The following is a 230,686-nucleotide window of genomic DNA, read 5'->3' on the forward strand; positions in this document are numbered from 1 at the left end:
ATGTTCAGCCCAAGCGCCTGCGCAAGCACCCACGAGGGCCCAAGAAGAAGACGAAGAAGGGTTACGTCTCAGGACGGTCTGCACGCCAGCACGTCTCCACCGCTCGTGTTCTGGCCTCCGGACGCATCGATCCAACATCTTGAAAGGGGTGGTTCTCAGGGGCTGATTCCGATGAGCTGCGGAATGGGGTACCTGGAGTAAATTTCAAGAAGGATTTGCTGGAGCCTCTCTGGGCGAGGTTGGCCCTGGCCATACCCCCATTGCCTCCGGAACTCTTGGGTAATGGTCTGGTGATAGGCGGACTGAAGCCGGTACGTCACTCCTGTCTTCGCGCCCCCGAGATAGAGGGGAATGAAGTGATGCTCCTGATACCCCTGGTGATTGGGGTAACTCAGCCTGCCGCCGCCTCACCGCGATCTCGTCTCGCGTCGGCCAAGGGTTGAGCACCGGCGGCTGTCTACGCCCGCCCAGGCTGCTACGGCCTCCCCTCTGTAGCGGGCGGCGAGCCATCACCCGTTCCATCTCGCCGACCGGATTTCCCTCTACAAAGGAGACGTCCCACCCAGCTGCTTCCAACGCCTCTTCATCCCAGTGCATCCACTCCAACAACTCTCCTGGCAGGAAGACGCTTGGAGCATCCATGCGCTCCACTTCCGGGAGCGGCTCCCCGGTCTCTCGAACAACCTGGCTCTCCGAGGCGCACCCCATCAACGAGAGACAGCAGACCAGCAGGCAGAGTCGTAGGAGCATGAGCGGCTCACATTCTGAGGAACCGGAACATCATAGTGGAGGCGCGGGAATCGAACCCGCCGCTCGGCGCATCGCTGGCGGTGGCGTCAGCTGCCCCCGACTTCCACGGGGAGGCGCAGCGTGAACCGCGCCCCGGCGCCGAGCTCACTCTCCACGTCGAGCGTCCCGTCGTGGCGCTCGGCAATCTGACGGCTGATGTGCAAGCCGAGGCCGAGCCCGGTGATGCTCCGGCTGGCCACGGCCCGCTCGAAGCGCTGGAAGATGCGCTGCTGGTCTCGTGGCGCAATCCCAGGGCCCTGGTCGCTGACCGAAACCTCCACCCGGTCTCCGCGCCGGCCCACGTCGATGCGCACCGGCTTCCCCTCGCCGTACTTCAGGGCGTTGGCGAGCAGGTTGTCGAGCACCTGCGCCAGCCGGGCCCGGTCCCCGTGGACCCATGCATCCTCGGAGACCTCCACCGTGAGGGCGACGCCCGCGGACTGGAAGAGCTCGCTCGCCTGATGCACCGTCTCGGTCACCAGCTCCCGGACCGACAGGGGCGCCATGTCCATGGTCAGCATCCCCGTGGCAATCCGTGACACGTCGAGCATGTCGTCGATGAGCCGCTCCACGCGCCGCAGCTGGCGAGCAGCCACCCCGAGGCGGTTGGTCAACGCCTCGGAGGGGAGCCCGGCCGAGCCCGGCTTCTGCAACGAGCGGCCCGCCAGCTCGAGCTGAAGCTTCAGCGAGGTGAGAGGCGTCTTGAGCTCGTGGGAGCAGATGCTGAGGAACTCGTCGCGAGCGGAGATCGCCTCGGTGGCTCGCTCATAGAGCCGCGAGTTCTCCACCGCCTGCGCGGCCTTCCCGGCGAGCTGCTTCGCGTAGGAAAGGTCCCGCTCCGTGTAGCTGCGCCGGGATGCGGCGAGCAGCAGGGAGAGGACTCCGAGCACCCTGCCGCGCGCCACGAGCGGCACGCAGATCATCGAGTGCACCTCCGCCTCGAGGATGACCTGGGCGTGTTCGTCGCTGAGGGCCATCTGCCCGATCTTCTCGCGCTCGAGGACCGGGATGAGCAGGGGCCTCGCCTCGAAGAGCGCCCGGGCAGGTGGGTTCTCCGGACGGTCCCTGCTGATGGCGAAGCGGGTGACCTTCGCCTTGACGGGCTCGTGTCGCGGGTCCGCGATGACGACCTCCGCACGGCGGACCGAGCCGTCGTCCTCGAGCAGGTCGATGAGGCACCAGTCTCCGAGCGTGGGCACCGCGAGCCGCGCCAGCGCGGAGAGCGTCTCGCGAGGGTCCAGCGATGAGGCCAGGACGTCTCCCGCGTTGGAGATGAACCGGCGCATCTCCTCCTCTCGCCGCTGCTCACGGATGTCACGCACGATGGCGACGTATCCGAAGACCTCTCCGTCGGCCGAGCGCGCCACCGAGGACAGGGTGCTCGTGAGGATGCGCTCACCGCCGCGGTGGCGATAGCTCACCTCGCGAGCCGCCGCTCCGGGCGCGTGCCCAGGCTCCGTCCCCTCGGCCTCGAGGATGGACACCGGCCGTCCGATGAGCTCACCCGGCGCATAGCCGAAGAGCGCGTTCGCCGCCGGGTTCACCAGCACGATGATGCGCTCGGGCGAGGTCATGATCACCGGCTCCGGGAGGTGCTGGTAGACGGCCTCGAACTCCGCGCTCTTGCGGAGGATGAGCTCCTGCGCCTCTCGCCGCTCGGTGACGTCCTCGTGGATGAGGACCAGCTGCCGGACCTCGCCGGCTGCGTCCTTCACGGGATAGAGGTTGCCCTCGACCCACCGCGCACGGCCCGCGAGCTGGGGCTCGGCCGCGTCGTAGCGGATGGCCGGGATGCGGCTGTTCTCGCCTCGCAGGGCTCGGTGGAAGTACGGGAGGATGCCCTGCTTCTCGAGCTGTGGGTCCGTCAGGACGTTGTAGTCGCGGAGGATGAAGTTCTCGACCACGTCCGGCGGGATGCGCCAGAGCGCGCGCCAGGCCGCGTTGACCTGCAGCGTCCGGCCCGAGACGTCGATCAGCTGGATGCTCAGCGGCGCGTTCTCGAAGAGGGTGCGCAGGCGCTCCTGCGTCTCGGCGAGCAGCTGCCCCTGGCTCTTGACCTTCGCTTCGAGCAACTCGTTGAGTTGCTCGAGCTGAGGGACCGTCCGGCCGTGGCCGGCGTCGTCATGCATGAAGGCAGTCTCGTCTGTTGTGGCTCCCAACGATAGCAATCAAGGGAGCTGCGCGGCCAGGCGCGCGCTACTCGTCCGAGGCGGAGGCTACCGCCGCGACGGAGCTGCTCAGGGTGGCTCCCGCCGGGAGCACGTCCGAGAGCTGCCGGCCCATCGTCCACCCGTCGTGGTAGAGCACGCCCACCGGCGCGATGGTCGAGTTCCGGTACAGCCCCATCTTCAGGTAGTTGAGCATCCCCGAGTACTGCGTGGCGCAGTAGCGCTTGGGCAGCACGAGCTGGCCGTTGTGGTACAGCTCCACGAAGCCCACGCTCGCGTTCGAGGACCACTTCGTGTGGAACACGAAGTCCTGCCACGCCCCACGCACCAGCGGCGCGCTCCACACCTGCGTCCCGCTGCAGTTCAGGCTGATCCGCTCGTTGTTGACCACGAACTCCACTGGCGGTGAACCGCTGTTACCCTCGTGGTGCCACTGCGCGAACACCTGCCACGTCTTCGGGGCCGGGAAGTCCGTCGCGAACATCGTGCTCCAGCGGTAGAAGTACTCCGAGCCCACCGGCTCGCGCGTCATCCGGTACAGCTCGTTGCGGTTGCCGCTGGCGTTGATGGGGTTGTCTCCCTGCCGCACCGTCACCTTGAGCGCATAGTTGCCCTCGCGCCGAGGCGAGGACACCAGCTGCATCCGGTCCGCGCTCACCATGTGCGCGCCGCTCCACTGCGAGCGATCACCCGTCTCGAAGTTGCCGCTCCACACCACGCTGGCCGGCGGCGTCGTGCTCTCGCCCGAGCACACCCGCGCCTCCGAGATGCTCGCCCAGTCGTTCACGCTGTTGCCGTTCACCCGGATGCGCACCCGGCGCGTCGTCCGCGGCGAGAATGTGTACGTCTCCGCCTCCGCCGTCGTGCCGCTGCTCGTGCCGGTGTGGATCTGCGTGTACACCATCCCGTCCGAGGAGACCGAGATCGCGAAGTTGTTGGTGCGCGTGTTGCCCTGGTGCCAGGCGATCGCCACGCCGGAGATGGTGCGGTTGCTGCCCAGGTCGTAGTCGATCCACGAGCCCTGCCCGAGGTTGCTCCAGCGAGTGTCGAGCCGGTCGTCTGTCGTGTGGGCCGGCGGATTGATGGCCTCGCTACCCGAGGCAATCATCGAGGACACCGGGAGCGGTGTGCAGCTCCGCAGGGTGAGTCCTGCCTCCGCAACCTGGAGGGGACCGGGTTCCTCATCGGTGAAGGTGTCCTGGGGACCACAGGCCACGGTGCCAACGAGGAAGAGGGTTCCGACCGACAGAAGGGCTTTCTTCATGTTCTCTCTGGGGAAAAGACAGACAAGGGGTGTTCCGGTCCACGCGCCGTGGCCGGTGCTGCGATGGGGTTGGTTTCGAGGCACAGCGCTCCCGTCACGCGCGGGGGGCACCTCTCCCGGCGTCGGGGACGCATGTGGTTCTTGGGGTTCTTCTCCTGCTGATGCGCCGCGGCATTCGGCCGAGGCGGGCGTAGGAATTATTTCGTACTCAACATTTCGTCAAAGCCCCCCGGTGTTGCCCGCTCGAAGGGCAGGCAGACAGGCTCGTGAGCAGGAAAGAAAGTCGAGTCTTCTCAAATACTTGGAGGCATAGGCAACCAAAGCCTTCATCCTCCGGCAACGTAGGCAAGTCGCTCCCTTTTGCCCACGTCAAAGGTCCCTCATGCTGCAGGTTGCTTGCCGTACAAGCCGGAGGAGTCCACCGTGCCGCTGGTGGCCATGGCGCTGCGCATGCCCAAGGAGGGCTGAGCGGCGCCGGCGGCTAGCGCTTGCGACGCGGCGCGGACTTCTTCCGGGCTCCGGCGCGCTTCGCGGCACCCGCGGTCTTCTTCTTCGCCGTCGTCTTCTTCGCCGTCGTCTTCTTCGCCGTCGCCTTCTTCGCCGCTGCCTTGCGCGAGGAAGGCCCGGGGGCGCCGAGCCGCAGTTCGTCGGCGGTCTTGTGGCACACGGCCTCGATGTTGTGGCCGTCCGGGTCGATCACGAACGCGGCGTAGTAGGACGGGTGGTACTCGAGCCGCAGGCCCGGCGCGCCATCATCCTTGGCGCCCAGCTTCAGCGCCTGGGCGTGGAACGCATCCACCGCGGCGTGGTCCTTCGCAATGAAGGCGATGTGGGTACGCGGGTGCGTATCCGGCCCGGCGCCGATCCAGAAGTAGGGCTTGATGTCGTCTCCGTAGCCGCCGACCTCGCCGAACTCCATGACCCGCTTGTAGCCGAGCGTCGGCAACAGTTCGTCATAGAAGCGCTTGGAGACGTCGTAGTCCTTCACCCGCAGCATGATGTGGTCGAGCATGCAGGGGCATCTAGCACAGGACCCTCAGGGTAGGGCCAGTGCCATGTGCGCTACTGCAGCGTGAGGGAGAGCTCATCTCCCGCGCGCACCATGAGCTCCTGGTCCGAGGTGGACACGGCGTTGGAGCCGATGGGGTCCGCCTGGAAGCGCAGCAGGCCCTGCTCGTTGGGGAGGAGGTGCGGGGGGATGGTGAAGGTGCGGCTGCTCATCCCCGGCACCAGGCCCAGGCGGATGCGCGTGGTCTCGCTCAGCACATACATGTTGAAGTCGATGGGCTTCTGGTTGCGCACCTCCACCGTCGTCTTCGGCGGTGGAGGCCTGGTGGGGTCCTCCGGCGTCCGCACGCCGCTGCAGGAGACCGAGGTGAGCAGCAGCAGCAGCGGGACGACCTGGACGGCGCGCATGGGAGCCTCTGGGAGCGATCAGGCGCTCTGGACGCCTGGGGCCATGGAGACCTTGAACCTCAGCTGGAGTGTCAGGTGCCCGTTGGCGGGGACCTCGACCTTCCACTTGCAGAAGCCATTGTCATCCAGCTGGGGCTCGCTCGTGGTCTTCGCCGTGTCCAGCTCCACCTTCACGTGTTCGATCTCGGATACCGGCAGGCGCTCGGTGACGACCACCGTCCGCGCCTCGCCCGAGAGGTTGGAGAGGTAGATGGAGATGTGGTGGGTGGTCTCGTTCCACTTGGTGACGTGGTGCTGCTTGGTGCTCTTCTTCTCCTCGCGCCGCACGCGCAGCGAGTCATCCGGGCCGAAGCTCAGCTCGAACCTCTCCTGCGGCGCCACGAAGAGCGTCTGCGTCCAGCCCACGAAGCCGTTGTCCTGCAGCAGCTCCACGGGCCCCGCCAGCAGCGGGCTGGAGGAGGTGTTGCGCGTCACCGCGCGCAGGAACACCTTGGGCTCCAGCTCGGGGAACGTCACCAGCTCCGCCCGCGCGTCGTCCTCGAAGGTGAAGAGCGGGATGACGTTGGGCCGCCCATCCGAGGGGATGGTGCTCCTGCCCGGCGCCCGCAGGTTGCGCGTCTCTCCGCCGTCGTCCACGCCCGGCAGATCCACGCTGGTGGGCGTGGGGCGGCCGCCTTCGGACGCGGGCGAGCTGCCCAGGCCGGCCTTCTGCACCTGCACCTGGCGGGCCTGCACCACCACCGCCTCGTTCTTCTTCTTCACGGTGAGCAGGTCCTGCCGCAGCAGGGGAGGCTCGGTGCCCAGCGAGGAGCGCGCCGTGGAGAAGCGCAGCTCCACGTCCTTCCAGTCCTCGCCGGTGTCCTGCCACACGGCCGCCGAGGAGACGAGCTGCACCCGGCTCCGGCCCACCAGGCGCGCGGTGTGCAGCGGACGCCAGAGCGCGTTCGGCACCACGTAGTCGATGCGCAGCTCCACCTCGCCGGCGGCGTCGGCCAGCACGTCCGCCTCCAGCCACGACACCACCTGGTGGTCCACGCGGTCCATGGCCTGGCGCTGCCGGGCCACGGCGGCGATCTCCTCGTCCAGCCGCTCCGTGGTGAAGGTGGCCTGCAGCGTGAACTCGCGCAGCTGGCGGGCCTTGCGGAACAGCGTGTCGAACGAGTCCTGCCACTGCGCCGCCATCCCCATGCCCCAGCCGGCGTCCACGGGGAGCTCGGAGGCGCCCAGCAGCAGCAGCTCCCGGATGCGCTCGAAGCGGGCGCGGGCGTTGCCCTGGTCTTCCAGCACCTGCTGCCGCTCGCGCTGGAGCGCCTCGAGCTTCTCCTCGAGCACGCGGGCGGCCTCGGGCTTGTCCGCGGTGCGGATGCGCAGGCCGCGGCGGATGCGGATGTCCGCCACGCGGGAGCCGCCGGAGAGGACCTCCGCGCGCAGCGAGACGTCCTGCAGCACCGGCGCCACGCCGTGGACGACGATGCGGTTCTGCCCGGCGCTCACCCGGACGGTGCCGCGGCGGCTGACCTGGGCCCGGTCCTCCAGCAGCGTGACGGTGTGGACGGGAGCCTCCAGCGTCGTGGCGCCGGAGGGGAGGGGGGGCTCGTAGCGCTCGACGCCCGCGGGAGAGGTGGGTTGGATGGCCGTGCTCATGTCACGCCTCCCGGCGGTTGCCGCCGTTGAGCTCGTTGTTGGCATACAGCTTCACCACGTACTGGGCCGCCAGCTTGCTGCTGGCATTCGCGGGCACGGTGAGCCGCCAGCGGCGCCCGCCCTCGATGGGGGTGTTGCGCTCCTCCTGCGTGTAGGCCTCCCACGCCGGAGTGATGGTGCCCTCCTCGACGACCACCTCCGCGTCCTGCGCGGGCTGGGGAATGCGCTCGCGCACCTCGCAGGTGATCTCCCGGTCCAGGTTGTTGACGAGCTCGATGGTGATGTCGTGCCACAGCTCGGTGGTCGCGACGATCTTCGTCCCGCTGCGGGCCTCGTGGTACTTCGTGTTCCGAGCGCAGCGGATGGCCTGCTCCACGCCCAGGCCCAGCTTGAAGTCCCCGCGCGGCGCCACCGAGGGCAGGGTGGTGGAGAGCACGTACTCGCCGCCCACGTACACCTCCGCCGGGCCGGCCAGCATGGGCGCCGGCAGCGGGTTCTTCACCTGCGCCTGACGGTAGACGTTGGTGTCCTCGCGAGGGACGACCACGTAGAGGACGCTGGCCTCGCCGGTGCGCGTGCCCAGCGCCACGGAGTGGAACGTGCCATCCGAGGGGACATCCACGGTGGCATCCGCCGCGTAGCTGAAGTCGAAGAAGCCGTCGATGCTCGTGGCGTCCGTCGCGCCCGAGGGCAGCGGTGCGTGGGCGGCCGAGCGCGCCCGCCTCTCCGCCTCGGCCACCACGGCCATGACGTCGAACGTCACCGTGACCGAGAAGCGCGCCAGCGTCTCCAGATAGAAGCGCCGCGAGTCCACGGGCTGGAGCCGGTTGCGGTTGCTGGCATCGGCGGGCGAGGAGAGCCGTAGGTGGGTGAACACCACCGCCTCCAGGCCCGCCTGGGTGGGGGCCGCGCCACCCGGCCCGCGCGTCCGGCCCGCCCCCGCTCTCCCTCCAACGGAGACCATCTTCTCGACGGAAGCGGAGCGCGCCGGAGCCGCGGGCCGCGGCATGGGAGGCGGAGGCGCGGCTGGGGCGGGCATGACAACCGATGGGGAGACGAGGCTGGAGCTCTCCTCATAGGCCTCCTCCTTCATCATCTCGACAGGCTCCTCCGCGGCCGCCATGTCCGCGAGCGCCTCGTCGTCCATGCTCTCCGCCTCCACGTCCCTCATCGGCCGTGCGCCCTTCTTCTTCGACTTGTGCGCGTCTCGCGGGGCCGACAGCGCCTCGATGACGGAGCCGTCCTCCAGGTCCGCGGGCGCGGGCAGCGCGGGGAGCGCGTACGGCGAGGGCGTGGGCAGCCTGTACAGCAGGATCGATCGATCCCGGTCGTAGTCGGAGAAGAGCTGCGCGGCGCCCTGAGGCGCGGGACGGAACCCCGCGCGCTCGGGCGGCGGAGGCTGCGCGCGGCCGATGCGGATGGAGGACAGCTCCGGCAGCTCCGTCCACGTCATCGGGGCGGCGGTGGAGAGCACCAGCTTCACCCCCCGCCAGTCCTCACCGGAGGCCTGGCACACGAGGGCGCGCATCACCAGCTCCACCTGGCGGCAGTCCCGGGACAGGCGGCACTGGTAGCTGGGAGCCCAGCGGGCGCCGGGGATGAAGTACTCCACGGAGAGCTCCGCGCGCGCCAGCGCGGCACCGCCGTGGCGCAGCTGCACGTGCACGGACTTGTAGAGCTCCGCCGCCGTCACCTCGCGGGCGGTGGAGGCCTGGGCGATCTTCTGCTCCAGGACGGCCACCTCCTCGTGGAGCTTGCGGAGCTGCTCGCGCAGCTTGCGCGCCTCCGCGAGCCGGGACTGCACTCCCTCGTAGGCGAACTGCTCCAGCGCCATGCGAGGCCCGAGCGGAGAGGGTGGGGGGGGCTTGCCCTCCTCGGGCTCCGGGCGCGGCGGGATGGGGATGTTGCCGAGGATGGACATCTCCCACTCGAGCTCGTGCAGCTGGCTCTCCACGGTCCGCACCTGCTGGCGCAGGGCGCGCAGCGCCGCCTGATCCACCGTCTCCAGCGGCGTCTCGCGAGGAGGGATCCACAGGCCCACGCGCACGTGGGTGGCGGAAAGATCCACCCGAGGGTTGTCCGCGGAGAGCACGCGCACGCGCACGGTGGGATCGAAGAGCGAGAGCGGCAGCCGTGGAATCTCCAGCTCCGTGGGGGCTTGCCGTCGGGGCAGTCCAGCACGAGCCGCCGCGTGACGCGGGCGCCCTGCTGGTAGAGGGTCACGGTGTCGATGCGGGATTCCACGACAGGCATGTGCGCTCCCGGGAAGCAGTGCGCGGAACGCTAGATCGGTGTCCTGCGCCGAGGTGAAGGAAATCCGCCTCGAAATCCACCGGGAATATCGGCCCCTCGCGGCGTAACGGTGGTGGGGCGGCGATGTTCGAGGCCCCCGGGAGGATGAAGGGGTGCGCCCGTGGATTTGCTTGGGCTGCAGGCTCGCCGCGTGCAAACTAGCCCTCGCGTGGAGTTCCCATTCCGCTTCAGCCGCTCCCGGGCTCGGCCGCGGGCCGGGGAGCCGGCTTCTCCCGGAGCCCCTCTGCCTCCTCCCGCCAGTCCGGCGGCGGAGTTCCAGCAGGTCGTGGCTCTCTGCGAGGCGAGGCTGGAGGAGAAGGCACGCTTCCTGTGCCGGGGACGCAACCCGTCGGACGCGACGGATCTGCTGCAGGACACCTACGAGCGGGCGTTCCGCGCCTTCCACACGTATGACAGGAACGCGCCCCCGCTGCCGTGGCTGGCCTCCATCCTCACCCGGCGGTTCCTCGACATGTGCCGTCAGGACAAGCGGCACCCCCAGCAGCAGCTCACCGAGTCGCTGGACGTGCCGAGCGAGGAGGCAGGCCCCGCGGAGGTCTGGGCCGGGTATACGCTGGAGGATGTCTGGCGTGCGGTGGACCTGCTGCCCGAGGAGTTCCGCGACGTGGTGCGGCTGAAGGACATGGAAGGGCTGGCGTACGCGGAGATTTCCCAGCGGCTGGGCATCCCCGCGATGACGGTGGGGACGCGGCTGTTCCGGGCGCGCAAGAAGCTCAAGGAGCTGCTGCTGAAGAAGGCGGAGACAGGGGGGGCGTCATGACGGCTTCCTGCGAGCAGCTGGCCGCGTTCGTGGACGGCGAGCTCTCCGAGGCGGAGGCCGCGGCCTTCCAGGAGCACCTCGCCGGCTGCGCGGACTGCCAGGCCGGGCTCGAGGATCAGGTGCAGGCCAGCCTCGCGGTGGGCGAGCTGGCGAAGGGCAGGAAGTCGGAGCGCCGGGGGCCGTTCCAGCCCGTCTGGGCCCGTCCCCGCGTGCGGGTGCTGGCGTTCTCGGCGGGCCTGGCGGCGCTGATCGGCCTCCTCGTGGTGAGCTCGTATCGCTCCTCCCGCAAGGGGCTGGAGGATCCGCTCCACCTGGCGAGCGCGGACACCCGGCCGCTGGAGGGACGGCTCGGCTATCCGGGCGCGGATCGGTACCGGAAGCTCGGGACGATGCGCGGCGGGCCGGACCGAGGGACGGGACCGGACCTGCGCGTGCTGGCGCAGCTGGAGGAGCAAGGGGACTTTCGCGGCGTGGCGACGGCGTACCTGCTCGCCGGCGATGCCGAGCGCGCGGAGGCCTATCTGGACCACGTGCCGCGCTCACCGGACGTCGACAGCGATCGGGCGCTGGCGGCGCTCGGGCGAGGAGACCTGGATCGAGCGCTGGGGCTGCTGGATGGGGCGCTGGCGGCGGAGCCCGAGGCGCTGCGCGCGCACTGGAACCGGGGCGTGGTGCTGCGGGCGATGTCCCTGCAGCTGGCCGCGGCGGCGGAGTTCCAGCACGTCGCGGAGAAGGGAGAGCCCGGCTGGAGCGACGAGGCGCGACAGCTCGCGGAAGGGCTTCGCTCGGGTGCCGAGAACCGGCGCAAGTCCTGGACCGCCATGAAGGACGCGGGCATGGCGCTCGCGCTGGAGGGCAAGGCGCCACCTGCCGCGATGCTCTCCCGGAACCCGGGGCTGATGCGGCTGTACCTGTACCATGCGGTCCGGGCCGCGATGTCCCAGGAGCAGGTGCTCGCGCTGCTGCCGGTGGCGGAGGCGCTCGATCAGGTGTCTCGGACACGCACGGCCGTCGAGTACGTCCAGCGCGTCTCGCGAGCGGACGTCGCGCGGCGAGGCCCGCTGGCGGAGACGTACCGCGCGCACCTCTCGGGGCAGCAGCCGCTGTCGGGCGCGGAGGCGGAGGCGTACCTGGATCGCCTCCGGCGCTCGGGAGAGAAGGACCTGCTCCTGGGAGCCATCGTGCTGCTGAGGGCCGAGCGCCAGCACCTGGCCGAGCTGGAGCCCCTCGTCGAGCAGTCCGGGGATGCGACGTGGTACCGGGCCCCGCTGGTGAAGGCCCAGGTGCAGGAGGACCTGTCCCGGGGCGACGCCGTCCGGGCCGAGCGGCGCCTCCTGGAGGCCATCGACGAGTGCCGCCGCGCGAACCTGGAGCACCGCTGCGTCATGCTCCAGGAGGAGCTGAGCGAGCTGTACAACAAGCTCGACCGCCGCCGCGAGGCCGTGGGGCCGGCGCGCGAGGCGCTGGAGGTGGCTCGCCGGACCGACGACTGGTTCCATGAGGATCTGCTCGTGTACGACCTCATGACCAGCGCGCGGCTGAGCCATGAGGCGGCGCTGGCCAGGGCCTATCTCGACGAGTACCTGCAGCGCGAGCCAGGGAGCTGCGAGCGCCGGGCCGAGTACCACTACGGGCGTGCGCTCCTCGCCGTGGAGGCGCTGGATGCCGCGACCGCCCGGCGGGAGGTCCAGGCCGCACGCGCCTGTGACGCTCCGCCGACGCTGTTCGAAGTGTCTGTCTACGGCGATCTCCTCCGGCTCGGTGGGAGCCCCGAGGAGGTGGCCCGGGCCGAGGAGCGCATCCGGACGCTCCGGGCGGACGCCTCACTCAAGCCGGGCCAGCGGCTGTTCCTGGAGCACGTGGCGGGCCGCATCCTCATCGAGCGGGATCGCCCCGCGGGCCAGCGGGCGCTGCGAGACGTCATCGCCGGAGCGGAGAAGCTGCGCCAGACCGACATCGAGGCGCGCAAGGCCTGGACCTACAGCCACCAGGTGCTGGTGCTGGACGCCGGGAGGGCAGGGGAGTTCGACGCGGCCATCGCGCTCCTCTCCGCCGAGCTCGAGCGGGCCGCGCCGGCGAGCTGCCTCCTCGCCCTGGCCGGACAGGATGAGCGGGTCCTCTTCATGGCGAGGGGGCCGAAAGGCGAGCTTCGGGGCGAGTACCTGGGGCAGCGCACGCGCCCTCTGCGCGAGGAGGTCCCCGCCGTGCCAGGGCCGCTCCTCGAGGTGCTCGAGAGCTGTGACTCGGTGCGGGTGCTCGCGGAGCCCATCCTCCAGGGACGGCCGGAGCTGCTGCCTCCGGAGAGGGCGTGGAGCTACCTGGTGCCCCGGGTGGGAGTCGCGAAGGCACCCGCCGTCACGGCCCCAGGCAAGCATGTCGTGGTCACCGACGTGGAGCCTCCAGCCTCCTTGAAGCTGCCCCACCTGCTGCCGTGGAGCCGTCCGCCGAGGCCGGGCGAGGTCCACCTGCGGGGCAAATCCGCCACACCCGCGACGGTGCTGGCGGAGATCGCCGATGCCACCGAGGTGGAGTTCCATGCCCACGGACTGATCCGCTCGGGGTTCTCGGATGCCTCGTTCCTGGCGCTCTCGCCCGAGGAGGGGGGCCGCTTCGCGCTCACGGCGGGAGACCTCCAGGGACGCTCGCTGCGAGGAGCCCCGCTGGTGCTGCTGGCCGCGTGTCATGCCAACGGGGGCGCCTGGCGCTACTACGCCGTGTGGAGCCTGCCAGCGGCGTTCATCCAGGCCGGAGCCCGCGCGGTGGTGGCGCCGACCGCCCAGGTGCCGGATGTCGAGGTGGGGGACGTCTTCCAGGAGCTGCTCGAGCGCGTGGAGCGGGGAGCGAGCCCCGCGCAGGCCCTGAGAGACATCCGCGTGGCCGGGTTTCAGAAGGGAACGGGGCGCTGGGTGTCGGATCTCGTCGTCTTCGAGTAGCCGTCCCACGGGGAAATCCCCTTGGACCCGGGAATAGGGCCGGACGGCTGCGTAGAAGGAGCGGAGGGCATCATGAACAGCACGTGGAGAGCAGCAATGAGGCGTGGAGTCTTCGTGGCACTCGTCGTGTGTGGGGCACAGGCCGCGCTGGCCGACGAGCCCAGGCGGGCCGCCACCCCCAGCGCGAGCTCGGGGAAGGCGGACGGCGCCCAGGCCAGCGCGCCGACCTACTTCGACCTGGCGGTGTCCAACGGACCGGGGCGGGGCGTGACCGTCTACCGCTTCCATCGGGCGGAGCAGAAGCTCACCTTGCTGGAGCGCCTCGAGGGGGATGCGGCCGGGGCTCGGACGAAGACCTTCAACCCGCTCCAGACGCTGGGGAACGCCATCATCGTCCTCTCACCGGAGGGGCGGAAGAAGCCGCCTCCGCCCCCGCCTCCGGGAGATGAGCTGCGCAACCGGTGGAAGGTGCCCGACGCGGAGGTCGCGACGGCGATGCAGCAGCTCAAGGCCCAGGTGTCCAACCCGGGGCCCGTGTCCATCGGGCAGCTTCAGTCCGCGGCGGCGGCTCCCCAGGCGAAGTAGCGGGGCGTCCGCCTACTTGCGGGCAGGCACCGAGGAGCGCACGCGCCGGTAGCGGAACTCCTCGGGCTTGCCGTTCTTCTCGAGGATCACGACGAGGGAGTCCTCACCGGTCCGCCGGTAGGTCAGGCGGCTCGTGCCCTCACCGGAGGGATCGGCGCCCTCGAAGACCGCCTCGCGGGGGCCTGACTGGATGATCGGCCAGGCCAGCGGCCGGTCCTTCTCCTCGCGAGCGTTGAGCTTCGGGTCGAAGTGGCGGAACCGGAGCACGAGCTTGCCGTCCTCCGACTTGATGGTGAGCAGCTCGAAGAGCTGCACCTTGCCGTCCTGCGCCCAGCGCCACATCCCCATCAGCGAGTCCCCCGCGGGCGCGGTCCAGAGCTCCTCGGACAGGTGGGTGGCGGACTCGTCCCGCCAGTGCCCTTCGAGCCAGGCGAGGTCCGTCAGCTTGGAGGTGGGCGCGGGCGGAGCCGCCTGGAGCGGGGTGACGGCGAGGAGCACGGCCGCGAGCGCCAGTCCGCGAGCGGCGGACCATGGCTGTCGAACACCTTTGAGCGGATGCATTCCGGGTTCCTGGGGTTGGGCGTGGCGTATATCCCTCGTTATCACGAGTGGCTGCGGCGCCAGCCAGGAGGAATGCATGAGCGGCGAGCTCGAGTTCTGGTTCGATTTTGCGAGCACCTATTCCTACGTGGCGGCCATGCGCGTGGAGGCCGAGGCCTCCCGGGCAGGCGCCAAGGTCCTCTGGCGCCCGTTCCTGCTGGGGCCGATCTTCTCGGAGCAGCTGGGCATCAAGGACTCCCCCTTCAACGTGAATCCGGTGCGCGGCCGGTACATGTGGAGGGATCTGGAGCGGCTCTGCGCGAAGTTCGGCCTGCCCTGGCGCAAGCCGTCCGTCTTCCCCCGCAACGGCACGCTCGCGTCGCGCGTCGCCCTGGTGGGCGCGGAGGAGCCGTGGGCACCGGACTTCGTGCGCGCCGTCTACTCGGCGAACTTCGCCGAGGACCAGGACATCTCCTCGCGGGCGGTGCTCGAGGCGCTGCTCGCGAAGGTGGGGGTGGACGCGCGGGCAGTGCTCGCGCGAGCGGAGGCCGAGGCGAACAAGCCGCGCCTGCGGGAGCAGACGCGGCGGGCGGCCGAGCTCGGCATCTTCGGCGCGCCCAACTTCATCGTGAAGGGCGAGCTGTTCTTCGGACAGGACCGGCTGGACGACGCGCTCGCCTTCCTGGCCTCCGGCGCCTCGGCGCCTACCTCCGTGTCGTCAGGGTGAGCGACAGCGCGAACGAGATGTCGCTCGACGTCGGGCTGGACTGCTTCACCATGACCGCGATGGTGTTCTCGCCCGAGACGAAGGCGGTGCTCGGGATGACCGCGCTGCTCACCGTGTTGTCGGCCGCGGAGGAGCTGGCGTAGACGCCATGGCTCGTCCCATTGCCCACGTACCTGCTGAACACCAGCGTGCCGTTCACCCACACCGCCACGCCGTCGTCATGCAGCACGCGGAGCTCGGCTCGTGTCACCGCCCCTGAGAGGGAGATCTTCTTGCGGAAGTACACGCTGGGCTGGGCGGGGCTCGTCCTCCTCAGCACGGTCGCTTCGTCGCCGTCTCCGTAGCCGAGCTGACCGGGTCCCGTCCTCCAGCTCGAGTCATCGAAGTCACGCGCGCGCCACTGGGCTCCGGGATCCACACTACGGTCGTCGTAGCGCCAGGAGGACCCGAAGACGATGGGGGTGCTCACCGTCTCGATGAAGATCGAGAACACCGCATCGCTGACGTCACTGATGGAGGGGTTTACCGCGTCGGAGACCCGGAGCCGCGCCTGGCGGGTGGACACCGCTGGCACCGTCCACGCGTACTGGCCCGTGTTGGGCGTGGAGCCGGTGAGCGTCTGCCACGTGGTGCCGTTGTCCGTGGAGAGCTCCAGCCGCACGCTGGAGACCGGCCCCGAGCTGTTCCAGACGATGGGTTGCACGCTCCCTGCGCGCAGCGACTCGCCACCGTTGGGACTGAGCAGTGTCACCCGGGGGACCGAGGGGGAGGGCACCGTGGTCGTGGTGAGCTCGAAGTCGAAGGAGACGTCGCTGGAGGAGGGGCCCGCCTGCTTGATCATGACCGCGATGACGTTGTCGCCCTCGCGGAACACGCCGGGGCTCACGGGACCCGAGCCGAGCTCGTTGTCCTGGGACGTCGTGCTGGCGTAGACGCCGTGCGTGGTGCCGTTCCCGACGTACTTGCCGAACACCCGCGTGCCGTTCACCCAGACGGCCACGCCATCGTCGTGGAGCACGCGCAGCGCCGCTTGAGTCACCGGGCCCGTGAGCGTGACGTGCCGCCGGAAGTAGATGCTGGGCTGGCTCGTCGCCGTCCGTGTGAGCCGGGTGGCTTCGTCCCCATCTCCGTAGCCGAGCTGGGCTGGCCCGGCTCTCCACGCGGAGTCATCATATGCGGGCATCATCCACTGCGAGCCCGGGTCCACGCCCCGGTCGTCGTACCGCCACGTGGCGCCCATGGAGATGGCCCGGGAGGTGACGAGCCCCTTGTAACGAAGGACCGCCTCCAGGAGGTAGTAGTCGCCATAGATGAGGCCGACGTCGACCTCCTGGTTCGCCGGGAGGTTGCCGACGCCGTGGTTCAGGATGGCGTACGTGGGGGTGCCCGCGGTGAGGTAGGCGGACGAGGACAGCGTGTCCAGCATCGTCAGCGCGGCGTTGCGGTAGCGGGCCTTGTCCGCTGGCAGCGTCACGAACTCGGACAGCTCCAGGAGCGCGGAGGCGACGATGGCGGCGGCCGAGGAGTCCTTCCGCTGCAGGCTCGCCGGCGCGTCGAAGTCCCAGAGGGGGATGCCATCCGCGGGCAGCCGGCTCAGGTAGTAGTCGGTGACCTTCTGCGCGGCCTGCAGCATCCGCGCATCGCGCGTGTACCGGTACGCCATGGTGTAGCCGTAGATGGCCCAGGCCTGACCTCGGGCCCAGGTGGAGCTGTCCGAGTAGCCCTGGAAGGTGCCTCGCGAGCGGATGCGGCCCGCGGCGTCGTAGTCCACCACGTGGAAGGTGCTGCCATCCGGGCGGACCAGGTCCGTCAGGGTCTTCAGCGCGTGGCTGAGCGCCATGGTGCTCCACGCGGCCTCGCCCCCGTTGCGAGACGCCCAGAAGAGCAGCTCCAGGTTCATCATCGTGTCGACGACGAGGGGAACATCCCAGTTCGAGTTCCAGTCGCAGCAGTCGATGATGCCCACCGTGGTGTTGAAGCGCGTCGCGAGCGAGCGGGCGGCCGTCAGCACCACGCTCCGGTAGTAGGGGTCTCCCGTCAGCTGGTAGGCCATGCCGAAGCTGGGCATGAACTTGAAGCCCAGGTCATGCGTCTGCGTGTTGGTCTTCTGGAGCTCCAGGTTGCGCGTCCACTGGTCGGCCCGCGTCCGCCAGATCGCCTCGCCCCCGGCCTGGTGCAGCATCCACATGCTTCCGGGGAAGAAGCCCTGGGTCCACCCGGTGAGGTTCGTGTTCGGCACCATCGTCCACGTCCCATCGGGACGCGTGGCCTTGGGGTACTGGGTCGCCGGCATCACGCTGGCGGTCCGCTCCAGCTGCTGCCGTGCCACGGAGAGCACCCGATCCGCGTCCACCGAGTCGAAGACGCTGGGGGCCGGATCCGCGAGGACTTGAGGGCCGGCGAGGAGTGCCGGGAGTAGCGCGAGCGCGAGCCGCTGGGGCGCAACGGGATTCATGAGGTGCCTCCTGACAGGGGCCGTAGAGGTGCGGATGACGAACCGCGACGGCCATCGCCCGCTGGAGCGGGGGGCGTGTCAGGGGCTCGTCAGCCGTACACTGTTGCTCCTGCTCACTGCTGCCACACGCCGCGATGATGGAAGTCGCCGCCACTAGGCATGCGACGAGAACGCGCTTCATGATGGTCCTCCTGGAAAGGGAAAGCACCGGCCGGTGCGGACACCGGTCTGCAAGCTGCTTGCCAGCGACGGAGGCCGTGCTTCATGCTCGCGCGCCTTCCATCTCACCCAAGAGGTCCATCGACATGAAGCTCTATTTCAACCCACGGAGTCGTGCGACGATCGCCAAGTGGATGCTGGATGAGTGCGGCGCGAAGTACGAGATCGTCCCCATCGACTTCGAGAAGAAGGAGAACAAGTCGCCCGAGTTCCTGAAGATCAACCCGGCCGGCAAGCTACCGGCGCTGGTGGATGGAGATGCCAGGCTCTTCGAGAGCGCGGCGATCTGTCTGTACCTGGCCGACAAGTTCCCCGAGGCCCGGCTGGCGCCGAAGATCGGCGATCCCCAGCGTGGGCGCTACCTGTCGCTGATGGTCTACTCGACCTCGCAGCTCGAGCCGGCCATGGGCGACAGCATGTTCAAGGTCGAGACGCCGCCCGCGCGAGGCTGGACGAGCTTCGAGACGGTCCAGGACGTCATCGAGGGCGAGCTCGGCCAGGGGCCCTACCTGTTCGGGGACTGGTTCACCGCGGCGGATGTGATGATCGGCTCGATGTTCATCTGGCGGCGGATGTTCGGCGGCAAGCCGGAGCGGCCCAAGCTGGAGGCCTACGTCGACCGCCTGCTGGCGCGCCCGCACGGGCTCAAGGTGGGGTAGGCGGTCGCCCGGCCATCAAGGCTGACGGGGCTCACGGGGAGCGGTGCGCGCGAGCAGTGCGCGGGCTGACTCGACCACCTGGTCGACCGTGAGCTCCTTCATGCAGCGGTGGTGGCCCAGGGGACACTCCGCGGTGCCGTAGTTGCTGCAGGGGGAGCAGTCCAGCCCCAGGGAGAGGACCTGGCTCGGGGGCGGCGGACCCCAGCGCACCGCGGAGGTCGGCCCGAAGATCGCCAGGCCCGGGGTCCCCACCGCCGTGGCGATGTGCATGGGGCCACTGTCGCAGCCGATGAGGAGCCGGACCTCCGCGAGCGCCGCGGCGACCTCGTCCAGCGAGAGCGAGGAGAGGTCGGCGGCCAGCGGCGCGCGGGTGGTCGCGCGGAACTTCGCCAGCAGCTCGCGCTCATCCGGCCCGCCGAGCAGGGCGATTGGCCAGCCGTCGGCGTGGAGCGCGTCGGCCACCGCGGCGAACCGCTCCACGGGCCAGCGCTTCGTCGCCCAGCGGGTCCCCGGGGCGATGGCGACTCCCAGGCCTCGCGCCGCGCCGAGCTTCTTCCGGGCCTGCTCGCGGGCGTGCTCCGATGGAGCCAGCCGGAGGGGGCCGGGCCGGCCGTCACCGCCGAGCGGCCGCAGGACGCCGGCGTACAGCTCCACCTGGGGCACGTCATTGAAGATGACATCCCTGCCCAGGACCGACTGCAGGGTCTGCAGGGGGCTGCGGCGGACGAGGACGAGCCGGCGCTCCGCCGCGACGAACGCCAGGAGCCGGGTCCGCAGCTTGTTGTGGAGATCGATGGCGAGATCGAATCGCCCGGCGAGCTCGCTGCACTGGGCCGCGAAGGCCGCGCCACGCCTGAGCGCGTGCACCTGGCTCACCTCGGGCAGGCCTCGGAGGAGCGGCGCGTAGGGCGCATCCACCGCCCACTCGATGCGCGCGTGTGGAAAGCGGCGTCGCAGCGGCTCGAGGACCGAGGTCGCCATGACGACGTCCCCGAGGACTCCGGCACGAATGACGAGGATGCTCCGAACCGCCGCGAAGCTGCTGTCGATCATCTCGCTCACGAGCACGCCCTCTCATAGACCGAGAGCAGTGCCTGGGCTCGCCTCGAAGGGGTGAACTGCTCCGCGCGCCGCCTGGCTGCCTGGCCCCAGGACTCCGCCAGCCCCGGGTTCCGGAGCACGCGCCCGATGGCGAGCGCGAGCGCGGCCACGTCTCCCGGCGGAACCAGCAGCCCCGTCTCCTCGGGGACGATGGCCTCCGCGATGGCTCCTTCCGCGGCGCCGAGCACCGGACGGCCACAGGCCATGGCCTCGAGGACGGCTCGGCATGTCCCGTCGTTTCCTTCGGCCAGCCACGCGACGGCGTCCCCGGCCCGGTAGGCATCCACGAGGTCCGGGCCCTTCCGGTACCCGGTGAAGTGGACTCGGGCCGTCAGGCCCCTGGACTGGACATGTGCCTCCACGGCCTCCCTGCCTTCCCCCCGACCGACGATGAGGAGCCGCGCCTCGGCTGGGAGGTCCGCCTGGGCGAAGGCGTCGATGAGCCACGTGTGCCGACGGTCCGGCTTGATGCGGGACACGATGACGAGAGTGGGGGAGTGCTCGAGCCCCAGCTCGGCCCGGAGCCTCGACGGCCCCGGCGTGAAGCGGGTGGCATCGACCCGGCCCGGCACGACATGGACGCGCTCGGGGGCCACGCCTCGCGAGGAGAGCTCGCGCGCATAGGGCTCACAGGAGACGATGACTCCGTTGGCTCGGCGGAGCAGCCAGTCCTTTCCCGCCCGGCGCGTCATCGCCTTGGCGTTCTCCACCGTCCGGACGAGCGGCGTGCGGCCGCGGGCGAGCTCCGAGAGCAGGTGGTCATGGGAGAACCGGGCGTGGACGAGGTCCACCTCGCGAAGCAGGCGGCGGAGCGCGAGCAGATCCTTCACCACCTCGCCGGCCCGGGGCACCTGGCAGAGGGTGAGCTCGCGGCGCAGCGTGAAGCCCGCCTGCTCGATGGTCCTGGCGTAGTTGCCCTCGCGGCGCGTGTCGCAGCCGAACCATACCTCGTGGCCCTGAGCCCGCAGCGCTTCCGCGTCGCTGAGGCAGAGCTCCGAAGGGCCGGTCACGTACTGGGAGGAGAGCAACATCAGGATGCGCATCGGCCGCCGGACCCTATGGCAAAAGCGCGACGGGCGTCATCCGGATGCTGTCCAATTCGGAAGGGGAAGGTCAGACTCGCCGGGACGACTCACAGGAGGGGATGCCTTGTTGATGCTCTTTCCGTTGTTGGTGCTCGCCACCACTCCTGCCGAGGGAGCGGCCGCGCCTCCTCCCGTCCAGGAGGCCGTGGCGCTGGTCTGGGGCGGAGGCAAGGATGCCGCGGCGGCGCAGGAGTGGCGTCGCCGCTGGGATGACGAGCAGAAGTCCGTCGAGGTACCCCTCACCCTGGGGCAGGGGTTCCCGAAGGTGCTCTCGAGCGGGAGCGTGTCGGGGATGAACCCGGGGTTCGAGGTGGTCATCCTCGGCTTCTGCAAGCCTGACGAGGGCGAGCCCCTGCGGCGCTTCCTGAAGGCCCTCTACCCGTTCGTCTACGAGAAGCCGGTGAAGGTGGAGGCGCTGGCGTGCCCGGACTGGGCCGACGGCGAAGCGCGCACCGTCGAGGCTCCCTCGGTGCTGAAGGCTCGCGGAGCGACGCTCACCGTGGCGGTGGCCTCGATGGAGGACAAGCCATCGGCCCCGGCGACGACGCAGCTGGTGCGCGTGGTGGCGCGCGACGGCAAGTCCCAGCTGCTGGACGCGTACACCGTCGACGATGACTGGAACGGCTCGCAGAACAACGGCTGCGAGACGTCCGTGGAGGTGGAGGCGGCACAGGTCGTGCTGGAGCGGACGTGCACCCATGGGGTGGGCGCGTACTGCAACCGCTACCCCGGGCAGAAGTCACGCATCAAGGTGCGCTGGGATGGCAAGGAGCTGGTCGCCGAGGAGAAGACGCTCTCGAAGTGGACCATCGACATCGACAAGGAGTGCGCCGAGTAGGGACGCGCTCACGCTCCTCCCGAGCTCGGTGTCGCGGGCCGGGGCATGAAGGCCTGGAGCGCCAGGCTCAGGGCGACGACCAGCGCGCAGCCGATGACGTTGTACCAGAGGTAGCCAATCGAGCTGAGCAGGAAGAGGGCCACCACCGTGGACTGAGAGAGGACCGCGGCGATGAAGACGGCGTTCCCCCGCACGTGCTTGAGGAAGAACGCCACCAGGAAGATGCCCAGGACGGTCCCATAGAAGATGGACCCGAGGATGTTGACGGCCTGGATGAGGTTGTCGAGCAGCGACGCGAAGCTCGCGAAGGCGATGGCCACCACGCCCCAGAAGATCGTGAACGCCTTCGAGGCGACCAGGACCTGGCGATCCGAGGCATCCTTGCGGATGACGCGCCGGTAGAAGTCGACGGTGGTCGTCGCGCCCAGCGCGGTCAGCTCGCTGGCGATCGAGCTCATGGCCGCCGCCAGGATGACGGAGATGAGCAGCCCGAACAGCCCGCTGGGCAGCCAGTTCTTCACGAAGGTGATGAAGATGTAGTCCGAGTCCTTGGTCTCCGCCTTCGGCAGCGCCCGGGAGACCACGGCCTTGGCGTCCTTCCGCAGCGCGTCCGCCGTTCTGGCCGCCTCCTTCAATCGCTCGCGAGCGCTGGCCTCGGCGGCGCCGTCTCCGGACTCGCGGGCCGTCAGGTAGCGCTCCACCTCGGACTGCTTCGCGGCGTGCGCCTGCGTCCACTTCTGCTCGATGGCCGCGAGCTCCCCCGCCTGCGCCGTCGCCTGGACGCGCGTGCGCAGCGACTCGTTGAAGAGCAGCGGCGGCGTGGAGAACTGGTAGAAGACGAAGACGAGGATCCCCACGAAGAGGATCATGAACTGCATGGGAATCTTCAGCACCCCGTTGAAGAGCAGCCCGAGCCGGCTCTCGGAGATGGATCGGCCCGACAGGTAGCGGCCCACCTGTGACTGGTCCGTCCCGAAGTACGACAGCGACAGGAACAGCCCACCGGTGATGCCGGACCAGAAGTTGTACCGGTCCTTGAAGTCGAGCTCGAAGCTGACCACGTTCAGCCGGCCGAGCGCGCCCGCCACGTCCACGGCGCGGCCGAAGGACACATGCTCGGGCAGCCGCCAGAGGATGACGAGGCCCGCCACCACCATGCCGCCGAGCATCACCACCATCTGCTGCTTCTGCGTCTGCGCGACGGCCTTGGCTCCGCCCGACACCGTATAGAGGATGACCAGGCCGCCCATGGCCAGGATGGTGGGCTCGAGCGGCCAGCCCAGCAGCGTGGAGAGGATGATGGCCGGAGCGTAGAGGGTGATGCCCGAGGCCAGCCCGCGCTGGATGAGGAAGAGGAAGGCGCCCAGCAGGCGCGTCTTCAAGTCGAAGCGCGACTCCAGGTACTCGTAGGCGGTGAGGACCTTCAGCCGGTAGTAGATGGGGATGAAGACCGCGCTGATGATCACCATCGCGAGCGGCAGTCCGAAGTAGAACTGCACGAAGCGCATCCCGTCCTCGTACGCCTGTCCGGGGACGGAGAGGAAGGTGATGGCGCTGGCCTGCGTGGCCATGACCGACAGGCCGATGGTGGTCCAGCGCATCTCGTAGCCGCCGCGCAGGTACTCATCGGTGGTGCTTGCGCCGCGCGTCTTCCAGATGCCCCACCCGACGATGAAGGCCGTGGTCCCCAGGAGGACGAACCAGTCGAGCAGTGTCACGCGTAGGCCCGGGTGAGCGCCCAGAACAGGGCGACGAGCAGGGCGAGGGTGCCCAGCACGAAGAGGTAGATGTTGCGCCAGGAGCCCAGCACGGGCGGCGCGTCGTTCATCTCGGGGCGCGGCCCGGGGGCCGCTTGGGGAGACCTGGGTTCAGTGCTCATTGGGCCAGGAGGTTCGCCAGCAGGCGGTAGGCCCCGGGGACTCCCGAGGGGAGCTGACGGAAGAAGGCGATGCCCGTGTACACGAAGGCGCCCTTGCCATGCCGGGCGACCAGCAGTCCTCCGCGCAGCGGCTGCTCGCCCGGGTCGTTCATGGCGAACACGGGCCGGTAGTGCTCGTCCCACTTCGAGGCGAAGTAGAGGCCCCGCTCCTGGACCCAGCCCTCGAAGTCGGCGGGCGTGAGGCGGTTGGGCGCGCGCAGCAGCGGGTCGTTCGGCGCAACGGGAGTCATCTCCGCCGTCTCATCCGTCACGCGATCCCGGCCGATCTCCAGCGGGTACGGGCCCACGAAGCTGGTCAGCGGCCCCACGCGGCTGTTGGTGTTGTACTGCACGATGAGCCGGCCGCCCTTCTCCACGTACTCCAGGAGCCGCTCGCGGTGCACTCCCAGGCGCGGGTTGGCGTTGAAGGCGCGCACGCCGACCAGGATCGCCTCGAAGCGCTCGAGCGGCTCACGGGCCAGCCGCTCCTCGGGGAGCAGCGTCACCTCGTACCCCACGGCGGCGAGGCTCTCGGCCACGCGGTCGCCGGGCCCGGGGATGTAGCCGATGCGCTTCACCTTCGTGGCGAGCGTGACGGGCACCAGCGTCGCCTCGGAGGCCTGGCGCACCGTCTGAGGAGGGATGTGCTCGTGGTTCACCGTGCGCACGCGCCAGGACTCCGAGCGGCCCCCGCTCTCGACGAGGACGCGCAGCCGGCTCCGCTCGCTCGACCCCTTGGCCGGAGTGAGCGTGAAGCGCACCGTGCGCTCATCCCCGCGCGCGGCGAGCTGAAAGGGCACCTCGGCGGGCTCGGAGCGCCAGCCGGCGGGCAGCTCGAGCCGGACCTTGCCCGTGGCCTCCGCCCGGCCCGCGGCCAGCACCACCGAGACGGTCTGGGGCGCGCCGTTGGGGAACATGATGACCTCCCGGTCCAGCGTCGCGGTGACGGCGGGGGCGATCTCGAAGGCGCGATAGAGCTCGCCACGCACCGGGTCCGTCCACACGTAGACCACGGGCCGCGTCACCGTGAAGCGCTTGCCGCCCACCTCATAGAGGAACGTCACCGCCAGCGCGGGATCGCCCTCGGGCCGGCCGATGAGCGCGCGGTCCGGCACCTCGTAGAGCCCTCCGGTGGCGCGCTGGCGCAGCCAGTAGGGCGTCGAGATTGTCGCCTGCTCCGGGAGCGCCACCGGCTGGGAGAGCTTGAACGGCGTGTGCTCGGCCAGGCTCGTGCCCACCGTGGTAGGGGCGCTGCCCGGCAGCGTCACGCTCACCAGCCGGATCGCCGCGGGCGAGCGGTTCAGGGCCATCAGGTCCAGCTTCACCGGCTGCCCCGGCACGCCTGTCGTCTCCGCCGCGCGCGCCTCGAGGAACAGGCCCGCGCACCCGGCCACCAGCGCCTCCGTCTCGCGCAGCTTGATGGCCTTCCACGGGTTGTTCTCGGGCAGGGCCGAGAGCGCCTCGTGGACGCGCAGGAGCGCCGGGATGCTCAGGTGGGGCGCGCTGGCATCGAACCCCTTCGAGGCCGCGTCGACCGCCTGGATGACCTTCTCGGTGCCGGGCCACCGACGCCACGAGAGCTCGAGCCCCTCGAACAGGTCGGCCTTGGGGCTCGCCCCGGCGAGGGGCTGGAAGTACTCCAGCAGCGGGCCCCGCTCGGCTGGCACGCCGAAGCCCTGGCTCTTGTGCTGGCTGCGGCTCTCCGCCGCGACCTCGCCCCAGGAGCGCCCCAGCAGCGGGTTGAAGCCGCCCACGTCGAGCTTCAAGTACGCGGACATGTCGGCGTCCGGCTTCAGGTTCCAGGTGGAGACGTTGTGCAGCAGCCGGTCCGCCTTCCACGGCGAGAGCGTGCCCAGCTGCTCGGGGAAGCGCTTGGGGTCGGCCGCGGCCGCGAAGGCCTCCTCGGCCAGCAGGGCCGAGGCCGTGTGGTGGCCGTGGTTCGGCGGCTTCGTGGTGAAGCGCGTGACGATGACATCCGGCTGGAAGCGGCGGATGGCGAGCACCACGTCGGCCAGCGCTTCCTCCCGTCCCCAGATGCGCAGCGTCTCCTCGGCGCTCTTCGAGTAGCCGAAGTCGCGCGCGCGCGTGAACAGCTGCTCGGCGCCGTCGACGCGCCGCGCCGCGAGCAGCTCCTGGGTGCGGATGAGCCCCAGCAGTTCGTCCTGCTCGGTCCCGATGAGGTTCTGCCCGCCGTCGCCTCGCGTCATCGACAGGTAGCCCGCGCGCAGGCCGCGCCCACCGACCAGCCAGGCCAGCAGCCGCGTGTTCTCATCGTCGGGGTGGGCGGCCACATAGAGCACGCTGCCCACCACCCCCAGGCGCTTGATGCCCGCCGACAGCTCGCCCGCGTGGGGCTGGTGGGCGGGTTGTGCAAGGGCCGTCGACCAGACTCCGAGGCTCATGGCCAGCGTCATCCCGAGAATGATCAGGTTCCTCATTCAGGCCGACCCTAATAACAAGCCTCTCTCGGCGCGCGGAATTCTTTCGCGCGGGCGGGCTCCCGCGACCCGCACTCTCCGTGGTCCTCCGCCCCTTCCTCTTCGCCCCCGTGGCGCGGACCTGCTATCACCCGCCGCGTGACGTCCTCGTTCTCGGCCGAATGGCTCCGCGGCGATCCGCGCGCACTCCACTTCCTTCCCGATCGGTTCCGCCACCGCGCTGCTCGCGCCGAGGCCGTGGCCGCCGCCGCCTCCCGTGTCGTGGCCCCCGCGCTGCACGAAGCGCTCGTGGCCCGGAACGCGCGGCTTCCACCGAGCCCTGCCCGTGAGCGGAACCTGGAGCTGCTCGCTCGCCCCGGTACCGTCGTCGTGGTCACCGGGCAGCAGGTCGGTCTCTTCCTGGGGCCGCTCTTCACGCTCTACAAGGCCGCCTCCGCCATCCTCGCCGCGCGCGCGCTCGCCGAAGAGACGGGCCGCCCCTGTGTCCCCGTCTTCTGGCTGCAGACCGAGGACCACGATCTGCCCGAGATCGATCACTGCTTCGTCCCGCGAGGCTCCGGAGCGCCCCTGCGCCTGGCGCTCCAGCACGCGGATGCGGCCACCTCGCGCACGCCTGTCGCCCACCGCCAGCTCGGGGAGGGTGCTCCCGCGGCGCTCGCGGCGCTGCGCGCGGAGCTGGGCAGCCAGGCCCAGGCGGGTGAGTTCCTGGGGCTGCTGGAGTGCGCCTACCGCCCCGAGGCGACGATGGCGGACGCCTTCGCCGAGGTGCTCGCGACGCTCTTCTCCGACGAGGGCCTGGTGTTCCTCGATCCGCGCGATCCCCGGCTGGCGCCACTCGCCGCGCCGGTTCACCGCCGGGCCATCGAGGAGGCCTCGGCCATCTCCACCGCGCTCGGCTCGCGGGGGAGCGCCCTCGAGGAGGCCGGCTTCTCCGAGCAGGTCCACATCCGCCCTGGCGCACCGCTGGGCTTCTTCTCTCCCGACGGAGTCGATGGAGCCCGCTATCGGCTGGATCCGGGCGACGCTCCGGGAAAGTGGACCCTCGTGGGCCATCCGGAGAACGCCACCGTGTCGACGGCGGAGCTCCTCTCCTGGCTCGAGCGCGAGCCCCTGCGCTTCACCACTTCGGCCCTGCTGCGCCCCATCCTCCAGGACACCTGGCTGCCCACGGCGGCTTACGTCGGTGGGCCGGGGGAGATCGCCTACTTCGCGCAGCTCGCGCCGCTCTATGGGCACGTGGGACTGCCCATGCCGCTCATCGTGCCGCGCTCCCGCTTCCGCGTGCTCGATGACCGCGCGCGGGGCCTGCTCGACAAGCTCGGGCTCTCACCGGACGAGGTGTCCGCGTCGCGCGACGAGCTGCTGACCCGCCTGGCCACCCGTGGCGCGGCGGACGGCTTCGACCCGCCCGAGGCGGTGGAGGCCCGGCTCATGGGTACCCTGACGCCCGAGCTTGCCCGGCTCGGCGAGCGCATGGCCAGCCTCGACCCGAGCTTCGCTCACGCCATCGAGCGCACCGAGGAGAGCGTCCGACTGGCGCTCTCCCGCCTCGTGGCCAAGTACGGCCGCGCCCTGGCCCAGCGCGATCAGGTGACCGCCGAGCGCCTGGACCGGCTGCGCACCTATCTGGTCCCGGACGGAGCGCCGCAGGAGCGCATCTACGGCCTGCCGTACTACGCGTGCCGCTTTGGAGCCCGCGCCTTCACGCATCTGGTGCTCGAGGCCTGCGAGCCCTTCTCGGGAGCCCTCAGGGACTTGAAGCCATGACAGCATCTCCCGGTCACGGGCTCGAGGTGCTCGCCTTCGGTCCCCACCCCGATGACGTCGAGCTGTTCTGCGGCGGGCTCATGGCGCGCATGGCCAGCCTGGGCTACCGCACCGGCATCGTCGATCTGACGCGAGGGGAGAAGAGCTCGCGCGGCACCCCCGAGACACGCGCCGCCGAGACCGAGGCGGCCTCTCGGGCGTTGGGGCTCACGGTGCGCGAGAACCTGGGCCTTCCCGATGCCTGGATCCACCCGTGGGGAGGCTTCGACGCGCCCGAGGCGGAGCGCGCGAGGACCGCTCCCGTGGCGCGCGTCGTCGAGGTGCTGCGCCGCCTGCGGCCCGAGCTCGTCATCGTCCCCTGGGAGCAGGAGCGCCACCCGGACCACGAGGCCACCAGCGCGCTGGTGACTCGCGCCCTGTTCTTCGCCGGCGTCCGTCGCTTCGACACCGAGCCCGCCCTGGAGCCCTTCACGCCCCGGCAGGTCCTCTATTACCCGCTGCGTCATCTGGCCGAGCCGAGCCTCATCGTCGACGTGACGGAGGCCTACGAGCGCAAGCAGGAGGCGGTCCGTTGCTACGCCAGCCAGGTGCAGCCGCGGTCGGAGGGCCCCCAGACGCTGGTCGGCTCGCCCCTCTCGCTGTCGTCGCTCGAGGCCCGGGACCGCTTCTACGGCGCCCACATCGGCGTGGCCTACGGCGAGCCCTACGTGCTGCGTGAGACGCTGGGGCTGGCCGATCCCGTGGAGCATTTTCGCCGGAATACCTTTGCCCGGCCCCTGTTCTTCCCTTCGCGCCGATGACCGACCGCCGCCTCAACCTGGCCATCACCTGCTTCCCCACCTTCGGCGGCAGCGGAATGATCGCCACCGAGGTCGGCCTGGCGATGGCGGAGCGTGGCCACCGCGTGCACTTCATCGCGCGGCAGCTGCCCGTGCATCTCCACGGCTCCCGCCACAAGGTGCGCTTCCACGAGGTGACCGAGAGCACCTACCCGGCGCTGCAGAGCTCGGGGACATACCCGCTGGCGCTCGCATCGAAGATGATCGAGGTGGCCCAGGAAGAGCGCCTGGACATCCTGCACGTGCACTACGCGGTGCCCCACGCCACGGCCGCCTGGATGGCGCGAGAGGTGCTGGGGAGCCAGGCCCCGCGCATCGTGACGACGCTGCATGGGACGGACACCACGCTGGTGGGCATCGAGCCCAACTACCTGCCCATCACCCGCTTCTCGCTCCTGCGCAGCGACGCGGTGACGACGCCGTCGGCGTTCCTCCAGCGCGCCACCTGGGAGGGCTTCGGCCTCTCGCCGGAGGCCGTCCCCATCGAGGTCATCTCCAACTTCGTGGACGCGGCGCGCTTCTCGCCCTCTCGCGATCGGGCGGGGCTGCGACGGCTCTTCCCGGAGCTGGGAGACGGCGAGCCGGTGCTCATCCACGTGTCGAACTTCCGCCCCGTGAAGCGCATCCGTGACGTGGTGGCCATCTTCGCCGAGGTGAACCGCCGGCTGCCGTGCCGGCTGGTGATGATTGGCGACGGCCCGGAGCGCGCGGGCGCCGAGCGCCGCCTGGGCGAGCTGGGCCTGGAGGAGCGCGCGGCCTTCCTGGGCAATCAGGAGCACTTCGTCGACCTGCTGGCCGCCTCCGACGTCTTCCTGCTGCCCAGCGAGAAGGAGAGCTTCGGCCTGGCCGCGCTCGAGGCGCTGAGCTGCGGCGTCCCGGTGGTCGCCAGCGACATCGGCGGCATTCCGGAGCTGGTGAGCGACGGAGAGACGGGCTTCCTGGCGCCCGTGGGCGAGGTGGGCGGCATGGCCGCCGCCGTCCTCACGCTGCTGCGAGACACGGCCCGCTGGCAGTCCTTCTCGCGGAGCGCGCGAGAGAAGGTCCTCGCGCGCTTCCAGCTGGCGCCCGCCATCGACCGCTACGAGGCGCTCTACCAGCGGCTCGTAGCGGCGACGGGCAGCCGGTGACTACTTCTTGTTCTTCCAGTCGGCGAGGGCCTTGGCCACCGCGTCCTTGAAGAAGAAGTTGGGCGACTGCTGGCCCATGTCCCAGGCCACCTGTGCGTACTTGCGGGCCTCGGCATAGTTGCCCTTCTTGGCCAGCAGCTCCGCCTTGACCCAGTTGTTCTGCCAGGTCGAGGCGATGGCGATGGAGGCGTCCACATACTTCAGCCCCGTGTCCACATCCTTGAGGTTCTCGGCCACGTAGCTGGCCGCGTTCATGTGCGGGCGCCACGCGTTGTCGAGCGCGCTCTTGATGTTGGCCTGCGCCTGCGTCACCGTGTCCACGGTGATCGGCACCGAGATGCGCAGCTTCTCCCACTCCAGATCGAGCGAGGCGCCCGTGTCGGTCGTGTTGGAGAAGATGTAGGTCAGACGCTCGCGGTTCGGGATGTTGGCGGTCGTCGCGGGCACGCGCACCACGTCATTGGCGGCGTCGTACTCCTTGCTCTGCCACAGGGCGAGCTCCTTGTTCAGCGCGACCGTCCAGCCCTTCTGCGTGGGGAAGGAGACGATGGCGTAGGTGCCCGCGGGGACGGGCTTGCCGCCGAACGTCACGTCCTTGCTGAAGGTGATCTTGGTGGACGCGTTGGCGCCCGAGCGCCAGGGCTGGTCCCAGGGAACCAGGGCGCCCCAGATCTTCCGGCCCTTCACGCCGGGGCTGGAGTACTCGACGGAGATGTCGGTCAGGCCCACCTGCTGCATCACCTTGGCGGAGGGGCTGGGGGCCGGCAGCTGGAGCTGGGCCGACGCGGGCAGCGCGATCAGCGCCGCCAGAACCACGAACAAACTCTTGAGCGCAGCGTTCTTCATTGTCCTCACGAGTCCTTGGGATGGAGAGGAATGGAAAATGGGGACGGCCTCTATAGACCGCCCCGACCTGGAGGCCAAGCTCCAGTGCTTGCGGCTCCGGAGCCCGCTCTGAGCTGATTCCGCGCCTTGGGGCATGAGGTGAACGACGCGTGAGTCACTGGCAGGTTGAAGGTGGGCTCGCTTCTTGTGGCTCCAGCCCACGCGTGGGCGAGCGGTTGACGTGAGCGCCTGTGCCGGTCTGTCCCCGCACTGCTCGCCTTGCTCGAGAACGACAATGCGGTAGGCGAGTTCGAGGAGCAGCCCGCGTGGCACCTTTGCATTGGACGTGTCCGCGTGCCCTGGCTGCGGAGGCAGACGTCAGGTGCTGGCGTACGTGACGCCATCGCAAGGGGTGCGCTTCATCCCTGCCACTACGAGATCAATGTGGTGCGCGGCAGACCCCGAGTGGCTGAATCTCCTCCGGCCCCTCGGCTCACGAGTGGGCCTCCCGCCAGTGCGGGTAGGTGACATAGGCGGTCACCGCGCCCGTCTCGTGCGAGCGGATGGTGACCGCTTCGCCCTTCGGCATGTAGACGAGCTCGCCCGGACCGGCGGTGACAGTGCCGGCGTTGGTCGAGACCGAAAGGCGCCCTTCCAGGATGATCATCACGTCGTCGACGGCGAGCGTCTCGCTGAGGCTCTGGTTGGGTCCGTAGCGTCCATAGCCGACGGTGATCGCCCCGCCATGTCGTTCGTCGACCAGGTTGGCCGCGAATACGTCGGCGTCCTGCCCGGGGGATCGCTCGAACGACACATCGGCCATCGTGAACCTACGGACCTTCATCGTCTTCCTCCATGTTGTGGGTGAGCGTGCAGTTGGAGATCCGGGCCGCCAGGACGGGGTACGGGCTTTCGACCAGGAGGCTCACGTTCGAACGATGATGATGGTGCGTGTGTGGATCTCGCAGCGGGCGCAAAAGTAATGCCTCGCTGCTTCGGTGTTGAACCGACACTCCGCGAGGTGTCCTCCGCCGGACAGCACCTCAACGCCATCAAGTTCGGCGGAAACCGCGACCGCGCCGCGCATGCGGCACAGTGAGCGTGTCAGGTGCGGAGAAGGCGAGCGCGGGGATTGGGGCAGTGGCCACTCGGGCGGCCCCGTCAGCGGCCTTCCTCTGGGCCCTTATCCCTCTTAGCGCTGCAGCGCGGGATGCCTCTCATACCGGACAGGCATCTCGTGCCGACCTCGAGCCGAATTTACCTGCCCACTGGAGCCGGCGAATCACTGCCTCAGGCACCTTGCGCAGCCTGAGCTCATCGCCGTGCTCGCGACGGGTCTCATCGTCTCGGTTACCGCTGTCCCTGGCAGTTGCGGCTGCCAGAGAGACCATGACCTCAGTGTCTGCCGCCGTGGCCGCCACCACCGCCGCCGTGGCCGCCACCACCGCCGCCGTGGCCGCCACCACCACCGCCGTGGCCGCCGCCACCGCCGTGATCGCCGTTGGGGCAACCGTCACCACCGTGGTGACCGCCACCGCCGCCACCGTGGCCGCCACCGCCGTGGCCGCCACCGCCGTGATCGCCGTTGGGGCAACCGTCACCACCGTGGTGGCCGCCGCCACCGCCACCGTGGCCACCACCGCCACCGTGGCCACCACCACCACCACCATGGCCACCACCGCCACCGTGGCCACCACCGCCACCGCCATGGCCGCCACCGCCACCGTGATCGTGGGGGCAACCGCCGTCATTGCCGCCATCAGGCGTCCCACCATCATTGCCGCCGTCGGGCGTGCCACCATCATTGCCGCCGTCGGGCGTGCCGCCATCGCTGCCGCCGTCGGGCGTGCCACCATCGCTGCCGCCGTCGGGCGTCCCACCGTCATTGCCGCCGTCAGGCGTGCCACCATCACTGCCGCCATCCGGAGTCGGCGGCTGGCAGATGCTGTGCTCATCCAGCACGTTGATGTGGCCCTCGGCGTTGCCCGTCAGCGACCTAGCGTAGATGCCACCATCGAAGCTGCCGTTGGTGAAGTAGATGTCGGCGCGGGGCGCCAGCACCGTGCCCCAGAAGCCGAAGCCCTCGGCGGTGATGCTGGTGGTGTCCACGAAGTTGTAGAGCACGCGGTGCTGGTCGATGCCTCCGTTGAACTGGATGCCGAAGCCGGTGAAGGTGGCCGAGGAACCGCGGATGTTGACCACCACGAAGGAGCCGGCCGGCGCTTCGATGGACCACGCCTTGGCGCCGGTGAAGTCACTGGCGTTCACGTCGAAGATGTTCTGCCGCGCATCCGTGCCGCGCAGCATGAGGCCGCCCCAGGACTCGCGCGTCGTGGAGCCGTTGGCCGTCAGGCTGGCCAGCTGGGTGGACAGGCTGTGCAGCTGGGCTCCGCGGGCGGCAAAGTCGATGGGCGAGCCCTGCGCCAGGGTGCCGCGCGGGTAGAGCACGGACTGGTCGGCGCTGTAGCTGCCCCCGTACCAGGTGTCACCCCAGACGCCGCCATTGGTGAGCTTCAGGTTGCCGCCCGCCACCAGCGTGTTGGCGATGTCCGTGTCCGGCAGCCTCCATCCCACGGAGAAGAGGTCCATGGTGATGTTGCCAGCCGCCGCGACCTTGCCCTCCACGTCCGTGCCCAGGTTGTAGTCCCCGAGCAGGAACAGGTTGTAGTCGTTCAAGCGGACCGTGAGGACCGGGGACTCGGGCGGGCAGGTGTCGTTATCGTCGAGGTGCCCGTTCCCGGCGCCAAGCCCCTGTGGGTCATCTCCAGGACCCACCCCGCAGGAAGTGAGGAACAGCAGAGCGGCAATCAAAGCGGACGGGTAGAAAGCGCGCATAACCCGAATACTGCCACTAATTAGATTCCTCGATCCACGATAAAATAGGATTAGTCTCAGTTTCCGTTTCCCGGGCAGCCCGATATGGCGGTGTCCAGCACACGCAAGCTCCCTTCCACGCATACGCGCATACCCATCCCCTTTCCCTCTTCCTTCCGGGGTGGGCGGACGGCGGGCACCTGGAGGCAGCAGCCGCGGCTCAGGAAGCGCGACGTTCCCGGCGGTAGGTCCCCGGAGCGATGCCTTCCCAGCGCTTGAAGGCGCGGTTGAATGACGCCTCGTTCTGATAGCCGACCTGCTCCGCGACCTCCCTCATGGAGAGGTTGCTCTCGCGCAGGAACTGGGCCGCCTTCGTCATCCTCCACCGCGCGAGGTACTCCAACGGTGGTTCGCCCACGAGCGCGCTGAACCGCGCGGCGAAGCCAGACCGGGACAGCGCCACGGCCGACGCGAGGCTCTCCACGGTCCACGGCTCCGCGGACCGCTCGTGGATGAGCGCGAGCGCCTTGCCGATCTGCGGATCCGCGAGGGCTCGCAGCCCGTGCTCCTTGCAGCCACGCGTGGAGATGTGCGCGCGGATCGCCTGCACGAGCAGGACATCCGCCAGCCGGCTCGCCACCACGGACGAGCCGGGGCTGCGAGACACGCTCTCCGCGATGAAGAGCTGCACGGCCGCCGCCAGCGAGGACGACGCCTGGGGATCATCCGCGGCGACGTGGATGACGCGCGGCAGCGCATCGAAGAGCAGCGAGCGGGGAGCGGCACCGAACCGGAAGGCCCCCGAGACGAGTGTGGTCCGGGCCCCGCCTCCACCCAGGCGGAGCGGCGCCGTCGTGCGTCCTGCAAGGCACGCGGAGGGGCTGAACTGATGGAGCGGACTGCCCTCGGCATCGCGCAGCGCCTTGCCGCCTCCATGGGGCAGCAGCGCCAGGTCTCCGGCCGAGAGGATGACCGGCGCCTCTGCTCCCTCGACCTCCAGGCGAGCACCCCCCCGGGCGACGATCATGATGTGGGCGGCGTCTCCGTCGTGCAGTTGGATTCCCCATGGCGCGGACAGCTCCAAGCGGCCATAGACGAGGGTCGACAGGCGCATCGTGTCCAGCAGATCCGCCAGGACGTCGGTTTCCTGGCCGTCCTCGGGGCTTGGACGATCAGTCAATTCTTTTGGAGGAATCGCCATGGCACGTCCATAGCGGCCCGGGCATTTCTCGTCCAGCCGAGTTGAGGCGGACATCCCGTCCGCCCGCCCGGTCCCTGGTGGGAAAGGCCATGACCTCCTCTCCGAACCTCTTCTCTTCCTTTCAGCTGGGCGGGCTCGAGCTCAAGAACCGCATCGTGATGGCGCCCATGACGCGCAGCCGTGCTGTCGAGGGCAACGTCCCCAACCCGCTCGCCATCACCTATTACACCCAGCGGGCCTCGGCCGGGCTGATCATCACCGAGGCCTCGCAGGTGAGCCCTCAGGGCGTCGGCTACATCCGCACGCCGGGAATCCACTCGGCGGAGCAGGTGGCCGGGTGGAAGAAGATCGTCGACGCGGTCCACGAGGCGGGGGGCCGCATCTACCTTCAGCTCTGGCACGTGGGCCGTATCTCGCATCCCGACTTCCACGGAGGCGAGCTGCCCGTGGCTCCCTCGGCGATCAAGGCGGAGGGAGAGGTGTTCACCTGGCGGGGGAGGACTCCCATGGTGACGCCGCGAGCGCTCGAGCTCCACGAGATGCCGGGCATCGTCGAGCAGTTCCGGAAGGGCGCCGAGAACGCGAAGGCGGCGGGGTTCGACGGCGTCGAGCTGCACGGTGCCAACGGCTATCTGCTGGATCAGTTCCTGCGGGATGGCACCAACCACCGCACGGACTCCTACGGTGGCGGCATTCGGAACCGGGTGCGGTTGCCGCTCGAAGTCACGGAGGCGGTGATCGGCGTGTGGGGTGCGGAGAGGGTGGGGTACCGCATCTCTCCGTACCTCGGCTATTACGGAGCGTCGGAGAGCAACCCGGTCGAGACCTTCGGATACCTCACGGAGCAGTTGAGTCGGCTGCGCCTCGGCTATCTGCACGTGACGGAGGCCGCGACGGGGATGCAGGCTCCGCCCCCGGGCGCCGTGCGCATCACGCCGCTGCTTCGAGGGAAGTTCCAGGGCACGCTGATGGTGAACGGAAGCTACGACGCGAGGACCGGCGCTGCGGCCATCGAGAGCGGAGCCGCGGATCTCGTCTCGTACGGAGCGCCGTTCATCGCCAACCCGGATCTACCCGAGCGGTACAAGCGCAGCAGCCCGCTGAACGTCGCGGATCCGGCGACGTATTTCGCCGGCGAGGCGAAGGGCTACATCGACTACCCGGCGCTGAGCGCCAACGCCTGAGTCGTTGGGTGAGACCCACGTCGTCGCGGTGGGGGAGAGCTGCACCGTGAGGCGGGGCCAGTCACTCGGACAGAGCTCCAGGGGCCGGCTTGTTCTGAGCCAACTGGTATGGCTGTCATACCAGTTCGGTTCATTGTCGCCACCAGCGGGACTGTCACTCCAGGTGGAGCCTCGGCTCTCCTTGCTGACGCGTTTGGGACTCGAGCCCGTGGCTCACGGCTGGCGCTTGAGCCAGGCCGTCACGTCGGGCCCTGCGCGCTCGCGCAGCGCCACGTCCTGGCTCAGCCGCTCCAGCGTCTGCGCCATCGCCTGCTGCGCCTCCGTCACGGGGTGCGCCTGCAGCAGCGCCTTCGCCTCCTCGTACTGCTTGCGGTCCCTGAGCGCTCCCAGTGCCTCCACCACCCGCCGCAGCAGCATGGGCGCCCCGCCGGTGCGAGCCAGCACGTCCTTCCAGCGCTGTTGCACCACCTCCCACCAGGCGTCCCGGCCCGTCCGGTTGCCCAGCAGCGAGCCCAGGTAGATCGTCACGTCCTGCATCTTCACCGCATCCGTGAAGAACAGCTCCTGGCCCCGCTTCGCCAGCGCCGGATCCTCGAACGAGGCCAGCGCCGACAGGTAGCGCCGCTGCGTGGCCGGATCCGGCTCCGCCTTCATCTTCGCCAGCAGCGTGTCGAACAGCGCCGAGTCTCCCGCCCGCGCCGCCATGTACACCGCGCTGTCCAGCAGGTTCGGCTCCAGCGCCGCCTTGTCTCCCGCCACCACCTTCGTCACCCGCGGCCGCACCTCGCTCAGCGCCTGCCCGCTGCGCGCCAGCACACCCACCGCCCGCACCAGCGCCGCGCGCCGCAGCTTCACGCGATCCGTCTCCCCCGCCGCCGACTCCCACCCGAGCTTCGTCAGCGCCGGCCCCAGCAGCTTCTCCACCCAGCGGCGGAAGCGCTCCTGGTCCTCGCCTTCCACCAGCCGCGCCTCCACGTACCCCAGCCGCCCCACCAGCTCGTCCAGGACGGCATCGTCCTCCTCGCCGCCGAAGCGGCCGGTCAGCTCCAGGAAGTCCGCCGCCGAGGCCTGCCCCGAGCGCACCAGCGCCCAGCGGTCCGCCAGCAGGGAGATGCGCTCGGAGGGCGCCAGCGCCCCCAGGTTCGCCGCCAGCTGCTGCAGCGTCGCCCCGTCGTACGCCACCCGGTAGAAGCCCGTGGAGCCCGCGTTGGCGCACAGCCACTTCACCTCGCCGCTGCCCTCCAGCGTCACCGTGGCCTGCTCGTCCCTCAGCACGAAGCGCTGCTCGCGCACGCCGCCGCCGTCCTCGAAGCGCAGCACCATCGGCACCGGCCAGCGCTCGCCGCTGGACACCCCCGGCTCCGAGTAGAAGCGGCGCTGGTTCAGCGTCACCTTCCGGCCCTCCACCTTCACCGACACCAGCGGGTAGCCGCTCTGGCCGATCCAGGCGTTGGCCAGCTCCACCACCGGCTGCGACGAGGCCGCTCCCAGCGCCCGCCACAAGTCGTCCGCCACCGCGTTGCTCCGCGCGTGCGTGCGCATGTACTGGCGGATGCCCTCGCGGAACGGCCCCTCGCCGAGGAAGCCCTCGATCATCCTCAGCACCGCGCCGCCCTTCTCATAGGTGATGAGATCGAAGCTCTCGCCCGCCTCGCTGGCGTTGCGCACCTCGCCGCGGATGGGGTGCGTGGACTTGAGCGCGTCCAGGTGCAGCGCCGCCGCCTTGCCCGTGTCGAAGTCCAGCCACACCCGCCACTCCGGCTTCCAGCCGTCGACGATCTTGTAGGCCATCCACGTGGCGAAGGCCTCGTTGAGCCACAAGTCGTCCCACCACACCATCGTCACCCAGTTGCCGAACCACTGGTGCGCCAGCTCGTGTGTCACCACCTCCGCCACCCGCTTCTGCACCGAGAGCGGCGCGGTGGCCGGATCCAGCAGCAGCGCCACCTCGCGGTAGGTGATGAGGCCCGCGTTCTCCATGGCGCCGGCCTCGAAGTCCGGGATGCCCACCTGGTCCACCTTGCCGTAGGCGTAGGGCAGCCCGAAGTACTCCTGCAGCCGAGGCAGCGCCGCCAGCGCCGCGTCCTGCCCGAAGCGCGTCAGGTGCGCCTTCTCCGGCAGCGACCAGGTGCGCACCGGCACTCCGTTCACCTGCTGCTCCGGCGTGCCCACCAGCGGGCCCACCACCAGGGCAATCAGGTACGAGCTGAGGACGTCCATCTCCTGGAACTTCACCGTGCGCAGGTTGCCCTCGACGGTGTCGGAGACGACCGCGCCGTTGGACAGCGCCACCAGCCCCTCCGTGGGAGGAATGCGCACGGTGATGGCCCACCGGGCCTTGAAGGACGGCTCGTCGAAGCAGGGGAAGAGCCGCCGCGCGTCCGCCGCCTCGAACTGGGTGGCGGCCACCTTGCCCGCCAGGTACAGGCCCCGGAGCCCCTCCGTGAAGCGGCCCGTCCACTCCACGTCCAGCGAGGCCGCGCCGGTGGGCAGCGGCGCGCCGAACGTCAGCACCACCGTCTCGCTCTGCGCCACCGGCTGGATGGAGGTCGGCGTGCGCTGCTCGTTGCCGGCGCGGAACGTCACCTTGCCGAGCTGCAGCGCGATGCCGTGGAGGATGATCTCGCTCGTGGGCGAGGCCACCTCCAGCTCGACGGTCTGCGAGCCGGTGAAGGTGCGCTCATCCAGGTTGAGCGTCAGCGTGGCCGCGTAGCGGCGGGGGAGGACGGTACGGGGGAGCCGGAAGTTCTTGTCTTCGGTCAGGTGCGCCATGGCGGCTGGGAATGTAGCCGCACCGCGTCCCGGGCTCACGGAGATTGGTGGTGGAGTGAGGCCCCCCCTGAGCGCCTGTCCAGCGCTGGACGTGTCTCGGCCCGGGGCTCACATGCCTCCCACCTCCAGCGCGCCGCCCACGCCCTCGAAGGGCTTGGTCACCGTGGCGTGGAAGGTGATGTCGTTCAGGAGGATGTTCACCGGCAGGGTGTCGGTGCCGATGCCTACCCGCTTCACCGTGTTGTTGATGATGAGCCAGATGCGAGGCTTGCCCGCGGCCTGCACCAGCACCGGGTCCCGGATGGTGACGGGCTGGTTCGCCCCGGGCGCGAAGGCCTGCGTGGGCAGCAGCACGGAGGCGGCGTTGAAGTACGCCGGCAGGTTGTTGTTCGTGTAGAGCACTGGCTGCTCTGGCGTGGCCTGGCCGGAGAGCGACAGCCGCGCTCCCACCTCCAGCGTCAGCGCCCGGGTGGGGTTCACGATCGTCAGGTCCGCGGAGATGTCCCGCACGATGACGTCTCCCACGGCCTCGTTCGGCACGTCGATGGCCACCTCCGCGTAGACGGGCTCCAGCAGCGAGGTGACGGGGACGCTCTGATCGAAGGGCTCGGTCTCGACGACCACCTCGGCCGAGCACGCGGACAGCAGCAGCAACAGGCAGGCACTGGGTACACGCAGCATGGGTCGGTTCCTCATCGGAAGGTCCAGGAGAGATCGAAGACGGGCACCACGGGCAGTCCGCCGCCCGGGAAGACCGGGTCATCGAGGTCCACGTAGGCGGCGCCCAGGGCCAGGCCCAGGTGCTCGCCGCCGTAGCGCAGGCCCGCCGCGGCTCGCAGCGCGGAGCCTCCCTTCACGCGGACCCCGGCCTCGGCGATGAGCGTCCACCCCAGCGAGAGCTGGAGGGCCGCCGCGCCCGTCACCGACAGGTAGTCCGACTCGTAGCGGGCGTAGCGCGCCTCGCCCTGCACCACGAGCGCCCCCATCACCAGGCCATAGGCGCCGTAGACGGTTGGGCCCGACAGGGTGGGCTCGAAGCGCTGGATGGCGGGCTCCTGAGACTCGACGACGGAGGAGTAGACGGACGCACCCACGAAGTGCGTGTAGCGCGCGCCCGCCACGATGCGGTGCGGCCCGACCGCCGCCGCCCAGCGCAGGCCCAGGTTGGGCGCCAGCAGCAGGTCCGCGTACAGCGAGGTGTCCAGCGCGAGCCCCGCCACCAGCGGCACCGCCGAGCGCTGCAGCCCGAGCACCGGGTGCGCGATGACGGCGGCGGACTCCGTGGTGAGCAGCCGACCGTTGCCGGAGGGCGTGTCCTCGGACTCCTGCGCGCGGGCCGAGAGGGGACTCAGGATGAAGAGGGTCTGACAGAGGAGCCCGGCCATGGCGACACGGCGGGCGAGAGGGATTCGAAGGGTCAAATCGCTCGCTCCTGGGGCATGAGAGGGATGCCTGTATGGCCCGAGGAACGTCGCGAGGGAGCGCCTCTCGCGCGCGACTGTCCACCACTCGGCACGAGTCCCCCATGGGTGGGGACGGACTCATGGAGCCGAGGGGGTGTCCACCTTCCCCTGGAGGCCTGCCTGACATCCAGGCAGCCGCGGCCTACGGCGTGTCGTCGGGAGGCACCCGCACGCGCGGGTTGGCGTGGAGGATGACGTCCCGCCCGTCGATGCGGGCTACCTGGTGCACGTTCACCACGAAGTCGCGCCGGGCGGGCCACCCTTGCTCCAGGTCGAACTGCGTGGCTCCCAGATTGACCACCTTGCCGAGCTTGCGGCCTTCGACGTCCCTGACGGTCATGCCCTCGTGCAGCTCGCCTGGATCGATCATCGCTTCCTCCTGGTGTCCTCGTGGATGGGGGTGGTCCTTCCCTATGGGTTCAACACCGGATGGCCCACGAGACACGTCGCTCCACAGCCGAACAGTGGGGTGACGGGCAGTGAACACTCCTCTTTCGCTCGCCCTGTCCGAAGGTAGCGGGGCGTGGGCACGGGTGCTTGCCTGCGCTTCCGTGATGGCCGGGGGCACCGCGGACTTGGCCGCGAGACTCCTCCTGGCCCTGGGAGGGATTGCTCATGAGTCTCAGGTCCTCCATTGCCTGGACGGTCGCCGTCCTGGTCAGCGCTGGAGCGGCCCACGCGGCCGAACCACCGCGGGCCTCGCCTCCGCCTCCGAAGCTGCCCATCGGCGTCTCCGCCGTGCTGTGGAAGATCTCCGTGCCCGCCGGGGCCGAGCCCACGCCGGAGAAGGTGGCGCTGGGAGAGAAGCTCTTCAACGACAAGCGGCTGTCGCTGGACGACACCGTCTCGTGCGCCACCTGCCATGATCCGGCCAAGGGCTTCGCCGACGGCAAGGACACCTCGGTGGGCATCAAGAACCAGAAGGGCATGCGCAACAGCCCCACGGTGCTCAACGCCATGTTCAACGCCACCCAGTTCTGGGACGGGCGCGCCAGCATGCTGGAGGACCAGGCCAAGCTGCCCATCCTCAACCCCATCGAGATGGGGATGCCCTCGCCGGAGGCCGTGGTGGCCAAGGTGAAGGGCCTGCCCGAGTACCCCGCTCAGTTCCAGAAGGTGTTCGGCCGCGAGGTGAACTACGACGACCTGGCCGCCGCCATCGCCGCCTTCGAGCGTACCCAGTTCTCCGGCGACGCGCGCTTCGACAAGTTCATCCACGGGGATGACAAGGCGCTCAACGCCTCGGAGAAGCGAGGGTGGGCGCTCTTCAACGGCAAGGCGCGCTGCAACGCGTGCCACGCGGCCAACATCGCCCAGCCGCTGTTCTCGGATCAGAAGTTCCACAACATCGGCATCGCGGCGCACAAGCAGGACTTCGTGCAGCTGGCCCGCGAGGGCCTCAAGGTCGTGCGCACCGGGGACGAGAAGCAGATCGACGAGCTGGCGCTCCAGACGAAGTTCTCCGAGCTGGGCCGCTTCCTGGTGACGAAGGAGGAGAACGACGTGGGTGCCTTCAAGACGCCCACGCTGCGTAACATCGGCATCACCGGGCCGTACATGCATGACGGCTCGCTGGTGACGCTGTGGGACGTGATGGACCACTACAACAAGGGCGGCGTCCAGAACCCGTACCTGGACGGAGGCATGCAGCGGCTGGGGCTCACCGAGCCGGAGATCGACGACCTGGTGGCCTTCATGTTCACCCTCACGGATGCGCGCTTCGAGAAGTTCAACGGCCAGGAGCTGACGCGGCAGCGCGCGCGCAAGAACAACCGCCCGGAGCGCGACACCGCCGTGGCGATGGGGAAGAAGGGGAACGTGGGGGACCTGGCGCCCAACCCGGACCTCGACGTGAAGAACCCGGCGGACATGGGCGTGTACGGCGCGCCGACCTCCGTCGAGAACCAGATCGCACCGAAGAAGTAGGGAGGCGGCCCATGTCCAACAAGTTCAAGAGCGTCGAGACGAAGTACTACGAGGAGCGCCAGGAGCTGTTCGATGGGCTCAAGCGCCTGGACCGCCGCGCCTTCATGCGCGTGGCGGGAGTGTCCGCGGGCATCGCCGCGGGCATGGGGCTGGTGACGCCCGCAAGCTTCCAGCTCATCCAGGTGGCCGAGGCGCAGGGCAACACGGACAAGCCGAAGTTCTCCTTCGCGTACATCTCCGACACGCACCTGTACAAGAAGGAGCTCAACGACCGGTTCGTGCGCGCCATCCTCAAGGCGGTGGATGACGTGAACGCGCTGGACCCGCAGCCGGACTTTGTCCTCTTCGGCGGAGACCTGGCGCAGCTGGGCCAGGCCGAGGAGCTCAAGCTGGGCGCGGAGATTCTCAAGGCCGTGAAGGCGCCGGTGAAGATGATGGTCGGCGAGCACGACTGGTTCCTCGACATGGGCGAGAAGTGGCGCGAGCTGTTCGGCCCGCCCAACTACTCGTTCGACCACAAGGGCGTGCACTTCGTGGTGCTCAACTCCATCCTGGAGAAGGACTTCTGGACGGAGAAGGGCCTGTCGCCCATGGAGCGGATGAAGATCGTCGCCGGCCTGGACAACGCGCTCCAGTCGCGCTTCGAGGTGGGGGCCGAGCAGCGGGCCTGGATGCAGCAGGACCTGGCCAAGGTGGACAAGAAGACGCCCGTCATCGTCTTCAGCCACTCGCCGCTCTACAAGTACTACAAGCCGTGGAACTTCTGGACGGACGACGCCGACGAAATCCAGGCCCTCCTCAAGCCGTTCGAGAAGGTGACCGTCATCCACGGGCACACGCACCAGCTGCTCACCAACCGAATTGGCAACATCCACTTCCACGGCATGCTGTCCACCGCGTGGCCGTGGCCGTACGCGCCGGAGGGCCTGCCCAGGTTCACCATGCAGATGAACCGGCCGGATCCGTTCAGCCAGTTCGACGGGTGCGGAGACGGGCGCATGGACGTGCTCGAGTCCGGGCTCGTCAACAAGGTCTACAACCTGTGGCAGCGCAACCCCATCACCGTGCGCGCCAGCTACCTGGCGTCCAACGGCCAGCAGGCCGTGCCCCCCAAGCCCAAGCTCCCCAGCTACTAGAGAGGATGAACCCATGACTCTCCGAATGAAGCTCCTCACGGCGCTCACGGCGCTGACGTCCCTGGCGGGCGGCGTGGCGCTGGCCACCGAGCCATCCTCCCTGCTCGAGAAGAAGCCCCTGCCCGAGCACAAGCTGCCGCCCTCGAAGGACGGCAACCTCGTCGTCGGCCTGTGCGACGGGGACACCTCCATGGAGGTGAAGGGGGTGAAGGAAGGCGGGACGATGACGCGCTCCCAGGCCCTGGAGGTGACGGGCAAGCTGATGGAGGAGTGGCGCCGCAAGAACCCGAACGCGAACTGGGACGACGTGCCCGCGCCCGCCGCCGGGCAGCTCGTGGCCCAGGCACCCAAGCCTCCGCCGAGCCCCGACCCCAAGGGCCCTCGCAGCCCGCCGGCCCTGCCGACCACGCCGCAGAAGCCGTCGGCGGGCAGCTCCGTGGGGACGACGGGGCCGAACCAGGCCTCGGGGGCGCCGCAGGCGGGCGCTCAGAAGGGGGCCAATGTGCAGACGGGCCACACCTACGGCAACTTCAGCGAGCGCGACGAGCGCATCTGGGCCGAGTCCACGCAGGCGTTCGTGGAGGAGGGCAACCGCGTGTTCCACGACGCGGCGGCAGTGGGCGGCACCATCGCGGTGTCGTGTGACATGTGCCACCCGGACGCGGCCAACACGCACCCGGAGACGTACCCGAAGTACCAGGTGCAGTTGGGGCGAGTGGCGATGCTGCGCGACATGATCAACTGGTGCATCCAGAACCCGGTGCGAGGCAAGCCGCTGGCGGATGACGACCCGAGGATGAAGGCCATGGAGGCGTACATCTACTCGCGGCGCAAGGGCGTGCCGCTGGAGTTCGGCAAGCACTGACGGGACTTCACGGCTGTCACACGGGGCGCGCATCTCGAGCGAGGTGCGCGCCCTCAGCTTTTCTCCGAGGAGTCACAGGAGCGAAGTCACCACCGGTCGTCTGTAAAGAGGCAATCGATGAGCTGGGCGTCGCCCAGGTGCACATTGCCGCATTGAATGTCGGGAACAGGGGTGAAGAGCATTTCAGTGGGCACCCGCTGAACTTGGAGAGAAGAGCGCACCAGGGGCTCGATTTTCTCCACGTACGGCCTGGTCTCCGGGATGTCGCTGTAGAAGGTGCGTGAGGGTGAAGCTCTCCTGCCCACGTGGTGCTGAAGCGCGCTGTAGAATGGAGACGATCCTCAAGAAGCGCGGCGTAACGATCGCGGCGACCGCGATCGAAACCTCCATTGAGCGCGGGCTCAGCTGATCGAAAAACCAGGAAAGCGCCCGCGCTAGCGAGTTCTGGGGGCCTATAGCCCCCAAGCCCCTTGTGGCGTCGAGAACGCTCCTGCCAGGCACGGGTCACGGTGAGAGACCTTCACGGTCGCGTTGGCGTCCGCCGCAAGCATGGCGATGATCTCGTCGGCGATGGAGATCAGGTTCACACCCCGTCTGCTGCCTCGCCTTCCTGCGCCGATCTCGCGGCCATGGAGATGGGGTAGAGCGCACGGAGCTTGATCCTGTAGTGGTACACCGCGAGGTGATACTCGCCCGCGATAGTGACGAAGACCTGACGCGGAGGCTCGGGCTGGCTCTGGAGCCAGGTGTTGGCCTCTTCCAGGGTGTTGAAGGTGGCCATTGGGGCAGGGAGTCCCTCCTGAATCATTTCTTTGAGGTAGTGGGCGAACGCAGGGTCGCGGAGAATTGCGCGGTGGTTGATATCCGGGTCATCGGCCGTGAGGAAATATTGGCCTGCGATCAAGATGTTGGCGTGGTGCGGAGGCTCGGGATGGTTTTGCAGCCAGCTTTCCGCCTCCTCGCGCGTGTCGAAGGCTGCAATGACAACGGGCGGGCCCTTGGCAGCGACGTCTTGGCGATATTCTCCAAAACCGTAGGTCTGACCGAGAGCGAAGATGAAGCCAAGTGCGTCCAGCGCCATGGAGAATCGCTCTTTTTCTTCGGCAGAGGCTGCCTCTTCATGGTGCCGGCCCAGGAACTCCATGGTCTCCAGCATCTGTCGTGCAGTCGTCATGCAGTGTTGGCAGGTGCGAGTTGGCGGGTGGCGCTGCAAGAGACGAACAGGGAGCACAGCAGGGAGGCCGCGATTCGCTCCGGGGTCATACAGGCTCCGCGCGCTCTAGGAGCGCCACGAGGTCGAAGTGGGTGGTCGACCGTACCCAGCCCCGGCTTTGCCAACAAGAACTCCGCCGATGGAGACGGGGCGGAGGCGGCGATGTTGCTGGTCGCGGTGGTGGAGGGGACGTTCTCGGCCAGCCCCTCGGAGCGGGACGGCTTCGCGGCGGCGGTGGTGCGGCACTTCGACGAGGAACTGGGGATGACGCTGGTGCCGGAGCGGGTGGAGCGGGTGATGGAGCCGGTGCCGCGGGTGGAGGTGCTGGGGACAAGGAGACGGGGCAGGTGAGGACGGTGCTCGTCGCGGGGCTGGCGTCCGAGGGCGGCATGCGGTGGTGACGGTGAGCGCGCCCGCGGCGCGGTGGGAGGCGCTCGCGCCCCAGATGCGCGCCTCGCTGGAGACGTTCCGGATGGAGGCGCCGACACATGGAGGCCTGTCCCGCCAGGCCGCGGGAGCCTTGGCGGGCGCGTTGGCCGGGGCGCTGGTGGCCTCCTATACGGCGTGGCGCCGCTGCAGGCGCTGAGCGTCCCGCTCGCGGACAGAGTCCTTGTGGAGGCGGCGGGACGAGGCCCCTCCACCCGTCTCCCGCCGGGGACTCCACCGTCCGCAGAGTGAGACCCACGGATCCTGCAAGAGACCCCTTTTTTACGCGTCAGGTCCAATCGCTCCAGCGTCCGAGCCACGGTGGCGCGGCTGATGGACAGGTGAGTGCGCGCCTGATACTCGTCCGCGATCTCCTCAAGCGTCGAATCAGGTTGCTCGCGCACGAACTGGTACACCCACTCGAGTTCCTGGCCAGTGACCCTGCGGGGACGACCGCCACCATGAGGTGCCGACTGGAATGACCCAGTGTGACGTTGGCGTTGGCGCCAGCGCTTCACGGTGGCTGCCCCCACCTCGAACTGTTTGGCAGCCTCCTCAATCGTCAAGCCACGCTCACACGCGGCGAGCACGCGTTTGCGCAGATCCACCGAATAGGGTCGGGGCATGTCGTACCTCCCTTGCCATGCATCCAACTCCATAGGTAGGCTCAACGCAATTGAGAACCGTTATCACTCGTCGGGAAGTTCTTCATAACCGCTTTGGCGGAGTCTTTCCCGAACGGTTTGCACTTCAGCCGCAGGAGGTATGTTCCTGACTTGCGTGCCAAAGGCATCATTTAAGACTGTAATGTAGTCGATCCCAAATGTGACATCAATAGCCCTCGCCACGGCTCTGAAGGACATCTCTTCGCAGAGCACGCTGAGCAGAGCTGGATAGAGCGACTCAGGAACTCCGTTGGGAAAGGCTCGGACAAGCACCTCGCAAACTGGTTTGAGAGGGTCGGAGTCAGATATGTTGAGCTTCATGGCTTTGGCCTATCTATTTCCCAATAAGGTTTAGAGCAGGATACAGGCGCAGGCCTGATCCAAAATCGGGCGTCCGCGATGACGTGAGCAGAGCCTGATAGGAGCGGGCGCACGAAGGCAAGGAGGCGCCGTTCGGCCGGACGGCCGTGCAGCGAGAGCGAGTTGAGGGAGAAGGCGGAGGGGCCGGCGAGCCCGTCAGGCGAGTGTGGGCTGGGGCACCTCGGTGCGACCGTGGACGAGCGCGTCGCGAAGCAGCTCGCACGCGCGAGCCCAGGCTACCGGCGCGGGCACGTCCTCCGCCGCCGGCCTGCCAGGATGGAAGCGGCTCGTGGAGCTCGCCATCGCCCATGCGCGCGGACGCAGCGACCCCGCGGCACGCATCGCGGAGATGGAAGAGCTCATGGGCCGTGGCGAGCTCGTGGATGCCCTCTCCGTCGCCTAGCAGCTCTTCGGTGGCCCAGAGTTCGGCACCTTCGTCGAGCGCCACCTCAACGATGAAAAGTATGACTTGCCGCCCGCGCTTCACGCCAGCTCGAAGCTCGCTCCCAAGCTGCGCGCCGCCCTCACTGGCAATCTCGACCACTTCCTCGAACGCGCCCTCCACTGGCCCGTCCTCTGGAGGCCCCAGGCGGATCTCGCGCGCAGGCGCCGCTTCATCTACAAGCTCCACGGCACCCTCCTGGAGCGCAGTTCCTGGGTCTTCACCCGCTCCCAGTATGACCGCGTCATCTGGGCCGACCCGCTCTTCCGGACCACCTTCTCCGCCCTCTTCCTGTCCTGCCCGCTCCTCTTCGTCGGCTTCGGCCTGATGGACGACAACTTCGAGAGCCTCTTCGCCCAGGTCCGCGCGCTCTCGGGCGATCAGCCTCCGCGCCACTTCGCCCTCATGGCCCAGGGCGCCCTCCCCAGCTTCCGCAAGACGCGGGTCGAGCAAGCCGGAGTCCGCGTCATCGAATACCCGAACCTCGATGGCAAACACTCGGATGTCGCGCGCATCCTCCAGTGGCTCGCGGAAGGCGATCCCCAACGCTTCCCCGAGGCCGCTGCCGCTCCAGCGCCCCGTTAGTCTACGAGGCCCACGTCGAGGTGTCCGACCTGGAGGCGCTCCACGAGCCCTCAGCGCTCACTGCAAGCCGCGCCGACGTGCGGCGGGACCTGGCTAGACCTCGATGAAGCGTGTTCCTGTAGCGCGCATGTTCTCTAGGGCGCTCTTGATCTCCTCAGAGACGATCAAGGCGACCTCCCAGCCTTCGGGACGAAACACCTTGGCGCTTCCGACCTTCGCCTTGTCGATGCGTAAATCATCTATGGCCCAGTACGTTCCCACCTTGTCGGGACGTCCATCCTCCGGGGTCCAAAACTGCACCTTGGATGCTTTCTCGTCGATGCAGCGAATGAGGCGCGTTGCAACAAAGACGAGGTACTGATCCGGTTGGCCCTCAATGTCTGCTGGGATCAACTGCACGTCCCCTGGTGCTTGCTCTGACAGCACGGACCCGATCTTGACGTGGACGACGGGGATCCCTATCCCCGCTTCGGAGAAGTCCAGCGGCCTGCCCGCGATCTTGATGGGGATTTTCAGCCGCCCCACTCCCGCCTCGGATACGGGCGATCCCCTCGTGAAATCCCAGTCGTGCACCCTACGGCCCTGCCTGTCGATGGGGGTTGTCAGGTGCCAGCGACGGGGAACGGACACATCGTCAGCGAGTTTGAAGAAGCGCCGGGGCATACCGACGTTCTAGCGTCCTTTCCCAAGGGTGACGAGTCGGTTGAGTTCTGTTCCGGGTGTGGCGATTTCGCGTGCTAGTTTCCTGAGCGCATCCGTGAGGTTCTCTCGGCACTCCTGCACGGCGCTACAGTCTCCCAGCGCCCTCCGTAAGCGCTCGTAGACGAGTTCGTGATAGCGCTGTGGGTGCGGTCCCTTGTGCCCCTTGATAGGCACGATGTTTTCGGTGTCCTCCAGCCCCATCCCCGCCCGCGCGTACAGTTCTTCGAGCCTGGGAGTCCACGGGCCACCGCGCAACGTAGAGATCTTGTTCGCCCTGGTTCCGATGTGGTGATTCTCAACGCGATTGCGGCGCCCGCCGCTCGCCGCCATCGCCACCGCGCCCGGGGCCAGCGCCATGCTGAAGCCGTCCTCCGTCACGGCCACCGATTCCACCGCGCCGACCTCGGACAGCAGGATCCCTTCCTGCTTCGCCGCATGAAGCGACACTTGAGCCGAGCCGGGCAGTGTCGCCACCTGTTCCGCGAACCCTTTCGCACTGTGAGTCAGCAGCGCCATCGCGATCATGGCGAACGCTTGCGCTGCTTCGCGTGAGAACAAGCGGCCGAACTTCTCGCCCGCTTCGCGGATCTCCTCGAAGGTGGTGGCGACCTTCACCGCCTCCATCAACTCGAACCAGCCTTTCACGAGGTTGTAGAGCGTGGAGGCACCGACCCACAGCACAAGCGCCGCAGTCGCCCACGCGGCCACAAACTTGGTGACGGGCTCAGGCAACGCGAGCAAGACGAGCAGCGTCACGACAGTGCCGACCGCTGCTTGCAGGACTGCCCGCATGCTCACCATGTCGCCTAGCGCCTGCTGGAACTCCTCCAGAACGGGGCTCTTGCTCAAGGCCATGGCGAGCATGTACCGGCCTTGCATGTCCAGGTACTTGCTCCCCACGAGCGCGCCCAGGCAATCGCCCTCCACACCCTGGGCACTGCGACACCACGCCTTGTAACGGCTGACGAGCTTCTGTTCCCCTTCCGTCAACGCCCCTTCCAGGGACATGCCCGACTCCAGCGGGACGAGCTTTCGCTCTCGCAGCAGGTAGAGGTAATCCCCATAGAGCGCGTCCAGTTGAAACAGCCGTTCCACTGTCTGCCGGGGTGAGCCCGTCAAGCGCACCTCGCGCGCCAGTCTCCGGATCGCCTCGGTGACTTGCTCCGGTGGCACCTCCACCGGCTCCGCCGTGGCGGCGCGGGGGATGTAGATCAGCGTTTCTCCGTCTGCTCCCGAGTCCACCCGGATCGCTGGCTGGGCGGTAGTGCACCCAAGCATCAAGGCAAGCAACAGCGCTTCGACCTTCCAGAGAATCCGCCAGAGCATGGGGCACCCCTTTGTGTTGAAGGCGAGCAGGCTAGGAGGCTGCTACCCCGCGGAGGAGGATTTGCCGGGTGGTATTCGCGCTGGGAACCCACGGGCTCAGCGGGCAGACGGATCCGATCTGGATCCTGCCTACGAGGCCCACGTCGCGGTGTCCGGCCTGGAGGTGCTCCACACATGATCAATAGGTGCATCCAGAACCCGGTAGGTGCGAGTCCTCGCTGTTTTTCGTAGGGCCACGCTGGGAACGCCGCTTCCCTGATCAGGCGGCACGAGTGCTCCCATGGGGGACGCCGTGGACTGACAGTGGAAGCCATTTGCCTCACTCCTGGGGGCTGCACTGACGTCCGTTCCTCTACATGCGCTCGTGAGAGGGGCACACCCCATGCACACACTCGCGGTCGTGGATGACAGCGAGGGAGGCGTGGCATGGCGTGGAGGAAGTGGGCCGGGAGCATGGGACTCCTGATGGCCCTGGGGGCGTGGGTGGGGTGTGGCGGAGTGGCGACGGACGGGCCTGTGCCCGAGGCGGTCGAGCCCGGGGCGGAGCTGAGCACCCGGACCCAGGAGCTTGGCACCACCGTGAGCTTTGCTCCGGTGGCGGACGCTCGGGTGGAGGCGGCCTACCCGGACCAGAACTTCGGAGCGGCGGACGGGCTGTACACGGACACCTCGCCCGCGCAGGAGAGCTACCTGCGCTTCTCCGTCCGGGGGCTCTCCGGCCCGGTGACGCGGGCGGTGCTGCGGCTCTACGTGACGAATGGCTCGAGCGACGGGCCATCCCTCACGCAGAACCTGAGTGGCTGGGGCGAGCGGAGCGTCACGTGGAACAGCCGGCCCTCACGTCTCGGCGCCGTGCTGGCGGACCTCGGTAGCGTGGCGCCCGGCAGCTGGGCGGAGTACGACCTCACGCCCGTAGTGACGGGGAACGGTGACTTCGACTTCACCCTCTTCTCCACGGTGACGGACGGCGTGGACTTCGCCTCTCGCGAGCACGCCGACCCGGCGCTTCGTCCCCAGCTCGTGGTGACGACCGGTACCGCCTCGGCGGACATCGTGCTGTCCGCGGCGGCCGACGCCTATGTGGAGGAGGCCGCTCCCAACGCGAACCGGGGCAGCGCCGTGGAGCTCCAGATCGATGGCTCCCCGCGCGCCGAAGCGTACGTGCGCTTCGAGGTGCCTGCCGCGAGCGTGACGAGCCGCAAGGTGACCCTCCGGGTCTACGCGTTCAACGGCAGCTCGGACGGGCCGGCGCTCTACACCACCACGACGCCGTGGAGCGAGCAGACGGTGACGTGGAACACACGGCCCTCGCGCAGCCCGGTGTCGGTGGGGGATGTGGGCGCCGTTCCGGTCGACTCGTGGGTCGAGTACGACGTGACCTCCATCGTCCGCGGCGGCGGCAGCTATGGCTTCGCCCTGGTTCCCACGCACACGGATGGAGTGGACTTCCATTCTCGGGAGAGCGCCCAGGCCGCGCTGAGGCCGCAACTCGTCATCTCCATGGAGGGCTCCGGGGAGACCTGCTCGCCGGAGGTGAGGACGCGATCCTTCACCTACTCACCGCTGGATGACACCCAGGTGTCCGAGTCCTCTCCTGGCGCAGTGGGTGGCGCGAGCGACTGGCTCTATGTGGACAATCTGCCTCGGACGGAGACCTACTTCCGGTTCGGGTTCGACTCGCTGGTGGGACGGGTGAAGAGCGCGAAGCTGCGCGTCTTCGCCTACGACGGGACAGGAGATGGCCCCGCCGTCTACCAGGTGGACACCTATGGCCTGAGCGAGAGCACGACGACGTGGGCCAACCGCCCGGCGCGCATCGGCCCGGCGATCGCGGACGTGGGGAGCATCGCCCACGGGAGCTGGGTGGAGGTCGACGTCACCCGCGTGGTGCAGCGCAACGGCATCTTCGGCTTCGCGCTGGTGCCCGGCTCGGCCGACGGTGTCCGCCTGTGGAGCAAGGAGTACACGGGCAATCCGGCCCTGAGGCCGCGGCTCGAGGTCATCACCGAGTCCACCGTCACGTGTGAGTCCGAGCGGGTCTGTGACTCGGGCAGCTGCTGGTTCATGCCGATGCCGCATGGGATGGACCAGACGGACACGTGGGGCAGCAGTCCCTCGAATATCTGGGCCACGGGCCCCGTGGGTTCGGTCCTGCACTGGGATGGGACGCGCTGGCGCACGGTGCCGAGCGGCACGTCCCGCGGCCTGCTCGCCATCTGGGGTACTGGGCCTCAGAACATCTGGGCGGTGGGAGAGTGGGGCAGCATCGCCCGCTTCAATGGGACGGCGTGGACGGAGGTGCGTCCCTCCGACACCATCCAGTCGGATCTGCGCGACGTGTTCGGCACGGGCCCGGACAACATCTGGGCCGTGGGGCTGGACGGGACGATGCTCCACTTCGACGGCACGCAGTGGCGGCCGTTCGCGAGCGGCACGAGCGAGCACCTCTACGGTGTGTGGGCGTCGTCGCCGACGGACGTGTGGGTCGTGGGCGCCCGTGGCCTGGTGAGGCGGTGGAATGGCACCACGTGGGCCCAGCTCGCCTGGGACGGGGACGAGGAGTTCAGTCTGCGAGGTGTCTTCGGCTTCGGGCCGAACGACGTCTGGGTAATGGGCAACGAGTCCACGATCCGGCACTGGGACGGCACCGCGTGGACCACCCTCAGCGAGGACAGCGAGGGCGGCTGGTTTGCCGCCGCCTGGGGCAGCACGCCGAACGACGTGTGGTTCGTGGGCCTCAGCATCAAGCACTGGGATGGGAGCACCCTCGAGTGGGCACAGTTCCCAGCCGATGATTCGAATCGGCCGGATCCGATGCTCGGCATCTGGGGCACGTCACCCCAGGACGCCTGGGCGGTGGGCTGGTCGGGCTCCTTCAGCCGGCTGAAGCCGGGCAGGGTGTGGAAGGTGGAGGGGCCGATGGGCTACGCGCCGGGCCGTGGCAACTCCTTCGTCTATGAGCTTTGGGGTGACTCGCCGGACAATGCCTGGGCCGCGCTCGATGAAGGGCTGCTCCACTGGGACGGCGCCGAGTGGACCTGGCTGGAGGAGGTGGGGGGCTACCGGCTGGGCTTCTACAGTGTGTGGGGCAGCGGGCCGAATGACGTCTGGGCCTCGTCGGCCTGGAGCACCGTGGCCCACTTCGATGGGACGCGCTGGAAGTACATGTACTGGGATTCTCAGCAGCAGCAGATGAAGGAAGGGCTGGGCTTCTTCGGCAACTATCCCAACGGCACGGTGCTCTACGACATCTGGGGCACTGGCGCGAACGACGTCTGGTTCGTCGGGCCCGGGCTCATCCTGCACTGGAATGGCACCACCTGGACCGAGATGCAGCTGCCGTCGCAGCTGAACTGGCTGACCAGCGTCCACGGCTCGGGGCCGAACGACGTGTGGGCGGTGGGCAGCGGCGGGACGATCTTCCACTTCGACGGCGTCTCGTGGACGGACCACTCGCTCAACATGGCGGACTACCTGGAGGCGGTCTGGGTGGCGAGCCCGACCGATACGTGGGCGGTGGGCAGCTCCGGCATGGTGCTGCGCTGGAACGGCACCTCCTGGACGCGGGTATCCGCGCCGACCTTCGTCACGCTCAACGGCATCCATGGCACGGGCCCGAACGATGTCTGGGCCGTGGGCGAGGCGGGAACGCTGCTCCACTGGGATGGCACGAGCTGGACGTCGGTGCCCAGCGCGACGCGCGGCCGTCTGTACGGCGTCTTCGCTACGGGCACGGGGAAGGTCTGGTTCAGCGGCTTCAAGGGAGCAGTCCTGCGCCGGTGAGCCGAGGGAGGGACAGGCTCCGCACGCTCCTTGAGTGCGGAGCAGCCCGTGCGGTCAAGGTGCCGGGCCTACCAACGTATGTATCCGTACTGCCACCCGAGTGACGGGACGGAGAACACGGGCCCACGTCTTGGGGACACAGGTCGCGGGCCTCTCGTCTTGGCGCGGGTCCTCCCGCGCCGGCCGTCCCGCTCTTCCTCGGCACACGGCTCACTTTCACTCAACCCGTTCGAGGGGCTCCCCTCGCGGGCGCACTTTGGGCGAACTGGTAGGGTTGTAGGACCAGTTGGTTCCGAAGTGGCGCCCCTCGGCGCTTCCGTTCGGAATTGGTCGACCTCTTGCCGCACTTCACTCGAGTGTTTCCTACGCTGCCTGCCTCACCTTTCAGGACGCGCAGGGGAAAGCAGTTTCTCACGCCGCTTGCTCACAAACTCGGTGCGTGGAGTTCCGCGGTCAGCCCATGCGTTGACGTTGCTCGAGCGTCCGCAGCAGCTGCTCCGCCTGCTCCCGGCTGTCGATCGTCGCTCGCTTGGAGGAGGCCACTCGCGAGAGCAGCCTCCGGGCCTTCGCGGGCTCCTCCAGCGGCCCCGCGTAGAGCCGGGCCATCTCGAGCAGCGCGTCGTCGTCTCCCATCGCCGCGGCCTTGCCAAACCACCGCATGGCCAGACCCAGCCGCCCCTCGTCCCGATAGATGGTCCCGATGTTGTTGGCCGCCGCCGCCTCGCCCTGGCGCGCGGCCTTCCGGTACCAGGCCATCGCCTGCGCCCGGGAGCGGCTGACGCCCTGGCCCGTGTCGTAGAGATAGCCGACGTTCACCTGCGCGCTGGAGTCCCCCGCCTTCGCCGCCTCGAGGAAGATGCGGAACGCATCCTGGAGGCGCCCCTTCTCCAGCAGCTGCGAGGCCCTGGAGAAATCCGTGTCTCTGCTCCCTGCTCGACGCGCCATCTCGGCTGCCAGCCTGACACAAGGGGGCCCCCTTGCGCTCCTCCCTCCTGTTCCGTGTTCAATGGGCCCATGTCGATGGTGTCCATCCAGCCGACTCCGCCCGGCCCCCAGGACCAGGAACAGGCTCCCTTCGCCCCCCTCCCCCTGGAGATGGACCCGAGCGGCTTCACCGAGCGTGCTCCCGCGCTCCTCTCGCTGCTGCCCGACCAGCCCCTCTCCCTCGCGCTGGCTCGCGCCGATGCCTTCGCCGTGCACGCCGCGCTCACCGCGCGCCTGTCGCGCGAGCCCTCGGGTCCCCACCGCGACACCCTCCGAGCGCTCCTCGACGACCGGACCCTCTTCGTCATGGCGGAGCGGCCGCCCCGGCTCCGCAGCTTCCTGGGCAACGGGGTGCAGCTCGTCGGCTTCCCGCCTCCCGAGCAACAGCAGAGCCAGTTCATCGCCACCCGTGCCTTCTGTCTCTTCGGCATCCCGTTCGTGCCGCTCGGAGATCACCTCGTCCATCGCGGCCGGGATGGACAGCTCGAGATCCTCGGCCGTGTGGCCGGCTCGTCGCGCTCTCGCGTCTCGCGATGGAAGGGTCCGCTGGCGCTGGGAGGCCTGGTCCTCGCCGTCGCCGGCGTCGCGATGATGCCGTTCATCGTGCGCGACGTGCAGCTCGTCAATGGACTCTCCCAGGCCGTGGAGGTGCGCCTGGATGGCCGGGCTCTCACGCTGCAGCCCGGGCAGATTGCTCGGGGGAACGTCTACAGCCTGGGCACGTCCTACCGCGTCGAGGCGAGCTGGCCAGGCGCGCAGAAGCCCTTCGAGGCGCTCTCCCTGGAGCCGAGCCAGCACGCCGTCTACAACATCCTGGGCGCGGCCTCCGTGCGGCTCGCGGAGCCGCCGCGGGGCAGTGCTCCCGTGGTGCTGGAGGGGCGCGCCCACCCGCTCGAGTCCGATGAGCGGCTGGTATGGGAAGGAGGCTGGGAGCGCACGCTGACCCATTACATCCACGCGGAGCGCTGGAGCGAGGCCGCGGAGCTGGCCAAGGCCGTCTTCCTGGCCAGCCCCTCCGAGCTCGAGGCGGGCAGGGCCGCCGCACGCATCCTGGCGCGCAGGCAGCCGGAGGCCGCGCTCGTGTTCGCCCACGAGCTCGCGCAGCGGTTCCATGACGAGCCCTCCATCCACCTGCTGGCCCAGGACCTCTTCATCGCCCTGGGCAAGCGCTCGGAGGCGTTCAAGCTCTACAGCGCCCTGGCCGAGAAGGCGCCGGGCTCCGTCGAGCGAGCGCTCCTCGCCGCCCGGGTCGTTCCGCCGGAGCAGCAGCGCGACGCCCATGCGGACGTGCTGCGGCGCTTCCCCGAGTCCCCCGAGGCGATGCGTGCGCAGGGCCGCCTCCGCCTCTCCGACGGCTATCCCCAGGAGGCGCTGGAGCTGTTCGACCGGGCGCTCGTCAAGGCTCCCGAGTCGCTGGCGGACCTGGAGCTGCGCGTGCGCGCCATGCTCTTCCTGAAGCAGGTGCCGGAGGCTTCCCTGGAGGTGCGCAGGTTCGCGGAGGACCCCCGCCACGTCACCTGGGACTACACCGTCCTCGCTGGCCGCCTGGCCCATGTGGCGGGACCCCGAGGCACCCAGTACGTCGCGCGCGATCTCATCCCCTCCGCCATCAAGGACTCTCCGGAGCGCATGGCGCTCCTGTCCCTCCTCACCGGAGAGGGAAACGTCACAGACCAAGACATGAAGGCGGTCAAGGACCCCGCGGCCCATGACGCCCTCGCGCTCACCCGGGCCGTCCTGAAGGACATGGACAAGGCCGTGCAGCGCGCCATCGCGGCCTCCGAGAAGGTGCTGCTCCGCCTGGATGTGGAGACCGCCGCGGTGCTCGCCCTGGAGCTCTCACGTCGCGGAGAGGCGCAGGCCGCGGACCGCCTCTTCGGCTCGAGCCTCACGCTGATGGGCGCCCGCGACGCGCTGGACACCTACGTGCGCGAAGGCACGGTGAAGCCGGACTTCCCTCTGCTGCCGCCGGGCCTGCAGGCCGCCGCCTACCTCGTTCGCGCCCGCGAGATAAACTACAACCGCTTCGTGGAGCAGGCCTACGCCCGCTGGACCGACATGCTGGGTGGCATGGCCCGCCGCGCGCTCGATGCCGGCTCCGACGACTCCGCCTGGCTCGAGAGCACCCAGACGCCCGCCTTCACCGCGCCCGCGCCCTCTCACCGCCTCCACATCCAGGTCATCCAGAACACTCCGTCCAGGCGTGCAGACGCAGTGTCCGCGCCCCCGGCGCCGGGGAATCGCATCCCCCGGCCCTGGCCCGCGCCGTGAGGGCGCTCAGCCCGGCTGGGTGACCTGGCGCAGGATGTCCAGGGACTCCAGCGCCTTGCCCGCGCCAATCACCACCGCCGAGAGCGGATCCTCCGCCAGGAACACCGGCAGGCCCGTCTCCTCGCGCAGCAGCGTGTCCAGGTTCTTCAGCAGCGCGCCGCCACCGGCCAGCACGATGCCGCGGTCGGCGATGTCACCGGCCAATTCCGGCGGCGTGCGCTCCAGCGTCAGCTTCACCGCCTCGACGATGCCGTTCACCGGCTCGGCCAGCGCGTCACGCACCTCGTCGCTGCTCACCGTCAGCGTGCGCGGCACGCCCGCCACGAGATCGCGTCCCTTGATCTCCATGGTCATCACTTCGTCGGTCGGGTACGCCGTGCCGATGCCCATCTTGATGGCCTCGGCCGTGCGCTCGCCGATGAGCAGGTTGTACTTGCGCTTGACGTACTGGATGATCGCCTCGTCCAGCTTGTCGCCGCCGATGCGCACGCTCTTGGCGAACACGATGCCGGCCAGGCTGATGACGGCCACGTCCGAGGTGCCGCCGCCGATGTCGACGATCATGTTCCCGCTGGGCTCCGTCACCGGCAGCCCCGCGCCAATCGCCGCGGCCATGGGCTGTTCGATGAGGTACACCTCGCGGGCGCCCGCGTTGGCCGCCGCCTCGCGCACCGCGCGCCGCTCCACCTCGGTGATGCCCGAGGGGATGCCGATGATGATGCGCGGGTTGACGAGCGTGCGGCGGTTGTGCGCGCTCTGGATGAAGTAGCGCAGCATCGCCGCGGTAATTTCGAAGTCCGCGATGACTCCGTCCTTCATCGGACGGATGGCCACGATGTTGCCCGGGGTCCTCCCGAGCATCTCCTTGGCCTCCTTGCCCACCGCGAGCACCTTCTTGCCGCCACGAGCGTCCTGCTGGACGGCCACCACGGAGGGTTCGTTCGAGACGATGCCCTGTCCGCGGATGTAGATGAGCGTGTTCGCCGTGCCCAGGTCGATTGCCAGGTCACGCGAGAAGAGGGTGTGGAGCCAGTCGAACATACGGGGGCGGAAACTTTCGGGAGTCCTGCGGAATTTCCCCAGGTGAACCAAACACCGCGAATCGTGAAGGTACTACTACGTGGCGAGCGGTGCGGGAAGAAAACCCACCTCTAGAAAAGACCGTGGGCTGGAAGGCAATCAGCCAGGGAAGAGCTTTTCAGCCTACCGGCGAGGGGAGGGCGTCCGCTCCCAGGGGGAGCTCCTGCTGCGCCTCCTCCTGCTTCTCGGCCGCCAGGGCCCCCTGGAACGTCGCCCCGGTAGCCCCCGCCTCCAACTCCACGGGGCCGGCATGGGGGGGCGGCAGCACCTGGCCGTCCCGGACGGCGTGGCGGAACTCGGGCGTCTGGCGCAGGGCCTCGCTGGTGACGCTCAGGAGCGCCTCGCGGGCCGGCTCGAACAGCAGCGCCGCCCCGTACCAGAAGGGGAAGTAATCCAGGCGGACGAGCCCCTTCACGCTCCACCCCCGCTGACTGTAGTCCCATGGACAGCGGCCGAGCGCCCGGCGCAGCAGCCAGCCGGTGGTGTACTCGGCCCCGAAGATGACGGCCGTGTAGGCAAGCGCTCGCACGGCCCGGGGCAGGAAGCGCAGCCGGTCATGCAGGAACTCCAGCCCCAGGGCCGTGGCCCCGTAGATGGGGTGCATCCACAGGTACGTCTTGGCCGTCCCGTGGGAGTCCTTCTGGAAGATCGCCGCGCTCGTCCCGGTGAAGCACACCTCGAGCACCCAGCCCGCACACCCGTAGAGAAGGAATCTCGCTAGCACACTCGGACATTAGGAATCGTCCGAGGGCCGGGCATGCCTACCCACCGGTCCAATGGCACGGTGTTCCCGGCTGCTCGATCCGGCGCCCCGGCCGGCAGCTTGCGCTGTCCGCCAGCCCACAGCCCTTCCCGCACTGTCCTGGGGTGAACAGCGCCTAGCGCTTCACGGCGTACTTGGCGATGACGTAGAGGGCGCGCACGCCGTCCTTCCAGCCGATCTTCTTGCCCTCCTCGTAGGTGCGCCCGTGGTAGCTGATGGGCACCTCGTAGACGCGCCAGTTGCCGCGGGAAATCTTGGCGGTGATCTCCGGCTCGAAGCCGAACCGGTCCTCGTCCACGGTGACCGAGCGCAGCACCTCGGAGCGGAAGGCCTTGTAGCAGGTCTCCATGTCCGTGAGGTTCAGCCCGCTGGTCATGTTGGAGAGCGTGGTGAGGACGTTGTTCATCACCGTGTGCCAGAAGTAGAGCACCCGCCGCGGCGTGCCCGTGAAGCGGCTGCCGTAGACGACGTCCGCCTCGCCATCCAGGATGGGCTGGATGACGCGGGGGATGTCCCTCGGGTCGTACTCCAGGTCCGCGTCCTGGACGATGATGATGTCCCCGGTGGCCTCCTGGAAGCCGCGCCGCAGCGCCGCGCCCTTGCCCTGGTTGCGCGGCTGGAAGAGCACGCGCACCTCGTTGCGGTTGCGCGGGGTGCCGCCCAGCACCTCCAGACCCTTCTCCGACAGCTCCTGGAGGAACTCGCGGCTGCCGTCCCGCGAGCAGTCATCGACGATGACCAGCTCCTTGGGGAAGTCCACGGCGATGCAACGGCGCAGCAGCTCCGCCAGCGTGGAGCTCTCGTTGTAGACGGGGATGACGAGCGAGACGAGCATTGCGGGCCGGCCTCTATCCGATTTCAGCCCCTGGGGCGACTTTTCCCGGAACGTCGCTCGCGCCCCCCTCGGGCCCGGGGGAGGGGGAGACCTGCGCGTGGTAGGGTTGCGGGCCGTGAACCGCTCCCCCCTGCTGCTGACGCTCCTTTCGCTGGGGATCGCCACGTCCGTCGTGCTGATCGCCAGCTGTCTGCCGGAGCCCCATGAGCTGGTGGGCCGCCCGTGTGACGCGGAGCACGGGTGCGAGGACGCGGAGCTGACGTGCTGCCGCGGCACGTGCCAGCTCGCCTCCGAGGTGCCGGTGTGCGAGGGGCCCGGGGGAACGGATGGCGGGATGGACGGAGGCTCCGTCGACGGAGGCTCCACGGATGGAGGCGGCGGCGACGGGGGCACCCTGCCCGACGCGGGCCCCGGGGATGGGGGCGCGGGGGATGGAGGCACCGGCATGGTGGATGGCGGGAGCCCCCTGGATGCGGGCTGTCCTCCCAACCTCCTGCCTGCGGGGGGCTTCGAGCAGGCCGTGGAGGTGAACGACTACGCGGAGACCGGCGCCGGGCGCCTCTCCCGGAGCTCCGCCCGGGTGCGCACGGGGACGGGCGCGCTGCAGGTGCAGAGGGACACCAGCCAGTCGGATGACTTCTTCGGGGCCCAGCTGAGCGAGAACCTGCTCGCGTCGAAGGTCCGCGTGGGCCCCACCTACTGCGTGGCCGCCTGGATGAACCGGGGGAGCGTGGCCGGAGAGCTGCGGCTCTACCCGCGGCGCTTCAGCTCGAGCGGCTACGACTCGAGCCTCGACACCCGGGGAGACAAGCAGACCCTCACGGATGATGCCTGGCACCTGTTCCTCTACGGCATCTCCCTGAACGCCACCTACAACTACTCCATCAACTTCCGCACCTCGGCGGACACCGCCGATGGCACCGCCTACTACGTGGATGATGTGCGGGTGTGGGAGTCGCTCGATGGGGGCTGCGAGTCCCGGTGCGCGCCCTGACCGGGTGCGGAAACACAAAGGGGGCTCCCACTCGCGAGCGGGAACCCCCTTCGGCCGTCACACCCGACTCCCCCCTCACTGGCAGGCGGGCAGGGCAAGCTGCGTTTCTGCTGGACTGCCAGGTCGGCGCTCCGGTCCTCGGCGAAGGCCGCCCTCATCTGCACGGACTCCACTACAAGCCTCGGGCCAACGGTAAGTGGCTGAAAACACAAGGCGCTCATGTGCTCTTGAAGCGGCCTTGGAGTATGCGCGCGCGCGCCACATGTCCTCGGAGTGGGACAGGCGCGCGAGGGGGGAAACCCGAGGGGGGGTAAAAGGGACTCGGTATGCGTGCGCGATATAGACTCGAGGCCCCTTCGTTGGACTGAGGACAGGATGCTGTCGCTGCTGTCTGTCGCCACATGGCTCGTTGCCGCCAACCCTCAGCTCGATGAGGGGCGTGCCCTCTACCAGTCCCTGCGCTACGAGCGTGCCGCCGAGAAGCTGCGGCTGGCCACCCAGGCGCCCGGGGCGACTCCCGAGGAGCGCATCGCCAGCTATGACTTGCTGGCGCGCTCGCTGGCCGCCCTGGGCCGCATGGATGAGGTGAAGTCCACCTACCGGGACCTGCTGCGCCTGGAGCCGCACGCCCCCGTCCCGCTCGACGCGGCGCCGAAGATTCGCGAGGCCTTCATGCAGGCCAAGGAGGGGCTCTACCGGCGCGACTACGTGGAGCTGGAGCAGCAGCAGGCGCCCCCCGGCAGGGTGGCGGTGCGTGTCATCGATCCCTGGGGGCTGGTGAAGGGGATGCGGATGCAGGTGCGAGGCCCCGGAGGCTTCACGCCGCTACCCCTCACGCGCGATGCCCACGGCGCCATCGGCGAACTGCCTCCGGCGGATGACGATGGCACCGTCACCCTCTATGTGGAGGCGCAGGACGAGAAGGGGCAGGGGGTGGCCTGGCTGGGCTCGCCCGAGCGGCCGCTGGCGTTCCGTGGGGTGCCTCGGGCCGGACTGCCGTCGGCGCGCTCCGAGGTGGCCTCGGCGGCGGAGCCACAGGACTCGGGTGGCAAGGGCATCTCCTGGGGAGGCTGGGCGCTGGCGGGCGCCTCGGTGGCGGCGGCGGGCATCGGCACCGTGCTGGCCATTCAGTCCTCCAACGACTCGCGCGCGGCGGACCAGGCCCCATGGGCGTCGGAGACCCGGGCGTTGGATGAGCGGGCCCGGAGCAAGGCCCGCCAGTCCCAACTCTTCTTCGGAGGCGCGCTGGTGGGCGGTGCGGGCGCGGTCGTCCTCCTCACGGCTTTCTGATGGACGCTTCGACGGGCATCCCCCTGGGTCGCTACATGCTGGGCGAGAAGCTCGCCAGCGGAGGCATGGGGGAGGTCTTCGTGGCGGTGCAGCGGGGCCTGGAGGGCTTCGAGAAGCCGCTGGCCATCAAGCTGCTGCTGCCCCACCTCGTCGAAGAGTCGCACGTGGTGAAGATGTTCCTGGACGAGGCGCGCCTGTGCGCGCGGATGAGCCACCCCAACATCGTCCAGATCCTCGACCTGGGCCGGGAGGAGGAGCGCTACTTCCTGGCGATGGAGCTGGTGCGCGGCGTCTCGCTCATCAAGCTGGTGCGGGTGCTCGTCGCCCAGCAGCGGACGCTGAGCGCGCCGCTCATCCTCCACGTGGCGCGCGCGCTGCTGGACGCGCTGCACTACGCGCACACCCTCACCGGGCCGGACGGCAAGCCGCTGGGGCTCATCCACCGGGACGTGACGCCGCACAACATCCTGGTGTCCATCAACGGCGAGGTGAAGCTGACGGACTTCGGCATCGCCAAGGTGCAGGCGGCGGTGGGGCAGACGCGGCCGGGCGTGGTGCGCGGGAAGATGGACTACCTGGCGCCGGAGCAGCTGCGCTTCGAGCGGCTGGACTCGCGGGTGGATCAGTTCGCCGCGGGGCTCACCCTCTTCTTCCTGGCCACCGGGCGCTCCCCCTTCGCGCGCAGCAACACCCAGGAGTCGCTGAAGGCTATCCAGCACGATCCGCTCCCGATGCTGGAGACGCTGCGGCCGGATCTGCCGCGCGGGCTGGTGGAGGCCATCAAGCGGGCCACCGAGAAGGACCCCAGCCGTCGCTTCGCCAGCATGCTCGCCTTCCGTGAGGCGCTGCCCCCGCCCTCGGCCGCCGAGCGCCCCGAGCTGCTGGGCGCCCTGGTGCGGGAGGTGTGTCCCACGGTGGTGGGCACGCTCGACCGGGCCTCGCGCACCCTGGCGGCGCTCAATGCCGCCTCGGGAGGCATCGTCGCTTCGCCTCGGCCCGGGACGCTGAGCATGTCCCAGGACGCCGGGGCGTTGCAGGCGGGCACGTTGCCCGGACAGCCCGACTCGCACGCGATGACGCTCTCCGAGCCGTCCCTGTCGCCGGTGGGCACCGTCACCGAGACGGTGCTGCCGGAGGGGACGGTCGCCGCGCCGAACATGGCGGAGCTGGAGCCCTCGCGAGGCGACGCGGCGCCCTACGTTCCTCGGCCCGCGGAGGAGCGGGGGGATGGGACCGTCCCCATGGAGCCTCCGCCGCTGAGGCGTCCGCTGCCCTGGGGCGCGATCGCGGGCGTGGCGGTGGGGCTGCTCCTGGTGGCGGGAGGCCTGGTGGGGTGGAAGGTGATGGGCGCCCGAGGGCAGGCCCGCCCGCCGCCGCCGGAACCTCCGGGTGCCGAGACGACGCAGACCTCCGATGGAGGGGTCGGCAAGGAAGAGTCGGGGACGAAGGTCGAGCCCGCCCCGGGCAGCCAATCCAACCCGCCGCCTGGGAATCCGCTCCAGGTGGAGCCGCCGTCGCCGACTCCGACTCCGACCCAGGTGGAGCCGCCGCCGCCGACCCCGGCTCCGACGACTCCTGCTTCCACGGATCCGGCACCGCCCGTGAAAGGGACGGGCCCAGCCAGGCCACGCAAAGTTGGCCTGCTGACCCTGGATGCCGAGCCCTGGGGCGATGTCCGCATCTCTGGGAAGAGCGTCGGACAGACGCCCCTGGCGAAGCTCAGCGTCCCCGCGGGGAACGTGGACATCGAGATACGCAATCCCGAGACCGGTAAGATGGCTCGCAAGCGGGTGAAGGTGCAGCCTGGCAAGGAGACCTTCGTGAAGCTGGAGCTAAAGTGAGCACCGGGGGCGACAAGGAGCAGAAGCCTGGGGGGCCCATGGACTTCGCCACGGGGGAGATCTCCTCCGGCAAGACCGTGGATCTGACGGTCTCCGAGGGCCCCGGCGGCCTGGAGCCCGTGGTGGTCGAGGCCATCGAGGGGCCTGGCCGCGGGGCGCGCGCCACGCTGTCCTCGGGCACCCTGCTGGTGGGGAGCGACTCCGCGTGCGAGCTGCCGCTGGAGGATCCGACGGTGTCCCGCCGTCACGTGGTGCTCGAGCTGCTGGCAGGCGCGGTGCGGGTGAGGGACCTCGGCAGCCGCAACGGCACGCGCTACCTCGGGGCGCGCATCCGCGAGGCGCGGGTCCCCGTCGGTGGCTCGGTGACGGTGGGGAAGACCACGCTGCGCATCAGCCCGGCCAAGGCCTCGCGGCGTGTCCTCAGCGAGCGCGAGGAGCTGCACGGGCTGCTCGGCAAGTCGGTGGCCATGCGTCAGCTCTTCGCGGACCTCGAGCGGCTGGGGCCCCAGAAGGCCCCGGTGCTCATTCGCGGCGAGACGGGCTCGGGCAAGGAGATGGTGGCGCGGGCGCTGCACGCCCTGTCCGGCCCCGAGGAGAGCCGCGGGCCCTTCGTCGTCTTCGACTGCTCGTCCGTCAGCCCCAACCTGCTGGAGAGCGAGCTGTTCGGCCACAACAAGGGCGCCTTCACCGGAGCCGACCGGGACCGCGTGGGCGTCGTCGAGGCGGCCAACGGAGGCACGCTCTTCCTGGATGAGATTGGAGAGCTGCCGCTCGCGCAGCAGCCCAAGCTGCTGCGGCTGCTCGAGACGCAGGAGTTCCGCCGGGTGGGAGATGGGCAGGTGCGCCGCTCGGAGTTCCGGCTGCTGTCGGCCACCCACCGCGACCTGGAGGCCGAGGTCCGCGCGAAGCGCTTCCGGGAGGACCTCTACTTCCGGCTCGCCGTGACGTCCGTCACCATTCCGCCCCTGCGCGAGCGGCCGGAGGACATCCCGCTGCTCGCCGCGCACTTCGCGCGTCAGCTCACCGGGATGGACATCGCCCTGGCGCCGGCGACGCTCGCCGCGCTGCAGTGCGACCCGTGGCGCGGCAACGTGCGCGAGCTGCGCAACGCGGTGCAGCGGGTGGTGGCGCTCGGCAGTCTCGAGGCTCCCGCCCCGGAGCAGAGCGGGGCGCCGCTGGCCTTCAACGAGGCGCGCGACAAGCTGCTCGAGCAGTTCGAGCGCGACTACCTGGGAGCGCTGCTGGCCCGCCACAAGCGGAACATCTCGGCCGCCGCGCGCGAGTCCAAGCTGTCCCGCAGCCAGTTCTACCGGCTGCTCGAGCGCCACAAGCTGGCGCGCGCCGAGGACCGCGACGCGTCCGACGGGGAGTGAGCCGCCCTGCGCGAGGGGCCCCGGCCGTCAGGGCTTGGGGCTCTCGCTGCTCGGGGGCGAGGCGGGCTGCGGAGTCTCCGGGAGTGTGCGGCCGGAGGCCGTCGACGGCTGCTCCATATAAAGGAGGACGGTCGAGCCGCCCGGGTCCAGGAGGTTCGGCCCCGTGTCCGCCCCCTTGTTCGGGCCCGAGCCCTGGATGCCCTCGGGCGGCGTGGCAGCCGCCACCGGCTCTCCGACGGCGAGGAAGCCCGAGGAAGGCAGCTCCTCGAAGTTCTCCGCGGGGACGTCGGCGGCGCAGTCGATGAACCGGTCCAGCACGTAGACCAGGGCCTTCTGCCGCTGCGTCTTCGAGGCATCCAGCGCGGCCCTGGCGCCCTCTCCCGTGAGCGCCGCCACCTTCTGGGCGCGGGCCAGGGTGGCCGGAGGCTCGGAGGAGAGCGTCGTCTGGGTGAGGACCTTGTAGCCCACCACCCAGTGCCGCTCCGCCCGAGCGCGCCGGGTGAGGATCTCCGCCGGATCATCCAGCGTCTTGGGGGCTCCGGCCGTCAGCGCGCCCACCGCGCCCACCACGGCGGAGGCCCGGCGGGTGCTCGTCTTGTTGAGGAAGGCCGCGGCGATGCTCCCCGCGGCACCGGCCGAGGCGCCCAGCAGCACCAGCACGTCCGAGAGGTTCAGGGCATTCTGGGCCCGCTCGCGGTCCCGGTTCAGGCGGTCGACGCAGGTGCGCGCGCTGGACTGGAGCCGCGTGTCGAGCTTCTCCGGGAGGGCGATCTCCGAGGGGCCCACGCTGCGGCACCCGGTGGCGCCCGCGCCCAGGGCCGCGAGGAAGAGGAGGTGGCGGACTCGGCTCATGGCCCCAGTGTCGCAGATACCTCCGCTCTTAGCGCGTCCATCAGCGCCTCCAGGTCCGCGTCCGAGGGGAAGGACGCGGGGAAGCGCGCGAGGTTCTCGGCGGGAGGGGCCCAGGGCAGCACGGGGAGGTCTTGCCCCCGGGTGGCGCTCGCCAGGTAGTCGGCGAGCTGATCCACGAGCTGGTGGCCCTGGCGGCGGAAGCGCTCCGCGTCATAGGCGGCGGCGCGGTCTCGGAAGCTCTGCATGGCGGCGCACCGTAGAACGGGGGGCGCCCGGGGGAACGGATAGGCCGTGAGCCTCGGTCCGCTTCGAGTCATACTGGGGCGGAATGAGACACTTCATCTGGGTGGGCTGTCTCCTCGTGCTGTCGGGCTGTGGGGCGATGGGACGGGCGCACCGCCGCTCCCAGCCGGAAGCCTTCACCTGTCGTGGCCGGCAGCCCCCGCCGCGCACGTCCATCAACCGCGCGGATGCACCGGTGGGACGGCTGGAGCTGAAGCGGCTGGCCTCCGAGCCCGAGCCTTCGGCCACGAGCACCGCCGAGCCGGCTCCTGGAACGGGACGGCTTCCACCGACGCGGTTCCAGCTCGTGGCGGAGGCGGTGCCGCTCGGCTCTCTCGGGGCCGCGCTGGCCAGCGAGCTGGGCATGAGCGTCGTCGTGGCCGCGCCGCTGGTGGACCTGCGCGTCTCGCTGGCGCTGCCGGACACGGACACCGCGCGGCTGCTGGGGCTGCTGCGCGCCCACTATGGCGTGGGGAGCACCTTCACCCAGGGCGTGCTCTCGCTGGAGGAGCGCGAGGAGCTGCTGGAGCGGCTGCTGCTCGTCGAGCCCTCGCCGCTCATCACCCAGCTCGTCCCGGTGGAAGGCCTGCCCGCGGAGCAGATCGCCAGCGCCTGGTGCGAGCAGGCGGCGAGCTCGCGCGGAATGGCATCCGTCATCGGCGAGCACCTGCTCGTGAAGGACTCGGAGGAGCGGGTGCGGCTCGTCTGGCGGATGATCGACGCCCTTCGAGGCAGGAAGCCCCTGCCGGAGGAGCAGTCGGGAGCCGAGGCCCGACCCGAGGAGTCGCCCGGGGTGGATCTGGAGCCGGACCTCGAGGGTGGGTGAGCCGCCTGGCGCTTCACGAGGATTGGCGGCGGTGCGGGCGGGCGCTTATCTCTAGGGTACGGGCGCATCCTGAGCGCGCCCGCCATCTGAAGGAGGGCCGCCATGGCCGACACGAAGATCACCATCACGTACTGCAATTCCTGAGGCTACAAGCCTCGAGCCGTCCGTGCGGCGGTTGCATTGAAGGATGAGCTGGAGCTGGATTCGGAGCTGAAGCCGGGACCGTCCGGGAGCTTCGAAGTCTCGGTGAATGGCAAGACAGTGGTGAAGAAGCAGACGCTCGCATTCCCCACGGAGAAGGAGATCGTGGACGCGGTGTCCCGGGAAATCGGGCGCTGAGCGGGCGTGAGGAGAGCCCCTGGCGTCTCGGGGCTCTTCCTCCCGGGTGGAGCCCTCCGCCATGCACCCGGGCGGCCGAGCGCTCCCGTGGCCGGTGTGAACTCGCCCGGGCCGCGCCGCCGACCCACCTTGGAGGGTGTCGGAGGTGGCGCATGGCATGGTGGGACTCGGCGATGGAGCGCCGCTCCATCCAGGCGGGAATGCGGGTGCGCACGCAGGACGGGAAGCGACTGGGGTGGGTGCTCCTCATCGGCCGGGAGGTGCTGTACGTGCGGCCGTGGCGCTTCTCGCGGCGGGAGTACGCGGTGCCGCTCTCGCGCGTGACGGGGGTGACGGGCAGGGCCGTCACCGTGACGGGGACGCCCGCCGAGCTGTGCCAGCCCGTGGGAGAGAGATTGCTCCACGACATCCCCACGCACATCCACCCGCTGGCCGAGGCAGGCCTGAACCGTCAGGCCCACGCCTGAGCCGGCCCGGCTTTCTTCGGGCCGTGAACGCCGGACGCACCGGAATGCGGCGGGCCGGGCGGATTTGTGGTTCAAAGAGGCCATGTCCCTCGAAGCCTTGTCCCAGAAGGTGTCCGCGGCGTTCGCCGATCGGACGAAGCTGAAGGAAGCGGAGTACGCGGCCGCGGTGCGCGAGACGCTGGCGCGGCTGGACGCCGGCGAGCTGCGCGTGGCCGAGAAGGGCCCCCAGGGCTGGCGCGTCAACGCCTGGGTGAAGGAGGCCATCCTCCTGTTCTTCGCCGTGTCGGAGATGCAGGTGATGGAGGTGGGCCCCTTCGAGTTCCACGACAAGGTGCCGCTGAAGAAGGGCCTGAAGGCGGCCGGCGTGCGCGTGGTGCCTCCGGGCGTGGTGCGCTACGGCGCCTTCGTCGAGCAGGGCGCGGTGGTGATGCCGGGCTACGTGAACATCGGCGCGCGCGTGGGCTCGGGGACCATGGTGGACACGTGGGCCACCGTGGGCAGCTGCGCGCAGGTGGGGCGCAATGTCCACTTGTCCGGTGGTGTAGGCCTGGGTGGAGTGCTCGAGCCGCCCACCGCGTCCCCCGTCATCATCGAGGACGGCGCCTTCATTGGCAGCCGCTGCATCATCGTCGAGGGCGTGGTGGTGGAGGAGGAGGCGGTGCTGGGCGCCAACGTGGTGCTCACCGCGTCCACGCAGATCATCGACGTCACCGGGCCCGAGGAGCGCATCTACAAGGGGCGGGTGCCCGCACGCAGCGTGGTGATTCCAGGAATGCGCGAGAAGCAGTTCCCGGCGGGGAAGTATGGCGTGCCCTGCGCGTTGATCATCGGCCAGCGAACACAGAGCACCGACCAGAAGACGAGTCTCAACGCCGCCCTGCGCGACTTCGCGGTTCCCGTGTAGGGATGGAAATCCACCGGGTAGTCGCATCCGTAGAAGGAGTGGAGCCTGAGGGTCTGTGACGTGAAATGAGCCACCTGGACGACATCCTGCCGGAGCTGCTGCTGGGCACGCTGGACTTGCCTGGCCGGCAGGAGGCCGAGCGTCACCTGGCCGTGTGCGAGCGGTGTCGAGCCGAGGTGGCCCGGCTGTCGCCCGCGATGGACGGGCTGACGGAGCTGGTGGCGTCCGAGGAGCCTCCGCCGGGAGTGCTCGCTCGGGTGGTGGGCGAGATGGAGGGCCCCGGGCGCTTCGCGCGCTTCGCCGAGAAGGTGGCGGCGCTGCTGGATGTGACGCGGGAGCGGGCGCTGGCGCTGCTGGAGTCGCTGAGCAATCCGGAGGCGTGGCTGCCGGGTCCGGGCGAGGGCATCCTGCTGCTGCCGGTGGAGACGGGGCCCGCGAAGCAGGGGATGCTGGCGGCGTTCGTGAAGCTGCCGCCGGGAGTGCGCTTCCCGCGCCACACGCACCACGGGCGCGAGTGGAACCTGGTGCTCGAGGGCGGGTTCCGCGAGGGCTCGGGGCGGGAGACGTGGCCGGGCGAGCTGCTGGAGATGGACGAGGGCAGCGCGCACGACTTCGTGGCGCTGGAGGGCCCCGACTGCATCGCCGCCGCCGTCATCGACGGCGTGACGAGCTTCGACGAGGAGCCCCCCGCGAAGTGAGCGGTGCGTGAGCTGGAGCGCGCCCGCCATTCGACATAAAGAGGGGGCATGGGCAACGGGAGTCCAGCGTCGAGTCCAGGCCAGGGTCCGCGGCCACCCCCACATAACCTTCAGGGCATGGAGCTTCGGGGTCTGATGCAGCCCGAGCAGTCCGAGGAGCTGCTGGAGCTCTACGGGAAGATCGTGGAGAAGGGCCGTGAGGTGATGGCCTGGTACTCCCGCCAGAAGGACAGCATGAAGCTGTGGGGGCGGAGGTTCCGGATCGCGGCGATCCTGCTGGGCTCGGCTGCGAGCATCACGCCCATCATCGTGCAGCTGCTGCCCAACGAGGTGGGCTTCCAGCGGTGGAGCGTGCTGGCCTCGGTGTTCGCGGTGCTGGGTGCCACCTCCGTGGGGCTGGACAACTACAGCGGTTCGTCCTCGGGGTGGATGCGCTACGTGTCCGCCTACCTGGAGCTGAGCGCGCGGCTCGAGGCGCTGCAGTTCGGCTGGGCCCGGCTGGCGCTGTCCTCGCCGGGGCTGTCGAAGGAGCAGCGCCTGGCCGCGCTGTTGGATCTGCTCCAGGGCTTCCTCACCAGCGTCAACGAGGTGGTCAAGCAGGAGACGCAGGAGTGGATGGCCGAGTTCAAGGGCAACCTGGCGCTGCTGGAGCAGCGGATGGAGGCCCAGCGCACGGCCCTGGCGAACACGCCCTCGGGGGCGTACGGGGCGCTCAAGGTGCAGGTGGAGGGCGCCGAGCGGCTCAAGGACGGCCAGTGGAAGGTGACGCTGGAGACGCAGCGGGAGATTGTCGGGAGCGGGAGCAGCGCGGCGGTGGCCACGGGGCTGGGGGCGGGGCTGCTGGGCCTGCGGCTCGAGGCGACGCTGGTGGACGGCAGGCCGCTCCTGACGGAGGAGGTCGTCGCCATCCGGGCCGGAGAGATCACGCTGCACACCTTCAAGGTTCCCTGAGCAGAGCTATTCGGAGGCCCAACGGGCTTCCTTCAAAGGGGAAGCAGCGGGAGGGCCGAGCGTTTATGGTTGGCGCCCTCCATGTCCCAACTCGCCGCACGCCTCGCCCAGTCCACGCTTGCCCTCTGCCGTATCGCCAGCCCCATCGGGCAGGAGGGGCCGCTCGCCGACCATGTCGAGCGCTGGGCCCTGGAGCGGTTTGCTCGCGAGGCGGTGTGCCGGGTGGGGCACTCGCTGGTGGTGGGGCGGCTGGATGATCCGCGGCCCACGGTGGCGCTGGTGGGGCACCTGGACACGGTGCCGGCGCATCCGCACGACGGGCCGGCGCGCATCGAAGGGGAGCGGGTGTTCGGGCTGGGCGCCTCGGACATGAAGGGCGGGCTGGCGGTGATGATGGCGCTGGCGGAGGACCTGCCGCTCGCCGAGCTGCCTGTGAACCTGGCGCTCATCCTCTATGAGCGCGAGGAGGGCCCCTACCTGGAGAGCGGGCTGGGGCCGCTGTTCGAGAAGCGGCCGGAGCTGAACCGGGTGAGCTTCGGCATCGCCATGGAGCCGACGGACGGGGTGGTGCAGGTGGGGTGCGTGGGGACGCTGCACGCGACGCTGAGGTTCACGGGGCGCAGCGCGCACTCGGCGCGGCCGTGGCAGGGGGAGAACGCCATCCACAAGGCGGGGCCGCTGCTGAGCGAGCTGCTGGCGCGCCAGCGAGTGGAGGTGGTGCACTCGGGCTTCGCCTTCTACGAGGTGATGAGCGCGACGCTGGCGAACGGAGGCCGGGCGCGCAACGTGGTGCCGGACACGCTGGAGCTGAACCTCAACTACCGGTTCGCGCCGGGCAAGTCGCTGGAGCAGGCGCAGGAGGACGTGCGGGCGCTGGTGGCGGGCAGGGCGGAGGTGACGTTCACGGACCTGTCGCCGAGCGGGCGGGTGTGCGCGGACAACGCGCTGTATCAGAAGCTCCTGGCGGTGACGGGGCTGCCGGCGGCCTCGAAGCAGGCGTGGACGGACGTGGCGCGCTTCGGCGAGTGGGGCGTGGACGCGGTGAACTACGGGCCGGGAGAGACGGCCCAGGCGCACCAGGCCAACGAGAGCGCGCCCATTCCGGGGCTGGCGGTGGCGTACCAGAAGCTCGCCGCGTTCCTGGGGGGCGCGGGGTAGGGCGCGGTCACTTCTTCTTCTCGGGAGGCTTGGGGATGGCGGCGAGGGCCTCGGCCTTGACCCGGGCCTGCCAGGCGGCGGCGGGAAGGGCCGAGGCCTCTGGCTGCAACGCCGCGGCGAGCACGAGCTCGCGGAGCGGCTGAAGGGTGGCGAGCTCCACCTGGCCATGAGGGCGCGCGGCCTCGTTGAGGCGTTGGAGCGCTTCCTCGCGCCAGCCTGGACGTGGCGTCGTGCCGCTCTCGAGAGACGCGAGGGCCTCCAGCCCCGTCTGGGCCATCAGGAGCAGCGCGTCCGCCAGCGGTCGGGCTTCATGCAGGGCGGGCGAGTTGTCCAGCAGCTGGCGCAGCTCGGGGTGGAACTCTCGCCACTGGTGGAAGGTTCGGGTCAGCCGCTCCGCCCCACGATCGAAGCGCGGCGCATCGCTCAGGAGGTCGTCGACGGAGCTCCACAGCGCCCGGGCCTCCAGGCTCTCTGGCCGGGCTGCGTCCACGAGCCGGGTCAGCGGCATGCCCTGGGTTGCTTCCTGGAACTGCACGGGTCGGTCGTAGAACTTCACGGGCTCCACGAGGTTGGCCAGGGCTCGGAGCGGGCCGATCTCGTTTGAGCCGGCAAGCCGGCGCAGCAGCACCTCTCCGATGCGCTCGTGCATCAGGCCGTGCTCCTCGAGCTGGACGCTGATGCGAGCCATCCGGCGGTACATGTCCTTCACATCCGTCACGTTCCTGGGGGACCACAGGCGCTCGGCGACGGCCGTGAGCCGGGGCCAGAGACGCGAGTCGATCGTCTCGGCGTCCACGAACTCGGACCACATGCACGCCTCGCCGCCGAGGACATGCACGGCATTCTTCTCGGGGATCGCCACTTCGGGCGGCTTGAACTGGAAGCGGTGGTACCAGGAGACCGGGATCCAGCGGTTGGCCTCCTCGGACATCCGCTTGCCGTCGGCGGGCAGCGGGTCCACTGTGTAGTGCAGGCCAGCGGGCAGCATGTGGTCCAGGTAGTAGCCCCAGGAGAGAATCCCCGAGTAGCCCTGCCGTGCGCTCTCGGCGAGCGCCTTGGGGCCGCGCCACGTCTGCACGACAGCATCCCTGGGCAGCGTGGGGTGGAGGATCTCGTCCCAGCCCATCATGCGCTTGCCGTGCTTCTGGAGGAGCTGGGCGACACGGTCATCGAAGTAGGCCTGGAGGGCGTGGGCATCCGCGAGGCGATGCTGGGCCATGAACGACTGGATGGCGGGGTTGAGCCTCCAGTGGTTGCCAGTGTTCTCGTCCCCGCCGATGTGCATCCACGGGTCGGGGAAGAGCTGCGCCATCTCGCCGAGGAACGCGTCGAGGAACGCGTAGACCTGGTCACGGGTGGGATCGAGCGTCGGATCGAAGATGCCCCACTTGCGCTGGATGGAGTAGGGACCCATGACGCTGGCGAGCTCCGGGTGGCTCACGAGCCAGCTGGTGACGTGGCCGGGCATGTCGAACTCGGGGACGACGCGGATGCCTCGGTCGGCGGCGTAGGCGATGAGTTCGCGCACCTGTTCCTGGGTGAAGTAGAGGCCATCCGAGCCCTGCTCGTGGAGCTCGGGGAAGCGGCGGCTCTCGACGCGGAAGCCCTGGTCATCGGTGAGGTGCAGGTGCAGCACGTTGAGCTTCACCGCGGCCATGCCATCGAGGTTGCGCTTGAGCACGTCCATCGGCATCCAGTGCCGGCTCACGTCGATGAGCAATCCTCGCCACGGGAAGCGCGGGCGGTCCGAGATGGTGACGGCGGGCAGGTACCAGCCGTCGCGGTCTCCTTGGAGGAGCTGAAGCATGGTTTCGATGCCACGCAGGGCGCCCACAGTCTGTGTGGCTCGGAGCGTGGCCCGGCTTCCGTCGACCTCGAGCGAGTAGGACTCATCATCTCCCAGCGTGGGGAGTGCGTTTCCCGGGCCCTTCACCTCTAGGACGAGGGTGGCCTTCTGTGGCTCGGCGGGCTCTCGCGAGAGGGTGAGGCTGGTGCGGCCTTCGAGCCGCCGGAGCATGCGCCGAAGAGCCTCCTCCAGTCGGCGGTCCGTGGAGCCCTGGACGTGGATGGAGAACGCCGCCGTGACGGGCAGACGACCGTCTCGGAATTGCAGCGAGGCCGGGACCGGCATGAGCCCATGCGGACGGGGAGCCCTCCGAGCCGCAGGACTGGCGGCGGACGCCCAGGCGCTCAGCAGCAGTACTCCGGCGAACATCCATCCGCGCCACATCGCGTGCGTCATTCCTGCTCCCCGGCAGCCCCAGCGAGAGCCCCAAGTTACAGAAGCTCGTCGCGCTTTGTCGCCCACGACAATCTCCGGGGAGTACCGTCTTCCACGCTGGACTCACCGTCTACCGCTGTGACTCTTGGCCGCCGTGACGGACCTGGGAACTTCCCCTCCACGCTCGGAGCCGTGGGATTTCCCAAGGTGCTGAGGCGTTGGCACGGGCCGTGCTGAACAGCGCGCCGCATGTCGGGCCCTCATGACTTGTTCGTGCGCCACACCTTCGACTCGCCCGAGCGGGCGGCAGCGGAACTGCGCGCCGTGTTGCCGCCGGAGGTGGTGTCTCAGGTGGACTGGAGCAGTCTGCGCCGGGAGTCGGGCAGCGTGGTGGATGCGGAACTGAGGGAGCGCCAGAGCGACCTGCTGTTCTCGGCGAGGATGCACGGGGGACAGCCGCTGCTGTTGTACCTGCTGCTGGAGCACCAGTCGTCGGTGGACAAGTGGATGGCGTTCCGGATGCTGCGGTACGTGGTGCGGCAGCTGGAGCGCTGGCTCCAGCAGAACCCGGACAGCGAGAAATTGCCCGTTGTCCTTCCCGTCGTGATGTACCACGGGCCCGAGGGGCGATGGACGGCGGCGCGGAGGATGGAGGAGTTGTTCCATCTTCCTGACGAGGCGCTGGAACTCTGGCGAGAGCTGGTGCCGCGCTTCGAGTATCGGCTGGACGACCTGACGACCGAGCGAGAGGAAGCCCTGCGGGCGCGAACGGCTACACCGCAAGTAGTGCTGACGTGGTTGCTGCTGCGTTCGGGCCGCTCAGAAGACCTGGCTGCACGGTTGGAGGACTGGCGCTCGGTGTTGGCCGAGGTGCTGCTCTCTCCGGAAGGGCCGGAAGCTATGCGCGCGGCAGTGCACTACGTGCACAAGGTGGGCTCCGAGGGAGCGCTGGCGGCCTTGTGGCGCGTGTTAGATTCAATCGCGAGAGAGAGACGAGCGGAGGACGTAATGGGACCCTACAACGTGGAGTTCCTCGACGAGGCGCACGCCAAGGGAGTGGTGGAAGGGCAGGCTCAAGCGCTCTCCAAGGGGGTACTGCGGATCCTGGCCGCGCGAGGAATCTCCGTGGATGAGAGCACTCGCCAGAGGATCCTGGCGTGCACGGATCCGGTGCTTCTGGACGAGTGGCAGGAAAAGGCCCTCAAGGCCACGAGTCTTGCTGACCTGGAGGGTCTCGAGAGGAACGGGTAGCACCCCTACCGCCAGAACCCCACCGAGAAGCCCACGTTCGAGTAGCGCTTCGCCAGATCGAACGAGGCACTGAAGGCCCAGTCCTCCCAGTAGCGGAACAGGAACACCTCGAAGCCACCCGTCAGATGCGGCCGAGGCACCTGCCCCTCGAACGAAGACGGCTCCACGAAGATCCCCAGCCGCGTGCGCACCCGCCCTGGCCACGTGTCGTGCTCGGCGCCCAGGTGGGGCTGGATGAGCACCGTCTGCCCCACCGGCTCTGGATCGCTGAATGTGGCCACCGAGCGCAGCGCCACCGCGTTCTCCGCGCTCGAGATGAAGTCCACCTGCCCCGACACCAGGAAGTTGCCCGCGGGCGCGTCCGGTGCCTCCTCCTCCGGCACGTTCAGCGCCCCGTCCGCCAGCAACTGCCGCCGCGCCGCCGGTGAGAGGCGGTTGTAGCGATGGGCCCCCTCTCCGAACCGATAGCTCACCCCCAGCGAGAGCGTCGCCGGCGCCACCAGCCCCGCGTAGATGGGCCGCCCGGCCAGCACCGGCTCCTGCTCGTCCTTCCGCTGCCAGTCACCCACCACCTGCGGCCGCACCGAGATGCCCACCCGATAGGGCCGCGCCTGGGGCCGGAACAGCAGATCCAGCGAGAGCCCCGTCCCCCCGTAGCGCCACTCCTCCTTCTTGTACGCCAGCGTCGCCTGCGCCGAGTAGATGCCGAGCGAGACGATGAACTCGTCCTGCCCGAACGCCAGCGCGCCCGCCAGCGCCGACTGCGTGACGGCCACCTGGATGTAGTCCTCCGAGTCGTCCTCCGCCGTGGCCCGGTAGCTCACCGTCCGGTTGCGCAGGAACGTCCCCAGGCCGAAGTACTTGTACTGGAGCAGCAACCCGAAGAGGTACTGGCGGCTCGACGGGGCTTCGTCCGGCGCTCCGTCGTTGTCCAGGTCCCGCCGCAGCCGGCTGGTGAGCGGCACGTCCAACCAGGACAGCGTGACACCCACGTCCCAGTCCTTGTCCAGCTGCGGGCTGCGGTGCGCCAGCGCCGCCAGGTTGCTGGCGAACCCCGCCGTGCCCTCGGCGATGCCCACGTACGCACCGCCCAGCGCCACCATGCGCGTGGAGCCCAGCAGCACTCCCGTGTTCACGTACAGCCGCTCCGAGCGAGGCTCGGCCAGCGGCGCGTCCTGGGCCCACGCCCCCGGGGCCAGGCCGAGCACCACGCCGAGCGACAACAGTGCGAGCGCGCGCATAGGAAGGAGCCGGCTACCGGCCCGCCACCTCCGTGAACAGCCGATCCGCCTCGGCCGCCAGCTTCGTATCCCGCCACGTCAGCCCGCCCGCGTCATGCGTCACCAGCGCCAGCGTCACCTTGCACCAGCGGATGTCGATGTCCGGGTGGTGGTTCGCCGCCTCCGCCGCCTGGGCCACCTTCTCCACGAAGGCGATGCCCTTCAGGAAGGCAGGGGCTTCATAGGTGCGGCGGATCATCCCTCCCTCGTGCTTCCAGTCGGGATGCTCGGCGAGGAAGGTCTGCAGCGCCTCGGAGGTGAGCAGCGTACGGTCGTAGGCCATGGCGCTTTTTACCTCCGAGCGCGACGGATGGAAGCCGGGAACACACCACCCCGTGTCAGGGAGTGGATGGCCGGATGCGCACGCGCTGGCCCGTCCCTCCCGTCGCCGGGGTCCCCCACAGCAGGCCGCTGGAGGCGTTGGGCTCGGGGATCTCCGTGTCCAGCAGTTCCAGGAGGAGGTCCCGGCGGTCCGGAGAATAGACGGGCACGGTCGGGCGGTTGCGCCCGGGCACCACGGGGATGGAGGAGAGGATGACCGGGACGATGGTGTTGCGTGACTCGGGCATCCGGAGCGGGATGCGGAAGTTCGTCCCGAGCGGCAGCGAGGCCTGCTCCACCAGCGAGGTGCCCGTCCACTCCATCCGCCGCACGTCGTTGACCGAGTCCGAGAAGGTGAACTTGCTCGCCGTCCACAGGACGCTCGGCTCGAAGCCCACCACCTCGTTGCCGATCTTCTGGCAGGCCGCGGTCGTGCGGACGAACCGGCCCGCCTGCAGCTGGTAGGCGCAGATCTCCAGGGTGATGAAGCTGCCGTTCGTCACGCTGCCAGCGACGGTGGCCAGCCTGTCCCCCGCGCGCAGCAGGACGCCCCGCAGGTTCGAGGGACCGACCGAGCCGGTGCCGGGCACCCAGTTCGTCAGCCCCGTGGACGTCAGCTGGGTGCCGTCGAAGACGAAGCGCTGCAGCGTGGTGTCGTGCATGAGCACCACCTCGTCGGCGGAGGCCAGCACGAACCGGATGGCGGACGGGCCGTAGTTCAGGGTCGCGGTGCTCTCGAGCGCCGTGCCCGTGTCCACGAAGCGGAGGATCTGCGTCGTGCTGATGGCCCACACCACGTCTCCGGACACGGCCAGCCGGAAGCCGGGGAAGCTCTCCATCAGGACGCCATCCCGCACGAAGGTCGAGTCGCACGCCCACCCGCCGCGCCGGGTCCGCTCCAGCGACTGGCACGGCTGGGACAGGAGCTGCACCGGGGCCTCGGCGGAGCGGTCGCGCGCGGCGTACAAATCAAACTGCTGGATGCCGCCCACCGGATCGAACGCGGCGAAGACATGGTGGCGGCCCTGCTTCTCCGGAGTGAACCGGACGGTGGCGGAGGACGAGGGCGGGGAGCCCAGCGTGGCCTGGCTCGACACGGGCAGGTTGTCCGGTCCGGAGATCTCCGCCGAGAGGGAGAGCGGCGTGGGGGCCTCGATGTCCCCATCGCAGCTGCTCTGGCCCAGCGGGGAGATGCGCAGGCGCACCTCCTCGCCCACCAGCACCACGCTCGTCTGCTGCGGGGGCGCGGACGTGCTGCCGTTGAAGCAGGGACTGGTGGGGCACCCGGACAGCCCGAGCAGCGCCCCGAGCAGGCAGGTGAGTCGAAGGATGTTCATCTCGAGAACTCCGGGGCCGCCCATCCGGCCCTGTGATGGGCGGCGGTCTCCAGCGGGGGGAGATTTCATACCCTCTCGGGCGTCCAGGGAAGCGGGGAGCGCCGGCTCAGGCCCGCTCCACGGCGCGCCTCCACTTGGCCAGGTGCCGCTCACGCACCTCGGGCTTCATCCTCGGCTTGAAGGTGCGCTCGGCCTTCCAGGCCCGGCGGATGGCGTCCGGGCTGCTCCACACGCCCGCTCCCAGGCCACCGAGGAAGGCGGCGCCCAGGCTGGTCGTCTCCAGGTTGCGCGGGCGCACCACCGGCGTGTCCAGCACGTCCGCCTGGTACTGCATCAGCAGGTTGTTGGCCGCCGCGCCGCCGTCCACCTTGAAGGCCGGGATGTCCCGCCCGCTGTCGTGACGCATCGCGTCCGCCAGGTCGCGGATCTGCAGGGCGATGCCCTCCAGCACCGCGCGCGCCAGGTGCGCCACCGTGGTGGAGCGGTCCATGCCCGCGAACAGGCCGCGTGCCTCGGGCCGCCAGTGCGGCGCGCCCAGGCCCGCCAGCGCCGGCACGAAGACGACGTCCCCCGAGTCCTTCACGCTCTGGGCGAGCGCCTCGATGTCCGGCGCCTTCTTGATGACCTTGAGCCCGTCGCGCAGCCACTGCACGGCGGCGCCGGCGATGAAGGAGCTGCCCTCCAGCGCATAGCAAGTCCTATCGCCCAGCCGCCACGCCACCGTCGTCAGCAGCCCCGCGGTGGAGCGCACCGGCGTCTCGCCCGTGTTCATCAGCAGGAAGGCGCCCGTGCCGTAGGTGCACTTGGACTCGCCGGGCTCGAAGCACGCCTGCCCGAAGAGGGCCGCCTGCTGGTCTCCCGCCATGCCCGACACGGGGATGCCGTCCGGCAGGCTCTTCATGCCCTTCGTGGTGCCGTACACCTCCGCCGAGCCCCGAATCTGGGGCAGGCAGGCGGCCGGCACGCCCAGCAGCGAGCGCAGCTCGTCATCCCAGGCCAGCGAGCGCAGGTCCATCAGCAGCGTGCGGCTGGCGTTGGACACGTCCGTCACGTGGGCCTCGCCGCCGGTGAGCTTGTAGACGAGCCAGGTGTCGATGGTGCCGAAGCACACATCCCCCTTCTCCGCCCGGGCGCGCGCGCCCTTGAGGTGCTCGAACATCCACGTCAGCTTGGTGCCGGAGAAGTACGGGTCCAGCACCAGGCCCGTCACCTCGCGCACCCGGGGCTCCACGCCCTTGGCCTTGAGCTGCTGGCAGATGTCCGCGGTGCGCCGGTCCTGCCAGACGATGGCTCGCCCCAGCGGCCGGCCCGTGCCGCGCACCCACAGGCCCGTCGTCTCGCGCTGGTTGGTGATGCCCACCGCGGCGATGTCCTGGCCCTCGAGCCCCGCATCCTTGAGCGCCCGGGCGATGCAGAACTCGCTGGAGGCCCATATCTCATCCAGGTCGTGCTCCACCCAGGAGGGCTTGGGGAAGTGCTGGGTGAACTCGCGGTAGGCGCGGCCGGCCACCTGGAGCCGGGCATCGAGGATGGTGACGTGCGTTCCGGTGGTGCCCTGGTCGATCGCCAGGACGTGCTTCGCCTTCGCCATAAGTCCCTCCCGCCGGCGGGTGGTGCCGGATGGGGGCACCTTACCCGACCCATGGGGGTGGGCAGGGGGCTTCGAGCGGGTTAACCTGTGGACAGTATGCCGTCCGTGCATCAGCTCCGTCCCTTCGCCGAGGCCCCCCTCGAGGCCTTCCGTGCCGCCTCGGGCCCCGTGGCGCTGATCCAGCAGCCACCGGAGCCCGTGTTCCAGCGGGTGGCGCAGCAGCTCGAACTGGCGCGCTCAGCGGCCTCGGAGAGCCAGCCCCGGGTGGCGGAGCGGCTGCTGACCATGCTCCAGGGCTTCCAGCACCTGGAGGTGCACCTGCTCCAGCCCCGCGTGGATGGAGAGGAGTTCACCGTCGGCCGGATGGACACCTGCATGCTCGTGCTGAAGGATCCGTCGGTGTCCAAGCTTCACGCCCGGCTGCGCTGGAGCGAGCCGTCCGGCGCGTACACGGTGCGCGACGCGGGCTCGATGAACGGCACCTTCGTCAACACCGTGCCGATCCGCGCCCGCGAGGAGTTCCAGCTGCGCGACGGGGATGCGCTGTCCTTCGGCGACGTGCAGTTCCTCTACCTGCACACCGACACGCTGCACGCGCACCTGAGGCTCATCCAGGACCCGGTGTGAACCCCGAGCGCCTTGCCCGGAGGACGCGCGCCGCGTCAGGGCGCACTCGGAGTGTGTGCCCCGCGGCTCCTGGGAACCGGAATCCGGCGCTGGCTGATAGAGTGCGCCCGGCTTGAACGAGACCCAGGTCACCCCGTTTGGAAAGTACGAGCTGCTCGAGCGCCTGGGCGCTGGCGGCATGGCCATCGTCTATCGCGCGCGCTACACGGCCGCGCCGGGCATCACCAAGCCGGTGGTCATCAAGCGGGTGCTGAGCCACTACGCCGAGGACACCGCCTTCGTGGAGATGTTCATCCAGGAGGCGCGCATCACGGTGGGGCTCAACCACGGCAACATCGTCCAGGTCTTCGACTTCGGGCAGGTGGACGGCGAGTACTTCCTGGCCATGGAGCTGGTGGACGGCCAGCCGCTGTCGCGGGTGCTCAAGAAGGCCCAGGCGCTGGGGCTGGGGCAGCTGCCGCCGCCGCTGGCGGTGAGCATCACCATCGAGATGTGCAAGGGGCTGCACCACGCCCACACGCGCAAGGACGAGCGCGGGCGACCGCTGGGGCTGGTGCACCGCGACATCTCTCCGGACAACGTCCTCGTCAGCTACGAGGGCGAGGTGAAGATCTCCGACTTCGGCATCGCCAAGGCGCAGCTGGCGGGCCGGCCGGTGACCGAGGCGGGGATGGTGAAGGGCAAGTACCCCTACCTCTCGCCGGAGCAGGCGCGCGGGCAGGATGATCTGGACGCGCGCTCGGACGTGTACGCGGTGGGCGTGGTGCTCTACCTCATGCTCTGCGGCCGGCTGCCGGCGGAGGGGCATGAGCTGTCGGTGTTGCAGCGAGTGATTCAGGGGCAGCTCACCCCGCCGCTCCAGCTCAACCCGGACCTGGACGGCGGGCTGGTGCAGATCCTCCAGGACGCGCTGGCGCACGACCGCGGCGCGCGCATCCCGAGCGCCGAGGCGCTGCACCAGCAGCTCTCCCACTGGCTGGCCACGCGGGCGCCGCTCTTTCCGGTGCACTCGCTGAAGCACCTGATGGGCCTGCTCTACGAGGCCGAGCTCACGGCGATGGACCGGGCGCCCCAGCTGCCAGAGAAGTTCCGGGAGCAGGTGGAGCTGTGGACCAGCTCGCAGAAGCGGGTGGTGCCGCAGGTGGGCAGCCCGGCCCGGACTCCGATGTCTCCGGGCCCGTCCGAGCCGGGGCCGGAGCGCAGGGAGCCACGCAGGAGCCAGTCGGGGCCGCAGCACACCATGGCGGCCCCACCGGCGACGCAGGCACGCCCGTCGCCCGCGCGTGCGGCGTCCGCGACCCGAGCGGCACCTCCGACCCGGGCGGCCCCCGTGACGAGTGCGCAGGCCTCGGAGCCAGAGGCAGGCTATCCCCAGACGGAGGAACTGCCGGCCCAGACGGACAGGCTGCCGGCCCAGACGGAGAAGCTGCCGGCCCAGACGGACAGGATGCAGGCCGTGGAGGGGGAGGACGACGACGACGACGACACCACGGGCCTGGTGCCACCCCCACGCAGGCGCCGGGAGCAGCGCGTGCGCCCGGCGCCGGAGGACGCCACGGAGGCGGCGGATCTCCCCGCCGTCCTGCGGACCCAGCACTTCTGGCTCTGGATCCTCGGCGCGGTGTGCGTGACGGCGCTGATGATCAAGCTGACGATGTCGTTCCTCCTGACCGTTCCGCCGCTGGAGGTCCACTCCCAGCCGCCCGGCGCGCTGGTGCGCGTGGACGGCGTCGTCAAGGGCGTCACGCCGCTGACGGTGCAGGGGGTCGCGAGGAAGGAGCCGCACACGGTGGAGCTGGTCCTGCCCGGCATGAAGGCATGGAGCCAGAGCTTCGACCCCGGCACGCTGGAGGAGAAGCTCCGCGTCACCCTGGAGCCGCAGCCGTCGGCTCCGCCCGCGCAGCCGGCCCAGCCCGCGCAGGCCGCCCAGCAGAAGTCCCCCACGCCGTCTCCCGCGGCGCCGGAGTCCTTCGCCACCCGGTTCGGCACGGAGAAGCTGCCCGCGCGCTTCACGCTGCAGGAGAAGTGGCACTCCTTCAGTGCGACGGCGCGCTCGCTCCGCGAGCCGCTCGAGGCGCGGCGCACGTACTCGGTGTGGCTCTCCGGCTCCTACGTCGGCGAGGCGCCGATCTCGGAGAAGGACTTGCAGCAGGGGCTGACGCCGGACTCGGTGCGCTCCTCGCAGGTGTATGCCTTCCTGGAGGGAGCGTCGCTGGCTCCCGAGGACCAGCTGTTCATGGTGACCGCCAGACCGCGCGTCCTGCCGAGCGCCCGGGCGCTGCACGTGTTCGTCCTGGTGGGGACGAGCTCGGAGCGCAACGTGGACCGGGACCTGACGCTCTTCGTGCGCGACAACACCTCCAAGCAGGTGGTGAAGCGTCGGCTGGAGACGAAGCGGTTCGCGCACCTGCTGGCGCTCGAGAACCGCTACTCGGTGCGGCAGCTGGATCCGGATGCCTCGTACACGCTGGAGATCCTGCCCCACGAGGGCGCTCCGGCGAGCGCCGCGGCGGTGCTCGCGGTGCCTCGGTTCGGAGGGAAGGTCCAGCTGTCGGGGCAGCCGGCGGGAGAGCTCCGCTACGTGCTCGCGTCCGGCCGCTACACGGTCCAGGGGGCCCGGGAGCTGTGGTTCGCGCTGCCTCGCTGGGAGGGAGATGGCAACGCGGAGATGGATGTGTCCCTCGGGGCGGGCGAGGCTTCCGAGCCGGAGCCGGCTGCTCCCGTGGAGAGCGACTAGCGAACCTTCATCCCACTCCACGGATATGGCCACGGCCCGGGACTGGTAGAGTGCGCCCATCTTGAGTGGTGGCACGGTCATTCCTTTCGGGAAGTACGAGCTTCTCGAGCGCCTCGGGACGGGGGGAATGGCCATCGTCTACCGTGCGCGCTACATGGCCGCGCCGGGCGTCACCAAGCCGGTGGTCATCAAGAAGGTGCTGGAGGTCTTCGCCGAGGATCCGTCCTTCGTGGAGCAGTTCATCCAGGAGGCGCGAATCACCGTGGGGCTCAACCACGGCAACATCGTCCAGGTCTTCGACTTCGGGCAGGTGGAAGGCGAGTACTTCCTGGCCATGGAGCTCGTCGAGGGGCACCCGCTGTCCCGGGTGCTCAAGCGGGCGCAGACGCAGGGCATGGCGCAGCTGCCGGCGCCGCTGGCGGTGCACATCGCCATCGAGCTGTGCAAGGGGCTGCACCACGCGCACACGCGCACCGACGAGCGGGGCCGGCCGCTGGGGCTGGTGCACCGGGACGTCTCTCCGGACAACGTCCTCATCAGCTACGAGGGCGAGGTGAAGATCTCCGACTTCGGAGTCGCCAAGGTGCAGATGGCCGGGCGGCCGGAGACGGAGGCGGGGATGGTGAAGGGCAAGTACCTCTACTTCTCCCCGGAGCAGGCGCTGGGCGAGGCGCTGGATGCGCGCTCGGACGTGTACGCGGTGGGGGTGCTGCTCTACCGGATGCTCTGCGGGCGGCTGCCGACCGAGGGCTCCGAGATGGAGGTGATGCGGCGCATCGTCCATGACGAGCTCATTCCTCCGCTCCAGCTCAACCCGCACCTGGATGCGGGGCTGGTGGAGATCCTCGGCGACGCGATGGCGAGGAAGCGGGAGGACCGCATCGCGAGCGCGGAGGCGCTGCACCACCAGCTCTCCCACTGGCTGGCGAGGCGGGCTCCGCTGTTCCCGGTCCACATCCTGAAGCACATGATGGGGATGCTCTACGAGCGCGAGCTGACCGAGCTGGGCCGGCCGCCCCAGGTCCCGCCGAAGTTCCGGGAGCAGCTGACGCAGTGGAACGCCTCGCACCGCTTGCGCGAGGTGGCCGAGGACAGCCCGGCTCCGGCCGCGGCTTCGCGCACGAAGGAAGAGGAGCTGCCGCTCAACACGGATCCTTCCGTCCCCGTGATGATGGAGGCGGTGTCGGGCGTGTCCACCGCGGTGGACGAGAAGCCCGTGAAGTCTCGCGGGAAGAGAGCGCTGCTCTGGCTCGTGAGCCTCGCCGCCGTGGCGCTGGTGGGGCTGGCAGTGGCCTCGTCGTTGCGCCTGCGCCCGCCGCCGCTGGACGTGCACAGCGAGCCGCCCGGGGCCCAGGTCATCGTGGATGGCATCTCCCGGGGCGTGACGCCGCTGAGGCTGGAGGGCATCGCCCGCGACGCGCCGCACGCGATGGAGCTGAGCCTGAAGGGCATGCGGATCTGGACGCGTCAGTTCGAGCCCGGGTCGCTGGCCGAGCAGCTCGACGTCACCCTGGAGCCCGTGCCCGCGCCGCCCCCGCCGCCCGTACAGGAGGTGGTGCAGCCAGAGCCGCCCGCGGAGGAGGACTTCGCCGCCCGACTGGGCACGGACGAGCTGCCCGCGCGCTTCACGCTGGAGGAGAAGTGGCACTCCTTCAGCGCGACGGCGCGCTCGCTCCGGCAGTCGCTCAACCCGGAGCGGAGCTACACGGTGTGGACCGCGGGCTCCTATACGGGCGATGCGCCGATCTCCGAGCAGGACATGCGAAAGGGGATGACGCCGGCCTCCTCGCGCTCGGGCCAGGTGTACGTGTTCCTGGAGGGGGAGGAGGTGCCCGCCGGGGAGCGGCTGTTCATGGCCTCCGCGAAGCCGCGCACGGTGACGAAGGCTCGGGCGCTGCACGCCTTCACGCTGGTGGGCAGCAATGTCGAGCGCAACCTGAGCCGGAACCTGATCCTCCTGGTGCGGGAGAACGCCTCGAAGGAGACGCTGCGCCTGAAGCTGGATGCGAAGCGCTACGCGCACCAGGTGGCGCTGGAGAACCGCTACTCGGTGCGGCAGCTGGAGCCCGAGTTCTCCTACGTCCTGGACATCCAGCCTCACGAGGACGCTCCCGCGAGCCCCGTGGCGGTCCTGGTGGTGCCCAAGCCTCCGGGGCGGGTGCAGGTGTCGGGGCAGAGCCCGGGAGAGGTCCGGTATGCGCTGCCTCCGGGGCGCTACACCGTGCAGGGCGCCCGGGAGCTCTGGTTCGCGCTCCCCCGCTCCGAGGGTGGCGGAGAGACGGAGATGGACGTCTCCGTCGACAGGAACATTCCTCCGGAGCCGTAGGGACGCGGTGCCCCGCGTTCAGCGGGATGGCTCCGGGACATCGCCGTAGCCGGTCAGCTCCACGTAGCCGCGCCCCGTGAGGGGCTGGCCCGCGCGCGTGCCCTGGATGCGCACCGCTCCTTCCCAGTAGCGCACGGTGACCGGCAGCTCCTGGTCCGCCAGCGCCGGAGTGACTTCGAGCACGAGCTGCCGCGACGGGATGGAGAGCCGCCAGCGCGCCGGGTAGGTGGCTCCGCTGCGAGGGCTGCGCCACGTGTCCAGCACCTCGATGCGCACCTCGTCGCGCGGCAGCCGCACCGCCTCGCCCCGCGCGGAGATGTCCACGCCCGCGCTGAACGGATCCACGGAGCCATCCTGGAGGCGGAGCTGGTAGTGCATGAACTCGCTGCCATCCGAGAGCTGGAACGCGAACCAGTCCCAGCCCACCTGGCCAGCGCCGAGCGACTTCGTGCTCCACTCGCGGTCCATCCAGCTCGCGCCCGTCACCTCGTGGGAACGCCCGTCCACCGTCACCGTGCCGCGCGTGGGCATCCGCGTGAGCGAGTAGTAATAGGAGGCGCTCCCCTCACCCGCCGACTTCTGGCTCAGGCCCCGGTCGCCCTGGAGCACCGGTGGCTTGCCCTCCTCCAGCGTCAGGGACAGCGCCACGCCGCCCGCCTCCGCCGACATCCGCATGGGGAACACGCCGGCCTCCGCGCCCTCCACCTTCCAGTTCTCCAGCCAGACCTGGAAGGGCGGGATGCGTGCACCGGCGAGCCCCACGGCCTCCCGGCTGAAGCGCTCGAAGGCATGGAAGCGCCCGGTGGCGATGTCCGACACCGTGAGGTGCCCCATGTACACGTGCCGCGAGCCCCACTCGGACTCGCGCTTCGCCTCCTGGGGCGCCAGCGCCTTGCGGAACAGCGTGAGCTGGTAGCCGAAGGCGCGCCCATCCGCCGTCTCCAGGTTTCCCGTCCAGTACCACCACTCGGTGCGGAACTCGGGATGCGGGCCATGGTCCTCGGGAAAGCGGAACTCGCGGACGCCCACGGCGCGCGCGTAGCCCTCGGTGCTCTCCGTGCCTCCGAGCGCCTCCGCCACCGTGAGCCGGGCCTGTCCGGTGGGAAGCGCCGGCTCGCGGGTGACGAGCCAGACTCCGACGCTCAGCCCCGCCAGCGCCAGCACCACTCCGAGAGCCAGTCCCTTGCCGCCGCCCATGTCCTCACTCCTCCCGCAGCGCGAGCGCGGGGTTGGCGCGCGCCATCCGCCACGCGGGGTACAGGCCGGCGAGCGCGGCGGCCACCAGCGCCAGCAGCAGGGCCTGCCCCAGGATGCCGGGAGTGAGCGCCAGCTGCAGCGTCCACCCGAAGGAGCGCTGGTTGATGACGTAGACGAGGATGGCGGCGAGCGCCACGCCCAGGGGCACGGCGAACAGCCCCGCGAGCAGCCCCAGCAGCCCCGTCTGCAGCGAGACGAGCCCCCAGAGCTGGCCGGGCGTCAGCCCCGTGGCTCGCAGCACGGCGAACTCCCGCGCCCGCTCCAATTGCAGCGCCATCAGCGCGCTCAGCACGCCGATGAACGCCACACCGATCGCGAGCAGCCGCAGCACCTGGGTGATGGTGAAGGTCCGATCGAACACCTCCATCGAGCCCTCGCGCAGCGCGCGGTTGGGGCGGACGATCAGGGTCTGCGCGTCTCCGGTCCGCTCGAGCACGCGCGCCACCAGCGCGTCCACGTCCTGGCCCGGCGCGGCGTAGAGGGCCAGTCCGCTCACAGCCCGGTCGTCGAAGTGCCGCTCATAGGTGGTGCGGGGCAGGAGCACGGTGCCGGTGTCCGAGCCATAGTCGAAGTAGACGCCCACCACGCGGAAGTCCTGGGGCCCCCGGTCCGTGGGCAGCCGCACCGTGTCTCCCCGGTGGATGTTCCGGTGGTAGCTGAAGGGCTCGGAGACGATCAGCGTGTCGGGCGCCTCCAGCTCGCGCCACACGGTGTCAGGGGCTCCCTCCTTGAAGCGGTAGGGGCGCTCGGGGCCGCGAGCGAACTCCACCGCGAGCAGGTCCGTGGGGATGCCGTCCACGTTGAGCTGCACCACGCGGATGGTGGAGCCGGCGGCCACCCCGGGGATGTCGCGCAGCTTCTCGACGAGGCCAGGGACGAAGGGAGAGTACCCGCGCCGGGCGATGAGCGAGGGAGGAGAGACGAAGACATCGGCCTGGAGCGAGGCCTCCAGCCAGGTGACCACGGTGCCGCGGAAGCTCGTCACCATGAGCCCCACGCCCACCGTGGTGGCCACCGCGACCATCAGCGCCGCCAGGGCCACGGCGGTGCGGCTGAGGCTCGCCCGGACGCCGCGAGCGGCCATGCGCCCCAGCATCCCGAATGCGGCGCCCAGGGGCCGCGCGGCTCCGAGCGCCAGCCGCTCCGTCGTCCACGGCACCAGCAGCGCCGTGCCGAGCAGGACGGCGAAGAGCCCCGCGTAGGCGGGCAGCAGCGCGTGCGTGGGCAGCGCGAGCAGACCTCCCCCCAGCCCCAGGATGAGCAGCCCCAGCAGCGCGAGCTTCGGCGCACGGTTGCGCGTCAGCTCCTCCGCCGTCGAGCGGCGCATCGTGGTGACGGGGGCCGAGCGTGCCGCCTCCCAGGCGGGCATGAGCGCGGCGACGAGCGTGGCGCCCAGGCCCAGCCCCAGGCCCTTGGCGAGCGTCCAGGGCTCCAGCGACAGCCGCCGCACGCTCACGACGAAGTAGAGGTCATTGAGCGTCTGCGTGACGAGCCCCACCAGCCCTCGCCCCAGCAGCACGCCGAGCAGCAGCCCCGCCGCGGTGCCCACCGCGCCCAGCAGCGCGGCCTCGCCCAGCACCATCGCGAACAGCTCGCCCCGGGTGACGCCGAGCGCGCGCAGCCGCCCCAGCAGCCCGCGCCGCTGCACCACGGAGAACGTCATCGTGTTGTAGATGAGGAACATCCCCACCACGAGCGCCAGCAGGGACAGCGCGGTGAGGTTGGTGCGGAAGGCCCGCGTCATCTGATCGATGGTCCCGCCTCGCGCGCTGGGACGCACCACCTCCACGCCCTTGGGCAGCCACTCCCGGAGCCGCGCCAGCTCCGCCTCGCTCGAGAGCTTCAGGTCGATGCGCGACAGCCGCCCCGTCCGACCGAGCAGCTCCTGCGCGGTGGACACGTCCATGAGCACCAGCCCCTCCAGCGCGCGGGCGGTGCGCTCGTCCGGAGGCGAGAGGAGGGCCACCACCCGCAGCGATCGGCTCAGTCCTCCGACGACGACCTCGAACGCATCGCCCACGCCCACGCCGAGCAGGCGCGCCGTGGTGGCGGGGATGAGCACCGTCCCTGGCTCGGTGAGCAGCGTCTCCACCGAGCCGGTCGTCCCGCCTCGGGTATAGGGACGGAAGGGAGCCTCCGCGAACGGATCCACCCCCAGCACGGTGAGCGGGCGCCGGTCGCCGCGAGTGGCCCGCACGGAGCCCTCCACCACGGGGGCCGCCAGGGGCGCGCCGGGCCGCAGCCGCAGCTCGCGGTACAGCGAGTCCGGAACGCCCGTGGGCCCACCCACGAGCTGATGCGTGGCGCTGCCCGCCACCGTCTCCGTGGACTGCTCGAAGGCGCGCAGGGCGCTGGTGCTCGCCAGGTCGATGGAGACGACGACAGACACCCCCAGCGCGATGCCCAGCAGCGACAGCGCGGTGAGCCAGGGATGCTTGCCCAGGTGACGCCCGCTCGCGCGAGCCAGCAGTCGTCGGCTCACGGGCGCACCTGCCGCTCGTTGAGCCGGCCCGCCTCCATCACGAGGATCCGATCCGCGCGCACGGCCAGGTCCGGGTCGTGGGTCACCACGAGCGCGCACGCGTTGTCTCGGCGGATGAGGCCTTCCAGCAGGTCCAGCACCTGCCGGCCGGTCTGCTCGTCGAGGTTGCCGGTGGGCTCGTCCGCCAGGAGCAGCGGAGGCTTGTGCGCCAGGGCCCGCGCCACCGCCACGCGCTGCTGCTCGCCGCCGGAGAGTCGATCCGGAAAGCTGCGCTCGCGGCCGCCGAGCCCCACCTGATCCAGCAGCTCGCGCACCCGCCCGTCCGCCTCCGCGCCGGTACGCCCCGTCAGCTCCAGGGGCAGCCGGACATTCTCCTCCACCGTGAGCGTGGGCAGCAGGTTGAAGGCCTGGAAGACGAAGCCAATCCGCTCGCGGCGCAGCAGGGTGCGCTCGCGCTCGGTGAGGCTGCTCAGCTCCCGGCCCTCCACGCGCACGGAGCCCCGGGTCGGCAGATCAATCCCGCTGATGAGGTTGAGCAGGGTGGATTTTCCCGAGCCGCTGCGCCCCAGCAGCACCACGAACTCGCCGCGGTGCAGGGCGAGCCGCGTGCCGGAGAGCACCTCGCGCTGGGCCTCGCCCTCCGCGTAGGTCTTGGAGACGTCATGCAACTCGACGAGAGGCGCGGGCGAGGAGGAATTCATGAGGAGCCAGGAGCTGGCTCATACACAGATGCCCGACGCCGAGCCACGTTCCTCGCCCTGGAGCCCTTCCAGGAAGTCACCCACCTCCAGGGCCAGCCGGGGGCCCCCCCGGTCCCGGGGGATGATATGATAGCCCTCCTGGAGGGACAGCAGCCGCACCAGCGGAGCACCCGTGAGCTGGCCTGCGAGCCACTTGCCACCCTCGGGGTCCACCACATGGTCCTGCTCGGCTACCGCCACCAGGGTGGGGCAGCGCACGAGCGGGGCTTCCTGGAGCGCCGCCTCCTGCACCTCCCACAAGTCCTTGAGACGCGCGCTCGGGAAGGCCGGGAGGATGGGCGCCTCCGCCAGCGCCACCGGATCGCTCAGGTCGGTGGCCGTCTTGCGTACCCAGGGCTTCACCCGCTCCAGCAGGCCCGTGTTCCGCAGGCTCTTGAGCAGCGCCATCGTGGGCCCCTTGAAGCGCGCGGCCGGGGCGATGAGCACCAGCCCTCCGACACGCTCCGGGCTCCGGGCCGCCAGCCGCAGCCCGAGCATCGCCCCCATGGACAGTCCGGCAACGAACACCTGGCGGAAGCCGCGCAGCGAGTACAGGGCCTCCCACGCCGCCTCCTGCCAGTGGTTGTGGTTGGCCTCGAGCATGGCCTCCGGGGTGGTGCCGTGGCCGGGCAGTCGCGGGGCCTTCACGTACAGGCCTCGGGCCGCCAGCGCCTCTCCGAGCGGCCTCACCTCCCACGGGCTGCCGGTGAAACCGTGCAGCAGCAGACAGGCGTCCTCGCCATGTCCCAGCTCGAAGGGTGCGGTCTTCCAGGTGTCCATACCGAGGGCGTGCGCGTTCACGAAGGAACGCTAGTCACGATACTGCCGGAGCGATATTCCCACTGCCTCATGTCCGACACTCCCAAGCCTCCCGCGCCCTCGCTTCAGATTCAACTCGACGAAGATGTGGCCCAGGGCCGCTATGCCAACATGGCCATGGTGGACCACAGCAGCACCGAGTTCACCCTGGACTTCATCTACGTCTTTCCGCAGCAGCCTCGGGCCAAGGTGTTCTCCCGCGTCATCACCAACCCCCAGCACATGAAGCGGCTGGTCCAGGCGATGCAGGAGAACATCGCTCGCTACGAGGCGAAGTACGGCATCATCCTCCTTCGAGAGGAGGATCGCAGGCATTGAGGTCCGCCATGACCGCCACTTTGTCCGGCCGCGTCACGCAGGGCTCCTTCTTCGAGGGGCTCTTCGTGCGCGCGCTGGGGGCGGAGGGCGCCTTCGCCGACGCCCTGCGCACGGTGGGGGTGGATGTGCGGCGGCTTCAGCCCAGCTACCCCATCGAGGTCTGGAACGAGGCGCTCGAGGTGGCCTGGAAGCAGCGCTTCGCGCACCTGGAGCGCGAGTCGGCCTACCGCGAGCTGGGCCGACAGCTGGCGTACGGCTTCATCAAGACGCTGGTAGGCAAGGTGGTGGAAGTGAGCCTGCCGCTGCTGGGGCCCGAGCGCTTCGTGCAGCGCCTCCCCAGCCTCAGCCGGCTGGACACCTTCGACTATGAGGTGGAGGTGGAGCGGCTGGCAGAGCGGCGCTACCGCGTCTCCTACCGCCGCGATCCGGACGCCAAGCCGGACTTCATGGCCGGGCTGTTCGAGGTGGGCCTGCGCCGCACGGGCGTCGAGCCGACGGTGACGGTGACGATGCGCGAGCGGGCCGGCTTCGACCTGGAGATGCGCTGGTGAGCGGCCGTCAGCGCTTCTGGCTGGCGAGGTAGATGTCCACCTGCTGCTCCACGTCCTTGGCGAACTCGGGATCCAGGTGCTGGAGGATGGCCCACTCGATGTCCAGGGCGCGGCTGAACATGGGCTTGGCGGGAGAGTAGGGCTCGCCGGGGACGTAGTTGGTGGTGCCCTCGCCGCCGCGCTTGCCGCCGTCGCCGCTGGACATGGCGGGGTGCGCGGCCGTGCGTCCCGGCGTCGCCCACGTCACCTGCTGCGCGCGCACCACGAAGCGGCCATCCGACTGCGTCTGTCCCGCGACGAGCACCTTGGACCAGCGGGCCATGGCGTCGAGGTCCCCGGTGATGCGCCACTGGGTGCGCAGGGAGTGGGCCGAGCCGCCCGGTGCGAGGATATAGCCCTGCTCACGGAGGACCGCCCGCGCCGCGTTCATGACCTGCTCGGGAGGCAGTGCGTAGGCCATCTCTGCGCTCGTCCGCTCCAGCAGCATTCGACGCTCGTCCCGCGTGGTGGCACATCCGGTGCCCAGCAGCAGGACCCCCACTCCCAGCAACAGCCAGCATTTCATGAGACCACCTCTCAACCGCCCCGACTGGTTGAGAGGAACGACGGAGGCGCGAGCACATATCGCCGCCAGCGTCCCTGGGTACGTTTCCGTGAGGTGGGCTACGCTCAGTCCGCTTGCACTCGCGGCCTGAACTCGTCTCACGCTGGAACACGCCGGATGGCCTGCGCCGGCGCGCGCGGCTCCTGGAGCTGGGGCTGCGGGGGCCGTGGCGGAGCGTGCTCGCGGGCTTCGCGGCCACCGCCGAGCTGGGGGACAACCTGGGCGATCTTCGGGGCATCGAGCTGAGCCAGCAGGAGCTTCCCGGGGCGGACCTCCTCCGGGCGCGGCTGGACGGCGCGAACCTGGAGGACGCGGACCTGGCGGGGGCGCGGCTGGAGCTGGCGACGCTCTCGGGCGCCTCGCTGAACTGGGCCACCCTGGACCGCGCGAACCTGCTGGCCTGCGTGGCGCTGGAGGCCCGCTGGGACGATGCCTCGCTGGAGGAGGCGGTGCTCACGGCCTCCAACCTCACGGGCAGCTCCTTCCGGCGGGCGCGGATGAGGGGCGCGCACCTGACGGTGGCCACGCTGAAGCGCGCGGACCTGCGCGTGGCGGATCTCCGGGGCGCGGACGTGCGCTACTGCGACTTCGAGGACGCGTGCATCGCCTGTGTCCGGAGGGATCGGCCCCGCCTCTACCGTACGGAATTGGCGCGGCTGGCGGAGCGGAACGGGTTTCCGACCTTCCGCGACGCGCTGGAGCTGAGCCCGGGGGGCTCCGCGCTCCGGTTCCTCCACTCGCGGGAGCTCTTCCTGCATGTGGAGGCGGCCCTGGAGGCGAGCCCCGAGCTCGGCGGGGAGATCATCGCGCTCCTGGAGACACCGGAGCTGTTCAGCCAGCTCCTGGGGGCCCTGGCCCTGGTGCTGGGCGGAGCCAACGCCAGAACCCTCCAGGCGCTGTGGTCGGCCATGGACCGAGACAGGGCTCCTGCCCAGCTCGCGCTGGTCGCGCTGCTGGTGGATCAGGAGTTCGAGCGCAAGGCCGCCTCCCGGCTCTCGGGCCCCCCGCGCCCCCCGCGGCCCCAGGTGCGTGCCAGCCTGGCCTGGGCCCACGAGCGGCTGACGGGCGCCCGCGTCCCCCGGCCCGACGTGACCGAGGAAGAGCTGCGGCACGCCGACTCCGTCAACCGCCGCTGGCTGAAGGGGCTTCGCCGCTTCGTGGAGCCCGATCTGCAGCTGGCGTGGCCCGCGCTCCTCGTCTGAGCTGCCCGTTGCGCGGCCCGCGGGATGTGTCGTCCGCCGGGCGTCCAGGCGGCCCCGGTAGAGGGGAACTGCTCGTAGTGCTGGCCTCGGGGCGCGGCACGGCGCAGACTCCACGAGCCGTGTACCGACTCGTACTCCTCCTCATGCTGTTGATGGCTCGGACTGCCTTGGCCCGCTGTGTGGGGGATGGGGTGCAGGTGTTCCCGCGTCCGGGGGCCACCATCCCCACCAACACCCGGCTGCTGCTGGAAGGCATCGGCTCCGCCCGCACGCTGGTGGCGGAGCTGCCGGGCAAGACGATGCGGCTGCAGACCAGCGGCCACGAGGTCCGCGTGAAGGCGCAGCGCGGGTGGAGCAGCCAGCTGGAGCGCGTCACCGTGGTGCTCAAGCTCGACGGGCAGCTGCTCCCGGACAAGACCTATACGCTGCGCCTGGACGACGTGCTGCCCGGCACGGTGGCGCTGCTCAACGGCACCGGCAAGTCCATGCCCGAGTGGACCTCCGGCAAGGGCCCCGACAAGACCGCTCCCCGCTGGCTCAAGCGCCCCGCCGTCTCCGAGGGCATCGCCCGGCGCAACGAGGAAGGCGTCACCCGCTACGTGCGGCTCACCATGTCCCTGAGGGAGGAGAGCCCCTCCTATATGGTGGTGACGCTGACGCGGAAGCAGCCGGGTGTCGCGGCCCAGCACTATGTGATTCCGGTGGTGAATGGCTCGGCCCTGCTGGGCCACGAGCCCTGCAGCGGGGCCTTCGCCTTCGAGGATGGCAGGAGCTACCGCGCGCGGGTGGAGGTGTTCGACTCGGCGGGCAACCTGGCTCCGCCCGTGCCCCCGCTGGACTTCGAGGCGCCCTCGGCGCCCCCGGGAGGGTAGATGACGTTGGATGTGCAGAAGGTGGAGAGCCTCAAGCAGCGCATGTCGGAGTTCATCCATCAGCTCCAGGATGAGATCTGCGGCGGGCTGGAGCGGCTGGATGGGCAGGGGCGCTTCCGCGAGGACCCCTGGCAGCGGCCGGGCGGTGGCGGTGGGCGCTCGCGCGTGCTCGAGGACGGGGCGGTGCTGGAGAAGGCCGGGGTGAACATCTCCGTGGTGTTCGGCGAGCTGGAGGAGGCCTTCGCCAAGAGACTGCAGGGGCAGGGGCGCCAGTTCTGGGCCGGAGGGCTGTCGCTGGTGCTCCACCCGCGCAACCCGTTCGTGCCCACCGTGCACGCCAACTACCGCTTCATCCACCAGGGCAGCAAGGCGTGGTTCGGCGGCGGCGCGGACCTGACGCCGTACTACCTCTTCGACGAGGACGCGGTGCACTTCCACCGCACGCTGAAGGCCGCGTGCGACAAGCACGACCCGGCCTACTACCCGCGCTTCAAGGCCACCTGCGACAAGTACTTCCATCTGCGCCACCGCGAGGAGAGCCGAGGCGTGGGCGGCATCTTCTTCGAGGACCTGGGCGGCGACCTGGAGCGCGAGTTCGAGTTCGTGAAGGACGCGGGCCGGGCCTTCCTGCCCTCGTACCTGCCCATCGCCGAGCGGCGCAAGGACACGCCGTATGGAGAGGCGCACCGCTTCTGGCAGGAGGTGCGCCGCGGGCGCTACGTGGAGTTCAACCTGGTGTACGACCGGGGCACCATCTTCGGGCTGGAGACGAAGGGGCGCACCGAGTCCATCCTCATGTCGCTGCCGCCCCAGGTGCGCTGGCGCTACGAGTACCACCCGGAGCAGGGCTCCCACGAGGCGAAGCTGGTGGAGGTGCTGCGCAACCCGCGCGACTGGGCCAGCGGAGGCCAGGGAGGGTAGGGGCCCGTGTCGTCTCTCGTCTGTCCGCGCTGCGGTGCCACCCACGAACTCGTCGGCCGCAAGGCCGGAGAGCGCTTCCCGTGCTCGTGCGGCAACGAGCTGGTGACGCCGGAGGTGTCGCCTCGGAGCTGGGGCCGCAAGGGCGCCCTCGTCCTCGCGCTGCTGGCGCTGCCGTGCGTGGCCGGCATCTGGGGCGTGGCCTTCTACATGAAGCGGATGCGGGAGCTGGAGCAGAGCGCGAACACGGCCTTCCGCGCCGAGGCGCGCGCGGGCAGCTCCGTCTCGGACGAGGCCCGCATCAACGTGATTGCCCTGTGCGACGCGGTGCAGATGTATCGCAGCGAGAGCGGCGTCTTCCTGGCGGCGGGGCCCACGCCTCGTGAGGTGCCCAGGGGCGGCCAGCCCATGCCCTTCCCGGCGGACGAGGCCTTCGAGAAGCTCGGCTTCGCGCCCGGGACGGCGGTCCGCCTCCAGTACCAGGTGGTGGTCCGCGAGGACCCCGTCGGCGAGCCCGAGGTCACCTGCTACGCCCGGGGTGATCAGGACGGCGATGGGCAGAATTCCGTTTACAGCGTGACACTCGACGCCAACGGAATGACGACCCCCGTCACGGTGGAGAGAGAGGACGAATAGGGGGGCCCCTCGCAACTTGCCTGCCGGGTGGGCGAGAATGTGAGAGATGGGACACGTAGGTGACATTGGCGGCGGCGGCAGGCGCGGTCGCGGCGATGGCACCCGTGTCGGCAGGGCCCCGACGGCCGAAGGCAACCCGTCCGCGGACGCGGCGGACACCCTGCCCGGACGAGGCTCGGGCAGGACCGGCGAGCGCCCCGCCTATCGGACCGGAGAGCGCCCCGCGATGGGCACCGGCGAGCGCCCCGCCTATCGGACTGGCGAGCGCCCCGCGATGGGCACCGGCGAGCGTCCCGCGCTGCGCACCGGCGAGCGTCCCGCCTATCGGACCGGCGAGCGTCCCGCGCTGAATGATCGGGGCCAGTCGCCCCGGACGGGCAGCCGGCCCGCGCTCCCCGCCGCGACCTTCGCCGATGCGCTCACTGACAGCCAGGCGGGCAGGGTCTCCAGCGGCGCGGAGACCCTGGTGATGCCCAAGGTGGAGCTGCCCCCTGAGTCCGCGAGGATGACGCGGGGCGGCAAGACACGCGAGATGCCAGCCCTGAAGGACGGGAAGGCCTCGACAAACCCGGACTCTTCCCCTGAGACGCCCGAGGGGCGTACCGTCAACGATATGGATACTCCGATCGGTCGCGGAGGCGGCACTCGCATCGTCCGTATGCCCGAGGCACTCGGCGGCAGAGGCCGCGCCGAGGGGGCCGAGGGAGGCCCGCCGTCGCGACCGGGCAAGGGAGCCGACACGCCCGCGCCCACCCCGCGCCGCGACGGCTTCGGCACCGCGCCGACGACGAGCAACCGGCCGGCGCTCGGCACGGGCGAGGTGAAGGGGCCCGTGCTGCCCGTGGAGCAGCTGATCCCGGAGGGGCTGGACGAGCTGGGCGATCTGGAGGCGGTGGCCAAGCGCTTCGCCTCGGACGGGGCCCTGCTGCACCAGCAGATCCGGCCCTCGGATCTGCCGTCCACGGATCGCGCCGTGCGCCTGTGGGCCTTCTTCACGGCCTACGCCGAGGCCGCCGCGGGCAAGGACGGCCAGGGAGACGCCCAGCAGATCTTCGACAAGGCACTCAAGGAGCAGGGCTTCGGCGAGTACCGGGACGCGCGCACCGGGGACGACGGGGCGAAGGCGGCCAGGTGGGTGCTCCAGTCCGGCAGCCCCGAGGAGGCTCGGGAGCGGGCGGATCAGGTCGAGCTCGAGCCCCCACCCGAGGTGCTCCTCTCCGAGGCCGCCCGTTCCCAGGAAGGCGCCAAGGGCACGCAGCCCCAGGAGGCGGCTCGCAGGCCCGACGAGCCCCCGCCGCAGTCCCAGGCCTTGAAGGACAGCGCCTTCTCGCAGGGCCCCGAGCGCGCGCCGCTGGAGCGGATGCCCGGCCAGTCCGAGTTCGTCCGCGTCAACCCGCAGCTGGCCGACATGCCCAAGGCCGTCATCCTGCCGCAGAACCCGGATCAGCTCCGGCGCTCGGACGATGACTCGCCCGTCTCCCGCTTCGACGACCTCATGAAGAAGCTGAACGGGAACATGCGCCTGGGCAGCAACATGCTCTGGAACCTGCTCCACCGCTCTCGCAATGGCCCCGAGGACAGCGCCATTGAAAAAGAGAAGTGGAATCAGCTCGTCTTCGCCGCGATCATCGCCTTCGTGGGCCTGATGATCGTCATCATGATGGTGGTCGCCCTCTAGGCCGCCGGGCAGTGAACCTTCCCTGCTCGCGGACTTCTTGGGATTTCGCGGGCTTGTGTTAGGGTGCCGGCCTCATTGGCCACCGACGATCTCACCCTCGTCAAGCGCGTCCGCAGCGGCGACCAGCGCGCCTTCAAGCTCCTCGTCGAGCGCTACCAGCGCAAGGTGTACGCCGTCGCGCTCGGAATGCTCAAGGACAAGGAGGAGGCGATGGACGTCTCGCAGGAGGCGTTCGTCAAGGTCTACAAGTACCTGGACCACTTCAAGGGTGACGCCTCGTTCTACACGTGGCTCTACCGCATCACCGTCAACATCTGCATCGACATCATCCGCAAGCGCGCCGGCGCGGGCGGAGAGTCCGTGGAGTTCGACGAGACGCTGCCCATGGACGTGTCCGAGGCGAACATCGGCGCGCTGGGCAGCCGGCTGGGCACCAACCCCCAGAAGAGCGCGCTGAGGCGCGAGCTGGCCGAGAAGATCCAGGAGGCGCTGGCCGCCGTCCCCGAGAAGCACCGCGCCATCCTCCTGCTCCGGGAGATGGAGGGCATGTCCTACGAGGACCTGTCTCGCACCCTGGACATTCCCAAGGGCACGGTGATGAGCCGGCTGTTCCACGCCCGGGCCAAGGTCCAGAAAATCCTCAGTCAGTACCTGGAGTTGGACGAGGCCAAGAGCGGGGTGGGCAGTGAGTAGCCGAGCTTGGAATATCGGGGGGAAACTCCCGTCACACAGGAGCAGTCGCCAACTACCAGGGTGAAGCCATGGCCGGAAATCCTGCGTGCGAGCGGTTCGTCCCGCTCCTGTCTCCCTACATCGATGGGGAGCTGTCTCCCACCGAGCGCGTGAACGTCGAGCGTCATCTCTCCGCGTGCAAGGCGTGCACGGGGCGCACCGCGGACCTGCGAGCCGAGTCCGGGCTGCTGCGGGTGGGCCTGGAGATGGCGGTGGACGAGGTGGACTTCAAGGACTTCGCCCAGAAGGTGATGGCGCGGGTGACGCCGGAGAAGCCGCCCCTCTTGGAGCGGCTCAAGCTCTCGCTCTCGGAGATGTTCCTCTACCAGCGCACCACCATGCTCTCCTCGCTGGCCACGGCGGCCGTGGCGCTGCTGGTGGCCGTGCCGCTGCTGATGCGCAACAAGGCCCCGGTGGGCTACGCCGCCGAGCACATGACGGTGCAGGCCGTGCGCGCCTACGACACGGCCAAGGTGGCCCCGGTGGTGATGGAGGCCGACAACGGCAGCTCCATCATCTGGCTGGTGGACGAGGACACGCACCGCGACAAGGCCGCGCCCGTCAATGGCGGTGACGAGTCCGCCAGCGACGAGCTGGAGCTGGACGAGAACCCGCTGAACCCCAAGCCGTTGCCGGCCGGTAAGGACACCCAGGCTCCCAAGGGAGGCTCCCTGTGAGGATGCAGCGACACTCGAGCGCGGTGCTGGCGCTGCTCGCGCTGGGGGTGATGTTCTCGCCCCTGGCCGCGCAGGCGCAGGAGCAGAAGGTGAAGATCCAGGTGCAGGTGGTGCTCGCCTCCAACAAGGGCGACACCGTGGATCCGCCCGAGCTGGCGCAGATGAAGGAGACGTTCCGCAAGCAGAACTTCAGCTTCACCTCCTTCAAGCGGCTGCAGCTGGAGACGCTCGAGCTGAGCGCGCAGAAGGCCTCCGAGGTGCGGCTGCCCAACGGCGTCAACGCCTCGCTGAAGCTGTTGGCCCTCAAGGAGGGCATCGCCACGGTGCGCGTGGACATCCCGCAGCAGTCCGGCGTGGACGTGGAGCTGGGCCGCCAGGGCTCCGTCTACCAGAAGGCCGGCAAGCACGTGGGCGGCGAGCTCATCCTCGTGCTCTCGCCTCCCGCGCAGTGAGCCGGGACGGGCGGCCTCAGAAGCCGCCCATGAAGGCGTAGGGCCGCACCGCCAGGTAGCGCCAGCCCTCGGGGCGGCGCACCACCACGAAGGCCACGTGCATGGGCACGGCGCGCGTCTGGCCGTCGGCCATGCGCACGCCCTCCACCGTCATCCGCGCGTCCGCGAGCACCGTCCCCGGCGCCAGCGTCCGCGTGTGGATGATGGTCATCCGCGTGTGCGTGTCCCGCATGGGGCCGGAGTGCTCGGTGGCCAGCAGCTGCTCCACCGCGGCGCGCCCTCGGGCATGGTGCCCCCGGGTGTTGAGGAGGTCTCCCTCCTCCACCCAGTAGGCCGCCATCCCCGCCGCGTCATGGCGGTTCCACTCGGCGATGAAGCGCTCGACGAAGGCGTCGAGCTCGCGGCGCTCGGGCTCACCCGCCCCGCTGCCCTCCGTCACAGCGTGGCGACCTCGGGCCACGGGGCGGTGGACTTCTCCTCCGCGTCAGCTCCCTGCGGCGCCTTCACGGCCGCGGGGGCAGCCTCGACGGTGGGCGCGGCCAGCACCTGGCTGGACGGCTCGGCGCGCTTCTCGTCCACCTTGTTCTCGCGGCGCTGCGCCAGCTCGTCGCGCAGGCCGTGGAACATGGAGTCGAAGGCGGTGTAGGCCCGGTCCACCAGCGCGATGGCCTCGGCCTGGAGCGCCGGCGACAGCGGGATGCCCACGATCTGCCGCTCGATCTCCGACTCGAACACCTCGTGGGCCTGCTCGATGTGCAGGTGGAAGTCCGAGAAGTACTTCAGCTTCTGCGGGCTCTGCGTCGCCGCGTTGGTGAGCACCGCGGTGCGGCCGAAGAAGACGTGGCCGGTGGACTCCAGCACCAGCACCAGCACGATGCGCAGCCGGTCATCCGTCGCGCGATACACCTCGGTGATGAGCTGGTAGGCCGCGTCGCGCGTGGAGGCGCTCGCCCGCCCGTAGAGCGCGCTGATGGTGAGGGGGCCGCCCGTCAGCTTCGCGATGTCCTCGAGGAACCAGCGCTCGTGGCCCAGGTCCTCGTCCCGGTGGTGACGGGCGATGCGCTTGAGTGCCGGGTCCTGCACCATCTGCTCGTTGAGGCGCAGGATGTCCTGGAAGGTCATCACCCAGAAGGCCAGGCGCGGGGCGAACGAGGCGATCTGTTCGATGGGGCGATCGAGCCGCAGCTCCGCGAAGAAAGGATGCTTGGCAAAATTCGCCTGCTTGGCCTCGATGTGCTCCAGGACAGCCTTCATGACATCCTCCCCTGCTTTTCCCTAGGTGCTTCGTCAGATGTAACGGTTGTCGAGACACCCGAGGAGGCATTCGACCGGAGCTACATGAAAACAGCCTACCAAGTGATGAGATATGTGCACGAGGCATCACCTCGTCTTCGACAACTTCGAGGGTCGTGCTCGATACGGACCCAGAGCGAGTCCTTCGGGCGGTACCGGTCACAGATGGCCTCCACCAGCCCGAGATCCAGATCGCACGGGTAGGGGTTGTCGCACACCATCTTGGCGCTGCGACGGTCGCTCTGCTCGTAGTGGTAGCCCCCGATGGGATCGCTGCCACGATGATTCATGTGGTACGCCACATCGATGGAACGCAGTCCCTTCTCCAGATTATCCACGTCCGGGGGGAAGTGAGCGTTCTCGGGGATCTTCCGGCCGATGGCTCGAACGGTGCTGGGGCCGATCTTCTCGAAGATGAGCCGGAACGCGTTGAGCAGGTTCGTCAGCGGGTACCAGGTGTCCGCCTTCAGGGGGGTGATGCCGTTCTCCGCGAGGATCCGCAGCGCCCGGGACTGCACCACCTCCATCCCGCCCACGATGGAGAGAATGGCCTGGCCCACCACTTCAGCGTTCGGGAACGGATTGGTCATCGTGGACTCGACCCTGGCAGGGCGCGTCTTTGGGTCCATCTATCGGGTACCCCAGCGATCCCCCTGCTTCCATTGAAACGGTTAAAGCCGTCAATTGCAAATAGTCCGCGATGTAAGGAGTTCTGCCGTGAGGCAGGTGACGCGCTGCGGCGACACATGTCTTTGTAACAGTGTGTGCGGCAGTGGACGTTCCCCGAGTCCCGGGGCGGCAGGGGCCAGTCATTCGTTCCGGTCATCCGCCCCATTCTGAAAAAACGACAGGCCCTCGAGGGGTGGGGCTGATCCTCTGGCAGGCATCCTACCTCGTAAAAACAAGGGTTTGTCGCGCGGCATGGCGGTTGCTGAAGGAGTCTACGCGGGGCGGCGGCGGGTCGGGTGGTCGAGTACGGCACAAGCAACCAGCACCTCAGGGAGACGAGACCATGGCGAAGACTCAGCGGCGTGATCAGGTCAATCGGCGTAAGGCGCGGCAGACGAAGGTGGCGCGGGCGACGGAGAAGGTGGTTCGGCCCATGAAGCGGGTGCAGGTGACGCTGGGCGATCTGATCGCGGCGGCCTTCGACACGGTGGGTGGTGAGGTGAAGAAGGTGGCGCGCGTGGTGTCGTCGCCGGCGATGACGCTGGCCACGGGTAAGCACATCGTCGTCGTCGGCTGAGACGCTCCTGCAGGTGGGCTGGCGCCTGGGAGGCTGGCGACCGGGAGTTCATCGTGAGACGCATCCTCGTTCCCGGATCCAACTGCTGGCTGCAGGCCGAGGCCGCACAGGCGGGTGTGTTCGTCGACGCTCGGGACTACTACCGGGCGTTCCATCGGGCAGCGCGCCGAGCCAGGCAGTACATCGCCATCACCGGGTGGCAATTCGACAGTGACGTGGCGCTGCTGCGCGGCGAGGACGCGCGGGAGGCGGGGGGCGAGGTACGGATGCTCCCGCTGCTGCGTGAGCTGTGCGAGCAGAACCCAGAGCTTCAAATCTACATCCTCGCGTGGGACTACAGCCTGCTGCTCGCGCTCGAGCGCGAGTGGATGCAGCAGGTGCTCTTCAGCTGGCACAGCAACCGGATCTTCTTCCGCTTCGACGGGTCGGCGCCGCTGTCCGGAGCCCACCATCAGAAGCTGGTCATCATCGACGGGCAGGTGGCCTTCACCGGCGGCATGGACATCTGCGACTGCCGCTGGGACGACCGGAGCCACCCGGCGCGCTCGTCGATGCGCTGCGACACCGGGAGGGATCCGCACGGCCCCTACCACGACGTGCACTCCGTGGTGACGGGCCCGGTGGTGCAGCCGCTGGTGGAGCTGTTCGAGGCGCGCTGGTTCAACTCCGGAGGCGGCGAGCTGCGGCTGCCCGCGCCCGTGTCGCGCGATGACGTGGAGATTCACTCCACGCTGCCGTTGCCGCCGGGGCCGGTGGCCATCAGCCGCACCTTCGGCAAGACGCTGGTGCCCTGTCAGGAGGCGGTCCGCGAGGTGCGCGGGCTCTACCTGGACGCCATCGACTCGGCCGAGCGCGTCATCTACGTGGAGAACCAGTACTTCTCCTCGCGAGCCATCTTCCAGGCGCTGGTGCGCCGCATGCGGCAGCGGGAGCGGGGCCGGCTGCAGATCGTCTTCATGCTGCCGCGACAGCCCGAGGCGCTGCGCGAGCAGCTGGCCATGGGCGTGGCCCAGGTGCGGCTGCTGCGCGTGCTGCAGCGCGTGGCGAAGCTGACCGGCCACTCGCTGGGCGTGTACTGCGCGGCGTCACGCGACGAGGACGGCGAGGACCGCTACACCTATATCCACTCGAAGCTGCTCGTGGTGGACGACCGCTTCCTCACGCTCGGCTCGGCGAACACCACCAACCGCAGCATGGGGCTGGACTCGGAGCTGAACCTGGCCTGGGAGGCCGAGGACGGACAGGAGGGCGACGCACTGCGCCACGCCATCCGCCGGCTCCGGGTGAGCCTGCTGGCCGAGCACGTCGGGCTCCAGGGCCAGGCCGTCGTGCGCGAGCTGACGCGCGCCGACCGGCTGGTGTCCTTTCTGGACGAGATGGCGCAGAGCGGCAAGCACCGACTGCGCCCGCACCCGATGGAGACGCTGTTCGATCAAAGCCCGCTGCTCAAGTCGCTGGAGCCCGACGAGCTCATCATCGATCCCGAGGAGTCGGTGCTGGACGAGAGCCTCTTCGAGTCGCTGCAGCAGGAGCAGGGCCTGCTCGCCACCAGCTTCCGGTTCTTCACCAGGTGGTTCATCGGCCTGCCCGAGCGGCCTCACCCCGCGAGCCTGCCGGTGGAGCCTCCTTCCGCCGAGCCGTGAGCGTCACATCGGCGCGGAGGTAGGAGCCAGGACGACGCCTGCCTCTCTGCTCACCGGGCGAGCGTCACCCACACATGTTTCAGGCGTCCGTTCCTTCCCGGATCGCAATGGATGGGTAGAGTGGCCGGGAATGAACGCCGCCCCCTTCCTCGTCCTGCTCACCGTTCTTCATCAGGCCACTTCGACCGGAGGGTACTCCGGGGGAGGGTACTCCAGCGTGGAGGAGCTCCCTCAGGGGGACGCCTCGTCGGAGAGCTCCTCCACGTCGTTCCGGCTGGCGCTCGAGGTGGGGCCGCTGAGCCTGCCCTCGGGCACTCCGGGCGGCGGCCAGGACATCTTCGCGCAAGCCATGCCGGTGGCGCGGCTCGTCCACGGAGAGAGCTTCGGCGTGGAGCTGGGCGCCCCGCTGCGCCTGCGCCTGCTGGATGCCGACCCGAAGCAGACCGACCAGGACTACGGCGGATACCTGCGACGCGAGGACTGGGACACGCTGAGCGACCTGGGGCAGATCCTCCGCGAGCTGCGCATCGGTCGCGATGACAACGTCGCCAACCTGCGCGCCGGTCCGCTCCAGGCCTTCACGCTGGGCGAGGGACACCTGGTGGATCGCTATGACAACCGGCTGTCGCCCAACTACCACCCGACGGGCGCGCTGCTCACCGTCAACGTGGGCCCCACGCGCGTCCAGGCCATGGCCAGCGACGTGCTCGCGCCCCGGCTCTTCGCGGGCGAGGTGCGGCTGGACATCGGCCGGCTCGCCTCGCAGCAGGACAAGCACTTCGACCGCTACCACGCGATCGCCTCCGTGGCGCACGACTTCGGGCGCGTGGGGGAGGAGGCCACCGAGGCCATCACCGCCGTGCTCGTGGGCGGCGACGCGGCGCTCTACAAGGGCGAGAACCTCCAGTTCTTCGCCATCGGCGGCGCCGGCACCCGGGTGGATGCGGGCTCGCCGGACATCGGCGGCTTCGGCGGCTTCTCCATTCGCGGCAACACGGGCCGGGTGGACATCAGCGGTCGCGTCGAGGGGCGCTTCGAAGGAGGCAACTTCCGCTTCGGCCTCTTCGGCCCGTCGTACGAGCTGGCCCGCTACTCCGCCACCGGCCTGTCCGAGCCGCCGCTCGCCGAGGAGCGCATGGACAAGAACCTGGCCGGCTACGCCGAGCTGAAGCTGGGCCTGGGCAGCGGCGCTCCGGAGGAAGTGAACGCCTCGGCCAGCGCCGCCGTGGAGCACTTCACCACGGGCCGCACCGACACCGACTTCACCCTGGGCCTCAAGTTCCCCGGCGGCAGGACGCTGGCCACCGCGCGCGTCATCATCGTCGGCATCGGCACCCAGCCGCGCTACTCCGCGCACGCCGAGCTGCGCCAGCGCATCCTCGACTGGCTCTACGTCTGGGGCGCCGGCGGTACCGTGCACTTCCCCCAGGCGGATGGCTCGCTCGTGCGTGGCTACACGGCGGGGGCCGGCGCGGGCGTGGACTTCGCGCGCTGAGCCGGGCCCGCTTCGGTCGGCTTGACTACAGCTGTAGGCAGGCGTACCTTCTTTCTGACTACAGCTGTAGTTAGCGAGAAGGGGCCGAGATGAAGTCGGTGGGAGACCAGGAGCTGGCGGTGCTGCGGTACGTGGCCGAGCACGGGCCCATCACCGTGGGAGAGGTGGCCGAGCGCTTCGGCGAGCCCCAGGGGCTGGCGCGCTCCACCATCCTCACGGTGATGGAGCGGCTGCGGAAGAAGGGCCACCTCACCCGGACCAAGGTGGAGGGCGTCTTCCAGTACAGCTCGCCGGTGCCGGCGTCGGAGCTCTTGCGCGGCGTGGTGGGGGACTTCGTTCAGCGCTCGCTCGCCGGCTCCCTTTCGCCGTTCGTCACCTACCTGGCCGAGGCCGAGGACGTCTCCGAGGAGGAGCTGAAGCAGCTCCAGGACGTCGTGGCGCGGCTGCAGTCCCGCAAGAAGGGGAAGGAGTGAGCCATGGGCACTCACGGGCTGATGGACCTGGGCTGGGGACTCTCCTTGATGGAGGGACTGTGGCGGGCCTCGTGGCAGGGGGCGCTCTGTGCGGCGCTCGTCTGGGCGCTGACGCGCGCGGTGCCGCGCATGCCCCCGTCCCTGCGCGCGGGGCTGTGGTGGCTCGTCTCGCTCAAGTTCGTGCTGTCCCTGGGCGTGCTCAGCCCGGTGGCGCTGCCGCTGCTGCCCGCGCCTGCGCCCGCTCCTCTAGAGGTGGGGGCCGCGCCGCTGCCGGAGGGTGAGCCCGTCTCCTGGGTGTCCCTGGGCGGCGCGAGCGCCTCGGCTCCTCGGGAGCGTCCGGTGCCGTGGCGGCAGGTGGGCATGGCGGCCCTGCTGGCGGTGTGGGGGATGGGCATCGCCTGGCAGCTTCGCGGACACGTGCGGGCCTGGGCCTCCGTGCGCCGCCTCCGTCTGCGCGCGCTGCCGCTGCGAGACGAGGAACTGGAGGACGTCGTCCGGGAGCTGTCGCTCGAGGCGGGCCTGCGGCGCGTGCCGCGGCTGCTGGTGTCCAGCGAGGTGGCGAGCCCGCTCGCCACGGGGTTGCTGTCGCCGGTGGTGGTGCTGCCCGCCAGGGCGGTCCAGCGCCTGGATGCGGACGCGCTGCGGATGGCGCTGGCGCATGAGCTGGCCCACTTCCAGCGGCGGGATTTGTGGCTCGGCTGGGTGCCGGCTGTCGCCGAGACGCTCCTCTTCTTCCACCCGCTCGTGCGCAAGGCCGCCCGGGAGTACGCGCTGGCCCGCGAGGAGGCCTGTGACGCCGAGGCCCTGCGCCTGACGGGCGCCGAGCCCGGGGACTACGGGCAGCTGCTCCTCGCCTTTGGTGTCACCCGTTCTCACGGAACCGCCGCGGCGCTCGGCGCTTCCGCCCACCTTCACGCGTTGCACAGGAGGTTGACCATGTTGGAGCACGTCGATGTCTCGACTCCCCGAGGCCGGGCGCCGCTGAGAGCGGCCCTGCTCGTCCTCGGCGCCGCGGTGCTGGTGCCATTCCAGGTGGTGGCACGAGAGCCACCTGCCTCCCCCCCCGCGCCCACGGTGCCTGCCGTGCCTGCCGTGCCGAAGGTAGCAGCGACTCCCAAGGTGGCTGCCGTGCCGGCCACGCCCCCAGCTCCGGCGTCCGTAGGCGCGAAGGTGTCGCCTCCTCCCCCAGTGGCTCCCAGGGTCGCGGCTCCTCCCGCGCCTCCTGCTCCCGTGGTGGCGCCCCTGGCTCCGGTCGCCCCGGTGCCTCCCGCGACACCGATGCTGGCCATGTCGGACGATGACGACGATGACCACGACGATGACGTGGATGGCTACGTCCTCGTCTCGGGCGACCACGTGATGATGTCGGGCTCGACGTCGGACCTCCGCCGCGCCAGGTCGATGCGCACCGGCGGCAAGGACGTCCTCTTCATCCGGCGAGGCGACAAGGCCTACCTGATCCGGGACCCCAAGATGCTGGAGCAGGTGCGCGCCACCTTCGAGCCGCAGACGAAGCTGGGGCAGCAGCAGGCGGAGCTCGGGAAGAAGCAGGCCGAGCTGGGCGCGAAGCAGGCGGAGTTCGGGCAGAAGCAGGCGGCCCTGGGCGTGAAGCACGCTCAGCTGGGGTTGAGGAATGCCGAGCTGAGCCTCCAGCTCTCTCAGGCGGCGATGCGGGGCGACGATGCGGAGCGCGACCGCAAGGAGAAGGAGCTGGAGAAGGTCCAGGCCGCGCTGGAGAAGGAGCAGGACGCGCTGAATGACGAGCAGGAGGCGCTCGGCAAGGAGCAGGAGAAGCTCGGCGAGCAGCAGGAGAAGCTCGGCGAGCAGCAGGAGAAGCTCGGCGAGCAGCAGGAGAAGCTCGCGCACGAGAGCCAGAAGAAGGTGAAGGCGCTCATCGACGACGCCATCACCAAGGGGCTCGCCGAGCCGGTGGGCTCCTGAGGCGCTGGAGCCCGGACTCGCCCGGGGCTATCCGCCCTGGACGATGTTGAAGAAGGACTTGATGACGCGCTCGCCCTTCACGTCCCAGAGGACGACCTGGCCCTGGCGGATGAAGTAGCTGTCCCCGGGCCGGTAGGTGTGGCTCTGCCCGCTCTCGTCGGTGATGATGACCTCGCCCTCCAGGATGGTGGCGTGCTCGGTGAAGGGGAAGGTGACCTCCACCTTTCCCCGGGTCGCCATGAAGAGGCCGGCCGTCATGGCTCCCTCCTTGAAGTCGACCTGGGCGAAGATCTCCGGCTTGCCCTCCAGCGTCTTTCCGCCCAGGTTCTCCGGAGCTCCCAGCGACACGAACCGCGAGGTGTCTCGAACGGGTCCGGGCGTGTACACGATCATCTTCCCCTCACGCCCCGCTGCCTTGGCTGCACTCGCTTGCATGAATCTCTCCGGGTTGGCTCAGCAGTGAGGATGGTACCCCCATTCGCTCGTGACAGGACCATGGCTCGTGGGACAGGCGGGCCGACCGCCGTCCGCCTCCATGCGTGCTGCGGAAGGAGAGCGTTGTGCAGCGGGCAGAGACATAGGAGCAGCTGACGGGGCGTCCCGGAATGCGGTGACGACCCTGGGGGGCTCGCCTAAGGTGACGAGCCCTGGCTTCTGTCGAGGGAGGTCCCTGCTCATGACCCTTGCCGTCGCTCCCACGTCCACGCCCATCTCGTCGATGGACTCGCTGGTGCGCCGCCTCAAGGAGGGCGCCCACTCCTGGGTGAAGGTGACGCTCGGCGAGCGCATCGCGTTGCTGGAGGAGCTGCGACGCGGCTACCACGCCATCGCCGCGCCCAGCGTCCAGGCCGCCTGTGAGGCCAAGGGCATCCCGCCCGGCAGCCCCATCGCCGGCGAGGAGTGGCTGGCCGGGCCGCTCGTCGTGCTGCGCAACCTGCGCCTCCTCGTCGAGTCCCTGAAGGACATCCAGCGCCACGGCGCGCCGCGCATCCCCTCCTCGGCGCTGCGCACGCTCGAGGACGGGCGGCTGAGCGCGCGCCTGTACCCGGCCGACCTGCTGGACTCGATGCTGCTCATGGGCCACGTGGGCGAGGTGTACTTCCAGCCCGGGGTGACGGCCGAAAACCTCCGCGAGCACCAGGCCTCCTTCTACCGCCGCCCCCACGAGGGCCGCCTGTGCGCCGTGCTGGGCGCGGGCAACGTCAACTCCATTCCTCCCGCGGACTGCCTCTACAAGCTCTTCGTCGAGGGCACGGCGTGCGTGCTCAAGATGAACCCGGTGAACGCCTACCTGGGGCCCTTCCTGGAGCAGGCCTTCGCGCCGCTGGCCCGCCGCAACGTGTTCGCCGTCGTCTACGGCGGCGCGGAGGAGGGCTCGGCGCTCGTCAACCACCCGGACGTGGACGAGGTGCACATCACCGGCAGCGACAAGACGCACGACATGCTGATGTGGGGGCCGCCCGGCCCCGAGTCCGACGCCCGCCGCGCGCGCAACGAGCCGCTGCTCAGGAAGCTCATCACGAGCGAGCTGGGCAACATCTCCCCCGTCGTCGTGGTGCCGGGGCCCTACAGCGACGGCGAGGTGCGCTTCCAGGGCGGCAACATCGCCGGCATGGTGGCCAACAACGCCTCCTTCAACTGCAACTCCGCCAAGCTGCTGGTGCAGCCGCGCGACTGGGGGCGCCGTGGGCAGGTGGTGGACGCGGTGCAGACGGCGCTGGGCCGCACCAGCGTGCGCCGCGCCTGGTACCCGGGGGCCGAGCAGCGCTGGAAGCAGTTCACCGAGGGCCGCAAGGGCCTGCGCCTGGTGGGGACGCCGGGGCAGGGGGAGCTGGCCTTCGCCCTGGTGCCGGACGTGGATCCGTTCCAGGCGGAGGACCGCGTCTTCACCCAGGAGCCCTGGTGCACCGTGCTCTCCGAGACGGGCCTGCCGGGCGCCGATGATCCGGTGGCCTTCCTGGAGCAGGTGGTGCCGTTCCTCAACGACAAGGTGTGGGGCACCCTGTGCGCCACGCTCGTGGTGCACCCGAAGTCGCTGAAGGATCCGGCGGTGAGCGCGGCGGTGGAGAAGGCCATCCGCGAGCTGCGCTACGGCGCGGTGGCCGTGAACACCTGGCCCGCCGCCGTCTTCGCCCTGGGCGTCCTGCCGTGGGGCGGCCACCCGTCCTCCACGCCCCAGGACATCCAGAGCGGCCTGGGCTGGGTGCACAACACCAAGATGCTGGAGAGCATCGAGAAGGCCGTGCTCCGGGCGCCGCTGACCAGCTTCCCGCCCTCTCCGTGGATGCCCGGCCACCGGGGCGTGGCCACGCTGGGGCGCAGGCTCGCGGACTTCGAGATGGCCCCCTCCTGGCTCAGGATTCCGGCCATCGCCGCTGCCGCCATGCGCGCCTGAAACCTGAATCGGGCGTCGGGGGCTCGAGAGAAAAGGCGACGCGGCGTCCAGGCGGAGTAAGCTCGACGCCTACCCCTCCAGGGAGGGGGGTGACGCACCTGGGAGATGGGGATGAGGAAGCCTGCCGTTCGTGGCCAGAAAGCTCGGGCTCGGCCGAGACGGCCCTCCTCTTCCTTTTCCTCCAATCGACAGGAGCTGCTCGAGCTGCTGCTGCACGACGGCATCCTCCGGGAGTCCACGGCGCCGCACGGCTCCGACGGCCCCGAGCCCGAGAACCCCTGGCGGCTCGACTCACTCGGGGTGACGCTCTCCTCGCGCGGGGCGGAGCTGGCGGGACGGTGCCTGCTCCAGCTGCTCGAGAAGTTCGAGGGGAAGCAGCTCGCGACCTTTGGGACGACGGGCGTTCCCCTGCTCCAGTCCTGCGTCCTGCTGTCGAAGGGCCGGTACCACGGGCTGCTCGTACGCAAGGAGCGAGAGGGCAGCGGCTCGCCCAAGCTCATCGAGGGGCGCATCGAGCCCTCCGAGCCGGTGATCATCATCAACGACTCCATCGGGCTGGAGACCTCGATGGAGGAGGCCACGGCCCGGCTTGAGGAGGCCGGCCTGCGCGTCGAGGGCGGAGTATGCCTGGTGCGCTTCGGCTACGAGGGCGGCTTCTCCCGGATGCGCGAGCGCGGCTACCAGATGCTGTCGCTCTTCGACATCTGGAACGACGTCATCTCCCACATGCCGGGGGAGGATGCGCTGGCGCCGAACCCGACCCGGGTCTTCCCTCCGCACGAGCCGTCCTCCGAGGCGGCGCCCGAGGGCCTGCATCCAGCGGAGCTCGCGCGTCGGGTCATCGAGGAGGCGCTGAGGACGGGGAAGCTGCTGCGTCCGCCCAGGCGCATCCAGGGGCGCTACTCGGGGGCGGGCGGCGTGTGGATCAGCGTGCGGCCCAGGGACGACGTTCGCCAGCGCCACGCGCGCGCCGGCTTCTGGAACTTCCCCGGGGAGAAGGCGCCCTCGCTGCCCGTGGCGATTGGCGAGGCCGCGTTCCTGGCCGCGCAGACGCTCCTTCAGGAGACGACGGAGCCGCTCGCCGTCCTGGAGCGGAGCGCCATCGCGGTGACGTTCTGCTCGGAGCTCGAGGAGTGCGAGGTCGGCCAGCTCGACAATGATCGGTACGGGCTCGTGGTGCGCAGCCGCGAGCGGCCCTTCCTCATCGGAGGGGCCATGCCGCGGATGCCGAGCATCGAGAACGAGTGGGAGCAGCTCGAGAGCGCGCGCGTCCGGAAGGCACGGCTGCTGCCGTGGGAGCCCTTCGTCCTCTATCGCTACGAGATCCAGAAGGCCGTCGAGCCCGGCATCGCCTGGCAGCCGAGCGGCGTCCCCACGGAGGCGCCTCCGCGCTGGGTGGCCGCCAGCGCCTCGCTCGCGGAGCGTGCGCTCGAGGTGGTGCGGGCGCTCTCCGAGGGACGAGAGCCCGCGCCGGCTCGCGGGGATGTCCAGCTCGACAGCACGGTCGAGTCGCTCCAGCTGAGCGTCTATCGCCAGGGCCGCCTGGTGGGCGCGGCGGTGGCGCGTGTCACGCGTCCCGAGGAGGACCTGGCGACGCTGGCCCGGAACATCCTCTCGGCGCAGGGCTCCGAGCCTCGCGGGGCGGACGGGCCGCTCGCGGTGATGGTCTCGCTGCTCCACGACGCCGCCGAGCTGGGCGAGCTGAAGCCCGACCAGGTCGCCGAGCACACGCGCCCCTCGGATCAGGCGCTCATGGCCTATCGCGGGGAGCAGGCCGGGCTGGTGCTGCCGTCCGCCGTCATCGCTGGCAACCTCTCGGCGTTCGCCTACGCGAGCGCGGCCCTGAAAGAGGCGGGGTTGCCGGAGGGGCCGGCGCACTGGCGCCGCTTCGACTGCACCACGTGGTTCGCCGACGCCAACGGGGTCCGCCGCGTCATGTACGGCCTGCCCGTCGGTGAGGCGCCCAAGTCCTTCGAGCAGCGCGTCACCCGGCTCACCCAGGCGCTCTGCAAGTTCCTCCTGCGCCACCTGGGCGAGACGTCCCGCTACGAGCCGTTCGCCGACAAGATCCGCAAGGGGCTGCCCACCGAGTGGCTCGCGCACCAGGCGTGGACGCTGGCGCGCGCTCACCGGAAGCTGGGGCCCGCGCCGCTGGGGGAGGGCGCTCGGACGCTGCTCACCGCGCTCACCTCGGACCTGGTGTTCGACGAGGCCGAGCGCGTGTGGATCCGCTCGGAGGGCGAGCCCTCCATCTCCGAGGTGGCGCTCGTGCTGCTCGCGCTGCTGGAGACGGGGGACGACAACACCACCGCCGCGACGCTCGCCGCGACCATCTGGTCGAACATCGGCCCCACGGGCCGGGTCATCTGCCAGATGGATCCGGCGGACGACGACGACATGTTCCAGGACTCCATCCCGGGCATGGCGCTGCTGGCGCTGGCCCGGGCCGCGGAGCTGAAGGTGTGCGAGCCCGACCGGGAGAAGCTCGAGCAGGCGCGGCGCCGCTACCGTCACCGCTTCCTTTATAAGCGCCACTGGAGCCAGGTCTCCTGGATGACGCAGGCGGTGGTGGCCTGGTGGCGCGTGGACAAGAATGCCGAGGAGGCCCGGTTCGCCTTCGAGATCTGCGACTGGGCGCTGACGCACCAGTCCGAGAAGACCGGCGCCTTCCTCAACAACCACCAGCCCGATACGCCCGGGGACACCACCGCCCTCTACCTGGAGGCGCTCGCCGCTGGAGTGGAGCTCGCCAAGGGCCTGAAGGACCGGACCCGTCTGCGGCGCTACCTCGATGCGTATGCGCGTGGGGTGGGCTTCCTCGACTCGCTCGTGTTCCAGGAGCGGGACGTGGCGCTCCTGCCGAACCCGCGCTTCGCCATCGGCGGAGTGCGCAAGAGCCTCGTGCAGAGCGAGGTCTGGGTGCCCTCCGTGCAGCACGCGCTGGCGGCGCTCCTCGGCCTGGAGCGCTGAGCCTCACCCCGCCGTCTAGCGAGCAGCGGCGGGGGCCATGTCGGTGATGCGGATGTGCTTCGGCTGGGACTGGACGCGCTCGAACCAGGCGCGGATGGCGGAGTAGCGGCTCAGGTCGAACCGGCCCTCCTCGGCCACGTGGGTGTACGCGTACAGGGCGATGTCCGCGAGGCTGTACTGGTTGCCCGCGAAGTACGGGCGCTTCTGGAGCTCGCCCTCCATGACGTCCAGGGCGGCATAGCCCTTCTGGATGCGCTCCTCGAGCTCGCGCTCCTTGCCGGGAGGAATGCCGAAGAAGGAGAGCCACGCGCGCGCCACCGCGACGTACGGCTCGTGGCTGTACTGCTCGAAGAACATCCACTGGAGCATCCGCGCCCGCTCCAGCTTGTCCGAGGGGATGAACGGCGTGCCCTCGGCGAAGTACCAGAGGATGGCGTTGGACTCGGCGAGGAAGACGCCCGGCTCCAGCTCCAGGGCGGGGACACGGGCGATGGGGTTCTTCGCCTTGAACTCCGGCGTCCGGGTGGCGCCGACCATGAGGTCCGTCTCGACGGTCTCGAACGGGATGCCGAGCTGGTGCAGCAGCAGGCGGACCTTGTAACAGTTACCCGACGGGTGGAACTGGTAGAGCTTGAGCATGGCGACGGGGAGTGTGCCCCAGCCCGCGCCGGATTACCGCCCAAAGGCAGCGTTCACCTGTAGGAGACTCGTGATGCCGCGTGACAGGAGAAGGAGGGCTCTCGCGAGGTGGGGGGTATGGGCGGTGCTGCTCGGGCTCTGTGCGTGTGTCGGTGCTTCGCAGCCTGTGGCTGGCTGGAGCAGCAAGGGGAGCGGAGGTGGACTCGTTCTCGGGTCGAGCGCTTCGAGGAGAGAGCCGGAGAAGGAATACTGGGATTTCATCCTGCGCAAAGAGCAGGTCCTGCGGCAGTCAGGTGCATCGGAGGAGGACTGGCGGCGGGAGCAGCTGGTGCTCGCGGAGATGACCGTGTGGATGCATGCTCAGGATGCTGTATCACTGGCGCGTACTTCACCGGAGGAACTGTACCTGCGGTTGAAGGCGGCCCGGCGGCAGTTGGAACGCGAGGAGCAGGAGCGTGCCGAGGCCGTGGAAGTGAAGCTGGAAGAGTTCTTCACGTGGGCCATGCGTCGCTGGGCTCAGAGCGCCGTGCGGTTTCGTACCGTGGGGCGTGAGTACCTGCTCACCGAGCATCCTCTGCGCGAGCAGACGCAGAATGCGCTGACGGCTGCCGTACTGGATTGGGCCTTCACGCACACACGGGATCCGGACTTCCTGAGCAAGAGCCCCAGCGAGGTGGCCGTATATCTGCTGGCCCGGAACAGCGTGTTGTTGACCGCTATCGAGCTGGGGCAACAGGCCCCACCCCAGCTGGACTACATACCGCTGCCGGATGAGACGGCTGCCACACCGGAGGAACTGGCCATCGAGCTCTTGGTGGGCTTCGTACCGCTGGCGGGAGAAGCGGCCGACTTCCATGCGTTGCTGACGGGACAGAGCATCACGGGTCGCAAGCTGACCCGAGAGGAAGAGGCACTGTGCGCAGTGGGGGTGCTGCTGCCGTTCGTGTCCGGCCGGGCCCTGGCGGGCGTGGAGATGGCGGAGCGAGCGGCGTTGCTGACCGGGAGGGGCCTGGAGGAGGTGCGGGTGCTGCAACGGGTGGCCTCCCACCTGAGCCCCGAGGACGCTGGAGAGATCGATCGGATGCTGCGTGCGGCGGCGAAGGGCGAACGCCTGGGGACGGGTGACGTGGAGCTGATCCGGGGCGTCGCCCGGAAGCTGGAGCGACCGCTGAGCGAGGCAGCCGATACCTTGCGCAAGGGCGGCAAGGTGCCCTTTCTGGGAGTGCGCAAGGGAGTGGAGGGAATGAGGGTGATGCCCGGAGAGCCCGCGCATATGGCGCAGTGCTGGGTGGACTACCAGTTCCGCCACCCAGGCAGGTACCCGCGCTTCACCTACGCGCCAGATGAGGCCTGGAAGCGGCTCTACGAGTCCATCCTGCGCAACAAGGAAGCAGGAACAGCCTTCGAAAGGCCCGTGCTGAAGGCGGGCGGTTACGAGAAGAACGTGGCGATGATGATGTCGCCGCCCGGAAGCAGGCTCCAAGGCTTCATTCCGGACGCGGTGCCCGGCAACCCGGGAGAGCTGGTCTGGGGGCGGGCCTATCGGTTCGTCGAAGTGAAAGCGCGCGCGAAGCTGGACCTGGGCGGCAACCTCAAGGCCATGCTCGAATATGTGAATGCACACGGAGGCGCCATCGAGCTCTGGGTGCGCTCCGCCAGGCATCCAGAGGGTCCAACCCAGCTTTCAAAGCCCCTGCGCGATCGCTTGAATGGCCTGGAGGCCCAGGGCAAAGCAACCATCAGGTCCTATCCGTGAGGAGGTCTCCGTCTTGGCAAAGCCTCTCGACACGAAGTTCAGCCTCTTGCCCGGCGCTCTCTCGCTCTCCGTCGTGAGGGAGTTGTTCCGGCTCGTGTTCGAGAAATACAGGTGGTTTAGCCCCGTGAGGTATGGGGAGGCATTCCTGGATGGGAGGCTCGATCCGAACCGGGCAGACCTGGATGAACTCCTCGCCTTCTATGAGGAGCGACAGACCATCACGGTGGCGGCCCGCACGGACCGGGACTTCGTCATGGTGTACCCCTCGAAGCCGGGTTCAGCGCACCCCTATGCGGGAACCCTCTCCTGGACTACGTCCACCCGCGAGGCAGACAAGACCAACTGGCGCGCGGCGCATGCGCGGCAGGTCCAGGAAATCATGTCGCTCCTGGGCTCGCCGTTGGCGCAGGCGGGGCTGGATGAGGACTTCGCCCGTAAGACGCGGCGCTGGGTTTCAGCCGGCGATGGACAGGGACAGGAACAGGCCATCACCGTGCGTGATTCGAGCGAGGGACTCGCGGGCATCTACTGGCGCAACTTCTTCGGGGCGCCTTTCCTTCAGCTCCTGGGTGATCGGCTGGAGGCGCTGCCCGCCGAATGTCGGCAGGAACTCAGCGATGAGCTCGTCCTCGTCCAGCCTTACGAGCTCCCCGCGCAGGCCGGCACTCCCGAGGGGGATGCGCGTGAGCGTCAGCTCATTTCCCTGCTGGGACCCGAGTGCTTCTACGACCACGAACGACATGTGAAGCCCCTGAAGAGGCCTGGCTTCGGTTCTCCCGTGCATTGACGCTGGCAGGGGGCGAGTCGCTCCGCGTCCTACCGCCCGAAGAAGCCCTTGCGCTTGTGGGGAGACGGGGCCGGGACGCCCTGGGCGCGCGAGAGCCGCTGGCCGAGGATGCGGCTCATCTCCAGCGCCACCGCCGGGCTGCCCATCACCACGCTGCGGAAGTCCTCGCGGCCCACCACCGCCAGCTCGCACGCGCTGCCCGTCACCGCCGTGGCCATGCGCGGCTCGCCCGTCAGCAGGGCCAGCTCGCCGAAGAAGCCCCCCGGGGTGATCGTCCCCAGCTGCTGTCCCCCATCCCCCAGCATCCGCACCTCGCCCGCCAGCACCACGAAGAAGCTCTCGCCCGGATCGCCCTTCTTGAAGATCTCCGTGCCCGCCGGCCGCTGCAGGAACTCCGCGCCGCGCGCCACCGCCGCCAGCTCCTGGTCGCTCAGCGGCGCCAGGAAGTCCACCTTGCGCAGCGCCTGCGTGAGCGGCGTCAGGCTCGCGTTCGTCGCCGGCTCGGCCGTGAGGAACTCCACCACCTGCGCCAGCTGCGTGCGCCGCGCCACGAGGATGACCGTGTGCGCCGCCTTCAGCACCGTGCTCCCGTCCGGCACCACCGTCTGCCCCCCGGGATCCACCACGCCGATGAAGAGGCTCTCGCGCGGAAAGCCCTCCAGCGCCCGCACCTGCGCCACCGTCTTGCCCGCCACCAGCGCGTGCTGCGGGATGGCCAGCTCGAACAGCAGCGCGTCTCCGCCCGCCAGCGGCAGCGAGCCCGCCACCTGCGGGAAGTCGATGGCCGTGGACATCTTCGCCACCACCACCTCCGCCTCGGCCACCAGCTCCTTCACCCCCGCCAGGCGGTAGGCATCGCGGTAGCTCGTGTCCAGCATGCGCACCATCACCCGCGCAGAGGACATGCTGCGCACCAGCATGGCGAAGGCCAGGTTCTCCGGATCCCTCGCCAGCACCGCCGCGGCCACGTCCGCCGTGGCGATGCCCGCTGACTCCAGCACCTGCGGGTTGGTGGCGTCCCCACACACCGTCACCGCCCCCACCTCCTCGAAGATGCGGGTGCAGGTGGTGGAGTCCCGCTCGATGACCGTCACGGTGTGCTGCTCGGCCACCAGCCGCGCGGCCAGCACCGAGCCCACCCGCCCTCCGCCCGCGATGACGATCCTCATGGGTGCTTCCTCCCTCCCTCCGGGGTGGCGCCGTCCGCCCGGCCCTGCAGTGCGTGCTCCAGCTCCAGCGTGCGCTCGTCGAGCCGCGCCAGCAGCGCGTCCGCCGTGCTCTCCGGGATGAGCCCGTTGCGCCGCGCCGCCAGCAGCGCCGTCCGCTCCGAGTCGATGAGGCGCCGGCGCACGGTGATGAGGTTCCGAGCGCTCTGCGCCAGGTGCTGCTCGTTGAGCCGCCGCAGCTCCCGCTCCGCGCGCGCGATGTTCACCTGGTAGTCGCTGCGCAGGTGCTCGTACGCCGCCCGAGGCACCAGCCCCTGCGAGTGCAGCAGCTCCAGCTCATGGTGCGCCGCCCGGCTGGAGATGAGCCGCGCCTGCTGCTCCGCCACGTCGAGCGCCACCGGATCCTGCTCGATGAGCCCCATGGCCCGCAGCGCCTTGCTCAGCAGCAGCCCCTGGCCCACCAGCGAGAAGAAGGTGACGCCGAAGGCGGTGGCCACCAGCAGCTCTCGCGAGGGCGTGTTGTCCGGCAACCCCAGCACCAGACCGATGGAGAGCGCTCCCTTGATGTTGCCGATCAGGAAGACGTGCTGCCAGCGTACGGGCACGGAGGCCGCCGGGCGCAGCCAGCGCAGCAGCAGGAAGGGCAGGTAGATGCCCACCGCCCGCCCGACGAACACGCACGCGAACGCGATGCCCGTCTCGGGCAGGTGATCCAGCAGCACCTCGGGCCGCGTGGTGAGCCCCACCGAGAGGAACAGGAAGGTGTTCACCCCGAAGGCGGCGTACTCCCAGAAGGTGTGGATGGCCACCTGGCTCTGCGGGGACACGTCCCTGCGCAGCGCCACGCCCACCGTGAGGCCCGCGGTGACCGCGGCGATGGCTCCGGACAGGTGCACCTGCTCGGCCGCGACGAAGGAGGCGAAGGCCAGCGCCGTCGTCGCCATGATCTCCGCCAGCGGATCCTCGGTACGGCGGATGACGAAGCTGGCCACCAGCCCCAGCGCCAGCCCGATGACGCCCCCGCCCACGCTGGCGAGCACCACCCGCCCGCCCAGCAGCCCCAGCGAGGGCGTCTGCCCGCCGGCCACCACCGCCGCGATGGCCGCGTAGGCCACCAGCGCGGTGCCGTCATTGAAGAGGCTCTCGCCCTGCATGATGCCGCTGAGCCGCTGGGGCACCGGCGCGCGGCGGAACGCATAGAGGATGGAGACGGTGTCCGTGACGGAGAGGATGGCGCCCAGCAGCAGCGCCGGCCCCCACCCCAGCGCCAGCAGCTCGTGCAGCGCTGCCCCCGTGGCGCCGATGGCCAGCACCATCCCCAGCGTGGCCAGCAGGGTGATGGGCACCGCGTTGGAGCGCACGTTGCCCAGGTCCGCGGTGATGCCGCCCTCGAAGAGCAGCGCCGGCAGGCAGACGAGGAACACCACCTCCGGCTTCAGGGGAGGAACGCCCGGCAGCAGGTTCCCCACGGCGATGAGCAGGCCTCCCACCACCAGCGCCACGTTGTAGGGAATCCGCGCGCGCTTGGCGGCGATGGCCACGACGATGGCCACGACCATCAGGCCGATGACGATGGGCATCTCCACGGACGCACACCCTAGCTCACACCGGCGCTGGGCACCCAGCGCACCGACAGGTGGATGACACCGGGCGGCGACTCGGGTTGTCCCCGACTAGGCATACCTGGAGTGAATCTGCCATCATCTAGGAACACCTGAATAAGCCGCGCCCGACTGACCCGGAGGTAGCCGATGCTCACGTCGCTGCGTACCGCCGCCATCCTCATGGGGATGTGCGGCCTTCTCTCCGCCTGCGGAGACCGCCTCGAACAGGGCTCACCGCCCCAGGGAGGACGAGCATCCCAGGAGCGAGGGTCAGGCGCGCGGGCTTCCTCATCGGGCCGGCTGCTGCGCGCGCAGGTGAACGGCCTGGCCAATCGCTACATCGTCGTCTTCAACGACACGAGCGGCCCGCGGGCCTCGCCCACCGAGGTCCGCCAGGCCTCCTCCGCGCTGACCGCGGCGTACGGCGGCTCGGTGCGGCGCGTGTTCTCGCACGCGCTCAAGGGCTTCTCGGTCTCCATGACGGAGGCCGAGGCGCTGCGCATGAGCGAGGATCCGCGGGTGCGCTACGTCGAGCAGGAGCGCCTCTTCACCCTCCAGGGCGTGCAGTACGGCCCCACCTGGGGGCTGGATCGCATCGACCAGCGCGTCACCGACCTGGACCAGGTCTACCGCTACGAGTACACGGGCGCCGGCGTGCACGTGTACGTGCTCGACACGGGCCTGCGGGACACCCACGTCGAGTTCAAGGGCCGGGTGGGCGCTGGCTTCACCTCCATCGAGGATGGGCTGGGCACCTATGACTGCCACGGCCACGGCACCCACGTGGCGGGCTCGGCGGGCGGCACCATCTACGGTGTCGCCAAGGGCGTGACGCTCCACCCGGTGCGGGTGGTGGACTGCACGGGCAACGGCACCAACGAGCAGGTGCTCGCCGGCATCGACTGGGTCACCGCCAATCACGTCTCGCCCGCGGTGGTGAACATGAGCCTCACCACCGACGTGACCCCCTCGGTGGACGAGGCCGTGAGCCAGTCCATCGCGGCGGGCATCACCTACGTGGTGGGAGCGGGCAATGACTCGCGAGACGCGTGCCAGAACACGCCCGCCCGCGTCCCCGAGGCCATCACCGTCGGCTCCTCGAACACGCTGGACATCGTGTCCTTCTTCTCCAACTTCGGCGAGTGCCTGGACATCTTCGCCCCGGGAGAGGACATCACCTCCGCGTGGCCCACGAGCGACACCGCGACGCATGCCACCAGCGGCACCTCCATGGCGACTCCGCACGTGGCGGGAGCCGCCGCGCTCTACCTGGAGGGACACCCCACCGCGACGCCCGCCGACGTGGCCCGCGAGCTGACGGCGCGCGGCACCCACAACATGCTCATCGGCGCCGAGGGCTCGCCGAACGTGCTCCTGCACTCGGCCTGCATGGGCTCGGGCGACTCCTCGCCGCCACGCGTCACCCTCACGGCTCCGGCCGAAGGCGCCACGCTCAGCGGCATCGTGACGCTCTCCGCCACCGCGACCGACGACGTGAGCGTCTCCAAGGTGGAGTTCTACATCGACGGGGCGCTCCTGGGCTCCGACGCGACCGCGCCCTACGAGCTCACCTGGAACAGCAATGAAGTGGGCAATGGCACCGCCACCCTCACCGCGCGGGCCTTCGACAGCGGGTGCAACAGCCAGGACTCCTCCGTGACGGTCACCTTCCAGAACACGGGCAAGGCGGCCTACGACGCGACCCTGCGCGCTCCCGTCTGCGACGCGCCCAGCAGCCAGTGCGACACGGGGAACCTGCTCTTCGGCCGCGGGAGCCTCGGCCCCGAGCAGCACGCCCCCAACACGCTGTTCGACTCCTGCGCGGATGGCGAGGGGGGCATGTACCAGTTCGATCCCTCGATCGAGCAGCTGAAGATCATCCGGGATGACGGCACCCTGCTGGCGGGGGGCAAGCAGGTGCGCATCGAGGCCACGGTCTTCTCGGGCTTCGACAGCCCCCGGGAGCGGGTGGACATCTACTCCGCGCCCGACGCGCTCAACCCGGTGTGGACGCACGTCGCCTCGCTCAAGCCCCTGGACCTGGGCCCCAACGCGCTGAACACGACCATCACCCTGCCCCAGGGCAGCCTGCAGGCGATCCGGGCCGTCCACCGCTATGGCGGCACGGCCTCGCCCTGCACGGGCGGCACCCTGGACGACACGGACGATCTCGTCTTCACCGTGGTGCATGAGACGGACACCCAGCCGCCCACCGCTGCGGTGACGTCCCCGCTGGCGGGGGCGACGCTCTCGAAGAGCGTCACGCTCAACGCCACGGCGAGCGACAACTTCGGCGTCGTCCGGGTCGAGTTCTACGTCGGAGACACGCTGCTGGGGTCGGACGACATCGCGGGCTACAGCCTGCCGTGGGACACGCGCACGGTGGCCAACGGCACCCACGTGCTGACGGTGCGGGCGTATGACGCGGCCGGCTTCGTCGGCGTCTCGCCGGGGGTGAGCGTGACGGTCCACAACGACGTGACGCCGCCCCTCGTCGCCTTCACCGCTCCGGCCACGGGCGCCAACCTCTCGGGTGTCGTCTCCGTCACCGCGACGGCGAGCGATGACGTCGGCGTCAGCCGCGTGGAGCTCTGGGTGGGGGGCACGCGGCTGGGTTCCGACAACACCGTGCCCTACTCCTTCTCGTGGAACACGCGCCAGGTGCACAACGGAGACCACCTCCTCGTCCTGAAGGCGTTCGATGCCGTGGGCAACGTCGCCACCGTGGAGCGGCCGGTGGGCACCAGCAACGACTTCACCGCGCCCGCCGTGACGCTCACGAGCCCGAGCGGGGGCACGACGATGACCGGGACCGTCACCCTCACCGCCGACTCCAGCGACAACGTGGCCGTCACCCGCGTGGAGTTCTACGTCGGCACCGCCATGGTGGGCAGTGACTCCACGGCGCCGTACACCTACAGCCTCAACACGCGCACCGTGGCCAACGGGGTGAAGCAGCTCACCGTGAGGGCCCGGGATGCGGTGGGCAACGTGGGCACCTCGGAGCCCGTGGAGGTGATGTTCGACAACGATCTCACCGCGCCCGAGAGCGCCATCACCTCGCCCACCGCTGGCTCCACGCTCACCGGCATCGTGCAGATCGAAGCCGAGGCGAGCGATGACCGGGGTGTCGTCGCGAGGGTCGAGTTCTACGTGGGCAGCACCCTGCTGGGGACCGACACCACCGCGCCCTACAGCGTGAGCTGGGACACGACGAAGGCCGCCGTGGGGGCCTACCAGCTCAAGACGCGTGCCGTGGATGCGGCCAACAACTCCAAGTTCGGCGCCAACGTCCAGGTGACGGTGGTGCGCTGAGCGGCCGCGCGTCACCGGGTGGAACAGAGCACCCGACCACCCGGTGACTCAGCGCCTCAGGCGGAGGATGAGATCCCTGCGCGGCCCGCAGTCGCCGCGCCCATCGCAGTTGCTGGTGGTGACGTAGAGGTGCCCGTCCGGCCCCATGAGCACCTCCCGCAGGCGGCCGTGGGTGTTGCGCAGATAGACTTCGTGCGTCGCGACCTTCTGGGGCTCCCGCGCGTCGAACACCACGCGGTGCAGGTGCCGCGAGCCGAGCGTGCCCACCAGCAGCGAGCCCTTCCACTCGGAGATGGCGTCGCCGGTGTAGATGGCGGCCCCGCCCGGAGGCGCGGCGTCCTCGAAGGTGAGGGAGGGAGAGACCTGGCCCTCCCGCGACTCGCACTTGTAGATGTCCGGCCAGCCCAGGTTGCTGCCCGCGCGGGCCACGCTGATCTCGTCATGTCCCCTGCGCATGAGATCGCCGCTGGGGCCATGGTCGGTGATGTAGAGGGTCTCGCTGTCCTTCCAGTCCCAGCCCTGGAGGTTGCGCAGGCCCAGGAGGAACACGGGCGAGCCCGGGAACGGGTTGTCCGAGGGGACCTGTCCCTCCGGAGTCAGGCGCAGCAGCTTGCCCGCCGGGCTCCTCGGGTCCTGCGAGAGGTCCGGATCCCTCGCGTCGCCCGTGCCCACGTAGAGCATCCCGTCCCGCCCGAAGCGCAGCCGCCCGCCATCGTGGTACTGGGCGGAGGGGATGTTGTCGAAGATGACGCGCTCGAAGGTGGCCGAGCCGTGGTCCTCCGAGAGCGTCCAGCGCTCCACGCGGTTCTCGGTGCGCCCGGCCGCCTCGGTCGTCACGTACACGTAGAACTGGCGGTGGGTGGCGAAGTCCGGGTGCGCGGCGATGCCCAGCAGGCCTCCCTCGGAGCTGCTCGCGATGGGGACCTGGGCCACGGGCTGGGGCTGCAACACGCCGCCGCGCAGCAGGCGCACGCGACCGGGCCGCTCCGTCACCAGCGCGTCGCCTCCGGGCAGGAAGGCGATGCCCCAGGGCACCTGGAGCCCCTCGGCGACGACGTCCACGGTGAAGGGCACCTTCCCATCCGGTCCCCAGTCGTCCTCCACGAGGATGCAGGACGGGCTGGTCCCCTGCGCCTGTGACTTGCGACAGCCGGAGGCGGCGGTGGCCAGGACGACGAGGGAAGCCAGGAGGAGCCGGGAGGAGGGGCGCATGGGCCTTCATATGCATGCTCGGGCCGCCCTGTGCCATCGGACCGCGAGGTGAGCGTCCGGGGACGAACGCCGCCATGAAACCGATCGGGCGGCTGTCCCGTATGGTGCGCGTGTGAGCGTCCGCCTCGTTTCGATCCTCCTGCTCCTGCTCGCCTCCTGTCGCCCTGCCACGGGCCCGGGGGGCATCGTCCGCCCGGGGACTCCGCCCGAGGTGGACATCGTCCGCGCCCGGGAGCGCGGCCTGGCCCAGGCCTTCACCTGGGAGGAGTGGGGGCCGGAGGCCTTCGCCCGGGCGAAGCGGGAGGGGCGCTACCTGCTCATCGACGGTGCCGCCGAGTGGTGCCACTGGTGCCACGTGATGGACGAGACGACCTACCGCGATCCCGAGGTCGGCCGCATCCTGAAGGAGCGCTTCGTGGCGATCCGCGTGGACGTGGACGCCCGTCCGGACCTCGCCGAGCGCTGGGCGGACTGGGGCTGGCCCGCCACCATCCTGCTGAGCCCCGACGCCGAGGAGGTGGGCAAGTACCGCGGCTATCTCGCGCCCGACAAGTTCCTCGGGCTGCTGCGGCGTGTGGAGGCGCTCGCGCGCGAGACGCAGGAGTCCATCCGCTCGCTCGTGGTGGATCCACCGGCCACGCCCGCGATGCTGCCGTGGGTGGCCTCGTCCGTGCTCCAGCGCCTGGACGCGACGTACGACGCGCGCGAGGGGAGCTGGGGCTCGTTCCAGAAGGTCCCCATCGGAGAGAACCTCGAGTTCGAGGTGCGCCGCGCGGCGCGAGGAGACATGGCCGCGCGCCAGCGCATGGCCTTCACCCTGTCCCGCCAGCACCCCATCCACGATCTCGTGTGGGGTGGCGTGTACCAGTACTCGGCGGCGAGCCACTGGAACGCGCCGCACTTCGAGAAGCTCATGGTGCTGCAGGCGCCCAACCTGGAGGCCTACGCCCGGGCCTGGGCGCTCACGAAGGACGACCAGGTGCTCGCCGAGGCCCGTGCCCTCGCACGGTACATGGAGACCTTCCTCGGCGCGCCGGACGGCACCTTCTATACGAACCAGGATGCGGACGTGGGGGCGCACGACCGGAGCATCCCCTTCGTCGACGGGCACGTGTACTACGAGAAGGACGATGCCGGCCGCCGCGCGCTCGGGCTCCCGTGGGTGGACACCCACGTCTACTCCCAGGAGAACGGGCTGGCGATCGCCGCGCTGCTGGCGCTCCATGAGGTGACGGGCGAGCCCGAGCCGCTCGCGCGGGCCCGCAAGGCCACCGACGTCCTGCTGGGCAGCCACGTGCGGGAGGGCGGCACGGTGTGGCGTGAGGCCTCGCACCGCTCCGGGACGCGCTACCTCGGGGACGCGGCGGCGCTGGGACGGGCGCTGGCGCTGCTCGCGCAACGGACGGGAGCGCCGCGCTACCGCGAGGCGGCCCTGCGCGTGGGCGAGCGGCTGCTGCGGGACTTCGGAGCCCCGGAGGGAGGCGCGCTCTTCGAGGCGACGCTGGACCCCGACGCGGTGGGCGTCTTCGCCCGGCGGGAGCAGCCCTTCGCCCAGAACGTGGTGGCGGCGCGCTTCCTGGCCGCGCTCCACGCGCTGACGGGAGACGGGACGTGGCGGGACCGCGGGCGCGAGGTGCTCGCGGGTATCTCCACGGCGCGGGGCATCGCCTCGCAGGGGCGCATGATTGGCGAGTACCTCCTCGCCGCGGACGAGCTGGGCGTCTTCCCCTGGCCGTCTCCCGCCGCCACGGCCTCGGTGCCCTGAGCCGTCCTTCGCCAGGAAGCGGAGCGGGCAGGGGGGCGTGGCGCCGCTCCTCGCGCCGAGCGCTTCCTGTTGTCACGCTCCATGGCGTGGGCACCTTGCACTGGGCAGCAGACGCCTTTTGCGAGGAGACGTGCGATGGCTCGAATCATGTTCATCGTGGACTCGGACTTCGAGGACTCGGAGTTCCGCGTGCCGTACGATCGGGTGAAGCAGGCAGGCCACGAGGCCGTCATCGTCGGCATCGAGGCCGGCAAGCAGCTGAAGGGAAAGAAGGGAAAGGAGACCATCGTCGCCGAGAAGTCCGCGAAGGACGTCTCCGTGGACGACTTCGACGCGCTCGTCATCCCCGGCGGCTACTCGCCGGACCACCTGCGGATGGATGCGGGCATGGTGGAGCTGGTGCGCTCCTTCTTCCAGAACGACAAGCCGGTGGCCGCCATCTGCCACGCGGGCTGGATGCTGGCCGAGGCCGACATCGTGGACGGGCGGACGCTGACCTCCTGGCCCTCCATCAAGACGGACCTCATCAACGCAGGGGCGCGCTGGGTGGATCGGGAGGTGATCGAGGATGGCAACCTCATCACCTCGCGCAAGCCGGATGATCTCGATGCGTTCTGCGGCGCGCTGCTGCGGCAGATCGACGAGGGCATCTCCCCGCGCATCGGCCAGGGCATGGGGATCGAGTCGGAGCAGCCCGCCGTGCACTGAGGGCGCTCGGACCCATCGCGCCTCGCTCGGGGGCCTCGGTGTCTCTTCTCCAGGAAAAGGTCGATGATGAGGCCTGACCCTGGAGAGGAGTGCTGTCGTGCAACTGAGCGAGTACGTGAAGTTCGATGGTCTCGGGCTGGCGGAGCTCGTCCGGCGCCGGGAGGTGAAGGCCGAGGAGCTCGTCAAGACGACGCTGAAGGCCATCGAGGCGCTGAACCCGCGACTCAACGCCGTCATCGGTGTGCTGGAGGAGGAGGCTCGCTCCACGCTGGCGAAGGGTCTGCCCGAGGGCCCCTTCACCGGGGTGCCCTTGCTCTTCAAGGACCTCGTCCTGCACGGGGCGGGCATCCCCTCGGAGCTGGGCTCGCGGCTCTTCAAGGGCCTGGTGTTTCCCGACGACAGCACCCTCATGTCCCGCTTCCGGCGCGCGGGCCTCGTGCCGCTGGCCCGGACGAACACCCCGGAGCTGGGCTTCAACGCCAGCACGGAGCCCGTGCTGCACGGCCCCACGCGCAACCCCTGGAACCCGGAGTTCAGCTCGGGGGGCTCCAGCGGGGGCTCGGCCGCGGCCGTGAGCGCCGGCATCGTGCCCCTGGCCCATGCCAATGACGGCGGCGGCTCCATCCGCATCCCCGCCTCGCTGTGCGGGCTGTTCGGCCTGAAGCCCACGCGCGGGCGAGTGCCCGTCGGGCCCGACGCGGCGGAGGCGCTCAACGGTCACGGCATCGAGCACCTCCTGTCCCGCACCGTGAGGGACAGCGCGGCCATGCTGGACTTCACCCAGGGGCCGGACGTGGGGGACCCGTACGTCATCGCGCCGCCGGCGCGGCCCTACCTGGAAGAGGTGGGGCGTGAGCCCGGGCGCCTGCGCATCGCCTTCTCTCGCGCCACCATCACCGGAGACGTGACGAGCCCCGAGTGCGTCGCCGCGGTGGAGGACGCCGCGCGGCTGTGCGGCGAGCTGGGGCACGAGCTCGTCGAGGCCCGGCTCCCAGTCGACGGCGCGGCCTTCGAGGAGTGTCTGGCGCTGATCTGGTGCTCCGGCCTGGCCGCCTGGGTGTATGGCCTCGCGGGCGCCACGGGACGCACGCCGGGGCCAGACGTGATGGAGGCCGGCAACTGGGCCGCCGTCCAGAAGGGTGTCTCCATGACGGCGATGGAGCTGCAGAAGGGCCTGGCGATCATGAACCACATCGCGCGTACGGTGGGCCGCTTCTTCGTGAACCACGACGCCCTGCTCACGCCCACGGTGCCCTGCGCGCCCCATCGGCTCGGCGTGCTGAACGCGAACGCTCCCCAGACCGCCCGGGAGTGGATGCGGAAGGTGTTTTCGTACTGCGCCTTCACCGCTCCCTTCAACGTGACGGGCCAGCCGGCGATGAGCGTGCCCCTCCACTGGAGCGCGCGGGGCATGCCCATCGGAGTCCAGTTCGTGGGGCGCTGGGGCGACGAGGCGACGCTGTTCCGCCTGGCGGGGCAGCTCGAGCGGGCCCGGCCCTGGGCCCACCGGACGCCAGCCGTCCACGTCACGAACCTCCCCGGCCGCCCCGGGTGACGTCGGTCGCTCGCGCCCCTGTCGCTCAGCGGGAGACAGCTTCCTCGGAGGCCTCCTCCACCGCGTGCGCGTGCGCGAGAGGGGCCAGGGCTCGAGGCCCCTGGCCCGCCCGGCTTGCAGGCGGCCTACGCCTCGCCCGTCTCGTGGCCGAACATCTCGCCCGGGTTGGGCGCCGCCGGGGCGGGCTTCTTGACGAGCGAGCGCTTCCAGCGGCCCGAGAGGTAGTAGCCCATGCTGACCACGAACGAGAAGGCGAAGCTCAAGGCCAGCCCGTACCAGATGCCCTTCACGCTGCCCATGCGCCGCGACAGCCACCAGGCCACCGGCACGCGCACCAGCCAGAGGCTGAGCAGGGAGATGATCGTCGTCGTCAGCGTGTGGCCGGCGCCATTGATGATGCCGTTGCTGACGAAGATGAGGGAGAACAGGACGTAGGAGCTCCCGACGATGTGCAGGTAGGACACTCCTGGCTCGAGCACGGCGGGATCCGAGACGAAGATCTTCAGGAGCGTCTCGGGGAACGCCACCGCGATGATGGACATGATCAGCGTGGTGCCACCGGCGAGCAGGCAGCCCCAGCTGAAGACTTCCCGGACCCGGTGGTAGTGGCCCGCGCCCAGGTTCTGCCCGGCCAGCGTGGAGATGGCCATGCCGAACGTCATGGCCGGCATGAAGACGATCTGATCGATGCGCGAGCCCGCGCCGAAGGCGGCCGTCGCCACCTCGCCGAACCCGTTGACGAGCCCCGTCACCATGACCATGCCGATGGAGACGAGCGACTGCTGGACGGCCGCGGGCAGGCCGATGCGCAGCACCTTCCCCGTCGTCGGGCCCAGGTGGCTGAAGCGCGGCCAGGAGGGCGCGACCGGCGCCTTCTTCGCGCGCAGCCAGGCGACCAGCAGGGTGAGCGCCAGGATCTGGGAGATCACCGTGGCCCAGGCGGTGCCGTTCAGGCCCAGCCTGGGCAGCCCCATCCAGCCGAAGATGAGGATGGGGTCCAGCGCCGTGGTGAAGAGGACCGAGCCCAGCTGGAAGTAGAGCGGCGTCTTCGAGTCTCCCACGCCCTGGAGCAGGCTCCGGGTGAGGAAGAGGCCGAAGCCCATGGGCAGCGAGATGAGGAAGATGCGCAGGTAGCTGACGGACTCCGCGAAGATGTCCTCGGGCGTGTCCATGGCGCGCAGGATGGCCGGCGCGAAGAGCTCACCCAGGAGGGTGAGCACGATGGACAGCGAGTAGATGAGGACGGTGGAGCTGTCGACGACGCGCCTGAGCTCCTCCATGTTCTTCGCGCCGTAGTTCTGCGACACGAGGATGCTCGTGCCCATCGTGAGGCCCATGCCGATGGCGAAGAGCACGAAGATGACGGGGAAGCTCACCGTCACCGCCGCCAGCGCGTGGGTGCCCAGGAACTTTCCCACCCAGATCGCGTTGATGAAGCTGTAGGCCGTCTGGAGGAAGCTCCCCATGAGCATGGGGATGGAGAACGCGATCATGTGCCTGGGGATGCTGCCGGTCGTCAGATCGCGTCCGAATTTCGATTGCATGGGGACAGGCTCTATCAATCCGGCGGTGGGAATGCACCGCCGGAGGAGGCCTGGCTCAGCGCAGATCCCCAGGCAGTCGCGGCGAGGAGAGCAACTCCCGGAAGAGCTGCCAGCGCCTCTCGGGGGCGGCGTCCGTCCCGCCCTGCCGCTCGATGAAGGCCGCCACCATGTCGCGGCCCAGGTTGTAGTTGATGACGTACGAGCGGATCGCGTCGGCGTTGGCGATGAACCGCTCGGCGCGCTCCGGGGACATCAGCCGATACCGCGCGAGCCAGTCGCGGGCCTGCTCTCGGGTGAGGCGGCCATCGAGGTAGCCGCGCGTGGCCTCGTTCTCCGCGTAGGCCAGCTTCTTCGAGAGCTCCTCGACCTTCACGTAGAGGTCCGCCCGCTGCGGATCCAGGCCCGCCAGCGGGAAGAGGACCTCGCGCAGGTACTTCGGCGCATCCGGGAAGGCCACGTCGATGCCGTAGTTGGCGCTCCCCTCGGCGATGAACGACTGCGGTGAGTAGAGGGCATACACAGAGAACTCCACCCAGCCGCGCTCGCGCAGCAGGTGCTGCTCCAGCAGCACGTTGTAGACGTGGTGTCCGGGATAGCCCTCGTGCGCCGCCAGATCGATGGCGCGCGAGATGAAGATGGGCAGATCGGTGTTGATCTGGATGAGGCTCTTCGCGTTGCCCTGGTACCAGTTGTAGCCGCCCCACGTCTTGTTGGTGACGAACTCGAGCGAGAAGCCCTCGCCCTCGGGCAGGGGGATGTGGGCCAGCGTGCGGCGGCGCGCCTCGTCGATGGCCGTGCGGAAGACGATGTCGAGCTTCTCCTTGCGGATGATGAACTCCCGGCGGAAGCGCTCGATGCGCTCCATCAGCGGGCCGGGGCCCGGGAGCAGGCGGTCCAGCTCGGCCTGCAGCTGCTCGAAGTGAGCGTCGGTGTGCACGGGAGCCCGCGCGTTGTAGAGCGCCTCGCTCTCCTCGTCGAAGCGGAGCTTCTCACCGCGCCGCAGCCGCACCCACGCGGACACCGAGCCCGTCTGGTGCACAAGGTAGCGGTGGCGCAGCGCCACGAACGCGTCCGAGGGAGCGGGGAGGGCCTGGAGCTCGCGCTCCAGCGCCGCGGCCCTCGACGCCAGCTCCTCGAGCGACAGGCGCGAGGCCTTCGCCTCTTCCGCCCAGGCCGGGGGGCCGTAGTAGGCATCCACGTAGCTGTCGTCATGCTGGCCGACCGCGAGCACCAGCTTCACGTAGCGCTCCGCGAAGGCATCCAGGGGGGAGGGGGCGGCGGAAGGAGCGGTGTCGGACATGGCGGGGGCGCGGGCGGCGCAGCCGGTAGCTACGACAGCCAGCAGGAGAAGCGAGGGAAGGCGGGTCGGTAGGTGCATGGGCAGGCAGGTTGGCGCCCGAGCTCCGGGAGCACAAGGGCCCCACTCATGCACGCCGGGGGGATTCGCGATAGAACGAGGTCCTCCCAGCACGGAGGTACCCGCCATGGTGGATACGAATCGACGCACCATTCGGTCCCGACCCGTGGGGCGCGTCCTCAGTGGGCAGGACAAGTACGAGAAGGAGGCGCTGGAAGGTGATCCGGCCAGCCCCCTGGCCGCGATGAAGCGGGAGCGCGTCGCCGCGGAGGTGCTTCCTCCCAGCGGCAAGGGCAGCTTCTCCGATCGGCTCCAGCAGAAGGCGGACGCGGGCAAGCCCCGCAAGCCCTGACGCGAGCACGTGCGCGACCGCGACGGCATCCTGACGCCAGGCCGGAGGGGCCTTCGAGCCTCGGACCGGCACGCCCGAGCCCTGGGCTCGCGCTCGTGGGCCCTCTCGCTCGTCATGGCCGCGGGGCTCGGCCTGTTCGTCGCCGTGGCCACCACCAGCCTGCCGTACCTGGTGTCCTCTCCCACGACGGATCCGCACTTCGGCGCGCTCAACCAGTGCCTCGCGGAGGCGCTGAAGGGCCCTCGGCTGGGCTGGGCCGTGGCGCCGGATGCCTCGCGCACGGCCACCTTCAGCGCTCGCGCCGTGGCGCTCTGCCGCAAGGACGGGCCGGCCGCCGTGTTCCCCGCGCCGGGCGTCCGGGACATCACCTTCGATGGCCAGGGGCGCCTGTGGGTGGCCACCGGCGAGCAGCTGCTGCGCGAGGAGGCCGGCCAGCTCGTGCCCATGGGGGACTTCGCCCCGATCTCTCTCGCGGGACACGCCGCGGGGGTGATCGCCCTGGACGGCGAGGGGCAGCTGCTCTCCATCTCCCCCCAGGGAGAGGTGCTGGGGGCAGCCCGACTGCCTGCCCCGGGAGCGCTCTCGGTAGGCCCGGGCGGCATGCTGGCGGCAGTCGTCATCGGCGGTGGAGTGGTCGCCTACGAGGCGAGCACCCTCACGCCCCTTCGTGCCGAGGCCCCCTGCCAGGTCGAAGGGCTGTGGTGGCTGGACGCTCCCGAGCGCGTGCTGCTGGCCTGCGGCCCGGGCCAGGCCAGCGCGCTCTCGTTCGATCTCAAGACGGGCCAGAGCACGAAGGTGCCGCACCGCGTCAGGGCGCCTGCACGACGGCTCTCCGGGCGGCCTCTCTACGTTCAGGGCTGCGACGGACTTCCGTGCACGGCTTCGGCCCCCTGAAGCGTTAGCAGAAAGCCCAAGGCCCCTGGATTCACTTGGAGCATGGGCCCTCGATCGAATGAGGTTGAGTTCTGAACCGTTGACCCAGGCGGCTTCGCTCGGCAGTCGACAAGACTGCGAACTCTTCTAGAAGTCGGCTCTTGGATACGCGCCCCTCGCGGTGGCGTGGGCCCCCATCCTCAGCTGAGGTTCATCTCTTGGACGCGAACGACAATCCTCCCTCCGATGGCAAGAAGCGCGGCACCCGCCGCAAGGATCAAGCCAGCGGAGCCGCGGCTCCCCAGACGGATCCGAAGGGTCCGGGCAACCGGGTCAAGTCCCGCCTCGCCGGGGTGAAGGCCGAGGAAGGCGAGCCCATTGCCGCGGAGGAGTCCGTGGCCAGCCCTCACGCCAACGGGAATGGCACCCGGCGCAACGGCAACGGCAACGGCAAGCACACGGCTGCTGGCGCGCGGGGGCGGCTCGAGTCCACCCGTGGCGCGCGGCCCAATGATCCGCTCTTTCCGCTGCTCACGGCCCTGCAGGCGGCCGAGTCCGGTGACTTCAGCGTGCGCCTGCCCGAGGGCCAGTCGGACGGGATGCTGGACCGCATCGCCCACGCCTTCAACGCGCTGGTGGGCCGCAACGCCACCTTCACGGACGAGATGGTCCGCGTGGAGCGGGTGGTGGGCCGCGAGGGCCGGATGGGCGAGCGCGTGACGCTCGGGGACGTGCGCGGTGGCTGGGCCACCAGCGTCAACTCCATCAACGCGCTGATCGGCGACCTGGTGCTGCCGACGACGGAAGTCGCCCGCGTGCTGGTGGCGGTGGCCGAGGGTGACCTCACCCAGAAGATGGCCCTCGAGATCGACGGCCAGTCCGTGAAGGGCGAGTTCCTGCGCATCGGCACCACCGTGAACACGATGGTGGATCAGCTCCGCGCGTTCGCCTCGGAAGTGACCCGCGTCGCCAAGGAAGTGGGCAGCGACGGCAAGCTGGGCGGTCAGGCCGAGGTGAAGGGCGTTGCCGGGACGTGGAAGGACCTCACCGACAACGTGAACATCATGGCGTCCAACCTGACGGCTCAGGTGCGGAACATCGCCGAGGTGTCCACGGCGGTGGCCAAGGGCGACCTGTCCAAGAAGATCACCGTGGACGCCAAGGGCGAGGTGCTCCAGCTCAAGGACACCATCAACACGATGGTGGACCAGCTCAACAGCTTCGCCGCCGAGGTGACGCGCGTCGCCAAGGAAGTGGGCAGCGACGGCAAGCTGGGCGGTCAGGCCGAGGTGCGCGGAGTCGCGGGTACGTGGAAGGACCTCACGGACAACGTGAACTTCATGGCCTCCAACCTCACCACCCAGGTGCGAAACATCGCCGAGGTGTCCACGGCGGTGGCCAAGGGTGACCTGTCCAAGAAGATCACCGTGGACGCCAAGGGCGAGGTGCTGGAGCTGAAGAACACCATCAACACGATGGTGGACCAGCTCAACAGCTTCGCCGCCGAGGTGACCCGCGTCGCCAAGGAGGTGGGCACCGAGGGCAAGCTGGGTGGCCAGGCCGACGTGAAGGGCGTGTCCGGCACGTGGAAGGACCTAACGGACAACGTGAACTTCATGGCCTCCAACCTCACCACCCAGGTGCGCGGCATCGTCAAGGTGGTGACGGCCGTCGCCAACGGTGACCTGAGCCAGAAGCTGCAGGTGCCGTCGCAGGGTGAGATCGCCGCGCTCGGCGCGACGCTCAACAACATGACGGACACCCTCAACGTCTTCGCCCAGCAGGTGACCAGCGTCGCCCGCACGGTGGGCGTGGAGGGCAAGCTGGGCGCCCAGGCGCAGGTGCCCGGCGCCGCCGGCACGTGGAAGGACCTCACGGACAACGTGAACCTGATGGCGAACAACCTCACCGCCCAGGTGCGAAACATCGCCGAGGTGACGACGTCCGTCGCGAAGGGCGACCTGTCCAAGAAGATCACCGTGGACGTGAAGGGCGAGGTGCTCGAGCTGAAGAACACCATCAACACGATGGTGGACCAGCTGAACTCGTTCGCCGCCGAGGTGACGCGCGTCGCCAAGGAAGTGGGTACGGACGGCAAGCTGGGCGGTCAGGCCGAGGTGAAGGGCGTTGCCGGCACGTGGAAGGACCTCACCGACAACGTGAACTTCATGGCCTCCAACCTCACCACGCAGGTGCGCAACATCGCCCTGGTGACGACGGCGGTCGCGAAGGGTGACCTGTCCAAGAAGATCTCCGTCGACGCTCGCGGCGAGGTGCTGGAGCTGAAGAACACCATCAACACGATGGTGGACCAGCTGAACAGCTTCGCCGCCGAGGTGACCCGCGTTGCCCGCGAGGTGGGTACGCACGGCAAGCTGGGCGGTCAGGCCGAGGTGAAGGGCGTCGCCGGGACGTGGAAGGACCTCACCGACAACGTGAACATCATGGCCTCCAACCTCACCACGCAGGTGCGAGGCATCGCCAAGGTGGTGACCGCGGTCGCCAACGGCGACCTGACCCAGCGCCTGAAGGTGGACGCCAAGGGCGAGGTGGCCGAGCTGGCCGACACCATCAACGCGATGACGGAGACGCTCTCCATCTTCGCGCAGCAGGTGACCGACGTCGCCCGTACCGTGGGCGTGGAAGGCAAGCTGGGCGCCCAGGCCGTGGTGCCGGGCGTCGCGGGCACGTGGAAGGACCTCACGAACAACGTGAACCTGCTCGCCAACAACCTGACCGATCAGGTTCGTAACATCGCCGAGGTGACGACGGCCGTCGCCCGGGGCGACCTGTCCCGCAAGATCACCGTGGACGCCAAGGGCGAGGTGATGGAGCTGAAGAACACCATCAACACGATGGTGGACCAGCTCCGCGCGTTCGCTTCCGAAGTGACCCGCGTCGCCAAGGAAGTGGGTACGGAGGGCAAGCTGGGTGGCCAGGCCGTCGTGCCCGGTGTGTCCGGTGTGTGGAAGGACCTCACCGACAACGTGAACTTCATGGCCTCCAACCTGACGACTCAGGTGCGAGGCATCGTCAAGGTCGTGACGGCTGTCGCCAATGGTGACCTGAGCCAGAAGCTCATCGTGGAGGCGAAGGGCGAGATCGCCGCGCTCGCGGACACCATCAACGCGATGACGCAGACCCTGTCCATCTTCGCCCAGCAGGTGACGGACGTCGCCCGCACGGTGGGTGTGGAGGGCAAGCTGGGCGCCCAGGCCGAGGTGCCGGGCGTCGCCGGGACGTGGAAGGACCTCACCAACAACGTGAACCTGCTCGCCAACAACCTCACGGCGCAGGTGCGAAACATCGCCGAGGTCTCCACGGCGGTGGCCAATGGTGACCTGTCCAAGAAGATCACCGTGGACGCCAAGGGCGAGGTGCTCCAGCTCAAGGACACCATCAACACGATGGTGGACCAGCTGCGCGCCTTCGCCTCGGAAGTCACGCGCGTCGCCAAGGAAGTCGGTACCGAGGGCAAGCTGGGCGGACAGGCCGAGGTGAAGGGCGTGTCCGGCGTCTGGAAGGACCTCACGGACAACGTGAACGCCCTCACCGGCAACCTGACCGACCAGGTGCGAAACATCGCCAAGGTGACCACGGCGGTGGCCAACGGCGACCTGTCCCAGAAGATCACCGTCAGCGTGAAGGGCGAGGTGCTCGAGCTGAAGAACACCATCAACACGATGGTGGATCAGCTGCGCGCCTTCGCCTCGGAGGTGACGCGCGTCGCCAAGGAGGTGGGCACCGAGGGCAAGCTGGGTGGTCAGGCCGACGTGAAGGGTGTGTCGGGTGTGTGGAAGGACCTCACGGACAACGTGAACGTCCTCGCCGGCAACCTGACCGACCAGGTGCGAAACATCGCCAAGGTGACCACGGCGGTCGCCAATGGTGACCTGTCGCAGAAGATCTCCGTCGAGGCCCGCGGTGAGATTCTCGAGCTGAAGAACACCATCAACACGATGGTGGATCAGCTGCGCGCCTTCGCCTCGGAGGTGACGCGCGTCGCCAAGGAGGTGGGGACGGAAGGAAAGCTGGGCGGCCAGGCCGAGGTGCCGGGCGTCGCCGGCACGTGGAAGAACCTCACGGACAACGTGAACTCCATGGCCTCCAACCTCACCGCCCAGGTGCGAAACATCGCCCTGGTGACGACGGCGGTCGCCAACGGTGATTTGTCCAAGAAGATCACCGTGGACGTGAAGGGCGAAATCCTGGAGCTGAAGAACACCATCAACACGATGGTGGACCAGCTGAACTCGTTCGCCTCGGAAGTGACGCGTGTCGCCAAGGAAGTGGGGACGGAAGGAAAGCTGGGCGGCCAGGCCGAGGTGCGTGGCGTGTCCGGCACCTGGAAGGACCTCACGGACAACGTGAACTCCATGGCCCGCAACCTCACCACCCAGGTGCGAGGCATCGTCCGCGTGGTGACGGCCGTCGCCAACGGCGACCTGAAGCAGAAGCTCGTCGTGGACGCCAAGGGCGAGGTGGCCGCGCTCGCGGAGACCATCAACAACATGACCGACACGCTGGGCACCTTCGCCGAGCAGGTCTCCACGGTGGCCCGCGAGGTGGGCGTCGAGGGGAAGCTGGGCGGTCAGGCCCGTGTGCCCGGTGTCGCCGGCACGTGGAAGGACCTCACCGACAACGTGAACTTCATGGCCTCCAACCTCACCACGCAGGTGCGCGGCATCGTCAAGGTGGTGACGGCCGTCGCCAATGGTGACCTGGGCCAGAAGCTGGTGGTGGACGCCAAGGGCGAGGTGGCCGCGCTGGCCGAGACCATCAACAGCATGACGGACACGCTGGGCACCTTCGCCGAGCAGGTGACGACGGTGGCCCGCGAGGTGGGTATCGAAGGAAAGCTGGGTGGTCAGGCCCGCGTGCCCGGCGCGCGCGGCACGTGGCGGCAGCTCACGGACAACGTGAACCAGCTGGCCGGCACGCTGACCTCGCAGCTGCGCGCCATCTCGGACGTGGCCACCGCGGTGACCAAGGGCGACCTGACCCGCAGCATCACCGTCAGCGCCGAGGGCGAAGTGGCCGCGCTGAAGGACAACATCAACCAGATGATCTTCAACCTGCGTGAGACCACGCAGAAGAACCAGGAGCAGGACTGGCTCAAGACGAACCTGGCGAAGTTCAGCGGCATGATGCAGGGCCAGAAGAACCTGGAGGCCGTCAGCCGCCTCATCATGAGCGAGCTGACGCCGCTGGTCGGCGCCCACCACGGCGCCTTCTTCCTCGCGGACCAGGAAGGCAACATGCCGGTGCTCAAGCTCACCAGCACCTACGCCTACCGTGAGCGCAAGAACATCTCCAACCGCTTCCGCCTGGGTGAGAGCCTGGTCGGGCAGTGCGCCCTGGAGAAGAAGACCATCCTGCTCACCAAGGTGCCGCCGGACTACATCGCCATCTCCTCCGGCCTGGGTGAGTCCACCCCGCTCAACATCATCGTCCTGCCCGTCCTCTTCGAGGGCGAGGTGAAGGCGATCATCGAGCTGGCCAGCTTCCACCCGTTCAGCGCCATCCATCAGATCTTCCTGGATCAGCTCACCGAGAGCATCGGCGTGGTCCTGAACATGATCATGGCCAACATGCGCACCGAGGAGCTGCTGCAGCAGTCGCAGAGCCTCACGCAGGAGCTGCAGAGCCAGTCCAAGGAGCTCACCCAGCAGCAGGAGGAGCTCAAGCGCACCAACACCGAGCTGGAGGCGCAGGCGCTCGAGCTGGAGGAGAAGGCCAAGCAGCTCGAGGAGCAGAACACCCGCGTCGAGGAGAAGAACCGCGAGGTGGAGCTGGCCCGCGCCAGCCTGGAGGAGAAGGCCGAGCAGCTCACCATCATCTCCAAGTACAAGAGCGAGTTCCTGGCCAACATGAGCCACGAGCTGCGCACCCCGCTCAACTCGCTGCTCATCCTCGCCAAGCTGCTGTCGGACAACAAGGACGGCAACCTCAGCACCAAGCAGGTGGAGTACGCCAACACCATCTACGCCAGCGGCGGCGATCTGCTCACCCTCATCAACGAGATCCTCGACCTGTCCAAGGTGGAGGCCGGCAAGATGCAGGTGGAGCCTCGGGACATCCTCCTGAGCGAGCTCAACCAGTTCGTCGATCGCTCCTTCCGCCCGGTGGCCGAGCAGAAGAACCTCTCGTTCACCGTGGAGCTGGCGCCCAACACGCCGCGCTCCATCCGCACCGACCCGCAGCGGCTGCAGCAGATCCTCAAGAACCTGCTGTCCAACGCGTTCAAGTTCACGGACACCGGCAGCGTGAGGATGGTGGTCAAGCCCGCCGAGAAGAACGTGCGCCTGGAGCACGAGGTGCTGCGCAAGGCCAGGCGCGTCATCGCCTTCGCCGTCATCGACACCGGCATCGGCATCCCCAAGGACAAGCAGAAGCTCATTTTCGAGGCCTTCCAGCAGGCGGACGGCTCCACCGCCCGCAAGTACGGGGGCACCGGCCTGGGCCTGTCCATCTCGCGCGAGATCGCCAAGCTGCTGGGTGGAGAGATCCACGTGGAGAGCGAGCCCGGCAAGGGCAGCACCTTCACGCTGTACATGCCGCCCGAGTACGTGGGGCCCGACGATGAGGGCGTGGCGCCGTCCTCTCCGCCCGCGCCTCCGCTGCCGCTGCCTCCGGCCCCGACGCCGGTCCGCGCGGCGACGGAGCCGGCTCCCGCGCCTCAGCAGATCCTCACGCCGCCCCCCGTGGCGGAGAACGGACACGTGCTGGACGCGGCCCTGCCGCCGCCCTCGCCGGATCCGCTGCTGGCGCCGCTCATGGTGGAGGACGACCGGGAGCACATCCGCGAGGGAGACCGCGTCCTGCTCATCATCGAGGATGACCTGAAGTTCGCCCGCATCATGGCGCAGATGGCGCGCGAGAAGGGCTTCAAGGTCCTGGTGGCCAGCCGCGGCGACAGCGGCCTGTCCATGGCCAACGAGTACCTGCCCCACGCCATCACCCTGGACATCCAGCTGCCGGTGGTGGACGGCTGGAGCGTGCTGGAGCGCCTCAAGCGCAACCCGCGCACGCGCCACATCCCCGTCCACGTCATCAGCGTGATGGACAAGCACCTGGGCAACACCCAGGGCGCCTTCGGCTACCTCACCAAGCCGGTGAGCAAGGAGGGCCTGGAGCACGTCTTCGGTCAGCTCGCCCGCTTCCTGGAGCGCAAGGAGCGCCGGCTGCTGCTCGTCGAGGACGACGACGTGCAGCGCGACAGCCTGCACAAGCTGCTGGGCGAGGGGGACGACGTGAAGGTGACGGCCGTGCCCACCGGACAGGACGCCCTGAGCGCGCTGGACAAGGGCGAGTTCGACTGCCTCGTCATCGACCTGCTGCTGCCGGACATGGACGGCACCAAGCTGGTGGAGGAGGTGAAGACCCAGCCGCGCTTCCGGGACCTGCCCATCGTCGTCTACACCGGCAAGGAGCTCACGGCGAAGGACGAGGCCCGCCTCAAGCGCTACACCGGCAGCGTCATCCTCAAGAGCGGGCCCAAGAGTCCGGACCAGCTTCTGGGCGACACCGCGCTCTTCCTCCACCGGCTGGACCAGCACCTCACGCCGCGCGCCCGCCAGGCGCTGGCGCAGCGCGACGGCGGCCACGACGCGGACCTGGCCGGCAAGAAGGTCCTCGTCGTGGATGACGACATGCGCAACATCTTCGCGCTCACCAGCGTCCTGGAGAACCACGGCCTCCAGGTCTCCTTCGCCGAGAACGGCCGCGCGGCCATCGATGCCCTCAGGAAGCAGCCCGACGTGGACGTGGTGCTGATGGACATCATGATGCCGGAGATGGACGGCTACGAGACCATGCGAGCGATTCGCCAGGATCTCCAGCTTTCCAGGCTTCCCATCATCGCCGTCACCGCGAAGGCGCTGAAGGACGACCGGGAGAAGTGCATGGCCGCTGGCGCGAGCGACTACCTGCCCAAGCCGGTGGACACCGACAAACTCATCGAACTCATCCGTTTGTGGGTGAACGCCTGAGTTGGATAGCGCACGACTCGTGCCCTTCCGGGCTTCTGTCCGGAAGGGCGCGGGCCTAGCTTTCCGAAGGCGCCACACCCCCGGGGCCACGTTTGCTCAGCATGATTCCCATCGAATCCTCCACCGATCGCGTTCCCGAGAGCGCGCCGCGCCAACGGGCCAGCATCCTGATGGTGGATGACCACCCCTCCAACCTCCTGGCGCTCGAGGCCATCCTCGAGCCGCTGGGGCAGGAACTCATCAAGGCCACCAGCGGCGAGGAGGCCCTCAAGTTTCTCCTGCAGCGCGACGTCGCCGTCATCCTCATGGACGTGCAGATGCCGGGGATGGACGGCTTCCAGACGGCGGCCTTCATCAAGCAGCGCGAGCGCACGCGCACCATCCCCATCATCTTCCTCACCGCGCTCAGCCGGGACGCGGCCCACATCTTCAAGGGCTACGCGCACGGCGCGGTGGACTACCTGCTCAAGCCGTTCGATCCGGAGATCCTCCGCTCCAAGGTCAGCGTCTTCGTGGACCTGTTCCTCAAGGAGCAGCAGCTCCAGCGGCAGGCGGCGCTCTTGCGCCAGAAGGAGCGCGAGGCGCTGGAGCGCCAGAGCGAGCTGCGCTACCGGCGGCTGCTGGACGCACTGCCCGCGGCGATGTGGGCGGCGCGCGCGGATGGGACGATGTACTACGCCAACCAGGTGTGGCAGGCGTACACCGGGCGACAGGGGGGAGAGCTCTCCCTGGAGCTCTTCCTGGAGGATGTGCACCCCACGGAGCGCGAGGAGATGCGGCGCGTGTGGGAGGAGGCGGTGCGGCAGGGGGTGCAGTCGGAGCGCGAGTTCCGCATGCGGCGCCATGATGGGACGTGGCGCTGGCACCTGGCGCGCGCGGTGCCGGAGAAGGACGAGCACGGGCGGCTGGTGGGCATCATCGCCGTGGCCACGGACATCGACGACAAGAAGCGCACGGAGGATGCGCTGGCGCGCTTCAAGGCCACGCTGGACGCCACGCTCGACTGCGTCCTCATGTTCGAGCCCGAGGGGCTCACGCTCACCTACGCCAACGCCGGCGCGGCCCGGCAGCTGGACACGACGGTGGAGGAGCTGCTGGGCAGCAGCGTGCTGGGGGTGGAGGCCGGCGTGGACGAGGTGGGCTTCCGCCAGCTGCTCGCGCCGCTGGTGAGCGGGACGCTCCCAAGCCAGACGTATACCACCACCCACCGGCGCCGGAATGGGACGGAGGTTCCGGTGGAGGTGGTGCTCCAGTACGTCGCGGCGGGCGGAGGACAGGGGCGCTTCGTCTCCGTGGCGCGCGACGTCACCGAGCGCCAGCGCGCCGAGGCCGCGCTGCGGATGGCCAACGAGGCCAAGGATGCCTTCCTCGCCGCGGCCAGCCATGAGCTGCGCACGCCGCTGGCGGCGGCCAAGGGCCACGCCCACCTGGCGATGCTCAAGCTGGGCGGGCAGACGGACAACGGGCCCGGCAAGTCGCTGACGATCATCAACCGGCAGATCGATCGGATGACGAAGCTGGTGGAGGAGCTGCTGGACATCAGCCGCCTGCAGGCCGGGCGCCTGTCGCTGGAGGTGGAGCGCTTCGATCTGGCCGGGCTGGTGCGCGAGACGTGCGAGCGCATGACGGTGCTCTCGCAGGCCCACCCGCTGCGGGTGGACGCGCCCGAGAAGCTCGAGGGGCTGTGGGATCGCGGACGGCTGGATCAGGTGCTCACCAACCTGGTGTCCAACGCCATCCGCTACTCGCCGGAGGGCGGCGAGGTGAAGGTGCGGGTGGTGGAGGAGGACACGGGGGTGCACCTGACGATCCAGGACCAGGGCGTGGGCATCCCTCCGGAGAAGCAGGGGCTCATCTTCGAGCGGTTCGGGCGCGCGCACGGCTCCCGGTACGGAGGCCTGGGGCTGGGGCTGACGATCAGCCAGGGCATCGTGGAGCAGCACGGTGGGCGCATCTGGGTGGAGTCCCGCGGCGTTCCCGGTGAGGGCTCCACCTTCCACGTGTGGCTGCCGCGCGAGGTGGCGCAGGCGAGCGCCGCCGCCGCCGCCACGACCCATTCCACGCCGCAACCCCAGGTGTCGGCGGGCTGAGCCACGGTGGAGCACGGGAAGTCCCCTGTCTCCAGGGGTCCGAGTGAGATGCACTCGCGCGTGGGCGCGCATGACTGGGCGTCCACCCCGCTGGGCCGGGTCGAGTCCTGGCAGCCCAGCCTGGCGGTGCTCGTCAAGACGCTGCTCGCCTCGCGCTACCCCATGGTGCTCACCTGGGGGCCTCGGCTCATCCAGATCTACAACGACGCGTACTCCCGGCTCATTGGAGACAAGCACCCGTCCGCGCTCGGCGAGGACATCCGCGTCACGCTGGCCGAGGCCTGGGACACGCTGGGGCCGCTCATCCAGGAGGTGATGGCCACCGGCCGCGCCAACTGGATCCCCGCGCTGCTGCTCCTGCTGGAGCGCAACGGCTACCGCGAGGAGTCCTACTTCAGCGTCTCGCACGCTCCGGCGGAGGACGACGCGGGCGCCATCGCCGGCATGCTCGCGGTGTGCAGCGAGGTGACGGAGCAGGTGCTGGGCGAGCGGCGGCTGCGGCTGCTGAGGGACTTGTCCTCCAAGGCCAGCGAGATGCGCACCATGGCGCGGACGTGCCAGGACGTGGCGGCGACCGTCTCCGAGCACCCGCTGGATGTGCCCTTCGCGCTGCTCTACCTGCGCGCCGCGGATGGACGGACGCTGAAGCTCAGCGGCGTGGTGGGCCTGGAGGCGGGCGGGGCGGCGAGCCCGGCCTCCGTCTCGCTGGCGGAGGAGGGTGGTGCGTGGCCGCTGGCGCGGGCCGCCGCGGGCGAGACGGTGCGGGTGGACGACGTGACGCGCCACCTGGCGGTGAAGGGCGGGCCGTGGGGAGACGCGGTCCGCTCGGCGCTGGTGATGCCGATTGCCTCCTCGGAGCAGTCGGCGCCGCTCGGCGTGCTGGTGGCGGGGCTCAGCCCCAACCGGGCGCTGGATGAGGGGTACGCCTCCTTCTATGCGCTGCTGGGGAGCCAGGTGTCCGTGGCGCTGCGCAACGCTCAGGCCTACGAGGAAGAGCGGCGCCGGGCCGAGGTGCTCGCGGAATTGGACCGCGCCAAGACGGCCTTCTTCAGCAACGTCTCCCACGAGTTCCGCACGCCCCTCACGCTGATGCTGGGGCCGCTGGAGGATCTGCTCGCCACGGACCGCCTGCCCCCCCAGGCGCGGGAGGAGCTGCGGCTCGTCCACCGCAACGCCATGCGGCTGCTGCGGCTGGTGAACACGCTGCTGGACTTCAGCCGCCTGGAGGCGGGCCGGCTCGAGGCGAGCTTCGAGCCGACGGACCTGGCCACCTTCACCACCGAGCTGGCCAGCAGCTTCGACTCGGCGGTGGAGCGCGCGGGGCTGACGCTGATGCTGGACTGCCCTCCGCTCCCGGCGCCCACGTACGTGGACCGGGAGATGTGGGAGAAGATCGTCCTCAACCTGCTGTCCAACGCGCTCAAGTTCACCTTCGAGGGCGGCATCCACGTGCGGCTGCGCGAGCAGGCCGGGCAGGCCGTCCTGGAAGTCTCGGACACCGGGACGGGGATTCCCCAGGCGGACCTGCCGCACCTCTTCGAGCGCTTCTACCGGGTGCGGGGAGCGAAGAGCCGCACGCACGAGGGAACGGGCATCGGGCTCTCGCTCGTGCGGGAGCTGGTGCGGATGCACGGTGGCGAGGTGCGGGTGGAGAGTCAGCAGGGGCGTGGCACCACCTTCACCGTGTCCATTCCGCAGGGCGTGGCCCACCTGGAGGCCGAGCGGATCCGCGCTCCCCGACTGCTGTCCTCCACGGCGAGCGGCGTGGCGCCCTTCCTGGAGGAGGCCGCGCGCTGGGGAGGCAGCGAGGCAGGGGACGCGGGTGGACGGGAGGAGCGCTCGGCTCCCACGGGGCGCATCATCCTGGCCGACGACAACGCCGACATGCGTGACTACGTCCGGCGCGTCCTCTCTTCCTCGTTCGAAATCGAGGCGTTCCCGGACGGGCAGGCGGCGCTGGAGGCGGCCCTGGCCCACCCGCCGGACCTGGTGCTCACCGACGTGATGATGCCGGGCCTGGATGGCTTCGCGCTGCTCCGGGCGCTGCGGGAGGATCCGCGCACGCGCGGGCTGCCAGTGGTGATGCTGTCCGCCCGCGCCGGTGAGGAGGCCGCCATCGAGGGCCTGGAGGCGGGCGCGGATGACTACCTGGTGAAGCCCTTCAGCGCCCGGGAGCTTCGGGCGCGCGTGCGCTCCAACGTGGAGCTGGCGCGCATGCGCCGGGAGCTGAGCCGCCAGGAAGGGCTCGCGGTGAGCCTGCGCGAGGCCATCCAGGCCCGGGACGAGTTCCTGTCCGTCGCCAGCCACGAGCTGAAGACGCCCCTGGCGGCCTTCCGGCTGCAGCTGGACCTCATCGAGCGCCAGCTCCCGCCCGAGTCTCGTGCGCTCCTGAGCCAGCGGCTCGGCATCGCCGCCCGGCAGGTGCAGCGGCTGCACGGCCTGGTGGAGACGCTGCTGGATGTCTCGCAGATCTCCATGGGGCGGCTGAGCCTCCGGCTCGAGGACGTGGACCTGTCCGGCCTGGTGAGGGAGACGGTCGAGCGGATGCGCGAGGAGCTGGAGCGCGCGGGCTCTCCGGTGACGCTGGAGACGCAGGGTCCGCTGGTGGGCCGGTACGATCGGCTGCGCATCGAGCAGCTGGTGACGAACCTGCTCTCCAATGCGGCCCGCTACGGCGAGCAGAAGCCCGTCGAGGTGCAGGTCCGCGAAGTAGGAGGCAGCGCGGTGCTCACGGTGAAGGACCAGGGCATCGGCATTGCTCCCGAGGACCGGAGCCGCATCTTCGAGCGGTTCGAGCGGGCCGTCTCCGTCCGGAAGTACGGGGGCTTCGGGCTGGGGCTGTGGATCGCGCGCCAGGTGGTGGAGGCGCACGGCGGCCGCATCCAGGTGGACAGCACCCCGGGGCAGGGCTCGGCCTTCACCGTGGAGCTGCCACACCGTGGCGGTGACGGACGCACGGCCTGTATCCGGCGAGGGGGTGGTGCTGGATAGCAGCGGGTTCGCGCTCTGCACGGAGCCGGTGCAGCAGTCCTCGCCGAGGGTGGCGTTCGATGGGACGAACTACGTGGCGGCCTGGGCGGGCTACCGGTGGGACTCGTCCTGGGCTGTGTACGCCACTCAGGTGACGAGCAAGGGCTCTGTCGTCACGCCGAACGGCTTCTCGGTTGTCTACAACGCTCGGCAGACGGCCAGCGGTCCTTCGTCGTCGTGTCGCGCTACGACTCGGAGCCGAACCAGGACAGCCCGGCGCGTCCGCGGCACCCTTCTAGCTCAAGCACCTGGACTGCAGGCTGTCGTCCAGCGTGACCGAGAGCACGCTGGACGTGCACGGAAAGAGGGAATTGAAGTGTCCCAGGAAATGTCAGACATGTCCGGTATGAATTCCTCTACGTGACGCCACTCAGGGCGTCGCCGAAAGGGTGCATTTGCAAATGCATAAGTCATTGCTGTCTCTCGGGCTTTTGATCGGCATGACAGGGGGCGGCTGCGCGGGTTTCGACGAGGCCGAGGCGCTGGACTCCTCCATGTCGGCGGACACGACCTCCCAGGTCACCCGAGCCCTGAGCACCCATGTCACCGGCACCAGTCCGATCACCTTCGTTGCCATGTCGGGGAACGAGACGACGCCGTACGATCAATCGGCCACGTCGGTGGTGGCGTACACGCGGGACTCAACCACTGGGGAGTTCACGGCCTACCCGGGCACGGGCTCGGCGGACGGCACCATCTCCGTGCCGAGCGTCCCCTCCGGGCGCATCTATCTGAAGCTGGGCTCGCGCTACCTGGTGAGCACCGGACGCTCGTTCGATCTGGGCTCTACGGAGTGGGGCCGAGATGGCGCCTTCGCCTCGCTGTCCACACCCGTGACGGTGTCCGCCACCGGCCTGTCCCCCTGGCAGTCGGGGGACTACCTGGACATGTATTCGCTGAACCCCGGCGCGTTCGGCTACATCGACTCCAACGCGACGGGGTTCCCCCAGGCGGGCGCTACGTCGCTCTCGGGGATGAGCTTCGATTACGCCAACATGCTCAATCCGGTGCTGCTCGACAGCAGCCGCGGGGATCTGTTCTCACTGGCGCAGATGCGGCTGCAGACGAGCCCGAATGGGGTGCCCTACCGCGCCATGCACAAGGTGCTCCTCACGAGCATGACCCAAGTCGACGGCCAGCCCGTCACCGTCAGCGGCACCTTCACCCAGCCCGTCGCGACGGGTACCTTCGGGGTGGACTGGAGGCGCTCGGCCTTCGAGGCGATGCGCACCCAGGTGAACCCAAGCGCGGTCAGCACGTACAACGAGATCTGGATGTCCGCCCGGCCGGCCGCGCTGAGCTCGGCGCTCGCATCCATCAGCGGCCCGCCGCTGCTCGTGAAGCTCAATCCTGACGCGCAGCGGACCGACATCGTCACGGGGAACATGGCGTACAACAACCCGCTCCCGGCGACGTGGCAGAAGGTGGCGCTCGTCGCCGCGGGCTTTACGAAGAGCTACGCGCTGGGGACCGCGACGCCCTACACCATGAGCGTGGACATCCGCGTGGATCAGGAGGCGAGCGCGTTCGCGGCCGCGCCTGTGCAGCCGCTCATCGGGCCGGTGCAAGCGCCCCTGGTGAACACGCGGGGCGCGTTCCAGAACCTCACGGGCGTGGGGACTGACGCCTCCCTGCGCTGGTCCAAGCCGCTGGTCGGCACGGCCACGAACTACGTGGTGAACATCTACCGGCTGGGCGTGAGCAATGGCCGCACCACCGTCACGCGAGTGGCGGCGCTGCACACGGATCTCCAAAGCGTGTATCTGCCCCCAGACGTGCTGCAGGCGGGCCAGACGTACTTCGCGGAGATCCAGAGCTGGTACCAGCCCGGTTCGGACCTGGCGACGAGCCCGTACATGCGCTCGCTGCCTCGAGGCCGCGCCAGCGTGCTCACCGGCACGTTCAGCCCGTAGGCGCTGAAGTTCCAGGAAGGGAGCGAAGCCCGCTTCCTCCCTTCCTGCAGGCCCAGCGGGACAGGGTCCATCAACGCCAGGACCATTGAGGCGCCCCGTGGGCGTGGCAGCGCGTTCTAGAGGCAGTGGGAGCAGCCAGCGCGGTGCTCCCCGGGCGCGCTCTCTTGCCCGGTTTCCGCACTGCCAAGCTGCGGGCGCGCGCCACCGGGCCGAGCTGGAGCCGTCCGCCGCGCGCACCATCGGGCCGAGCTGGGATTGTGCGGGCGTTTCCCGTGCCCTACCGCTTCGATTTCGCGGGCGGCTGGATGCCGTATTGTGCTGCCTCGCGTCGGGCGTGCTCGATCCCGTCAAGCATCTGTTGGCGCGAAGGGCGATCCTTGCGTCGCCTCAAGACCCTGCGCCTTGTGTCCGCCAACATCTCAAAAGCGTCTCGGGTTTGCTCCGGGAAGTTGTGCAAGGACTGCACATAGATCGTCGAGATCTGGTAGCGGCTCCAGAGATTCGGGAAGCCCAGCCGTTTGAGCCTGCGTAGCCACTGGCCAAAATCTTTCCATGGGCGATCCATCCTGAATGCCGCGTTCAATGCGTCCTCTGCCGTCAGGCGCTTGAGGTGCAGGCGTTCGCCAGGAGTTCGCGCCTCTCGTGCAAACTGTCGCTCTAGATCCTTGAGCGCGGCCACGTAGGCGTCAAAAGGCACTTCTGCGAAGATCATTCCGAGGGTGAGCCACTGGCGTTCCTCGGCAACCTTGTTCCACCATTCCCAACGAAGGCGGGCCACGGCTAGAAGCCTCCGAGACATTCAAAGTCGTTGACCTCTTTGGGCCAGTAGCCCAGCCCCATGCACTGGTCGTAGCAGGACGCGCAGATGGTGCGGCCATGCTGCCCGCGCTTCTCGTACTCGCCTCCGAGTGCGATGCACTGATTCCAATACTCGCGGCATTGCTGATCCCTCTTCCGTCTGTCGGGAGGGGCTGCATCCGTGGGGGGCGGGTACGGATCCGTAGTGGGGGGCGGGGGCGGGTACGGATTCGGATCCGTCCGGGGCGCTTGCTTGGGTGCCCGAGTGGGTGCCTTCCCAGGGTCTATAGCCCCGCAGCGTTCGAACTCGCCCGGGTGCTGTTTAAGGCAGCAGGAAACGGTGCTGTCAAACGGGCCGCAGGCAGCCTGCGCGATGGAATCCGTGCGCTGCGCGGTTTCCTGCCCGTATGCGGCAGCCCCATCCGCAGAGCCCGATCCGCCGGTGCCCTGATGGGCAGCTTGCGTCGAACTACAGCCCACACCGGCTAACAGGCTGGCGCAGATCAGGAGCGCACAGCTCAGGCGCCAAGAGTTGGCGTGATGGGTCATGGGGCCTCCGGGCACAGCCCGAGTGATCGGAGTTATCGCAAGTTCCCGGGACAGATTGCGCACACACCAATACGTCAGACGAGATTTTAGCACCTAACAAGTCCCATGCCATCCCAGCCTATGACCTACGAAGTCCTCTGGCACGCACCGACTTGGAAAGTTCATGCTCGCAGAGGGCGGGTAGTTGAATAGGACTTGGAGAGTCCTACGGTATGTCCCCCGTGCCGAGGTGGACCTGTACGCGGCGCCCGAACTGGAGCTGTCCGACGCGCGCGCCCTGAGCCGAGCTGGAGCCGTCCGCCGCGCGCTCCGGGCCGAGCTGGAGCTGTCCGACGTGCGCGCGTGCCAAGGGGCCGAGCTGTTACGGAGAAAGTCCCGCTGAAGTTCCGTTGTCAGCCCCGTATCAGCGCCGCGCCCGCGACACGGCCAACGATTCCGCCGCGCCGCACGGCGGTTGATCCGCTCGCGCGCATTGGCCCTTGGTTGCCCGTCTGCACGCTTCCCGATCTGCTGTCACGTTTCGCCTGTGGCCTAGACACCCGCCGTTGCCATGTGTCACTTCTGCCCGGGTCGTCGTGGGCTGTTCGGTGAGTTGAAAGGGCGGGTTAGCGAGGCGGGCGGGGGCGAGCGCCCTCCGTTGTTTCAATGGCGGTGGTCTTCACCTCTCACAACACCGGCGACGGAGCACCAGGGGGCGGCCGGCCAAGGAAAGCAATCCGCCTGATGGGCACCGCTGCGACGAATGCACTGGCTCCAGGGGCGTGACAAGCTGCCGGATCGAACCCTCCCGACCAGGGGCTCGACCATGGGTGACTGGAATACGCTTCACGTCTTCGATGACCGGAGGTTCCACGAGGAGACCGTGCCCAGGCTGCGAGGGCGGAAAGGGAGCCTCGAGGAGCACTACACGAGGTATCTGAGAACGTGCCCGCGTGGTGAGTGCGACCTGGGAATCGCGGAGATCATCGAGATCTCCCGTCAATTCAGCGAGGACTTCACGAGCCACCCTGGGTACTCCACCGACACCGGACAGGGCGGGGAAAGGAACTTCATCGGCTCCCAGCCCTGGGAATACCACTACAGGCGATTCTTCGAGTTCATCGTCTTTGCTGAATGCGCGAGCTTCTACCCGTACTTCAGGATGGGGAAGCTCTTCTTCAGAGGGGCGGTGGACGTGAGACCGGGGGCCACCGCCGTGGGTGGCCTCCTGGCCCGTGTCGTGGATGGCTACCGCGACAACCCATGGACCTGGGATGGCGATGGCATCCGAGGTTGGCTGAGTGCCACGGAGGCCAAGGTGCTGAACGACGCGGACAGCATCATCCCCACGGAGAGCGAGTATGCGAGATACGTGGAGGAGTTCAGGCGGTTCCTGGACGTCGTGACGAAGAACGACCTGGGACTGCTCTCCGCCGTCAATCTCGCGGAAGCGCGGCTGAGCGGCAGTCCGTCCCCCATCGACAATGAGAAGCTCTGGAAGGGGGTAGAGCTGGAGGAGCTGATGGGTCGCGAGCCGCCGAAGCTCGCTTGACCCATCCCTCCCACCGCACCGCCGAGAAGGAAGACGGTGAGGACTCCACCAGCTCAGTGGCAGACGGCGCGCTCCGCCAGCACGTTCAGGTGGCCCGCGGCATCTCCCGTCAGCGACACGGCATAGAGCCCCCTTTCGAAGCTCCCGTTGCTGAAGCTGACCCGGGCGTAAGGGGCGAGCACCGTGCCCTGGAAGCTGTAGCCAGAGGCGGTGATCGAGGCGGCATCCACGAAGTTGTAGAGGATGTCCCGCGACTGGATGCCCCCGCTGAGCGTGGTGCCGAAGCCGGTGAAGGTGGCCGCGGCCCCGCGGATGTTGACGACGGCCAGCGAGCCGGCTGGCGGGTTGATGGACAGGAGCGCGGCCCCCGTGAAGGCACTGGCCTTCACCTCGAACGTGTTCGTCTGGGAATCCGTGCCGCGCAGCATCACGCCGCCCCAGGGCGCGCGCCTCGTGGAGCCATTGGCCGGCACCCGCGAGAGCCAGGCGGACTGCGCGCGCAGCGCGGTGAAGCGGGCCTGGAAGTCGATGGGCTTGCCCTGGGACACACCGCTGCCCGCTGGGAAGGAGACGGTGCTGTCCGTGCTGACGTTGTCTCCGTGGACGGCGCTCCCCCCGACGGCGCCGCGCGCGAGGGGCAGGGTCCGGCCCGCGATCAGCGCCGGGGAGAGCGAGCCGCTCGGCACGGCCTGACCCACCGCGAAGTCCGTCAGGTGATGTCTCCTCCCGCGGCCACTCTGCCCTCCACGTGGTGGCCTCCCGCGTAGTCGCCGAGCAGAAAGAGGTTGTGCTCGCTCAGACGCACCGGGATGCAGCTGGGATCCGCGGTCCACAGGGCCGCTCTCGGCCGATAGTCGCTCCCCTCCATGAGCGAGTAGCCCACCACCTGCCCCGCTGGAGAATGCTTCCGAGGTCGGCAGCGTCGAGCCGACGGCTCGGGTGGTACTACCCGGGAGCAGCAGTCCTCGCACCTAGTTCATGGCATGGATTTCCGTGAACCGCTCTGAATCCAGCACGACTTTGTTCTCATGGGTCACCAGATCATAGACACCGGTGATGGGATGGCCCGTGCTGTCTTCCGCGAGATAGTAGACGCGATTGTCGTTCGTCGAAATGGAGGTGACGTTATAGCCTGACAGGATGAAGACAGGATTGGGCTCACCGCGCTTGACGACAGTCACCTTGCTGAGCTCGCGCACGATGAAATAATCACCGGTCTTGTACAGCACGGAATTCGAGCCGCAGCTTAAGCACTCGGGAGTGCCGGGACTGAATCCGTATTCATTGACAAGTGTGATGTCGCCGTGAACGTCAACTGCACCCAGATAATAAAGGCTGTGGTCGCTCCCCAGTCCCTGAGTAAGCACCACGGCTCCGTTCTCACTGCGTACGCGCTCATGGTTCAGCGCGAAGGGGGCGCTTTCCGTGCGCTCACCGGTAGCCATGTCGATCACCCTGTTGGGCTGGCAATCATCAATCAGCGCGTGGGTGGCATCCAGAGCCACCATGCCCGGACCGTTGCAGCCCATGACATTGTAGCGCACGCCGTTGACCGTATTGAGAATCTGGTGAACGGAGTTGTCACTGATGATGGCGAAGTTACCAGACATGCTGTTCACGAGCGGCCGGGTGAGCGTGGTTTGTATTGTCTCCAACGTCAAGGTCGCCTTTCTGAGCACTTTGCTGGTGACAAATGCAACATCGCCGTTGTCGTTCTCCCCAATGAAGTGCCCGATGTCTGCTGGGAGTTCGCCGGAAGTATTGTCGGGCTTCACGTAGAAGGTCCGGAGGTCATCCGTTCCCGTGGCACGAGTGGTGACGATCACCCCCCAGGAGATGGGATGGGCACTCACCACTTCAATCCCTTCGAGGACGGGAGTGACATTGCTATTCGCTTCAATCTTGAAGAGGTTTGATTCCGGAGCCTTTGAACTCCCGGAGTCGAGGCCCTTACGGAGAAGGGCCTTTGCACCCGAGAGGTTGAAGTCAGGGGCGGAGCCTTCATCACCGCAGGCGATGGCAGCCGCAGAGAGGACAATCAGTGAGGCAAGAGTCTTTTTCATGGGTCTAAACATCGTCAAGTCGCAGGTTGACAGCTTCTTCTGGGGGGCATGGGAGCCTGATCCCTGAAGAGGGGCTGAGCCTAGGCCGAGCGCCGAAGGCGGGACTTGAATGAAACGCAGATTCCAGCTTCGGACGGGGGAGCTTCGCGCTGGAGCCGGATGCGCGCCGCCCCCGCCCGTCGCCACGCTCTGACGCCCTTCCCGCGCGCTCAGGGGGCGGTGTTTCCCTGCGCCGCCACGACGGGCTCCCGGACAGGCGGCGCGGAGGCCTTGCGGGTGATGAGCATCACCGCCACGAGGATGGCCCCCATCGCAACGATGGCATAGGGGCCCGGCGTCTCGCCGCCCAGCGCCACGCCGAGCAGCACCGCCACCACCGGGTTCACGTAGGCGTAGCTGGTGGCGATGGCCGGCCGCGCGTTGCGCAGCAGGTAGCCATACGCGCTGAACGCGATGAGCGAGCCGAAGGCCACCAGGTAGACGAACGCCAGCAGGGCCCGGGTGTCCGGCAGGGCGCTCATGCGCTCGCCCACGGAGAGGCTCACCACCAGCAGGACGACCCCGGAGCACAGCATCTGCGTGGCGGTGGCCATCAGCCCCTTGGGCATCGACGGGCTGCGCCGGCCCCAGATGGAGCCAAACGCCCAGCTCACCGGCGCCAGCAGCAGCGCGAGCACCGCGCCCCAGTGCTCGCCCAGCTCGCCCCCCTTGTTGAGCAGGACGATGCCGAAGAAGCCCAGCGCCAGCCCCCAGCGCTCGGCCCGGCCGGGCCACTGCCCGTCATACAGCCCGCCGAAGAGCGTGGCCCACAGCGGCATGCTGCCCACCACCAGCGCCGCGACGCCCGAGGGCACCCACTGCTGCGCGAACGCCACGCACCCGTTGCCCACGGCCAGCAGCAGCACCCCGGTGAACGCGCCGGCACGCCACTGGGGCCAGGTGGGCGCGGGCGTGCCTCTCAGGCGCAGCACCGCGTAGAGGATCGCCCCCGCCAGTGTGAAGCGCACCGCGCCCAGCATCAGCGGTGGGAAGCCGCCCTGGAGCGTCCACCGGATGCCCAGGTACGTGGACCCCCAGATGACGTACAGCGCGAAGAGGCAGAAGACGATCCAGCCCTTCCGGGGATCCGCGGGGGAGGACTCCACGGGGAGAGCAGCCAGAGAGGGAGCGGTCGAGGACAAGGCGCCGCACTTGTAACCCGGCGATTCCCAGCGTGCGATGTGCGCGCCTGTGCCAGGGGGCAGTTGCCCGCGTTCGTGACCGGTACAGTTCGCGCCCCGCTCTCAGAGGGGGTACACCTTCAGCCCCGAGAGCCGGCACATCTCGTAGATGACGTCCATGCGCTCGAAGAGCGGCATCGGCTCCAGCAGCACCCGAGCCTCCAGCCGCCCCATGCTCAGCAGGTCCACCTCGCCCTCCTCCACCGTGTGGTACACGGCGTAGTTGGCTCGTACCGAGGTACGCCCCCCACGCGGCGCCTCCACCTGGACGTTGGTATAGAGATGGCGGCAGGCGTAGGGAACGGTAGCGTGAGAGCGCAGCAGGGTGGTGACGCACTCCTCGAGCTGGTTCCGGGAGGTGCAGTGCATCAGCGCCACCGGGACGTTCTGGACCAGGTTCTCCCGAGGGATGAGCCGGTACTGCCCCGCGTCCGTGAAGCAGCGCGGCCAGTGCTCCAGCGGCCCGTCGTCCAGGCACGTGGCGTAGCGGTACAGCAGGGACTCGGCGGCGTGGCGGACCTCGAGGGTGTCGTCGTACATGCGGTGCTACATCTCAAGCCACCTCGCCCCTCCGCTTCAATCGGGGAGATCACGGAAAAGTGGGGCGCAAGAACCGCCCCCTCTTGACGGGCGTCTGGATGGCTGCCAGCCGAGCCGGGATTGAACCGCTCCAGAGACCTCCTTAAACTTTGAGGTGTCCTTCATAAGCGAGGTACTGGGAGGACTGCGCGGCGGTCTGGAGCGTGATCAGGGATGTCGGAAGAGCTAGGCGAGCGAGAGAAAGAAGTCCTGCGAGCGGTCGTGCAGGAGTACATCACCACCGGGGGTCCGGTGGGCAGCCACCACCTCAGCCGTAAGCCTGAGTTCGATGTCTCCTCGGCTACCCTGCGCAACGTGCTGGCGGACCTGGAGGAGCTGGGCTTCCTGGAGAAGCCACACACCTCCGCGGGCCGCGTGCCCACCGACCGGGGCTACCGCTTCTACGTGGACACGCTGGTGCGGCTGAAGGAGCCGGCGCCCAAGGACCGCGAGCTGATCCACGCCGGGCTCGTCCAGGAGACCAGCCTCCAGGAAGCGCTCGGTGAGGCCAGCCGCATCCTCCACTCGCTCACCCGGCATGCCAGCGTGGTGCTCACGCCGCGCCCGGAGGCGGCGGTGTTCCACCGCGTGGAGTTCGTCCGGCTGCGCGAGGACCGCGTGCTGGCCGTGCTGGTGGGGCTCAACGGCCAGGTGCAGAACAAGATCCTGATGGTGGACTTCCCCGTCACCTCGGACGAGCTGCTCAAGGCGTCCAACTACCTCTCGGAGCTGCTGCGCGAGGTGCCCCTGGAGGAGGCCCGCGAGCGCATCCGCCAGGAGATGGACCAGGAGCAGGCGCTCTACAACGCGCTGACGGCCAAGGCGCTCAAGCTGGGCGCGGCGGCCACGGACCTGCAGACGCCCGAGGCCGAGCGCGTGCGCATCGAGGGCACCGGCTCCTTCCTGGAGCAGCCCGAGTTCGCCGACGTGGAGCGCATGCGCGCCCTCTTCAAGACGCTGGACGAGAAGCACAAGCTGCTGCTGCTGCTCGACCGCGTCCAGCGCGCCCGGGAGATGCAGATCTTCATCGGCGCCGAGAGCGAGTTCTCCGCCGCCGGCGAGCTGACCGTCATCGCCAGCCCGTACGGCAGCCGGGAGCAGGTGCTCGGCTCGGTGGGCGTCATCGGGCCCACGCGCATGAACTACCAGCGCGTCATCCCCCTGGTGAACTTCACCGCCCAGGTGCTCTCGCGGGTGCTGGAGCAGAGCTGACGGGCTGCCCACACGCCTCGTCCGTGTAGGATGCGGCCACGCATGAGGCACGGATGAAGAGCACGAAGCGGCGCGGCGTTCTGGGACGTGTGGCCCGGTGGACCGGGGTGCTGCTGGTCCTCGCCCTCATCGGCACGGCCGCCGATGCCTGGACGGCGCTCGGCCGCGGCGCCGAGGGCGAGCGCCGCGCGCGGATGAAGGGCTCACCGCAGTGGAAGGACGGCCACTTCGAGAACCCGCAGCCGCTCATGAATGACTTGTGGGGCTCCCTGGTGGCCCTGAAGGATGCCAGCCCCGACGTGAGCCCCCGCGAGCCGATGCCCACGGTGGCCGGCGATGCCCAGCGGTTCGGGACTCCTCCCAGCTCGGGCCTGCGCGTCACCTGGTTCGGGCACTCGTCGGTGCTGGTGGAGATCGACGGCCACCGCGTCCTCACGGATCCGGCGTGGAGCGAGCGCGTCTCGCCCCTGAGCTGGATTGGCCCGCGGCGCTGGTACTCCCCGCTCGTCGCGCTGGGGGAGCTGCCGTCGATCGACGCCGTCGTCATCTCCCACGACCACTATGATCACCTCGACCACGGGACGATCGCGGCGATGAAGGACTGGAACACCACCTTCATCGTGCCGCTGGGGATTGGCGCGCACCTGGCCTCCTGGGGCGTGCCCGAGGCGCGCATCGTCGAGCTGGACTGGTGGGAGCGGACCCGAGTGGGCGGGCTGGAGATCGTCTGCACGCCCGCGCGCCATGCCTCGGGGCGGTTCCTGACGGACAAGGATGGGACGCTGTGGGCCGGCTACGCGCTCATCGGCCCCAGGCACCGGGCGTACTACTCGGGTGACACGGGCCTGTTCCCGGCGATGAAGGACATCGGCGAGAAGCTGGGGCCCTTCGACGTGACGATGATCGAGGTGGGCCAGTACCACCGCGCCTGGCCCGACTGGCACATCGGTCCCGAGCAGGCGGTGCGGGCCCACCAGATGGTCCGGGGCCGGGTGCTGCTGCCGGTGCACTGGGGGCTGTTCACCCTCGCCATGCATGGCTGGACCGAGCCCATCGAGCGCGTGCTTGCGGCGGCCAGCAGCGCGGGCCAGAGCATCATCGCCCCCAAGCCCGGGCAGAGCGTCGAGCCGAGCGCGCCGCCCGCCGTCGAGCGGTGGTGGCCGGAGGTGCCCTGGCAGACGGCGGCGCAGCACCCCATCGTCTCCACCCAGGTGGAGCCGTAGGCTCAGTGCGTCGTGGGCTCTGGCGGCGCCGGGGCGTAGACGCGCAGCGCGGAGGGCACCAGCTCGAAGAGCATCGGCGTGCGGCCGATGAGCTCTCCGTCCGCGTTCACCTCCTCGACGGGCTCCGTCTCCACGTACAGCCGGGAGGTCCGCAGGTAGGTGACGGCCGGGTGCTCCACGTGGTCCCCGCGCCGCAGGGACATGGCCACGCGCGCCAGCGTCGCGAGATCCTCGATCTGTCCCAGGCCCGTGCCCTCCCGGCCCGACTCCGCGGAGGGCGCGGTGATGGCGTACACGTGCAGCCGGCGATCATCCAGCGCCGCGTCCGGAGCCACGACGTTGCCCGCGCCGTGGTAGCGCCCGTTGCCCACCACGAGCTGCAGCGCATCCAGCTCGAGCGACTGCGAGTCCGCCTTCATCCTCACGCGGAACGGCTGGTGCTCCCAGAGCTGGGAGACGGCGGCCACCGGGTAGGCGAGCTTGCCGATGCGCTGCTTGATGCGCTTGGTCAGCCGCTTGGCGATGGCCGTGGCCAGGCCCATGCTGGCCGCGTTGAGGAAGGGCTTGCCGTTGGCCAGCCCCACGTCCACGCGCGCCGTGTAGCCCTGGGCGATGACGTCGCAGGCGGCCTCCAGCGAGGGCGGGATGCCCAGCGAGCGCGCGAAGTCGTTGCCCGTGCCCATGGGCAGCACGCCCAGGGACACGTTCCGGCCGAGCAGGTGGGACACCGCGCCGCTCACCGTGCCGTCTCCGCCGCCCACGAGGATGCGCCGCACCCCGTGCTCCACGGCTTCGTTCAGCAGGCGCGGCAGCCAGTCGGGGTTGGTGAGCGCATGGCTGCCGAGCAGCGGCACGCCTCGGGCGGCGAGCGCCTCCCGGGCCAGCTGGAAGGCTTCCTTCCCCGAGCGGGACTTCGTGTTCACCACCAGCATCGCGGGCCCCTCATCGAGGGTGCGGCGGCGCGGTGGCGCGATGAGCGCTGTTTCCAGTGGATCCTCCATGAACGAGACCCTGCCTCCTGCGGCCTAGCGGGACTCCTCGTCCTCGGGAGCCGCGGGCATGCCCGCCTCTCCCCAGGGCCAGGTGCGCGGAGACTCCTCGAAGCGAGCGAGCAGCTCCGCCGGATCCTTCATCAGCACCCGGCAGCCGGCCGCGCGCAGATCCTCCGGCGAGAAGCCGCCGCACAGCACGCCCACGGTGGGCAGGCTCAGCTTGCCCGCGGCCAGCGCGTCATACGGCGTGTCTCCAATCACGACGGTGGCGCTCACGTCCGGGCTGCCCAGCCGCTTCATCGCCGCGGCGAAGATGTCCGGGTGGGGCTTGCTCTTGTCCACCTCGTCCTTGCTGGTGGCCTCCTCGAACAGCCCCTTGAGGCGGCACAGCTTGATGTAGTGCTCGAGCTCCTCCTGCCTGGCGCTGGAGGCCAGGGCGACGCGGCGCCCCTCCTTGTGCAGGCGCTGGAAGAGCTCGCGCACCTTCGGGAAGGGGCGGATCTTCGGCAGGAAGTCCTTGAGGAAGAGCTGGGAGCGGTACTCCTCCAGATCCTTGCCGAACTGGGCCAGCTCCTCGTCGTTGAAGAAGACGGGGATGAGCTGATCGGCGCCCTTGCCGATCTGGCTGCGCACGTGCGCGAAGGGCACATCCCGGCCGAACTCCAGGAAGGCCCGACGCCAGGCCTCGGCATGCTCGTCCACCGAGTCCACCAGCGTCCCATCCACGTCGAAAATGACGTTCTGCACCATCCCCCGTACCTCCGGACAGGAAGGTGGGAACGGAAGGGCCAGCGGGCAACCCGGAGGGCTATTTCCCCGCGGAGTCCACCAGTGTCTTCGTCTGCACCTCGTAACCCTCGGGCGCCACGAGGGTGAAGGTGTCATTGGGCAGCGTCGGGTTGAGCTCGACGGTGGACAGCGTCGTCTCGCCAACCTTCTCGCCCTTGACCCAGCGCGAGAGCTGCTTGGGGACGCAGAGCTCGATCGCCTTCTCGCAGTGCTCCTCCTCCAAGCGCACCTCCATGGCGGTGCCGTCGGCCAGGCGCGTCTGCTTGCCCAGGAAGTCCAGCGAGGGCCAGCGCAGCGTGTACGCCACCTCGAGCTGCTCGGCGGCCACCTTGCCGGTGAGCTCCACGGCCTCCGGGGCGCGCGGGTGCGAGGTGCGCTTCACACGCACGCTCGAGGGCAGCAGCGGGGCGCGGAAGCCCTCGGGGGTGAAGGGGGAGAACGTCTCGGTGAGGAAGCCGGCGCGCCGCTCCGCGGCCATCTCCGTCTGGAAGGTGGTGAAGCGCTTGTCCGCGTCGCTCCGCTCGTAGAGGCGCTCGCCGTCCCAGGAGAAGGTGCGCGAGATGGGCGCCGCGAGCGCGCCGCGCATCTTCTGGGGCGCGCGGTAGGCGAAGGTGAAGCCCACCGGCTCGGCGCCGCCCTCGCTCGTGCGCCCCTCCAGCCGGTAGCTCGTCAGCCGTGCGTCGCGCTCGGTCAGCCGCCGCTTCACCTCGTTCAGCAGGTTGGCTTCCTCGGACTGCTTGCTGCAGCCCGCGAGGGCGAGGAGGAGCAGGGACAGGAGGCGGGCGCGCATGCGGAGGCCGGGGGGAGCAGGAGGGAGAAATGAAAGAAGGCCCCGCTGTTGCCAGGGGGCCTTCCGGAAAGACAGTGACTCGGACGGGCTTACTTGACGGCGATGCCCATCGCGGAGGACTGGGTGATGCCGATGATGCCGCCGGCCAGGGCGAAGATGCCGTGGCGGGGGGTGGTGCCAGCGCCCTTCAGGTCGACCTTGGAGGCGCCCATGGCCTTGGCCTCGGCCACCAGGAGCTTGTTCACCACGGTGTCGAGGTCGCTCTGGACCAGGTCGACGATGTGGAAGATGGCGGTCAGGCCCAGGGCGTTGGCCTGGACCACGGCGACGGCCTCGCCACCGTTGGCGGAAACCTCGGCGCCCGAAACGACGGCGCTCTCGACGCTGGTGCAAGCCACGAGGCTCATCGCGGCAACGGCGGACAGAATGGCCTTCTTCATTTGTGTTTCCCTCCCAGAGAGTTGGCTTGCGGGAATTTGAAGGGTTCGACCGTGCGAGCCCTTCGTTGAGTACTGGCCCCTCAAGCGCGCGGGGTTCGTAGCAGATGCAGGACTGGAGTCAAGATCAGTTCCGAACAGAATCCCCTTTTTGCGGGGTCAGGTCCTTGCGTTGCAAAGGATGGGAGCGCTTGGTACCCACACTCCCAGGCACTCCATGGAGACCGTTACCGCCCGCCCCGCCTCGCGGCTCTGGCTGCACCTGCTGCTGTTCGCGCTGACGGTGCTCACCACCTATAGCGCGTACCCCTGGTCCTTTGGCGGGAGCGAGGATCTCCAGCGGCTGCGAATGGAGTCGCTGGCCTTCAGCCTCTCGCTGATGGCCATCCTCGGCTCGCACGAGATGGGCCACTACGTGCTGGCCCGCCTCCATCGGGTGGATACGACATTGCCGTACTTCATCCCGCTGCCCTTCGTGGGAGTGGGGACGCTGGGGGCGGTGATCCGCATTCGCAGCCGGATTCCGAACCGGAACGCGCTGGTGGATATCGGCGCGGCGGGGCCGCTGGCGGGGCTGGCGGTGGCGCTGCCCATCCTCTACTGGGGGCTGTGCCACTCGCGGGTGGTGGACTCACCCGCGGTGCAGGCCACTTTTCCGGGAGAGAACTCACTCTGGGTGCTGCTGCGCGAGCTGTTCACCTGGGTGATGGCGAGGATTACCCACGCGACGCCCGCGCCAGAGGAGGCGTTCACCGGGCAGATGCAGATCATCTTCGGCGACAGCCTGCTGATGCAGGGGCTGACGCGGCTGGCGGTGGGGCCGCTGCCGGAGGGCAAGGACGTGCTGGTGCACCCGGTGGTGATCGCCGGGTGGTTCGGGCTGCTCGTCACGCTGCTCAACCTGCTGCCGGTGGGGCAGCTGGACGGAGGGCACATGGCCTTCGCGCTGTTCGGCCCGCGCGCGCGGTGGGTGGGCAAGGGCGTGGCGCTGGTGCTGTTCCTGCTGACGCTGTTCGCCACGGCCTCGTGGGGGGTGTGGCTGGTGGTGACGAGCAAGCTGGTGGGCTTCGGGCACCCGGAGGTGGTAGAGCCCGAGGTGCCGCTGAGCCGCGGGCGGAAGTGGATCTGCGCCCTGTGCCTGGCGGCGCTGATCGGGTGCGCCATGCCTGTCCCTCTTCGTCAGGTGCTCTCATGAGGTACCTCTGCGATGCGTGCGAGCGGCTCGCGCCGCCGGCGGCGTTCCGGGTGGAGCTGGGCGTGCTGGTGATGACGTGCGCGCGCTGTGGTCAGGAGAGCCGCGCGCGGCCCGAGGAGGCGCTGGTGGCGGCCGTGGCGCAGACGGCCGCGGAGGCGACGTCGCCGCAGGTGCCCGCGCCTCGGACCAACACGGCGCCGGCGCTGAAGGTGGTGGCGCTGCGGCCCTCCGAGGAGCAGGTGCGGGAGGCGGCGGCGCTGGCGCGCTCGGAGGATCCGTTCGCGGTGCCGCCGGGCTTCTGTCCCAAGTGCATCGCGGTGCGCAAGCAGGGCGTGGAGGCCTGCGCCTCGTGCGGCCTGGTGTACGCGAACTTCGATCCGGCGGAGCAGCAGGTCTCCGAGCCGCTGCGCGCCGCGTGGCTCGCGGTGCTGGAGCGGTGGGACGATCGGGACGCGCACGACAGGCTGCTGTCGCTGGCGGTGGGGCGGGGCGAGCTGGCGGTGGCGGGGCGGCTGTACCGCATCCGCCTGGCGCAGGCCCCGGAGGACCTCTACGCGCAGCGCGGGCGGGACGAGGTGGTGCGGCTGGCCACGGCCTCGCCGGTGTCCTTCACGCCGACGCCCGCGCCGAGCAGCTCCTCGCGGGCGCAGCTGCTGGCCGGGCTGATCTTCTTCCTCATCCTCCTGGTGGTGGGCTTCCTCATCTTCCGGCAGTTCCGGATGACGCTCGGAGGGCCGTGAGGTGCGCGACGCGCACGCCATCAACCTCTCGTGGCTGCTGAGGCTGCGCTGGGGGGCGGTGGTGGGGCAGGGGGGGCTGATCCTCCTGGCGCACCTGGGGCTGGGGATGCCCCTGCCGCTGCTGCCGCTGTTCGCCACGGTGGGCGTGGGGGCCGTGAGCAACGTGGCGCTGGGGCTGTGGTCTCGCCGCCCGCGGGAGATCCGCGAGTGGATGCTGTGGGCGGTGATGGCGCTGGACGTGGTGCTGCTCACGGTGCTTCTGGACTTGAGCGGCGGCCCGTTCAACCCGTTCAGCACGCTGTACCTGGTGCACATCGCGCTGGCGGCGGTGGTGCTGCACGCGCGGTGGACGTGGGCGCTGGTGGCGCTGGCCTCCGCGTGCTTCGGCACCTTGTTCGTCCGGCACCTGTGGGTGCCCGGTGGGGCGTCGGGGGCCACGCACCACCACATCAATGACGTGCCGCTGCACCTGGAGGGCATGTGGCTGGCCTTCGGGGTGGCGTCGGCGTTCATCGTCTACTTCGTCCAGCGCGTCACCCGGGCCCTGGCCGAGCGCGAGGCGGAGTTGATGGCGGCTCGGGCGGTGACGGCGCGCAACGAGAAGCTGGCCGCGCTGGCCACGCTGGCGGCGGGCGCGGCGCATGAGCTGTCCACGCCCCTGTCCACCATCGCGGTGGTGGCGCGAGAGCTGGAGCGGCGGGCGGAGCTCAGCCCGGCGGGGCGCGAGGACGCGCAGCTCATCCGCCAGCAGGTGGCGCGCTGCCACGACATCCTCGCGCAGATGGCCGCGGATGCCGGGGCCAGCCGGGGCGAGGCCTTCGTCGCGGTGACGCCGGCGGTGCTGCTGGAGCGCGTGCTCGAGGGCCTGCGGGGCCGCGAGCGGGTGCAGGTGGAGGCGGACGGGCGCCATGGGCAGGAGCAGGTGTCCCTGCCGGCCGGAGCGCTGACGCATGCCATTCGTGGGGTGGTGAAGAACGCGCTCCAGGCCTCGCCTCCGGAGGGCCGGGTGCGCCTGGCGCTCGTGCGCGAGGAGCGGGGCTGGCGGCTGTCCGTGGAGGACCAGGGCGCGGGAATGCCGGCGGAGGTGCTGGCGCGCGCGGGCGAGCCCTTCTTCACCACCAAGCCGCCGGGCGAGGGGATGGGGCTGGGCCTCTTCCTGGCGCGGGCGGTGCTGGACCAGCTCGGTGGCAAGCTGGAGCTGCGCTCGGTACCGGGGCAGGGGACGCGGGTGGAGATGACGTGGCCGGTGGAGCGCCTGCGACAATTTGCCCCGTTGTCCCCGGAAGCGGGTGAGGCGAGTGTCCAGGCCTCGGGTGCGTGAGCCCGGGCCCCACCATGCTGCCTTCGAGAGCCTCCGACGCCCCCTTCCTGCTGCTCGTGGACGATGACGAGGTGTTCCGCGAGCGCCTGGCGCGCGCCTTCCGCGAGCGCGGCTACGAGGTGGTGACGGCTGGCTCGGTGGACGAGGCGCTGGCCGTCGCGCGGCAGGAGTCGCCGGAGCTGGCGGTGGTGGACCTGCGGATGCCGGGGCGCAGCGGGCTGGAGCTGGTGCGCGAGCTGCGCGCGCTGGATGGCTCCACGCGCATCCTGGTGCTCACCGGCTACGGCAGCATCGCCACGGCGGTGGAGGCGGTGCGGCTGGGCGCGCTCAACTACGTGCCGAAGCCGGCGGACGTGGATGACCTGCTCGTGGCGCTGGCGCGAGGCCTGGGAGAGCCCAGCACGCAGGTGGCCGAGGACGTGCAGGCGCCCTCGCTGGCGCGGGCCGAGTGGGAGCACATCCAGCGGGTGCTGGCCGACTGCGCCGGCAACATCTCCGAGGCGGCGCGGCGGCTGGGGCTCCATCGGCGCTCGCTCCAGCGCAAGCTGCAGAAGTACCCGCCTCCGCAGTAGCGCCGCTCGCTCGCCCAGCGGAGGGGCGGGAGCGGGGCTCGGCGCCGGGTACGATGCGGGGTGGAGCCGTTCTCCTGGAGAGAAACCGCATGTCACGTCGGATGAGGAGCTTGCTGCTGGTCGCCGCCACCCTGCTGGGCGCGTGTGGGGGGGACTCGAAGCCGGGGCCGAACCCGGACCCGGATCCCCGGACCGAGCCGCTGAAGCCGACGCTCTTCGTGGCCTCGGAGGGCACGCTGGTCTCCTACGACGTGGAGACGGGGCGGCAGCGCGAGGGCGTGGTGCAGGACGTCTCGAGCCCCGCGGACCTGCAGGTGCTGGAGGACGCCACGGTGATGCTCCACCTCACCAGCCGGGACGAGGTGCTCGCGGTGGACGGGCGGACCCTGGAGGAGCGCGCCCGCTTTGCCTCCTCGTCGATGGGCGGCGAGCGGCCGACTCACTCCTACGTGAGCCCGTCACGCGACGGGAAGCGCTACTGGCTCACGCTCAACGATGGCCGGGGCGGCAGGCCGGACTCCTCCACGGCGCTGTTCGTGGACGTCACACCCGAGAGCCCCACCTACCTTCAGCCCGTGGGCGAGGTGCGCCTGGGCGTGGGGCACCACAAGGCCAGCTTCAGCGGCACGCGCGAGCGCTTCATCGTCAGCAACATCGCCGACTGCGATGACGTGCTGAGCGTCTACGACTACTCGGACGTGAAGGGCATCCAGAAGGTGCGGACGTTCTCGGCGGGGGAGCTCGGGTTTGCGTGCACGCTGAGCGCCCCGCTCCTGCCGCATGGCTGCGCCACCTCGAAGGTCTCGGGCCGGGCGTACTGCAACCTCACGGGGCCTGGAGTCATCGTCTCGGTCGAGCTGGACGCGCCGTCGCCGGGCTTCAAGGTCATCTACACGGGCGGCAAGGGCGGGGGGTACACGCTGGCCAGCCGGGACGGGCGCTTCATCTATTCGCTGCAGGAGACGCCGCGCGAGGGTGGCACTCCGACGCCGGGAGCCTCGTGCCAGGTGGGCCAGCTGGTGGTGGTGGACGCGACCACGGACAGCATCGCCGGGCAGCTCCCGCTGCTCTATCGCGGGCCGTCGTGCGCCAGCGGGCTCGGGGGGACGGATGAGGCCAGGGCCCAGGGCTCGCACCTCGTGCTGAGCCAGGACGGCAAGACGCTGTTCATCACTGCGTCGGCGGCCACGGACGACGTCAGCTCGCGCGTGCGCCAGGAACTGGTGGTGGACGTGTCGCAGCCGTTCTCGTGGGTCCAGCGGGCCTCCATCGCCGTGGGAGAGAGCACGGGTACCCACGGGGACGCCCTCTCTCCAGACGGGCGCTCCCTGTACGTGGCGAACAATGTGGACGGTACCGTGAGCGAACTCGACACCGGCACGCTCTCGGTGGTGCGCACCCTGACGCTCTCGGTGATCGCCCGGACGATGAGCCTCTTCAGCTCCGAGCATGGGCCGAGCGAGCACGTGGGGCCGATCCACTGACCCGGGGTGCCTACAGCGCGTTCAGCAGGACGTCAGCGTTGGATGGCGAGGATGCGCCAGCCTGTCACGTCGATGGCGTAGGTGGCCCCCATGTCGAGGACGGGGCCCTCGGTGTTGCAGATACCATCTCGGACAGTGAATCGGACGAACAGCACGCCTTCAGGCCCGGGTGCGGTGGTCACATCGTAGGACTCCCGCTGGTAGAGGCAGAACTCGTCGGCGGTAGCGCCCCGGTGAGGCCTGACATCCCACGGCAGGAAGTCCTCCATCGCGAGCTGAACGGCTTTGAAGGTGACGCCTGGGATGATCAGCCGCTCCTCCTTGGGAAGGTCGAGCGGGAATTGGACTTGCGACGCCTCGGTGGGGGGCGCGTGCACGGGCCGTGGCGGCCTCTGGAAGAGGGCACATGCGGTGAGCAACACGCAGGGCAACAAGAGAAGGCTGTGCTTCATGGGGAGCCTTGTTGGCGCGGGTCTGGAGATGGGGCTTGCCCGCACGGTTCACTCCGGGACGGGCGTGATGGTACCGGTGGCTTTGTCTTCGGGCAGGATCCGGCCAATCAACTTCCAGTCCTTGCCTTGCCGCAAATGGAGTTCGCCGGGGCGCTCCTCATGGAGGTGAGGGAGCAGCCTCATGACCTGGCACCTCGTGTCGAACTGGACGCGGACGAAGTAGAGCTGGGTGTCCGCGCGCCTGTCTCTATCGGAAATGGGAGAGGGACCCCAGGGGTGGCTGTGGAAGTCGGCTTCAATGGTGGTGTGGCCCCTGGCATCCGTCACGGAACGAGGCGGATGGCACTGCTTGCGGCTGGAAGGCCCCACCAGGACCATTCGCTGGAGCGGTGAAGGATAGCTGGCGTAGTAGGTTCCATCGCCGAGCGTGTAGATGGCTCCGCAGTACTCGATGCCGTATTCCTTGCCGCGCGCGCCGGGAAGCTCCATGACCGCAGGGCAGAGCTGATCGATCACCTCATCCATCTGGGTGGATGGCTTGATCGCATCCCAAGGCCCGCGCACCCAGACCTGACCGTTCTTGCGGCCATGGTTCGCGGTGTCGCCGGCGCTCGCCAGAGGGGGCGCACTGACACAGCCCACCACGTACCACCCAGTCAGCAGGAGGCCGGCAAGGACCCGCATGGAGAGTAGCTCCAAGATTGGATTTGCTCGGTCTTATATGGTTTTGCAGGGTTCGCTGCAACGGCATTGGTCGGCGGCTCCTTCTCCGACAACCTATTGGGTAGGGCCCTCCAAGCACAACGTCTGAGCAAGTCATCTTGCATGTCCCGGCTCCAGGCGGGCAGGCGAGCAGAGAAGGGCAAAAGTCCCGATCTCCCGAGCGCGGCAGGCTGTTATCTTGTCCGACCGCCTCGTTGGACCGAGGCTCTCCTCCGATGGCCCTCACGCTCGTCCGCTCGTTCAACGTCGATACCCTGCTGGGCCCTGGAGGCGCACTCCAGGCCGCGCTGCCCGCGTACGAGCACCGTCCGGAGCAGCTCCAGATGGCACGCGCCGTGGAGCGCTCCTTCTCCGAGCGCAGCTACCTGCTGGCCGAGGCCGGCACGGGCACGGGGAAGACGATCGCCTACCTGGTGCCCGCCCTGCTGTCCGGGCGCCGGGTGGTGGTCTCCACCGCGACGAAGACCCTGCAGGACCAGATCTTCTACAAGGACTTGCCGCTGCTGAAGGACCGCATGGGCCTGAAGTTCGAGGCCGCGTACCTCAAGGGCCGGGGCAACTACCTGTGCCTGCAGCGGTTCAACGCCTTCTCGAAGGATCCGACGTTCGGCTCGCGGGAGGAGGTGCGGCACTGGCCGCTCATCCAGACGTGGGCGACGCGCACGGAGACGGGGGACCGGGCCGAGCTGGAGATTCCGGAGAACTTCAGCGCCTGGCCTCGGCTGTCGGCCACGGCGGACACGTGCGTGGGCACGAAGTGCCCGCTGTACGAGCAGTGCTTCGTGACGCGGATGCGGCGCGAGGCGGAGTCCGCCGACCTGTTGGTGGTGAACCACCACCTCTTCTTCGCGGACCTGGCGCTCAAGGGCGCGGGCCGGCGCACCGAGGGCGTGCTGCCCCTGTACGAGGCCGTCATCTTCGACGAGGCGCACGCCCTGGAGGACGCGGCGAGCGGACAGTTCGGCACGAGCGTCTCCAACCACCGGCTGGAGGAGCTGGCGCGGGACGCGGTGGCTGTGCTGCCGGACACGGACTCGCGCATGGGCACCATCCGGGCGCTGGCGGCGCGGCTGCGCTCGCACGCGGAGGTGCTCTTCACGCAGGCGCCGCGCGTGCTGGGGCTTTCGGGGGCCGAGGGAGGCGTGGCGCTGAAGGCGGACCGGATGGCCATGCTGGCCGGGCCGCTGGAGCACGTGCGCCAGAGCCTGGCGGCGCTGTCCTCCTTCACCGCGAGCGAGCGCGAGCCGGAGCTGCTGGCCCTGGCGCGCCGTGGCGGGGAGATGGCGGAGGAGCTGAGCTTCCTGGAGAAGGCGGACTCGCCGGACCACGTGTACTGGGCGGAGTCGCGGGGCCGGGGCGTGTTCCTGCGCGCCAGCCCCATCGACGTGGCCAAGGAGATGCGCGGGCGGCTCTACGGCGGAGTGGACACGGTGGTGTTCACCTCGGCGACGCTGGCGGCGGAGGGGCGGTTCGACTTCTTCGCGCGGCGGATGGGGCTGTACGACGACGAGGGCGTCCCCGTGGCGGAGGTGCGGACGATCGCGGTGCCCAGCCCGTTCGACTTCGAGCAGCAGGCGGCGCTCTACCTGCCCACGCACCTGCCGGATCCGGCGGTGCCCGGCTTCATCGAGGCCGTGGCGGAGGAGATCCTCCGGCTGTGCGAGGTGTCGGGAGGCCGGGCCTTCGTGCTCTTCACGAGCCTGCGCAACCTGGAGCGCGCGTACGAGCTGACGAAGTCGCGGCTGCCCTACCAGGTGCTGAAGCAGGGAGAGCGGCCCAAGCAGCAGCTGCTGGAGGCGTTCCGGGAGATGCCAAGCGTGCTGTTCGCCGCGCACAGCTTCTGGGAGGGCGTGGATGTGCCGGGCGACGCGCTGAGCCTGCTCATCATCGACAGGCTCCCGTTCGCCTCGCCGGGAGATCCGCTGGTGGCCGCGCGCATCCGGCAGCTCGAGGCGCGAGGCGAGGAAGCCTTCGAGCAGTACCAGCTCCCCCAGGCGACGCTGGCGCTGCGCCAGGGCTTCGGGCGGCTCATCCGCACGCAGAAGGACCGGGGCGCGGTGGCGCTCCTGGACCGGCGCATCGTGACGAAGCCCTACGGGCGGGCCTTCCTGGAGAGCCTCCCGCGCGCGCGGCGCGTGGAGGATCTGGACGAGCTGCGGCGCTGGTTCAACGTGGACTCGAACTGACGGCGGGCCGCCCCATCACGGCGTGCCGCGCAGCCGAAGGCCCACGCGCACCATCAGGGGCTGGCCTATCGTGTCGATTCCCGCCCGGCCGACGAGGTAGCGGCGGTTGAACAGGTTCTCCGCGGCGGCGAAGAGCTCCAGTCCTCCCAAGAGGCGCCGGCTCACGAAGGCGTCCACCACGGCGTAGCCGCCCATCCCGTTCTCGTTGAGGTCGTCCTCGAACTGGGGGCCGGTGACGCGCAGCTGCAGCGTGGCGGTGAGGAGGGTCGGGTCGTGGAAGGTGACGATCGCGGTGCCTCGATGGGCCGGGTCCTGCGCCAGCCGCTTGCCGAGGAGCGCCGGGTTGCCGGGCGCATCGCGGACCGTTGCGTCCACGAAGGTATACGCGAGCAGCGCCGTCCACTGGCGCGACACCCGCCAGTCCACGCCTGTCTCCACGCCCTGTACCCGAGCGCGGCCCAGGTTCTGGCGCTGACGCTGTGTGCCATCCGGGAGCGGCGTCTCGAGCGTGACGTTGGTGATGGGCTCCTCCAATGAGTTCCAGAAGCCCGTCACTCGCGCGGTAAGTCCAGGGAGCGCCGAGGCCTCGAAGCCCGCCTCCGCGCCGACGAGGCGCTCGGCGCGCAGGGCGTCGTTGGCGGCGGTGAGAACGGTGCCCACCTGGAAGGGGCGGTACAGCTCGTTGAGGGTGGGCGCCCGGAAGGCCCGGTAGCCGGAGGCCCGCAGGGTGAGCCACTCCAGCGGCCGGACACGGACTCCCAGGCGCGGGCTGAGCTGCTGCTCGCTGCGAGCCGCGAACGAGACGGTGTCCACTGCGCCACCCGCCTGCTCCACCCGACGCGAGCCATCCACGTTGCGCCACGTGTCCCAGCGGAGCGCCGCCATCAGCTCCACCGCGGGAGTCAGGGTGTAGAGGTCCTGCAGGAAGAGGCCACCGAAGCGCTGGCCTCCCCCCGTGCGGCGGAGGACCGTGGAGGTCGGGCTGGACGTGGGAGGGAAGAGCCGCTCGTCGGAGGTGCCCTCCACCCGCCGGGCATCCGCACCCGCCACGAGCACGTGGGTGCCGCCCAGCGACCAGGAAGGGCTCGTCCATACGAGCGAGCCTCCCTCCTCGTCCGCGGGGACGTCCTGGAAGGCCGCGAGCGTCTCGGACGAGCGGTCCGAGGCCACACGCGCGCGCCGTTGCTCGAAGCTCTGCCTGCGTCCGAAGAGCTGGAGCTCGAAGCCGCCGGCGGCCTCCGTGGTGAGCCGGGCGCTGGCCCCGAGGAGGGCGGACTCCGCGCGCGCCGTGGTGAAGGTGGTGCCGCCGTTCTGGTTCTCGCGGAAGAGGCCCACGCGTGCGCCCAGGTGCAGCGAGGGGCTCGCCTCCACCTCCACGCGGCCGTTGAACGTGGCGTGGTTGCTGGGCGCCTGCTGATCGATGGCGCCGCGTTGCGCGGGAGAGACCACGGGGTGCCCCTCGGTGGTGAACAGCTCGGTCTCGAGGGCGATTCCCACCGGGCCCCAGCGATCCGTGGCTCGCAAGGCGAGCTGTCCGGTGCCGAGCATCCCGTAGGCGACGTCTCCCTCGATGCTCCGGCCGGTGATGGGACGCGAGAAGAGCTGCACCACCCCTCCGAGGGCCGCGCTGCCGTACAGGGCCGAGCCACCGCTCGGGACGACCTCGACGCGATCCAGGCCCAGGCGAGGCAGGGCGCGCCAGTACACCCAGCCGCCGAACGGGTCATTCGCCGGGAGGCCATCCACCAGCACGAGGCTGCGAGACACTCCCGAGGGCGCCAGCCCGCGCAGGTTGAGCCCCTGGGCCGTGGGATCCGACACGAGGCTCGATGTCCGTCGGAACGTGGCCGCCGAGGGCAGCGTGCGCAGCAGGCTGTCCTGGGTCAGCGAGGGGTTCCGGTCGATCTCCGCTCGGGGAATGACGGTGACGGTCGCGGGCACGTCTCGCACCGGGCGAGGCAATCGTGTGGCGGTGACCACGGTGCCCTGCGGCACGTCGGCCGTGTCCGCGGTGGGCTCCTCCTCGGCAGGCTGGCTGGAGGGAGTGTCGGTCGAGGCCGGGGTGGATGGTTCCTGAGCGGGAGGTTCGGGAGGATCGGCCCGCGCGACTCCCGTGAGGAGCACCACGAGGAGCACAATGGCGGGGGAGGCGGTGGCGCTCGTGCGCGGTTCGGTCGGCCACTGTTCGGAAACGTCGGGGGTTTTGAGCCGGAAAAGTCCCGACGTTTCCGAACAGTGACCCACCAGCTCGTGCGGGACAGGGCTCATGGGGTGGCCTCTCACAAGGTGCAGAGGTACGCGGCGATGCGCCGCGCATCCTCCGCTGTCACCAACAGTTCTGGCATGGCATTGCCTGGCTCGACGCTGGGAGTGGCCGTCACCGGCCCCAGCGTCGCTGTGACACTCATGGGCTCTGGGCTGGCGCGCGGCTCACACCCATTGCACCCGGAAGCTGTCGCTATCATCCAGAGAACGAGCAGGAGCCCTGTACGAGGGCCCGTCACGCCCTCACGTCCGCGGGCACCTCGAAGTCCGGCTTGAGGCGCTGGAGCGTCCGGGCGAAGGCCTCGCGGTCATGCGCCTTCTCCAGCGCATCCGTGGGCGTGATGGCGCCCGCCGCCACCAGCCGCTCCAGGTGCTGATCCATCGTCTGCATGCCCTGCGCCTGTCCCGCCTCCAGCTGGCTGGAGAGCTGGGACACCTGCTCCTCGCGGATCAGCGCGGCGACGGCACCGCCGCCCAGCAGCACCTCCAGCGCCAGCACCCGCCCCTTGCCATCCACCGAGCGCAGCAGCTGCTGCGAGAGGATGCCCGCCAGGCTGTCCGCCAGCACCCCGCGGACCTGCGCCTGCTTCTGCTCCGGGAACGAGTGCAGGATGCGCTCCAGCGTGGCCTGCGCGCCCAGCGCGTACATGGAGGCCAGCACCAGCACCCCGGAGCTCGCCAGCTGCAGCGCCTGCTCGAGGGCCTCCGGCGTGTTCAGCTCGCCCACCAGGACGACGTCCGCGTCCTCCCTCGCCGCCGAGCGCAGCGCCGTCGCGACGCTCGAGGCGTGCGGCCCCACCTCCCGGTGCGTCACCTGCGCCTTCAGCGGCTCGTGCACGAACTCCACCGGATCCTCGATGGTGAGGATGCTCACGTGCCGGCTCTGGTTGATGTGGTGCAGCATCGCCGCCAGCGTCGTCGACTTGCCGCTGCCCGCGGGGCCCGTGACGAGCACCAGCCCGCTGCGCCGCTCGGCCAGCCGCCGCATCACGTCCGGCGCGCTCAGCTCCTCCAGCGACTGCACCTTGCTGGGGATGAAGCGGAAGACTCCCGCCAGCCCCGTCACCTTGTAGAAGTAGTTGGCTCGGAACCGGGCCTTCGCTCCGTACGTATAGGAGAAGTCCAGGTCCAGCTCCTCGGTGATCTGCAGCTTCTGCTCGGGCGTGACGAGCTCGAAGAGCATGCCCTCCACCTCGGCCGCGGTGAGCGGAGCCTCGCGCAGCGGCGTCAGCTTGCCCCGGACGCGAGCCATCGGCGGGTAGCCGATGCTCAGGTGCAGATCGCTCCCCTTCTCGGACAGGAGCGCGTCGAAGAGCGCGGAGATGCGCGTGGCGGTCATCGTCGGCCCCTCATGCGCTCTTGCGGCCCAGCAGCGAGCCGACAGGGTTGCCCAGCTTCCGGCCGCTCGAGCCCGGCTCGGGCGGCAGCTCGGGCGCGGTGCCCGTCACCAGCGCCTCGAACCCTTCCGGGTTCTCGGCGAAGCCCTTGGCGAGCTCCAGCGTCGTCTTCCCGGAGCGGACGAGCTCCGCCAGCGACTCGTCCAGGCGGATGGCCCCCAGGCCCCGGCCCCGCTGCTGCAGCGCGGCCAGGCGGAACAGCTCGTTCTCGCGGATGAGGTGGCTGAGCTTCACCGAGCCCGGGAGCACCTCCGCTCCCGCCACCAGGCCCATGCCGTTCGTCGTCGGCAGCAGCCGCTGGCTGACGATCAGCCGCAGGTGCGAGGCCAGCGTCAGCCGCACCCGCGTCTGCTCCGTGGGCGGGAACAGCTCGATCAGCCGCTCCAGGGTCTTCGCCGCCGTCGGCGTGTTCATCGTCCCGAGCACCAGGCGCCCCGTCTCGCTCGCCTCCAGCGCCAGGCGCACCGTCTCCGCGTCGCGCAGATCGCCCACGACGATGACATCCGCGTCCTCGCGCAGCGCGCCCTTGAGCGCCGTCGCGAAGGAGCGCGTGTTCGTGCCCACCTCGCGCTGGCTCACCATCCCTCGCTTGCGCGGGTGCACGTGCTCCACCGGATCCTCCACGGTGAGGATGTGGCGCTTCGTCTCGCGGTTGAGGATGTCCACCAGCGCCGCCAGCGTGCTCGTCTTCCCGTGGCCGGCGGGGCCCGTGATGAGGATGAGCCCGTGCGGGTGGCGCGTCGCCAGGGCCAGGTCCAGCGGCAGCCCGAGCGACTCCAGCGAAGGCAGCTCCCGGGACAGCAGGCGGAAGGAGCCCTTGAACCCCGTGCGCTGGCGGCACACGTTCACGCGGAAGCGCCCGCTCGCCTCGCTCTGGAGCGCGAAGTCGCAGCTCCCATCCCGGTCCAGCACGGCCCGCAGCCGCGCCGGCACCTGGGAGAGCACCATCTGCTCCACCCGCTTGGGCGGCAGGGGCTCGCCATCCGGCTTCAGCTCGCCAGCGACACGGAAGAGCGCGGGCCGCCCCGAGACGATGTGCAGATCGCTCGCGCCCACGCGCCGGGCCTCCTCCATCAGCGCGGGCAGATCCCTCCAGAAGTCGGGACGCGTGCGCGGCGGGAGCGACGGGCGGTACGCCACCGGAGGCGTGTGGTCCGGGGTGGACTCCGGCTCCTCCTCCTGGATGGTGATATCGATCGAGGAGATCTCCGACCGGGGAGGGGGCTGCTCATCGCCAAAGGGCAGCGTGGAGGCCGGCGGCGCGGGAGGGGAGGCCTGGGCACCGACGGGCGGCGTGGGGACCGGCGGCGGAGGCGGAACCAGGGTGCCGGCCGGAGGCGTGAGGGCCGGCGGCGGAGGCGGAACCAGGGGCTGGGCGCTGGCCGCGGGCGGGAAGGAGGGCGGAACGGAGGCGTAGACCTGGGTCCCGCCGGGCGGCGTGGGGATCGGCGGCGGAGGAGGAACGACCGGCAGGGAGCCAGCCGGAGGCGTGATCGCCGCCGCCTGGACGCTCGCGGGAGGCGTGAAGGCTGGCGGAGTGGCCGCCGGCGCCTGTCCGCTGACCGGAGGCAGGGTGATGAGCGACGCGGACACCGGAGACTGGATGCTGCCCGCGGGCGTGAACACCAGCGGCTCGAGCGTCTGCGGCTGGATCCGGGGCGTCGCCGCGGCCGGCGGCGGGGGAGGCGCCACGGGGGGCGGAGGCGGTGGGGCCTCGGGCGCCGGAGGCTGGGGCGCGCCCGCCTTGATGACCCGCAGGCCCGTGACGGACGGCCGCCGGACGGGCGGAATGAGCGGCGCCACCGGAGGCGGGACGATCTCGCTCGGGTTGACGGGGGCCTCGGGAGTCTCGTCGGGGCTCTGCTCCGCGGGAGGGCTGGCCGCCGCCGCCGGAGCCGGCGTCTCCACCTTGGGAGCGCCGTCGCCCGTGCGCATCACGCGCATGCTCAGGCCATCGCCGCGACGCACGGCCACGACGGCGAGCGTCGCCACGCCCTCGGCCCGTACCGACCACTTCATCGGCTTCTCGGACACCGACGCCGCGCGCGCCGGCCCCACCATCGTCAGCAGCGTCCGGTTCAGCTCCTCGTCCGTCAGCACCGCGCTGTCCACCGGCTCGTAACCGTTGATGCTCTTGATCATCGGGCAGCGGCCCGTCGTCAGCGCGATCTCGGTGATCGCCGGGTGCGAGAGGTAGCGCAGCAACTCCGCGATGGGCTTCATACGGGCGTCAGCATCCGCTGAAAGGTCGGGAAAAACGAATAAATCGCAGGATACCCCATAGCCCTGCGATTCCTATTCATGCTTGCGGGCCCGACTGGCGCCTGGCGAGGGTGCGCGCTTCTGCTACCTGCGCGGCGAGCGCACGTGGCAGGTAGTGGCGGCTGGCCTCGATGCGGGTGGCCACGTGCACGGCGCGAGGGCCATCTCCGCGAGCCATCAGCAGCGTGAGCAGACGCTCCTGGTTGAGCCAGTTGGCGGGGAAGGGCCGGTGGAGCTGTCGCCCCTGCGCCAGGGCCTGGGCCCAGACCGTGTCGAAGGCCTTCGCGTCGCGCGCGGCGTGGGCCTGCTCCAGCAGGAGCGTCCCGGCCCAGTCCACGTGCAGGCTGTCCTGCCACAGCGCCGGCTTGCGCCAGTCCTGCGCGAGCGCCGCCTCCAGCAGTGGACGGGCCTCGGCGGTGCGGCCGGCCTGGTGCAGCGCGATGCCCGCATCCGCGCGGTGGATGGGCGCCCGCTCGGGATCATCCCGACGCGCGGCCAGCAGGAAGAGCTCCGCGGCGCGCTCCGGGTGCGTGGCGCGCAGGCGGCTGGCGGCCTCGAGCAGCTCCTCCAGGGGCACGGCCTCGGCGCGCTCGGGCGTCATGCGCTCGGCGTTGAGCTCGCGCACCGTCTCCTCGGCCAGCACGCGCTCCACCTCCTCGCGCAGCGGGGCGATGGCGTCCATCGGCAGCCCGGCCTCGGCGGCCCGGTGCAGCAGCGCCAGCGCCTCCTGGCAGGCGGGCATCAGCTCCGTCACCATCACCTCGCGCGCATCCTGGAAGCGCGCGAAGGCGAGCAGCACCAGCAGGCGGGGAGAGGACTCTGGAGGAAGGGCATCGCGCAGCAGGGCCAGCGCGGTGCCGTAGTCTTCCTGCTCCAGCGCGCGGGCCAGCTCCGCGTCGAGGTTCCCGGGCAGCCCCCAGGGGCCAGCCAGCAGGTGCTCGGCAGAGGTGGTCATGGGAGAGAGCCTCGCGGGCGGCCCGTCGGGGCCACCTCGAGCGAAAGGGCGGGAGGTGGCACGGGGGCCTCCTCCCGCCGGGACGCGAGCCGATTACAGCTCGCGAGACATCAACAGGCGCAGCTTGCCGGACTTCTTCGACACCACCGTGGCCACCGTGGTGAAGCCCGCCTTGCGGTAGAAGCTCACCGCCGGGCCGTTGGCCGGGTCCACGCGCAGCGCAATCGTCTTGCGGTACATGTCACGCGCCACCTGGATGGCGTAGTTGAGCAGCACCATGCCCAGGCCGCGCTTGCGCAGGTCCGGCCGCACCACGATGTTGCGCATGTACGCCGCGCCCGGGACCGGGCCGTCGCGCTCCACGGTGATGTAGCCCACCACCTGGTTCTGCAGCTTCGCCACATGCAGGAAGGGCCGCAGCTGGGTGAGCGCCTGGAGGCTCTCCTCCTGCGTCTCGCCTCGACCCTTCCACGGCTCGGAGCCGGCACGCAGGGCCGCCACCGTACCCATGTCCTCGTCGGTGGGGTTGGACACCTTCACCGCCGAGTTCAGATCATTGGGCAGGCTGCTCGGATCCAGCACCGGTACTGCGCCGAGTTCCGCGCCTGGGTCCACCTGCTTCATCGTCATCGCCTTGCTCCTCCGTCCGCTGCGATCCTAACCGTTCGACCGGCTACCGTGCACGAGGTGTTTCCGCGCACATTTCCCCCCAACTGTGTGAGGTGCCGGACCCTGGCAAACTGCTCACCTGGGCCACTCATTCCAAGCATGCCGTCAGCCGCCACTCGCTACCTCTCCAGGCAGCTTTTCATTGGCGGACACCCTCACTATAAGAAACGAGCGTCCCAGGCGAGGAGAGTGACGGCCCTGCTCTCCGCCTGCTCGAACTCCGCCCTTGCAACTCAACCACGCCCAGCGCGAGCTCACGCTCAAGATCGTCTACTACGGCCCCGGCCTCAGTGGGAAGACGACCAACCTGCGCCACCTGTATGCCCGCACGAGGCCCGAGGTGCGAGGCCGCCTGCTGTCCGTGGAGACCCGAGACGACCGGACGCTCTTCTTCGACGTTCTGCCAGTCTTCTTCTCCTCGGAGAAGGGTTACAACGTGAAGGTGAAGATCCTCACGGTGCCAGGGCAGGTGATCCACGTCGCGACGCGACGCATCGTCCTGCGCTCGGCCGACGCGGTGGCCTTCATCGCCGACAGCCGCCGCAGCGCCACCCCGGAGAACAACCGCTACTGGCACTCCCTGCGCGAGGACATGCGCGAGAACGGGCTGGATCCGGACCGGGTGCCGGTGGTCATCCAGTTCAACAAGAGGGATCTGCCCGACACGCGCACGGAGGAGGAGCTGGACCTGGTGCGCCGCCGCGGCCGGGAGCCCGTGGTGGGGGCCGTGGCCCTGCGGGGCGAGGGCGTGTGCGAGACGTTTCACGCGCTCATGCAGGCGGCCTGGCAGCGGCTCGACGCGGACGCGAACCTGACGCGCAACATCGGGTTGAGCGAGGAGGAGTTCCTCGGTCGGATCTTCAGCCACTTGGACCTGGGGGGTACTACGCTGGCAGGGCGTTACCAGGCCGAGGGTGTCTCGGGAGGAGGTGCGGCATGAAGGGAGAGCAGCAGTACACGTCGTGGGGTGAGCCCGCCACCCCGCGTCCGGACTCCCTCATCCTGCGCGAGCCGCCCCTGGCCGAGCTGCTGGACCGCCCCTCCTTCTCGGAGGTGGTGCGGGGCTTCGTCGAGCTGCACGGCGTGGGCGCCCAGGTGCTGGACGTGAAGGGCGCCCGGGTGGCCGGGGCCGAGGGGCGGGGTGGGGCGTTCTGCTCGCACGTCATGTCGGGCGAGGGCGGCGAGCAGTGCGCCGCCCGGGTGGCGCTCGGGGGAGGTGCGGCCCTGTCCGTGCTCCCCTGCCCGCAGGGCTCGCGCTACCTGGTCATGCCCGTTCGCTGGGAGGGCTCCGAGCTCGGGCGCGTGCTCTTCGGCCCTCTCTCGGAGACGGAGCAGGCGGCCCTGCCCAAGGAGCGGGTGGATCTGGAGAAGGCGCGCGGCCTGGAGTCCCCGCTGGCGCGCGCCGCGGCGTTCTTCTCCCGCATGCTCGAGGGGCTGATGGTGTCCGGGCACCGCACCTGGCTGGCCAGCCGCATCCAGCAGGAGTCGGCCGGGGAGATCGGCCGGGAGCTGCAGGCCCGGGACGAGCGGATGGCGGCGCTCGACAAGCGCCTGCGCGAGGTGGACCGGCTCCAGTCCAGCTTCCTGGGCACGGTGAGCCACGAGCTGCGCACCCCGCTGGCCTCCATCATCGCCTACTCGGAGTTGCTGTCCGAGGGCCTCACCGGGCCGCTCAACCCGGAGCAGATCCAGTGCGTGCAGTCCATCACCGAGATGGGCCGCACGCTGTTGGACCTGATCACCTCCATCCTGGACATCAGCCAGCTCGAGGCGGGCAAGCTGCGGCTGGCCTTCGCGCCGGTGGACGCCGCCGAGGTGGTGGTGGGCGCCGTATCGAGCGTCACGCCCCAGGCCAAGCGCAAGGGGCTCAACCTGGACGTGCGCTTCCCGGAGTTCCGGCAGCCGCGCGTGCTGGCGGACAAGGGGCGCCTGCAGCAGGTGCTGGTGAACCTGTTGGCCAACGCGGTGAAGTTCACCTCGCAGGGCGGGGTGCGCATCCGCCTCTCCGAGGTGGGGCCCCAGCCGGAGCTGGGCGATGCGCCCGGCTACCGCATCGCCGTCGAGGACACCGGCGTGGGCATCCGCGAGGATCACTTCGAGCGCATCTTCCAGAGCTTCTACCAGGTGGATGGCAGCTCCACCCGCGAGTTCGGCGGCGTGGGGCTGGGGCTGTCCATCGTCAAGCGCTTCACCGAGGGCCACGGCGGCAAGGTGACGGTGCAGAGCGTGCCCGGCGAGGGCTCCTGCTTCACCGTGGTGCTGCCCGCGCGGCCGCCGCAGACAGGGGAGGGCGCGGTGCTCGTCGTGCCGCCGCTGCCCGAGCCGGATCGCTTCTGAGCCCGAGCCCCCCGTGCGCGGCGAGTTCTCCCTCATCGAGCGCTTCCTCGGGGCCTTCCCCCGAGCGCGCGTGCCCGTGGGCCCGGGGGATGACTGCGCGGTGCTCGCGCCCTCGCGCGGCGCGCTGTGCGTCACCACGGACGCGGTGGTGGAGGACGTGCACTTCACCCGCGCGCACTTCTCTCCCGAGGACATCGGCCACAAGGCGCTCGCGGTGAACCTGTCGGACCTGGCCGCCATGGGCGCCACGCCGCGCTGGTTCCTGTGCGCCATCGCCCTGCCCCGGGGCTTTCCGGAGCGCGAGCTGCTCGGGGTGGCGCGGGGCATGAGCGCGCTGGCCCGCGCGCACCGCATCGCCCTGGTGGGAGGCAACTTCACCTCCGCCCGCGAGCTGTCCCTCACCCTCACCGCCGCCGGAGAGCTCCGGGGAGCGCCCATCACCCGGCACGGCGGACGGCCCGGACACCTCCTTTATATGTCCGGGACGCTGGGCGAGGCGCGGCTGGGGCTGATCCACCTCCAGGCCGGAAGACGCCGCGGCCCCGCCATCCTCCGCCAGCGACGCCCGCAGCCTCGGGTGGCGCTGGGGCGCCTGGCCGCCCGCTTCGCCTCCGCCGGCATGGACATCTCCGACGGGCTGGCCCAGGACCTCGGCCACCTGTGCGAGGCGTCGGGTGTAGGAGCAGAGGTGGAGCTTGCCCACCTGCCCATGTCACGCTCGGTGCGGGTGGAGCTGGGCCCCGAGGGCGCGCTCGCCGGAGGCGAGGACTACGAGCTGCTGCTGGCCATCCCTCCAGAGCGCGCGGGAGCTTTCGAGCGGGCGTGCGCCCGAGCCGGAGAGCGGGTGACACGCATCGGCCGGCTGACCCGAGAAAGACGCAGGGTGGTGAAAGATTCCAGCGGACGGCTGATCCCTCCTCCAGCAGGCTTCGATCACTTCCGGTCGTCTGGCCGGTAGATTGACCCTGTCGGACGGCAAGGCTAAACCCGTACACGCTCCCGCCGTCCTTCTGGATCCGCCCTACCCGTGCGCCGCCCCCTTCGCGACGAACTCTCTCCAGGTCTCTCCCCCCGCCGCGAGCCCCTGCAGCGGCTCCTCCGCTCCGTGGAGGCGGCCGATGGGAGCGAGCGGATCGTCTCGTTGCACCGGAAGATCCTCACCGGGTACGTGCTGCTCGGCGCGGCGCTGGTGTTCGCCATGGCGGTGCTCCAGCGCTTCGAGCTGGGCCTGCGCTGGCAGGTGCCCATCGGCTTCTTCCTGACCATCGTGGCCGCCCTCACGCTGCCCCGGCTGCTGGCGCGGGTGAACCGCGTGCGCGTGCTGTCGCGCTCCGCCTTCGAGATCTCCCAGGGCGACCTGTCCAAGCCCGTCGAGGCGGACCCCTCCAACCCGCGCGACGAGATCGACGAGCTGACCAGCGCCATCGGCAAGATGCAGGAGAACCTGCGCGAGCTGGTGGGCAAGATCCAGGACACCGCCAAGAGCGTGGCGGACACCGCCATCGAGGTGCAGCGCTCGGCCGAGAACGTGAACGGCTCCACCGAGGAGGTGGGCTCGTCCATGGAGAAGATCGCCGGCGGCGCCGAGGCCCAGACGATGCTGGTGAGCAAGGCCTCCACCGTCATCACCTCCATGGCCGGCTCCATCCAGCGCACGGCGGCCAGCGCCGATGACGCGGCCCGCACCGCCCTGCAGACGACGCAGGCCGCCGAGGACGGCAGCAAGGCGGCGCGCGAGGCCGGCGACAAGGTGAAGAAGGTGTTCAGCCGCATCGAGGCGGCCAGCCAGCAGGTGTTCGCCTTCGGCGAGAAGACGCAGGAGATCTCCAAGATCGTCGACGCCATCACCCAGGTGGCGCAGCAGACCAACCTCCTGGCGCTCAACGCCACCATCGAGGCGGCGCGCGCCGGTGAGTATGGCCGCGGCTTCGCGGTGGTGGCCGACGAGGTGCGCAAGCTGGCCGAGAGCGCTGGCCGCTCCGCCGAGCAGATCTCCAAGCTGGCCCGGGACATCTCCGGCCAGTCCACCTCCGTGGTGTCCGCCATGAAGGAGGGCATCGAGGAGCTGTCCGAGGGCCGCGAGGACCTCTCCAACATCCTGCGCTCCATGGGCGCCATCACCGACACCGTGCGCAAGAGCGCCGAGCGGGTGCACCTCATCTCCGAGAGCGCCCGCGAGCAGCTCGAGGGCAGCAAGGAGATGGTGAAGGCCATCGAGGAGATCTCCCTGGTGGCGCGCAACAACTCCTCCTCCACGGAGGCCATCCAGACGGTCATCCAGGAGCAGACCAGCGCCGTGTCACGCATGACGTCGCTGGCCAATGAGCTGACCAACACCTCCGTCGAGCTGCAGAGCGTGGTCCGCAGCTTCCGGCTCGACCGGTGAGCCACTCGCCCTGGAGGAACCGTGCGGCACGTCATCTTCCGGGTGGAGAAGGAGCGCTACGGGCTGCCCCTCTCGTCGGTCCGCGAGGTGGTGGTACCCCCCGAGCGCTTCACCCGGGTGCCGCGCGCCCCCGCCGCCATCTCCGGGGTGATGAACCTGCGCGGCCGCGTCGTCACGGTGGTGGAGATGCGGCAGTTGCTGGGATTGCCTGGACAGTCGCCCCCCTCGCGCGTTCTGTTGCTGGACCGGGGACGTCGGGATTTGGGATTCTTGGTCACGGACGTGGATGGAATCGAAGCACTGGAGCGGGTGAGCACGGCGGCGCCAGGAAAGGCCGTACTGGCGGTCCGGGGAGTGGCCAGGCTGAAAGGCCTGGGGGTGACCGTGCTGGATCCCGAAGGGCTGGATGCGGCGGTGGTGGCATTGTTCACCCCGCAGAAGTGAGTAGCCCTTCAAAATGCGCGGGTGCTAGGCTCCGCGCTCCTCTCGAGGCCTTACGCGGAGGCGACGCTTCACATGGCTGCTAAGCGGGTCCTGGTCGTTGATGACGCCATCTTCATGCGCAACATGATCAAGGACATCTTCGCGTCCGGCGGGTTCGAGGTGGTCGGCGAGGCCGCCAACGGCCTGGAGGCCGTGGAGAAGTACAAGGAGCTCAAGCCGGACCTCACGACGATGGACATCGTCATGCCCTTCAAGAGCGGCATCGAGGCCACGCGGGAGATCCTCAAGCACGACAGCAACGCGGTCGTCATCATGTGCTCGGCGCTGGGCCAGGAGAGCCTGGTGATGGAGGCCATCGAGGCGGGCGCCTCGGACTTCATCGTCAAGCCGTTCCGCGCCGAGGACGTGCTGGCCGTGGTGAAGAAGGTCCTGGGCGACGGCTAGCGCACCCCGCGCTGCTCCGCCCCGCTGCCCCAGGGAGGCCCGGCATGGCGATGGACATGTCCCGGTACCTCGGGCTCTTCGTCACCGAGGCCAGTGAGCACCTCGAGGCGCTCGGCAGGGACCTGGTCCAGCTCGAGAAGGAGGGCGGGGCCAGCGCCGTGGACTCGATGTTCCGCCACGCCCACTCCGTCAAGGGCATGGCCTCCTCCATGGGCTTCGAGCCCATCGCCACGCTCGCCCACCGCGTGGAGGACCTGGTGGACGCCGTCCGCCAGGACGCCACCCGGCTCAACCGCGAGCTGGTGGACCTGCTGCTGTCGGCCACGGACACCCTGCTGTCGCAGGTGCGCACGGTGGCGGAGAACAAGCCGCCGGAAGAGGCCAGCACGCTGCTGACCCAGCTGGCCGCCCGCGTGTCCGCCATCACCGGCCAGGCCCCCGCGCCCACGCGGGTGATGAAGGCCACGGCCCTGCGCAACACGCCCGCGCCCCTTCCTCGCCCCGAGCCCGGCGTTCCGCCGCCCGCCTCGAGCGGAGCGCCCGCCACGTCGCCGCGCGCCGAGCCTTCCGCTCCAGCAGGACTGGGGCCGCCTCCGGGGGTCGCGCCGGGGACTCCGCCACCGCCCCCCAAGGCCACGGAGGTCCGGCTGGACGCGGGCCCCCAGGCGCGCTGGGCCGTGAAGGTGCGCGTGGTGCCGACGTGCCAGGTGCCCGGCGTGCGGGCGTTCCTGGTGCACAAGCGGTTGTCCGGGCTGGGCGCCATCAGCGAGCTGCGGCCCGCGCTGGAGGACTTGAAGGCCGGGCGCATCCCGGACGGCCTCATCCAGTGCGAGGTGGAGACGTCGGCGGGCGAGCAGGGCATCCAGGGCGCGCTGCGCAACGTGTCCGAGGTGGAGCTGGTCTCCATCAAGCCCGTCATCACCACGCCGCCTCCGGTGGCGGTGCCGGCTCCGTCGTCCGAGGCTCCCCGCGCCAGTGGCGAGGCCGCGCCCCGGACGGTGCGCGTGCGCACCGAGCTGCTGGACTACTTTCTGGACACGGTGGGGGAGCTGATGCTCGCCACCGCGCGGCTGCGCGAGGTGGGCAAGGAGCTGCCGGAGAACGTGCGGCCTCCGCTGGAGGAGGGCGTCTACCGGCTCCACGCGCTGGTGAAGGACCTGCACGACAAGGTCATGTCGGCGCGCATGACGCCGCTGTCGCTCATCACGGACCGGCTGCCACGCGCGGCGCGGGACATCGCTCGCAAGCGCGGGCGCGACGTGGACCTGGTCATCACCGGCGCCGAGATTGAGCTCGACCGGGCCATCCTGGATGACCTGGCCGACCCGATGATGCACATCCTGCGCAACTGCATCGACCACGGGCTGGAGTCGCCCGAGGAGCGCGCCGCCGCGGGCAAGAGCCCCAAGGGCAAGGTCCAGGTGTCGGTGCGCCGCGCCAGGGACAGGGTCGTCATCGAGATCGACGACGACGGCCGGGGCATGAACGCGGAGAAGCTCAAGTCGGCCGCGGTGGCCCGAGGCTCCATCACCGCCGAGGCCGCGGCGCGCATGGGCGACCGCGAGGCCTTCATGCTCGCCTGCCTGCCGGGCGTGTCCACGGCCAAGGACGTGTCGGAGATCTCCGGCCGCGGTGTGGGCATGGACGCCGTGAAGCGTGTGGTGGAGAACGTTGGCGGCACGCTGGAGATCGACAGCGAGAAGGGCAAGGGCACGCGCTTCACGCTGCGTCTGCCCCTCACGGTGGCGGTGGTCCACCTGCTCCTGGTGGAGGTGGGAGAGGAGGTGTTCGGCCTGCCCATCGCCAAGGTGGTGGGCGCTCAGGAGGTCGACGCCGAGAAGCTCAGCCGCAGCCGGGACACGGCGCTACTGCCCCACGGCAATACGCTGCTGCCGGTGCACGAGCTGGATGAGCTGGTGGGCCTGCCCGCGCCAGCCAGACGCGGAGTGCGGCCTTTTGTGGTGATGGAGGGAGATGCGGGGAAGGTGGCTTTGGCGGTGGATCGCCTGCTGGGGCAGGAAGAAGTGGTGCTCAAGCCACTATCTCGGCCCTTGGACTTGCTACCGGGCCTTTCTGGGGTGACCATTCTGGGCAGTGGCCGTCCGGTCTTCATCCTGGACGTGCCGAGGTTACTGTCCGCGTGAACGCTCCAGTTCCCAGCGAGGCTCAGCTCGACGTGCTGCGCGAAGTGGCCAACATTGGCTGCGGGCACGCGGTCAACGCGCTCGCGCGCCTGGTGGGCGGCAAGCGGGTCGAGCTGTCCGTGCCGCGGGTCATCGTCACCACGGCCTCCGAGGTGGCCGAGCAGCTGGGCGGGGAGGAGGTCGTCACCAGCGTGAAGCTGGGCATCGTGGGGGAGCTGCGCGGGCTGATGCTCTTCGTGATGCCCTCGCGCGACAGCGCGGCGCTGGGCAAGGTGCTGCTGGGGCACGTCATCGGTGGGGTGGAGCTGGAGAGCGCGCTCTCCGAGGCGGCGAACATCGTCGCCAGCGCGTGCCTGTCCGCCATTGGCAAGCTGACGCGGTGGAGGCTGCTGCCCACGGTGCCGGAGCTGCGTGGAGGCTCGGCCCGCGAGGTGGTGGGCGCCGCGCTGCGCGACACCGAGGGCCAGCAGACCAGCAAGGTGGTGGTGCTGGAGGCGCGCTTCTCCGCGTCCAGCGCGCCGCCGGTGTCGGGGCGGATGCTCCTGGTGCTGGAGCGGGACAGCTCCAGCGCGCTGCTCCACCGCCTGGGCGTGTAGCCTCCGGCTTCTCTCGCGTTCTCCTCCCGGCCGGTTTGGGGTAGAGGGGCGCGCATGGACGAGAAGGCGCTCGCGCAGCTGCTGAACCAGGTGAAGGGTGGCAAGGTCTCCGTGGACGACGCGGTCCACCGGCTGAAGGACTTGCCGTTCGCGGAGCTGGGCTATGCCACGCTGGACACGCACCGCTCGCTGCGGTTCGGCTTCCCGGAGGTGGTGCTGGGCGAGCCAAAGACGGTGGAGCAGCTGCTGGGCATCGTCGGCGCGCTGGTGGAGCGCAAGCAGACGGTGCTGGTGACGCGGCTGCAGCCGGACAAGGCCGAGGCGCTGCTGGCCCGCTTCCCGAAGGGCGAGTACCACTCGGTGGCGCGCATCTTCCACATCAAGCAGGGCAAGCGGCGGGCGGGCACCGTGGCCGTCGTCACCGCGGGCACCAGCGACATCCCCGTGGCCGAGGAGGCCGCGCTCACGGCCGAGGCCATGGGCGCCACGGTGCGGCGCGTGTACGACGTGGGCGTGGCGGGCATCCACCGGCTGCTGCGGCGGCGCGAGGAGATCCAGGAGTGCCACGCGGCGGTGGTGGTGGCGGGGATGGAGGGCGCGCTGGCGAGCGCCCTGGGCGGGCTGGTGGGCATCCCCGTGGTGGCGGTGCCCACGTCGGTGGGCTACGGGGCGAACTTCGGCGGCGTGTCCGCGCTGCTGGCGATGGTGAACTCCTGCGCGTCCAACGTCGCCGTGGTGAACATCGACAACGGCTTCGGCGGGGGCTTCTACGCGACGCTCATCTCCAGGACGCGGGGCCGGCGCTAGGCCCCGTGGCCCAGATGCTTGTGACGACAAGCATTGCCGGTGAACCCCCGTTTGGGGCGTTTGGCAGGGTTGAAGGATTGTTGGTTAATTGAAACTTCTCCGTCAGGCGTGCTACTCGTACCGCCCTGGCGGAAAATGCGCGTCCTCTCCGTACGAGTTGTCGAGCCGTCTGATTCGCATCGAGCGCGTCTCCTCCAGCCACAGAACCGTGTTTGTCGGGGAACACCACGATGACGAAATCAGTGACTCGGCCGCCTCCTGGAGGCGTCTTGGCGTTGAGCACCCGTGTGCTCGGAGCGGTATGGCTCGTTGCGGCGCTGGCCTGTGAAGGCCCTGGCAGCGAGCCCGAGCAGCAGCCGGAGGCGCTCCGCACGGACGGGGTGACGCACAAGGTGCAGCTCTCGGCGGAGCAGGCGCGGCAGCTCGAGCAGAGCGGCGCCAACATCCAGCTCATCGCGGACTACGACGCGTTCAAGCTCGTCGAGGTGGATGAGAAGGCGATGGCGGCCCTGCCCGAGGGCGCCGAGCCGCGCGACGACCTCAACGTCATCCTGCTCAACGCCGGTACGATCGACACCGCGTCGGCGCACGGCAAGTCGCTGCGCGCGATGAAGCCGCAGCGGTTCGCGGGCAGGCGCCTGCACCTGGTGCAGTTCGCGGGCCCCATCAAGCCCGAGTGGGTCCAGCAGCTCGAGGCCACCGGCGTGAAGCTGGTGACGTACATCCCCAACAACGCGTACCTGGTGTACGGCGACGAGGCGGCGCTCAACGGGCTGCGGAAGCACGTCGCGGCCTCCCGGACCCTCCAGTGGAATGGCGACTACCTGGACGACTACAAGCTGGATCCGTCCATCCACAAGCTCCAGACGCCGACCTACGCCATCCAGCTCGTCAAGGACGAGGAGGCCAACGGCCCCACGCTGGAGCTGATCCGCGCCCGGCAGTCGCGCGACGGCACCATCGGCGAGGCGCTGGGCTACGTGAACGTGGTGGCCTACCTGACGCTGAAGGATCTCCAGGAGATCGCCCAGCGTCCGGACGTGCTGTCCATCCAGCCGCGCTCCGAGCCGCGCAAGTACGACGAGCGGCAGAACATGATCATCTCCGGCCACGTGGCCGGCAACAGCCCCACGGGTCCGGGCTGGCTGGCGTGGCTGGCCACCAAGGGCTTCACGCAGGCGCAGTTCACCGCGTCCGGCTTCGGCGTGGACGTGACGGACAGCGGCCTGGACAACGGCACCGCGACGCCCAACCACTTCGGCTTCTACGTGGGCGGTGACGTCAGCAACGCCAGCCGCATCGTCTACAACCGCATCGAGGGCACGGGCAGCACGGCGGCCGGCTGCGACGGCCACGGCAACCTGAACGCGCACATCGTCGGCGGCTACACCAACAAGACGGGCGCGCCGTTCACGGACGCGGCCGGCTATGCCTACGGCCTGGGCGTGGCGCCCTTCGTGAAGATGGGCGGCTCCGTCATCTTCGGGCCCGACTGGACCACCCCCGACTACGAGGACCTGCAGTCTCGCGCCTACCGCGACGGCATGCGCATCAGCACCAACAGCTGGGGCTACACCAGCGGCAACACCTACAACATCGACTGCCAGCAGTACGACGCGCTGGTGCGTGACGCGCAGCCGACCGGCTCCGCGGTTCCCGCGGCGGGCAACCAGCAGATGGTCATCGTCTTCGCGGCGGGCAACAACGGCCCGGGCGCCAACAGCGTGGCGCCCCCGGGCACCGCGAAGAACGTCTTCACCGTGGGCGCCTCCGAGAACGTCCAGGCCTTCGGCGGCGCCGATGCCTGCCTCGTGGGCGATAACGGTGCGGACAGCCTCAACGACATCATCGACTTCTCCGGCCGCGGCCCTGCCTCGGACGGCCGCAAGAAGCCGGACATCGTGGCCCCTGGCACGCACGTGTCCGGTGGCGTGGCGCAGGATGCCACCCAGCGCGCCAACCCCCCGGCCAACCCGCTGGGCAAGGCGCTCGCGTGCTTCGACGCCAGCGGCGTGTGCGGCGGCCCCAGCAACAACTTCTTCCCGCTGGGCCAGCAGTGGTACTCGGCCTCCTCCGGTACCAGCCACTCCACGCCGGCCGTCGCGGGCGGCGCGGCGCTGGTGCGCCAGTACTTCATCAACCAGGGTGTCGCTCCGCCCAGCGCGGCGATGACCAAGGCGTACCTGATGAACACCACCCGCTACCTGACGGGCGTGGACGCCAACGACAACCTCTGGTCCAACAAGCAGGGCATGGGTCTGATGGACCTGGGCATGGCCTTCGACGGCATCTCGCGCCTGCTGGATGACGAGAACCCGGCCAGGCTCTTCACCTCCACCGGCCAGACGCACACCTTCACCGGGGCGATCTCGGATCCCACCAAGCCCTTCCGCGTCACCCTGGCGTGGACGGACGCGCCCGGCTCCACCACCGGCAGCGCGTGGAAGAACAACCTGGACCTGACCGTCAGGATCGGCACCAACACCTACAAGGGCAACGTCTTCACCGGCGCCAACTCGGTGACGGGTGGCGCGGCGGACACCCAGAACAACGTGGAGAGCGTGTTCCTGCCCGCGGGCACCACGGGCAACTTCTCCATCACGGTGACGGCGGCCAACATCAACTCGGATGGCGTGCCGGGCAATGCCTCCTCGCTGGACCAGGACTTCGCCCTGGTGGCCTACAACAGCTGCAACACCCTGGCTCCGGTGCCCACCGGCGTGGGGGCCGCCGCCAGTGGCAACAACCGCATCGACCTGACGTGGACGGCCAGCAGTGGCGCCGTCTCGTACAACATCTATCGCTCCACCACCGCGGGCGGGCCGTACACCCAGGTGGCCACCGTGACGGCTCCGTCGTACTCGGACACCACGGTGTCGGGAGGCCTCACCTATTACTACGTGGTGCGCTCGGTGCAGTGCGCGGAGTCCGCCAACTCCACCGAGGTCTCCGCCACCGCCACCGGCGCGTGCACGCTGCCGCCCGCGTTCGCGGGCCTCACCAGCGTGACCAACGCCGGGGCGTCCACCTGCGCCAACACGCTCACCTGGGCCGCGGCCACCCCGGCCTGCGGCGGGACGCTGAGCTACTCCGTCTACCGCGGCACCACCGCGGGCTTCACCCCGTCGGTGGACAACCGGGTCGCCGCGGGCATCACTGGCACCACCTACTCGGATGACCTGAACCTGACCAACGGCACCCGGTACTACTACGTGGTGCGCGCCACCGAGCAGGGTAGCGCCACCACCGAGGAGACCAACACCGTCGAGAGGTCCGCCGTCCCCACGGGCACGGTGTCTCCGGGTGTCCGCTACTTCGACGACCTGGACGCCAACCGCCCGGCGAACGCGGCCTCGTACTGGATCGCGACGCCCACGAATGCGAGCAACATCGTGACGGGCTGCCACTACCAGTCCGCCACCCGGGCGTACCGCATGGGCCCGACCAGCACCGTCTGCACCGCGCAGTACGCCACCGGCTTGCAGGCCACCCTGTCGCTGGGCGGCAACGGCACCACCTCGGGCATCAACGGCTTCACCCTGCCGGCGAGCACCCTCGGTCCGCAGATGACGTTCAACCTCTGGTACCAGTTCGAGTCGCTCTACGATGGTGCCTGGCTCGTCTACAGCACCACGAGCGCCACCGGTCCGTGGACCAACGTGGGCGACGCGGTGTCCACGACGGCGCCCTACATCTCGGCTGGTGGCTACGACGGCGTGCTCGACGGCAGCAGCCCGGCCGTCCGGATCTGGACGGGCGCGAACTCCGGAGCCAACGGCTCCCTCAAGCCGGTCACCGTCAACCTGAGCTCGCTGGCCGGCCAGAAGGTGTGGTTCGGCTTCAAGCTCAGCAGCGACGTCTCCGTCACGGGGGAGGGCATCTATATCGACGATGTCCGCATCACCGCGGACGCGTATGGGACGTGCTCCACGCGGACGCCTCCGGCGGGCGCGCCCGAGACGTACCGGGTGAGCGGACTGCCCGCCACCGTCCAGGCGGGCGCGGCGACCAGCTTCACCGTGACCGCGGTGGACGCGGCGGGCAGCACGGCCACCAGCTACAGCGGCACGGCGACCCTCACCAGCACGGATCCGCAGGCGGTGCTCCCGGCCACCCTGAGCTTCACCGCGGGCGTGGCGACCGGCTCGGTCACCTTCCGCACCCTGGGCTCGCAGACGCTCACCGCGACGGACACGACGCTGACGGGCAGCGCCAGCACCTCCGTCACGGCGGGCGCGGCGACCGCGCTGACCTTCACCGTGCAGCCCGCCAACACCGTGGCGGGTGTCTCCATCGCTCCGGCGGTGAGGGTGGGGCTGGTGGATGCGTTCGGTAACTCCGTCACGACGGGGACGAACAGCGTCACCCTGGCGCTGGGCAACAACCCGAGCGGGGGCACGCTGACGGGCACCACCACGGCGACGATGAGCGCGGGCGTGGCCACCTTCAGCAACCTGTCCCTCTCCAAGGCGGGCACCGGCTACACGCTGGTGGCCACCGCCACGGGGCTCACCAGTGCCACCAGCCAGGCCTTCGACATCACTCCGGCCGCGGCGGCGAAGCTCGCCTTCGTCACCCAGCCTCCCAACGGGTACGAGGGGCTGCCCCTCAACCCGGCGGTGCAGGTGGCCATCCAGGACGCGTTCGGCAACGCGACGACGTCCACGGCCAACGTCACGGTCGCGCTGGGCAACAACCCGACCAGTGCCGTGCTGGCCGGTACCACCACGGTGGCGGCCGTCAACGGCGTCGCGACGTTCAGCACCCTGTCCGTCAACAAGACCGGCACGGGCTACACGCTGAATGTGACTTCGACGGGGCTCACCAGTGCCACCAGTTCGGCGTTCAACATCGCCGGCAGCGTGGGCCTGCCGTACCGGGTGGGCATCACCCGGCAGCCGAGCAACACCGTCGCGGGAGCCGTCATCGCTCCGTCCGTCCAGGTGGCCATCTACGACCAGTCGGGTGCGGTGGTGGCGGGGGCGACCAACGCCATCGCCCTCTCGCTGGGCAGCAACCCGAGCGGCGGCACGCTGTCGGGCACCACCGTCGTCAACGCGGTGAACGGCGTGGCGACCTTCGACACGCTGTCGGTGGACCGGGCCGGCCGCAACTACACGCTGGTGGCGGGCAGCAGCGGGCTCTACGCGGACGTGAGCGTGGTGTTCGATGTGGGCGTGGGCGCTCCGGCGCAGCTTGCCTTCACGGCCTCCCCCACGGGCAACGTGGGCTCGGGCTCGGCCTTCACGGTGAAGGTCGCGGTGCGGGATGCCGGCGGCAACCTCGTCACCGGGGCGACGGCTCCGGTGTCGCTGACGCTCACCAGCGCGACGGGCGCCACCCTGAGCGGCACGACGGTGGCGACGCCCGTCAACGGCGTGGCGACCTTCACGGGCCTCTCCGTGGACAAGGCGGGCTCTGGCTACGTGCTCGGGGCGAGCGCCACGGGCCTGCTCTCCGCGACGTCTCCGGCCTTCGGTGTGGAGCCGGGCGCCCCGGCGGCGCTGGCCTTCGCCACCGAGCCGAGCAATACCCCCTCGGGTGCGGCCATCACCCCCGCGGTTCGCGTGGAGGTGAAGGATGCCCAGGGCAACACGGTGACGTCGTCCGGCGCGCTCGTCACGCTGGCGCTCGGCACCAACCCGTCGGGCGGCACGCTGGGTGGCACGAAGGCGGCGGTGGCCATCAACGGCGTGGCCACCTTCGCGGACCTCACGGTGGACAAGGCCGGCACGGGCTACAGCCTGCGGGCCAGCTCCGGTGCGTTCACCGCCACCAGCGCCAGCTTCAATGTGGCGACGGGTCCGGCGGCGCGGCTGGTCTTCAGCGCGGCTCCGGCCAACGCGGCGGCGGGTGCGGTGCTGGGCCCCGTCACGGTGCGCATCGAGGACTCGGCGGGCAACGTGAGCACGGGCTCGACGGCGCAGGTGACGCTCACCCTGGGCGGTCCCGCGGGCGGCACGCTGGGGGGCACCACCACGGTGGCGGCCGTCAACGGCGTGGCCACCTTCGGTGACCTCTTCATCCAGAAGGCGGCCACTGGCTACACGGTGACGGCGGGCTCCACGGGCCTGACGAGCATCACCAGCGGGGCCTTCGACATCGCCCCCGCGGCGGCTGCGAAGCTGGCCTTCAGCGCGCAGCCGAGCAACACGGCGGCGGGTGCCACCATCGCTCCGGCGGTGAAGGTCTCCATCCTGGATGCCTTCGGCAACCTCGTCCCGAGCGCCACCTCCAGCGTCACCCTGGCGCTCGAGGCCAACCCGTCGGGCGGCACGCTGAGCGGCACCACCACGGCGGCGGCCGTCAACGGCGTGGCCACCTTCGCGAACCTCACGGTGGACAAGGCCGGCACGGGCTACAGCCTGCGGGCCAGCTCCGGTGCGTTCACCGCCACCAGCGCCAGCTTCAATGTGGCGACGGGTCCGGCGGCGCGGCTGGTCTTCAGCGCGGCTCCGGCCAACGCGGCGGCGGGTGCGGTGCTGGGCCCCGTCACGGTGCGCATCGAGGACTCGGCGGGCAACGTGAGCACGGGCTCGACGGCGCAGGTGACGCTCACCCTGGGCGGTCCCGCGGGCGGCACGCTGGGGGGCACCACCACGGTGGCGGCCGTCAACGGCGTGGCCACCTTCGGTGACCTCTTCATCCAGAAGGCGGCCACTGGCTACACGGTGACGGCGGGCTCCACGGGCCTGACGAGCATCACCAGCGGGGCCTTCGACATCGCCCCCGCGGCGGCTGCGAAGCTGGCCTTCAGCGCGCAGCCGAGCAACACGGCGGCGGGTGCCACCATCGCTCCGGCGGTGAAGGTCTCCATCCTGGATGCCTTCGGCAACCTCGTCCCGAGCGCCACCTCCAGCGTCACCCTGGCGCTCGAGGCCAACCCGTCGGGTGGCACGCTGAGCGGCACCACCACGGCGGCGGCCGTCAACGGCGTGGCCACCTTCGACACCCTGTCGATCAGCCGCGCCGGCACGGGCTACCAGCTGACCGCGACGTCGGGCACGCTCACCAGCGCGACCAGCACGGCGTTCAATGCCCAGGCGGGCGTGGCGGCGCGGCTGGTGTTCACGATGGCTCCCTCCAGCACGACGGCGGGCGCCAACCTGGGCACCGTCTCCGTCGAGCTCCAGGACGCGCACGGCAACCGGGTGAGCTCCGCCAGCGGCATCACCCTGACGCTCCAGGGCGGCCAGGGGGGCACTCTGAGCGGCACCACCACGGTGGCGGCCAGCGGCGGCGTGGCGACCTTCAGCGACCTGTCCATCGCTCGCGCGGGGACGGGCTACCAGCTGAAGGCCCAGGCCAGCGGGGTGACGGAGGCCACCAGCGCGGCGTTCGACATCGCGCACGGTCCGGCGGCGGCGGTCGTCTTCACGGTGCAGCCGGGCTCCGCCCAGGCCGGTACGGCGATCAGCCCGGCGGTCCGGGTGGCTCTGCAGGACGCCTTCGGCAACGTCGCGACCAACGCGACGGAGGCCATCACGGTGGCGCTCGGCAACAACCCGCGCAACGGCACGCTGTCGGGCACGAAGACGGTGAACGCCATCAACGGCGTGGCCACCTTCGCGGACCTGTCCATCAACCGCAAGGGCCAGGGCTACACGCTCCAGGCCACCGCGGGCGCGCTGCCGGCGGCGACGAGCGCGGCGTTCGACATCACCCAGGGCCGGGGCCCGAAGCTGGTGCTCCGCGCCACGCTGGCGCAGATGACGGCGGGCGACGCGCTGCCCTCCATCGAGGTGGAGCTGCAGGACGAGCTGGGCAACGTGTTCACCGAGGCCACCACGAGCGTGACGCTGGGCCTGGGCGAGAACCCGACGGGCGCCCAGCTGCTGGGCACCCTCGCGGTGCCGGTGGTCAACGGCGTGGCGAAGTTCGACGGGCTGTCCGTGCGCAAGGTCGGCAACGGCTACACGCTGGTGGCCAGCGCGCCGGGCTTCGCGGGCGTGACGAGCCAGGCGTTCAGCGTCAAGCCGGGCGCGGCGGCCAGCTACACGCTGGCGCTTGCTCCGAGCGTGACGGCGGGCCAGGAGGCCTCGCTCTCGGCCACGGCCTATGACGCCTACGGCAACCAGGCCGCCAGCTACGGTGGCACGGTGAAGGTGACCAGCTCCGACACCGCGGCGTCCTTCGCCTCCACGGCGACGTTCGTCGAGGGCGTGCTGTCTGGCTTCAAGGTGACGTTCAAGTCCCCGGGCCTGCGCACGCTCACGGTGACGGACGCGGAGAACGCCAGCCTCACCGGCACCGCCCAGCTCAACGTCACGCCGTTCGCCCAGCCGACGGCGACGGTGACGGAGCCGGCCGGTGGCACCACCGTCTCCGGCCAGGTCAGCATCACCGTTACGGGCGCGGTGGCTTCTGGCACCACGCTGGCCCAGCTCTCCATCCTCGTGGATGGCGTGGTGGTCGCCAGCGGCACGGAGGCGACGCTGACCGGTACCTGGGACAGCACCAAGGCGCAGGACGACACGACCCACACCATCACCGCGCTCGTCATCGACGGGGCGGGCAACGTGGCGCACTCCGCTCCGGTGTCCTTCACCGTTCACAACGGCGGCGGCGGCTGTGGCTGCGGCACCACCTCCGGTACGGACGCTGGCATCTACTTCGGTCTGCTCCTCCTGGCGCGGTACGTGCTCGGACGGCGCCGCGCGAAGGCGGCCGCGGCGGCCTAGCGGTGGAGGCAGGGCCCCGGGCGCCTGAAGCGGGCGTCCCGGGGTCGAGCGGGCGGAGAAGGGCGTTCCGCCTGCTCACGTCGGAATCTGGCGGGAATGAACGCGCTGGCGCGGAGCTCTCCCGCCGGCGCGTTTTCCTTGGGAGGGTCCTTCGAGGCGCGGGCTACTTGCCGAGCTCGTGGAGCTCTCCGGACATCGCCACGCGAGTTCCCCCCGGTGCCTCCCGAGCCAGGGTGAGCATGGCCCGAGCGACGGTGCGAGCCTCGATGGGACGCCCGCTGAAGGGGCGGAGCAGCGGACCGAGCGCCTTCGTCACCACCATGGCCGCACGCTCGCCAGGGCGGCTCTCGGCCCGCTCTCCGAGCAGCAGCGAGGGGCGAAGGAGGACGAGGGACTCGAAGCCCACGGCCTTCAGGTCCTCCTCCGCTTCACCCTTCACGCGGTTGTAGAAGATGCGCGAGCGCGGATTGGCCCCGAGCGCGGAGACGAGCAGGAAGCGCCGGGCCCCTGCCTTCCGAGCGGCCCGCGCGAAGGCCAGCACGGCGTCATGGTCCACGGCACGGAAGGCCTCCTGGCTGCCGGCCTTCTTGATGGTGGTGCCCAGGCAGCAGAAGGCATCGTCGGCCGAGGGGAGCGACTCGGCCTCCAGCCGGGCGAAGTCCACCGTGCGTTGAGAGAGCTTGGGGTGCTGCCTTGGCAGTGCGCGTCGGCCGAGTGAGCACACCTCCCGGTACTGAGGGCTCTGCAGCAGCTCCTCGAGAAGGAAGCCGCCGACGAGTCCGCTTGCTCCAGCCACGAGTGCGCTGCGTGTCTCCATGGGTCCATACTCGCACGAACGCGGCGCGGAGGTGTCCCGCGTCTCGCGGGAGAGTGACCCAGGAAAGCCAGGACAAGGATCCCCCCTGTCCCGGCCTGCCTCAGGGGAGACGCTGCAGCACACCGGTTGGGGGGGAGGGAGAGGCCCCCGTCACCGATGCTGATCCAATGGTGTTGCCTGGATGCCCCCGGGCTCGGGGCGAGCTGGTATAGCTGCCCTACAGGATTGAACGGACCTCGTCGAGGCGTGGAGGCGCCGCATGTCAGAGCCGAACTGGCGATTCCTCGAGGAGTTCAACCTGGAGCACAGGCGTCGGTCCGCCGCGGACTGGTCGGTGGTGGACGCGCTCCAGAGCGCCGCGCAGCGGATGATGGCGGAGGAGAGCAATCGCTTCGAGGAAGCGCTGGCCGAGTCCGCACCGCGGTGGGAGGTGCTGGGCGGCGATCCGCTCTCGAACGATTGGTCTCGATTTCGTCCGCTCCGCCTCGGGCGTGAGGAGGACTGGTCCGACTGGTTGGCGCATCTGCTCGAGAGCTCGTCCACGGGCGCATTCGCGCGCTCACTGCTGCATCCATCCACTCGGGGGCAGGGCTCGGTGACGTCCTGGCAGGGACAGGCAGGGCGAGAACAGCCAACAAGCGGCGGTCACCGTACCGATATCCGCTTCGAGCCCCAGGGGGTCTCGTTCCACGTCGAAGTGAAGGTGGGAGACAAGCAGTTCGAGAAGACGTTTCCAACAGCCGATCAGGTCGAGGCAGAAGGGAGCCAGCCGTGGGTCCACCTCATCCTTCTCCCAGAGGAGGATCTCGACGCATGGTTCGCATGCGAAGGCGAGAAGCCGAGGCGCATCAAGGTGGGGGTTCTCACATGGCGTGACGTCGCGCGGGCGCTGCGGGAGGCGTCAGGCGATGAGGCAGAGCCCCTCGCGTGGCGTGTCTGGGCCTGGTCGTTCTGTGGGGCGCTCGAGCAGCGCTTGCTGGGCCACCCCGTTGTTCTTCCCGACAAGAAAAGCCCGCGCATCCAGTCCATCGCCGATCTTGGAGGAGCGCTCTCGGTCATTCGTCTCTTGAAGGAGGTGCGCCGTGGCAGCGAGTGAAGCGGAGTTCCTGAAGGCCGGTGTCCACCGTTATGCAGAGGCCTGCGACACGATCCGCGCGTTCCAGGAGGCGCTGGCCGGACGGCTGATGGCCGTACTGAATGCGAAGACCTCATTTGGTGACTTCCAGCGCGATGTTCGTCTCCCCAAGCCACAAGACAAGGATCACACGCACTGGGGGCGCTGGATTGCGGCGACCGCCACTGGAACCGTGAACCGAAGAGCGCTGGAGGTTGAGATTGGCGTGTGGTGGTACGGGAGAGAAGGGTTGCCTCCCGTGATGTTCTACGTGTCCTCGACGGACGGGATGTTCCAGAAGCGGCCGGTCCCCTCCCTACCACCTCCCATCAGGGCGTATGACGACTCCAAAAGGATCTACCTGTACGTCGAGCCCGGCGAGGAGTTCGACTTCGACCACGAGTTCGATCTCCTGATCCGCACGTTCGTCAGTTCCTGCGTCAAGACGGCTTGAATCCGGGGCGGAAGAGGTTCGTGACCTGGAGAAGGAACGGAAGTACGGCGCCTGTCGTTGAGCGTGTGGATGGGAAAAGGGTAGCACTCGGCCATCACCCATCGTTGCTGCTGCCGGAGATGAACGCAGCCCTTCCCTCGGACTGCCGCACGCGTTGTCAGAGTCCTCTGCTTGGATGGAGGGGCGTGCAACGCGAAGGGTGGCGGGGATGGAACACAAGGGGCTGGTGTCGAGAGTGGCGGAGCAGTTGGAGCAAACGATTGCCCTGGGGCAGTGGCCCAAAGGCAGGCTGCCTTCCGAGCGGCAGATGGCCCAGCGCTATGGGGTGTCGCGCACCACCATCCGAGGAGCCCTCCAGGGGCTGGCCGCCAGAGGACTCATCGTCCAACACCCCGGGCGACAGAGCCGCACGGTGCCACTGGGCGAAGCTCTGTCGCTGGAGAGCCTGAAGCTGCTGCTGCCCGAGGGCCGTAAAGACATGGATCGCCGGCCGCTGCTCGAGGGGTACTTCGCCCTCAAGCGGGAGGTGACGGTAGAACTACTGGCTGCCTGCTGCGAGCACGCCAGCCAGCAAGACGTGGAGCAGCTGCTCAATGCCAGCTTCGCGTTGAGAGATGAGGCCCGCTGGCAGGAGAAGCGCATCCGGTGGGTGGAGCGAGAGTTCGACCTGCTGCGGCTGGCGGCCCAAGGCGCGGACCGTCCCGGCCACCTGCTGCTCCTGATGTCGTTGGAGAAGGCTTTCCGGGGACTGGCGGACGCGCTGCTCCCCGCGCTGCAACCCGAGGCCCTCCAGCAGTGGGCCCAGTGCATGTTCAACGCCCTGGCCGACCGTGACGCCCAGGCCCTTCGCCAACAGCTGCCGGCGCTGCTGAAGGCTGCCGATGAGCCGCTGCTCGACCGGCTGGCCCCTGTGCGTGATTCGCACACTGCGCCTGCGCCCCCACCGCCTGCCGGGGAGGTGCCCGTGTCGGGCGAGAACGCCAGCAACTGGTCTGCTTGTCATACCAGTTCGCAACAAGTCGAGCCGACAGGGAGGCCCCCGGTCCACGAGGAGGTTTGTGCCAACGAGCGTCCCTCGGCGAGCCGGAACGCTCCCGCAGCCCCAGCCGCCCCGCTCTCTGCTTGCGAGGTGCAGGACAATTCCTGCGGCTCCGAACCCATTGCGGCCCCACCTGCCCCTCGCTCCTCTGATGGAGGTGTTCCTGGAAGGCCCTGTTATCCGCCCACCCTGATGCTTGCCTGGCCGCCTTCTTCCTCCTCGGCAGTGCCGGCAGCAGACACCGAGGGCCCGCCTGCTCCGTGCCAGGCAGATTCAACCGTCGCCGTGGCAAGGCAGCCTGTACCGAGCGAGAGCGAGGCCGCTCTGCCGGTGAACGAGGGAGAGGCCTGAGCCTCTGGTCCCAGCGGCACGTTAGGGGTGGGCGCTCACCACCGCTCAGGTGGGCGCCTCGGATTGGAGGCGACGGCCCCCTCTTGTCCACGACACCACTGTCCTGCCCGTTGGCTCAGGTCTACTCTGGCTCGTGGCTTCGCGTTCCACTCCCTCACCCAACTTCCTTGAAGGGGGTTGGACCCGCCGTAAGTAGGGGCTTTCAGGTAAGGTCCGCCGGTTTTCGGAGAGAACGAGACCGTGCGGAAGATCCTCTACCTCGAACCCGTGGGCGGCATCGCGGGAGACATGTTCCTCGCAGCCGTGGTGGACCTCGGTGTGTCACCCGATGCCATCGCCCAGGCCCTCAGCGGGCTGAAGGTGCCCGGCTGGAAGCTGGCAGTGAGCCGAGCCGTGCGCCATGCCATCAGCGGCACACACCTGGATGTCGTGCTGGACGAGCGGGAGGCCCACCCGCACCGCGCCTACTCGGACATCCAGCGCCTCATCGAAGCGGCGGACACGCTCTCGGAGAAGGCCAAGGCCCGCGCCCTGGCGGTGTTCCGCGCCATCGGCGAGGCGGAGGCGAAGGTGCACGGCGTCTCCATCAACGACATCCACTTCCACGAAGTGGGCGCGGTGGACTCCATCGTGGACATCTGCGGCGCGGCCGTGGTGCTGGAGTTGCTGGGAGATCCAGAGGTGCACGCCGCGCCGCCGCCGCTGGGCAGCGGGACCATCCGGGTGGCGCACGGGAGCATGCCCATCCCGGTGCCGGCGACGCTGGAGCTGCTCAGGGATGTGCCGGTGCGCTTCGAGGGCGTGGGAGAGCTGACGACGCCCACGGGCGCGGCGCTGCTGAAGGTGCTGACGCGCATCGGCCACCCGCCGGACTTCATCGTGGAGCGCGTGGGCTACGGCGTCGGGACGAAGGACTTCAAGGACCGGCCGAACGTGCTGCGCGCGTCGCTGGGGCGCGCGGAGGACAAGGCCGAGGGCCTCTGGGTGCTGGAGGCCAACCTGGACGACAGCACGCCGCAGCTCCTGGGCTATCTGGTGGAACGGCTGCTGGCGGTGGGCGCGCTGGATTCATGGGTGACGCCCGTGGTGATGAAGAAGGGGCGGCCCGGGCACCTGCTGAGCGTGATGGTGGAGGGCGGCAAGCGCGAGGCGGTGATGGACGTGGTGCTGCGCGAGTCCACGACGCTCGGGGTGCGCTTCCACCGGGTGGAGCGCCAGGCGCTGGAGCGCGACTGGGTGGAGGTGGAGACGCCGTGGGGCCGGGTGCGGGTGAAGCGCGGCCTGCGCGGTGGCGAGGTACTCAACGCCCACCCGGAGTTCGAGGACTGCCGCCGGGTGGCCGAGGCCGCGGGAGTCCCGATCAAACAGGTGATGACCGCGGCGATGGCGGCCCTGGCCAAAGCGTGACGCGGCGTCCCTCCTCCTCGGAACGCACGGCAGCGGCCAGGAGGCGCTGGACGATGGCGGCCTCCTCCAGCCTCGCCAGTTCCGTGAGCGGCGCGCCGTGAAGCGCCGCGAGGAAGTGACGGGCGGTCTCCACGTGGGCCTGCGCCCAGGGCTCACGCTCTCCTTCCCGGGGCTCGAGGCCCGGAGCCAGATCCGTCCAGGCACCGCCCCGGAAGCACCGCACGGCTGAGACGCACCATCCGGTCCGGGAGGGCACGTACCCACCAGAGAGCCCGGCCTCCCAGTCCCGCCCCAGGAGCGTCCAGCCACCCTGGAGGCCCGGCTCTGGACACGCGGCGTGGGTGAGGACAGCGACCGCTCCAGAGGAGAGGCCCACCTGCAGCGCGGCGGTGTGGACGGGACGGCCGGACAGCGAGGCCTGGACCCACACGGGAGAGGCCCGGGCGAGCCAGAAGGCCGTATCGAGCAGATGAGAGACGCCATCCCAGTCGGCCGACGCCGCCGTGAACGGACCAGGACCCTCTCCGCCCATGCGGACGAAGCTGTTTCGCAGCGTGACGACGAGGTGGCGCAAGGGATTCCCAGCGAGCCAGTCCCGCAGCGCCCGGAAGGGCGGGAGCATCCGATAGGGAAAGTTCACCGCGCACAGACGGCCTGACGCCTTCGCCCGGGCGACGAGCGCGAGGGCATCCGCCTCCGTGCCGGCGAGCGGCTTCTCGCAGAGCACGGCGCACCCCGCGTCGAGCGCCGCCTCGACATGCTCTCGATGGAGCGCGTCCGGGCTGGCCACGACCACGGCGTCCACAGCCTCACAGAGCTCTCGCACCCGCGTGGTGGCCAGCGGAATGCCCTCCCGATCAGCCACTGTGCGAGTGTGCTCCAGGTTCTGCCCGCACAGCGCGGTCACTTCAGCGCCCGCGGCGCGGAATGCCCCCACGTGCATCAATCCCCACTTCGTCCCGATGACTCCGATGCGCACGCACCGAGCCTGCCAGAGGAAGCGGCCCCTGTGGCCACGCTCCGAGCCGCCGGAGGCCAGGCGTCGACGAATCCACACAGCGGGAGAACCGTGGCAGGCTGCCTGATCATGTCCTCCGCCTCCCTCCCGTACGACCCCAGCTCGCCGCAGGGCGCTCTCGGGGGCTCCTCCCTCCCTGCCGTGCATGGAACGCGCGAGGAGGCCCGGCTGCCCCTGGTGCTCCTGGCGATCCTGGTGCCCATCCTCCTGTTCACGCTGATCATGAGCCCGCAGGGGCACCTCAACTGGCTGCTGGAGACGGGGCCGGGGCTCATCGGCATCGCGGTGCTCGCGGGCACCTTCCGCCGCTTCCCCATGTCCCGGTGGATCTACGTCTGCGTCTTCCTGCACATCCTCGTGCTGACGTACGGCGCCTACTACACCTACGCGCTCACACCGCTGGGCAACTGGGCCCGTGACAGCTTCGACCTGTCACGCAATCCGTATGATCGCGTGGGCCACTTCGTGCAGGGCTTCTTCCCGGCCTTCATCATCCGCGAGGTGCTGCTCCGGCTCACCCCGCTGCGGCGCGGAGGGTGGCTGAACTTCCTCACGGGCTCGGTGGCCCTGGCCATCAGCGCCTGCTACGAGTTCATCGAGTGGTGGGCCGCGCTCATCCTGGATCCGGAGGGCGGCGACAAGTTCCTCGGCACCCAGGGCGACATCTGGGACGCGCAGTGGGACATGTTCATGTGCCTCATCGGCGCCACCCTGGCCATGCTGCTCTTCGGCCGGGCCCACTACCGCAGCCTCGAGCGGCTGATCTCCCGACGCGCGCCCGCGGCGGCACCGCCTCCCTCGGCGTGAAGGAGGCGGTGGCGGGAACCTGTCCCTCTACCCGGGAGCCGCGGCCTCGCCGGGGACGGGCAGCGGCCACCGGGAGAACGCCTTGACCCAGGCCCGGCGCAGGTAGTCCAGCGCCTCGAACTTCTCCGCCTCGCCGAGCCCCTGCGCGTCGGCGGGTGCCTGGGACCACCACCCGAAGTTGAAGAGCACCAGCGCCCGGTGCTCCTTCACCGCGGACGGCTCGAGCGAGCGCAGCGCGCGCAGCTGCCCCGCGAGGGGCGCCCCCAGCGTGGACTCGGGGCCTCGGTACCGCGGGCCGTAATGCGCCTCCGTGAACCGGATGGGCCCCGCGATGCGGCGGTTGAACTCCGCCAGCTGCTCCGCGGGCACCCAGAGCTCCTGGTGCGCGCCCCCGCCCACGGTGTGGACCTCGAAGCCCTCGAGGTACGCGGTGCTCACGTCGAACTCGGTGATGAAGCCCGCGTACCCGGAGCCCGGGTCGGGCGTGTTCCAGCCCCGGGCGATCTGCCGCGCATACTCCTCGTTCATCACCGGGTAGAAGATGGGCTGCTCCGGCAGGCGTGGCGGGAAGCCGGAGCACTCGCTGCCCAGCACCAACTCGGCCTCCTTGAGCCCCACGGGGCGATACAGCGTGCGAGTGGCCATCAGAAGTCCGTGCCGCTCGCGCGCTTGCCGGGAGAGGCGCTGGTCCCCGAGGGCAGCGAGTCGTGGCGCACCCACGAGCCCGTCGTCGTGGCGTCCGGGCTCCGGTTGTACGAGACGCCCTGGTACGTGTCCCTGTAGTAGTAGCTATCCGCCACCGTGGCGTCGGGCCTCGCCAGGTACACCGTGTCTCCGTTGCTCCCCACGTTGACACCCCGGTTGAACCGCAGCCCCTCGCCTCCGTTGGAGTACGTCGCGTTGAGCCAGCCCGAGGGCACCGCGGAGGCCCCCGAGAAGACGACGTACCCCTTGCCCGGCGCGAGCGTCGTCCCCGCCGCGAACACGTGCCGCGCGGGCTTCGTGCCGGAGTACGACTCCGCGTCGTGCAGCTTCCAGCCACCCAGGTCCACCGTCGTGCTCCCCGTGTTGACGACCTCCACGAACTGCTGGTCGAAGTCGATCTGCCCCGTGCTGGGGTTGATGTTGGGGTGGGGCAGGAACTCGTTGATGAACACCGATGAGGGCGGAGTGGGCGGAGGCAGCACCCGGCTGAAGTCGAAGTTGCTCACCACCGGGTAGTGATCGGAGGTCGTCGTGCCATAGCTGGGGATGTTGGGGCGCACGATCGTGGCGGAGTTGGTCACGTAGTTGACGGCCAGCTCGTTGGTCACCAGCTGGTGGTCGATCACGTTGTCGAAGCCCACCGAGCTGCCCATCCCCGCCAGCGACAGCGGCCGGGTGATGAACGTGTACTCCACGGGAGCGTCGACGTAGTTCTGATAGGGCGAAGGCAGGTAGTTCTGGTCTGGGCCCCGGGCGATGGACACGTCCACGTCGTCGTTCCAGTCTCCCAGGACGATGACGCGCGAGCTGGGCAGCTGCGTGTCCAGGTACTGCTTGAGCGCGGCGCCCGCCGCCATGCGTTGATTGTAGTCCGACTGGTTGGTGTCGGCCTTCATGTGCAGCACGATGACCACCAGGTCCAGGCTCCTCTCGTCGCGCGTCACGCGCAGGTCCACCCGCAGGGGCGGGCGGCCCGCGAAGTCACCGGAGTTCCCGCTCAGGATCACCTCGGCCTTCTGGACGCTCACCAGGCTCGACTTGAAGAGCACGCCCACCTTCTGCTCGCCGGTGGAGTAGTTGGCGGAGCCATTCAGCACGGTCGGATCATTGGCGAGGAAGCCACCAAAGCCGCTCAGCTCCGCCTTGAGCGCGTTGAAGTGGTTGGTGTCGACGATCTCCGCCACTCCCCAGATGTCCGCCCCGATGTCGTTGATCACCGTGCGCACGTTGGTCAGCTGGAGCTGCTCGTTGGTGGGCCCATTGGTGATGCTCCCGAACCACTCGATGTTCCAGTTCGCCACCTCGAGCGGGAAGGGCGTGCCCGCATCCGGAACGCCACCATCCGTGGTGCCACCATCCGGAATGCCACCATCCGAAGTGCCGCCATCCGTGCTGTCGAACCCCACCTGCAGGGTGAAAGACCGCGCCGACAGCGCCCCGTTGGCGTCCTGCACGCGCAGCGTCACCGGATGGCCTCCCAGGCCCTGCGGCACGCCCGAGAGCCTCCCCTCCGACGACAGGGACAGCGAGCCCGGCAGCGACCCGTCCGCCAGCGACCACCGCAGCGGAGGTCTGCCGCCCGTCGCGCTCAGCTGGACATCGTACGCCTGCCCCGCGGAGGCCCGGGGCAGCGCCGTGCTGGTGATCGCCGGAGCCGCGTACACCTTCAGCTCGTACGAGCGTGAGTCCTTCGCCCCGGTGGCATCGATCGCTTCCACGGTGAGCGTGTAGTCCCCCTCGCTCCGCGCGGGCCCCGTGAGCAGCGCCGTCGCCGAGTAGAACGAGAAGCCGTCCGGCACGTCCCCGATCGAGTACCGCAAGGGGGCAACGCCTCCGCTCGCGGTGAGGCGGACCTCATACGGCAGCCCCACCGTGGTGGACGCCAGGTCGATGTCAGGCAGCACCGGTCCGTCGGGCTCCTCACGGCTGTTGCACGCGCACAGCGCCGTGACGATGACGAGCACCCTCGCCACTCGGGCGGAAAACATAGGCATACACTCCGGAAGGGGGCCCCTGGCTCCGAGGGCCCGAGAATAGAGGCACTCTACAGTGACACGGTGCCCGGGCGTGAAGAGCACTTGCTCCGGCACCTGCCCCGCTGCAATCGCGCGGGCGCTCCGTCGTTTCTTCCACGAGCAGGAAAGCTTTGCGCTCGTGCCGGGCGTGAAGTCAGATGCGCCGGATTTCACACCCCTCGAGAGGAGGCACCCGACATGGCCGATCAGAAGTGGGAGAAGCAGCTCATGGAGTTCATCAAGCGCACGGGCGAGGAGATCAAGCGCACGGGCGAGGAGATCAAGGTCGAGGCCCAGCGCCTCCTGGACGAGGTGAAGGATCCCGCCCGCCAGGCCAAGATCAAGGAGACCCTCAAGGATCTGCGCGACAAGGCCTCCACCATCTCCAAGGAAGCCGCCGAGACGCTGGAGAACGCGGTGCGCAAGGTGGAAGGCGCCGTGGGCTCCGCCCTGGACATGAACAAGCCCGAGGACGCCCCCAAGGCCTCCTCCAAGGCCTCCTCCAAGGCCTCCTCCAAGGCCTCTCCGGCCGCCGCTCCCACCCCCGCCGCCGAGCCCGCCGCCCCGTCCAAGCCTGCTCGCAAGGCCGGCAAGACGATCGGCAAGAAGGCGGGCGCGAAGAAGGCCGCGGGCGCCAAGAGCCCCGCCTCCAAGGCCCCCGCAAAGAAGGCGCCCAAGTCGATCGGACGCAAGAAGCCCTCCGCCTGAGGACGTTCTGCCCCGGGCGCACATCTTCAATGCCAACCCATGGTTGGATGCCTGGCAGGGGTTCTTCCAGGCAGTTCGCGGGGTTGGAACGGTTCCGGACCCGTGACATAGTGCGAGCGTGGCTGGCTCCAATGAGAAGGGGAACTTCAGCGCGGACATCGCGCAGGAAGTGATCGACGCGGCGCTCAAGAGCGTCGAGCGTCGCAACACGCACTCCGACTCGGAGGCGGAGCTGACTCTGGAGGTCGAGTCAGCCGCGCCCGCGAGCGAGGACGCCGCGGCTTCGGAGGAGGTGTCCGAAGCGGCCGACCCGGCCCCTTCCGCCTCCTCGGAGGAAGTCGCCGAGCTGACCGCGGCCCTCGAGGCGGCGCGCAAGGAGGTGGAGAGCCTCCACGCGCAGCTCGAGTTCAGCCAGGGCGAGAGCCGCAAGCTGATGGAGCGCCTCAAGGAGGACCACGAGCGCACCGTCCGCGCCGCGGCCGACCTGGAGAACTACAAGAAGCGCGCCCAGAAGGAGAAGGAGGAGGTCCAGAAGTTCGGCTCCGAGAAGCTGCTCAAGGACCTCCTGCCGGTGATGGACAACCTGGATCGCGCCATGGACGCCGCGACGAAGTCCCCCGACTTCGTCAGCTTCCACAAGGGCGTGGCCATGACGCGCAAGTCCTTCGAGGACACGCTGGCGCGCCACGGCGTGAAGTCCTTCAGCGCCAAGGGCCAGGTGTTTGATCCGCGCCTCCACGAGGCCATGCAGCAGGTGGAGACGGCCGACGTCCCCGCCGGCCATGTCGCCTTCGAGGTGCTGCGCGGCTACTACCTCAACGAGCGCCTGGCCCGTCCGGCCCTCGTCGCTGTTGCGCGCGCCCCGGCTCCGCCACCCGAGCCGCCCGCGCCTGTCGCGGCCGCGCAGACTCAGCCTTCTGAACAGACCGGTGGCAGCGCCGCACCGGATGCGGGCACTTCGCCCGCCGTAACCTCTGAGACCGAGCAACCCGCTGGGGGGAGCCAGTAAGACGCCATGGGCAAGGTGATTGGAATCGACCTGGGGACGACGAACTCCTGTGTCGCCGTGATGGAAGGCGGCGAGCCGGTAGTCATTCCCAACAGCGAAGGCAGCCGGACGACGCCGTCCATGGTGGGCTTCACGGACTCGGGTGAGCGGCTGGTGGGGCAGATCGCCAAGCGCCAGGCCATCACCAACCCGGAGAACACCGTCTACGCGGTGAAGCGTCTGATCGGCCGCAAGTTCGACTCTCCCGAGGCCAAGAAGGCTATCGGCGTGAGCTCCTTCAAGGTGAGCTCCAGCCCCAACGGCGACGCCTGGGTGGAGATCCGCGGCAAGGGCTACAGCCCGCCGGAGATCAGCGCCATCGTGCTGATGAAGATGAAGCAGACGGCGGAGGACTACCTCGGCGAGCCCGTCACCGAGGCCGTCATCACCGTCCCCGCCTACTTCAACGACGGCCAGCGCCAGGCCACCAAGGACGCCGGCCGCATCGCCGGCCTCAACGTCCTGCGCATCATCAACGAGCCCACGGCCGCCGCGCTCGCCTACGGCCTGGACAAGGTCAAGGACACGAAGACGGAGCGCATCGCCGTCTACGACCTGGGCGGCGGCACGTTCGATATCTCCATCCTGGAGCTGAACGCCGGCGTGTTCGAGGTGAAGAGCACCAACGGCGACACGTTCCTGGGCGGCGAGGACTTCGACCAGCGGCTGGTGGACTTCCTGGCCAAGAAGTTCGCCGAGCAGAACAACGGCATCGACCTGCGCAAGGACCGCATGGCGCTGCAGCGGCTCAAGGAGGCCGCCGAGCGCGCCAAGCACGAGCTGTCCAGCGCCTCGGAGACGGAGGTCAACCTCCCCTTCATCACCGCGGACGCCACGGGCCCCAAGCACCTCACCGAGACGGTGGAGCGCGCCACCTTCGAGGAGCTGGTCGGTGACTTGATCGACCGCTCCATCGAGCCGTGCCGCATCGCCCTCAAGGACGCGGGCGTCACCGCGCAGCAGATCAACCAGGTGCTGCTGGTGGGCGGCATGACGCGCATGCCGCGGGTCCAGTCGAAGGTGAAGGAGTTCTTCGGCAAGGAGCCGCACAAGGGCATCAACCCGGACGAGGTGGTCGCCGTGGGCGCCGCCATCCAGGGCGGCGTGCTCAAGGGCGAGGTGAAGGACGTCCTCCTGCTGGACGTCACCCCGCTGAGCCTGGGCGTGGAGACGGCCGGCGGCGTCTTCACGAAGATCATCGACAAGAACACCACCATCCCCTGCAAGAAGAGCCAGGTGTTCTCCACCGCGGTGGACAACCAGCCGCTGGTGAGCGTGCACGTGCTCCAGGGCGAGCGCGAGATGGCGGCGGACAACAAGACGCTGGCCCGCTTCGAGCTGGTGGGCATCCCGCCGGCCCCGCGCGGCGTGCCGCAGATCGAGGTGTCCTTCGACATCGACGCCAACGGCATCGTCCACGTGAGCGCCAAGGACCTGGGCACCGGCAAGGTCCAGCAGGTGCGCGTGGTGAGCAACTCCGGCCTCTCCGAGGCGGAGATCCAGGGGATGATCGCCGACGCCCAGGCGCACGCCGTGGACGACAAGAAGAAGAAGGAGCTCGCCGACCTGCGCAACAACGCCGACGGGCTCATCTACACCACGGAGAAGAGCCTGGAGGAGTACGCCAGCCTGCTCTCGGAGAAGGACCGGGACGAAATCAAGGCGGACCTCGAGCGGCTCAAGGGTGTGCTGAACACCGCGGACCCGGGTGCGCTGAAGGAGGCCTTCCAGCGTCTGGAGGGCAGCGCCTACCGCATCGCCGACGCCATCTACTCGGGCGAGGCCAAGTCCGGCTCCTGAGTCTGTCTGGCTGGAACGGGCCGTCTGTCCAGACGGTCCGTTGCTTGTGTTTTCCCTGTTTCACGCTTGTTTCGGGGCCTCGGCGCCCCGAGGCCTACAGGCAGGCGTCCCGGCGTACAGGGAATGTTCAAAAATAAGCGAGTACGCTTCTGAGGGTTGGCGCAATCGGTCACGAGCGCCGGTGGCGCTTCTCTCAGGAGCACTCACTCATGTTGGACATCCCGGGCTACAGGGTTCTTGGGACGATCAGGGCCACAGGCTCCAACGCGCTCTTCCATGCAATGCGCGAGGCGGATGGCCTGCCCGTCATCATCAAGACGCCGATGGCGCCTTCCCCGGGCCCGCGCGAGCGTGAGCGCTACCAGCGCGAGTTCAGCATCCTCCAGCGGCTGAGGGACGTGAAGGGAGTGGCGCGGCCCTTTGCGTGCGAGAGCATCCACGAGCGGCCCGTGCTGTTGCTGGAGCGGGTGCAGGGCGAGACGCTCTCGGAGGTGGTGGGCCGGCCCCTGGAAGTCACGCTCTTCCTGAGCGTGGCGCTGTCGCTGGCCAGCACGCTGGCGGAGATCCACAACCGCAACGTCATCCACAAGGACATCAAGCCCTCCAACATCATCCTCGAGCCGAGCGGAGAGGCGAGGCTGATCGATTTCGGAGTGGCCACGCTGCAGAAGGTGGAGCACCTGGCGGCGTCCCCCGGGCACCTCATCGAGGGGACGCTGGCGTACATGTCGCCGGAGCAGACGGGGCGGATGAACCGGGCGGTGGACTACCGCACGGACTTCTACTCGTTGGGCGTCACGCTGTACGAGCTGCTCACGGGCCAGCGGCCGTTCCAGGGCAAGGACGCGCTGGAGTGGTTCCACGCGCACATGGCGCAGACGCCCCGGCCGCCGCACGAGCTGAACGAGAAGGTGTCTGCCGCGCTGTCGGCCATCGTGATGAAGCTGATGGCGAAGACCGCCGAGGAGCGCTACCAGAGCGCCGAGGGGCTGAGGGCGGACCTGCTGCGGTGCCGGGACGAGCTGGGGCAGGGCGCTCCGAGCCCGTTCGTCCCCGGCGAGCATGATGCACCCAACCGCTTCCAGCTGCCGCAGCGGCTGTATGGCCGTGAGGAGCAGGTCTCCTCCCTGCTCCAGGGCTTCGAGCGGGTGGTGACGAGCGCCCGGCCGGAGCTGTTCCTGGTGAGTGGCTATTCGGGGATTGGCAAGTCGTCGGTGGTGCACGAGCTGCACAAGCCGGTGGTGCAGCGGCGCAGCTTCTTCCTCACCGGCAAGTTCGACCAGTTCCAGCGGGATGTGCCCTACGCCACCCTGGCGCAGGCCATTCGCGGGCTGGTGCAGCAGCTGCTGGCGGGGACCGAGGAGGCGCTGGCCCAGTGGCGCAGCCGGCTCAACGAGGCGTGGGAGGGGCACGGGCGGGTGCTGGTGGAGCTGGTGCCGCAGCTGGAGGTGCTGGTGGGCCCACAGCCGCCGCTGCCGGAGCTCTCTGTCAGCGATGCGCAGCACCGCTTCCGGCGGGTGGTCCGGCAGTTCCTGGGCGTCTTCGCCCGCCCCGAGCACCCGCTGGTGGTGTTCCTGGATGATCTGCAGTGGGCGGACCTGGCCAGCCTGAAGCTCATCGAGCAGCTGCTGTCCCAGAAGGAGACGCCGCCGGTGCTTTGGATTGGCGCGTACCGGGACAACGAGGTGAGCTCGTCGCACCCGCTGGTGTCGGTGCTGGAGGAGGTGCGCAAGGCCGGAGCGCGCATCACCGACATCCGGCTGGAGCCGCTGAGCCTGAGGCAGGTGGAGCAGCTGGTGGGGGACACGCTGCCCGGCGCCGGAGAGGAGCTGATCATCCCGCTGTCGGCGCTGGTGCACGAGAAGACGGGCGGCAATCCCTTCTTCCTGCTGCAGTTCATGGAGACGCTCAACCAGGACGGCCTGCTGGTGCGCACCCCCGAGGGCGGGTGGCGCTGGAGCCCCGAAGGGGTGAAGGCGCGAGCGTACTCGGACAACGTGGTGGACTTCATGGTGGGCAAGCTGCGCCAGCTGCCCGCCGTCACCCAGCAGCTGCTGCAAGTCGCGGCCTGCGTGGGCAACAGCTTCATGCTCCCCATGCTGGGCACCCTCTCGGCGCGGGAGGCGACGGTGGAGGTGGAGCAGGGGCTGGAGCCCGCGCTGCGGGAGGGCCTGCTGATGCGCGCGGGCTCGGAGCAGTATCGCTTCCTGCATGACCGCATCCAGCAGGCGGCCCACGCCCTCATCTCGGAGCAGGAGCGCAAGGCCCTCCATTTGAGGATTGGCCGGCTGATGCTGGAGAGCCTGTCGCCGGAGCAGCTGCGCGAGAGTCTCTTCGAGGTGGTCAGTCAGCTCAACGCGGGCGTGGACCTCATCGAGGAGCCCGCCGAGCGCCACCGCCTGGCCCGGCTGAACGCCGAGGCGGGAAGGCAGGCCCGGGCGTCGGTGGCGCTGCGTCCCGCCATCAGCTACTTCACGGCGGCCTTCGCGCTCATCCCCGGAGACCCCTGGGACACGGACTACGCGCTGGCCTTCCAGGCGCGGATGGGGCGCGCCCAGTGCGACATGGTGAGTGGCAACCTCCAGGGGGCGCGCGTGCTGGTGGAGGAGCTTCGCTCCCGGGCTCGCGAGCCTGGGGACATGACGGAGGCCTACTGCCTGCTGGCGGACTGCTTCATGTCGACAGGGGACATCCCCTCCGCCACCTCCACCATGCTGGAGTGCGTGGAGAGGCTGGGCATGCCCATGGCCGCGCATCCGACGTGGCAGGAGGCGTCGGCGGCCCAGGAAGAGGTGAGGCGGTTGCTGGGCGCGCGCCCCATCGACAGCCTCATCGAGCTGCCGCGGATGACCGACCCGGAGACGCAGGTGAGGATGCGCGCCCTGGCCGTGCTCTTTCCGAAGGCCTACGTCACCGACAATGCGCTGCTCACCATCGTCCTGAGCCGCATGGTCGCGCTCTCCTTGCAGCATGGCTTCGTGGCCGATGCGGTGGTGGGCTTCGCCTGGTTCGGCGAGCTGTCGGTTGCCTTGTTCAAGCAATACCGGGAGGGCCAGGCCTGGGTGGTGCTCGCGCGTTCGCTCGTGGAGCGCTACGAGCTGGAGGCCTACCGGAGCCGGGTCGTCCTGGCCCTGCAGGGCATCAGCTTCTGGACGGCGCCGCTGTCCACCGTTCAGGAGATCACCCTGGCGGGCTTCCAGCACTCGCTCCAGTCAGGTGAGCTCTACTGGGCCTGCTACTTCGCCTCCTCGCTCGTGGGCAACCGGATCTCGATGGGGCACGACCTGGGGGACGTCCTCCAGGAGGCCATCACGCGCATGGACTTCGTGCGCAAGGTGGGCGTCTTTGACGCCATGGATGGGCTGCGCATCGCGCAGGCCGTGGTCCGGAACCTGAGGGGAGAGTCGAGCGCGTTCGGTTCGCTCACATCCGAGGGCTTCGACGAGAAGGAGTACGAGGCGACGCTCACGTCCAGGCGGATGAGCACCACGCAAGGCAGCTACTGGACCCACAAGCTCGAGGCGCGCTTCGTGGCAGGGGACTACCCAGAGGCGCGGCGGGCGGCGGAGAAGGCGGGCGAGTTCCTCTGGTCCATGCACACCACCCTCCGGTTGAGGGATTACCACCTCTACCGCGCGCTCACGCTGGCCGCGCTCTTCGAGGAGCTCACGCCGGAGCAGCAGGCGCGGTCCCTGAGCGAGATCCGCCAGCACCGCGAGCATCTGGCGGAGTGGGCGGAGCATTCCCCCGAGAGCAGCCGCGCGGGGGAGCGGGTGGTGTTCGGAGAGCTGGCCCGTCTGGAGGGGCGGCCGGATGAAGCGTCGCGCGCCTACGAGGAGGCCATCCAGGTAGCCCGCGCGGGTGGGACTCCCCAGTACCTGGGGCTGGCCAGCGAGCTGGCGGCGAACTTCTGGCGCTCGAGGCGGTCACCCATCGTCGCGCACACCTTCGCGCGCGAGGCCCGGGCGGCGTACCTGCAATGGGGGGCGCTCGCCAAGGTGCAGCAGCTGGACTCCTTGTGGCCGAACCTGGGGCCCGCTCCGGTATCCTCGGCGGAGACCCAGACCAGCAGCACGGACTCGACGCGGATCGACGCGCTGACGGTGGTGAAGGCGCAGCAGGCCATCTCCGGGGAGATCATCCTGGAGCGGCTGGTGACCACGCTGGTGAGAGCGGCCATCGAGAACGCGGGCGCGCAACGCGGAGTGCTCCTGCTGCCGAGTGGGGACACGCTCTCGGTGGTAGCCACCGCCACCGCCTCTTCGGGCAGCGTGGAGCTGCCATCCGCCGACGGCGGCGCTCGCGGGGAGCTGCCGTGGACGATCCTGTCCTATGTGAGGCGGACGCGGGAGCACGTGCTCATCGGAGATGCCACGAGGCCGCATCCCTTCTCGGGGGACGAGTACCTGGTGCGAAGCGGAGCGCGGTCGGTGCTGTGCCTGCCGCTGATGAGGCAGGAGCAGTTCACCGGGGCGCTGTACCTGGAGAACAACCTGGCGACCAACGCGTTCAGCCCGGCGCGGCTGGCGCTGCTGGGGCACATCGCCTCGCAGGCGGCCATCTCCATCGAGAACGCGAGGCTGTACGCGGACGTGCAGCGGGCGCGGCAGGAGCTGAGGCAGGCCAATGACGAGCTGGAGCAGCGGGTGGAGGAGCGCACGCGGGAGCTGAAGCAGGCGCAGGCGAGGCTGGTGGACACGGCGCGTTCGGTGGGAATGGCGGAGGTGGCCTCCAACGTGCTGCACAACGTGGGCAACGTGCTGACCAGCGCCGTCATCAACCTGGAGATGATGCAGCGGGCGGTGGGAGCATCGAGACTGGGCAAGCTGAAGCAGGCGACAGGTCTGCTGCTGGAGCACCGGCAGGAGCTGTCGAGCTTCCTGGCGCCAGGCGCGAGAGGAGGGCACCTGCCGGAGTACCTGGCGAGGCTGGCCGACGAGCTGGTGGCCCAGCAGACGCGGCTGGTGGAGGACATGGATGCGATGGGGCGGCACATCGAGCACATCCGGGCCATCGTCCAGGTGCAGCAGACGTACGCGAAGACGTCGCTGATGACGGAGGAGTGCGACCTGGGTCAGCTGGTCGAGGATGCGCTGAGGATCCAGATGGCGGCGCTGCAGCGGCACGGGGTGACGGTGCACAAGGAGCTCGCACCGGTGCCGAGGCTGAAGGTGGACAAGCACAAGGTGCTGCAGATTCTCATCAACCTGCTGAGCAACGCGAAGTACGCGATGGATGGCTCACCCGAGGGAGAGCGTCTCATGACGGTGAGGCTGAGGGTGGAGGGCCAGCACGTCCAGATCCAGGTGGAGGACGACGGGATGGGGATCGCGCCAGAGGCGAGGGAGAACCTGTTCACGCACGGGTTCACGACGCGCAAGGACGGACACGGGTTCGGGCTGCACTCGAGCGCGCTGGCGGCGCAGATGCTGGGAGGACGGCTGACGCTGGAGAGTGAGGGGACCGGCAAGGGAGCCGTCGCCACGCTGGAGCTTCCACTCTCCTGACCGCTGGAGACCGAACGGGGGCCTTCCCGCGATGGGGCCTCCCGGTGTTCAATGGGCCCCGTGGAGTTCCCATCACTCGAGGCCGAGGTCGCCTTCCTGCGGGGCCTGGTGTCCGTCCAACGGCTGACGGACGACATCCTCGAAGACTGCTTCGAGCGAGGGCTGGACCTCGACACCGGGCTGGACGTGTTCCTCACCCAGTGCGCCAGGATGGTGCACGCGGTGGCGGGCTTCGTGTCCCTCCGGGGCACGCAGCACCCGGTGCTGACCCGGGTGCTGGGCGAGCTGGGCGTGGACGTCTTCGAGGCGGTGAAGTGGACGGGGCCGCGGCGGCTGGACGGCGGGCGGATGCTCTTCTGCACGCAGCTCACGCTCGGCAAGCTGCAGCTGGGCTCGCTGGGGCTGGTGGTGGAGGGGCGCTTCGAGGACGGCGGGCGGCTGGTGATGAAGCTGGTGGAGGCCATCGGCGAGCAGCTCGACTCGGCGGTGCTGGGCTTCCTGGCGCTCACGGACGGGCGCAGCGCGCTGGATCGGCTGGACGAGCTGGCCGTGGACGAGGACGCGACCCCCGTGGGGCGGGGCCGCATCGGCCGCTACGAGGTGGTGACGCCGCTGGGCACGGGCGGCATGGCGCAGGTGCTGGTGGCGCGCGCCCGAGGGCCCGAGGGCCTGGGACGGCTGGTGGCCCTCAAGCGCATCCTCCCGCACCTGGCCACCGACCCCGTCATCGTGCAGCAGTTCCTGGATGAGGCGCGCATCGGCCTGCGCCTGTCCCACCCCAACCTCGTCACCGTCTACGACATCGGCGAGGCGCAGGGCGCGTACTACATCGCCATGGAGCTGGTGCGGGGCGTGGACCTGGACCGGCTGCTCAAGGCGCTGAAGGCTCCGCTGCCGCCGGCCATGGCGGTGGCAGTGGTGGCGCAGGGGCTGCTCGGGCTGCATGCGGCGCACACGCTGCGAGGCGAGGACGGGGCGCCGCTCCTCCTGGTGCACCGGGACATGTCCCCGCACAACCTCATGGTGGGCTTCGACGGGCGGGTGAAGGTGCTGGACTTCGGCGTGGCCAAGGCGCGCATGCAGCGCACGGTGACGCTGCCCGGCATCGTCAAGGGCAAGCCCCTCTACATGTCTCCCGAGCAGGCGCGCGGCGAGCGGCTGGATGCGCGCAGCGATCTGTTCGCCCTGGGGCTCATCCTCTACGAGGCCCTCACGGGCAAGCGCGCCTTCGACAAGGGCGATGAGCTGGCCAGCATGTACGCCATCTGCGACGAGCAGCTGCGCCGGCCCGAGCGCATCCCCAAGCCGCTGTGGGACGTGATGGCGGTGGCGCTGGCCAAGAGCCCCGGTGAGCGCTTCCGCAGCGCCCAGGAGATGGCCGAGCGGCTCATGGAGGTGGTGCCTCCCGCCAAGGACGCGGAGCTGGCCCGGCTGATGGCCGGGAACTTCCCGGACCGGCTGCGCGAGCTGGCCCGGCTGGACCGCACCTCCGATGAGAAGTCCAAGGCGGGCCAGACACAGGTCCGCGGTCCGGTGAAGCCCCAGCGCTGAGCCCTCGCGCGGGCTCCCTCACGAGCCGAGCGCCGGCGGTGCTCACCGGCGCTCGGGGGCCTCCGCCTGCTGTCGCGCTCAGGAGCGGCGCAGCGTGGGATCATCCGGAGTCAGATCCAGCTTGCGAGACCCCTCCACCTCCCCGTCACTGCGGATGTCCACCTTCTCGTGGCGCACCGTCTCCGCCACGCGCTGCTCCTCCTCGATGGCGTCCTTGCGGATGATGACCTCCTCATCCACCACCGCGCGCTTCCGCACCTCCACCTCCTCGGCGCGCAGCGGCACCACCACCGTCTCCTCCTGGAAGGAGGCGTGCATCGCCGGCCGATCCTTCACGTCCCGGCGCTCCACCCGGACGCGCTCGCGCTTCACCGGGACGGACAGCTCCTTCTCCTCCTCGATGACGTCCTTGTGGACGCGCACCTCGCCGGCCTGCCGCTCGCGCTTGGTGACGTCCAGCTCCTCCTTGTAGACGGGCACGGCCACCTCGTCCCTGCCCACCATGGGCCTCTCGACGCCCGCCGCCGACGCGTTCGCCGTCAGCCCCGCGGTGTCCGCGCCCAGTCCCAGGCCCGTGCTCCGCTCGGCGGGTACGCCCACCGTGCCCGGCCCCACGCCCGCTCCTCCGCCCGTCCCGGCCAGCACGCCCCGGTCCTCCCCGAGCGAGAAGCGGTGCAGCCCCTCCTTCCCATGGAGGAGGATGATCTCCCCGTCGCGGATGTCGCTGATCTCCTCGTAGCGGCAGACATAGTCCTTCGGGAAGAAGAGCCCCTTCTCGATCAGGAACTCGCCGTCCTGCACCGCGAAGACGCGGCCGAGCTTCTCGCCGTCGATGCTGCGGACCGTCATTCCCTCTTTGATGTCGCTGCGCTGATACATGGCTCTCCCCCGTCGTGGGTGGCGACCGGCCGATGCACTCGCACCGGTCCGATGACGCCAGGTGTCCGAGAAGTCGGGAGCCGCGCCCTGTCCGGCACCACCCCGACTCCCCTCGAAACTGGGGGCTCATCGTGTGCGCGACAGCCCTTCCCGGATCACCGTTCGGCGGCACGTTGGTGCCCTTGCCCTCCCTTCAAGGGCCCACGGCCGGTCGCCTCCCGCTCGGGGGGCGGAGCGTGGGCCCCGGGCCCGGGCTTACCGTGGAGGGCTCCCATCCAAATGTTCGCTGCGCGAAAGCGGCCCACTTCAGGGGGTGGCTGCACATGAAGAGCAAGCAGAGGAGAGCTCGCGACCGCTGGAGGGAGGCGCTCGTGGGCGGGCTGGCGGGCCTCGGAGTGCCCATGCTGCTCCTGGGGATGGCTGGGGGGAGGAGGGCCCCGGCCCATCCGGCGACCGTGGGGGCGGTTGCCGGCCTGCTGGGGGCGCTGGTGGGAGGGGGGCTCGCGCGGCGGCCGGGGGAGCGGCCCTCGCTCCGCCAGGTCGAGCCCGTCCCCCTGGAGGAGCACGCACCGCGGGAGCGGACGATGCGGCTCGAGCCTCCCCAGGAGGATGCGCCCGAGCCACGCAGGGGGCCCAGCGGGCGCGAGCGGCACTGGCTCCTGAGAGAGGCCGTGGGCTCGGCCTCCTGAGGAAGGCGCTCGAGGCCTGGATGCCTGAAGGGGGACGCGATGGAGCGGGATGTGCGCGAAGGGATGGTGGTCCGCACCGCGGACGGCGAGCGGCTGGGCACGGTGGTGCGCGCCGGCGAGGACACCTTCGTCATCGAGAAGGGGCTGCTGCTGCCCAGGGACTTCACCGCCCGCTACGAGGATGTGGCGGAGGTGCGCGGATCCGAGGTGCGCCTGCGGCGGACCCGGGACGAGATGATCCCCGGCCCCTGGCTCAAGAAGCGGGAGCACGAGGAGGTCGTCTCCCTGGGGACGTTCGGAGCGCCCCAGGAGCTCGTCGTCGAGCTGGCGCACGAGGAGCCCCATCCACGCACCGTCGTCCGAGAGGTGGGCCAGCTGCGCATCCACAAGGTCGTCCGCACGGAGGTGAGGCACTTCAGCATCCCGGTGCGCCGCGAGGAGCTGGTGGTGGAGCGGCTCCCCGTGACGGACGAGGCGCACGCCCGGTCCTTGGAGGGCACTCCGGTGCCGGGGGGCGCGGCGCCCTTCGAGGAGGTCTCCTTCGTCATCCCCCTCCGGGAGGAGCGGGTGGAGTTCACCAAGAGCACCCAGGTCTGGCAGGAGGTGCGGGTGTCCAAGGCGGCCCAGGAGGAACTGCGCACCGTGCGCACCACGGTCCGCCGGGAGACGGCGGAGGTGGAGGAGCGGGGCGAGGTGCTCCACGAGGGGCCCGTGGACGGACTGCACTCCTGAAGCCGCGAAGCACGGCCCGGCAGTAAAAAGCGGTCGGGCGCCCTGGCTGCGCGCTTGACCCACATGGCGGGCTCTCCTAGAAGACCGGAGCTTTATCCGCTGACGGGAGGCTTCGCATGCGACGTTTTGCTCCGATGCTGCTGGCCGCGCTCGCCATGATGGTGGCCGGCTGCGAGAAGAAGACGCAGCCCACGTCCACCGAAACGGACACGAGCAAGCAGGCCGCTCAGGGCCAGGGAGGCACCGCCGCCCCCGCGACGCCCGCGCCGGGCGCTCCCTCCGCGACTCCGACGCCTCCTGGCGAGGCCAACACCCTCCTGCTGGGTGTGGCCACCAGCCTCACCGGCGGGCAGGCCACCTTCGGCATCTCCACGCGCAATGGCATCGACATGGCCATCAAGGAGGCCAACGCCGCCGACGGCGTGAAGGGCAAGAAGCTGGAGATGCGCGTGTATGACGACCAGGGCAAGCCCGAGGAGGCCGCCCAGGCCGTCACCCGCCTCATCACCCAGGACAAGGTGGTCATCATCCTGGGGGACGTGGCCTCCTCGAACTCGCTGGCCATGGCGGAGAAGGCCCAGGCGGCCGGGGTGCCGATGATCACCCCGTCCTCCACCAACCCCTCGGTGACGGAGAAGGGCGACTTCATCTTCCGCGTCTGCTTCATCGACCCGTTCCAGGGCTTCGTGATGGCGAAGTTCGCCCGCGAGAACCTGAAGTTCTCCAAGGTGGCGGTGCTCCAGGACAACAAGAGCGCCTACTCCATCGGCCTGACGGACGTGTTCACCCGCAAGTTCACCGAGATGGGCGGGAAGATCACCGGCACGGAGAGCTATAGCCAGGGCGACACGGACTACCGCGCGCAGCTGACGGCCATCAAGAAGACGCAGCCGGAGGCCATCTACGTGCCCGGCTACTACAGCGAGGTGGGCGTGATTGCCCGCCAGGCGCGCGAGCTGGGGCTGAAGGTGCCGCTGCTGGGCGGCGACGGCTGGGACTCGGAGAAGCTCTACGAGCTGGGCGGCACCGCCATCCAGGGCAGCTACTTCTCCAACCACTACTCGCCGGACAACCCGGAGGCGCGCATCCAGAAGTTCGTGGCGGACTACAAGGCCGCCTACGGCAGCGTGCCGGACGCGCTGGCGGCGCTGGCGTATGACGCGGCGAAGGTGGCCATCGACGCGCTGAAGAAGGCGCCGGACACCTCTGGCAAGGCGATCCGGGATGCCATCGCCCAGACGAAGGACTTCCCGGGCATCGCTGGCGCCATCACCCTGGACGAGAAGCGCAACGCGGTGAAGCCCGCGGTCGTCCTCAAGGTGGGCGATGGCAAGACGGAGTACGTCACCACGGTCAGCCCGTAAATGCTGTCTCAACTCATCCAGCACCTCATCAACGGCCTGGCCACCGGCACCATCTACGCGCTGGTCGCGCTGGGCTACACGATGGTGTACGGCGTGCTGAAGCTCATCAACTTCGCCCACGGCGACGTGATGATGGTGGGCGTGTACATGGGCTACGCCACCGCCTACACGCTCGGCCGGCAGCAGCAGAAGACGTTCCTGGGCGTGGTGGCCATCTTCCTGGTGGCCATGGCGGGCTGCGCGCTGATGGGCTTCCTCATCGAGCGCTTCGCCTACCGGCCGCTGCGCGAGAAGCCGCGGCTGACGGCGCTCATCACCGCGATTGGCATCTCGTTCGCGCTCTCGTACGGCTTCCAGCTGGACATCGGCTTCCTGCCGGGCGCGGCGCCCCGCGCCTTCCCGGAGATCATCGTCCCCACCGAGTGGCTCATCCTCGGCGACCGGGACGTGGTGGTGTGGAACTGGCAGGTGATGTCCCTGCTCATCGCCGTGGGGCTGATGGTGGGGCTGCAGTGGCTGGTGTTCAAGACGCGCTTCGGGCGGGCGATGCGGGCGGTGTCCTTCGACCACCGGGTGGCGGCGCTGATGGGCATCCCGACGGACCGGGTCATCGCGGTGACGTTCATGATCGGCAGCGGGCTGGCCGCGGGCGCGGGGCTGCTGTACGCCATCAAGGACACGTCGGTGAGCCCGCTGATGGGGCTGTACGTGGGGCTCAAGGCGTTCGTGGCGGCGGTGATTGGCGGCATCGGCCATGTGCCCGGGGCGGTGGTGGGCGCGCTGATGCTGGGGCTGGTGGAGGAGTTCGTGGTGGGCTACGCGGCGAGCACCTGGCGTGACGCGGTGGCCTTCGGCATCCTCATCATCGTGCTGCTCGTGAAGCCGGGCGGCCTGTTCGGCCGGGTCGCGGCGGAGAAGGTGTAGGCGCCGCATGGAATCCTCCGTCCCTCCGAGCGCGACCTCTCCCATCCCTTCGGGGCTCCGGGGCGTGCTGCCGGTGCTGGTGGCGCTGCCGGTGGTGGCGCTCTTCGAGTGGGCGCTGTCCGGCTCGCCGTTCGCCACGTACCTGCTGTCCATCATGGGGGTGAACATCGTCCTCGCGGTGAGCCTGAACATCGTGAACGGGATGACGGGGCAGTTCTCCATCGGCCACGCGGGCTTCATGGCGGTGGGGGCCTACGTGGCGGGGCTGTTCTCGCTGCTGCTCAAGGACATCGCCATCTCGGGCCTGCCGGTGGCGGTGAGCGATCAGATCCTCCTGGTGGGGGCCCTGGTCGTGGGCGGCATCGTCGCGGCGGTGTGCGGCTTCCTGGTGGGCCTGCCCAGCCTGCGGCTGCGCGGGGACTACCTGGCCATCGTCACGCTGGGCTTCGGGGAGATCATCCGCGTCGTGGTGCAGAACACGGAGGCCTTCGGTCGCTCGCTGGGCCTGTCGGGCATCCCCCAGACGGGGGGCCTCTTCATGGTGGGCCTCTGGGTGTTCCTGGTGGTGCTGGTGGCGCGGCGCCTGGCGGGCTCGAGCCATGGGCGCAGCCTGTGGGCCATCCGTGAGGACGAGGTGGCCGCCGAGGCGATGGGCGTGGACACCACGGGCTACAAGGTGCGGGCCTTCGTCGTCTCCTCGTTCTTCGCGGGCATCGCCGGCGGGCTGTTCGCCCACTTCGTCCCCATCATCAACCCGGGCTCCTTCACCTTCGTGAAGTCGATGGAGGTGGTGGTGATGGTGGTGCTGGGCGGGCTGGGCTCCACCACGGGAGCCATCGTGGCGGCGATCTTCCTCACGCTCCTGCCGGAGGCGCTGCGCTCGGCCTTCAACGCCATGGGCGCCGAGGGCAGTCTGGCGCAGAAGGTGGATCAGATCCGCATGCCGGTGTACGGCCTGCTGCTGGTGGTGCTGATGCTGCTGCGGCCGCAAGGGCTGTTCGGGACGCGGGAGATCTGGGACGTGCTGCCCAGGTGGATTCCCCGGCGGCGGAAGGGGCTGGCATGAGCGCCAGTCCCGAGCTCACGCCGCAGCAGCTGGCCGACGCTCCCCTGCTCAAGGCGGAGGGGGTGAGCATCGAGTTCGGAGGCCTGCGCGCCCTGTCGGACTTCCACCTCACCATCCGCAAGGGAGATTTGCAGGGGCTCATCGGCCCCAACGGTGCGGGGAAGACGACGGCCTTCAACGTGCTCACGGGCGTCTACAAGCCCACGCGCGGCGAGGTGCGGGTCGGGGGGACGCGGGTCAACAAGCTCAAGCCCCACCAGATCAACCACCTGGGGCTGGCGCGGACCTTCCAGAACATCCGCCTGTTCCGGGCGCTGACGGCGCTGGACAACGTGAAGGTGGCGTGTCGGGCCGAGGCGCTCTCCGATGCCGCGGCGCATGGGGTGACGGGGAGCCTGCTGGCCGGGGCGGCCATGGATCTGGCGCGGGGTGGCCTCTCGGCGCGGATGCTGGCGCTGCTGGTGGCCAACTGGCGGACCCTGCTGCTGGTGGGCTGGTGGAAGTCCCTGCTGCTGACGCCGCGCTTCCAGGCCGAGGAGCGCCGCATCACCGAGCAGGCCGAGCACCTGCTGGAGGTGATGGGGCTGTCGCACCGCCGGGACGAGGAGGCGCGCAACCTGCCCTACGGCGAGCAGCGGCGGCTGGAGATTGCTCGGGCGCTGGGGACTCGGCCCAAGGTGCTGCTGCTGGACGAGCCCGCGGCGGGGATGAACACCCGCGAGAAGGCGGACCTGATGGTGCTCATCCGCAAGCTGAGGGATGAGTTCTCGCTGGGCATCCTGGTCATCGAGCACGACATGAAGCTGGTGATGGGCATCTGCGAGAAGATCACCGTGCTGGACCATGGAGAGACGATCGCGCGGGGCGCGCCCGAGCAGGTGCGCAGCGACCGGAAGGTGATCGAGGCGTACCTGGGAGACAACTACCTGGAGACGCACGGAGGGGCCCCGTGAGCGAGGCGGTGAAGACGCTGGGAGATCGCGACCCGCGTGAGCCGTTGCTGGCGGTGGAGGGGCTGAAGGTCCACTACGGGGCCATCCAGGCGCTCAAGGGCGTGGGGCTCTCGGTGGGCAAGGGCGAGGTGGTGGCGCTCATTGGAGCGAACGGGGCGGGCAAGACGAGCACGCTGCGAGCGGTGAGCGGGATGCTGAAGCCGAGCGCCGGGCGTATCACCTTCGGTGGGCAGAACATCACCGGGGTGAAGGCGCACCAGCTGGTGTCGCGCGGCATGGCGCATGCGCCGGAGGGGCGAGGCATCTTCCCCAACCTCACGGTGCAGGAGAACCTGGACCTGGGGGCGTACCTGCGGCGGGACACGGCGGGGATCGAGGCGGACCAGGAGAAGAGCTTCGGGCTGTTTCCGGTATTGAAGGAGCGGCGCAAGCAGATGGCGGGGACGCTCTCGGGCGGTGAGCAGCAGATGCTGGCGATCGCGCGAGCGCTGCTGAGCCGGCCGAGGCTGCTGCTGCTGGACGAGCCCTCGCTGGGGCTGGCGCCGCAGGTGACGGAGACGATCTTCCGGACGCTGAAGGACGTGAACGCCACGGGGATGAGCATCCTGCTGGTGGAGCAGAACGCGCACCTAGCGCTGAGCATGGCCCACTACGGGTACGTGCTGGAGACGGGCGAGGTGGCGATGGCCGGCAAGGGCAAGGCGCTGCTGGAGAGCCCCGAGGTGCGCAAGGCGTACCTGGGCGAGTAGGCGCGGCTGTTCCGAGCACGGCGCCGCGTCGGACTCAGTTTACGGCAGCAGGACGCGCACGCCGACGTGGCTCGGGCCTACGAGGAGGGTGGCGGAGCCGGCCTTGTTGGAGGAGGCCTCCTTGGGCGAGGAGGGGGCGTCCGTGAGCCAGAGGATGGCGCCGCCGATGGCGAGGGCTGCTCCCGCGCTTGCGCTGATAGCGGCCCACCTGCGATTGGCGTAGTAACCGTCCTTGCGCTCAACCAGCCCGGGCAGTTCGTCACTCGCCGGGAGGCGACCGTCGAAGGCGTCGTTGAACTTCCTGGCATCCGAGTCGGCGAGGAAGACAAGGACGCCCGAGGCGACGAGCCCGGCTCCGCCCACGGCCATGCTGGTGATGCCCACCGGGGTCTTCCAGGTGGGCCCTTGAGGAGCCTCCTGCTTCACAGTGGCGATGGGAGGCGGGGCAGGCGCGGGAGCAGGCTGAGCGACGACCGGCGGGGGCTCGGGCTCGACCGGCGTCCCAGGCATGGGCGTAGGGAGGACTTCCAGTGGAGGCGCCTTCGCCACGTCGAGCTGGTCGAGGAGCGCCAAGACGGCGAAGCGGACGACGTCGCGCGGTGGCTGGTTGGGAATGCGGGGTAGCTCGAGAGGCCGCTCCTCGACCTTCTTGCCGGTGTCATCGACCACGAGGCCGGTGATGCGCGTGGACTTGGGGGTGAAGGGGTTGACGGTGATGTAGAGGGTGCGAGTGGCCTTGGTGGCGGCAGCAAGCCGTCCGAGACATGCGTTGCGGTTCTTGACCTTCGCGCACGAGCCACGCTCCTTCTCGAGGAAGGCGCGGACGTCCGGAGAGGGCACGAGGTTCATCGTCTCGCGGACGGCGGCGGTGGCGCAGATGGCCTCCAGCTCGGATGTATCGGCCTTCTTGCCTCCGGTGATGACGCACGGGTGAAGCGCAATGCGCTCCCGTTGCGGAGCCTGGGCACGGGCCGTGGGTGAGAGGATGGCCACGGAGAGCGCCAGCAGGAGGCCGTATCGGGAGAGGCGGTTCACCATGAGGAATCCCTCTTCAGTGGCAGCGACGGTCGGCGCGTCGAGCGGCAATCAGTCGAGCGGGTAACAGCGGGTGGAAGGGGAGTCCGCAACCTTCCGTGAGCAGGAGGTGCATGCTATCCACCGCAACAGGGCCGTCAAAAGGTTTGGGAGGTCTCTGATGCTGCGCAAACTCCTCGGCGTGGGGGTGCTGCTCGCGACGCTGGCCGGATGCACGAAACTCGAGGGTAGAGAGTGTACTTCGGACGCGAACTGCGGCGAGGGCGGGGCATGCAACATAGAGCTGGGGCTCTGTTACTCGTCTGACACCGAGCCACCGGTCGATCCAAGCGAATGCTCCCCTTTGTGTCCCGACTATCAGGTCTGCACCCGGAGAGGTTGCGTAGCTCGATTCGATTCACTGACCATCGAGACGCCTGCCGACAACGCCCTGTTGGATGCTGGGCCCGTGCAGGTGGTGGCCCGACTCAACGTCAAGGAGGCCTATCGGGCCGACACCCGCTTTCCCCCTGAGCTGGAGTTCACCGCGCAGCAGAGCGGCGGTAGCGTAGCTGGAGCGTTTGCGAACTACGGCCACGACGACGCCGGTACCTACACCGCCGTCTGGACACCGCCGGCAGTGGAGGCCAACGTCACCGTGCGTGTCGAGCACCGAGAAGAGGATGCCGGGCTGGCGGACATCGCGATTGTGAGAGTGGATGCGGTACCGCCGACGTTCAATGTCTCCGTGCCGCCCGCGCCCACGGGCGTGTCGGACGGGGGCACAACGTACGCGGACCCCGATGCGGGCAGCCTGACCAACCTCTGGAAGCGCGATCAGCAGGTGCGCGTGGAGATCCAGACCAACGAGGCGAACCTGGATACGAACTCCCTGAGGGTATCCTTGAGGGGGACGGATGGAGTCGCCACGCCTTCGGTTTCCGTGACTCCAGTGACCCAGGGGTGCACCGCTGTCTTCTGCGGAGAGGCTCTCTTGAATCTCTGGGAGCCGACCTTCAATACATTCCGCGGTTCCATGGCCTTGGAGGTTCAGGGCAATGATCTCGCTGGGAATGTGGGGACGACGTCTCCGGCGTCGCCCCAGGTCAATGTGACGCGCTGGAAGTGGGCTGTCAGCGGTCTTTCCGGCACCATCAGGACCAGCCCTGCCATTGGCGAGAGAGGGTCCGTCTACATCGGCACCTCCGACGGCAAGGTATTGGCGCTCACTCCCGAGGGTACGAAGGCATGGGAAGTGACACCGGGTGGCTCCGTGGCCAGCCTGGCCGTAGGGGCTTCCGATGGCGGAGTGGAGTCCGTCTATGTGGCGACCAATGCCATGAACAACAAGGCTGTGCTCCACGCACTCTCTAGTGTGGGGGGGGGATCGCGGGTGCGCTGCCCCAGTGGCACTGCTGAACTCGATGGTCCGATCCAGGGCGCCATTGCTGTCGCGATGACTGGAACTGCGCCGAACCGATTCGAGTCGGGCGTAGCCGTCGTCAATAGCGGTGCGACCACTCAAATCTGGGCTGTGCGACCTGACGCATCAGGGCTCTCGCAATGTATTCCCTCCAGTTCAACCTTCGCGATTCCTGAGACGATTCAGGATGGCTCGCTGGTGGCGAGTGGAACAAACTTCTTCTACCCGACGGCGGCTACAGCCTCGATCGTCAGCTATACCTTTGGCGGCAACGCCTTGAATTGGACGGCATCCGCCGGTGCTCATGCGGTCTATGGTCTGGCTTTGACGGGTGACAGCCTCATAGGCAGTGCAGCGGGTTCTCTCCCTGGGCAAGGAGGCCTCTACTCTGTTCCTGTCACAGGGAGCCTGAACGCTACGCTGCTGAACGGTACAGGGGTAGGGCGCGTATGGAGTCCCATCATCGGAACCGGCGGAACCAATCTCTTCTACGGTCAAGACACCGGCTCCACCCAAGGTGACCTCAAGAAGTATGACTTGCCCGGTCAGACAGTCACCACTCCCACGATTCCTAATGTCGGGGTGTTGAAATATGCCCCGGCGCTGGGGGCTGATGGTGTGCTGTATACGGCACCGAGTTCTTCAAGCGTTGTATCGGCTTGGTCTGTGAACGACTTCAGTGCGCGTTGGTCGGTCGTGCTGGGTGGAGCGCCCATCAGCGGGTCGGTGGGGCTCGATTGCGCAAGAAACGTTTCCGGCGCGGTCGTACCTAACATGCCCGGGACGCTCTACGTGCCATCTGGAGGAACACTCCACGCCATCATCGTGGACAGCCCGGGCCTCACGCGGGATGCGGCCGCCTGGCCCAAGTACCAGCACGACGCGCGCAACACCGGCAACCCGGCCACTCCTATGCCCAATTGCCAGTAAGGCCCGGTCCCTCGGCTCCGTGGCAAGTACCGCGCGGAGCCTTCATTGAGCGGTAGTCAGGGGCTCCAGACTCGTCTAGGGTCGGCGACCCTGTTCCACCCGTTTCACAGAGGGAGCGTACATGTCCCTGAAGTCTCGTCTCATTGCCGCCTTCTCCGTCCTCTCCCTGATCGCCGCTGCCTGCGCGACCACCCAGCAGGGCCAGCCCTCCGAGGCCGGTGGCTCGTCCACCGTCGAGGAACTGCCCACCGAGGGCGGAACGGGCGATCAGCAGGCTACCGCCGAGGCTCCCACCCCGGCTCCCGCCCCCGCCTCCTCGGCTCCCATTCCCCAGCTCAACGCCTTCGGTGGCCCCGAGGAGGGCTTCACCGCCAAGATGCCGGGCAATCCTCCCCAGGCGGTCCGCAACAAGATCCCCTCCAAGAATGGTGAGATCTCCACCGCCGCGTGGAACGGCAACGTCGAGGGTGTCATCTACTCCCTCAGCTTCTTCGAGTACCCCACCAAGACCGTCGCCTCCCGCGCCCCCGAGGCCTTCCTCAATGAGGGTCGCGACGGCATGGTCGCCCAGCTCAAGGGCAAGCTCCTCAACGAGGAGAACATCACCATCAACGACGCCTACCCCGGCAAGGCGTTCACCATCGCCTCCGACAGCGGTGAGGTGAAGTCGCGCATCTACCTCGTCGGGCCCCGCCTCTACACCATGCTGACCCTCTACAACCCCAGCATCGGTGCTCCCGCCGCGGACGAGTTCCTCCGCTCCCTCGTCCTCATCAACCCGCCGCCTCGCATCGAGCGCACGGGCGGTCGCGCCACCACCACCACCGGCCCCACCGACGCTGGCACTCCGGGCCCGACCGACGCTGGCACGCCGTAGTCCTTCCCCAGGTGCACGCCCTGGCCTGCCGAGCGTGCACCCGCGGACACCCGCTCCGAGGCGGTGCCTACCCCGGAGTGCAGTTCCCCCGTCACACCCTGGTTTCCTCTCCAGCCCTCCAGTCTTAGCTTCCCTGAGGGATTCGAAGGGGGAGGGGGACGGAGATGATAGGGGCTTCAGCGGCCCTGCTCGCGGCGGTGCTCGCGAGCGGGAGCCCGGTCATGCCGGTCTCGGGGGGCAATGCGCTCACCCTGCCGGCGCAGCGGCACATCGTACGCATCGACATGGGAGGCAGCCGAGCACCTGTCTGGCTGCTCGCCCTCCAGCAGGCAGGCTCCGAGGGCCGAGGTCTCTCGCTGTACCGCTCGGATGACGGTACGCGCACCTTCCGCTTCCTCGCGCCCATCCAACCCGACGCCAGCCACCATGACCGGGCCGAGCTGGTCGTCGTCGGCAGGGACGTGGCGCTCGTCTACTCCTACGAGTCGTCCACGCTGGGGCCATCGCACCGGCACGACGTCTGGTTCCAGTGGTGGCGCTACCAGGCCAGCGGCGACACCTGGCGCCCCGAGCCGGCCGTCCGCGTCTTCGATGCGACCGATGATCGCACCGCCTACTCCCGGGCGCTGCTCGCCAGGGACTCGCAGGGCCGGCTGTGGATCCAGGCCTTCCGCCTCGAGCAGGATGGACGCTCCACCGCGGTAGTGGCCGTCTCCACGAACGGCGGCTCTAGCTTCCAGCGTCAGCCGGACCTGGACCGGGTGCGCCGCCGCGGCGGCGGTCGGCTGCTGGCCGTCGGCTCGAAGCTGATCTTCGTCTACGGCATGCATGATGGCTTCGAGCCCGCGCGCATGCGCATCCGCCGGGACAGCGATCCGCTGGACACCTGGGGCTCGGTCCGCCAGGCCTTCTCCGATGGCATCTACCACGGCGCCGCGCTCAGCGCCGTGGAGGATGGCCACGGCGGCATGCACTTCGTCTACAAGGACGAGCAGGAGCGCCTCTACTACCGCCACTTCGACGGCAACACCTTCGGGGCTCGCACGCTGCTGGAGGACTCGCGCGACTGGGCCATGCAGGCGGCTACCACGCGCATCGGCGACACGCTCTATGTCTTCTACAACCGCATGCGCGAGCCCAACCGGCGCTACGAGCTGCGGGCGCGAGTGCTGCGCGACGGCGCGTTCAGCGCGCCCGTGGTGCTGGACTCGAGCTCCACCTTCAAGGGCTACCTCAACGCCGTGGACGTGCTGCCCGCGGGGACTCGCGAGGTGCCCTGCTTCTACGGCGATGCGCGCGACGCCAGCTCCCGGGGGTATCTCTCGCGGGTGATGCTGGCCACGGGAGCGGGTGACGACGGCTCCTCCGGCGACGACGGAGGCGGCCAGGGCCCCGAGGAGCCGCCTCCAGGAGCCAGCGTCTTCTCGGATGACTTCTCGCGCACCACCTCGCGCGGGCTGGGAGAGGGGTGGACGGTGGAGGGGCTCTGGTACTCGGACGGGACGCGCGCGGTGAGCGATCGCGATGGCGAGGAGCTGGCGCTCGCGTCGCGCTCGAGCTGCAGGGACTGTCAGGTGGAGGCGCGGCTGCGGCACTTCGCCGACGCGGAGGCGGGCGTCTTCCTGCGAGCCCAGGGCAGCGCGCGCTATACGCTCGTGTCCCGCTCCAACGGGCGGATCCAGATCCGGCGGGAGGTCGGCAGCCGCGTCACCGTGCTGGGGGAGGCCAGCAGCGGCCTCTCCTCCGCCCACGGGCCCATGACGCTGACCCTGTCCGCGCGCGGCTCGGGGCCGGTGGAGCTCACCGCCTCGGTGGATGGGCAGGTGCGGCTCACGGTGGTGGACGCCAGCAACTCGGCGCTCGGCGGGCCGGGGCTCGCGGGACTGGAGACGCCCATCGCGGGCGTCTGGTTCGATGACTTCCAGGTCCGGCAGCTCGGGGCGCGTCCCTGAACGTTTGGAGCAGCAACTCCTCGGAGAGCAGGCAGCCAGGGAGGGGGCATGGAGGCCCATACCCCCGCGGTGGCCGGCCGCCTGGCGGCCGCTGGCGATGAGGTAGAGCCCCAGCGTGCTAGCATGGGGGCTCTACCCTGTATCCGAGGTTTCCGAAGTGAAGAAGCTCAGCCTCGTGGCGCTGCTGGTCGCACTCTCGGCTTGCAAGAGTGACAAGTACGAGCGCGATGCGATCCAAGCCAGAGTGGTGCTCGACCCCACGGTTCAGGCCTCCTGCGTCCTGCTCGAGGTTCGGGATCCAGCGAACCCGGCTAGCACCGTCAAGGACTGGGTACCTCGGAAGGGCAAGAACGAGCTGAAGGTCGCCATCTTCAAGGGCTCGCTGCCGACGGACGTGGAGATCGCCGCGCGGCCCTACCAGGATGGGGACTGCGAGAACGACACCGAGGCGCGCACGCCCAACGGCGCGTTCGTGACGGTGAGGGCCTCCTTCGTGGAGGGGGCGGTCACCGAGGCGCCGGCGCTGTCGCTGACCCCTGGACGGGATACGGACAACGATCGGTACGTCAGCGCGGAGGACGGCGGGGCCGACTGCCAGGACTCGATCCAGTCGGTGAACCCGGGTGTCGTCGAGCAGTGCACGGACCAGGAAGACTTCAACTGCGACAACAAGCGAGGGTGCGAGGCCACCCAGTGCGGCACCAACGCGTGCTTCCGGCCACCGACCAACCTCGCGCTGACGCTGCAGGAGACGACCGTGGCTGCCGGCTCCTGCACGCGGGGCACGGTCCAGGTGAAGGACGCGAGCGGCAATGACTCCCGCGTCACCACGCCCACCGCCGTGAACCTGGCATCGAATCCCGCCGGGAGCATCGCCTTCTACACGGATGCCGCGTGCACGGCGTCCACGTCCAGCACGACCATCGCCGCGCAGGAAGGCACAGCCTCCTTCTACTTCCAGGGGCAGGCCACCGGGAACGTGACGGTCTCGGCGACGCTCAGCGGGCTGCCGACGGCGTCGCAGAGCGTCCAGGTGAATCCGGGTCCCGGCAACCGGCTGATCTTCGTCACGGCTTCGCACACGCCGGAGGCGGGAGTCTGCTCGCCGCAGGTGCGAGTCCAGAGCCAGGATGCACAGGGCAACGCGGCGCCCGTGGGGACCGACACGACGATCACGCTCGCGGCCTCGCCGAGCACGGGCTTCCAGTTCTTCACGAACCCGGGCTGCACCGGTTCGCCCGTGTCGACGGTCTCCCTGCTCAACGGGCAGAACACGATCGGGTTCTATTTCAAGGGCACGGTAGCCCAGGGTGTGAACGTCACCGCGACGTCCCCGGGCTTCACGGGCAGCACGCAGTCCCACACCATCCGGGCGGGGCCTCCGTCGATCGTCAGCCTCACCGGTCCCTCGACGGCGACGGCGGGTGACTGCAACGCGACCCAGCTCACGCTCTCGTTGCTGGACGCGTACAACAATCCGACGGTGGCGACGACGAACACGAGCATCAGCCTGTCCGTCTCCAGCGGCAGGCCGCTGACGTTCTCCCGCACCGTGGGGTGTGCGTCCGCCAGCTCGACCGTGTCGATCAACCAGGGCATGGGCTCGGCTACCATGTTCTTCCGAGGCACCGAGGCTGGCGCCTCCACCATCCGGGCGGTGTCTGGGAGCCTGACTGCCGGCACGTTGAACGTGACGATCAACGCCGCGGCGCCCACCTCGATCGAGTTCACCACCGGCCAGCAGCGGATCCCGGTGGGGACCTGCTCCGCGGTGACGACGGTGCAGCTGCGGGACGCCTACAACAATCCGGCCCAGGCGCAGGCGAACACGGAAATAGGGCTGCTGGCCTCTCCGTCCGACACCTTCCAGTTCTTCTCCGGCACGGGCTGCAGCGGGAGCCCGACGTCGGTGGTGACCATCCCTGCGGGGGGTGGCGCCGCGAACTTCTCCTTCCGGGGGAACCGCTCGGGAGCCGTGGTGATGACCGCGTCCCTGGGCTCGGTGACCCGCACCCAGAACGCGAACCTCGACCCGGGTGCGCCGACCGCGCTGCATTTCACGCCGTCCTCCGTGAGCAAGAAGGCGGGTGAGTGCCGGCAGGTCGACGTGCAGTCCCGGGACGCTCTCGGCAATCCAGCGCCGGTCACGGGCAATCAGGTGGTGGCGCTCACGGCGAGTCCGTCGGCGGGCTTCGGGTTCTACTCGAACAGTGGGTGCTCCAACGCGAGCTCCAACGTCACCATCAGCAATGGCCAGAACACCGCGACGTTCTACGTGCGAGGGACGACGGTCGGGAACGTGACGGTGACCGGCACCAGCGCGTTCGCCCCGGTGACGCTGGCTGTGACGGTGGGCCCGGAGGTTCCCTACAAGCTCGCCTTCAAGACGCCAGCGCAGCAGATCGTGAAGGGCATCTGCTCGGCCGTCACCACCGTGGAGGTGCAGGACACCCACGGCAATGCCTCGCCTGTGGCCGCCGGCGCGACGGTCACCCTGACGAGCTCCACCGGGAACGTGACCTTCCACACGGACGCGAGCTGCACGACGCAGGCGGTGACGACCGTCCCGGTCGGAGCCAACCAGAGCATCGCGAGCTTCTACTTCAAGAGCAGCGCCTACGGGAGCGTGACGCTCGATGCCGCGAGCGGCACGCTGATCGGTGCGAGCCAGGTCGAGACCATCGACCCGATCCCGCCCACGGAGCTCGCCTTCACGACGGCACCGTCGACAGCGCCGGCAGGAAGCTGCGCGAAGATGACGGTCCAGACGCGGGAGAACGGCAATCCCACGATCGTGACGTCGCCCCTGACGGTTGCGCTCAGCGCTTCGCCCACCACCAGCTTCGGCTTCTACACCGATGCTTCCTGCAACAGTGCGGCGGGCCAGGTCATCATCGCAGCGGGAGGCTCGGGCACCGCCGACTTCTACTTCAAGGGAACAGCGGCTGGGACGTTCGGCATCACCGCCTCCTCGGGGGCACTGACGCCCGCCACCCATAACGCGACCATCGCGGCGCTCGTGGCCAGCAGGGTGGGGTTCGTCACGCCGTCAGCGACGACGGTGGCGGGGACCTGCTCGGCCGCGGTCACCATCCAGTCCGTGGACCAGTACGGGAACGCTTCGCCCGTCAACTCCGCCACGACGGTCAATCTCACGGATCCTGGCGACTCCACGGATAATCAGTTCGAGTTCTTCGCGGTCCCGGGCTGCGGTGGCAGCGCGGTCACGAGCATCACCATCCCGACGTCTCCATCCGTCGTGAGCTTCTCCTACCGACCTCGGAAAGCCCGGAACGTCACGCTGACGGCTGGAGGGAACGGGCTCGCGAACGGCACGCAGGGCCACACCGTCAGCCCAGCCACCGCGAAGAAGCTGGTCTTCAAGACCGCGGGACAGACGCTGCTCGCCGGCACCTGTGCGCTTCGGACGGTGGAGAGCCAGGATGACTACGACAACCCCGCGGTCGACGCGCTCACGGTCAGCCTCAGCGCGTCGGAGACGGCGGAGTTCTTCACGGCGCCGGACTGCAACCCGAGCTCGCTGACGACCCAGGTGTCCATTCCCGCCGGGATGAGCACGGCCACCTTCTACTTCAAGGGCTACAAGGGGGGGAACAATGCCAACCTGGCCTTGGCGCTGACGGCCTCCGCCCCAGGGCTCACGGATGCGATCCAGAGCAACAACAACATCACCCCCACGGTCAGGACCGGAAGCTGCCCGCTGGCCAACAACCAGATGAGCATCCAGTGCCCCATCTCGCCTCCCCTGGCCGACGGGAACAGGATGTTCCTGACCTTCCAGGCCATCACGCAGGACACGAGGAGTGATGCAGCCAGCGTTCGTTGCCGCGTCTACAACGTCAACGAGGTGGCCTGCGATCGGGACAGCACCAGCACCAACCCCGTCAGCATCCATTGGAGGGTGGCGGAGTTCCCCAACGGCGTGGCGACCCATAACCCGGTGGTTGACTGTGGCGGCAACACCACCACGGAACCGCTCGCTGGCTTCGACAGCACGCGGACCTTCCTGTTGCTCAGCAGCCAGAGGAAGGGGGCCGATCAATCAAGCGACGTGCCCCGGCTCGCGGAGTTGACCTCGAGCACCCAGGCCGAGATCCGGAAGACGGGAGGCTGTGGCTCCCCCGCGAGCTCCGACAAGAACAACCTCCAGGTGGTCGGCTACACGGGGGCGTCGGTCCGGAGAGGATTGACCAGTCTGGCGGCCGGACAGCCCACCACAACGGCCAGCCTCCCTGCCGTGGTCCCGGGCCGGTCGCTCCTCCTCTACTCGTACATCTATGGAGGACCGAGCACGCAGTACTGCGATCGCGCGGTGCGTGGAGAGCTGACCAACGCGACGACGGTCTCCTTCTCGCGAGGCGAGGGGGATGCGACCAGCTGCGCGGGCGTGCCCATCTCCAGCATCTCCTGGGAGGTGGTGGAGTTCCCCGCGGGAACTGTCGTCCAGTCGCTCACGCGGCAGCTCGTTGCGCTCCAGCCCACCTTGACCGTCACGCTCCCCACTTCGGTCGATCCGAGCCGCACGGTGATCATCACGGGCGGACAGTGGGCCTCGGGACAGGTCCATGGAGAGGGGAAGCACACGGGGGTGGATGGCATCAGCGAC

At 69.5% G+C, this 230,686-nt stretch carries 178 protein-coding genes and 1 pseudogene (1 of these 179 cut by a window edge); 103 read left to right on the top strand and 76 right to left on the bottom strand.

Features of this window, described 5'->3' with window-relative positions:
* Positions 1-836: 836 nt before the first annotated feature.
* The 6 genes from KY572_RS29885 to KY572_RS29910 form a co-directional block, all read right to left on the bottom strand.
* Positions 837-2,918 (bottom strand): ATP-binding protein, encoded by a 2,082-nt coding sequence (locus tag KY572_RS29885; protein WP_224246493.1) that lies wholly within the window; start codon positions 2,916-2,918, stop codon positions 837-839.
* Positions 2,919-2,985: 67 nt separating this feature from the next.
* Complete coding sequence (locus tag KY572_RS29890) at positions 2,986-4,221, bottom strand: heparin lyase I family protein (protein ID WP_224246509.1); 1,236 nt, start codon at positions 4,219-4,221, stop codon at positions 2,986-2,988.
* Positions 4,222-4,702: 481 nt separating this feature from the next.
* Positions 4,703-5,233 carry a VOC family protein gene (locus tag KY572_RS29895; protein ID WP_224246511.1) on the bottom strand — a complete coding sequence of 177 codons (531 nt, stop codon included), beginning with the start codon at positions 5,231-5,233 and terminating at the stop codon, positions 4,703-4,705.
* 50 nt (positions 5,234-5,283) lie between these two features.
* Positions 5,284-5,637, bottom strand: coding sequence for a hypothetical protein (locus KY572_RS29900; RefSeq protein ID WP_224246519.1), 354 nt, complete (start codon positions 5,635-5,637; stop codon positions 5,284-5,286).
* An 18-nt stretch (positions 5,638-5,655) separates the two neighbouring features.
* Positions 5,656-7,281, bottom strand: a complete 1,626-nt coding sequence (locus tag KY572_RS29905; RefSeq protein ID WP_224246542.1) for a mucoidy inhibitor MuiA family protein — start codon at positions 7,279-7,281, stop codon at positions 5,656-5,658.
* A 1-nt stretch (position 7,282) separates the two neighbouring features.
* A complete protein-coding gene (locus tag KY572_RS29910; protein ID WP_224246544.1) occupies positions 7,283-9,385 on the bottom strand; it encodes a DUF4139 domain-containing protein in 2,103 nt (700 codons plus the stop codon).
* Between the two features lie 474 nt (positions 9,386-9,859).
* Between KY572_RS29910 and KY572_RS29915 the strand changes: the two genes are divergently transcribed.
* The 3 genes from KY572_RS29915 to KY572_RS29925 all read left to right on the top strand — a co-directional run bounded on the left by KY572_RS29915 (position 9,860) and on the right by KY572_RS29925 (position 13,872).
* Entirely contained in the window at positions 9,860-10,354 is a 495-nt protein-coding gene (locus tag KY572_RS29915; protein WP_224246546.1) for an RNA polymerase sigma factor, read from the top strand.
* Complete coding sequence (locus KY572_RS29920) at positions 10,351-13,287, top strand: CHAT domain-containing protein (protein WP_224246562.1); 2,937 nt, start codon at positions 10,351-10,353, stop codon at positions 13,285-13,287. Before KY572_RS29915 ends, KY572_RS29920 begins: the two co-directional genes overlap by 4 nt.
* 96 nt (positions 13,288-13,383) lie before the next feature.
* Positions 13,384-13,872 carry a hypothetical protein gene (locus tag KY572_RS29925; protein WP_224246575.1) on the top strand — a complete coding sequence of 163 codons (489 nt, stop codon included), beginning with the start codon at positions 13,384-13,386 and terminating at the stop codon, positions 13,870-13,872.
* A 12-nt stretch (positions 13,873-13,884) separates the two neighbouring features.
* Here KY572_RS29925 and KY572_RS29930 read toward each other — a convergent pair whose 3' ends face one another.
* Positions 13,885-14,433 (bottom strand): DUF6265 family protein, encoded by a 549-nt coding sequence (locus KY572_RS29930; protein WP_224246576.1) that lies wholly within the window; start codon positions 14,431-14,433, stop codon positions 13,885-13,887.
* Between the two features lie 76 nt (positions 14,434-14,509).
* Here KY572_RS29930 and KY572_RS29935 point away from each other — a divergent pair, with 76 nt between their 5' ends.
* Positions 14,510-15,139, top strand: coding sequence for a 2-hydroxychromene-2-carboxylate isomerase (locus KY572_RS29935; protein ID WP_224246578.1), 630 nt, complete (start codon positions 14,510-14,512; stop codon positions 15,137-15,139).
* Here the strand turns inward: KY572_RS29935 and KY572_RS29940 are convergent.
* The gene (locus tag KY572_RS29940; RefSeq protein WP_224246580.1) at positions 15,117-17,594 is read right to left on the bottom strand and encodes a glycoside hydrolase family protein; all 2,478 of its coding nucleotides are present in this window, start codon (positions 17,592-17,594) and stop codon (positions 15,117-15,119) included. The genes KY572_RS29935 and KY572_RS29940 overlap by 23 nt on opposite strands.
* Before the next feature lie 305 nt (positions 17,595-17,899).
* Here KY572_RS29940 and KY572_RS29945 point away from each other — a divergent pair, with 305 nt between their 5' ends.
* The gene (locus KY572_RS29945; RefSeq protein WP_224246588.1) at positions 17,900-18,472 is read left to right on the top strand and encodes a glutathione S-transferase family protein; all 573 of its coding nucleotides are present in this window, start codon (positions 17,900-17,902) and stop codon (positions 18,470-18,472) included.
* Between the two features lie 15 nt (positions 18,473-18,487).
* On the opposite strand, the gene KY572_RS29950 is transcribed toward KY572_RS29945, so the two are convergent.
* Together KY572_RS29950 and KY572_RS29955 are read right to left on the bottom strand one after the other, a co-directional pair.
* Complete coding sequence (locus KY572_RS29950) at positions 18,488-19,525, bottom strand: glycosyltransferase family 9 protein (RefSeq protein ID WP_224247092.1); 1,038 nt, start codon at positions 19,523-19,525, stop codon at positions 18,488-18,490.
* Positions 19,526-19,530: 5 nt separating this feature from the next.
* On the bottom strand, positions 19,531-20,616 hold the full coding sequence (locus tag KY572_RS29955) for a glycosyltransferase family 4 protein (protein WP_224246590.1): 1,086 nt from the start codon (positions 20,614-20,616) through the stop codon (positions 19,531-19,533).
* Between the two features lie 106 nt (positions 20,617-20,722).
* On the opposite strand from KY572_RS29955, the gene KY572_RS29960 reads away from it, so the two are divergent.
* Positions 20,723-21,496 carry a hypothetical protein gene (locus KY572_RS29960; RefSeq protein WP_224246592.1) on the top strand — a complete coding sequence of 258 codons (774 nt, stop codon included), beginning with the start codon at positions 20,723-20,725 and terminating at the stop codon, positions 21,494-21,496.
* A gap of 8 nt (positions 21,497-21,504) precedes the next feature.
* Here KY572_RS29960 and KY572_RS29965 read toward each other — a convergent pair whose 3' ends face one another.
* Both KY572_RS29965 and KY572_RS29970 read right to left on the bottom strand, forming a co-directional pair.
* Positions 21,505-23,214, bottom strand: a complete 1,710-nt coding sequence (locus tag KY572_RS29965) for a sodium:solute symporter (RefSeq protein ID WP_224246594.1) — start codon at positions 23,212-23,214, stop codon at positions 21,505-21,507.
* 157 nt (positions 23,215-23,371) lie between these two features.
* Positions 23,372-25,852 (bottom strand): PIG-L family deacetylase, encoded by a 2,481-nt coding sequence (locus KY572_RS29970; RefSeq protein ID WP_224246626.1) that lies wholly within the window; start codon positions 25,850-25,852, stop codon positions 23,372-23,374.
* A 138-nt stretch (positions 25,853-25,990) separates the two neighbouring features.
* Between KY572_RS29970 and bshC the strand changes: the two genes are divergently transcribed.
* The 3 genes from bshC to bshA are packed head-to-tail and all read left to right on the top strand — an operon-like array spanning position 25,991 to position 29,585.
* Positions 25,991-27,619 carry a bacillithiol biosynthesis cysteine-adding enzyme BshC gene (gene bshC, locus KY572_RS29975; RefSeq protein WP_224246630.1) on the top strand — a complete coding sequence of 543 codons (1,629 nt, stop codon included), beginning with the start codon at positions 25,991-25,993 and terminating at the stop codon, positions 27,617-27,619.
* Positions 27,616-28,419 (top strand): bacillithiol biosynthesis deacetylase BshB1, encoded by an 804-nt coding sequence (gene bshB1, locus KY572_RS29980; RefSeq protein WP_224246631.1) that lies wholly within the window; start codon positions 27,616-27,618, stop codon positions 28,417-28,419. Before bshC ends, bshB1 begins: the two co-directional genes overlap by 4 nt.
* The gene (bshA, locus tag KY572_RS29985) at positions 28,416-29,585 is read left to right on the top strand and encodes an N-acetyl-alpha-D-glucosaminyl L-malate synthase BshA (protein WP_224246637.1); all 1,170 of its coding nucleotides are present in this window, start codon (positions 28,416-28,418) and stop codon (positions 29,583-29,585) included. Before bshB1 ends, bshA begins: the two co-directional genes overlap by 4 nt.
* Here the strand turns inward: bshA and KY572_RS29990 are convergent, their stop codons facing one another.
* From KY572_RS29990 to KY572_RS30005, 4 genes are all read right to left on the bottom strand, one after another.
* Positions 29,586-30,431: a DUF2911 domain-containing protein gene (locus KY572_RS29990; protein WP_224246639.1), complete on the bottom strand. Its 846-nt coding sequence runs from the start codon at positions 30,429-30,431 to the stop codon at positions 29,586-29,588. It abuts the gene before it with no gap.
* Between the two features lie 472 nt (positions 30,432-30,903).
* A complete protein-coding gene (locus KY572_RS29995; protein ID WP_224246641.1) occupies positions 30,904-31,254 on the bottom strand; it encodes an AraC family ligand binding domain-containing protein in 351 nt (116 codons plus the stop codon).
* A gap of 551 nt (positions 31,255-31,805) precedes the next feature.
* The gene (locus KY572_RS47440; RefSeq protein WP_317987920.1) at positions 31,806-33,086 is read right to left on the bottom strand and encodes a choice-of-anchor A family protein; all 1,281 of its coding nucleotides are present in this window, start codon (positions 33,084-33,086) and stop codon (positions 31,806-31,808) included.
* Positions 33,087-33,444: 358 nt separating this feature from the next.
* Entirely contained in the window at positions 33,445-34,404 is a 960-nt protein-coding gene (locus KY572_RS30005) for an AraC family transcriptional regulator (protein ID WP_317987921.1), read from the bottom strand.
* Between the two features lie 110 nt (positions 34,405-34,514).
* On the opposite strand from KY572_RS30005, the gene KY572_RS30010 reads away from it, so the two are divergent.
* The gene (locus KY572_RS30010) at positions 34,515-35,609 is read left to right on the top strand and encodes an alkene reductase (protein WP_224246645.1); all 1,095 of its coding nucleotides are present in this window, start codon (positions 34,515-34,517) and stop codon (positions 35,607-35,609) included.
* Positions 35,610-35,822: 213 nt separating this feature from the next.
* On the opposite strand, the gene KY572_RS30015 is transcribed toward KY572_RS30010, so the two are convergent.
* The 4 genes from KY572_RS30015 to KY572_RS30030 form a co-directional block, all read right to left on the bottom strand.
* On the bottom strand, positions 35,823-38,381 hold the full coding sequence (locus tag KY572_RS30015; RefSeq protein ID WP_224246648.1) for a M1 family metallopeptidase: 2,559 nt from the start codon (positions 38,379-38,381) through the stop codon (positions 35,823-35,825).
* Positions 38,382-38,489: 108 nt separating this feature from the next.
* Positions 38,490-39,062, bottom strand: a complete 573-nt coding sequence (locus KY572_RS30020) for a hypothetical protein (RefSeq protein ID WP_224246650.1) — start codon at positions 39,060-39,062, stop codon at positions 38,490-38,492.
* Between the two features lie 11 nt (positions 39,063-39,073).
* Positions 39,074-39,802, bottom strand: coding sequence for a hypothetical protein (locus KY572_RS30025; RefSeq protein WP_224246658.1), 729 nt, complete (start codon positions 39,800-39,802; stop codon positions 39,074-39,076).
* A 184-nt stretch (positions 39,803-39,986) separates the two neighbouring features.
* Complete coding sequence (locus tag KY572_RS30030) at positions 39,987-40,214, bottom strand: DUF2171 domain-containing protein (RefSeq protein WP_224246665.1); 228 nt, start codon at positions 40,212-40,214, stop codon at positions 39,987-39,989.
* Between the two features lie 245 nt (positions 40,215-40,459).
* Between KY572_RS30030 and KY572_RS30035 the strand changes: the two genes are divergently transcribed.
* From KY572_RS30035 to KY572_RS30045, 3 genes are read left to right on the top strand one after another with little or no spacing between them, the layout of a single operon-like run.
* On the top strand, positions 40,460-41,770 hold the full coding sequence (locus tag KY572_RS30035) for a cytochrome-c peroxidase (protein WP_224246673.1): 1,311 nt from the start codon (positions 40,460-40,462) through the stop codon (positions 41,768-41,770).
* Positions 41,771-41,781: 11 nt separating this feature from the next.
* Positions 41,782-42,906 (top strand): metallophosphoesterase family protein, encoded by a 1,125-nt coding sequence (locus tag KY572_RS30040; protein ID WP_224246675.1) that lies wholly within the window; start codon positions 41,782-41,784, stop codon positions 42,904-42,906.
* A 13-nt stretch (positions 42,907-42,919) separates the two neighbouring features.
* Positions 42,920-43,771, top strand: a complete 852-nt coding sequence (locus tag KY572_RS30045) for a c-type cytochrome (RefSeq protein WP_224246677.1) — start codon at positions 42,920-42,922, stop codon at positions 43,769-43,771.
* Between the two features lie 452 nt (positions 43,772-44,223).
* Here KY572_RS30045 and KY572_RS47445 read toward each other — a convergent pair whose 3' ends face one another.
* Both KY572_RS47445 and KY572_RS30050 read right to left on the bottom strand, forming a co-directional pair.
* Positions 44,224-44,358 (bottom strand): hypothetical protein, encoded by a 135-nt coding sequence (locus KY572_RS47445; RefSeq protein WP_263452123.1) that lies wholly within the window; start codon positions 44,356-44,358, stop codon positions 44,224-44,226.
* Positions 44,355-44,915 (bottom strand): head protein, encoded by a 561-nt coding sequence (locus KY572_RS30050; RefSeq protein ID WP_224246679.1) that lies wholly within the window; start codon positions 44,913-44,915, stop codon positions 44,355-44,357. The genes KY572_RS47445 and KY572_RS30050 overlap by 4 nt, the downstream gene beginning before the upstream one ends.
* Before the next feature lie 231 nt (positions 44,916-45,146).
* Between KY572_RS30050 and KY572_RS30055 the strand changes: the two genes are divergently transcribed.
* The gene (locus KY572_RS30055; RefSeq protein ID WP_224247103.1) at positions 45,147-45,335 is read left to right on the top strand and encodes a hypothetical protein; all 189 of its coding nucleotides are present in this window, start codon (positions 45,147-45,149) and stop codon (positions 45,333-45,335) included.
* A gap of 52 nt (positions 45,336-45,387) precedes the next feature.
* Positions 45,388-45,570 (top strand): hypothetical protein, encoded by a 183-nt coding sequence (locus tag KY572_RS30060; RefSeq protein WP_224247105.1) that lies wholly within the window; start codon positions 45,388-45,390, stop codon positions 45,568-45,570.
* Between the two features lie 121 nt (positions 45,571-45,691).
* Here KY572_RS30060 and KY572_RS48225 read toward each other — a convergent pair.
* Both KY572_RS48225 and KY572_RS30070 read right to left on the bottom strand, forming a co-directional pair.
* A pseudogene (locus KY572_RS48225) lies at positions 45,692-46,069 on the bottom strand (helix-turn-helix domain-containing protein); the annotation flags it as partial.
* A gap of 30 nt (positions 46,070-46,099) precedes the next feature.
* A complete protein-coding gene (locus KY572_RS30070) occupies positions 46,100-46,396 on the bottom strand; it encodes a DUF3349 domain-containing protein (RefSeq protein ID WP_224246687.1) in 297 nt (98 codons plus the stop codon).
* A 223-nt stretch (positions 46,397-46,619) separates the two neighbouring features.
* On the opposite strand from KY572_RS30070, the gene KY572_RS30075 reads away from it, so the two are divergent.
* Positions 46,620-46,838, top strand: coding sequence for a hypothetical protein (locus KY572_RS30075; protein WP_224246693.1), 219 nt, complete (start codon positions 46,620-46,622; stop codon positions 46,836-46,838).
* A gap of 66 nt (positions 46,839-46,904) precedes the next feature.
* A complete protein-coding gene (locus KY572_RS30080) occupies positions 46,905-47,462 on the top strand; it encodes an SIR2 family NAD-dependent protein deacylase (protein WP_224246694.1) in 558 nt (185 codons plus the stop codon).
* 93 nt (positions 47,463-47,555) lie between these two features.
* Here the strand turns inward: KY572_RS30080 and KY572_RS30085 are convergent, their stop codons facing one another.
* Positions 47,556-48,125, bottom strand: a complete 570-nt coding sequence (locus KY572_RS30085; protein ID WP_224246695.1) for an imm11 family protein — start codon at positions 48,123-48,125, stop codon at positions 47,556-47,558.
* 9 nt (positions 48,126-48,134) lie between these two features.
* A complete protein-coding gene (locus tag KY572_RS30090) occupies positions 48,135-49,490 on the bottom strand; it encodes an AHH domain-containing protein (protein WP_224246702.1) in 1,356 nt (451 codons plus the stop codon).
* A gap of 453 nt (positions 49,491-49,943) precedes the next feature.
* Between KY572_RS30090 and KY572_RS30095 the strand changes: the two genes are divergently transcribed.
* Complete coding sequence (locus KY572_RS30095; protein WP_224246710.1) at positions 49,944-53,273, top strand: CBM96 family carbohydrate-binding protein; 3,330 nt, start codon at positions 49,944-49,946, stop codon at positions 53,271-53,273.
* Positions 53,274-53,726: 453 nt separating this feature from the next.
* Here KY572_RS30095 and KY572_RS30100 read toward each other — a convergent pair whose 3' ends face one another.
* Positions 53,727-54,218, bottom strand: a complete 492-nt coding sequence (locus KY572_RS30100; protein ID WP_224246712.1) for a tetratricopeptide repeat protein — start codon at positions 54,216-54,218, stop codon at positions 53,727-53,729.
* Positions 54,219-54,287: 69 nt separating this feature from the next.
* On the opposite strand from KY572_RS30100, the gene KY572_RS30105 reads away from it, so the two are divergent.
* On the top strand, positions 54,288-56,528 hold the full coding sequence (locus KY572_RS30105) for a tetratricopeptide repeat protein (RefSeq protein ID WP_224246714.1): 2,241 nt from the start codon (positions 54,288-54,290) through the stop codon (positions 56,526-56,528).
* 6 nt (positions 56,529-56,534) lie between these two features.
* On the opposite strand, the gene KY572_RS30110 is transcribed toward KY572_RS30105, so the two are convergent.
* The 3 genes from KY572_RS30110 to KY572_RS30120 all read right to left on the bottom strand — a co-directional run bounded on the left by KY572_RS30110 (position 56,535) and on the right by KY572_RS30120 (position 59,206).
* Entirely contained in the window at positions 56,535-57,569 is a 1,035-nt protein-coding gene (locus tag KY572_RS30110) for a rod shape-determining protein (RefSeq protein ID WP_044198859.1), read from the bottom strand.
* A gap of 157 nt (positions 57,570-57,726) precedes the next feature.
* Complete coding sequence (locus KY572_RS30115; RefSeq protein ID WP_224246723.1) at positions 57,727-58,332, bottom strand: putative ABC transporter permease; 606 nt, start codon at positions 58,330-58,332, stop codon at positions 57,727-57,729.
* A 154-nt stretch (positions 58,333-58,486) separates the two neighbouring features.
* Positions 58,487-59,206, bottom strand: coding sequence for a glycosyltransferase family 2 protein (locus tag KY572_RS30120; RefSeq protein WP_224246731.1), 720 nt, complete (start codon positions 59,204-59,206; stop codon positions 58,487-58,489).
* A 115-nt stretch (positions 59,207-59,321) separates the two neighbouring features.
* On the opposite strand from KY572_RS30120, the gene KY572_RS30125 reads away from it, so the two are divergent.
* From KY572_RS30125 to KY572_RS30140, 4 genes are all read left to right on the top strand, one after another.
* On the top strand, positions 59,322-60,200 hold the full coding sequence (locus tag KY572_RS30125) for a hypothetical protein (protein WP_224246733.1): 879 nt from the start codon (positions 59,322-59,324) through the stop codon (positions 60,198-60,200).
* Between the two features lie 375 nt (positions 60,201-60,575).
* Positions 60,576-61,490 carry a hypothetical protein gene (locus KY572_RS30130; protein WP_224246742.1) on the top strand — a complete coding sequence of 305 codons (915 nt, stop codon included), beginning with the start codon at positions 60,576-60,578 and terminating at the stop codon, positions 61,488-61,490.
* Positions 61,490-63,331, top strand: a complete 1,842-nt coding sequence (locus tag KY572_RS30135) for a serine/threonine-protein kinase (RefSeq protein WP_224246744.1) — start codon at positions 61,490-61,492, stop codon at positions 63,329-63,331. The genes KY572_RS30130 and KY572_RS30135 overlap by 1 nt, the downstream gene beginning before the upstream one ends.
* Positions 63,328-64,704 carry a sigma 54-interacting transcriptional regulator gene (locus KY572_RS30140; RefSeq protein WP_224246752.1) on the top strand — a complete coding sequence of 459 codons (1,377 nt, stop codon included), beginning with the start codon at positions 63,328-63,330 and terminating at the stop codon, positions 64,702-64,704. The genes KY572_RS30135 and KY572_RS30140 overlap by 4 nt, the downstream gene beginning before the upstream one ends.
* A 27-nt stretch (positions 64,705-64,731) precedes the next feature.
* On the opposite strand, the gene KY572_RS30145 is transcribed toward KY572_RS30140, so the two are convergent.
* Together KY572_RS30145 and KY572_RS30150 are read right to left on the bottom strand one after the other, a co-directional pair.
* Positions 64,732-65,556, bottom strand: coding sequence for a hypothetical protein (locus KY572_RS30145; RefSeq protein ID WP_224246759.1), 825 nt, complete (start codon positions 65,554-65,556; stop codon positions 64,732-64,734).
* Positions 65,553-65,801 (bottom strand): hypothetical protein, encoded by a 249-nt coding sequence (locus tag KY572_RS30150; RefSeq protein ID WP_224246761.1) that lies wholly within the window; start codon positions 65,799-65,801, stop codon positions 65,553-65,555. The genes KY572_RS30145 and KY572_RS30150 overlap by 4 nt, the downstream gene beginning before the upstream one ends.
* A gap of 83 nt (positions 65,802-65,884) precedes the next feature.
* Here KY572_RS30150 and KY572_RS30155 point away from each other — a divergent pair, with 83 nt between their 5' ends.
* The 7 genes from KY572_RS30155 (at position 65,885) to dapE (ending at position 71,181) form a co-directional block, all read left to right on the top strand.
* Positions 65,885-66,664: a hypothetical protein gene (locus tag KY572_RS30155; RefSeq protein ID WP_224246764.1), complete on the top strand. Its 780-nt coding sequence runs from the start codon at positions 65,885-65,887 to the stop codon at positions 66,662-66,664.
* A gap of 102 nt (positions 66,665-66,766) precedes the next feature.
* Positions 66,767-67,003 (top strand): Rdx family protein, encoded by a 237-nt coding sequence (locus KY572_RS30160; RefSeq protein WP_263452125.1) that lies wholly within the window; start codon positions 66,767-66,769, stop codon positions 67,001-67,003.
* Positions 67,004-67,155: 152 nt separating this feature from the next.
* Entirely contained in the window at positions 67,156-67,470 is a 315-nt protein-coding gene (locus KY572_RS30165) for a PRC-barrel domain containing protein (RefSeq protein ID WP_224246781.1), read from the top strand.
* An 82-nt stretch (positions 67,471-67,552) separates the two neighbouring features.
* Positions 67,553-68,374 (top strand): 2,3,4,5-tetrahydropyridine-2,6-dicarboxylate N-succinyltransferase, encoded by an 822-nt coding sequence (locus KY572_RS30170; RefSeq protein WP_224246783.1) that lies wholly within the window; start codon positions 67,553-67,555, stop codon positions 68,372-68,374.
* Between the two features lie 65 nt (positions 68,375-68,439).
* The gene (locus tag KY572_RS30175) at positions 68,440-69,072 is read left to right on the top strand and encodes a cupin domain-containing protein (RefSeq protein ID WP_224246791.1); all 633 of its coding nucleotides are present in this window, start codon (positions 68,440-68,442) and stop codon (positions 69,070-69,072) included.
* A gap of 135 nt (positions 69,073-69,207) precedes the next feature.
* Positions 69,208-70,023, top strand: a complete 816-nt coding sequence (locus tag KY572_RS30180; RefSeq protein ID WP_224246798.1) for an SLATT domain-containing protein — start codon at positions 69,208-69,210, stop codon at positions 70,021-70,023.
* Between the two features lie 81 nt (positions 70,024-70,104).
* Positions 70,105-71,181 (top strand): succinyl-diaminopimelate desuccinylase, encoded by a 1,077-nt coding sequence (gene dapE / locus KY572_RS30185; protein ID WP_224246801.1) that lies wholly within the window; start codon positions 70,105-70,107, stop codon positions 71,179-71,181.
* Between the two features lie 7 nt (positions 71,182-71,188).
* On the opposite strand, the gene KY572_RS30190 is transcribed toward dapE, so the two are convergent.
* Positions 71,189-73,312 carry a beta-N-acetylhexosaminidase gene (locus KY572_RS30190; protein ID WP_263452126.1) on the bottom strand — a complete coding sequence of 708 codons (2,124 nt, stop codon included), beginning with the start codon at positions 73,310-73,312 and terminating at the stop codon, positions 71,189-71,191.
* Between the two features lie 339 nt (positions 73,313-73,651).
* Between KY572_RS30190 and KY572_RS30195 the strand changes: the two genes are divergently transcribed.
* Complete coding sequence (locus tag KY572_RS30195) at positions 73,652-74,653, top strand: Rpn family recombination-promoting nuclease/putative transposase (RefSeq protein ID WP_224246803.1); 1,002 nt, start codon at positions 73,652-73,654, stop codon at positions 74,651-74,653.
* Positions 74,654-74,658: 5 nt separating this feature from the next.
* On the opposite strand, the gene KY572_RS30200 is transcribed toward KY572_RS30195, so the two are convergent.
* The 4 genes from KY572_RS30200 to glpK form a co-directional block, all read right to left on the bottom strand.
* Positions 74,659-75,894: a hypothetical protein gene (locus KY572_RS30200; protein WP_224246805.1), complete on the bottom strand. Its 1,236-nt coding sequence runs from the start codon at positions 75,892-75,894 to the stop codon at positions 74,659-74,661.
* 13 nt (positions 75,895-75,907) lie between these two features.
* Positions 75,908-76,216, bottom strand: a complete 309-nt coding sequence (locus tag KY572_RS30205; RefSeq protein ID WP_224246807.1) for a 4a-hydroxytetrahydrobiopterin dehydratase — start codon at positions 76,214-76,216, stop codon at positions 75,908-75,910.
* Between the two features lie 55 nt (positions 76,217-76,271).
* Positions 76,272-77,591, bottom strand: a complete 1,320-nt coding sequence (locus KY572_RS30210; RefSeq protein ID WP_224246809.1) for a hypothetical protein — start codon at positions 77,589-77,591, stop codon at positions 76,272-76,274.
* A 106-nt stretch (positions 77,592-77,697) separates the two neighbouring features.
* On the bottom strand, positions 77,698-79,182 hold the full coding sequence (glpK, locus tag KY572_RS30215; RefSeq protein ID WP_224246811.1) for a glycerol kinase GlpK: 1,485 nt from the start codon (positions 79,180-79,182) through the stop codon (positions 77,698-77,700).
* Between the two features lie 96 nt (positions 79,183-79,278).
* On the opposite strand from glpK, the gene KY572_RS30220 reads away from it, so the two are divergent.
* From KY572_RS30220 to KY572_RS30230, 3 genes are all read left to right on the top strand, one after another.
* Positions 79,279-79,809, top strand: coding sequence for an FHA domain-containing protein (locus tag KY572_RS30220; RefSeq protein ID WP_224246819.1), 531 nt, complete (start codon positions 79,279-79,281; stop codon positions 79,807-79,809).
* Between the two features lie 112 nt (positions 79,810-79,921).
* Positions 79,922-82,546 carry a serine/threonine-protein kinase gene (locus KY572_RS30225; protein ID WP_224246829.1) on the top strand — a complete coding sequence of 875 codons (2,625 nt, stop codon included), beginning with the start codon at positions 79,922-79,924 and terminating at the stop codon, positions 82,544-82,546.
* A gap of 61 nt (positions 82,547-82,607) precedes the next feature.
* Positions 82,608-84,872: a serine/threonine protein kinase gene (locus KY572_RS30230; RefSeq protein WP_224246830.1), complete on the top strand. Its 2,265-nt coding sequence runs from the start codon at positions 82,608-82,610 to the stop codon at positions 84,870-84,872.
* A gap of 18 nt (positions 84,873-84,890) precedes the next feature.
* Here KY572_RS30230 and KY572_RS30235 read toward each other — a convergent pair whose 3' ends face one another.
* The 4 genes from KY572_RS30235 to KY572_RS30250 are packed head-to-tail and all read right to left on the bottom strand — an operon-like array spanning position 84,891 to position 90,131.
* The gene (locus tag KY572_RS30235) at positions 84,891-86,069 is read right to left on the bottom strand and encodes a lipocalin-like domain-containing protein (RefSeq protein ID WP_224246832.1); all 1,179 of its coding nucleotides are present in this window, start codon (positions 86,067-86,069) and stop codon (positions 84,891-84,893) included.
* 4 nt (positions 86,070-86,073) lie between these two features.
* Complete coding sequence (locus KY572_RS30240) at positions 86,074-88,611, bottom strand: FtsX-like permease family protein (protein WP_224246834.1); 2,538 nt, start codon at positions 88,609-88,611, stop codon at positions 86,074-86,076.
* Entirely contained in the window at positions 88,608-89,312 is a 705-nt protein-coding gene (locus KY572_RS30245) for an ABC transporter ATP-binding protein (RefSeq protein WP_224246835.1), read from the bottom strand. Before KY572_RS30245 ends, KY572_RS30240 begins: the two co-directional genes overlap by 4 nt.
* Positions 89,313-89,330: 18 nt before the next feature.
* Positions 89,331-90,131 carry an alpha/beta hydrolase gene (locus KY572_RS30250; RefSeq protein ID WP_224246836.1) on the bottom strand — a complete coding sequence of 267 codons (801 nt, stop codon included), beginning with the start codon at positions 90,129-90,131 and terminating at the stop codon, positions 89,331-89,333.
* Positions 90,132-90,200: 69 nt separating this feature from the next.
* Here KY572_RS30250 and KY572_RS30255 point away from each other — a divergent pair, with 69 nt between their 5' ends.
* Both KY572_RS30255 and KY572_RS30260 read left to right on the top strand, forming a co-directional pair.
* Entirely contained in the window at positions 90,201-90,488 is a 288-nt protein-coding gene (locus KY572_RS30255) for a DUF3467 domain-containing protein (protein WP_224246837.1), read from the top strand.
* Between the two features lie 8 nt (positions 90,489-90,496).
* On the top strand, positions 90,497-91,039 hold the full coding sequence (locus KY572_RS30260; protein ID WP_224246850.1) for a DUF2378 family protein: 543 nt from the start codon (positions 90,497-90,499) through the stop codon (positions 91,037-91,039).
* Positions 91,040-91,046: 7 nt separating this feature from the next.
* On the opposite strand, the gene KY572_RS30265 is transcribed toward KY572_RS30260, so the two are convergent.
* Entirely contained in the window at positions 91,047-91,604 is a 558-nt protein-coding gene (locus KY572_RS30265; RefSeq protein WP_224246852.1) for a hypothetical protein, read from the bottom strand.
* Positions 91,605-91,717: 113 nt separating this feature from the next.
* On the opposite strand from KY572_RS30265, the gene KY572_RS30270 reads away from it, so the two are divergent.
* From KY572_RS30270 to KY572_RS30305, 8 genes are all read left to right on the top strand, one after another.
* Complete coding sequence (locus KY572_RS30270; protein WP_224246854.1) at positions 91,718-92,845, top strand: pentapeptide repeat-containing protein; 1,128 nt, start codon at positions 91,718-91,720, stop codon at positions 92,843-92,845.
* A gap of 167 nt (positions 92,846-93,012) precedes the next feature.
* On the top strand, positions 93,013-93,717 hold the full coding sequence (locus KY572_RS30275; RefSeq protein WP_317987922.1) for a hypothetical protein: 705 nt from the start codon (positions 93,013-93,015) through the stop codon (positions 93,715-93,717).
* A complete protein-coding gene (gene hemF, locus KY572_RS30280) occupies positions 93,718-94,638 on the top strand; it encodes an oxygen-dependent coproporphyrinogen oxidase (protein WP_224246856.1) in 921 nt (306 codons plus the stop codon).
* Between the two features lie 6 nt (positions 94,639-94,644).
* Complete coding sequence (locus KY572_RS30285) at positions 94,645-95,271, top strand: hypothetical protein (protein ID WP_317987923.1); 627 nt, start codon at positions 94,645-94,647, stop codon at positions 95,269-95,271.
* 46 nt (positions 95,272-95,317) lie between these two features.
* Positions 95,318-96,949, top strand: a complete 1,632-nt coding sequence (locus tag KY572_RS30290) for a hypothetical protein (RefSeq protein WP_224246858.1) — start codon at positions 95,318-95,320, stop codon at positions 96,947-96,949.
* A gap of 75 nt (positions 96,950-97,024) precedes the next feature.
* Positions 97,025-97,642 (top strand): RNA polymerase sigma factor, encoded by a 618-nt coding sequence (locus KY572_RS30295; protein ID WP_224246860.1) that lies wholly within the window; start codon positions 97,025-97,027, stop codon positions 97,640-97,642.
* Between the two features lie 68 nt (positions 97,643-97,710).
* On the top strand, positions 97,711-98,358 hold the full coding sequence (locus KY572_RS30300) for an anti-sigma factor family protein (protein ID WP_224246862.1): 648 nt from the start codon (positions 97,711-97,713) through the stop codon (positions 98,356-98,358).
* 2 nt (positions 98,359-98,360) lie between these two features.
* On the top strand, positions 98,361-98,810 hold the full coding sequence (locus KY572_RS30305) for a hypothetical protein (protein WP_224246864.1): 450 nt from the start codon (positions 98,361-98,363) through the stop codon (positions 98,808-98,810).
* A 16-nt stretch (positions 98,811-98,826) separates the two neighbouring features.
* On the opposite strand, the gene KY572_RS30310 is transcribed toward KY572_RS30305, so the two are convergent.
* From KY572_RS30310 to KY572_RS30320, 3 genes are all read right to left on the bottom strand, one after another.
* The gene (locus KY572_RS30310; RefSeq protein ID WP_224246867.1) at positions 98,827-99,270 is read right to left on the bottom strand and encodes an SgcJ/EcaC family oxidoreductase; all 444 of its coding nucleotides are present in this window, start codon (positions 99,268-99,270) and stop codon (positions 98,827-98,829) included.
* Entirely contained in the window at positions 99,246-100,064 is an 819-nt protein-coding gene (locus tag KY572_RS30315) for a hypothetical protein (RefSeq protein ID WP_224246869.1), read from the bottom strand. The genes KY572_RS30310 and KY572_RS30315 overlap by 25 nt, the downstream gene beginning before the upstream one ends.
* Positions 100,065-100,159: 95 nt before the next feature.
* On the bottom strand, positions 100,160-100,693 hold the full coding sequence (locus KY572_RS30320; RefSeq protein WP_224246871.1) for a hypothetical protein: 534 nt from the start codon (positions 100,691-100,693) through the stop codon (positions 100,160-100,162).
* 422 nt (positions 100,694-101,115) lie between these two features.
* Here KY572_RS30320 and KY572_RS30325 point away from each other — a divergent pair, with 422 nt between their 5' ends.
* From KY572_RS30325 to KY572_RS30345, 5 genes are all read left to right on the top strand, one after another.
* Positions 101,116-101,349, top strand: coding sequence for a chaperonin (locus KY572_RS30325; RefSeq protein ID WP_224246879.1), 234 nt, complete (start codon positions 101,116-101,118; stop codon positions 101,347-101,349).
* 53 nt (positions 101,350-101,402) lie between these two features.
* Positions 101,403-102,992: a phospholipase D-like domain-containing protein gene (locus KY572_RS30330; RefSeq protein ID WP_224246880.1), complete on the top strand. Its 1,590-nt coding sequence runs from the start codon at positions 101,403-101,405 to the stop codon at positions 102,990-102,992.
* A 130-nt stretch (positions 102,993-103,122) separates the two neighbouring features.
* Positions 103,123-104,487 carry a hypothetical protein gene (locus KY572_RS30335; protein WP_224246881.1) on the top strand — a complete coding sequence of 455 codons (1,365 nt, stop codon included), beginning with the start codon at positions 103,123-103,125 and terminating at the stop codon, positions 104,485-104,487.
* Between the two features lie 89 nt (positions 104,488-104,576).
* On the top strand, positions 104,577-104,960 hold the full coding sequence (locus tag KY572_RS30340; protein ID WP_224246883.1) for a BlaI/MecI/CopY family transcriptional regulator: 384 nt from the start codon (positions 104,577-104,579) through the stop codon (positions 104,958-104,960).
* Between the two features lie 3 nt (positions 104,961-104,963).
* Positions 104,964-106,901 carry a M56 family metallopeptidase gene (locus KY572_RS30345; protein WP_224246885.1) on the top strand — a complete coding sequence of 646 codons (1,938 nt, stop codon included), beginning with the start codon at positions 104,964-104,966 and terminating at the stop codon, positions 106,899-106,901.
* 27 nt (positions 106,902-106,928) lie between these two features.
* Here KY572_RS30345 and KY572_RS30350 read toward each other — a convergent pair whose 3' ends face one another.
* The gene (locus KY572_RS30350) at positions 106,929-107,336 is read right to left on the bottom strand and encodes a cupin domain-containing protein (protein WP_224246886.1); all 408 of its coding nucleotides are present in this window, start codon (positions 107,334-107,336) and stop codon (positions 106,929-106,931) included.
* 241 nt (positions 107,337-107,577) lie between these two features.
* Between KY572_RS30350 and KY572_RS47450 the strand changes: the two genes are divergently transcribed.
* Together KY572_RS47450 and KY572_RS30360 are read left to right on the top strand one after the other, a co-directional pair.
* Entirely contained in the window at positions 107,578-109,296 is a 1,719-nt protein-coding gene (locus tag KY572_RS47450) for an aldehyde dehydrogenase family protein (RefSeq protein WP_263452127.1), read from the top strand.
* Positions 109,297-109,407: 111 nt separating this feature from the next.
* Positions 109,408-112,266 (top strand): hypothetical protein, encoded by a 2,859-nt coding sequence (locus tag KY572_RS30360; RefSeq protein WP_224246888.1) that lies wholly within the window; start codon positions 109,408-109,410, stop codon positions 112,264-112,266.
* A gap of 15 nt (positions 112,267-112,281) precedes the next feature.
* On the opposite strand, the gene KY572_RS30365 is transcribed toward KY572_RS30360, so the two are convergent.
* The gene (locus tag KY572_RS30365) at positions 112,282-112,905 is read right to left on the bottom strand and encodes a glutathione S-transferase family protein (protein WP_224246890.1); all 624 of its coding nucleotides are present in this window, start codon (positions 112,903-112,905) and stop codon (positions 112,282-112,284) included.
* A 124-nt stretch (positions 112,906-113,029) separates the two neighbouring features.
* Between KY572_RS30365 and KY572_RS30370 the strand changes: the two genes are divergently transcribed.
* Both KY572_RS30370 and KY572_RS30375 read left to right on the top strand, forming a co-directional pair.
* Positions 113,030-114,661, top strand: coding sequence for a hypothetical protein (locus KY572_RS30370; protein ID WP_224246892.1), 1,632 nt, complete (start codon positions 113,030-113,032; stop codon positions 114,659-114,661).
* The gene (locus tag KY572_RS30375) at positions 114,615-115,448 is read left to right on the top strand and encodes a hypothetical protein (protein WP_224246894.1); all 834 of its coding nucleotides are present in this window, start codon (positions 114,615-114,617) and stop codon (positions 115,446-115,448) included. Before KY572_RS30370 ends, KY572_RS30375 begins: the two co-directional genes overlap by 47 nt.
* Positions 115,449-115,477: 29 nt before the next feature.
* On the opposite strand, the gene KY572_RS47455 is transcribed toward KY572_RS30375, so the two are convergent.
* A complete protein-coding gene (locus KY572_RS47455) occupies positions 115,478-116,617 on the bottom strand; it encodes an NAD-binding protein (protein ID WP_263452128.1) in 1,140 nt (379 codons plus the stop codon).
* Positions 116,614-118,194: a cation:proton antiporter gene (locus tag KY572_RS30390; RefSeq protein ID WP_224247101.1), complete on the bottom strand. Its 1,581-nt coding sequence runs from the start codon at positions 118,192-118,194 to the stop codon at positions 116,614-116,616. The genes KY572_RS47455 and KY572_RS30390 overlap by 4 nt, the downstream gene beginning before the upstream one ends.
* A 171-nt stretch (positions 118,195-118,365) precedes the next feature.
* On the opposite strand from KY572_RS30390, the gene KY572_RS30395 reads away from it, so the two are divergent.
* Complete coding sequence (locus KY572_RS30395) at positions 118,366-121,533, top strand: Ig-like domain-containing protein (RefSeq protein ID WP_224246896.1); 3,168 nt, start codon at positions 118,366-118,368, stop codon at positions 121,531-121,533.
* Between the two features lie 48 nt (positions 121,534-121,581).
* On the opposite strand, the gene KY572_RS30400 is transcribed toward KY572_RS30395, so the two are convergent.
* The gene (locus KY572_RS30400; protein WP_224246898.1) at positions 121,582-122,745 is read right to left on the bottom strand and encodes a PQQ-dependent sugar dehydrogenase; all 1,164 of its coding nucleotides are present in this window, start codon (positions 122,743-122,745) and stop codon (positions 121,582-121,584) included.
* A gap of 112 nt (positions 122,746-122,857) precedes the next feature.
* Between KY572_RS30400 and KY572_RS30405 the strand changes: the two genes are divergently transcribed.
* The 3 genes from KY572_RS30405 (at position 122,858) to KY572_RS30415 (ending at position 126,773) form a co-directional block, all read left to right on the top strand.
* Positions 122,858-124,510 (top strand): DUF255 domain-containing protein, encoded by a 1,653-nt coding sequence (locus KY572_RS30405; RefSeq protein WP_224246900.1) that lies wholly within the window; start codon positions 122,858-122,860, stop codon positions 124,508-124,510.
* A 135-nt stretch (positions 124,511-124,645) separates the two neighbouring features.
* Positions 124,646-125,218 carry a type 1 glutamine amidotransferase domain-containing protein gene (locus KY572_RS30410; protein WP_224246902.1) on the top strand — a complete coding sequence of 191 codons (573 nt, stop codon included), beginning with the start codon at positions 124,646-124,648 and terminating at the stop codon, positions 125,216-125,218.
* Positions 125,219-125,315: 97 nt separating this feature from the next.
* Complete coding sequence (locus KY572_RS30415) at positions 125,316-126,773, top strand: amidase (RefSeq protein ID WP_224246905.1); 1,458 nt, start codon at positions 125,316-125,318, stop codon at positions 126,771-126,773.
* A 125-nt stretch (positions 126,774-126,898) separates the two neighbouring features.
* On the opposite strand, the gene KY572_RS30420 is transcribed toward KY572_RS30415, so the two are convergent.
* The gene (locus KY572_RS30420; protein ID WP_224246907.1) at positions 126,899-128,317 is read right to left on the bottom strand and encodes an MATE family efflux transporter; all 1,419 of its coding nucleotides are present in this window, start codon (positions 128,315-128,317) and stop codon (positions 126,899-126,901) included.
* Positions 128,318-128,372: 55 nt separating this feature from the next.
* Positions 128,373-129,617: a hypothetical protein gene (locus KY572_RS30425; RefSeq protein ID WP_224246909.1), complete on the bottom strand. Its 1,245-nt coding sequence runs from the start codon at positions 129,615-129,617 to the stop codon at positions 128,373-128,375.
* 184 nt (positions 129,618-129,801) lie between these two features.
* Here KY572_RS30425 and KY572_RS30430 point away from each other — a divergent pair, with 184 nt between their 5' ends.
* From KY572_RS30430 to KY572_RS30455, 6 genes are all read left to right on the top strand, one after another.
* Positions 129,802-130,026 carry a hypothetical protein gene (locus KY572_RS30430; protein WP_224246911.1) on the top strand — a complete coding sequence of 75 codons (225 nt, stop codon included), beginning with the start codon at positions 129,802-129,804 and terminating at the stop codon, positions 130,024-130,026.
* A 9-nt stretch (positions 130,027-130,035) separates the two neighbouring features.
* Positions 130,036-130,920, top strand: coding sequence for a hypothetical protein (locus KY572_RS30435; RefSeq protein ID WP_224246913.1), 885 nt, complete (start codon positions 130,036-130,038; stop codon positions 130,918-130,920).
* A gap of 683 nt (positions 130,921-131,603) precedes the next feature.
* Complete coding sequence (locus KY572_RS30440) at positions 131,604-138,890, top strand: HAMP domain-containing protein (protein WP_456077672.1); 7,287 nt, start codon at positions 131,604-131,606, stop codon at positions 138,888-138,890.
* Between the two features lie 101 nt (positions 138,891-138,991).
* The gene (locus KY572_RS30445; RefSeq protein ID WP_224246917.1) at positions 138,992-140,980 is read left to right on the top strand and encodes a hybrid sensor histidine kinase/response regulator; all 1,989 of its coding nucleotides are present in this window, start codon (positions 138,992-138,994) and stop codon (positions 140,978-140,980) included.
* Between the two features lie 48 nt (positions 140,981-141,028).
* Positions 141,029-143,971 (top strand): hybrid sensor histidine kinase/response regulator, encoded by a 2,943-nt coding sequence (locus KY572_RS30450; RefSeq protein WP_224246926.1) that lies wholly within the window; start codon positions 141,029-141,031, stop codon positions 143,969-143,971.
* A 440-nt stretch (positions 143,972-144,411) separates the two neighbouring features.
* On the top strand, positions 144,412-145,923 hold the full coding sequence (locus tag KY572_RS30455) for an ABC transporter substrate-binding protein (RefSeq protein WP_224246928.1): 1,512 nt from the start codon (positions 144,412-144,414) through the stop codon (positions 145,921-145,923).
* Positions 145,924-146,200: 277 nt separating this feature from the next.
* Here KY572_RS30455 and KY572_RS30460 read toward each other — a convergent pair whose 3' ends face one another.
* Positions 146,201-146,701: a hypothetical protein gene (locus KY572_RS30460; RefSeq protein ID WP_224246930.1), complete on the bottom strand. Its 501-nt coding sequence runs from the start codon at positions 146,699-146,701 to the stop codon at positions 146,201-146,203.
* Between the two features lie 1,311 nt (positions 146,702-148,012).
* On the opposite strand from KY572_RS30460, the gene KY572_RS30465 reads away from it, so the two are divergent.
* The gene (locus KY572_RS30465) at positions 148,013-148,801 is read left to right on the top strand and encodes a hypothetical protein (protein WP_224246932.1); all 789 of its coding nucleotides are present in this window, start codon (positions 148,013-148,015) and stop codon (positions 148,799-148,801) included.
* Between the two features lie 53 nt (positions 148,802-148,854).
* On the opposite strand, the gene KY572_RS30470 is transcribed toward KY572_RS30465, so the two are convergent.
* The 5 genes from KY572_RS30470 to KY572_RS30490 form a co-directional block, all read right to left on the bottom strand.
* Complete coding sequence (locus KY572_RS30470; protein ID WP_224246935.1) at positions 148,855-149,499, bottom strand: choice-of-anchor A family protein; 645 nt, start codon at positions 149,497-149,499, stop codon at positions 148,855-148,857.
* 11 nt (positions 149,500-149,510) lie between these two features.
* Positions 149,511-149,684 carry a collagen-binding domain-containing protein gene (locus KY572_RS30475; RefSeq protein ID WP_224246937.1) on the bottom strand — a complete coding sequence of 58 codons (174 nt, stop codon included), beginning with the start codon at positions 149,682-149,684 and terminating at the stop codon, positions 149,511-149,513.
* An 88-nt stretch (positions 149,685-149,772) separates the two neighbouring features.
* Positions 149,773-150,864, bottom strand: a complete 1,092-nt coding sequence (locus KY572_RS30480) for a hypothetical protein (protein ID WP_224246946.1) — start codon at positions 150,862-150,864, stop codon at positions 149,773-149,775.
* Between the two features lie 209 nt (positions 150,865-151,073).
* A complete protein-coding gene (yedA, locus tag KY572_RS30485) occupies positions 151,074-152,009 on the bottom strand; it encodes a drug/metabolite exporter YedA (protein ID WP_224246948.1) in 936 nt (311 codons plus the stop codon).
* Positions 152,010-152,147: 138 nt separating this feature from the next.
* Positions 152,148-152,624 (bottom strand): aromatic-ring-hydroxylating dioxygenase subunit beta, encoded by a 477-nt coding sequence (locus tag KY572_RS30490; RefSeq protein WP_224246956.1) that lies wholly within the window; start codon positions 152,622-152,624, stop codon positions 152,148-152,150.
* A 213-nt stretch (positions 152,625-152,837) separates the two neighbouring features.
* Here KY572_RS30490 and hrcA point away from each other — a divergent pair, with 213 nt between their 5' ends.
* A complete protein-coding gene (hrcA, locus tag KY572_RS30495) occupies positions 152,838-153,875 on the top strand; it encodes a heat-inducible transcriptional repressor HrcA (protein WP_224246964.1) in 1,038 nt (345 codons plus the stop codon).
* A 53-nt stretch (positions 153,876-153,928) separates the two neighbouring features.
* On the top strand, positions 153,929-155,098 hold the full coding sequence (locus KY572_RS30500; protein ID WP_224246966.1) for an MBL fold metallo-hydrolase: 1,170 nt from the start codon (positions 153,929-153,931) through the stop codon (positions 155,096-155,098).
* Between the two features lie 2 nt (positions 155,099-155,100).
* Here KY572_RS30500 and KY572_RS30505 read toward each other — a convergent pair whose 3' ends face one another.
* From KY572_RS30505 to KY572_RS30520, 4 genes are all read right to left on the bottom strand, one after another.
* Positions 155,101-156,099 carry a lipid kinase gene (locus tag KY572_RS30505; protein WP_224246968.1) on the bottom strand — a complete coding sequence of 333 codons (999 nt, stop codon included), beginning with the start codon at positions 156,097-156,099 and terminating at the stop codon, positions 155,101-155,103.
* 24 nt (positions 156,100-156,123) lie between these two features.
* The gene (locus KY572_RS30510; protein ID WP_224246970.1) at positions 156,124-156,840 is read right to left on the bottom strand and encodes an HAD family hydrolase; all 717 of its coding nucleotides are present in this window, start codon (positions 156,838-156,840) and stop codon (positions 156,124-156,126) included.
* Between the two features lie 58 nt (positions 156,841-156,898).
* Positions 156,899-157,669 (bottom strand): hypothetical protein, encoded by a 771-nt coding sequence (locus KY572_RS30515; RefSeq protein ID WP_224246972.1) that lies wholly within the window; start codon positions 157,667-157,669, stop codon positions 156,899-156,901.
* An 89-nt stretch (positions 157,670-157,758) separates the two neighbouring features.
* Positions 157,759-158,109 carry a hypothetical protein gene (locus KY572_RS30520; RefSeq protein ID WP_224246973.1) on the bottom strand — a complete coding sequence of 117 codons (351 nt, stop codon included), beginning with the start codon at positions 158,107-158,109 and terminating at the stop codon, positions 157,759-157,761.
* A gap of 214 nt (positions 158,110-158,323) precedes the next feature.
* On the opposite strand from KY572_RS30520, the gene KY572_RS30525 reads away from it, so the two are divergent.
* The 5 genes from KY572_RS30525 (at position 158,324) to KY572_RS30545 (ending at position 163,418) form a co-directional block, all read left to right on the top strand.
* Positions 158,324-159,301 (top strand): site-2 protease family protein, encoded by a 978-nt coding sequence (locus tag KY572_RS30525; protein ID WP_224246981.1) that lies wholly within the window; start codon positions 158,324-158,326, stop codon positions 159,299-159,301.
* Entirely contained in the window at positions 159,298-160,041 is a 744-nt protein-coding gene (locus KY572_RS30530) for a hypothetical protein (protein WP_224246983.1), read from the top strand. The genes KY572_RS30525 and KY572_RS30530 overlap by 4 nt, the downstream gene beginning before the upstream one ends.
* Before the next feature lies 1 nt (position 160,042).
* Positions 160,043-161,362, top strand: a complete 1,320-nt coding sequence (locus KY572_RS30535) for an ATP-binding protein (protein ID WP_224246985.1) — start codon at positions 160,043-160,045, stop codon at positions 161,360-161,362.
* 14 nt (positions 161,363-161,376) lie between these two features.
* Positions 161,377-161,934, top strand: a complete 558-nt coding sequence (locus KY572_RS30540) for a response regulator transcription factor (protein WP_224246987.1) — start codon at positions 161,377-161,379, stop codon at positions 161,932-161,934.
* A gap of 89 nt (positions 161,935-162,023) precedes the next feature.
* Positions 162,024-163,418: a YncE family protein gene (locus KY572_RS30545; RefSeq protein ID WP_224246989.1), complete on the top strand. Its 1,395-nt coding sequence runs from the start codon at positions 162,024-162,026 to the stop codon at positions 163,416-163,418.
* A gap of 32 nt (positions 163,419-163,450) precedes the next feature.
* On the opposite strand, the gene KY572_RS30550 is transcribed toward KY572_RS30545, so the two are convergent.
* Both KY572_RS30550 and KY572_RS30555 read right to left on the bottom strand, forming a co-directional pair.
* Complete coding sequence (locus tag KY572_RS30550) at positions 163,451-163,795, bottom strand: hypothetical protein (protein WP_317987924.1); 345 nt, start codon at positions 163,793-163,795, stop codon at positions 163,451-163,453.
* A 123-nt stretch (positions 163,796-163,918) separates the two neighbouring features.
* The gene (locus KY572_RS30555) at positions 163,919-164,554 is read right to left on the bottom strand and encodes a DUF4329 domain-containing protein (RefSeq protein ID WP_224246993.1); all 636 of its coding nucleotides are present in this window, start codon (positions 164,552-164,554) and stop codon (positions 163,919-163,921) included.
* 254 nt (positions 164,555-164,808) lie between these two features.
* Between KY572_RS30555 and KY572_RS30560 the strand changes: the two genes are divergently transcribed.
* On the top strand, positions 164,809-166,779 hold the full coding sequence (locus KY572_RS30560; RefSeq protein ID WP_224246995.1) for an ATP-dependent DNA helicase: 1,971 nt from the start codon (positions 164,809-164,811) through the stop codon (positions 166,777-166,779).
* Positions 166,780-166,794: 15 nt separating this feature from the next.
* Here KY572_RS30560 and KY572_RS30565 read toward each other — a convergent pair whose 3' ends face one another.
* The 6 genes from KY572_RS30565 to KY572_RS30585 form a co-directional block, all read right to left on the bottom strand.
* Entirely contained in the window at positions 166,795-169,047 is a 2,253-nt protein-coding gene (locus KY572_RS30565; RefSeq protein ID WP_407660017.1) for a TonB-dependent receptor domain-containing protein, read from the bottom strand.
* A gap of 11 nt (positions 169,048-169,058) precedes the next feature.
* Entirely contained in the window at positions 169,059-169,187 is a 129-nt protein-coding gene (locus tag KY572_RS47460; RefSeq protein ID WP_263452130.1) for a hypothetical protein, read from the bottom strand.
* A 92-nt stretch (positions 169,188-169,279) separates the two neighbouring features.
* Positions 169,280-170,383: a type IV pilus twitching motility protein PilT gene (locus KY572_RS30570; RefSeq protein WP_224247003.1), complete on the bottom strand. Its 1,104-nt coding sequence runs from the start codon at positions 170,381-170,383 to the stop codon at positions 169,280-169,282.
* Between the two features lie 10 nt (positions 170,384-170,393).
* Positions 170,394-172,664, bottom strand: a complete 2,271-nt coding sequence (locus KY572_RS30575) for a type IV pilus twitching motility protein PilT (protein WP_224247004.1) — start codon at positions 172,662-172,664, stop codon at positions 170,394-170,396.
* Positions 172,665-172,740: 76 nt separating this feature from the next.
* Positions 172,741-173,658 (bottom strand): hypothetical protein, encoded by a 918-nt coding sequence (locus tag KY572_RS30580; RefSeq protein WP_224247005.1) that lies wholly within the window; start codon positions 173,656-173,658, stop codon positions 172,741-172,743.
* Positions 173,659-173,751: 93 nt separating this feature from the next.
* The gene (locus tag KY572_RS30585) at positions 173,752-174,288 is read right to left on the bottom strand and encodes a GNAT family N-acetyltransferase (protein ID WP_224247007.1); all 537 of its coding nucleotides are present in this window, start codon (positions 174,286-174,288) and stop codon (positions 173,752-173,754) included.
* A 265-nt stretch (positions 174,289-174,553) separates the two neighbouring features.
* Between KY572_RS30585 and KY572_RS30590 the strand changes: the two genes are divergently transcribed.
* The 10 genes from KY572_RS30590 (at position 174,554) to KY572_RS30635 (ending at position 192,166) form a co-directional block, all read left to right on the top strand.
* Entirely contained in the window at positions 174,554-175,267 is a 714-nt protein-coding gene (locus KY572_RS30590; protein ID WP_224247009.1) for a GTP-binding protein, read from the top strand.
* Positions 175,264-176,664 (top strand): ATP-binding protein, encoded by a 1,401-nt coding sequence (locus tag KY572_RS30595; RefSeq protein ID WP_224247011.1) that lies wholly within the window; start codon positions 175,264-175,266, stop codon positions 176,662-176,664. Before KY572_RS30590 ends, KY572_RS30595 begins: the two co-directional genes overlap by 4 nt.
* A 13-nt stretch (positions 176,665-176,677) precedes the next feature.
* Positions 176,678-177,622, top strand: a complete 945-nt coding sequence (thiL, locus tag KY572_RS30600; RefSeq protein ID WP_224247013.1) for a thiamine-phosphate kinase — start codon at positions 176,678-176,680, stop codon at positions 177,620-177,622.
* 69 nt (positions 177,623-177,691) lie between these two features.
* Complete coding sequence (locus KY572_RS30605) at positions 177,692-179,050, top strand: methyl-accepting chemotaxis protein (RefSeq protein ID WP_224247015.1); 1,359 nt, start codon at positions 177,692-177,694, stop codon at positions 179,048-179,050.
* Positions 179,051-179,071: 21 nt separating this feature from the next.
* The gene (locus KY572_RS30610) at positions 179,072-179,494 is read left to right on the top strand and encodes a chemotaxis protein CheW (protein WP_224247018.1); all 423 of its coding nucleotides are present in this window, start codon (positions 179,072-179,074) and stop codon (positions 179,492-179,494) included.
* Between the two features lie 72 nt (positions 179,495-179,566).
* Complete coding sequence (locus tag KY572_RS30615; protein ID WP_224247019.1) at positions 179,567-179,938, top strand: response regulator; 372 nt, start codon at positions 179,567-179,569, stop codon at positions 179,936-179,938.
* 44 nt (positions 179,939-179,982) lie between these two features.
* Positions 179,983-182,082 (top strand): chemotaxis protein CheA, encoded by a 2,100-nt coding sequence (locus tag KY572_RS30620; RefSeq protein WP_224247020.1) that lies wholly within the window; start codon positions 179,983-179,985, stop codon positions 182,080-182,082.
* Positions 182,079-182,678, top strand: a complete 600-nt coding sequence (locus tag KY572_RS30625; protein ID WP_224247022.1) for a chemotaxis protein CheC — start codon at positions 182,079-182,081, stop codon at positions 182,676-182,678. Before KY572_RS30620 ends, KY572_RS30625 begins: the two co-directional genes overlap by 4 nt.
* 54 nt (positions 182,679-182,732) lie before the next feature.
* Positions 182,733-183,485 (top strand): nickel pincer cofactor biosynthesis protein LarB, encoded by a 753-nt coding sequence (gene larB, locus KY572_RS30630; protein ID WP_224247026.1) that lies wholly within the window; start codon positions 182,733-182,735, stop codon positions 183,483-183,485.
* Positions 183,486-183,760: 275 nt separating this feature from the next.
* The gene (locus tag KY572_RS30635; RefSeq protein ID WP_224247027.1) at positions 183,761-192,166 is read left to right on the top strand and encodes a S8 family serine peptidase; all 8,406 of its coding nucleotides are present in this window, start codon (positions 183,761-183,763) and stop codon (positions 192,164-192,166) included.
* Positions 192,167-192,329: 163 nt separating this feature from the next.
* On the opposite strand, the gene KY572_RS30640 is transcribed toward KY572_RS30635, so the two are convergent.
* The gene (locus KY572_RS30640) at positions 192,330-192,962 is read right to left on the bottom strand and encodes an NAD(P)H-binding protein (RefSeq protein WP_224247028.1); all 633 of its coding nucleotides are present in this window, start codon (positions 192,960-192,962) and stop codon (positions 192,330-192,332) included.
* A 355-nt stretch (positions 192,963-193,317) separates the two neighbouring features.
* Between KY572_RS30640 and KY572_RS30645 the strand changes: the two genes are divergently transcribed.
* The 4 genes from KY572_RS30645 (at position 193,318) to larC (ending at position 197,348) form a co-directional block, all read left to right on the top strand.
* Positions 193,318-194,079 (top strand): hypothetical protein, encoded by a 762-nt coding sequence (locus KY572_RS30645; RefSeq protein ID WP_224247029.1) that lies wholly within the window; start codon positions 193,318-193,320, stop codon positions 194,077-194,079.
* Positions 194,066-194,551, top strand: a complete 486-nt coding sequence (locus tag KY572_RS30650) for a hypothetical protein (protein ID WP_224247030.1) — start codon at positions 194,066-194,068, stop codon at positions 194,549-194,551. Before KY572_RS30645 ends, KY572_RS30650 begins: the two co-directional genes overlap by 14 nt.
* 208 nt (positions 194,552-194,759) lie before the next feature.
* Entirely contained in the window at positions 194,760-195,941 is a 1,182-nt protein-coding gene (locus KY572_RS30655) for a FadR/GntR family transcriptional regulator (protein WP_224247035.1), read from the top strand.
* A 240-nt stretch (positions 195,942-196,181) separates the two neighbouring features.
* Complete coding sequence (larC, locus tag KY572_RS30660; protein WP_224247037.1) at positions 196,182-197,348, top strand: nickel pincer cofactor biosynthesis protein LarC; 1,167 nt, start codon at positions 196,182-196,184, stop codon at positions 197,346-197,348.
* On the opposite strand, the gene KY572_RS30665 is transcribed toward larC, so the two are convergent.
* Entirely contained in the window at positions 197,302-198,327 is a 1,026-nt protein-coding gene (locus KY572_RS30665) for a Gfo/Idh/MocA family protein (RefSeq protein WP_224247039.1), read from the bottom strand. The genes larC and KY572_RS30665 overlap by 47 nt on opposite strands.
* 108 nt (positions 198,328-198,435) lie before the next feature.
* Between KY572_RS30665 and KY572_RS30670 the strand changes: the two genes are divergently transcribed.
* Positions 198,436-199,173 carry a DUF2238 domain-containing protein gene (locus KY572_RS30670; RefSeq protein ID WP_224247040.1) on the top strand — a complete coding sequence of 246 codons (738 nt, stop codon included), beginning with the start codon at positions 198,436-198,438 and terminating at the stop codon, positions 199,171-199,173.
* Between the two features lie 27 nt (positions 199,174-199,200).
* Here the strand turns inward: KY572_RS30670 and KY572_RS30675 are convergent, their stop codons facing one another.
* Both KY572_RS30675 and KY572_RS30680 read right to left on the bottom strand, forming a co-directional pair.
* Positions 199,201-199,818 carry a hypothetical protein gene (locus tag KY572_RS30675; RefSeq protein WP_224247042.1) on the bottom strand — a complete coding sequence of 206 codons (618 nt, stop codon included), beginning with the start codon at positions 199,816-199,818 and terminating at the stop codon, positions 199,201-199,203.
* Positions 199,818-201,866, bottom strand: a complete 2,049-nt coding sequence (locus KY572_RS30680) for a putative Ig domain-containing protein (RefSeq protein WP_224247044.1) — start codon at positions 201,864-201,866, stop codon at positions 199,818-199,820. Before KY572_RS30680 ends, KY572_RS30675 begins: the two co-directional genes overlap by 1 nt.
* 225 nt (positions 201,867-202,091) lie before the next feature.
* Between KY572_RS30680 and KY572_RS30685 the strand changes: the two genes are divergently transcribed.
* The 5 genes from KY572_RS30685 to KY572_RS30705 all read left to right on the top strand — a co-directional run bounded on the left by KY572_RS30685 (position 202,092) and on the right by KY572_RS30705 (position 212,507).
* The gene (locus tag KY572_RS30685) at positions 202,092-202,601 is read left to right on the top strand and encodes an ATPase (RefSeq protein WP_224247046.1); all 510 of its coding nucleotides are present in this window, start codon (positions 202,092-202,094) and stop codon (positions 202,599-202,601) included.
* 118 nt (positions 202,602-202,719) lie between these two features.
* Positions 202,720-203,610 carry a nucleotide exchange factor GrpE gene (locus KY572_RS30690; protein ID WP_224247048.1) on the top strand — a complete coding sequence of 297 codons (891 nt, stop codon included), beginning with the start codon at positions 202,720-202,722 and terminating at the stop codon, positions 203,608-203,610.
* A 6-nt stretch (positions 203,611-203,616) separates the two neighbouring features.
* Positions 203,617-205,449, top strand: a complete 1,833-nt coding sequence (gene dnaK, locus KY572_RS30695; protein ID WP_224247049.1) for a molecular chaperone DnaK — start codon at positions 203,617-203,619, stop codon at positions 205,447-205,449.
* A 209-nt stretch (positions 205,450-205,658) separates the two neighbouring features.
* Positions 205,659-210,956: a trifunctional serine/threonine-protein kinase/ATP-binding protein/sensor histidine kinase gene (locus KY572_RS30700; protein WP_224247051.1), complete on the top strand. Its 5,298-nt coding sequence runs from the start codon at positions 205,659-205,661 to the stop codon at positions 210,954-210,956.
* Between the two features lie 51 nt (positions 210,957-211,007).
* Entirely contained in the window at positions 211,008-212,507 is a 1,500-nt protein-coding gene (locus KY572_RS30705) for a serine/threonine-protein kinase (RefSeq protein WP_224247053.1), read from the top strand.
* A gap of 78 nt (positions 212,508-212,585) precedes the next feature.
* On the opposite strand, the gene KY572_RS30710 is transcribed toward KY572_RS30705, so the two are convergent.
* Entirely contained in the window at positions 212,586-213,356 is a 771-nt protein-coding gene (locus KY572_RS30710) for a YsnF/AvaK domain-containing protein (RefSeq protein ID WP_224247055.1), read from the bottom strand.
* A 353-nt stretch (positions 213,357-213,709) separates the two neighbouring features.
* Here KY572_RS30710 and KY572_RS30715 point away from each other — a divergent pair, with 353 nt between their 5' ends.
* From KY572_RS30715 to KY572_RS30745, 7 genes are all read left to right on the top strand, one after another.
* Complete coding sequence (locus KY572_RS30715; RefSeq protein ID WP_224247057.1) at positions 213,710-214,075, top strand: hypothetical protein; 366 nt, start codon at positions 213,710-213,712, stop codon at positions 214,073-214,075.
* 51 nt (positions 214,076-214,126) lie between these two features.
* A complete protein-coding gene (locus KY572_RS30720; protein ID WP_224247058.1) occupies positions 214,127-214,807 on the top strand; it encodes a YsnF/AvaK domain-containing protein in 681 nt (226 codons plus the stop codon).
* A gap of 116 nt (positions 214,808-214,923) precedes the next feature.
* Positions 214,924-216,171, top strand: a complete 1,248-nt coding sequence (locus tag KY572_RS30725) for an ABC transporter substrate-binding protein (RefSeq protein ID WP_224247060.1) — start codon at positions 214,924-214,926, stop codon at positions 216,169-216,171.
* A 3-nt stretch (positions 216,172-216,174) separates the two neighbouring features.
* Complete coding sequence (locus KY572_RS30730) at positions 216,175-217,095, top strand: branched-chain amino acid ABC transporter permease (RefSeq protein WP_263452151.1); 921 nt, start codon at positions 216,175-216,177, stop codon at positions 217,093-217,095.
* Positions 217,096-217,102: 7 nt separating this feature from the next.
* A complete protein-coding gene (locus KY572_RS30735; RefSeq protein ID WP_224247064.1) occupies positions 217,103-218,161 on the top strand; it encodes a branched-chain amino acid ABC transporter permease in 1,059 nt (352 codons plus the stop codon).
* Positions 218,158-219,114, top strand: a complete 957-nt coding sequence (locus KY572_RS30740) for an ABC transporter ATP-binding protein (RefSeq protein ID WP_224247066.1) — start codon at positions 218,158-218,160, stop codon at positions 219,112-219,114. Before KY572_RS30735 ends, KY572_RS30740 begins: the two co-directional genes overlap by 4 nt.
* A complete protein-coding gene (locus KY572_RS30745; RefSeq protein ID WP_224247067.1) occupies positions 219,111-219,863 on the top strand; it encodes an ABC transporter ATP-binding protein in 753 nt (250 codons plus the stop codon). Before KY572_RS30740 ends, KY572_RS30745 begins: the two co-directional genes overlap by 4 nt.
* Before the next feature lie 39 nt (positions 219,864-219,902).
* On the opposite strand, the gene KY572_RS30750 is transcribed toward KY572_RS30745, so the two are convergent.
* Positions 219,903-220,901: a hypothetical protein gene (locus KY572_RS30750; protein WP_224247068.1), complete on the bottom strand. Its 999-nt coding sequence runs from the start codon at positions 220,899-220,901 to the stop codon at positions 219,903-219,905.
* Between the two features lie 157 nt (positions 220,902-221,058).
* On the opposite strand from KY572_RS30750, the gene KY572_RS30755 reads away from it, so the two are divergent.
* The 4 genes from KY572_RS30755 to KY572_RS30770 all read left to right on the top strand — a co-directional run.
* Positions 221,059-223,230, top strand: coding sequence for a PQQ-binding-like beta-propeller repeat protein (locus tag KY572_RS30755; protein ID WP_224247070.1), 2,172 nt, complete (start codon positions 221,059-221,061; stop codon positions 223,228-223,230).
* 121 nt (positions 223,231-223,351) lie between these two features.
* A complete protein-coding gene (locus KY572_RS30760; protein ID WP_224247072.1) occupies positions 223,352-224,107 on the top strand; it encodes a hypothetical protein in 756 nt (251 codons plus the stop codon).
* 164 nt (positions 224,108-224,271) lie between these two features.
* Positions 224,272-226,059 (top strand): hypothetical protein, encoded by a 1,788-nt coding sequence (locus tag KY572_RS30765; RefSeq protein WP_224247074.1) that lies wholly within the window; start codon positions 224,272-224,274, stop codon positions 226,057-226,059.
* A 157-nt stretch (positions 226,060-226,216) separates the two neighbouring features.
* Positions 226,217-230,686, top strand: the 5' portion of a protein-coding gene (locus KY572_RS30770; RefSeq protein WP_224247076.1) for a hypothetical protein. The gene runs 111 nt beyond the window's last position; only the first 4,470 of its 4,581 coding nucleotides appear in the window; the start codon lies at positions 226,217-226,219; its stop codon lies off the right edge, out of view.

The organism is Hyalangium gracile (assembly GCF_020103725.1).
GTDB lineage: Bacteria > Myxococcota > Myxococcia > Myxococcales > Myxococcaceae > Hyalangium > Hyalangium gracile.

Excerpts from the sequence above, each read along its gene's own strand:
- KY572_RS29885 (WP_224246493.1), bottom strand. The coding sequence starts at position 2,918 with ATGCATGACGACGCCGGCCACGGCCGGACGGTCCCTCAGCTCGAGCAA.
- KY572_RS29890 (WP_224246509.1), bottom strand. The coding sequence starts at position 4,221 with ATGAAGAAAGCCCTTCTGTCGGTCGGAACCCTCTTCCTCGTTGGCACC.
- KY572_RS29895 (WP_224246511.1), bottom strand. The coding sequence starts at position 5,233 with ATGCTCGACCACATCATGCTGCGGGTGAAGGACTACGACGTCTCCAAG.
- KY572_RS29900 (WP_224246519.1), bottom strand. The coding sequence starts at position 5,637 with ATGCGCGCCGTCCAGGTCGTCCCGCTGCTGCTGCTGCTCACCTCGGTC.
- KY572_RS29905 (WP_224246542.1), bottom strand. The coding sequence starts at position 7,281 with ATGAGCACGGCCATCCAACCCACCTCTCCCGCGGGCGTCGAGCGCTAC.
- KY572_RS29920 (WP_224246562.1), top strand. The coding sequence starts at position 10,351 with ATGACGGCTTCCTGCGAGCAGCTGGCCGCGTTCGTGGACGGCGAGCTC.
- KY572_RS29925 (WP_224246575.1), top strand. The coding sequence starts at position 13,384 with ATGAGGCGTGGAGTCTTCGTGGCACTCGTCGTGTGTGGGGCACAGGCC.
- KY572_RS29930 (WP_224246576.1), bottom strand. The coding sequence starts at position 14,433 with ATGCATCCGCTCAAAGGTGTTCGACAGCCATGGTCCGCCGCTCGCGGA.
- KY572_RS29935 (WP_224246578.1), top strand. The coding sequence starts at position 14,510 with ATGAGCGGCGAGCTCGAGTTCTGGTTCGATTTTGCGAGCACCTATTCC.
- KY572_RS29940 (WP_224246580.1), bottom strand. The coding sequence starts at position 17,594 with ATGAATCCCGTTGCGCCCCAGCGGCTCGCGCTCGCGCTACTCCCGGCA.
- KY572_RS29945 (WP_224246588.1), top strand. The coding sequence starts at position 17,900 with ATGAAGCTCTATTTCAACCCACGGAGTCGTGCGACGATCGCCAAGTGG.
- KY572_RS29950 (WP_224247092.1), bottom strand. The coding sequence starts at position 19,525 with ATGATCGACAGCAGCTTCGCGGCGGTTCGGAGCATCCTCGTCATTCGT.
- KY572_RS29955 (WP_224246590.1), bottom strand. The coding sequence starts at position 20,616 with ATGCGCATCCTGATGTTGCTCTCCTCCCAGTACGTGACCGGCCCTTCG.
- KY572_RS29970 (WP_224246626.1), bottom strand. The coding sequence starts at position 25,852 with ATGAGGAACCTGATCATTCTCGGGATGACGCTGGCCATGAGCCTCGGA.
- bshB1 (WP_224246631.1), top strand. The coding sequence starts at position 27,616 with ATGACAGCATCTCCCGGTCACGGGCTCGAGGTGCTCGCCTTCGGTCCC.
- bshA (WP_224246637.1), top strand. The coding sequence starts at position 28,416 with ATGACCGACCGCCGCCTCAACCTGGCCATCACCTGCTTCCCCACCTTC.
- KY572_RS29990 (WP_224246639.1), bottom strand. The coding sequence starts at position 30,431 with ATGAAGAACGCTGCGCTCAAGAGTTTGTTCGTGGTTCTGGCGGCGCTG.
- KY572_RS29995 (WP_224246641.1), bottom strand. The coding sequence starts at position 31,254 with ATGAAGGTCCGTAGGTTCACGATGGCCGATGTGTCGTTCGAGCGATCC.
- KY572_RS30010 (WP_224246645.1), top strand. The coding sequence starts at position 34,515 with ATGACCTCCTCTCCGAACCTCTTCTCTTCCTTTCAGCTGGGCGGGCTC.
- KY572_RS30015 (WP_224246648.1), bottom strand. The coding sequence starts at position 38,381 with ATGGCGCACCTGACCGAAGACAAGAACTTCCGGCTCCCCCGTACCGTC.
- KY572_RS30020 (WP_224246650.1), bottom strand. The coding sequence starts at position 39,062 with ATGCTGCGTGTACCCAGTGCCTGCCTGTTGCTGCTGCTGTCCGCGTGC.
- KY572_RS30030 (WP_224246665.1), bottom strand. The coding sequence starts at position 40,214 with ATGATCGATCCAGGCGAGCTGCACGAGGGCATGACCGTCAGGGACGTC.
- KY572_RS30035 (WP_224246673.1), top strand. The coding sequence starts at position 40,460 with ATGAGTCTCAGGTCCTCCATTGCCTGGACGGTCGCCGTCCTGGTCAGC.
- KY572_RS30040 (WP_224246675.1), top strand. The coding sequence starts at position 41,782 with ATGTCCAACAAGTTCAAGAGCGTCGAGACGAAGTACTACGAGGAGCGC.
- KY572_RS30045 (WP_224246677.1), top strand. The coding sequence starts at position 42,920 with ATGACTCTCCGAATGAAGCTCCTCACGGCGCTCACGGCGCTGACGTCC.
- KY572_RS30050 (WP_224246679.1), bottom strand. The coding sequence starts at position 44,915 with ATGGAGTTCCTGGGCCGGCACCATGAAGAGGCAGCCTCTGCCGAAGAA.
- KY572_RS30055 (WP_224247103.1), top strand. The coding sequence starts at position 45,147 with ATGTTGCTGGTCGCGGTGGTGGAGGGGACGTTCTCGGCCAGCCCCTCG.
- KY572_RS30070 (WP_224246687.1), bottom strand. The coding sequence starts at position 46,396 with ATGAAGCTCAACATATCTGACTCCGACCCTCTCAAACCAGTTTGCGAG.
- KY572_RS30085 (WP_224246695.1), bottom strand. The coding sequence starts at position 48,125 with ATGCCCCGGCGCTTCTTCAAACTCGCTGACGATGTGTCCGTTCCCCGT.
- KY572_RS30090 (WP_224246702.1), bottom strand. The coding sequence starts at position 49,490 with ATGCTCTGGCGGATTCTCTGGAAGGTCGAAGCGCTGTTGCTTGCCTTG.
- KY572_RS30095 (WP_224246710.1), top strand. The coding sequence starts at position 49,944 with ATGGGACTCCTGATGGCCCTGGGGGCGTGGGTGGGGTGTGGCGGAGTG.
- KY572_RS30100 (WP_224246712.1), bottom strand. The coding sequence starts at position 54,218 with ATGGCGCGTCGAGCAGGGAGCAGAGACACGGATTTCTCCAGGGCCTCG.
- KY572_RS30105 (WP_224246714.1), top strand. The coding sequence starts at position 54,288 with ATGTCGATGGTGTCCATCCAGCCGACTCCGCCCGGCCCCCAGGACCAG.
- KY572_RS30110 (WP_044198859.1), bottom strand. The coding sequence starts at position 57,569 with ATGTTCGACTGGCTCCACACCCTCTTCTCGCGTGACCTGGCAATCGAC.
- KY572_RS30120 (WP_224246731.1), bottom strand. The coding sequence starts at position 59,206 with ATGCTCGTCTCGCTCGTCATCCCCGTCTACAACGAGAGCTCCACGCTG.
- KY572_RS30130 (WP_224246742.1), top strand. The coding sequence starts at position 60,576 with ATGCTGTCGCTGCTGTCTGTCGCCACATGGCTCGTTGCCGCCAACCCT.
- KY572_RS30135 (WP_224246744.1), top strand. The coding sequence starts at position 61,490 with ATGGACGCTTCGACGGGCATCCCCCTGGGTCGCTACATGCTGGGCGAG.
- KY572_RS30145 (WP_224246759.1), bottom strand. The coding sequence starts at position 65,556 with ATGAGCCGAGTCCGCCACCTCCTCTTCCTCGCGGCCCTGGGCGCGGGC.
- KY572_RS30150 (WP_224246761.1), bottom strand. The coding sequence starts at position 65,801 with ATGCAGAGCTTCCGAGACCGCGCCGCCGCCTATGACGCGGAGCGCTTC.
- KY572_RS30155 (WP_224246764.1), top strand. The coding sequence starts at position 65,885 with ATGAGACACTTCATCTGGGTGGGCTGTCTCCTCGTGCTGTCGGGCTGT.
- KY572_RS30165 (WP_224246781.1), top strand. The coding sequence starts at position 67,156 with ATGGCATGGTGGGACTCGGCGATGGAGCGCCGCTCCATCCAGGCGGGA.
- KY572_RS30170 (WP_224246783.1), top strand. The coding sequence starts at position 67,553 with ATGTCCCTCGAAGCCTTGTCCCAGAAGGTGTCCGCGGCGTTCGCCGAT.
- KY572_RS30175 (WP_224246791.1), top strand. The coding sequence starts at position 68,440 with ATGAGCCACCTGGACGACATCCTGCCGGAGCTGCTGCTGGGCACGCTG.
- KY572_RS30180 (WP_224246798.1), top strand. The coding sequence starts at position 69,208 with ATGCAGCCCGAGCAGTCCGAGGAGCTGCTGGAGCTCTACGGGAAGATC.
- dapE (WP_224246801.1), top strand. The coding sequence starts at position 70,105 with ATGTCCCAACTCGCCGCACGCCTCGCCCAGTCCACGCTTGCCCTCTGC.
- KY572_RS30190 (WP_263452126.1), bottom strand. The coding sequence starts at position 73,312 with ATGCCGGTCCCGGCCTCGCTGCAATTCCGAGACGGTCGTCTGCCCGTC.
- KY572_RS30195 (WP_224246803.1), top strand. The coding sequence starts at position 73,652 with ATGTCGGGCCCTCATGACTTGTTCGTGCGCCACACCTTCGACTCGCCC.
- KY572_RS30200 (WP_224246805.1), bottom strand. The coding sequence starts at position 75,894 with ATGCGCGCGCTCGCACTGTTGTCGCTCGGCGTGGTGCTCGGCCTGGCC.
- KY572_RS30205 (WP_224246807.1), bottom strand. The coding sequence starts at position 76,216 with ATGGCCTACGACCGTACGCTGCTCACCTCCGAGGCGCTGCAGACCTTC.
- KY572_RS30210 (WP_224246809.1), bottom strand. The coding sequence starts at position 77,591 with ATGAACATCCTTCGACTCACCTGCCTGCTCGGGGCGCTGCTCGGGCTG.
- glpK (WP_224246811.1), bottom strand. The coding sequence starts at position 79,182 with ATGGCGAAGGCGAAGCACGTCCTGGCGATCGACCAGGGCACCACCGGA.
- KY572_RS30220 (WP_224246819.1), top strand. The coding sequence starts at position 79,279 with ATGCCGTCCGTGCATCAGCTCCGTCCCTTCGCCGAGGCCCCCCTCGAG.
- KY572_RS30235 (WP_224246832.1), bottom strand. The coding sequence starts at position 86,069 with ATGGGCGGCGGCAAGGGACTGGCTCTCGGAGTGGTGCTGGCGCTGGCG.
- KY572_RS30245 (WP_224246835.1), bottom strand. The coding sequence starts at position 89,312 with ATGAATTCCTCCTCGCCCGCGCCTCTCGTCGAGTTGCATGACGTCTCC.
- KY572_RS30250 (WP_224246836.1), bottom strand. The coding sequence starts at position 90,131 with ATGGACACCTGGAAGACCGCACCCTTCGAGCTGGGACATGGCGAGGAC.
- KY572_RS30255 (WP_224246837.1), top strand. The coding sequence starts at position 90,201 with ATGTCCGACACTCCCAAGCCTCCCGCGCCCTCGCTTCAGATTCAACTC.
- KY572_RS30260 (WP_224246850.1), top strand. The coding sequence starts at position 90,497 with ATGACCGCCACTTTGTCCGGCCGCGTCACGCAGGGCTCCTTCTTCGAG.
- KY572_RS30265 (WP_224246852.1), bottom strand. The coding sequence starts at position 91,604 with ATGAAATGCTGGCTGTTGCTGGGAGTGGGGGTCCTGCTGCTGGGCACC.
- hemF (WP_224246856.1), top strand. The coding sequence starts at position 93,718 with ATGACGTTGGATGTGCAGAAGGTGGAGAGCCTCAAGCAGCGCATGTCG.
- KY572_RS30290 (WP_224246858.1), top strand. The coding sequence starts at position 95,318 with ATGGGACACGTAGGTGACATTGGCGGCGGCGGCAGGCGCGGTCGCGGC.
- KY572_RS30300 (WP_224246862.1), top strand. The coding sequence starts at position 97,711 with ATGGCCGGAAATCCTGCGTGCGAGCGGTTCGTCCCGCTCCTGTCTCCC.
- KY572_RS30305 (WP_224246864.1), top strand. The coding sequence starts at position 98,361 with ATGCAGCGACACTCGAGCGCGGTGCTGGCGCTGCTCGCGCTGGGGGTG.
- KY572_RS30315 (WP_224246869.1), bottom strand. The coding sequence starts at position 100,064 with ATGAAGGCTGTCCTGGAGCACATCGAGGCCAAGCAGGCGAATTTTGCC.
- KY572_RS30320 (WP_224246871.1), bottom strand. The coding sequence starts at position 100,693 with ATGACCAATCCGTTCCCGAACGCTGAAGTGGTGGGCCAGGCCATTCTC.
- KY572_RS30325 (WP_224246879.1), top strand. The coding sequence starts at position 101,116 with ATGGCGAAGACTCAGCGGCGTGATCAGGTCAATCGGCGTAAGGCGCGG.
- KY572_RS30335 (WP_224246881.1), top strand. The coding sequence starts at position 103,123 with ATGAACGCCGCCCCCTTCCTCGTCCTGCTCACCGTTCTTCATCAGGCC.
- KY572_RS30340 (WP_224246883.1), top strand. The coding sequence starts at position 104,577 with ATGAAGTCGGTGGGAGACCAGGAGCTGGCGGTGCTGCGGTACGTGGCC.
- KY572_RS30345 (WP_224246885.1), top strand. The coding sequence starts at position 104,964 with ATGGGCACTCACGGGCTGATGGACCTGGGCTGGGGACTCTCCTTGATG.
- KY572_RS30350 (WP_224246886.1), bottom strand. The coding sequence starts at position 107,336 with ATGCAAGCGAGTGCAGCCAAGGCAGCGGGGCGTGAGGGGAAGATGATC.
- KY572_RS47450 (WP_263452127.1), top strand. The coding sequence starts at position 107,578 with ATGACCCTTGCCGTCGCTCCCACGTCCACGCCCATCTCGTCGATGGAC.
- KY572_RS30360 (WP_224246888.1), top strand. The coding sequence starts at position 109,408 with ATGAGGAAGCCTGCCGTTCGTGGCCAGAAAGCTCGGGCTCGGCCGAGA.
- KY572_RS30365 (WP_224246890.1), bottom strand. The coding sequence starts at position 112,905 with ATGCTCAAGCTCTACCAGTTCCACCCGTCGGGTAACTGTTACAAGGTC.
- KY572_RS30375 (WP_224246894.1), top strand. The coding sequence starts at position 114,615 with ATGGCCTGGAGGCCCAGGGCAAAGCAACCATCAGGTCCTATCCGTGAG.
- KY572_RS47455 (WP_263452128.1), bottom strand. The coding sequence starts at position 116,617 with ATGAGGATCGTCATCGCGGGCGGAGGGCGGGTGGGCTCGGTGCTGGCC.
- KY572_RS30390 (WP_224247101.1), bottom strand. The coding sequence starts at position 118,194 with ATGCCCATCGTCATCGGCCTGATGGTCGTGGCCATCGTCGTGGCCATC.
- KY572_RS30395 (WP_224246896.1), top strand. The coding sequence starts at position 118,366 with ATGCTCACGTCGCTGCGTACCGCCGCCATCCTCATGGGGATGTGCGGC.
- KY572_RS30400 (WP_224246898.1), bottom strand. The coding sequence starts at position 122,745 with ATGCGCCCCTCCTCCCGGCTCCTCCTGGCTTCCCTCGTCGTCCTGGCC.
- KY572_RS30410 (WP_224246902.1), top strand. The coding sequence starts at position 124,646 with ATGGCTCGAATCATGTTCATCGTGGACTCGGACTTCGAGGACTCGGAG.
- KY572_RS30420 (WP_224246907.1), bottom strand. The coding sequence starts at position 128,317 with ATGCAATCGAAATTCGGACGCGATCTGACGACCGGCAGCATCCCCAGG.
- KY572_RS30425 (WP_224246909.1), bottom strand. The coding sequence starts at position 129,617 with ATGTCCGACACCGCTCCTTCCGCCGCCCCCTCCCCCCTGGATGCCTTC.
- KY572_RS30430 (WP_224246911.1), top strand. The coding sequence starts at position 129,802 with ATGGTGGATACGAATCGACGCACCATTCGGTCCCGACCCGTGGGGCGC.
- KY572_RS30440 (WP_456077672.1), top strand. The coding sequence starts at position 131,604 with ATGGGCGAGCGCGTGACGCTCGGGGACGTGCGCGGTGGCTGGGCCACC.
- KY572_RS30445 (WP_224246917.1), top strand. The coding sequence starts at position 138,992 with ATGATTCCCATCGAATCCTCCACCGATCGCGTTCCCGAGAGCGCGCCG.
- KY572_RS30450 (WP_224246926.1), top strand. The coding sequence starts at position 141,029 with ATGCACTCGCGCGTGGGCGCGCATGACTGGGCGTCCACCCCGCTGGGC.
- KY572_RS30455 (WP_224246928.1), top strand. The coding sequence starts at position 144,412 with ATGCATAAGTCATTGCTGTCTCTCGGGCTTTTGATCGGCATGACAGGG.
- KY572_RS30465 (WP_224246932.1), top strand. The coding sequence starts at position 148,013 with ATGCACTGGCTCCAGGGGCGTGACAAGCTGCCGGATCGAACCCTCCCG.
- KY572_RS30480 (WP_224246946.1), bottom strand. The coding sequence starts at position 150,864 with ATGAAAAAGACTCTTGCCTCACTGATTGTCCTCTCTGCGGCTGCCATC.
- KY572_RS30490 (WP_224246956.1), bottom strand. The coding sequence starts at position 152,624 with ATGTACGACGACACCCTCGAGGTCCGCCACGCCGCCGAGTCCCTGCTG.
- hrcA (WP_224246964.1), top strand. The coding sequence starts at position 152,838 with ATGTCGGAAGAGCTAGGCGAGCGAGAGAAAGAAGTCCTGCGAGCGGTC.
- KY572_RS30500 (WP_224246966.1), top strand. The coding sequence starts at position 153,929 with ATGAAGAGCACGAAGCGGCGCGGCGTTCTGGGACGTGTGGCCCGGTGG.
- KY572_RS30505 (WP_224246968.1), bottom strand. The coding sequence starts at position 156,099 with ATGGAGGATCCACTGGAAACAGCGCTCATCGCGCCACCGCGCCGCCGC.
- KY572_RS30510 (WP_224246970.1), bottom strand. The coding sequence starts at position 156,840 with ATGGTGCAGAACGTCATTTTCGACGTGGATGGGACGCTGGTGGACTCG.
- KY572_RS30515 (WP_224246972.1), bottom strand. The coding sequence starts at position 157,669 with ATGCGCGCCCGCCTCCTGTCCCTGCTCCTCCTCGCCCTCGCGGGCTGC.
- KY572_RS30520 (WP_224246973.1), bottom strand. The coding sequence starts at position 158,109 with ATGAAGAAGGCCATTCTGTCCGCCGTTGCCGCGATGAGCCTCGTGGCT.
- KY572_RS30525 (WP_224246981.1), top strand. The coding sequence starts at position 158,324 with ATGGAGACCGTTACCGCCCGCCCCGCCTCGCGGCTCTGGCTGCACCTG.
- KY572_RS30530 (WP_224246983.1), top strand. The coding sequence starts at position 159,298 with ATGAGGTACCTCTGCGATGCGTGCGAGCGGCTCGCGCCGCCGGCGGCG.
- KY572_RS30540 (WP_224246987.1), top strand. The coding sequence starts at position 161,377 with ATGCTGCCTTCGAGAGCCTCCGACGCCCCCTTCCTGCTGCTCGTGGAC.
- KY572_RS30545 (WP_224246989.1), top strand. The coding sequence starts at position 162,024 with ATGTCACGTCGGATGAGGAGCTTGCTGCTGGTCGCCGCCACCCTGCTG.
- KY572_RS30555 (WP_224246993.1), bottom strand. The coding sequence starts at position 164,554 with ATGCGGGTCCTTGCCGGCCTCCTGCTGACTGGGTGGTACGTGGTGGGC.
- KY572_RS30560 (WP_224246995.1), top strand. The coding sequence starts at position 164,809 with ATGGCCCTCACGCTCGTCCGCTCGTTCAACGTCGATACCCTGCTGGGC.
- KY572_RS30565 (WP_407660017.1), bottom strand. The coding sequence starts at position 169,047 with ATGAGCCCTGTCCCGCACGAGCTGGTGGGTCACTGTTCGGAAACGTCG.
- KY572_RS47460 (WP_263452130.1), bottom strand. The coding sequence starts at position 169,187 with ATGAGTGTCACAGCGACGCTGGGGCCGGTGACGGCCACTCCCAGCGTC.
- KY572_RS30570 (WP_224247003.1), bottom strand. The coding sequence starts at position 170,383 with ATGACCGCCACGCGCATCTCCGCGCTCTTCGACGCGCTCCTGTCCGAG.
- KY572_RS30575 (WP_224247004.1), bottom strand. The coding sequence starts at position 172,664 with ATGAAGCCCATCGCGGAGTTGCTGCGCTACCTCTCGCACCCGGCGATC.
- KY572_RS30580 (WP_224247005.1), bottom strand. The coding sequence starts at position 173,658 with ATGACCACCTCTGCCGAGCACCTGCTGGCTGGCCCCTGGGGGCTGCCC.
- KY572_RS30585 (WP_224247007.1), bottom strand. The coding sequence starts at position 174,288 with ATGACGATGAAGCAGGTGGACCCAGGCGCGGAACTCGGCGCAGTACCG.
- KY572_RS30595 (WP_224247011.1), top strand. The coding sequence starts at position 175,264 with ATGAAGGGAGAGCAGCAGTACACGTCGTGGGGTGAGCCCGCCACCCCG.
- KY572_RS30615 (WP_224247019.1), top strand. The coding sequence starts at position 179,567 with ATGGCTGCTAAGCGGGTCCTGGTCGTTGATGACGCCATCTTCATGCGC.
- KY572_RS30620 (WP_224247020.1), top strand. The coding sequence starts at position 179,983 with ATGGCGATGGACATGTCCCGGTACCTCGGGCTCTTCGTCACCGAGGCC.
- larB (WP_224247026.1), top strand. The coding sequence starts at position 182,733 with ATGGACGAGAAGGCGCTCGCGCAGCTGCTGAACCAGGTGAAGGGTGGC.
- KY572_RS30655 (WP_224247035.1), top strand. The coding sequence starts at position 194,760 with ATGGAACACAAGGGGCTGGTGTCGAGAGTGGCGGAGCAGTTGGAGCAA.
- KY572_RS30670 (WP_224247040.1), top strand. The coding sequence starts at position 198,436 with ATGTCCTCCGCCTCCCTCCCGTACGACCCCAGCTCGCCGCAGGGCGCT.
- KY572_RS30675 (WP_224247042.1), bottom strand. The coding sequence starts at position 199,818 with ATGGCCACTCGCACGCTGTATCGCCCCGTGGGGCTCAAGGAGGCCGAG.
- KY572_RS30680 (WP_224247044.1), bottom strand. The coding sequence starts at position 201,866 with ATGTTTTCCGCCCGAGTGGCGAGGGTGCTCGTCATCGTCACGGCGCTG.
- KY572_RS30685 (WP_224247046.1), top strand. The coding sequence starts at position 202,092 with ATGGCCGATCAGAAGTGGGAGAAGCAGCTCATGGAGTTCATCAAGCGC.
- dnaK (WP_224247049.1), top strand. The coding sequence starts at position 203,617 with ATGGGCAAGGTGATTGGAATCGACCTGGGGACGACGAACTCCTGTGTC.
- KY572_RS30700 (WP_224247051.1), top strand. The coding sequence starts at position 205,659 with ATGTTGGACATCCCGGGCTACAGGGTTCTTGGGACGATCAGGGCCACA.
- KY572_RS30705 (WP_224247053.1), top strand. The coding sequence starts at position 211,008 with ATGGGCCCCGTGGAGTTCCCATCACTCGAGGCCGAGGTCGCCTTCCTG.
- KY572_RS30710 (WP_224247055.1), bottom strand. The coding sequence starts at position 213,356 with ATGACGGTCCGCAGCATCGACGGCGAGAAGCTCGGCCGCGTCTTCGCG.
- KY572_RS30715 (WP_224247057.1), top strand. The coding sequence starts at position 213,710 with ATGAAGAGCAAGCAGAGGAGAGCTCGCGACCGCTGGAGGGAGGCGCTC.
- KY572_RS30725 (WP_224247060.1), top strand. The coding sequence starts at position 214,924 with ATGCGACGTTTTGCTCCGATGCTGCTGGCCGCGCTCGCCATGATGGTG.
- KY572_RS30735 (WP_224247064.1), top strand. The coding sequence starts at position 217,103 with ATGGAATCCTCCGTCCCTCCGAGCGCGACCTCTCCCATCCCTTCGGGG.
- KY572_RS30740 (WP_224247066.1), top strand. The coding sequence starts at position 218,158 with ATGAGCGCCAGTCCCGAGCTCACGCCGCAGCAGCTGGCCGACGCTCCC.
- KY572_RS30750 (WP_224247068.1), bottom strand. The coding sequence starts at position 220,901 with ATGGTGAACCGCCTCTCCCGATACGGCCTCCTGCTGGCGCTCTCCGTG.
- KY572_RS30755 (WP_224247070.1), top strand. The coding sequence starts at position 221,059 with ATGCTGCGCAAACTCCTCGGCGTGGGGGTGCTGCTCGCGACGCTGGCC.
- KY572_RS30760 (WP_224247072.1), top strand. The coding sequence starts at position 223,352 with ATGTCCCTGAAGTCTCGTCTCATTGCCGCCTTCTCCGTCCTCTCCCTG.
- KY572_RS30765 (WP_224247074.1), top strand. The coding sequence starts at position 224,272 with ATGATAGGGGCTTCAGCGGCCCTGCTCGCGGCGGTGCTCGCGAGCGGG.